Annotated in this window: 212 protein-coding genes (1 of these 212 cut by a window edge); 82 read left to right on the top strand and 130 right to left on the bottom strand. The window is 71.5% G+C overall.

Features of this window, described 5'->3' with window-relative positions:
• From MUY22_RS25645 to MUY22_RS25635, 3 genes are all read right to left on the bottom strand, one after another.
• On the bottom strand, positions 1-753 hold the 5' portion of the coding sequence (locus tag MUY22_RS25645; protein ID WP_247063311.1) for an SWIM zinc finger family protein. 408 nt of this gene lie to the left of the window's left edge; the window shows 753 of its 1,161 coding nt (coding positions 1-753); its start codon is at positions 751-753; the stop codon falls past the left edge of the window.
• Entirely contained in the window at positions 753-3,746 is a 2,994-nt protein-coding gene (locus tag MUY22_RS25640; protein WP_247063310.1) for an SNF2-related protein, read from the bottom strand. Before MUY22_RS25640 ends, MUY22_RS25645 begins: the two co-directional genes overlap by 1 nt.
• A 245-nt stretch (positions 3,747-3,991) precedes the next feature.
• Entirely contained in the window at positions 3,992-6,046 is a 2,055-nt protein-coding gene (locus MUY22_RS25635) for an acyl-CoA dehydrogenase (RefSeq protein ID WP_247063309.1), read from the bottom strand.
• A 146-nt stretch (positions 6,047-6,192) separates the two neighbouring features.
• Between MUY22_RS25635 and kstR the strand changes: the two genes are divergently transcribed.
• Positions 6,193-6,825 (top strand): cholesterol catabolism transcriptional regulator KstR, encoded by a 633-nt coding sequence (gene kstR, locus MUY22_RS25630; protein ID WP_247063307.1) that lies wholly within the window; start codon positions 6,193-6,195, stop codon positions 6,823-6,825.
• Positions 6,822-7,454: a maleylpyruvate isomerase family mycothiol-dependent enzyme gene (locus MUY22_RS25625; protein ID WP_247063305.1), complete on the top strand. Its 633-nt coding sequence runs from the start codon at positions 6,822-6,824 to the stop codon at positions 7,452-7,454. Before kstR ends, MUY22_RS25625 begins: the two co-directional genes overlap by 4 nt.
• 4 nt (positions 7,455-7,458) lie before the next feature.
• Here the strand turns inward: MUY22_RS25625 and MUY22_RS25620 are convergent, their stop codons facing one another.
• Together MUY22_RS25620 and MUY22_RS25615 are read right to left on the bottom strand one after the other, a co-directional pair.
• Positions 7,459-8,451, bottom strand: coding sequence for a TIGR03557 family F420-dependent LLM class oxidoreductase (locus MUY22_RS25620; RefSeq protein ID WP_247063301.1), 993 nt, complete (start codon positions 8,449-8,451; stop codon positions 7,459-7,461).
• Positions 8,452-8,497: 46 nt separating this feature from the next.
• The gene (locus MUY22_RS25615) at positions 8,498-9,328 is read right to left on the bottom strand and encodes an LLM class F420-dependent oxidoreductase (protein WP_247063299.1); all 831 of its coding nucleotides are present in this window, start codon (positions 9,326-9,328) and stop codon (positions 8,498-8,500) included.
• 107 nt (positions 9,329-9,435) lie between these two features.
• On the opposite strand from MUY22_RS25615, the gene MUY22_RS25610 reads away from it, so the two are divergent.
• Positions 9,436-10,140 (top strand): class I SAM-dependent methyltransferase, encoded by a 705-nt coding sequence (locus MUY22_RS25610; RefSeq protein ID WP_247063298.1) that lies wholly within the window; start codon positions 9,436-9,438, stop codon positions 10,138-10,140.
• 9 nt (positions 10,141-10,149) lie between these two features.
• Here the strand turns inward: MUY22_RS25610 and icmF are convergent, their stop codons facing one another.
• Positions 10,150-13,383 (bottom strand): fused isobutyryl-CoA mutase/GTPase IcmF, encoded by a 3,234-nt coding sequence (gene icmF / locus MUY22_RS25605; RefSeq protein ID WP_247063297.1) that lies wholly within the window; start codon positions 13,381-13,383, stop codon positions 10,150-10,152.
• 137 nt (positions 13,384-13,520) lie between these two features.
• On the opposite strand from icmF, the gene MUY22_RS25600 reads away from it, so the two are divergent.
• Both MUY22_RS25600 and MUY22_RS25595 read left to right on the top strand, forming a co-directional pair.
• On the top strand, positions 13,521-13,865 hold the full coding sequence (locus MUY22_RS25600; protein WP_247063296.1) for a helix-turn-helix transcriptional regulator: 345 nt from the start codon (positions 13,521-13,523) through the stop codon (positions 13,863-13,865).
• Positions 13,866-13,919: 54 nt separating this feature from the next.
• Positions 13,920-14,558 (top strand): DUF899 domain-containing protein, encoded by a 639-nt coding sequence (locus MUY22_RS25595; RefSeq protein WP_247063295.1) that lies wholly within the window; start codon positions 13,920-13,922, stop codon positions 14,556-14,558.
• A gap of 65 nt (positions 14,559-14,623) precedes the next feature.
• Here MUY22_RS25595 and MUY22_RS25590 read toward each other — a convergent pair whose 3' ends face one another.
• Genes MUY22_RS25590 through MUY22_RS25575 form a run of 4 tightly spaced genes read right to left on the bottom strand, consistent with a single transcriptional unit; the run spans position 14,624 to position 21,035 of the window.
• Positions 14,624-15,187 carry an ATP/GTP-binding protein gene (locus MUY22_RS25590; protein WP_247063294.1) on the bottom strand — a complete coding sequence of 188 codons (564 nt, stop codon included), beginning with the start codon at positions 15,185-15,187 and terminating at the stop codon, positions 14,624-14,626.
• A 28-nt stretch (positions 15,188-15,215) separates the two neighbouring features.
• Positions 15,216-15,929: a DUF742 domain-containing protein gene (locus tag MUY22_RS25585; protein WP_247063293.1), complete on the bottom strand. Its 714-nt coding sequence runs from the start codon at positions 15,927-15,929 to the stop codon at positions 15,216-15,218.
• Positions 15,930-15,936: 7 nt separating this feature from the next.
• Complete coding sequence (locus MUY22_RS25580; protein ID WP_247063292.1) at positions 15,937-16,389, bottom strand: roadblock/LC7 domain-containing protein; 453 nt, start codon at positions 16,387-16,389, stop codon at positions 15,937-15,939.
• Positions 16,386-21,035 carry a nitrate- and nitrite sensing domain-containing protein gene (locus MUY22_RS25575; RefSeq protein WP_371827683.1) on the bottom strand — a complete coding sequence of 1,550 codons (4,650 nt, stop codon included), beginning with the start codon at positions 21,033-21,035 and terminating at the stop codon, positions 16,386-16,388. Before MUY22_RS25575 ends, MUY22_RS25580 begins: the two co-directional genes overlap by 4 nt.
• Before the next feature lie 1,006 nt (positions 21,036-22,041).
• On the opposite strand from MUY22_RS25575, the gene MUY22_RS25570 reads away from it, so the two are divergent.
• Together MUY22_RS25570 and MUY22_RS25565 are read left to right on the top strand one after the other, a co-directional pair.
• Positions 22,042-22,488, top strand: coding sequence for a DUF485 domain-containing protein (locus tag MUY22_RS25570; protein WP_247063291.1), 447 nt, complete (start codon positions 22,042-22,044; stop codon positions 22,486-22,488).
• Entirely contained in the window at positions 22,485-24,101 is a 1,617-nt protein-coding gene (locus tag MUY22_RS25565; protein ID WP_247063290.1) for a cation acetate symporter, read from the top strand. Before MUY22_RS25570 ends, MUY22_RS25565 begins: the two co-directional genes overlap by 4 nt.
• A 63-nt stretch (positions 24,102-24,164) precedes the next feature.
• Here the strand turns inward: MUY22_RS25565 and MUY22_RS25560 are convergent, their stop codons facing one another.
• The 5 genes from MUY22_RS25560 to MUY22_RS25540 all read right to left on the bottom strand — a co-directional run bounded on the left by MUY22_RS25560 (position 24,165) and on the right by MUY22_RS25540 (position 27,113).
• A complete protein-coding gene (locus MUY22_RS25560) occupies positions 24,165-24,509 on the bottom strand; it encodes a DUF3817 domain-containing protein (RefSeq protein ID WP_247063289.1) in 345 nt (114 codons plus the stop codon).
• A gap of 23 nt (positions 24,510-24,532) precedes the next feature.
• Positions 24,533-24,925 (bottom strand): hypothetical protein, encoded by a 393-nt coding sequence (locus tag MUY22_RS25555; RefSeq protein ID WP_371827642.1) that lies wholly within the window; start codon positions 24,923-24,925, stop codon positions 24,533-24,535.
• A 118-nt stretch (positions 24,926-25,043) separates the two neighbouring features.
• The gene (locus tag MUY22_RS25550) at positions 25,044-25,961 is read right to left on the bottom strand and encodes a lytic transglycosylase domain-containing protein (RefSeq protein ID WP_247063288.1); all 918 of its coding nucleotides are present in this window, start codon (positions 25,959-25,961) and stop codon (positions 25,044-25,046) included.
• A 140-nt stretch (positions 25,962-26,101) separates the two neighbouring features.
• Positions 26,102-26,584: a helix-turn-helix transcriptional regulator gene (locus MUY22_RS25545; protein WP_247063287.1), complete on the bottom strand. Its 483-nt coding sequence runs from the start codon at positions 26,582-26,584 to the stop codon at positions 26,102-26,104.
• A gap of 361 nt (positions 26,585-26,945) precedes the next feature.
• Complete coding sequence (locus MUY22_RS25540; RefSeq protein WP_247063286.1) at positions 26,946-27,113, bottom strand: hypothetical protein; 168 nt, start codon at positions 27,111-27,113, stop codon at positions 26,946-26,948.
• A gap of 101 nt (positions 27,114-27,214) precedes the next feature.
• Here MUY22_RS25540 and MUY22_RS25535 point away from each other — a divergent pair, with 101 nt between their 5' ends.
• Positions 27,215-27,988, top strand: a complete 774-nt coding sequence (locus MUY22_RS25535; protein WP_247063284.1) for a crotonase/enoyl-CoA hydratase family protein — start codon at positions 27,215-27,217, stop codon at positions 27,986-27,988.
• Between the two features lie 92 nt (positions 27,989-28,080).
• Positions 28,081-28,611, top strand: coding sequence for a GNAT family N-acetyltransferase (locus tag MUY22_RS25530; RefSeq protein WP_247063279.1), 531 nt, complete (start codon positions 28,081-28,083; stop codon positions 28,609-28,611).
• Here the strand turns inward: MUY22_RS25530 and MUY22_RS25525 are convergent.
• Together MUY22_RS25525 and MUY22_RS25520 are read right to left on the bottom strand one after the other, a co-directional pair.
• The gene (locus tag MUY22_RS25525) at positions 28,608-29,744 is read right to left on the bottom strand and encodes a CaiB/BaiF CoA-transferase family protein (protein ID WP_247063278.1); all 1,137 of its coding nucleotides are present in this window, start codon (positions 29,742-29,744) and stop codon (positions 28,608-28,610) included. The genes MUY22_RS25530 and MUY22_RS25525 overlap by 4 nt on opposite strands.
• A gap of 13 nt (positions 29,745-29,757) precedes the next feature.
• The gene (locus tag MUY22_RS25520) at positions 29,758-30,909 is read right to left on the bottom strand and encodes an acyl-CoA dehydrogenase family protein (protein ID WP_247063277.1); all 1,152 of its coding nucleotides are present in this window, start codon (positions 30,907-30,909) and stop codon (positions 29,758-29,760) included.
• Between the two features lie 107 nt (positions 30,910-31,016).
• Between MUY22_RS25520 and MUY22_RS25515 the strand changes: the two genes are divergently transcribed.
• The 3 genes from MUY22_RS25515 (at position 31,017) to MUY22_RS25505 (ending at position 34,490) form a co-directional block, all read left to right on the top strand.
• Positions 31,017-31,634 (top strand): TetR/AcrR family transcriptional regulator, encoded by a 618-nt coding sequence (locus tag MUY22_RS25515; RefSeq protein WP_247063276.1) that lies wholly within the window; start codon positions 31,017-31,019, stop codon positions 31,632-31,634.
• A gap of 81 nt (positions 31,635-31,715) precedes the next feature.
• The gene (locus MUY22_RS25510; RefSeq protein ID WP_247063275.1) at positions 31,716-32,786 is read left to right on the top strand and encodes a hypothetical protein; all 1,071 of its coding nucleotides are present in this window, start codon (positions 31,716-31,718) and stop codon (positions 32,784-32,786) included.
• A gap of 93 nt (positions 32,787-32,879) precedes the next feature.
• Entirely contained in the window at positions 32,880-34,490 is a 1,611-nt protein-coding gene (locus MUY22_RS25505; RefSeq protein WP_247063273.1) for a succinic semialdehyde dehydrogenase, read from the top strand.
• Positions 34,491-34,599: 109 nt separating this feature from the next.
• Here the strand turns inward: MUY22_RS25505 and MUY22_RS25500 are convergent, their stop codons facing one another.
• The 8 genes from MUY22_RS25500 to MUY22_RS25465 all read right to left on the bottom strand — a co-directional run bounded on the left by MUY22_RS25500 (position 34,600) and on the right by MUY22_RS25465 (position 43,984).
• Complete coding sequence (locus tag MUY22_RS25500) at positions 34,600-37,632, bottom strand: LuxR family transcriptional regulator (RefSeq protein ID WP_247063271.1); 3,033 nt, start codon at positions 37,630-37,632, stop codon at positions 34,600-34,602.
• Positions 37,633-37,693: 61 nt separating this feature from the next.
• Positions 37,694-37,903, bottom strand: coding sequence for a hypothetical protein (locus MUY22_RS25495; protein ID WP_247063269.1), 210 nt, complete (start codon positions 37,901-37,903; stop codon positions 37,694-37,696).
• Between the two features lie 158 nt (positions 37,904-38,061).
• Positions 38,062-38,277: a DUF397 domain-containing protein gene (locus MUY22_RS25490; protein ID WP_247063267.1), complete on the bottom strand. Its 216-nt coding sequence runs from the start codon at positions 38,275-38,277 to the stop codon at positions 38,062-38,064.
• A gap of 14 nt (positions 38,278-38,291) precedes the next feature.
• A complete protein-coding gene (locus MUY22_RS25485; protein WP_247063259.1) occupies positions 38,292-39,194 on the bottom strand; it encodes a helix-turn-helix transcriptional regulator in 903 nt (300 codons plus the stop codon).
• Positions 39,195-39,573: 379 nt separating this feature from the next.
• On the bottom strand, positions 39,574-40,470 hold the full coding sequence (locus MUY22_RS25480) for an acyl-CoA thioesterase II (protein ID WP_247063257.1): 897 nt from the start codon (positions 40,468-40,470) through the stop codon (positions 39,574-39,576).
• A 36-nt stretch (positions 40,471-40,506) separates the two neighbouring features.
• Complete coding sequence (gene pyk, locus MUY22_RS25475; protein ID WP_247063256.1) at positions 40,507-41,931, bottom strand: pyruvate kinase; 1,425 nt, start codon at positions 41,929-41,931, stop codon at positions 40,507-40,509.
• Positions 41,932-42,014: 83 nt separating this feature from the next.
• Complete coding sequence (locus tag MUY22_RS25470) at positions 42,015-42,680, bottom strand: DUF2461 domain-containing protein (protein WP_247063254.1); 666 nt, start codon at positions 42,678-42,680, stop codon at positions 42,015-42,017.
• Positions 42,681-42,754: 74 nt separating this feature from the next.
• Positions 42,755-43,984 (bottom strand): glycoside hydrolase family 18 protein, encoded by a 1,230-nt coding sequence (locus tag MUY22_RS25465; protein ID WP_247063253.1) that lies wholly within the window; start codon positions 43,982-43,984, stop codon positions 42,755-42,757.
• Positions 43,985-44,153: 169 nt separating this feature from the next.
• On the opposite strand from MUY22_RS25465, the gene MUY22_RS25460 reads away from it, so the two are divergent.
• Positions 44,154-44,456 carry a helix-turn-helix transcriptional regulator gene (locus MUY22_RS25460; RefSeq protein WP_247064111.1) on the top strand — a complete coding sequence of 101 codons (303 nt, stop codon included), beginning with the start codon at positions 44,154-44,156 and terminating at the stop codon, positions 44,454-44,456.
• On the opposite strand, the gene MUY22_RS25455 is transcribed toward MUY22_RS25460, so the two are convergent.
• A complete protein-coding gene (locus MUY22_RS25455; RefSeq protein WP_247063252.1) occupies positions 44,453-44,788 on the bottom strand; it encodes a helix-turn-helix domain-containing protein in 336 nt (111 codons plus the stop codon). The two genes, MUY22_RS25460 and MUY22_RS25455, sit on opposite strands and share 4 nt — an antisense overlap.
• A 67-nt stretch (positions 44,789-44,855) precedes the next feature.
• Here MUY22_RS25455 and MUY22_RS25450 point away from each other — a divergent pair, with 67 nt between their 5' ends.
• Both MUY22_RS25450 and MUY22_RS25445 read left to right on the top strand, forming a co-directional pair.
• A complete protein-coding gene (locus MUY22_RS25450) occupies positions 44,856-45,341 on the top strand; it encodes a group II truncated hemoglobin (protein WP_247063250.1) in 486 nt (161 codons plus the stop codon).
• A 39-nt stretch (positions 45,342-45,380) separates the two neighbouring features.
• On the top strand, positions 45,381-46,817 hold the full coding sequence (locus MUY22_RS25445) for an aromatic amino acid ammonia-lyase (RefSeq protein ID WP_247063248.1): 1,437 nt from the start codon (positions 45,381-45,383) through the stop codon (positions 46,815-46,817).
• A gap of 63 nt (positions 46,818-46,880) precedes the next feature.
• Here MUY22_RS25445 and MUY22_RS25440 read toward each other — a convergent pair whose 3' ends face one another.
• Positions 46,881-47,906, bottom strand: coding sequence for a 6-phosphofructokinase (locus MUY22_RS25440; RefSeq protein WP_247063246.1), 1,026 nt, complete (start codon positions 47,904-47,906; stop codon positions 46,881-46,883).
• 289 nt (positions 47,907-48,195) lie between these two features.
• On the opposite strand from MUY22_RS25440, the gene MUY22_RS25435 reads away from it, so the two are divergent.
• Positions 48,196-49,278: a 3-deoxy-7-phosphoheptulonate synthase gene (locus MUY22_RS25435; protein ID WP_247063241.1), complete on the top strand. Its 1,083-nt coding sequence runs from the start codon at positions 48,196-48,198 to the stop codon at positions 49,276-49,278.
• Between the two features lie 160 nt (positions 49,279-49,438).
• Here the strand turns inward: MUY22_RS25435 and MUY22_RS25430 are convergent, their stop codons facing one another.
• Positions 49,439-49,927, bottom strand: a complete 489-nt coding sequence (locus MUY22_RS25430) for a polyadenylate-specific 3'-exoribonuclease AS (protein WP_247063239.1) — start codon at positions 49,925-49,927, stop codon at positions 49,439-49,441.
• A 17-nt stretch (positions 49,928-49,944) separates the two neighbouring features.
• On the bottom strand, positions 49,945-50,706 hold the full coding sequence (locus MUY22_RS25425; protein WP_247063237.1) for a 1-acyl-sn-glycerol-3-phosphate acyltransferase: 762 nt from the start codon (positions 50,704-50,706) through the stop codon (positions 49,945-49,947).
• A gap of 211 nt (positions 50,707-50,917) precedes the next feature.
• Here MUY22_RS25425 and MUY22_RS25420 point away from each other — a divergent pair, with 211 nt between their 5' ends.
• From MUY22_RS25420 to MUY22_RS25410, 3 genes are read left to right on the top strand one after another with little or no spacing between them, the layout of a single operon-like run.
• The gene (locus MUY22_RS25420) at positions 50,918-51,685 is read left to right on the top strand and encodes a carboxylesterase (RefSeq protein ID WP_247063230.1); all 768 of its coding nucleotides are present in this window, start codon (positions 50,918-50,920) and stop codon (positions 51,683-51,685) included.
• Positions 51,682-52,239, top strand: a complete 558-nt coding sequence (locus MUY22_RS25415) for a hypothetical protein (RefSeq protein WP_247063229.1) — start codon at positions 51,682-51,684, stop codon at positions 52,237-52,239. Before MUY22_RS25420 ends, MUY22_RS25415 begins: the two co-directional genes overlap by 4 nt.
• A 10-nt stretch (positions 52,240-52,249) precedes the next feature.
• Entirely contained in the window at positions 52,250-53,389 is a 1,140-nt protein-coding gene (locus MUY22_RS25410; RefSeq protein ID WP_247063228.1) for a glutamate--cysteine ligase, read from the top strand.
• On the opposite strand, the gene MUY22_RS25405 is transcribed toward MUY22_RS25410, so the two are convergent.
• The 8 genes from MUY22_RS25405 to MUY22_RS25370 all read right to left on the bottom strand — a co-directional run bounded on the left by MUY22_RS25405 (position 53,379) and on the right by MUY22_RS25370 (position 58,812).
• Positions 53,379-54,230 carry an NUDIX hydrolase gene (locus MUY22_RS25405; RefSeq protein WP_247063227.1) on the bottom strand — a complete coding sequence of 284 codons (852 nt, stop codon included), beginning with the start codon at positions 54,228-54,230 and terminating at the stop codon, positions 53,379-53,381. The genes MUY22_RS25410 and MUY22_RS25405 overlap by 11 nt on opposite strands.
• A 68-nt stretch (positions 54,231-54,298) precedes the next feature.
• The gene (locus MUY22_RS25400; RefSeq protein WP_247063226.1) at positions 54,299-54,490 is read right to left on the bottom strand and encodes a hypothetical protein; all 192 of its coding nucleotides are present in this window, start codon (positions 54,488-54,490) and stop codon (positions 54,299-54,301) included.
• A 136-nt stretch (positions 54,491-54,626) separates the two neighbouring features.
• A complete protein-coding gene (locus MUY22_RS25395) occupies positions 54,627-55,565 on the bottom strand; it encodes an ROK family protein (RefSeq protein WP_247064109.1) in 939 nt (312 codons plus the stop codon).
• A 15-nt stretch (positions 55,566-55,580) separates the two neighbouring features.
• Positions 55,581-55,934: a hypothetical protein gene (locus MUY22_RS25390; RefSeq protein ID WP_371827682.1), complete on the bottom strand. Its 354-nt coding sequence runs from the start codon at positions 55,932-55,934 to the stop codon at positions 55,581-55,583.
• 59 nt (positions 55,935-55,993) lie between these two features.
• Entirely contained in the window at positions 55,994-57,127 is a 1,134-nt protein-coding gene (locus MUY22_RS25385; RefSeq protein WP_247063223.1) for an ArsA family ATPase, read from the bottom strand.
• A gap of 4 nt (positions 57,128-57,131) precedes the next feature.
• Positions 57,132-57,566, bottom strand: a complete 435-nt coding sequence (locus tag MUY22_RS25380; protein WP_247063221.1) for an SRPBCC family protein — start codon at positions 57,564-57,566, stop codon at positions 57,132-57,134.
• 26 nt (positions 57,567-57,592) lie between these two features.
• Positions 57,593-58,387 (bottom strand): metallophosphoesterase, encoded by a 795-nt coding sequence (locus MUY22_RS25375; RefSeq protein ID WP_247063220.1) that lies wholly within the window; start codon positions 58,385-58,387, stop codon positions 57,593-57,595.
• A gap of 11 nt (positions 58,388-58,398) precedes the next feature.
• A complete protein-coding gene (locus MUY22_RS25370; protein ID WP_371827641.1) occupies positions 58,399-58,812 on the bottom strand; it encodes a polyketide cyclase / dehydrase and lipid transport in 414 nt (137 codons plus the stop codon).
• Positions 58,813-58,944: 132 nt separating this feature from the next.
• On the opposite strand from MUY22_RS25370, the gene MUY22_RS25365 reads away from it, so the two are divergent.
• A complete protein-coding gene (locus MUY22_RS25365) occupies positions 58,945-60,741 on the top strand; it encodes a long-chain fatty acid--CoA ligase (protein ID WP_247063218.1) in 1,797 nt (598 codons plus the stop codon).
• 60 nt (positions 60,742-60,801) lie between these two features.
• On the opposite strand, the gene MUY22_RS25360 is transcribed toward MUY22_RS25365, so the two are convergent.
• From MUY22_RS25360 to MUY22_RS25345, 4 genes are read right to left on the bottom strand one after another with little or no spacing between them, the layout of a single operon-like run.
• Positions 60,802-62,166 (bottom strand): GH1 family beta-glucosidase, encoded by a 1,365-nt coding sequence (locus tag MUY22_RS25360; protein WP_247063217.1) that lies wholly within the window; start codon positions 62,164-62,166, stop codon positions 60,802-60,804.
• 18 nt (positions 62,167-62,184) lie between these two features.
• A complete protein-coding gene (locus MUY22_RS25355; protein ID WP_247063216.1) occupies positions 62,185-63,072 on the bottom strand; it encodes a carbohydrate ABC transporter permease in 888 nt (295 codons plus the stop codon).
• A 9-nt stretch (positions 63,073-63,081) separates the two neighbouring features.
• Complete coding sequence (locus tag MUY22_RS25350) at positions 63,082-64,017, bottom strand: carbohydrate ABC transporter permease (protein ID WP_247063215.1); 936 nt, start codon at positions 64,015-64,017, stop codon at positions 63,082-63,084.
• Positions 64,014-65,285, bottom strand: coding sequence for an extracellular solute-binding protein (locus tag MUY22_RS25345; RefSeq protein WP_247063213.1), 1,272 nt, complete (start codon positions 65,283-65,285; stop codon positions 64,014-64,016). The genes MUY22_RS25350 and MUY22_RS25345 overlap by 4 nt, the downstream gene beginning before the upstream one ends.
• 203 nt (positions 65,286-65,488) lie before the next feature.
• Between MUY22_RS25345 and MUY22_RS25340 the strand changes: the two genes are divergently transcribed.
• The gene (locus MUY22_RS25340; protein ID WP_247063211.1) at positions 65,489-66,526 is read left to right on the top strand and encodes a LacI family DNA-binding transcriptional regulator; all 1,038 of its coding nucleotides are present in this window, start codon (positions 65,489-65,491) and stop codon (positions 66,524-66,526) included.
• A 16-nt stretch (positions 66,527-66,542) separates the two neighbouring features.
• Here the strand turns inward: MUY22_RS25340 and MUY22_RS25335 are convergent, their stop codons facing one another.
• The 4 genes from MUY22_RS25335 to MUY22_RS25320 all read right to left on the bottom strand — a co-directional run bounded on the left by MUY22_RS25335 (position 66,543) and on the right by MUY22_RS25320 (position 71,262).
• Positions 66,543-67,577, bottom strand: a complete 1,035-nt coding sequence (locus tag MUY22_RS25335) for an aldehyde reductase (RefSeq protein WP_247063210.1) — start codon at positions 67,575-67,577, stop codon at positions 66,543-66,545.
• A gap of 163 nt (positions 67,578-67,740) precedes the next feature.
• Positions 67,741-68,847: an NAD(P)/FAD-dependent oxidoreductase gene (locus MUY22_RS25330; RefSeq protein WP_247063208.1), complete on the bottom strand. Its 1,107-nt coding sequence runs from the start codon at positions 68,845-68,847 to the stop codon at positions 67,741-67,743.
• A 79-nt stretch (positions 68,848-68,926) separates the two neighbouring features.
• Positions 68,927-69,898, bottom strand: a complete 972-nt coding sequence (locus tag MUY22_RS25325; RefSeq protein WP_247063207.1) for a ferritin-like domain-containing protein — start codon at positions 69,896-69,898, stop codon at positions 68,927-68,929.
• 116 nt (positions 69,899-70,014) lie between these two features.
• Positions 70,015-71,262, bottom strand: coding sequence for an aminotransferase class I/II-fold pyridoxal phosphate-dependent enzyme (locus MUY22_RS25320; RefSeq protein WP_247063206.1), 1,248 nt, complete (start codon positions 71,260-71,262; stop codon positions 70,015-70,017).
• 63 nt (positions 71,263-71,325) lie between these two features.
• Between MUY22_RS25320 and MUY22_RS25315 the strand changes: the two genes are divergently transcribed.
• On the top strand, positions 71,326-71,802 hold the full coding sequence (locus MUY22_RS25315; protein ID WP_247063205.1) for a hypothetical protein: 477 nt from the start codon (positions 71,326-71,328) through the stop codon (positions 71,800-71,802).
• A 360-nt stretch (positions 71,803-72,162) separates the two neighbouring features.
• Here the strand turns inward: MUY22_RS25315 and MUY22_RS25310 are convergent, their stop codons facing one another.
• The 14 genes from MUY22_RS25310 to MUY22_RS25245 form a co-directional block, all read right to left on the bottom strand.
• Positions 72,163-73,392: an HNH endonuclease signature motif containing protein gene (locus MUY22_RS25310; protein ID WP_247063204.1), complete on the bottom strand. Its 1,230-nt coding sequence runs from the start codon at positions 73,390-73,392 to the stop codon at positions 72,163-72,165.
• Between the two features lie 175 nt (positions 73,393-73,567).
• The gene (locus MUY22_RS25305) at positions 73,568-74,050 is read right to left on the bottom strand and encodes a hypothetical protein (RefSeq protein ID WP_247063203.1); all 483 of its coding nucleotides are present in this window, start codon (positions 74,048-74,050) and stop codon (positions 73,568-73,570) included.
• On the bottom strand, positions 74,047-74,520 hold the full coding sequence (locus MUY22_RS25300) for a hypothetical protein (protein ID WP_247063202.1): 474 nt from the start codon (positions 74,518-74,520) through the stop codon (positions 74,047-74,049). Before MUY22_RS25300 ends, MUY22_RS25305 begins: the two co-directional genes overlap by 4 nt.
• A complete protein-coding gene (locus tag MUY22_RS25295; protein ID WP_247063200.1) occupies positions 74,517-75,752 on the bottom strand; it encodes an MCE family protein in 1,236 nt (411 codons plus the stop codon). Before MUY22_RS25295 ends, MUY22_RS25300 begins: the two co-directional genes overlap by 4 nt.
• Positions 75,749-76,915, bottom strand: coding sequence for an MCE family protein (locus MUY22_RS25290; protein ID WP_247063198.1), 1,167 nt, complete (start codon positions 76,913-76,915; stop codon positions 75,749-75,751). The genes MUY22_RS25295 and MUY22_RS25290 overlap by 4 nt, the downstream gene beginning before the upstream one ends.
• Positions 76,912-78,105, bottom strand: coding sequence for an MCE family protein (locus tag MUY22_RS25285; protein WP_247063196.1), 1,194 nt, complete (start codon positions 78,103-78,105; stop codon positions 76,912-76,914). Before MUY22_RS25285 ends, MUY22_RS25290 begins: the two co-directional genes overlap by 4 nt.
• Positions 78,102-79,133 (bottom strand): MlaD family protein, encoded by a 1,032-nt coding sequence (locus tag MUY22_RS25280; protein WP_247063194.1) that lies wholly within the window; start codon positions 79,131-79,133, stop codon positions 78,102-78,104. Before MUY22_RS25280 ends, MUY22_RS25285 begins: the two co-directional genes overlap by 4 nt.
• Positions 79,130-80,167, bottom strand: a complete 1,038-nt coding sequence (locus MUY22_RS25275) for an MCE family protein (protein ID WP_247063193.1) — start codon at positions 80,165-80,167, stop codon at positions 79,130-79,132. The genes MUY22_RS25280 and MUY22_RS25275 overlap by 4 nt, the downstream gene beginning before the upstream one ends.
• Positions 80,164-81,498 carry an MCE family protein gene (locus MUY22_RS25270; protein WP_247063192.1) on the bottom strand — a complete coding sequence of 445 codons (1,335 nt, stop codon included), beginning with the start codon at positions 81,496-81,498 and terminating at the stop codon, positions 80,164-80,166. Before MUY22_RS25270 ends, MUY22_RS25275 begins: the two co-directional genes overlap by 4 nt.
• The gene (locus tag MUY22_RS25265; RefSeq protein ID WP_247063191.1) at positions 81,495-82,352 is read right to left on the bottom strand and encodes an ABC transporter permease; all 858 of its coding nucleotides are present in this window, start codon (positions 82,350-82,352) and stop codon (positions 81,495-81,497) included. Before MUY22_RS25265 ends, MUY22_RS25270 begins: the two co-directional genes overlap by 4 nt.
• A complete protein-coding gene (locus MUY22_RS25260) occupies positions 82,352-83,140 on the bottom strand; it encodes an ABC transporter permease (protein ID WP_247063189.1) in 789 nt (262 codons plus the stop codon). Before MUY22_RS25260 ends, MUY22_RS25265 begins: the two co-directional genes overlap by 1 nt.
• 90 nt (positions 83,141-83,230) lie before the next feature.
• Positions 83,231-83,992: a glucose 1-dehydrogenase gene (locus MUY22_RS25255; RefSeq protein ID WP_247064107.1), complete on the bottom strand. Its 762-nt coding sequence runs from the start codon at positions 83,990-83,992 to the stop codon at positions 83,231-83,233.
• Complete coding sequence (locus MUY22_RS25250; protein ID WP_247063187.1) at positions 83,986-84,843, bottom strand: 3-oxoacyl-ACP reductase; 858 nt, start codon at positions 84,841-84,843, stop codon at positions 83,986-83,988. Before MUY22_RS25250 ends, MUY22_RS25255 begins: the two co-directional genes overlap by 7 nt.
• Positions 84,844-84,926: 83 nt before the next feature.
• A complete protein-coding gene (locus tag MUY22_RS25245) occupies positions 84,927-85,118 on the bottom strand; it encodes a ferredoxin (RefSeq protein ID WP_247063185.1) in 192 nt (63 codons plus the stop codon).
• Between the two features lie 70 nt (positions 85,119-85,188).
• On the opposite strand from MUY22_RS25245, the gene MUY22_RS25240 reads away from it, so the two are divergent.
• Positions 85,189-86,352, top strand: a complete 1,164-nt coding sequence (locus MUY22_RS25240; RefSeq protein ID WP_247063183.1) for an acyl-CoA dehydrogenase family protein — start codon at positions 85,189-85,191, stop codon at positions 86,350-86,352.
• An 8-nt stretch (positions 86,353-86,360) separates the two neighbouring features.
• Entirely contained in the window at positions 86,361-87,398 is a 1,038-nt protein-coding gene (locus MUY22_RS25235) for an acyl-CoA dehydrogenase family protein (RefSeq protein WP_247063181.1), read from the top strand.
• On the opposite strand, the gene MUY22_RS25230 is transcribed toward MUY22_RS25235, so the two are convergent.
• The 4 genes from MUY22_RS25230 to MUY22_RS25215 form a co-directional block, all read right to left on the bottom strand.
• Positions 87,399-88,532, bottom strand: coding sequence for a serine hydrolase (locus MUY22_RS25230; protein ID WP_247064105.1), 1,134 nt, complete (start codon positions 88,530-88,532; stop codon positions 87,399-87,401).
• Positions 88,529-91,210, bottom strand: a complete 2,682-nt coding sequence (locus MUY22_RS25225; protein ID WP_247063180.1) for a bifunctional GNAT family N-acetyltransferase/acetate--CoA ligase family protein — start codon at positions 91,208-91,210, stop codon at positions 88,529-88,531. The genes MUY22_RS25230 and MUY22_RS25225 overlap by 4 nt, the downstream gene beginning before the upstream one ends.
• A 6-nt stretch (positions 91,211-91,216) precedes the next feature.
• Entirely contained in the window at positions 91,217-92,386 is a 1,170-nt protein-coding gene (locus tag MUY22_RS25220; protein ID WP_247063179.1) for an acetoin utilization protein AcuC, read from the bottom strand.
• A gap of 350 nt (positions 92,387-92,736) precedes the next feature.
• A complete protein-coding gene (locus tag MUY22_RS25215; protein ID WP_247063178.1) occupies positions 92,737-93,582 on the bottom strand; it encodes a sulfurtransferase in 846 nt (281 codons plus the stop codon).
• A gap of 110 nt (positions 93,583-93,692) precedes the next feature.
• Between MUY22_RS25215 and MUY22_RS25210 the strand changes: the two genes are divergently transcribed.
• From MUY22_RS25210 to galE, 3 genes are all read left to right on the top strand, one after another.
• A complete protein-coding gene (locus tag MUY22_RS25210) occupies positions 93,693-94,409 on the top strand; it encodes a metal-dependent transcriptional regulator (RefSeq protein WP_305879379.1) in 717 nt (238 codons plus the stop codon).
• Complete coding sequence (gene galK / locus MUY22_RS25205; RefSeq protein ID WP_247063176.1) at positions 94,406-95,590, top strand: galactokinase; 1,185 nt, start codon at positions 94,406-94,408, stop codon at positions 95,588-95,590. Before MUY22_RS25210 ends, galK begins: the two co-directional genes overlap by 4 nt.
• Positions 95,591-95,680: 90 nt before the next feature.
• Positions 95,681-96,667, top strand: coding sequence for a UDP-glucose 4-epimerase GalE (galE, locus tag MUY22_RS25200; protein ID WP_247063175.1), 987 nt, complete (start codon positions 95,681-95,683; stop codon positions 96,665-96,667).
• Between the two features lie 52 nt (positions 96,668-96,719).
• Here the strand turns inward: galE and MUY22_RS25195 are convergent, their stop codons facing one another.
• Positions 96,720-97,772 carry a DUF4192 domain-containing protein gene (locus MUY22_RS25195; RefSeq protein WP_247063172.1) on the bottom strand — a complete coding sequence of 351 codons (1,053 nt, stop codon included), beginning with the start codon at positions 97,770-97,772 and terminating at the stop codon, positions 96,720-96,722.
• Positions 97,773-97,929: 157 nt separating this feature from the next.
• Positions 97,930-98,784 carry a M23 family metallopeptidase gene (locus MUY22_RS25190; RefSeq protein ID WP_247063170.1) on the bottom strand — a complete coding sequence of 285 codons (855 nt, stop codon included), beginning with the start codon at positions 98,782-98,784 and terminating at the stop codon, positions 97,930-97,932.
• Between the two features lie 94 nt (positions 98,785-98,878).
• On the opposite strand from MUY22_RS25190, the gene MUY22_RS25185 reads away from it, so the two are divergent.
• Together MUY22_RS25185 and MUY22_RS25180 are read left to right on the top strand one after the other, a co-directional pair.
• Positions 98,879-100,000, top strand: coding sequence for a sensor histidine kinase (locus tag MUY22_RS25185; RefSeq protein WP_247063168.1), 1,122 nt, complete (start codon positions 98,879-98,881; stop codon positions 99,998-100,000).
• Positions 99,997-100,638 (top strand): response regulator transcription factor, encoded by a 642-nt coding sequence (locus tag MUY22_RS25180; protein ID WP_247063166.1) that lies wholly within the window; start codon positions 99,997-99,999, stop codon positions 100,636-100,638. The genes MUY22_RS25185 and MUY22_RS25180 overlap by 4 nt, the downstream gene beginning before the upstream one ends.
• 10 nt (positions 100,639-100,648) lie before the next feature.
• Here MUY22_RS25180 and MUY22_RS25175 read toward each other — a convergent pair whose 3' ends face one another.
• Positions 100,649-102,448 carry a Xaa-Pro dipeptidyl-peptidase gene (locus tag MUY22_RS25175; protein ID WP_247063164.1) on the bottom strand — a complete coding sequence of 600 codons (1,800 nt, stop codon included), beginning with the start codon at positions 102,446-102,448 and terminating at the stop codon, positions 100,649-100,651.
• Between the two features lie 84 nt (positions 102,449-102,532).
• Between MUY22_RS25175 and MUY22_RS25170 the strand changes: the two genes are divergently transcribed.
• Positions 102,533-104,095, top strand: coding sequence for a DUF4139 domain-containing protein (locus MUY22_RS25170; RefSeq protein ID WP_247063163.1), 1,563 nt, complete (start codon positions 102,533-102,535; stop codon positions 104,093-104,095).
• 75 nt (positions 104,096-104,170) lie between these two features.
• Here MUY22_RS25170 and MUY22_RS25165 read toward each other — a convergent pair whose 3' ends face one another.
• The 3 genes from MUY22_RS25165 to MUY22_RS25155 form a co-directional block, all read right to left on the bottom strand.
• A complete protein-coding gene (locus MUY22_RS25165) occupies positions 104,171-104,602 on the bottom strand; it encodes a CBS domain-containing protein (protein ID WP_247063162.1) in 432 nt (143 codons plus the stop codon).
• 102 nt (positions 104,603-104,704) lie between these two features.
• On the bottom strand, positions 104,705-105,151 hold the full coding sequence (locus MUY22_RS25160) for a hypothetical protein (RefSeq protein ID WP_247063161.1): 447 nt from the start codon (positions 105,149-105,151) through the stop codon (positions 104,705-104,707).
• Positions 105,148-106,560, bottom strand: coding sequence for a PLP-dependent aminotransferase family protein (locus tag MUY22_RS25155; RefSeq protein ID WP_247063160.1), 1,413 nt, complete (start codon positions 106,558-106,560; stop codon positions 105,148-105,150). Before MUY22_RS25155 ends, MUY22_RS25160 begins: the two co-directional genes overlap by 4 nt.
• Before the next feature lie 83 nt (positions 106,561-106,643).
• Here MUY22_RS25155 and MUY22_RS25150 point away from each other — a divergent pair, with 83 nt between their 5' ends.
• Positions 106,644-107,216, top strand: coding sequence for a TIGR03086 family metal-binding protein (locus tag MUY22_RS25150; protein ID WP_247063159.1), 573 nt, complete (start codon positions 106,644-106,646; stop codon positions 107,214-107,216).
• Here the strand turns inward: MUY22_RS25150 and MUY22_RS25145 are convergent.
• Entirely contained in the window at positions 107,209-108,222 is a 1,014-nt protein-coding gene (locus MUY22_RS25145; RefSeq protein ID WP_247063158.1) for a neutral zinc metallopeptidase, read from the bottom strand. The genes MUY22_RS25150 and MUY22_RS25145 overlap by 8 nt on opposite strands.
• Positions 108,223-108,334: 112 nt before the next feature.
• On the opposite strand from MUY22_RS25145, the gene MUY22_RS25140 reads away from it, so the two are divergent.
• Positions 108,335-110,347 carry a prolyl oligopeptidase family protein gene (locus tag MUY22_RS25140; protein WP_247063157.1) on the top strand — a complete coding sequence of 671 codons (2,013 nt, stop codon included), beginning with the start codon at positions 108,335-108,337 and terminating at the stop codon, positions 110,345-110,347.
• On the opposite strand, the gene MUY22_RS25135 is transcribed toward MUY22_RS25140, so the two are convergent.
• Together MUY22_RS25135 and MUY22_RS25130 are read right to left on the bottom strand one after the other, a co-directional pair.
• Positions 110,337-110,651, bottom strand: coding sequence for a multidrug efflux SMR transporter (locus tag MUY22_RS25135; RefSeq protein ID WP_247063155.1), 315 nt, complete (start codon positions 110,649-110,651; stop codon positions 110,337-110,339). The genes MUY22_RS25140 and MUY22_RS25135 overlap by 11 nt on opposite strands.
• The gene (locus tag MUY22_RS25130) at positions 110,651-111,262 is read right to left on the bottom strand and encodes an FMN-dependent NADH-azoreductase (protein ID WP_247063154.1); all 612 of its coding nucleotides are present in this window, start codon (positions 111,260-111,262) and stop codon (positions 110,651-110,653) included. The genes MUY22_RS25135 and MUY22_RS25130 overlap by 1 nt, the downstream gene beginning before the upstream one ends.
• Before the next feature lie 77 nt (positions 111,263-111,339).
• Between MUY22_RS25130 and MUY22_RS25125 the strand changes: the two genes are divergently transcribed.
• Positions 111,340-111,888 (top strand): TetR/AcrR family transcriptional regulator, encoded by a 549-nt coding sequence (locus MUY22_RS25125; RefSeq protein ID WP_247063153.1) that lies wholly within the window; start codon positions 111,340-111,342, stop codon positions 111,886-111,888.
• Here MUY22_RS25125 and MUY22_RS25120 read toward each other — a convergent pair.
• A complete protein-coding gene (locus MUY22_RS25120; RefSeq protein ID WP_247063152.1) occupies positions 111,885-112,622 on the bottom strand; it encodes a ferritin-like domain-containing protein in 738 nt (245 codons plus the stop codon). The genes MUY22_RS25125 and MUY22_RS25120 overlap by 4 nt on opposite strands.
• 90 nt (positions 112,623-112,712) lie before the next feature.
• On the opposite strand from MUY22_RS25120, the gene MUY22_RS25115 reads away from it, so the two are divergent.
• Positions 112,713-113,102 carry a VOC family protein gene (locus MUY22_RS25115; RefSeq protein ID WP_247063151.1) on the top strand — a complete coding sequence of 130 codons (390 nt, stop codon included), beginning with the start codon at positions 112,713-112,715 and terminating at the stop codon, positions 113,100-113,102.
• Positions 113,103-113,211: 109 nt separating this feature from the next.
• Here the strand turns inward: MUY22_RS25115 and MUY22_RS25110 are convergent, their stop codons facing one another.
• The 4 genes from MUY22_RS25110 to MUY22_RS25095 all read right to left on the bottom strand — a co-directional run bounded on the left by MUY22_RS25110 (position 113,212) and on the right by MUY22_RS25095 (position 118,843).
• Positions 113,212-113,619 carry a hypothetical protein gene (locus MUY22_RS25110; protein WP_247063149.1) on the bottom strand — a complete coding sequence of 136 codons (408 nt, stop codon included), beginning with the start codon at positions 113,617-113,619 and terminating at the stop codon, positions 113,212-113,214.
• Positions 113,620-113,659: 40 nt separating this feature from the next.
• The gene (locus tag MUY22_RS25105; protein ID WP_247063147.1) at positions 113,660-117,535 is read right to left on the bottom strand and encodes a vitamin B12-dependent ribonucleotide reductase; all 3,876 of its coding nucleotides are present in this window, start codon (positions 117,533-117,535) and stop codon (positions 113,660-113,662) included.
• A 30-nt stretch (positions 117,536-117,565) separates the two neighbouring features.
• Complete coding sequence (nrdR, locus tag MUY22_RS25100; RefSeq protein ID WP_247063145.1) at positions 117,566-118,060, bottom strand: transcriptional regulator NrdR; 495 nt, start codon at positions 118,058-118,060, stop codon at positions 117,566-117,568.
• Positions 118,061-118,369: 309 nt separating this feature from the next.
• On the bottom strand, positions 118,370-118,843 hold the full coding sequence (locus MUY22_RS25095) for a LysM peptidoglycan-binding domain-containing protein (protein ID WP_247063138.1): 474 nt from the start codon (positions 118,841-118,843) through the stop codon (positions 118,370-118,372).
• A 358-nt stretch (positions 118,844-119,201) separates the two neighbouring features.
• On the opposite strand from MUY22_RS25095, the gene lexA reads away from it, so the two are divergent.
• Positions 119,202-119,861, top strand: coding sequence for a transcriptional repressor LexA (gene lexA, locus MUY22_RS25090; RefSeq protein ID WP_247063137.1), 660 nt, complete (start codon positions 119,202-119,204; stop codon positions 119,859-119,861).
• A gap of 301 nt (positions 119,862-120,162) precedes the next feature.
• Here the strand turns inward: lexA and MUY22_RS25085 are convergent, their stop codons facing one another.
• The 3 genes from MUY22_RS25085 to MUY22_RS25075 are packed head-to-tail and all read right to left on the bottom strand — an operon-like array spanning position 120,163 to position 123,227.
• Positions 120,163-121,182, bottom strand: coding sequence for an esterase-like activity of phytase family protein (locus MUY22_RS25085; RefSeq protein ID WP_247063136.1), 1,020 nt, complete (start codon positions 121,180-121,182; stop codon positions 120,163-120,165).
• Between the two features lie 52 nt (positions 121,183-121,234).
• Positions 121,235-122,680, bottom strand: a complete 1,446-nt coding sequence (gene hflX, locus MUY22_RS25080; RefSeq protein WP_247063135.1) for a GTPase HflX — start codon at positions 122,678-122,680, stop codon at positions 121,235-121,237.
• A gap of 43 nt (positions 122,681-122,723) precedes the next feature.
• Positions 122,724-123,227 (bottom strand): transcriptional regulator, encoded by a 504-nt coding sequence (locus MUY22_RS25075; protein ID WP_247063132.1) that lies wholly within the window; start codon positions 123,225-123,227, stop codon positions 122,724-122,726.
• 63 nt (positions 123,228-123,290) lie between these two features.
• On the opposite strand from MUY22_RS25075, the gene MUY22_RS25070 reads away from it, so the two are divergent.
• Together MUY22_RS25070 and valS are read left to right on the top strand one after the other, a co-directional pair.
• Positions 123,291-124,544 (top strand): MFS transporter, encoded by a 1,254-nt coding sequence (locus MUY22_RS25070; protein ID WP_247063130.1) that lies wholly within the window; start codon positions 123,291-123,293, stop codon positions 124,542-124,544.
• 9 nt (positions 124,545-124,553) lie between these two features.
• Positions 124,554-127,070, top strand: a complete 2,517-nt coding sequence (gene valS, locus MUY22_RS25065) for a valine--tRNA ligase (RefSeq protein WP_247063128.1) — start codon at positions 124,554-124,556, stop codon at positions 127,068-127,070.
• A 57-nt stretch (positions 127,071-127,127) separates the two neighbouring features.
• On the opposite strand, the gene MUY22_RS25060 is transcribed toward valS, so the two are convergent.
• From MUY22_RS25060 to miaA, 4 genes are all read right to left on the bottom strand, one after another.
• Positions 127,128-127,304, bottom strand: coding sequence for a hypothetical protein (locus MUY22_RS25060; protein WP_247063126.1), 177 nt, complete (start codon positions 127,302-127,304; stop codon positions 127,128-127,130).
• Between the two features lie 54 nt (positions 127,305-127,358).
• On the bottom strand, positions 127,359-127,580 hold the full coding sequence (locus MUY22_RS25055) for a hypothetical protein (RefSeq protein WP_247063125.1): 222 nt from the start codon (positions 127,578-127,580) through the stop codon (positions 127,359-127,361).
• Between the two features lie 189 nt (positions 127,581-127,769).
• Positions 127,770-128,600: a diaminopimelate epimerase gene (dapF, locus tag MUY22_RS25050; RefSeq protein ID WP_247063124.1), complete on the bottom strand. Its 831-nt coding sequence runs from the start codon at positions 128,598-128,600 to the stop codon at positions 127,770-127,772.
• 10 nt (positions 128,601-128,610) lie between these two features.
• A complete protein-coding gene (gene miaA, locus MUY22_RS25045) occupies positions 128,611-129,537 on the bottom strand; it encodes a tRNA (adenosine(37)-N6)-dimethylallyltransferase MiaA (RefSeq protein WP_247063122.1) in 927 nt (308 codons plus the stop codon).
• A gap of 219 nt (positions 129,538-129,756) precedes the next feature.
• Here miaA and MUY22_RS25040 point away from each other — a divergent pair, with 219 nt between their 5' ends.
• Positions 129,757-131,070: a DUF349 domain-containing protein gene (locus MUY22_RS25040; protein WP_247063120.1), complete on the top strand. Its 1,314-nt coding sequence runs from the start codon at positions 129,757-129,759 to the stop codon at positions 131,068-131,070.
• Between the two features lie 78 nt (positions 131,071-131,148).
• Here the strand turns inward: MUY22_RS25040 and MUY22_RS25035 are convergent, their stop codons facing one another.
• Together MUY22_RS25035 and miaB are read right to left on the bottom strand one after the other, a co-directional pair.
• Positions 131,149-131,622, bottom strand: a complete 474-nt coding sequence (locus MUY22_RS25035; protein ID WP_247063118.1) for a hypothetical protein — start codon at positions 131,620-131,622, stop codon at positions 131,149-131,151.
• On the bottom strand, positions 131,619-133,112 hold the full coding sequence (gene miaB / locus MUY22_RS25030) for a tRNA (N6-isopentenyl adenosine(37)-C2)-methylthiotransferase MiaB (protein WP_247063116.1): 1,494 nt from the start codon (positions 133,110-133,112) through the stop codon (positions 131,619-131,621). The genes MUY22_RS25035 and miaB overlap by 4 nt, the downstream gene beginning before the upstream one ends.
• Positions 133,113-133,482: 370 nt before the next feature.
• Between miaB and MUY22_RS25025 the strand changes: the two genes are divergently transcribed.
• Positions 133,483-134,520 (top strand): toll/interleukin-1 receptor domain-containing protein, encoded by a 1,038-nt coding sequence (locus tag MUY22_RS25025; protein ID WP_247063115.1) that lies wholly within the window; start codon positions 133,483-133,485, stop codon positions 134,518-134,520.
• The gene (locus tag MUY22_RS25020; protein WP_247063114.1) at positions 134,480-136,189 is read left to right on the top strand and encodes a hypothetical protein; all 1,710 of its coding nucleotides are present in this window, start codon (positions 134,480-134,482) and stop codon (positions 136,187-136,189) included. The genes MUY22_RS25025 and MUY22_RS25020 overlap by 41 nt, the downstream gene beginning before the upstream one ends.
• A 6-nt stretch (positions 136,190-136,195) precedes the next feature.
• On the opposite strand, the gene MUY22_RS25015 is transcribed toward MUY22_RS25020, so the two are convergent.
• Positions 136,196-136,486 (bottom strand): hypothetical protein, encoded by a 291-nt coding sequence (locus tag MUY22_RS25015; RefSeq protein WP_247063113.1) that lies wholly within the window; start codon positions 136,484-136,486, stop codon positions 136,196-136,198.
• Between the two features lie 329 nt (positions 136,487-136,815).
• Between MUY22_RS25015 and MUY22_RS25010 the strand changes: the two genes are divergently transcribed.
• The 6 genes from MUY22_RS25010 to MUY22_RS24985 all read left to right on the top strand — a co-directional run bounded on the left by MUY22_RS25010 (position 136,816) and on the right by MUY22_RS24985 (position 145,010).
• On the top strand, positions 136,816-137,415 hold the full coding sequence (locus tag MUY22_RS25010; protein WP_247063112.1) for a TIR domain-containing protein: 600 nt from the start codon (positions 136,816-136,818) through the stop codon (positions 137,413-137,415).
• Positions 137,416-138,396 carry a CATRA system-associated protein gene (locus MUY22_RS25005; protein WP_247063111.1) on the top strand — a complete coding sequence of 327 codons (981 nt, stop codon included), beginning with the start codon at positions 137,416-137,418 and terminating at the stop codon, positions 138,394-138,396.
• Positions 138,393-141,605 carry a CHAT domain-containing protein gene (locus tag MUY22_RS25000; RefSeq protein ID WP_247063110.1) on the top strand — a complete coding sequence of 1,071 codons (3,213 nt, stop codon included), beginning with the start codon at positions 138,393-138,395 and terminating at the stop codon, positions 141,603-141,605. The genes MUY22_RS25005 and MUY22_RS25000 overlap by 4 nt, the downstream gene beginning before the upstream one ends.
• Positions 141,606-142,306: 701 nt before the next feature.
• Positions 142,307-142,576: a hypothetical protein gene (locus tag MUY22_RS24995; protein ID WP_247063109.1), complete on the top strand. Its 270-nt coding sequence runs from the start codon at positions 142,307-142,309 to the stop codon at positions 142,574-142,576.
• Positions 142,573-144,792, top strand: a complete 2,220-nt coding sequence (locus MUY22_RS24990) for a toll/interleukin-1 receptor domain-containing protein (protein ID WP_247063107.1) — start codon at positions 142,573-142,575, stop codon at positions 144,790-144,792. Before MUY22_RS24995 ends, MUY22_RS24990 begins: the two co-directional genes overlap by 4 nt.
• Entirely contained in the window at positions 144,789-145,010 is a 222-nt protein-coding gene (locus MUY22_RS24985) for a hypothetical protein (RefSeq protein ID WP_247063105.1), read from the top strand. The genes MUY22_RS24990 and MUY22_RS24985 overlap by 4 nt, the downstream gene beginning before the upstream one ends.
• A gap of 368 nt (positions 145,011-145,378) precedes the next feature.
• Here the strand turns inward: MUY22_RS24985 and MUY22_RS24980 are convergent, their stop codons facing one another.
• Positions 145,379-146,032, bottom strand: coding sequence for a VWA domain-containing protein (locus MUY22_RS24980; protein ID WP_247063103.1), 654 nt, complete (start codon positions 146,030-146,032; stop codon positions 145,379-145,381).
• Positions 146,033-146,312: 280 nt separating this feature from the next.
• On the opposite strand from MUY22_RS24980, the gene MUY22_RS24975 reads away from it, so the two are divergent.
• Positions 146,313-149,282 (top strand): tetratricopeptide repeat protein, encoded by a 2,970-nt coding sequence (locus tag MUY22_RS24975; protein WP_247063101.1) that lies wholly within the window; start codon positions 146,313-146,315, stop codon positions 149,280-149,282.
• 60 nt (positions 149,283-149,342) lie between these two features.
• On the opposite strand, the gene MUY22_RS24970 is transcribed toward MUY22_RS24975, so the two are convergent.
• The 3 genes from MUY22_RS24970 to MUY22_RS24960 form a co-directional block, all read right to left on the bottom strand.
• Positions 149,343-150,650, bottom strand: coding sequence for a helix-turn-helix transcriptional regulator (locus tag MUY22_RS24970; protein ID WP_247063100.1), 1,308 nt, complete (start codon positions 150,648-150,650; stop codon positions 149,343-149,345).
• A 133-nt stretch (positions 150,651-150,783) separates the two neighbouring features.
• Positions 150,784-150,966 carry a hypothetical protein gene (locus MUY22_RS24965; protein WP_247063099.1) on the bottom strand — a complete coding sequence of 61 codons (183 nt, stop codon included), beginning with the start codon at positions 150,964-150,966 and terminating at the stop codon, positions 150,784-150,786.
• A 121-nt stretch (positions 150,967-151,087) separates the two neighbouring features.
• On the bottom strand, positions 151,088-151,654 hold the full coding sequence (locus MUY22_RS24960; protein ID WP_247063098.1) for an NUDIX domain-containing protein: 567 nt from the start codon (positions 151,652-151,654) through the stop codon (positions 151,088-151,090).
• Between the two features lie 386 nt (positions 151,655-152,040).
• On the opposite strand from MUY22_RS24960, the gene MUY22_RS24955 reads away from it, so the two are divergent.
• The 13 genes from MUY22_RS24955 (at position 152,041) to MUY22_RS24895 (ending at position 162,549) form a co-directional block, all read left to right on the top strand.
• Entirely contained in the window at positions 152,041-152,640 is a 600-nt protein-coding gene (locus MUY22_RS24955) for a toll/interleukin-1 receptor domain-containing protein (RefSeq protein ID WP_247063097.1), read from the top strand.
• On the top strand, positions 152,637-152,981 hold the full coding sequence (locus tag MUY22_RS24950; protein ID WP_247063096.1) for a hypothetical protein: 345 nt from the start codon (positions 152,637-152,639) through the stop codon (positions 152,979-152,981). The genes MUY22_RS24955 and MUY22_RS24950 overlap by 4 nt, the downstream gene beginning before the upstream one ends.
• A gap of 141 nt (positions 152,982-153,122) precedes the next feature.
• Positions 153,123-153,854 (top strand): hypothetical protein, encoded by a 732-nt coding sequence (locus tag MUY22_RS24945; RefSeq protein WP_247063094.1) that lies wholly within the window; start codon positions 153,123-153,125, stop codon positions 153,852-153,854.
• Between the two features lie 42 nt (positions 153,855-153,896).
• Complete coding sequence (locus MUY22_RS24940) at positions 153,897-154,412, top strand: hypothetical protein (RefSeq protein ID WP_247063092.1); 516 nt, start codon at positions 153,897-153,899, stop codon at positions 154,410-154,412.
• Positions 154,409-155,251, top strand: a complete 843-nt coding sequence (locus MUY22_RS24935; RefSeq protein WP_247064533.1) for a hypothetical protein — start codon at positions 154,409-154,411, stop codon at positions 155,249-155,251. Before MUY22_RS24940 ends, MUY22_RS24935 begins: the two co-directional genes overlap by 4 nt.
• Positions 155,248-155,439 carry a hypothetical protein gene (locus MUY22_RS24930; RefSeq protein ID WP_247063090.1) on the top strand — a complete coding sequence of 64 codons (192 nt, stop codon included), beginning with the start codon at positions 155,248-155,250 and terminating at the stop codon, positions 155,437-155,439. The genes MUY22_RS24935 and MUY22_RS24930 overlap by 4 nt, the downstream gene beginning before the upstream one ends.
• A 13-nt stretch (positions 155,440-155,452) precedes the next feature.
• The gene (locus MUY22_RS24925) at positions 155,453-156,085 is read left to right on the top strand and encodes a hypothetical protein (protein ID WP_247063088.1); all 633 of its coding nucleotides are present in this window, start codon (positions 155,453-155,455) and stop codon (positions 156,083-156,085) included.
• Positions 156,086-156,127: 42 nt separating this feature from the next.
• A complete protein-coding gene (locus MUY22_RS24920) occupies positions 156,128-157,291 on the top strand; it encodes an OmpA family protein (protein WP_247063086.1) in 1,164 nt (387 codons plus the stop codon).
• A 26-nt stretch (positions 157,292-157,317) separates the two neighbouring features.
• Complete coding sequence (locus tag MUY22_RS24915; RefSeq protein WP_247063084.1) at positions 157,318-158,412, top strand: TIR domain-containing protein; 1,095 nt, start codon at positions 157,318-157,320, stop codon at positions 158,410-158,412.
• The gene (locus MUY22_RS24910) at positions 158,402-160,648 is read left to right on the top strand and encodes a hypothetical protein (RefSeq protein ID WP_247063082.1); all 2,247 of its coding nucleotides are present in this window, start codon (positions 158,402-158,404) and stop codon (positions 160,646-160,648) included. Before MUY22_RS24915 ends, MUY22_RS24910 begins: the two co-directional genes overlap by 11 nt.
• Entirely contained in the window at positions 160,645-161,706 is a 1,062-nt protein-coding gene (locus tag MUY22_RS24905; protein WP_247063080.1) for a hypothetical protein, read from the top strand. The genes MUY22_RS24910 and MUY22_RS24905 overlap by 4 nt, the downstream gene beginning before the upstream one ends.
• A 22-nt stretch (positions 161,707-161,728) precedes the next feature.
• On the top strand, positions 161,729-162,229 hold the full coding sequence (locus MUY22_RS24900) for a hypothetical protein (protein ID WP_247063079.1): 501 nt from the start codon (positions 161,729-161,731) through the stop codon (positions 162,227-162,229).
• A 47-nt stretch (positions 162,230-162,276) separates the two neighbouring features.
• Positions 162,277-162,549, top strand: coding sequence for a hypothetical protein (locus MUY22_RS24895; protein WP_247063078.1), 273 nt, complete (start codon positions 162,277-162,279; stop codon positions 162,547-162,549).
• A gap of 277 nt (positions 162,550-162,826) precedes the next feature.
• Here MUY22_RS24895 and MUY22_RS24890 read toward each other — a convergent pair whose 3' ends face one another.
• From MUY22_RS24890 to MUY22_RS24820, 15 genes are read right to left on the bottom strand one after another with little or no spacing between them, the layout of a single operon-like run.
• Positions 162,827-163,792 carry an ornithine cyclodeaminase family protein gene (locus MUY22_RS24890; RefSeq protein WP_247063077.1) on the bottom strand — a complete coding sequence of 322 codons (966 nt, stop codon included), beginning with the start codon at positions 163,790-163,792 and terminating at the stop codon, positions 162,827-162,829.
• Positions 163,789-164,499 (bottom strand): 2OG-Fe(II) oxygenase, encoded by a 711-nt coding sequence (locus MUY22_RS24885; RefSeq protein ID WP_247063075.1) that lies wholly within the window; start codon positions 164,497-164,499, stop codon positions 163,789-163,791. Before MUY22_RS24885 ends, MUY22_RS24890 begins: the two co-directional genes overlap by 4 nt.
• Before the next feature lie 25 nt (positions 164,500-164,524).
• The gene (locus tag MUY22_RS24880; RefSeq protein WP_247063073.1) at positions 164,525-165,205 is read right to left on the bottom strand and encodes a thioesterase II family protein; all 681 of its coding nucleotides are present in this window, start codon (positions 165,203-165,205) and stop codon (positions 164,525-164,527) included.
• An 11-nt stretch (positions 165,206-165,216) separates the two neighbouring features.
• Positions 165,217-166,569 carry a class I adenylate-forming enzyme family protein gene (locus tag MUY22_RS24875; RefSeq protein ID WP_247063071.1) on the bottom strand — a complete coding sequence of 451 codons (1,353 nt, stop codon included), beginning with the start codon at positions 166,567-166,569 and terminating at the stop codon, positions 165,217-165,219.
• Entirely contained in the window at positions 166,566-167,033 is a 468-nt protein-coding gene (locus MUY22_RS24870; RefSeq protein ID WP_247063069.1) for a hypothetical protein, read from the bottom strand. Before MUY22_RS24870 ends, MUY22_RS24875 begins: the two co-directional genes overlap by 4 nt.
• The gene (locus MUY22_RS24865; RefSeq protein ID WP_247063067.1) at positions 167,026-168,171 is read right to left on the bottom strand and encodes a beta-ketoacyl-[acyl-carrier-protein] synthase family protein; all 1,146 of its coding nucleotides are present in this window, start codon (positions 168,169-168,171) and stop codon (positions 167,026-167,028) included. The genes MUY22_RS24870 and MUY22_RS24865 overlap by 8 nt, the downstream gene beginning before the upstream one ends.
• Positions 168,165-169,397, bottom strand: a complete 1,233-nt coding sequence (locus MUY22_RS24860) for a polyketide synthase (protein WP_247063065.1) — start codon at positions 169,395-169,397, stop codon at positions 168,165-168,167. Before MUY22_RS24860 ends, MUY22_RS24865 begins: the two co-directional genes overlap by 7 nt.
• Positions 169,394-170,671 carry an MFS transporter gene (locus tag MUY22_RS24855; RefSeq protein ID WP_247063064.1) on the bottom strand — a complete coding sequence of 426 codons (1,278 nt, stop codon included), beginning with the start codon at positions 170,669-170,671 and terminating at the stop codon, positions 169,394-169,396. Before MUY22_RS24855 ends, MUY22_RS24860 begins: the two co-directional genes overlap by 4 nt.
• Positions 170,668-170,925, bottom strand: a complete 258-nt coding sequence (locus MUY22_RS24850; RefSeq protein WP_247063063.1) for an acyl carrier protein — start codon at positions 170,923-170,925, stop codon at positions 170,668-170,670. Before MUY22_RS24850 ends, MUY22_RS24855 begins: the two co-directional genes overlap by 4 nt.
• Positions 170,922-173,459, bottom strand: a complete 2,538-nt coding sequence (locus MUY22_RS24845) for a non-ribosomal peptide synthetase (RefSeq protein ID WP_247063060.1) — start codon at positions 173,457-173,459, stop codon at positions 170,922-170,924. Before MUY22_RS24845 ends, MUY22_RS24850 begins: the two co-directional genes overlap by 4 nt.
• Before the next feature lie 10 nt (positions 173,460-173,469).
• A complete protein-coding gene (locus tag MUY22_RS24840) occupies positions 173,470-174,300 on the bottom strand; it encodes an SDR family oxidoreductase (protein WP_247063058.1) in 831 nt (276 codons plus the stop codon).
• The gene (locus tag MUY22_RS24835) at positions 174,297-175,013 is read right to left on the bottom strand and encodes a thioesterase II family protein (protein WP_247063056.1); all 717 of its coding nucleotides are present in this window, start codon (positions 175,011-175,013) and stop codon (positions 174,297-174,299) included. The genes MUY22_RS24840 and MUY22_RS24835 overlap by 4 nt, the downstream gene beginning before the upstream one ends.
• A gap of 10 nt (positions 175,014-175,023) precedes the next feature.
• Positions 175,024-176,298, bottom strand: a complete 1,275-nt coding sequence (locus MUY22_RS24830) for an acetyl-CoA carboxylase biotin carboxylase subunit family protein (RefSeq protein ID WP_247063054.1) — start codon at positions 176,296-176,298, stop codon at positions 175,024-175,026.
• Complete coding sequence (locus tag MUY22_RS24825) at positions 176,295-176,831, bottom strand: GNAT family N-acetyltransferase (protein ID WP_247063052.1); 537 nt, start codon at positions 176,829-176,831, stop codon at positions 176,295-176,297. Before MUY22_RS24825 ends, MUY22_RS24830 begins: the two co-directional genes overlap by 4 nt.
• Positions 176,828-177,667: a hypothetical protein gene (locus tag MUY22_RS24820; RefSeq protein WP_247063050.1), complete on the bottom strand. Its 840-nt coding sequence runs from the start codon at positions 177,665-177,667 to the stop codon at positions 176,828-176,830. Before MUY22_RS24820 ends, MUY22_RS24825 begins: the two co-directional genes overlap by 4 nt.
• 265 nt (positions 177,668-177,932) lie before the next feature.
• On the opposite strand from MUY22_RS24820, the gene MUY22_RS24815 reads away from it, so the two are divergent.
• From MUY22_RS24815 to MUY22_RS24800, 4 genes are read left to right on the top strand one after another with little or no spacing between them, the layout of a single operon-like run.
• A complete protein-coding gene (locus tag MUY22_RS24815; RefSeq protein WP_247063049.1) occupies positions 177,933-178,127 on the top strand; it encodes an MbtH family NRPS accessory protein in 195 nt (64 codons plus the stop codon).
• Positions 178,124-179,014 (top strand): ketopantoate reductase family protein, encoded by an 891-nt coding sequence (locus tag MUY22_RS24810; protein WP_247063048.1) that lies wholly within the window; start codon positions 178,124-178,126, stop codon positions 179,012-179,014. Before MUY22_RS24815 ends, MUY22_RS24810 begins: the two co-directional genes overlap by 4 nt.
• Before the next feature lie 10 nt (positions 179,015-179,024).
• Positions 179,025-179,288, top strand: a complete 264-nt coding sequence (locus MUY22_RS24805; protein WP_247063043.1) for an acyl carrier protein — start codon at positions 179,025-179,027, stop codon at positions 179,286-179,288.
• 30 nt (positions 179,289-179,318) lie between these two features.
• Positions 179,319-183,761: an amino acid adenylation domain-containing protein gene (locus MUY22_RS24800; protein WP_247063040.1), complete on the top strand. Its 4,443-nt coding sequence runs from the start codon at positions 179,319-179,321 to the stop codon at positions 183,759-183,761.
• A 57-nt stretch (positions 183,762-183,818) separates the two neighbouring features.
• Here the strand turns inward: MUY22_RS24800 and MUY22_RS24795 are convergent, their stop codons facing one another.
• Genes MUY22_RS24795 through MUY22_RS24785 form a run of 3 tightly spaced genes read right to left on the bottom strand, consistent with a single transcriptional unit; the run spans position 183,819 to position 185,473 of the window.
• Positions 183,819-184,142 (bottom strand): hypothetical protein, encoded by a 324-nt coding sequence (locus MUY22_RS24795; RefSeq protein WP_247063038.1) that lies wholly within the window; start codon positions 184,140-184,142, stop codon positions 183,819-183,821.
• A 54-nt stretch (positions 184,143-184,196) separates the two neighbouring features.
• Positions 184,197-184,769, bottom strand: coding sequence for a TetR family transcriptional regulator (locus tag MUY22_RS24790; RefSeq protein WP_247063036.1), 573 nt, complete (start codon positions 184,767-184,769; stop codon positions 184,197-184,199).
• Positions 184,766-185,473 (bottom strand): SDR family NAD(P)-dependent oxidoreductase, encoded by a 708-nt coding sequence (locus MUY22_RS24785; RefSeq protein ID WP_247063034.1) that lies wholly within the window; start codon positions 185,471-185,473, stop codon positions 184,766-184,768. The genes MUY22_RS24790 and MUY22_RS24785 overlap by 4 nt, the downstream gene beginning before the upstream one ends.
• Before the next feature lie 183 nt (positions 185,474-185,656).
• On the opposite strand from MUY22_RS24785, the gene MUY22_RS24780 reads away from it, so the two are divergent.
• Together MUY22_RS24780 and MUY22_RS24775 are read left to right on the top strand one after the other, a co-directional pair.
• Positions 185,657-186,235, top strand: a complete 579-nt coding sequence (locus tag MUY22_RS24780) for a PTS sugar transporter subunit IIA (protein ID WP_247063032.1) — start codon at positions 185,657-185,659, stop codon at positions 186,233-186,235.
• A 48-nt stretch (positions 186,236-186,283) separates the two neighbouring features.
• The gene (locus tag MUY22_RS24775) at positions 186,284-187,222 is read left to right on the top strand and encodes a TAXI family TRAP transporter solute-binding subunit (protein WP_247063030.1); all 939 of its coding nucleotides are present in this window, start codon (positions 186,284-186,286) and stop codon (positions 187,220-187,222) included.
• Between the two features lie 5 nt (positions 187,223-187,227).
• Here MUY22_RS24775 and MUY22_RS24770 read toward each other — a convergent pair whose 3' ends face one another.
• The gene (locus tag MUY22_RS24770; RefSeq protein ID WP_247063028.1) at positions 187,228-188,625 is read right to left on the bottom strand and encodes a HAMP domain-containing sensor histidine kinase; all 1,398 of its coding nucleotides are present in this window, start codon (positions 188,623-188,625) and stop codon (positions 187,228-187,230) included.
• Positions 188,626-188,628: 3 nt separating this feature from the next.
• Positions 188,629-189,306 carry a response regulator transcription factor gene (locus tag MUY22_RS24765; protein ID WP_247063026.1) on the bottom strand — a complete coding sequence of 226 codons (678 nt, stop codon included), beginning with the start codon at positions 189,304-189,306 and terminating at the stop codon, positions 188,629-188,631.
• Positions 189,307-189,610: 304 nt separating this feature from the next.
• Between MUY22_RS24765 and MUY22_RS24760 the strand changes: the two genes are divergently transcribed.
• The 5 genes from MUY22_RS24760 (at position 189,611) to MUY22_RS24740 (ending at position 193,776) form a co-directional block, all read left to right on the top strand.
• Positions 189,611-190,339 carry an amino acid ABC transporter ATP-binding protein gene (locus MUY22_RS24760; protein WP_247064103.1) on the top strand — a complete coding sequence of 243 codons (729 nt, stop codon included), beginning with the start codon at positions 189,611-189,613 and terminating at the stop codon, positions 190,337-190,339.
• A 67-nt stretch (positions 190,340-190,406) separates the two neighbouring features.
• Positions 190,407-191,261, top strand: coding sequence for a glutamate ABC transporter substrate-binding protein (locus MUY22_RS24755; RefSeq protein ID WP_247063022.1), 855 nt, complete (start codon positions 190,407-190,409; stop codon positions 191,259-191,261).
• Between the two features lie 74 nt (positions 191,262-191,335).
• The gene (locus MUY22_RS24750; RefSeq protein ID WP_247063020.1) at positions 191,336-192,022 is read left to right on the top strand and encodes an amino acid ABC transporter permease; all 687 of its coding nucleotides are present in this window, start codon (positions 191,336-191,338) and stop codon (positions 192,020-192,022) included.
• Positions 192,019-192,921: an amino acid ABC transporter permease gene (locus MUY22_RS24745; protein ID WP_247063018.1), complete on the top strand. Its 903-nt coding sequence runs from the start codon at positions 192,019-192,021 to the stop codon at positions 192,919-192,921. The genes MUY22_RS24750 and MUY22_RS24745 overlap by 4 nt, the downstream gene beginning before the upstream one ends.
• Before the next feature lie 117 nt (positions 192,922-193,038).
• Positions 193,039-193,776, top strand: a complete 738-nt coding sequence (locus MUY22_RS24740) for an SDR family NAD(P)-dependent oxidoreductase (RefSeq protein WP_247063015.1) — start codon at positions 193,039-193,041, stop codon at positions 193,774-193,776.
• Between the two features lie 8 nt (positions 193,777-193,784).
• Here MUY22_RS24740 and MUY22_RS24735 read toward each other — a convergent pair whose 3' ends face one another.
• Genes MUY22_RS24735 through MUY22_RS24725 form a run of 3 tightly spaced genes read right to left on the bottom strand, consistent with a single transcriptional unit; the run spans position 193,785 to position 196,701 of the window.
• Positions 193,785-195,050, bottom strand: coding sequence for a DUF4041 domain-containing protein (locus MUY22_RS24735; protein ID WP_247063013.1), 1,266 nt, complete (start codon positions 195,048-195,050; stop codon positions 193,785-193,787).
• A gap of 27 nt (positions 195,051-195,077) precedes the next feature.
• On the bottom strand, positions 195,078-195,767 hold the full coding sequence (locus tag MUY22_RS24730; RefSeq protein ID WP_247063012.1) for a YoaK family protein: 690 nt from the start codon (positions 195,765-195,767) through the stop codon (positions 195,078-195,080).
• Entirely contained in the window at positions 195,760-196,701 is a 942-nt protein-coding gene (locus MUY22_RS24725; protein ID WP_247063011.1) for a DUF4037 domain-containing protein, read from the bottom strand. Before MUY22_RS24725 ends, MUY22_RS24730 begins: the two co-directional genes overlap by 8 nt.
• A gap of 171 nt (positions 196,702-196,872) precedes the next feature.
• Between MUY22_RS24725 and MUY22_RS24720 the strand changes: the two genes are divergently transcribed.
• Positions 196,873-197,724, top strand: a complete 852-nt coding sequence (locus MUY22_RS24720; protein ID WP_247063010.1) for a helix-turn-helix transcriptional regulator — start codon at positions 196,873-196,875, stop codon at positions 197,722-197,724.
• A gap of 28 nt (positions 197,725-197,752) precedes the next feature.
• On the opposite strand, the gene MUY22_RS24715 is transcribed toward MUY22_RS24720, so the two are convergent.
• The 6 genes from MUY22_RS24715 to MUY22_RS24690 all read right to left on the bottom strand — a co-directional run bounded on the left by MUY22_RS24715 (position 197,753) and on the right by MUY22_RS24690 (position 203,308).
• Positions 197,753-198,871, bottom strand: a complete 1,119-nt coding sequence (locus tag MUY22_RS24715) for an amidohydrolase family protein (protein ID WP_247063009.1) — start codon at positions 198,869-198,871, stop codon at positions 197,753-197,755.
• On the bottom strand, positions 198,868-199,398 hold the full coding sequence (locus MUY22_RS24710) for a GNAT family N-acetyltransferase (protein ID WP_247063008.1): 531 nt from the start codon (positions 199,396-199,398) through the stop codon (positions 198,868-198,870). Before MUY22_RS24710 ends, MUY22_RS24715 begins: the two co-directional genes overlap by 4 nt.
• An 80-nt stretch (positions 199,399-199,478) precedes the next feature.
• Positions 199,479-200,231: a succinate dehydrogenase/fumarate reductase iron-sulfur subunit gene (locus MUY22_RS24705; RefSeq protein ID WP_247063007.1), complete on the bottom strand. Its 753-nt coding sequence runs from the start codon at positions 200,229-200,231 to the stop codon at positions 199,479-199,481.
• Positions 200,228-202,147, bottom strand: a complete 1,920-nt coding sequence (locus tag MUY22_RS24700; RefSeq protein WP_247063005.1) for a fumarate reductase/succinate dehydrogenase flavoprotein subunit — start codon at positions 202,145-202,147, stop codon at positions 200,228-200,230. The genes MUY22_RS24705 and MUY22_RS24700 overlap by 4 nt, the downstream gene beginning before the upstream one ends.
• Before the next feature lie 52 nt (positions 202,148-202,199).
• Positions 202,200-203,024 (bottom strand): hypothetical protein, encoded by an 825-nt coding sequence (locus MUY22_RS24695; protein WP_247063003.1) that lies wholly within the window; start codon positions 203,022-203,024, stop codon positions 202,200-202,202.
• On the bottom strand, positions 203,021-203,308 hold the full coding sequence (locus tag MUY22_RS24690) for a hypothetical protein (RefSeq protein ID WP_247063001.1): 288 nt from the start codon (positions 203,306-203,308) through the stop codon (positions 203,021-203,023). The genes MUY22_RS24695 and MUY22_RS24690 overlap by 4 nt, the downstream gene beginning before the upstream one ends.
• A gap of 252 nt (positions 203,309-203,560) precedes the next feature.
• Here MUY22_RS24690 and edd point away from each other — a divergent pair, with 252 nt between their 5' ends.
• The 4 genes from edd to MUY22_RS24670 all read left to right on the top strand — a co-directional run bounded on the left by edd (position 203,561) and on the right by MUY22_RS24670 (position 209,636).
• Positions 203,561-205,456: a phosphogluconate dehydratase gene (gene edd / locus MUY22_RS24685; protein ID WP_247062986.1), complete on the top strand. Its 1,896-nt coding sequence runs from the start codon at positions 203,561-203,563 to the stop codon at positions 205,454-205,456.
• Positions 205,453-206,058 (top strand): bifunctional 4-hydroxy-2-oxoglutarate aldolase/2-dehydro-3-deoxy-phosphogluconate aldolase, encoded by a 606-nt coding sequence (gene eda / locus MUY22_RS24680; protein WP_247062984.1) that lies wholly within the window; start codon positions 205,453-205,455, stop codon positions 206,056-206,058. Before edd ends, eda begins: the two co-directional genes overlap by 4 nt.
• 213 nt (positions 206,059-206,271) lie before the next feature.
• Positions 206,272-208,278 (top strand): PEP/pyruvate-binding domain-containing protein, encoded by a 2,007-nt coding sequence (locus MUY22_RS24675; RefSeq protein WP_247062981.1) that lies wholly within the window; start codon positions 206,272-206,274, stop codon positions 208,276-208,278.
• Positions 208,279-208,298: 20 nt separating this feature from the next.
• Positions 208,299-209,636 (top strand): MFS transporter, encoded by a 1,338-nt coding sequence (locus MUY22_RS24670; protein ID WP_247062980.1) that lies wholly within the window; start codon positions 208,299-208,301, stop codon positions 209,634-209,636.
• Positions 209,637-209,879: 243 nt separating this feature from the next.
• Here the strand turns inward: MUY22_RS24670 and MUY22_RS24665 are convergent, their stop codons facing one another.
• The 4 genes from MUY22_RS24665 to MUY22_RS24650 all read right to left on the bottom strand — a co-directional run bounded on the left by MUY22_RS24665 (position 209,880) and on the right by MUY22_RS24650 (position 213,889).
• A complete protein-coding gene (locus MUY22_RS24665) occupies positions 209,880-210,407 on the bottom strand; it encodes a regulatory protein RecX (RefSeq protein ID WP_247064101.1) in 528 nt (175 codons plus the stop codon).
• A gap of 90 nt (positions 210,408-210,497) precedes the next feature.
• Positions 210,498-211,544: a recombinase RecA gene (recA, locus tag MUY22_RS24660; protein WP_247062979.1), complete on the bottom strand. Its 1,047-nt coding sequence runs from the start codon at positions 211,542-211,544 to the stop codon at positions 210,498-210,500.
• 231 nt (positions 211,545-211,775) lie between these two features.
• Complete coding sequence (locus MUY22_RS24655; protein WP_247062976.1) at positions 211,776-211,970, bottom strand: DUF3046 domain-containing protein; 195 nt, start codon at positions 211,968-211,970, stop codon at positions 211,776-211,778.
• A gap of 62 nt (positions 211,971-212,032) precedes the next feature.
• Positions 212,033-213,889 carry an Hsp70 family protein gene (locus MUY22_RS24650; protein WP_247062974.1) on the bottom strand — a complete coding sequence of 619 codons (1,857 nt, stop codon included), beginning with the start codon at positions 213,887-213,889 and terminating at the stop codon, positions 212,033-212,035.
• 239 nt (positions 213,890-214,128) lie between these two features.
• Here MUY22_RS24650 and pdxA point away from each other — a divergent pair, with 239 nt between their 5' ends.
• The 4 genes from pdxA (at position 214,129) to def (ending at position 221,203) form a co-directional block, all read left to right on the top strand.
• A complete protein-coding gene (gene pdxA / locus MUY22_RS24645) occupies positions 214,129-215,154 on the top strand; it encodes a 4-hydroxythreonine-4-phosphate dehydrogenase PdxA (protein ID WP_247062972.1) in 1,026 nt (341 codons plus the stop codon).
• Entirely contained in the window at positions 215,151-215,966 is an 816-nt protein-coding gene (locus MUY22_RS24640) for a DeoR/GlpR family DNA-binding transcription regulator (RefSeq protein WP_247062969.1), read from the top strand. The genes pdxA and MUY22_RS24640 overlap by 4 nt, the downstream gene beginning before the upstream one ends.
• Positions 215,947-220,605 (top strand): DEAD/DEAH box helicase, encoded by a 4,659-nt coding sequence (locus tag MUY22_RS24635; protein WP_247062967.1) that lies wholly within the window; start codon positions 215,947-215,949, stop codon positions 220,603-220,605. The genes MUY22_RS24640 and MUY22_RS24635 overlap by 20 nt, the downstream gene beginning before the upstream one ends.
• A 97-nt stretch (positions 220,606-220,702) precedes the next feature.
• Positions 220,703-221,203: a peptide deformylase gene (gene def / locus MUY22_RS24630; RefSeq protein WP_247062962.1), complete on the top strand. Its 501-nt coding sequence runs from the start codon at positions 220,703-220,705 to the stop codon at positions 221,201-221,203.
• Between the two features lie 6 nt (positions 221,204-221,209).
• Here def and MUY22_RS24625 read toward each other — a convergent pair whose 3' ends face one another.
• The 5 genes from MUY22_RS24625 to MUY22_RS24605 all read right to left on the bottom strand — a co-directional run bounded on the left by MUY22_RS24625 (position 221,210) and on the right by MUY22_RS24605 (position 225,843).
• Positions 221,210-222,289, bottom strand: a complete 1,080-nt coding sequence (locus tag MUY22_RS24625; RefSeq protein ID WP_371827640.1) for a GNAT family N-acetyltransferase — start codon at positions 222,287-222,289, stop codon at positions 221,210-221,212.
• 714 nt (positions 222,290-223,003) lie between these two features.
• Entirely contained in the window at positions 223,004-223,816 is an 813-nt protein-coding gene (locus tag MUY22_RS24620; RefSeq protein WP_247062961.1) for an alpha/beta fold hydrolase, read from the bottom strand.
• Between the two features lie 15 nt (positions 223,817-223,831).
• Positions 223,832-224,563, bottom strand: a complete 732-nt coding sequence (locus tag MUY22_RS24615) for a VOC family protein (protein ID WP_247062959.1) — start codon at positions 224,561-224,563, stop codon at positions 223,832-223,834.
• A gap of 58 nt (positions 224,564-224,621) precedes the next feature.
• Complete coding sequence (locus MUY22_RS24610) at positions 224,622-225,389, bottom strand: maleylpyruvate isomerase family mycothiol-dependent enzyme (RefSeq protein WP_247062957.1); 768 nt, start codon at positions 225,387-225,389, stop codon at positions 224,622-224,624.
• On the bottom strand, positions 225,379-225,843 hold the full coding sequence (locus MUY22_RS24605) for an SAV_6107 family HEPN domain-containing protein (RefSeq protein ID WP_247062955.1): 465 nt from the start codon (positions 225,841-225,843) through the stop codon (positions 225,379-225,381). The genes MUY22_RS24610 and MUY22_RS24605 overlap by 11 nt, the downstream gene beginning before the upstream one ends.
• Before the next feature lie 221 nt (positions 225,844-226,064).
• On the opposite strand from MUY22_RS24605, the gene MUY22_RS24600 reads away from it, so the two are divergent.
• Together MUY22_RS24600 and MUY22_RS24595 are read left to right on the top strand one after the other, a co-directional pair.
• Complete coding sequence (locus MUY22_RS24600; protein WP_247062953.1) at positions 226,065-226,586, top strand: YbaK/EbsC family protein; 522 nt, start codon at positions 226,065-226,067, stop codon at positions 226,584-226,586.
• A gap of 5 nt (positions 226,587-226,591) precedes the next feature.
• Positions 226,592-227,155 carry a GNAT family N-acetyltransferase gene (locus MUY22_RS24595; RefSeq protein ID WP_371827681.1) on the top strand — a complete coding sequence of 188 codons (564 nt, stop codon included), beginning with the start codon at positions 226,592-226,594 and terminating at the stop codon, positions 227,153-227,155.
• A gap of 16 nt (positions 227,156-227,171) precedes the next feature.
• Here the strand turns inward: MUY22_RS24595 and MUY22_RS24590 are convergent, their stop codons facing one another.
• A complete protein-coding gene (locus MUY22_RS24590) occupies positions 227,172-228,032 on the bottom strand; it encodes a DMT family transporter (protein WP_247062949.1) in 861 nt (286 codons plus the stop codon).
• Positions 228,033-228,182 lie beyond the last annotated feature (150 nt).

Here is a 228,182-nt window from a genome sequence, read left to right as displayed (position 1 = left end):
GTCCCGCGCCAGGGAGGCCGCGTCCGCGGCCAGCGCGGACAGGGCCGCCGCCGTCCAGCCGGTGCCGGCCGGCGGGTCCAGGTCCAGCACGGCCGGTCGTCCCGCGGTGCGCGGCGGGGGCGGCAGCGCCGGGATCGCGCCCGGCCGCCGGGCGTAGGCGGCCTTCGGCGAGAGCCCGTGGTCCTCGGGCTTGGGCAGCTTGGGCCGTTCGCCGCGCGCCGGCGCCCGGCGGGCCCGCAGCTCGGCCAGGACGTCCGCCCGCGGCCGGCCACGCAGCAGGAACAGCACGAACGGGTCGCGGTCCACCTCGTCGGCGACCAGGTAGTACACCGCGGCGACGTGCTTGCACGGGTTCGCCGAGTCCGGGCACGAGCACCGCGGCCGCAGGTCACCCGGCCCCGGCAGCAGGTCGGCGCCCGCCTCGCGGGCCTGCTCGGCGAGCGCGCCCGGCAGTTCGCCGTCGAGCAGCGCCGCCGCGTGCCCGAGCTGGGTGCCGACCACACCCAGCAGGGTGTCCCACTCGCCGTCGGTGAAGGTGCGCATGGTGATCGTCACCCGGTAGGGCTGCGGCCGGCTGCCGCGCACCCGGGCGCTCACCGCCCCGGCGCCGACGCTCAGCTCGCTGACCGTGTCCTTCCGCGCGTAGGTCCGCCCGCGCGGCAGCCGGTTCGGGTCGAGCTTCGCGCGCTGCTCCAGCGCGTCGACCCAGGCCCGGCCCCACCACGTCGTGCCGAAGTTGCGCCGCGGCGGCATCACCCGCTCCCGAGCCGCACCAGGTCGGCCAGCTCGTCGTCGGACAGTTCGGTGATCCAGTCTTCCCCCGCGCCGACGATCGACTCGGCGAGCCCGCGCTTCTTCTCGAGCACGACGGCGATCCGCTCCTCCAGGGTGCCTTCGGCGATCAGCCGGTGCACCTGCACCGGCCGGTCCTGGCCGATCCGGTACGCGCGGTCGGTGGCCTGGTCCTCGACCGCCGGGTTCCACCAGCGGTCGTAGTGGATCACGTGGGTGGCCTTGGTCAGGTTGAGCCCGACGCCGCCGGCCTTGAGCGAGAGCAGGAACACGGGGATCTCCCCGGCCTGGAACCGGTCGACCATGTCCTGTCGCTGCCCCGGCGAGCTCTCGCCGGAGAGCAGCTCGGTGGGCAGCCCGCGTTCCTCCAGCCGGCGCCGGAGCAGCTTGCACAGCTGGACGTATTGGCTGAACACGAGCACGCTCTCGCCCTCGTCGAGGATGACGTCCAGCAGTTCCTCGAACGCGGCGAGCTTGCCCGAGCGGCCGGTGAGCGCGCCGTGCGGTTCCTTGAGGAACTGCGCCGGGTGGTTGCAGATCTGCTTGAGCTCGGTGAGCAGCTGCAGCACCTGCCCGCGCCGCTGGATGCCCTGCGTCGCCTTGATCTCGGCCAGGTTCTCCCGCACCACGGCCTCGTACAGCGTGGTCTGCTCGGCGGTCAGCGGGACGAACCGGTCGGTCTCGGTCTTGGGCGGCAGCTCCGGGGCGATGTCGGGGTCGCTCTTGCGGCGGCGCAGCAGGAACGGCCGCACGGTCGCGGCGAGCCGCTCGGTCACGGCCTTGTCCCGGTCACGCTCGATCGGCCGCGCCACGGTGCGGCGGAAGCGGTCGAGCGGGCCGAGCAGCCCGGGCGTCGTCCAGTCCACAATGGACCACAGTTCGGTGAGCCGGTTCTCCACCGGGGTGCCGGTGAGCGCCACCCGCGCCCGCGCCGGGACCTTGCGCAGCTCCTTGGCCGTGGCCGACAGCGGGTTCTTCACGTGCTGCGCCTCGTCCGCGGCGACCAGCCCCCAGTCCACTTCGGACAGTGTCGCGCGGTCGCGGCGCAGCACACCGTAGGTGGCGAGGACGACTTCGTCGGGCGCGAGGTCGTCGAGGTGCCGGCTACCACCGTGGAACCGGCGGACGGGGATGTGGGGCGCGAAGCGCGCGAACTCGCGTTCCCAGTTGCCGAGCAGGGAGGTCGGGCAGAGCACGAGGGTCGGCCCGCCGGGCTTCGGCTGGTCGCCCGGCGGGACACCGGCGGCGGTCTCCGGGGAAACGTCGCCAGCGGGCGTCGTCGAGTCTGCGGGCGCCGCCGAGTCAATGAGCGCCGTCGAGTCAGCGGGTGCTGTCGGGTCCGTGGGTGCCATCAAGTCCGTGAGCACCGTCGAGTCAGCGGGTGCCGTCGGGCCAGCGGGCGCCACCGAGTCCGTGAGCGCCGTCGAGTCAGCAGGTGCCGCCGAGCCCGCGGGCGCCGTCGAGTCCGTGAGCGCGCGGCGGTGCAGGTGCAGGGCGATCAGCTGGATCGTCTTGCCCAGGCCCATGTCGTCGGCCAGGCACGCGCCCAGGCCCAGGCCGGTCATCGTCGCCAGCCAGGCCAGCCCCGCCTGCTGGTACGGGCGCAGCGTCGCCTGCAGGCCCGGTGGCGGGGCCGCTAGGTCGCCCGGCCGGTCGCGCAGGCGCTCCACCAAGCCGCCCAGGACGGAAGGGGCCGCGAACTCGACCTGTTCGCCGTCCAGTTCCAGCTCGCCCGTGAGCGCCGCCGCCAGCGCCTCGCCCGCGCCGAGCTTGCGGCTGCGGCCGCGGACCTTGGCCAGCAGCTGCGGGTCGACGCGGACCCACTGGCCCCGCAGCCGGACCAGCGGCCGCTTCGCCTCGGCCAGCGCCGTGACCTCGGCCTCGGTCAGCTGCTCGCCACCCAGGCTGAGCTGCCAGCGGAACTCCAGCATGCTGCGCAGCGCGAAGTCCGGGCCGGTGACGCTCGCCGGCGCCTGCGTCGCGCTCGCCTTCGCCTTGACCTCGCCCGCGAACATGCCCTTCGACCAGAGCACCTCGATCCCGGCGCCGCCCAGGTCACGGCTGCCGTCGGTGAGCAGGTCGACGACCTCGTCGTCCGACAGCGGCAGCTCGGCGGGCGCGGACTCGGCCAGCACCCGGCCCAACGGCGGCCACGCCCGCGCGCCACGCCGCAGGCCGAGCAGCACCTGCGTCTCCACCTGGTCGCCGAGGCGGCTCAGCACCGCCTCCGGCGCGTCCCAGAGCGTCGCCGCCTCCACCACGAGGCTCGCCTCGGCCGTGCTGCGCACCGCGAGCACCCCGGCGAACGTATCTTCGCCGCGCGCCTCGACCCGCAGGATCAGCTGGGCGCCCCGCGGCTCGCGCTCCGCCAGCTCGGCCAGCCAGGCCGCGCCGTCCGGGCCGAGCAGCGCCGGTTCCCGCGCTGCGAACGCCGGGTCGCCCGCCCCGACCGGCGCCGCCGGGCTGCGCACCAGCAGGTCGGCCGTCGCGTCCCACAACGCGCGCACCAGGGAGTCCGGTGAGTGCAGCCGGATGCGTTTCAGCCCGGTCAACGGCAGCGCGTACGCCTCCGGCGGCAACGCCCCGGCGAGCCCGCGCAGCAGCTCCTCGTCCGCGGCGTCCAGCGGCCCGATCCGCCACGAGCCGACCCCGCTCGGCGTGACGGCCGGACGCAGCCGCCCCCGCGCGACGAGGTTCACCCCGGCGTTGACGGCCGCCGACCAGGCCGCCACGGCCGGGCTCGCTTCCTCCCCCACGGTCAGCAGCCGCGGCAGCGCGCGTTCGAGCGGGACGAGCTCGGCGTCCACCTTCGTCCTCGCGAACTTCCCGCCCCGGGGCAGCACGAGCTCGATCGTGGTCCCGCCGGCCACGTCGCCGCCCCACAGCGCCAGCACGCCTTCCCTCGGCGGATCCGAGGGAAGGTAGGTGGCCTGGGTCTGTGCGCTGAACTCCACGCCCGCAACGCTAGATCACCGGTCCGACAGTTTCGGGTCCGGCGGCACGAACGGGCCGTTCGCACCGTCTCGCCATGCAACTCACACGACGACCTGTCGTACCCAGACGGTCGGCCCGCGTACCCGGAGAGTCGGTTCGCGTGATTGGAGGGTCAACTCACGTGATTGGAGGGGCGACTCGCGTGATTGGGGCCGGGTCTCGCGTGATTGGGGACGGGACTCGCGTGATTGGGGACGGGACTCGGCTAGCGGGGTAGGCCCAGCAGGCGTTCTGCGGTCAGGGACCGGAGGACTTGGGTGGTGCCGCCGGCTATCGAGAGGCAGCGGGTCATCAGGAACTCGTGGTGCGCGGCCGCCGCGGGGCCGGTCGCGGCCAGGGCGGCCGTGCCGGCCAGGGTCAGGGCGAACTCCGCGACGTCCTGGCGGTGCTGCACCCCGAGCAGCTTGCGGACGCTCGACTCCGCGCCCGGGTCCTGGCCGCCCAGCCGGCGCAAGGCCGCTCGGAGGTCCAGGACCGAACCCGCGACGCCCTGGGCCACCAGCTCGCCGAGGCGGTCGCGGGCGACGTCGTCCAGCGCCGAGACGTCCACTGTGGACACCAGCTGCTGCACGCTCTCGCCGACCGCCGAGCCGCCGCCGATGGCCACGCGCTCGTTCGCGAGGGTCGTGCGCGCCAGCCGCCAGCCGCCGTTCGGCTCGCCGACGACGTCGGCGTCGGGCACGAAGACGTCGTCGAGGAACACCTCGTTGAACACGGCCTCGCCGGTGATCTCGCGCAGCGGCCGGGTGGTGATGCCTTCGGCGCGCATGTCGACCAGGAAATACGTGATGCCCTTGTGCTTGGGCGCGGCCGGGTCGGTGCGGGCCAGGCAGATCCCCCAGCCGGCTTCCCGGGCCAGCGACGTCCACACCTTCTGCCCGCTCAGCCGCCAGCCGCCGTCGACGCGCCGGGCCGCCGTCCGCAGCGAGGCCAGGTCGGAGCCGGCGCCGGGCTCGCTGAACAGCTGGCACCACGTCAGCTCGCCCCGCAGGGTGGGCCGGGCGAACCGCTCGCGCTGCTCGTCACTGCCGTGCTCGAGGATCGTCGGCACCGCCCACGCGCCGATGACCAGGTCCGGACGGCGAACGCCGGCGGCGGCCAGCGCACCGTCGATCCGCAGCTGGGCAGCGGCATCGGCGCCACGCCCGAACGGCACCGGCCAGTGCGGCGTCAGCAATCCCGCGTCGGCCAGCGCGACCCGCTGCTCGCCTTCGGGCAGCGCGGCGATCCGCGCGACCTCCTCACGCAGCGAAGGATCGTCACCGACGTCGACGCCGAGGGTGCGTTCGGTCCCGGCGAGCGCGAGGGCCGCCGCCCGCCGCCGCCACGGCCCGGAGCCGCCGAGCCACTGCCGCAGCGCGACGGCCCGGCGCAGGTAGAGGTGGGCGTCGTGCTCCCAGGTGAAGCCGATCCCGCCGAGCACCTGGACGCAGTCCTCGGCGTTGGCGACGGCCGCGTCGAGGGCGACGACGGCCGCGCTCGCCACCGAGAGCGGGTGCTGCCCGCCGGCCGCGTCCCAGGCCAGCGCTTCGGCCGCTTCGGCGCGGCAGAGCATCTCGGCGCACAGGTGCTTGATCGCCTGGAATCCCCCGATCGGCTGACCGAACTGCTCGCGGACCTTGGCGTACTCGACGGCGATGGTCAGCGTCCGCCGCGCCACCCCGGCGGCCTCGGCGGCGGCCAGGATTGCGGCCAGCTCGGCCACCGGCGGCAGCGTCAGGACGTCACCGGAGACGTCGGCGACCCGGACGCGCCCCAGCGGCCGCGAGAAGTCGAACGGCGCCACGGGCTCGATCGTGACGCCGGGGGTGCCGGGCGCGAGCAGCACGTGGCCGTCACCGGAGGGCACCAGCAGCCAGGCGTCCGGGTGCGCGCCGGGCACGAGGACGTCGTCAGCGGGCTCGTCCAGCAGCACCGCGATCGTGGCCGTTCCTTCGGCCACCGCCGTCAGCAGCTCCTTGGCCTCGGCCACCGAAGCGAGCAGGAGCCCACCCAGGGCGGTGCTCAGGACGGGTCCCGGCACCAGTTCCTCGGCCGCCGCGGCCAGCCCGGCGGCGAGATCGGCGACGCTGCCGTCGGCCCCGCCCGCGGCGGCCGGCAGCGCGACGCCGAACAGGCCGAGGTCGGCGAACCCGGCGGGAATCCCCGCCGGGGGCCCGGTTTCCGCTGCCCGGACCGCGTCGCGCGGCCGGCAGTCGGCGGACCAGGCGTGGATCGCCGCGGCCAACGCGGCCTGTTCGTCGGTGAGCGCGACCGGCATCGGGTCTCCTCGCGGTTACGGGACACTACTCGCGAGTGTAGAACGTGTTACAGTTTTTCGGCCAGTGGGTCATTGGTTGAACGTTTCGCCAGGACAGGTACTCTACGTCGTGAACTGGAACAAGTTCCGAAGGACGGGGGAAGCCGATGCCCGGCAAAGCCAAGGCACCGACCAAGGCGCGCGGTAACGGGCTGAGCGCGATCGGCGCCGACGAGCTCGGTTCGGCCGCCCAGCGCGACCGCCGTCGCCGGATCATCGACGCGACCCTCGCCCTGGCCTCGAAGGGCGGCTACGACGCCGTCCAGATGCGGGCCGTCGCGGAGAAGGCGGACGTCGCCCTCGGCACGCTCTACCGGTACTTCCCGTCGAAGATCCACCTGCTCGTCTCCGGGCTGGCGCGCGAGTTCGAGCGGGCGCAGGAAAAGCTGGAGCGCCAAGCCATCCCGGGTGAGACGCCGGCCGAGCGGCTGATGTTCGTGCTGGGCCGCAACACGCGGCTGATGCAGCGCGACCCGCACCTCACCGAGGCGATGGTGCGCGCGTTCATGTTCGCCGACACGTCCGCCGCGGCCGAGGTGGAGCAGGTCGGCCTGCTGATGGAGAACATGTTCGCCCAGGCGATGGGCATCACCGACCCGACCGAGGCCGACCGCGACATCTTCCACGTCGTCGCGGACGTCTGGATGGCGAACCTGGTGGCCTGGGTGACCCGCCGCGCGTCGGCCGCCGACGTCGCGAACCGCCTCGAACTGTCGGTCCACCTGCTGCTCGACAAGTGATCCCGACGGCGGGGGTCGCCGACGCGCACCGCCACCTCCTCCGTGCCCTTGGCGGCCTGACCGACGCCGACGTCGGCGCACCCACGGCGTTGCCCGGGTGGACGCGCGGGCACGTCCTGGCCCACGTCACGGACGCCGGGCGCGCGCTGGCGGACCTGGTGGAGCACGCCGTGCGCGGGGTGCTGATCCCGCTGTACGACCCGGCGACGCACGACCGCGACGGCATCATCGAGGCGACCGCGGGCCGGACCGCCGACGGACACCGGAACGCCCTGCGCGAGCACTCCGAACGGCTGGAAGTCGCCTGGAGCCGCGTCGCCGACTGGGACCAGCCGGTGAACTACCGCGACGGCAAGCTGTCCAGCACGGTGTTCGCGCGCTGGCGGGAGGTCTGGATCCACGCCGTCGACGTCGGAGCCGCGACGCCGGCCGACTGGCCGGGCGACTTCTGCGAGCACGCCGTGGACTTTCTCAAGGAGCGCCTGCCGCACGACGCGATCGTCACCGGGCCGCCGCGCGCGCTCGCCGCGTGGCTGTCCGGAAGGGACACCGGCGACGGCCTCACCGGCGACCTGCCGGAGCTGGGCCCGTGGCCGGGCGGGCGCCCCCGGAGCGGGGACGCCCGCTGAGCCGCTAAGCGTTGAGCTTCGGGAGGACTTCCTTGCCGAAGGTGCTCAGGAACTCGTCTTGGTTGCGGCCCACGTTGTGGATGTAGATCCGGTTGAAGCCGGCGTCGACGTACTTCTGCAGCGCCGCGCGGTGCACGTCCGGGTCGCTCGAGACGACCATGCGGCCCTCGAAGTCCTCGCGCCGCACCAGCTTCGCCATCTGCGCGAAGTCGAACGGCGAGCGGACGTCGGCCTTCGGGAACTTCATGCCGCCGTTGGGCCACTGGTCCAGGGCGTTGGCCCAGGCCGTCTCGTCGTCCTCGGCCCACGACAGGTGCACCTGCAGCAGCTTCGGCATCGAGTCCGGGTCCTTGCCGGCCTTCTTCGCGCCCTGGTTGAAGTTGTCCACGATGCCGGCCAGCTTGTCGATGGACGCGCCGGGCGTGATCAGGCCGTCGGCCAGCTCACCGGTCTTGCGGGAGGTGTACGGCCCCGCGGAGGCGATGTAGATGGGCGGCGGCGGGCCGTCGGGCAGCGTCCACAAGCGCGTGTTGTGCAGCTTGAAGAACTCGCCCGAGTGCTTGACGTCCTTGCCGGTGAACAGCTTCCGGATGATCTCGAGGGCCTCGAACATCCGCCGGACCCGCTCCGGGGCCTCCGGCCAGTAGCCGCCGACGATGTGCTCGTTGAGGGCCTCGCCGGACCCGATGCCCAGCCAGGTCCGGCCCGGGTAGGTCGCCTCGAGGGTGGCCGCGGCCTGCGCCACCATCGCCGGGTGCAGCCGGAACGACGGGCACGTCACGCCCGGGCCGAGGTCACCGGTCGTGTTCTCGGCCAGCGACGCCAGCACGCTCCACACGAACGAGGCCTCACCCTGCTGGGGCACCCACGGCTGGAAGTGGTCGGCGGCCATCTGGCCGGAGAACCCCTGCTCCTCGGCCGCCTTCGCCAGCCGGATCGACTCCCGCGGCGAGAACTGCTCCAGCGCCGCGGCGAGACCGATTTGCACTTCACTCACGCGTCCTGCTCCTTCACTTCGAATCCCTCCCGCCATCGAACCACGATCACCGGTGCGCCGCCGCCACCTCGGCGAGCTCGTCGAGCGCCTTGAGCGTCTCGGCCTCCGGCATGGTCTCCAGCATGAACGTGTAGCGCTCGGTGCCCGCGTCGCGGAAGCCGTCGATCACCTTGGCCTTCGGGTCGCCGCCGAAGACAGCGAACTGGACGTCCTCACGGCCTTCGGCGTTCAGCCGCTCGCGCACCTTCTTGGCCTCGTCGAAGTGCAGGTTCCCGCGCAGCAGCCAGCCGTCGCCGTACTTGATCAGCCGCTGGATCGCGGCCTCGCTCTCGCCGCCGATGTAGATCGGCGGGTGCGGCTTGTGCACCGGCTTGGGCCAGGCGAAGATCGGATCGAAGTCGACGTACTTGCCGTGGAACTCGGCCTCGTCCTTCGTCCAGATCTCCTTGAGCGCGGCCAGCTGCTCGTCGATCAGCGCGCCGCGGGTCTTCGGATCGGTGCCGTGGTTGGCCATCTCCTCGCGGTTCCAGCCGACGCCGACGCCGAACAGCACGCGGCCGTCGGAGATCAGGTCGAGGGAGGCGACCTCCTTGGCGGTGTGGATCACGTCACGCTGGATCAGCAGCGCGATGCCGGTGCCGAGCAGCAGCTCGGACGTCGCGGTGGCGGCCGCGGTGAGCGCCACGAACGGGTCGAGCGTGCGCTTGTACTTCTCCGGCAGCCCGCCCGGCGCCGGGTACGGACTTTCCCGGCTCGTGGGGATGTGCGAGTGCTCGGCCAGGAACAGCGAGTCGAAGCCGCGTTCTTCCAGTGCGGCGCCCAGCACGTCCGGCCGGATGCCCTCGTCGGTCACGAACGTCGAGATCCCGAATTTCATACCAACGACTACCCCTCGCTCCGCCGCCGTATTCCCCGGGTTGACAGCCGGCCACCGACCGTCGCACGATGGGGTTATCTCATCATACGTTGAATAAGGGGGCAAGGATGACGAATCCGGGCACGAGCGCCGAAGATCTCGACTTCGAGCAGGCCTACCGCGGCGCCACCCCGATCGGGCGGAAGATGCCGTGGGACCTCGGCGCGCCGCAGCCGCTGGTGGTCGCGCTGGCCGACGCCGGCGGGTTCACCGGCGAGGTGCTCGACATCGGCTGCGGGCTCGGCGACAACTCCGGGTTCCTCGCTTCGCGCGGGCTGAGCGTCACCGGATTGGATGGCGCGCCGTCGGCCGTCGAGCAGGCCCGCACCCGCGCCCCGGGAGTGACCTTCGCCGTGGCCGACGCGACGAAGCTCGAAGGCTACGAAGGCCGCTTCGACACGGTGCTCGACAGCGCGCTCTACCACTGCCTGAACGAGGACGCGCGGCGCGCGTACCTGGCCGCGCTGACCCGCGCGACCCGGCCCGGCGCGCGGCTGCACCTCTTCTGCTTCTCCCAGGAGGTGCCGAACGCGTTCCCGGCGCCGTACCTGATCAGCGAGGCCAACCTGCGCGAGACCGTCGGCAAGGACTGGACGATCGAGCGGCTCGAACCCGCCGTCTACACAACAGCGTTCGACGCGCGGGAGCTGCAGGCCAGCGTCCAGGCGTTCCTCGACCCCTCGGCCGACACGTCCGCACTGGCCACCCTGGACACCGACGCGGACGGGCGGGTACTGGTACCGGTCTGGCAGCTGACGGCGGTGCGCGGCTGACCCCGGGTGCTAGACGTTGCGGCGGTACTGGCCGCCGACCTCGAAGAACGCTTCCGTGATCTGGCCCAGCGAACAGACGCGGGCCGCGTCCATCAGGACGCCGAACAGGTTGCCGCCGCGGGTGGCCGCCTCGCGCAGGGCCTTGAGGGCCTGCTGGGCGTCTTCCTTGTGGCGGTGCTGGAAGTCCGACAGCCGGTCCAGCTGGGACTTCTTCTCGTCCTCGGTCGCGCGGGCCAGCTCGACCTCGATGTCGTCCTCGCCCGCACGCGGGTTGCGGAACGTGTTGACGCCGATGATCGGCAGCGAGCCGTCGTGCTTCTTGCGCTCGTACAGGATCGACTCGTCCTGGATCTTGCCGCGCTGGTAACCGGTCTCCATCGCGCCGAGCACGCCGCCACGCTCGGAGATGCGGTCGAACTCGACCAGCACCGCTTCCTCGACCAGGTCGGTCAGCTCGTCGACGACGAACGAACCCTGCAGCGGGTTCTCGTTCTTCGACAGGCCCCACTCCTTGTTGATGATCATCTGGATGGCCATCGCGCGGCGCACCGACGACTCCGACGGCGTCGTGACCGCCTCGTCGAACGCGTTGGTGTGCAGTGAGTTCGCGTTGTCGTAGAGCGCGCACAGCGCCTGCAGCGTGGTGCGGATGTCGTTGAAGCTCATCTCCTGCGCGTGCAGCGACCGCCCGGACGTCTGCACGTGGTACTTGAGCTTCTGCGACCGCTCGTTCGCGCCGTAGCGCTCCTTCATGGCCACGGCCCAGATCCGCCGCGCCACCCGGCCGAGCACCGTGTACTCGGCGTCCATGCCGTTGGAGAAGAAGAACGACAGGTTCGGTGCGAAGTCGTTGATGTCCATGCCGCGCGCCAGGTACGACTCGACGTAGGTGAAGCCGTTGGACAGCGTGAACGCCAGCTGCGAGATCGGGTTCGCCCCGGCCTCGGCGATGTGGTAGCCGGAGATCGACACCGAGTAGAAGTTGCGGACGCCGTGTCCGATGAACCACTCCTGGATGTCGGCCATCATCCGGAGGCTGAACTCGGTGGAGAAGATGCAGGTGTTCTGGCCCTGGTCCTCCTTGAGGATGTCGGCCTGCACCGTGCCGCGCACGTTCTTCAGCGCCCACTCGCGCAGCTCGGCGGCCTCGTCCTCGGACGGCTCGCGCCCGTGCTCGGCCTTGAACGCCTCGACGCGCTGGTCGATCGCGGTGTTGAGGAAGTAGGCCAGGATCGTCGGCGCCGGGCCGTTGATCGTCATCGACACCGACGTGTTCGGCGCGGTCAGGTCGAAGCCGTCGTAGAGGACCTTCATGTCTTCGAGCGTCGCGATGGACACGCCCGACGTGCCGACCTTGCCGTAGATGTCGGGGCGGGTGTGCGGGTCGTGGCCGTAGAGCGTCACCGAGTCGAACGCGGTCGAGAGGCGCTTGGCCTCGGAGTCGGCCGAGAGCATCTTGAACCGGCGGTTGGTGCGGAACGCGTCACCCTCGCCGGCGAACATCCGCGCCGGGTCCTCACCGTCGCGCTTGAACGGGAAAACTCCGGCGGTGTAAGGGAAGTAGCCGGGCAGGTTCTCCCGGCGCAGGAAGGACAGCAGCTCGCCCGACTCGGCGTACCGCGGCAGGGCGACGCGCGGGACGCGGTTGCCGGACAGCGTGTCGCGCCACAGCTGGGTGCGCAGCTCCTTGTCGCGGATCTTCACGACCAGCTCGTCCTGGCGGTAGTCCTCGGCCAGCGCGCGGAAGCGTTCGAGCAGCTGGGTCGCTTCGCCGTCCACATCGGACTTCGCGGTGGCGAGCAGCCCGTCGAGGGCGTCGGTCGACGCGTCCACCTTGGACAGTTCTTCGCGGGCGGTCGTCAGCGCTTCGTGCTTGCGGATCGCCGCGACCTGCTTCTCCGTCGTCGCGTGGTACCCGCGGACGGTCTCGGCGATGTCGGCCAGGTAGCGAGCCCTGGTGCCCGGGATGACCGTGCTCGCGTCCGTCGACACCTTGCCTTCGACCTGCGGCAACGTCCCGGCCGAGACGGTCAGGCCGCGCTCGGCGAGCAGGCCACGCAGCTGCTGGTACAGCGCGGTGACGCCGTCGTCGTTGAACTTCGCCGCGCTCGTGCCGTACACCGGCATGTCGTCCGGGCCGGACTCGAACGCCTCGCGGTTGCGCACCAGCTGGCGGGCGACGTCACGGCGGGCGTCCTCGGCGCCGCGGCGCTCGAACTTGTTGATCGCGACGACGTCGGCGAAGTCGAGCATGTCGATCTTCTCCAGCTGCGACGCGGCGCCGAACTCCGGCGTCATCACGTACAGCGACTGGTCCACGAAGTCGACGATCCCGGCGTCTCCCTGGCCGATGCCGGGCGTCTCGACGATCACCAGGTCGAACCCGGCGGCCTTGCACGCCAGGATGGACTCGCTCAGGCCGGCCGGGATCTCGCCGGACGTCGTCCGGGTGGCTAGCGAGCGGAAGTACACCGGGGAGCCGTCGAGGCAGTTCATCCGGATGCGGTCGCCGAGCAGCGCGCCGCCGCCCTTGCGCCGCGACGGGTCGACCGCGAGCACCGCGATCCGCAGCTTGTCCTCTTGGTCCAGCCGGAAGCGCCGGATCAGCTCGTCGGTGAGCGACGACTTGCCCGAGCCGCCGGTGCCGGTGATGCCGAGGACTGGCACCTCCCGCTTGGCCGCGGCTTCGGTGATCCCGCTCAGCACGTCGCCGGCCAGGCGCTCGGCCTGCAGCTGCGTGATGACGCGGGAGAGCGCGGCGACGTCGCCGGACAGGACCTTGTCGAGGGCCGGGCCGTCGGCCGCCAGATCGACGTCGCAGGCCTTGATCATCATGTTGATCATGCCCGGCAGGCCCATCTCGTAGCCGTCTTCGGGCGAGAAGATCCGGGCGACGCCGCGCGAGTGGAGCAGGTCGATCTCCTCGCGCACGATCACCCCGCCGCCGCCGCCGAAGACCTTGATGTGGCCGGCGCCGCGCTCGCGCAGCAGCTCGACCAGGTACGAGAAGTACTCGACGTGCCCGCCCTGGTAGGCCGAGATGGCGACACCCTGGACGTCCTCGGCGATGGCGGCGGTGGCCACCTCGTCGACCGACCGGTTGTGGCCGAGGTGCACGACCTCCGCACCCTGCGACTGCAGGATCCGCCGCATGATGTTGATCGACGCGTCGTGGCCGTCGAACAGGCTCGACGCCGTGACGAACCGGACGGGGTGCGCGGGGCGGTACAGCTCACTGCTCATCCTCCCAAAATACTTGGACTTCCTACTATTGGAAACCCGACGACAAGTGACGCAGCTCTCAGCACGTCCGGGAAAACCTTGACAGAGTGCTGCTAGGCGCTATATTTAACCAATCCGTTAATTAACAAGGTGCTGAAATGACGACTGCCACCGATCACCTGAGCCGCACGTTCTCGGCGCTCGCCGACCCGACGCGGCGCGCCATCCTCGCCCGGCTTTCCTCCGGCGAGGCGACGGTCAACGAGCTCGCCGGGCCGCTGCCGATGAGCCTGCCCGCGGTGTCCCGGCACCTGAAGGTGCTGGAGCAAGCCGGGCTGATCACCCGCGGCCGCACCCGCCAGTGGCGGCCCTGCCGGCTGGAGGGGAAACCCCTGGAGGACGTCGCCGACTGGGTGGCCGCCTACCGCCGGTTCTGGGAGGGCGGCTTCGACCGCCTCGACGAGCACCTGCGAGAACTGCAGCGAGGAGCCGGCAGTGCCTGACCCGAGCGGGTGCGCCGTCACCTTCGCTTTCCCCACCCGACGAGAGGAAACCCGATGACCGCGATCGTCTCCCCGCAGGAATGGCAGGCCGCGCGCGACGCGCTCCTGGTCAAGGAGAAGGAGCACATGAAGGCGGCCGACGCCCTCGCCGCCGAACGCCGCCGACTGCCGATGGTCCGCTTCGACGCGACCTACCCCTTCGACGGCGCCGACGGGAAGGTCAGCCTGCTCGACCTCTTCGAGGGCCGCCGCCAGCTGATCGTCTACCACTTCATGCTGCACCCGGGCGACGAAGCGGGCTGCCCGGGCTGCTCGCTGCTGGTCGACAACCTGCCGCACCTGGCGCACCTGCACGCCCGCGACGTCACGTTCAAGGTGGTCGCGCCCGCGACGCTGCCCGAGATCGAGCGGTACCGGACGCGCATGGGCTGGGACGTGCCGTGGGTGTCCGCACACGGCACGAGCTTCACCGAGGACTGCGGGGTCGGCGCGGGCTTCGGCGTCAGCGTCTTCCTGCGCGAGGGCGACGACGTCTTCCGCACGTACTTCACCACCGGCCGCGGCGGCGAGGTGTTCCTGGCGTCGCACAGCTACCTCGACGTCACCCCGCTCGGCCGGCAGGAGGCCTGGGAAGAAGAGAGCCGCGGCGACGACGCGCCCAGCTCCTGGTGGCGCCGCCACGACGAATACTGAGAGTTGCGGGCGCGCTTCAGCGCCACGACGCCGGGCCCGGGGCACTCCCCCGGGCCCTGACGGCGTCAGCGCGCGTTGGCCGCCCGCAGCGCGATCCACTGCCGCATCGCGTACTCGACCAGCGTGATCAACGTCTGCTTCGTCGACTCCCGGTCCCGGGCGTCACAGCGGACGATCGGGATGTTCGGGTCGATCGACAGCGCCTCGCGGACGTCGTTGATGTCGTGCTCCAGTACGCCGTCGAACGTGTTCACGCCGACGATGTAGGGCAGACCGCGGTCCTCGAAGAAGTCGATCGGCGCGAACGAGTCCGCCAGCCTGCGGGTGTCGGCCAGGATCACCGCGCCGATGGCGCCGCGGACCAGGTCGTCCCACATGAACCAGAACCGCTGCTGCCCGGGCGTGCCGAACAGGTAGAGGATCAGGTCCGCGTCCAGCGACACCCGGCCGAAGTCCATCGCGACGGTGGTCGTCGACTTGTTCGGCGTCTGGTCGAGGTTGTCGATGCCGCGGCTCGCGTCGGTCATCATCGCCTCGGTGGTGAGCGGAACGATCTCCGACACCGACCCGACGAACGTCGTCTTCCCCGCGCCGAAGCCGCCCGCCACCACGATCTTGGCGGATGTCATGGTCGGGGGCGCGGTTTCCCGCGGTGCCTTAAAGCCGACGGAGTCCACTCAAAACCCTTTCCATCAACACCAGATGTGCCTCGGCGCCGTCATTGCCCGTTATCGTCTTGTGCACCGTGACCAGCCCCGCGTCCGCCGCGTCGCTGATCAGCACCCGGGCCACGCCCAGAGGCAGCCGCATCACCGACACGATCTCGGCGACCGAACGGGGGGTCCGGCACTCTTCCATGATCGAGACGCACTCGATCTGCTCCGCGGCAACCTCGGGGAAGCCACCGGTAGCGTAGTCCCTCGCGGAGACCAATGTCTCCAGCTCCAGGGCGTAGTTTGCCCGAGTGCGTCCGCCGGTCAACGCGTAGGGCCGGACAATCGCCGTCTGATCCTCGGGAGAGGGCGCCTGCTCGAACACCGCGGGCATCACGAACTCGCCGCTGGGTGGGCCCGGATCGAACAAACCCCCTGGTCGGGGGCCGTCCGAGTCGGTACTGCCGGGTGGAGAGACTAAAGAGGTCACTCGATCTCCTTGGTCGGCCGACGGCGCTGGTGGCGCCGGCGGTTCCGCGGCCGCGTGCGCACCGGCGGCCGGGGGTGGCGGGGACTCCTTGCCCTTCTTGCGCTTCCGGCGGGCACGGCCGGAATCCAGGGAGAACCCGTTGAAGACGTCGGCAAAAGTGCCGTCGCCTCCATGACCGGGGGCCTCCGCCTCCGGGGGTTCGCCGGCAGATCCGGACCCCGTGCTCATCGCGCCATCATCCCACCGGTTCGCCGATCAGGGACCCACCCGAACCCTGGAGCTGGGCGCGCAGCTCCGGGGTCAGGATCTGGCCGACCCGGTCGACGAGCATCGTCATTTCGTACGCGACCTGGCCGATGTCGCAGTTGGGGGCGGCGAGCACGGCCAGGCATGATCCGTCGCTGATCGACATCAGCACCATGATCCCCAGCTCCATCTCCACCACCGTCTCGTTCACCGCGCCGGCCTCGAAGCACCGTGCGGCGCCCTGAGTCAGGCTGACCAGTCCCGACGCGACCGCGGCGAGCTGGTCGGCCCGGTCGAGCGGAAGCCGGTTCGACGCGGACAGCAGCAGGCCGTCCGCCGAGACGACCACCGCGTGCGCCACGCCGGGTACTCGCTCGGCGAAGTCGTTGACCAGCCAGCCGAACTGATTCTGCGTCGGCTGAGCGCTACTCGGCGAGGTCATTCACCCTCCAGTGTCTCGTGGTTCGTCTCGGTCGCCCGAGCGTTGCGGTGGCGTCCGCGCTCGATGCCCTGCTGGAAACTGCGCAGGCGACCGCGCACGTCGTGTGCGTCGCGTTGTGGTCGGGGGGCAGCGGCCCCGGTGGGCGGTGCGGCGCTGCCCGGGAGCAGCTGCTCCCCGCGGCGGCGCCGGGGCAATCCTGCCGAAGTGAACGTGGCGGGCGCCGACTGGGACACCGCTTGCACGGTCCGCCAGCCTTCGTCCGAGCCGAAGTTCCACTCCGCCGTCGCCTCCAGGGCGGCGTCTTCCCGGCGGGGCGTCGGAGTCTCGTCGGCCGGCTCGGCCGGCTCGTGCGCCGGGCCGGGCCGCCGGGTCGGCAGCACCGGGGGCGGCTGGTCCTGGAAGGCGGGGTGTCCGCCCTGCTGGGGCAGCTCCTGCTGGTCTGGCCGCTGGCCCGGTTGTTGCTGGCCCGGTTGTTGCTGGCCCGGTTGTTGCTGCCCGGGTTGCTGCTGACTGGGTTGCTGTTGCCCGGGTTGCTGCTGTCCGGGCCGGCTCGGGTGTTGTCCGGGCTGCGGGAAGGCCGACGGCTGCCGGTAGGCCCCCGGCGGCTGCTCCTGGAACGGATGGCCGGACCCCGGCTGCGGCGGCATCGGCGGCTGCCCGCCGAACTGCCGCGGCAGGGAGAACTGCCCGGACCCGGGCTGCCGGTACGCCTGCGGCCCACCAGGCTGGTGCGGCCCCGACGGCCGGGATTGCCGGTCGCCGGGCTGCTGGTAGGCCGAGGGCGGCCGGAACGCCTGCTGCCCGCCGGGCTGGTAAGCCCCCGGCCGGGACGGGTCGCCGGGCTGCCCATCGGGCGGCTGAAAGGCCGCCCGCTGCGGCGCCGACGGCCGGGAACCGGGGTAGGGCCCCGCTTCCGGCCCATTGGACAGCGGGAACTGGGTTCCCTCCGACGGCGGGAACTGCGGCCCGTCGGACAACGGGAACCGGGTTTCGTCAGACTGCGGGGACTGCGGTCCACCGGTCTGCGGGAACTGCGGCTCGTCGGACTGCTGCTGCTCGGCCTGCTGACCCGGCTGCTGCCCGCCGAACTGGTGGAACGCCGACGGCTGGACCGGCTGCGGCCCACCGGAATACCGCGCCGCGGACGGCCGGCCCGGCTGCTGGGGATCGGGCTGCCCGCCCGGCTGCCGCTGGCCAGGTTGCTGCCCTCCCGGCTGCTGCTGGCTCGGTTGCTGACCCGGCTGTCGCAGGTCGTTCACCTGGTTCGGCTGCGGCAGACCGTTCGGCTGCTGACCGGGCTGCGAGAGACCGTTCTGCTGACCAGACTGCGGCTGTCCGTTCGACTGCTGCTGACCTGGCTGCGGCAGGCCGTTCTGCTGACCGGACTGCGGCAGGCCGTTCGGCTGCTGCTGACCGTTCGGCTGCTGGCCCGGCTGCTGCTGGCCGTTCTGCTGACCGGACTGCTGCTGCCCGTTCGACCGGCTCGACCACTGCTGCCCCTGCTGCGGCAGACCGTTCGACTCGGCCGGCTGCTGCTCGTCCGGCTCGAGCGAGCCGTACGACTCGTCTTCGCCCGCCTGAGGCAGTCCGGCCGGCTGACCCGACCACTGCTCCGCCTGCGACGACCCGTTCTCGCCCACCTGCGGCAAGCCGTTCTGGCGACCCGGCTGAGCGTCGGGCTGGGCGTCCACCTGTGACAGCGCGTCCTGCTGCTCGCTGCCCGTCTCCGCGCCCTGGGCCGCCGCGGCTTCGCGGGCTTCCTGGCGGCCTCGGGTCACGCCCTGCTGGAAGCTGCTCAAGCGGCCGCGGACGTCCGCCGGGTCACGGACCGGGAGGTCCGAGCCCGCCGGGGCCGGTGAGGCGAAGGCCGCCGGGCTGGAGGTCGCGCTGCCCGGCATGAGCTGCTCGCCGCGGCGGCGGCGCGGGAGGCCCGCGTCGGTGAACGCCGTCGGCTCGGCCTTCGTGACCGCCTGGACCGTGCGGAACTCTTCGTCGCTCGCGAAGTCCCAGCTGCGGCCCTCCGGCTCGGCGGCCGGCTCCTCTTCGGGCGCCGTTTCCTCGTCGGCGACGGCCTCCTCGTCGACTACCGGTGCCGCAACGGCCGGCACCGGCTTGCCGGCGGTCTTCTCGGCGGCCGGCTTCTCAGTGGCTGTCTTCTCAGCGGGCTTGTCCTCGCGGAACCACGCGGACAGCATCTCGTCGAAGATCGGCGTCGTCTCGGAGCGGTCCGGCGCCGGGGCGGGTGCGGGCTTGGCTGCCGGGGACGGCTTCCCGGTCGCGTGCCGCCACCAGTCGCTGAGCGTGGTCTCGTTGGCGGAGAACAGGTCCTTGCCCGAGGGCAGGTCGTCGTGGCGCGGCGGCTGCGGCACCGGCAGCACCGCGGGCACCGGCGGCAGGGTCGGCCGCGGCGGCGGGGCCGGGTCGTCCTTCGGGATCGGGGCGAACAGGTCCGTGCCCGAGATCTCCAGGTCCGTCGGCGGCCGCTCGGCGCCGGGGCCGTGCCCGTTGGCCAGCCCGGCGAGGTCGCTGGCCGACGGCCACCGCTCCTCCCCCATCGGCGGCTGCTGCGGGACGACCGGCTGCGGGCGGGAGCTGCCGTTGACCTGACGGCGCGGCAGCATGCCGGCCGAACCCAGGGGCGACTGCTGCACCGTGCCGATCCGGCCGGTCAGCGGACCGTCGGTCACCGGCATCACCAGCTCCGCCGGGATGACGACGGTGGCCCGGACGCCGACGATGTCCTTGCCGCCGTGCAGCGACACCCCGATCCGGTGCCGGCTGGCCAGCCGGCCGACCACGAACAGGCCCATCCGGCGGGACGTCGCCAGGTCGACCGACCCGGCCTCGGTCAGCCGGGTGTTCGCCTCGGTGACCTCGGCCTCGTTCATGCCGATGCCCTTGTCGAGGATGTCGATGTTGAGCGAACCGTCGTCGCCCAGCCGCGACGCCACCGTCACCGACGTCTCCGGCGCGGAGAACGCGGTCGCGTTGTCCAGCAGCTCGGCGACCAGGCGCATCAGGTCGCTCGCGGCGTACCCGACGATCCGCGCCGGGGGCGGCGGCTGCACCTGGACCCGTTGGTACTGCTCGATCTCCGACACCGCGGCGCGGAGCATGTCGGTGGTGCCGACCGGCTTGCCGGAGCGGCGGCCCGGCTCCGCGCCGGAGAGGACCATCAGGTTCTCGTTGTTGCGCCGCATGCGGGTGGCGAGGTGGTCGAGCTGGAACAGCGTCGCCAGCTGGTCGGCGTCCTCTTCGTCGCGCTCGAGCTGCTCGATCAGCTGCAGCTGCCGCTGCACCAGGCTCTGGCTGCGCCGGGACAGGTTGACGAACACGCTGCCATAGCCGGTGCGCATCGCGGCCTGCTCGGTCGCCAGCCGCAGCGCCTGGTGGTGCACCTTGTCGAAGGCGCGCGCCACTTCGCCGACCTCGTCGTCGGTGCGGATCGGCACCGGCGTGACGTCCGTGCCCTGCGCGCGGCCCTCCTGGATGTTGCGGACGGCTTCGGGCAGCGCGGTCTCGGCGACGTCGAGCGCGCTGCGGCGCAGCACCTTCAGCGAGCGCAGCAGCTGGCGGGTGATGAGGAAGACGACCGCGACGGCGAGCACCAGCGCGGCGAACAGCAGCACCGCGAGCAGGCCCGCGCCGCTGCTGGCCTCCTCGACCATCGACGACGACGTGTCCGACGCCTGCGTGCCGAGCCGGTCGGCGACCTGGGCGATCTGCGCCCGCATCGCCGTGGACGCGATGTTCCAGTCGGTCGCGGAGAGGGCGCGGAAGGCGGCCCGCGCGGAGTCGGGCTGCGCGCCGAGCACGGACTCGACCATCCGGGCGCGGCTCTGCGCGTCGGTGCCCTCGGCGATCGCCGAGAAGTCGCGCTGCAGCGCGTCGCCCGCCGCGGCCCGGAAGTCGACGAGCCGGTCGGCCAGCCGCAGCTCGGCGGCGCGGAGGGTGGCCAGCTCGCTCGGCGAGAGCGCGCCGCGGTTGATGCCGTAGGACACCATCGCCTGGCTGAGCGACACCTGCTCGCCCGCGACGAGCAGCTCGTGCAGCCCGGCGGGCGTGCCGCCGAGGGTGCCGTCGCCGGCACCGGCGGTGGCCGCGGTGTCGAGGCCGATCAGCGCGCCGGTGACCCCCGAGTACGCGGTGACGGCCTGGCCCGGGTCGAGCTGACCGCCGTCGACCTGACGGCGGAGGAAGTCGAGGTTGTTGACCTGCGCGGTGGCCGCGCCCGCCGCCCCGGCCACGCCGGGCTCGATGGCGGACCCGCGGGCCTGCGCGTCGGTGAACGGGCCGACCGCGGCGTCGGTCGCCTTGCGGGCCGTCGCCAGCTCGGGCGTGCCGCCGACGGTGCCGTCGGTCAGCATCGCCGCGGTGACCGTGCGTTCCTGTTGCAGCGCGCTGGTGAGCACGCGCACCTGGACGCCGAGCGCGACGAGCCGGTCGAGCCGCTGGTAGTCGTCCGAGCGGCCGACCTGGCCGGCGATCGTCGTGATGCCGAGCACCATCGCGAGGACGATGGGCACGACGGTGACGGCCGAAAGCTTGACGGGGAGGCTCCAGTCGCGCCAGCGCACGAGCGCCTGCAAGACGGCCTTCCCCTTCGACCGCCGGGGTGCTCGGCCGAGCAGTTCCCCGACGGGCACCTGACCTTCTCCTGCAACGGTCACGTGAGTGACTCCCTGTCCGGCGTCATGGATCCGCGTCGGCCGCACGGCGTCCCGGCTCGCGGCGTTCCGGCGGGCGGTCGTGCCGCCACCGCCCAGCCGCTCCCCGGGCCCCCTCGCACGTCCCCGGCTGCCCCTCCGGCCGCGCGCAGCGAGCACCGTCCCGGCGTCCCGTTCCCGGGACTCTGCACGTGCACGGCGCAAGTTGCGGTCTGCACGGTCGTCGAGATCAACTTAATCGGTGCCAATCGGATCGCTGCGGTCAGCTGGGCCAAAGAATCGTACCCCCGCGGCCCGGCCGGTCAATTGTGTTCCCGGTTCGGGCCCTGACCTGCGAAAAGTACTTTCCGGCCCGGTAGTGGGCCGACTCATTCTGCACGGCCGGGGGCGGAAGAGGGAATTCCGGTTACCGGACGCGGCCGTTGTGAGCGTCCGGCCGTCACCCGATTAGCCCACCTGGCCGCCCAAGTTCCCTCGGACGATCTACACTCCGTACCCCCATCGAGTGGGTCAAGTCTCAATGTGTGCCCGATGTTGTGGCATTCCGGCCGACCGTCGCTCGACCTGGTGATTCCATTCGGGAGCGTGGCTGACCAGTGGATCTTCTCCGCCACGCCCGCACCGGGGGGACCCTCTCCGAGGCGACCCCGGACCCTCTTGACTACTCCAGGTGACACGTCTTGACGACTGTCCAGCACGGTTAGCCCATTTGCCCCGGCTACCGCTAAGTAGGACAGCGCGGCGTCACAATTCTTTCCTCATTGTGGGTAACCCGTCCGCGAACTCGACGAAGTCCGGGTTTCGACATTTTCGACAAGAAAACGAATACCGCGTCGCGGTGACCCGCAAACGACCCGGCGCCTTTTCGGGCAGCCGGACGGCGTAGTTACGATGTGCGCTTCGCAGTCCGCAAGGGCGGCCCGGTGCCCTGCTCGCAGGGCCAGCAGCCCCGCCGCCACGGAAGGCTTTCTGCCGGAGGCAACCCATGTACGACGTCGCGCGCCCCGCGACGGGCAACGCCCTGGAAGAGACCGGCCAGATGCCGGCCCTGTTCACCGGGGATCACCCGTCCGATGGCCGGCACGGCCAGCACCGCCAGTCCCGTCCCCGCTCGGGTCCCGACTACGCCGGAATCCAGGCCGGGCGCGAGTTCACCGCCCTGCGCCGGCGGTTCCGCGGGTTCGTCTTCCCGATGAGCCTGGCCTTCTTCGCCTGGTACATGACCTACGTGCTGCTGGCCGCCTACGCGCACGACTTCATGAGCGCCAAGGTGTTCGGCCAGGTCAACGTCGGCATCCTGCTCGGCATCGGCCAGTTCGCCAGCACCGCGCTCGTCACGTGGCTCTACCTGCGCTACGCCCGCACCCAGCTCGACCCGCGGGTGGCCGAGCTGAGGGCCCGCGAAGGCCTGACCGAAGGGACGCCCCGATGACGACACCGACCGCGCCGACGGCCGTGACCGTGCTCGCCGCGGGGGTGCCCGCCAGCGACCCGATCGTCAACACCGCCGTGTTCGCCCTGTTCGTGGCGATCACGCTGTACGTCGTCTACCGGGCCAGCTCCCGGAACTCCTCGACGTCGGACTACTACGCCGCGGGCAGCGCGTTCACCGGCCGTCAGAACGGCATCGCGCTGTCGGGCGACTTCCTGTCGGCGGCGTCGTTCCTCGGCATCGCCGGCGCCATCGCGATCCACGGCTACGACGGCTTCCTCTACTCGATCGGGTTCCTCGTCGCGTGGCTGGTGGACCTGCTGCTCATCGCGGAACTGCTGCGCAACACCGGCCGGTTCACGATGGGCGACGTCCTGAGCTTCCGGATGAAGCAGCGCCCGGTCCGCGCCGCGGCGGCGACGTCGACCCTGGTCATCTCGTTCTTCTACATGCTGGCGCAGATGGCGGGCGCCGGTGGCCTGGTGGCGCTGCTGCTCAACGTGCACTCCAAGCTCGGCCAGGCGCTGGTGATCGGCGTCGTCGGCCTGATCATGGTGCTGTACGTGCTGGTCGGCGGGATGAAGGGCACCACGTGGGTGCAGATCATCAAGGCGACCATCCTGCTGATGTGCGGCGTGCTGCTGACGGTGTTCCTGTTCGGCAAGTTCGGCTTCGGGTTCTCGAACCTGCTGTCCTCGGCGGCCGAGAACAGCCCGCTCGGCGACAAGCTCCTCGAGCCGGGCGGCTCGTACGGCAAGAACGGCACCACCAAGCTCGACTTCGTGTCCCTGGCGCTGGCGCTGGTCCTCGGCGCGGCGGCCCTGCCGCACGTGCTGATGCGCTTCTACACCGTGCCGAACTCGCGCGAAGCGCGACGAAGCGTCGTCTGGGCGACGGCGTGCATGTTCGTGTTCTACCTGTGCACGCTGGTGATCGGCTTCGGCGCGGCCGCGCTGGTCGGCGCGGACGAGATCAAGGGCGCCCCGGGCGGCGAGAACTCGGCGGCGCCGCTGCTGGCCCTGCACGTCGGCGGGACGCTGCTGCTCGGCATCATCGCCGCGGTCGCGTTCGCGACGATCCTGGCCGTGGTCGCCGGGCTGACGATCACCGCGTCGGCCTCGTTCGCCCACGACGTCTACGCGAACATCTTCAAGCGCGGCAAGGCCGAACCGGCCGACGAGGTCCGGGTGGCCCGGCTGACCGCGATCGTGGTCGGCGCGCTGGCCATCGTCGGCGGGGTGCTGGCCAACGGGCAGAACATCGCGTTCCTGGTGGCGCTGGCCTTCGCGGTCGCGGCGTCGGCGAACCTGTCGACGCTGCTGTTCTCGTTGTTCTGGAAGCGGTTCAACACCACCGGCACGCTGTGGGGCATCTACGGCGGCCTGACCGCGTGCCTGCTCCTGGTGGTCTTCTCGCCGGTCGTGTCGGGCGCCCCCGACTCGATCCTCAAGGGCGTCGACTTCGCCTGGTTCCCGCTGAAGAACCCGGGCCTGGTCTCGATCCCGTTCTCGTTCCTCTGCGGCATCGTCGGCACGCTGGTCGGCAAGCCGAAGGCGAACGCGGAGAAGCACGCCGAGATGGAAGTCCGGTCCCTGACCGGCATCGGCAGCTGAGCCGCTGAGCCGTTCGACGGCGACCCGGGCGGCCTGCGTCACGCGCAGGCCGTCCGCGGCCGGTTACAGCTTCTGGCCGGCCTTGACCTTGTGCGTCACCTTGCGCTCCACGAGGAACGAGACGAACGGGACGCAACCGGCCAGCAGCACCAGCACGGTGCCCTTGATCGACCAGCGGGCCTTGATGGCCAGGTCGATGGTCAGCACCAGGTAGATCATGTACAGCACGCCGTGGATCGGCGAGTACACCGCGGACGGCGTCGGGTTGTCGAAGCCGTAGCGCAGCACCATCACGAAGCACAGGCCGAGCAGGCCGACGCCGGTGACGTAGGCGGCGGTGCGGAACCGGACCAGGGGGCCGGTGAGCGGGACCGCGGTCTGCGCGGCGCCGTCGGTGCGGGTGGTCATCGGGACGTCCTCACTTTGCGGCCTCACTCTGCGGCCTGCTGGTCGCGGGCGTTCAGCTCGCGCAGGTAACGGTTGTACGCGGCCAGCTCCTCGTCCTCGTTGTCCACCGACGTCGGCACGACGGGGCGAGAGCGAGGGGCGGGCACTTCGGCGACGGGGGCCGGTTCCGGCGCCGGTTCGGCCGCGGCCTTCTGCCGCAGCTGCCGGATCCGCCAGAACATGAAGGCCGGGAACAGCCCGAACAGCGGCCACTGCAGGACGTAACCGAGGTTCTGGAAGGTGCCGTTCGCCGAGGTGAACCGGTCCCACTGCCACCAGGCGAGGCCGCAGCAGATCAGCAGGCTCACCAGGCACGTCGCGACGATCGCGAGCCGGCGGCCCCAGGGGGACCCCGCCGGCGGAGGGGATGCTGGCACGAGGCCCAAGCTAGCACTGGCCGGCTGAGGGGCGGCGATCGACCGCGCCCGGGGTGGCCGGGCTCTCAGCGCAGGTCGGCGGCCCTTTACCGGCCCGTGGGCTCAGCGTTGATCGGGGCTAGCCTTGCTTGCGCACCGACTGGGCGGCCTTCGCGTAGCCGTCGGCCAGGCCGAACACCTTCTGCGCGTACTCGGTCGAGTTGTTGTACGACAGGATGCCCGCCCACCAGCCCGACGGGCTCTGCATGTCACGGCCGCCCGCGCACAGGTAGCGGGCCGCGGCGAGGGCGGCGTCGTCGATCTGCTGCGGGTCGCCGAGGCCGTCGCCGTTGCCGTCGGACGCCCACTTGCGCCACGTGCCGGGGATGAACTGCATCGGCCCGACCGCGCGGTCGACCCCCGCGTCGCCGTCGTAGCGGCCGCCGTCGGTGTCGCCGATGGCCTGGACGCCGGACGAGCCGTCGAGCGGGACGCCGATGATCGGCTTCGACGGCCGGCCGTCCGCGCCGAGCACGGCGCCGGCGTACTGGCCGTGGTTCGACTCGATCCGGCCGATGCCGGCGAGCGTCGCCCACGAGATCTTGCAGTTCGGCTGGTTCGCGCGCATCGCCAGCTCGGCGTTGCCGTAGGCGGTCAGCGCCCGCGCCGGGACGCCGCTGGCCGCGGCGACCTGGCCCGCCCACTGCGAGAGCGTCGCCGGGCCGGTGGCGCTGCGGGACTGGGCCTGCTGCTGCGGCGGCGTCTGCGGGTCGGCCCCGCCCGCGACGGCGCCGCCGGCCGGGACGACCGACCCCGGGCGGACGTCGGCCGCCTTGACCTGCAGGGCGGGGATCTCGGTGGTGGTCGGGCCCGCTTCGGGCGTCGACGCGCGGGTGACGAGCCAGACGCCGCCACCGGCGACGGCCAGCACGACGAAGACCACGATCAGCCGGGTGAGGACGGCGACGCCCGCGGAGCGCGGTGCCGGGGCAGCGGGGGCGGGCTCGTCGACGGAGTCGATCGGGTCGTCCTCGGTCTTTCCGGTACTCGTGCGCACGAAACTCCGGTCCTCCGGTGTGGTTGTCGACGATCAGTCAACGAGCCCGCGCAGGTTAGCGTTACGCGGGTCGCCGAGATCGTCTCACCACACCGGTTCACCCGGCCGAGTGAAGTCCGCCCGTCAGGCGGACTTCACGGTCAGGCGGACTTCTGCTGACGCGCGAGCCGCGCCACGCACCAGGCCGGGGCGCTGCCGCGGCGCAGGTGCTGCAGGACGGTCATCGGGCCGAGGCGACGGCTGAGGTCCGACGGCGAGAGTCCCGCCGCGCGGTAGTCGAGGGCCCGCTGGTCGAGCGGGCTGATGCCGGCGTCCCACCACTCCTCGGCCTCGGCGACGCCGCCGACCATCTGCCACCAGCCCGCGGCGGCGGTGAGGAGCTCTTCGGGCACTTCCGGCAGCCTGCGGCGCATCGCGTCGAGGTAACCGGGGTCGGCCGCTTCGACCTGGGCCCAGCGGGCGGAACCCGACCGGGCGCGCTGGCCGGGGATGCCCGGGGCCTGCGCGGGGGCGTCGGCCAGCCACGCGGAAGCGATGCGGTCGACCTCCTGCTCCTCGGGGGTCTGCTCGCGCTCGGCGGCCCACTGCCGGATCAACGCGTCCACTCCGGGATCTCCGGTCATCCCTGCCTCCTCATAGGTCCCCGACGGACAGGTCCTGACACCTGTCCCACGCGGCTGCGCCGCAAGCACCAAGTGCACCTTGCTGAGTGGAAACTGCCTGCGTACCGGGGTTCCCGAGGGGTTCGGAGAACCACCTGATCACGCAATGTGAGCACCGTAGGGCCGGGGTGGTCTCCTTCGCCAGACCCCGGCAGGCACGAATTCGCCGACCTGCGCGTTTTCAGTCGCAATCCACCCGGATGGTCGAGCGTAGAGCCCGAAATCTGGGATTCGTGACGCTGAGTGATTTACCGGCCGATGACACGCGCGGTGACCACCGGCGCACCCGATTGCGGCGCCGGTTCACGGGACTGGCCCAGGGTCAGGAAAAAAGCGTCCGGAAGAAGGTGACGATCGCTTCGGCGCCGTCCTTCAGCCACCCGAGCACGCGGTGCACGAAGTCGGCGGACTGGGTGGGCTGGGTGATGAGGAAGAAGAGCACGAGCGCGACCACACCCACGACGAGGATCTTCTTCACGCCGCTCGACATGTGCTTCCTCCCCGGCTCGCCAACCCGTCCGGGAGTGGCAGGGTCCCTACTCTAGGAGAGGCTTGCCCGGAAGACACCCCGATCAACCCCAGGGAGCCCCGATGACGCGGAACGTGCTGGTCGAGCGGGACGGCGCCGTGACGACGATCACCATCGACCGGCCCGCCGCCCGCAACGCCGTCGACGGCCCCACCGCGGCCGGGCTGGCCGACGCCTTCCGCGCGTTCGACGCCGATTCCGAGGCCGCCGTCGCGGTGCTGACCGGCGCGGGCGGCGCGTTCTGCGCCGGCGCCGACCTCAAGGCCATCGACACCGATCGAATGAACCGCACCCACCCGGACGGGGACGGCCCGATGGGCCCGACCCGGATGACGCTCGGCAAGCCGGTGATCGCGGCCGTCCACGGGCACGCCGTCGCGGGCGGCCTGGAGCTGGCGCTGTGGTGCGACCTGCGGGTCGCCGACGCCACCGCGGTGTTCGGGGTCTTCTGCCGCCGCTGGGGCGTCCCGCTGATCGACGGCGGCACCGTGCGGCTGCCGCGGCTGATCGGCCAGTCCCGGGCGATGGACCTGATCCTGACCGGACGGCCGGTCGACGCCACCGAAGCGCTGGCCATCGGCCTGGCGAACCGGCTGGTCCCCGCGGGCGAGGCGGTGCCGGCGGCGCAGGAGCTGGCCCGGCAGCTCGCCGGGTTCCCGCAGGCCTGCCTGCGCGGCGACCGCGCGTCGGCGCTGGCGCAGTGGGGCCTGTCCGGGGAAGACGCGCTGGCCGCGGAGTTCGGCGCCGCGATGGGCACCGGCGTCCTCGCCGCCGAGGCGGTCGACGGCGCGGCCAAGTTCAGCGGCGGCGCGGGCCGCCACGGCAGCTTCGGCTGAGCTGATACCCGCTCTGTGACGAGCCGTGCCTCCACCGGGTGGAACCCGGGCTGTCGCGGCGAATCCGGTCGATCGGCCGATAGGGTCGGCGGATGGACGACGACGTCAGCAGAGTCGTGCTCCGGCCGGTCGCGGAGTCCGACCTCGACCGGCTCGAGCAGCTGACCAACGACCCGGTCGCGGCGGGCGCGCACCAGTGGTTCGGCTGGCACGACCCGGGTTACCTGCGCCGCCGGTGGCGGGAGACCGGGATGCTGAGCGTCGAGACCGGCATGCTGGTGCCCACGCTCGGCGGGCGCCTGCTGGGCCTGGTCTCCTGGCACCGCAGCCGCAGCGGGCCGACGTCGTACTGCTGGAGCATCGGGCTGGTGCTGGTCCCCGAGGCGCGCGGCCACGGCCACGGCACGGAGGCCCAGCGCCTGCTCGTCGAGTACCTCTTCGCGCACACGCAGCTCAACCGCGTCGAAGCGACGACCGAGGTCGACAACCGCGCCGAACAGCGGGCGCTCGAGAAGGCCGGCTTCACGCGCGAAGGAGTCCTTCGCGGCTACGGCTTCCGAGACGGCCGGTGGCGCGACAACGTCATCTACTCGGTCGTCCGCTCCGATCTCGCGCGAGACTAGGCGATCGCCCCGGCCTCCCGGAGCGCCCCGAGGTCCGTGACGCCCAGCTCGGCCAGCACCGCTTCGGTGTCGGATCCCTTGGTGCGCGGGGCTTCCGGCGTTTCCGGCGGGGTCCGGCCGAAGCGCGGCGCCGGGGCCGGCTGGACCAGGCCGCCGATCTCGACGAACGTGCCGCGGGCCGCGTTGTGCGGGTGGCTCGCCGCCTCCTGCGGCGACAGCACCGGCGTCAGGCAGGCGTCGGTGCCGTCCGCGCGGGCGACGAGGTCGTCACGCGTGTGCTTGCCGATCGCCTCCGCGACGATCTCGCGCAGCTTCGGCCACTGCGTCTTGTCCACGTGCAGCGGCAGTTCCGCCGGGTCGAGGTCGAGGACCTTGACCAGGTCGCCCCAGAACCGCATCTCGATCGCGCCGACGGCGACGTACTTGCCGTCCGCGGTCTCGTAGGTGTCGTAGAACGGGGCGCCGCCGTCGAGCATGTTGTCGCCGCGCCCGCCGCCCCAGAGCCCGGCCGCGGCCATGCCGTGCAGGCTCGTGGTGAGCAGCGCGGCGCCGTCGACCATGGACGCGTCCACGACCTGGCCCTCGCCGGAGGTGTTCCGCTCGTACAGCGCGGCGAGGACGCCCATCGCCAGCAGCAGCCCGCCGCCGCCGAAGTCGCCGACGAGGTTGAGCGGCGGCACCGGCCGCTCCCCCGCCCGCCCGATCGGTTCGAGCGCGCCGGAGATGCCGATGTAGTTGATGTCGTGGCCGGCCGCCGTCGCCAGCGGGCCGTCCTGGCCCCAGCCGGTCATCCGGCCGTAGACCAGCCGCGGGTTGCGGGCGTGCACGACGTCCGGGCCCAGCCCGATCCGCTCGGCGACGCCCGGGCGGAAGCCCTCGATGAGGACGTCGGCGGTGTCGCACAGCTTCAGCACCAGCTCGACGCCTTCGGGCGTCTTGGTGTTGACGCCGATCGTCCGGCGGCCGCGGGCCAGCGGGTCGACCGGCAGGCCGAGCACGTCCTCCCCCGGCGTCGCGCGGTCCACCCGGACGACGTCGGCGCCGAGGTCGGCGAGGATCATCGTGGCGAACGGCCCGGGCGCGAGCCCGGCCAGCTCGACCACCTTCAGGCCGCTGAGCGGACCTGCTTTCATGGCTGGATTCCCTTCAGAGCGAGCGGGAGATGATTTCCTTCATGATCTCGCTGGTGCCGCCGAAGATCCGGGAGATCCGGACGTCGGCCCAGGCGCGCGCGATCGGGTACTCGGACATGTAGCCGTAGCCGCCGAAGAGCTGCACGCAGTCGTCGACCACCTTGTTGACCCGCTCGGTGGTCCACAGCTTCGCCATCGCCGCACCCTGGACGTCGAGCTCGCCCTTGAGGTGCCGTTCGACGCACTGGTCGAGGAACGCCCGCGCGACGGCGGCCTCGGTCGCGGCCTCCGCGAGCTTGAACTTGGTGTTCTGGAAGGAGAAGATGGGCCGGCCGAACGCCGCGCGTTCCTTCGTGTACTCGAGCGTGAGGTCGACCGCCGCCTCCAGCCCGGCCACGGCCGTGACGGCGATGATCAGCCGTTCCTGCGGCAGCTGCAGCATCAGCTGGATGAAGCCCTGGCCCTCGGCGTCGCCGAGCAGGTTGGCCGCAGGCACGCGGACGTCGTCGAAGAACAGCTCGGCGGTGTCCTGGCCCTTGAGCCCGACCTTGTCGAGCACCCGGCCGCGGCGGAAGCCCGGGGTGTCGGTCTCGACAGCGATCAGCGAGACGCCCTGGGCGCCCGCGTCCGGGTCGGTCTTCACCGCGACGACGACGAGGTCGGCGTGGAAACCGTTGGTGATGAAGGTCTTCGCGCCGTTGATGACGTAGTGGTCACCGTCGCGCACCGCGCGGGTCTTGATGCCCTGCAGGTCCGAGCCGGTGCCCGGTTCGGTCATCGCGATCGCGCCGACCAGCTCGCCACTGGCCATCTTCGGCAGCCACTCGCGCTTCTTCTCCTCGGAGCCGTACGCGCTCAGGTAGTGCGCGACGATTCCGTTGTGGACGGTCACGCCCCACGCGCTGTCGCCGGAGCGGGCCTGCTCCTCGTAGAGCACGGCCTCGTGCGCGAACGTGCCGCCGCCACCGCCGTACTCCTCGGGGATGGACAGGCAGAGCAGGCCGACCTCGCCCGCCTTGTTCCACAGCTCGCGGTCGACCTTCTTCTCCGCCGCCCAACGCTCCTGGTTCGGGACGAGCTCCTTCTGCATGAACGACCGCGAGAGCTCGCGGAGGTCTTCGAGCTCGGTCGTGCTCCAGGAGCTCTTCGGGAGTTTCAGCGGCACGGGGACCCTCCTGCGGGACGAGTGCTGGAAAACATGACGGTCAGCATGTAAGTTCTCTTCGGAATGTACATCCGTTCAGCCCGGTAGGTAAAGCAGGGGAGGCCGGAGTGACCGAGACGGGTCACCGCACCCAGGCGCAGCGGCGGGAGCAGACCCGCACGGCGCTGCTCGACGCCACCATCGACTGCCTGGTGGACCTCGGGTACGCGCGCACGTCGGTCCAGGAGATCTGCGCCCGCGCGGGCGTGTCGAAAGGTGCGGTGCAGCACCACTTCACCGCGAAGGCCGAGCTGATGGCGGCCGCCGTCGAACACCTCACGAACCGGCTGCGGAGCCAGCTCGCGGCGTCGCTCGACCGGCTGCCCAGCGGCGGCACCGGCGTCGCCGCCGCGATCGACCTGCTCTGGACCGGCTACTCCGGCACGCTCTCGACCGCCGTCACCGAGCTGTGGGTCGCCGCCCGGACCGACCCCGAGCTGCGCGCCGCCATCCGCCCGGTCGACCGCGCACTCGGGCGCGCCACGCTCGAACACGTCACCCAGGTCGCCGGCGAGCTCCCGCCCGAACGCGCGGAAATGCTGTTCTGGCTCACCGTGAACCTGACCCGCGGGCTGGCGCTGGACGCCGAGCTCGGCGGCGACCCGAAGCGGCGCCGCCAGCTCCTGGAGGAGTGGAAGCGGATCGCCGTCCTGCTCTACCAGGACGCCACCACTGCGCCGAGCTGACCAGCGCGGCGCACCAGTGTCACCTGACCCCTTATCCCGCAGGCCGATTCGTGGTCCAATCGCCGGAAAGAGGGAGAATCGATGACCCCCAGCGCGCCGCCGCCCCACCCTCAGCAGCCGTACCCGTACGGCCCACCACAGATGCAGCCGCCGCGGCCGCCGTCGGCGTCACCGTCAGCCGATCCCGGCGCGCTCTTCCGGCTGATCGCCGGGTTGTTCGGCGCGCTCGCCGCGATCCTCGTGCTGGTCGGGTCGTTCCTGCCGCAGACGACGTTCGAGCAGATCGTCAGCGGCAAGACCGAGAGCAGCCAGACGATCAGCGCGTGGTCGCGCTCCTTCGACATCGAGCCCAGCCCCGACGCGCAGAAGTTCTACGAGAGCACCCACGTCGCGCACTACGGCATCCCGCTCTCCGTCGGCGCGGTGGTGCTGCTGGCCGGCGCCGTGCTGGCCCTGCTCGGCGTCCGCCGGTCGGCGAGCCCCGGCACGCGGACGGGCGCGCGGACGGCGTTGCTCGTCGGCGGCGCGGGCGTGGCCGCGGCGGTCTGGATGCTCGGCATGGACGTCTCGGCGACCTTGAGCTACGAATCCGACGACGACTCGATCAAGTCGCACTACACGACCGGGACCGGGTTCTGGCTGCTGCTCGGCGGCGGAGCGCTCGCGGTGGTCGTGCTGGCGTTCGCCCTGCTGGCCGGCCGGCGCGCGACGGCACCCGCCGGTCCGCCGGCGAACCTGCACGGCGGACCGGGCTACCCGCAGCAGCAGTCGCGGCCGTACCCGGCCGGGCCGCAGCAGTCCGGCGGCTACCCGGGGTCGTCGCCGTACCCGGGCCAGCAGCCTTACGGCGGCCCGCAGCAGCAGGCGTTCCCCGGACAAGGCCCGCAGTCCCAGCCGTTCCCCGCGCAGGGGCCGCCGTCCCAGCCGTTCGCCACCCAGGGCCCGCCGTCACAGCCGTTTCCAGCACAGCCGTTCCCGTCGTCACAGCCGTTCCCGTCGTCACAGCCGCTCCCGGCTCAGCCATTGTCGTCACAGCAGCCCGCCGACGGTTACGAGGCGACGCAGGCCCAGCCGCATCCGGACGAGCCACCGGCGGCGCCGACGACCGAGCCGACCTACCAGCTCCCGCCGCTGAACCCGCCCAAAACATGAAATAGATTCACATCGAGCTGGACAGCCGACGTACCGACGGTATGCTGTACTCGTCGGTAACCCCTGCGCGTCGCCGCGCGGAACGGAGACGTCATGACCAGCACGACCCCCGCGAACCCGGTCCACGACACCGCGCTCCCGCCGACCGCCGGCGGGGTCGCCGGTGCGCCGGCCGCGGCCCGGGCGGCCCAGCTCGTCGCCCGGGTGGCCGGCGGCGCGGACTCGGCCCCGATCCGGATGACCGCGCCCTTCACCGGGCAGCCGATCGCGACCCTGCCCCAGGCCACCGACGCCGACGCCCGCGCCGTGTTCACCGCCGCGCGGACCGCGCAGCGGGCGTGGGCGGAGCACTCCCCCGCCGAGCGCGCCCGGGTGCTGACCAAGCTGCACGACCTGGTGCTCGCGCGGCAGGACGAGGTCCTCGACCTGGTCCAGGTCGAAGCGGGCAAGGCCCGGCTCGACGCGTTCGACGAGGTGAGCGCGACCGCGCTGGTCGCGGCCTACTACGGCAAGCACGCCGCGAAGATCCTCGCCCCGCGCCGCGTCGCCGGCGTCATCCCCGGCCTGACCCGCGCCGGTGAGCTGCGGCACCCCAAGGGCGTCGTCGGCGTCATCTCGCCGTGGAACTACCCGCTCGCGCTGACCGCGATGGACGTCTTCCCGGCGCTCGCGGCCGGCAACGCCGTCGTGCAGAAGCCGGACAACCAGACCGCGCTTTCCGCGCTGTGGCTGCACGAGCTCGCCGAGGAGGCCGGGCTGCCGGCCGGGACCTGGCAGATCGTGCTCGGCCGCGGCTCGAAGATCGGCACCGCGCTGGTCGAGGAGTCGGACTACCTGTGCTTCACCGGGTCCACGCCGACCGGCAAGGAGCTGGCCGGGCAGGTGGCGAAGCGGCTGACGTCGTACTCGCTCGAGCTCGGCGGCAAGAACCCGATGATCGTGCTGCCCGACGCCGACGTCGCGAAGGCCGCGACGGGCGCGGTGACCGCGTGCTTCTCCTCGGCCGGGCAGCTGTGCGTGTCGGTCGAGCGGATCTACGTCCACGAGTCGATCCGCGAGGAGTTCACCCGCGCGTTCGTGGCCCGCACGGCCGCGCTGAAGCTCGGCGGCGCGCTGGACTACCAGGCCCAGATGGGCTCCCTGACGTCGGAAGACCAGCTCGAGACGGTGACCGCGCACGTCGAGGACGCCCGCGCCAAGGGCGCGTCCGTGCTCACCGGCGGCCGCGCCCGGCCCGACCTCGGGCCGCTGTTCTACGAGCCGACCGTGCTTTCGGGCGTCACCGCGGAGATGGTGCCGTTCGCGGCGGAGACGTTCGGGCCGGTCGTCTCGATCTACGGCTACACCGACGTCACCGAGGCCATCGACCGCGCCAACGACACGCCGTTCGGGCTCAACGCCAGCGTCTGGTCGCGCAACGGCCACGCCGGCTGGGAGGTCGCGGCCCGCCTCAAGGCGGGCACGGTGAACGTCAACGAGGGCTACGCGGCGACGTTCGGCAGCGTCGGCGTCCCGATGGGCGGCATGAAGGACTCGGGCGTCGGCCGCCGCAACGGCGCCGAAGGCCTGCTGAAGTACACGGAGTCCCAGTCGATCGCGCTGCAGCGCGGCCTGGCCCTGCGCCCGCCGCGCGGCGTCTCGGGTTCCCTGTGGTCCCGCGGCATGACGCTGGGCCTGAAAGCCCTCCGCCGCCTCCCCCGCTGACCCGTAACTCGCGTGATCCGGGCCGGATCTCGCGTGATCCGGGCCGTAACTCGCGTGATTGAAGCCGTGACGGCCCCGATCACGCGAGTTCCGGCTTCAATCACGCGAGTTACGCGTTTTGGCCTGCTGTCGGGGCTGTGAGCAGGCCTCGGTCGTAGGCGATCGCCACTGCTTCCGCGCGGCGGCTCGCGCCGAGTTTCGCCATCACCCGGGACAGGTGGACGCTGACCGTCTTCTCGCTGATGTACAGCTCTTCGCCGACCTGGCGGTTCGTGCGGCCCAGGGCCACGCGCTCGAGGACGTCGCGCTCGCGGTCGGTCAGCGGGTCGACGACCGCGCGGGCCGGGGCCGCCGGTTCGACGCCCGCCAGGTCCACCCGCGCGCGGTGCGCGAGGTCGCGGACGGCGTCCCGCAACGGGATCGCGCCCAGCCGGGTCGCCACCGCGTGGGCCGCCTCCAGGGCGGCCCGGGCCTGGTCGACGTCGTCGGCCAGCAGCAGGGCTTCCGCCTCGTGCCGGCGGCAGATCGCCTGTTCGTACACCGCGCCGTAGCCGAACGCGGCCGCCGCGGCCGCCCACTTCTCCGGGTCGCCCTTGCCGCTCAGGCCGGACGCCGCCGCTTCCAGCCGGGCCAGCCAGGCCCGGCCTTCCGGCCCGAGCGTCCCCGAGCGCGGCTGCCCGACGATCGCGCACATCCGGCCGTGCGCCAGCATCCGCTCCCCCGCCGCCAGCGCGGCGTCGACGGCCGCCGCGTCACCCCGGATCCGGGCCTCGGCGGCCAGCGCGGCCGCGGTGGTCGTGCCGAGCGCGGCCACCCGGATGCCGGGCAGCAGACCGGGTTCGATCCGTTCGAGCCAGCCGATGAGGTCCTCCGCCTGCTTCACCGCGGCTCGGTGGTCACCACGCCAGTAGGCCAGCTCGATGCCGGCGTCCCCGGCGGACAGCGGGATCTGCATGTCCGCCGTCCAGTGCTGCCGCAGCCCGGCGACGAGCTTCGCGGCCTCGTCGAACCGGCCGCGGGCGACGACGAACAGCGACCAGATGGCGAGGATCCGCGCGGCGACCGCGCCGGACACCCCGCGCCCGGCCCGCCCGGCGCTCTCGTCCGGCCAGTCGCCCATCAGGTACCGCAGGGTCATCTGCCGCGCCCGCAGCTCCAGGCCGTAGACGCTCCAGCTGAGCCCGGACTCCTCGGCCCGGGCGAACCCGCGTGAGGCGTGTCCGAGCGCCTCGGCGAACTCGGCCTGGTCGTCGTGGCTCAGCGCGAGGAAGTAGGTCGCGCGGATCTCGGTGTTCAGCGCCCCGGAGTCACGCGCCTTGCGCTCGGCCTGGCGCAACCGTTCGCGCGCCTCCGCGGCATCGCCCGCCGAGTCGGCCAGCGTGCCCAGGGTGACCAGCGCCGACGCCTCCGCCCCGGCCGCGTCGACCTCCCGCGCGTCGGCGACCGCGGTGAGCGCGCTGTCCAGCGCCGCGTCCGGCTGGTCGAGCAGCCGCAGGAACCCGGCCCGGCTGGCCAGCACCCACGCGCGGGTGCCGCTCGGTTCGGTGTCCTTGACCAGGTCCCACGCGCGGTCGATCGCCGCGACGGCCTCGTCGAGCGTGCCTTCCAGCGCCAGCAGCGCTTCCGCCAGCCGCCGCCACGTCTTCGCCGCGCTGTCGGCCGGGCTGTCGGCGGTCAGGGCCTGGGTGGCCGAGCGGGCGAACGCGGCGGCCCGCTCGGGCTCGCCGGACGTGCCCGCGAAGTACGACGCCTCGTGCAGCAGCCGCAGCTCGTCGAACCCCTCGGGCCGGTCGGCGGCCGGGACGGCGTCCCAGATGGACAGTGCCTGCTCGACGTGCCGCAGCGCCGACCCGGGCGCACCCAGCTTCTCGGCCTCGTCCATCGCGCGCAGCAACGCCGGCAGCGCGGTGACGAGATCGCTGCTCTGCATCGAGTGGTAGGCCAGCTTCGCGTCGTGCCCGCGGCCCTGCGGCCGCGACAAGATCCGCGCCGCGTACGCCGCGTGCGTGCGCGAGCGCTCCCCCGGCAGCAGGTCGCCGTACACCGCTTCCTGCAGCAACGCGTGCCGGAACCAGTAGGCGCCGTCCGGCATCACCACCAGCACGTGGTGCTGGACGGCCTCGCGCAGCGCCTCGTCCAGCTCCAGCTCGCCGAGCGCGGAGATCTCGGCGAGGGCCGCGTGCATCACCGGCTCGTTCGCGACCGACACGACGCGCACGACGCGGCGGGCGTCCGGCGAGAGCCGCTCCAACCGGGAGAGCAGTACTTCGGCCAGGCCCGCGGGCAGGTCGTTGCACTCGGTCTTGGTGGCCAGCAGCTCCTCGGCGAAGAACGGGTTGCCCTCGGAGCGGCTGACGATGTCGGCGACGACGTCCGCCGGCAGCGGCTCGTCGGCCAGCGCCTCGACGAACGTGCGCGCGTCGGCGGTGCCGAACGGCTGCAGGTCGACGCGCTCGACGGTGGCGAGCCGGAACAGCTCCGCGAGGAGGCCGCGCAGCGGGTGGCGCCGGTGGACGTCCTCCTCGCGGTAGCTGCCCACGACCAGGAGCCGTTGCGCGCGCAACCTGCTGAGCAGGAACGACAGCAGGTTGCGGGTCGAGGCGTCGGCCCAGTGGAGGTCTTCCAGCAGGATCACCACCGGCCGGGACTCGGCGATCTCGGTCAGCACCCCCAGTACCGCGTCGAACAACTGCAGCTGACCGAGATCCTGCTCCGGCCGGGGACGCACCATCGTCTCGCGGTCGTTCGAGGTCATCGGGGCGTGCTCGGCCGCCCGGGGCTCCTCGAGACCCTGGCCCTGCGGCAGCAGCCGGCCGAGCGCGGGCCGGGCCCGCACGGCGGCGGCGATCGCCGGGTCCGTCGCGGTGCCGAGCGGGGCGAGCGCCTCGGCGAAGGGAAGATAAGGAAGACCGCCTTCGCGGACGTCGATGCAGCGGCCGGTGAGCACCAGCGCACCGCACGCGGCGACGTGCTCGGCGAGCGCGGTCAGCAGCCGGGTCTTGCCGACCCCGGCGTCCCCCGAGAGCAGCGCCGCGCCGGCTTCGCCCCGGTCGGCCCGGGCGAAGGCGGCGCGGAGCCGCCGCATCTCGTGGGTACGGGCGACGAGCGGGATTCCGGAGCCGAGTCGGGGCACAAGCAGCATTGTTGCTCACCCCACCGACAAGTTCCGCACGCTTATCGCCTTGGACACCATCACCCGCCCCTTACCGGGCGGTCTCGCCGACGGCCGCGGTCTCCCGCGACACCTCCCGGCGCTCCTGCGCCGGCACGTCGACGACGCTGCGCCCGGCCCGCACGTGGCGGACGGCGCGGCGGGCGCGGGCGGCCCAGGCGCTGCGCCCGGCCTTGTGGAGTTCCTCGGCCCGGTAGGCCGCTTCGGCCCGGACCGCGTCCAGAAGCAGATCGCTGTGCATCGTGTTCACCTTGTTCCTGAGGTCACCGGTTGGTAGCACTCAGAGTCGTCCTGAGGGGATCCCTCAGGCATCGGGTGATCACGTACCCCTGACGCGCAAAGACCCCTTACTCCCGGCCGAGCCCAGCTCGACGGGGGTAAGGGGTCTTCGAAATCCACTCAGTCGCGCGCGGGGCCGTCCGGCCGCACCGCGGCCAGCAGCCCCCGCCAACCCGACGCGGGCAGGCGGAAAGCACCACCTTCGGGGTCTTTCGAGTCGCGCACCGCGGCACCCCCGGCGACGAACGCGACCTCGACGCAGTCGTTGCCGCCGCCGCTGTGGCTGCTCTTGCGCCACCGCGCGCCGGAAAGCTCTCCGGAAAGCTCGGATTCCATGGTCCCCAACTCCCTCACTGTGTCCTCGGATCCAGATGGTGCACTGCCGCCGGAACGGCCGCCCGTTCGGCGAACCGTCCGGCCGCCTCGGCGATCAGCTCCACCGAGTCGTCCGGTTTGAGTGCCGCCGCGCGCAGATGGTCGAACATCAGCCCGTAGCGCCGGACGTCTGTGGGTTCCTCCAGGTAGAGGCCGCTGGACGTGCTGTCGTCGACGTAGACGACGTCCGGGTCGGCCTGCTCCGGGAACCCCATGATCAGGAACGGGCCTTCCATCCCGGGGTGCGCGCCGGCGTGGAACGGCACCACCTGGATGGTCACGTTCGGCTTCTCGGCGACGGCGACCATCCGGTAGAGCTGCTCGGCCATCACCTCGGGGGTGTCGACGACCCGGTGCAGCACGGCCTCGTCGATGACGGCCCAGTACTCCGGCGGCGGCGTGTCCGACAGCAGCTCCTGCCGCGCCATCCGCGCGGCGATGCGGCGGCGGATCTCGGCTTCCTCGGCGTCCGGGCGCAGGGCCCGGATCACGGCGCGGGCGTACCGCTCGGTCTGCAGCAGGCCCGGCACGAGCAGGGCCTGGAACGCGCGCAGCGAGCTCGCGTCGGCTTCGAGCCCGACGAACGTGCCGGTGAAGACCTCGTTGTAGGCGTGCCACCAGCCGCGCTTGCGGGCTTCGCGGGCCAGCTGGACGAGCGCCTCCTGCTCGTCGCCGATGATCCCGTAGAGCGCCAGCATGTCCCGCGCGTCACGCGGGGTGACCCCGACGTGGCCGGTCTCGATCCGGCTGATCTTCGACGCCGAGCACTCGAGCTTCTCACCGACCTCGTCGATGGTGAGGTCCGCGGCCTCGCGGAGCCGGCGCAGCTCGCCGGCGAGCCTCCGGCGGCGAACCGTGGGGCTCTGTCCCCTGGCCATTCGGCACCTCCGGATGTCGACGGCGTCGTAGCCGTTCGCTTGCTCCCAGTATCTAACCAGGACAGTGGAGCATTAACACCGCACCGATTCCCGACCCGTCGCGCGCGTCGAACCTGCAATTTGCAGAATGCTCTTGTATCCTCGCACTCTGCACTGCGACAGGACGCGGTACGGGCCCGGGTCGTTCGGCCCTCAGGCCCGGTCCGGCCTGTTGAGCAGCGTAGACGATGACTTCGCGGTCCGCCGCGTGGTCATTCGGAGAAGGGGTCCGGGGCCGTCCCCCGATCGGTCCCGGCCCCCTTCACCGCCCCGAATGCCCCATTCCGACGATGAATACGCCGACTATTTGTCGCCCGTAAGGGTGATTTCCCGTCCGCGTTCAGAGGACGCGCAGGAGTCCTTCTTGGACGACCGTGGCGATGAGGGTGCCGTCCGCGCCGAAGAACCGGCCGGTGGCCAGACCGCGCGCTCCGGAGGCGGTCGGTGACGCGCTGTCGTAGAGGAACCACTCGTCGGCGCGGAAGGGCCGGTGGAACCAGAGCGCGTGGTCGAGGCTCGCGCCGAGCACCTTGTCGGTGTCCCAGTAGACGCCGTGGCGCGCGAGGACCGAGTCCAGCAGCGTCATGTCGGAGGCGTAGGTCAGCACGCACACGTGCAGCAGCTGGTCGTCGCCCAGCTTGCCGTCGGCGCGCATCCACACCTGGTTGCGGGCGGGCGGCTCGCCGGTCTGGCGGGTGACCCACGGCGGGTCGTTGACGTAGCGCAGGTCGATCGGCCGCGGCCGGCTGTGCGCGCCGATCGCGTAGCCCTCGGCGCGTTCCATCAGCGTCGGCAGCGACTCCGGCGCGGGCACGCCCTCCGGCATCGCCTCGGCGTGGTCGATGCCCGACTCGTCCTTCTGGAAGGACGCCGACAGCGAGAAGATCGCCTTGCCGTGCTGGATCGCCACGACCCGGCGGGTGGTGAACGAGCGGCCGTCCCGGATCCGGTCGACCTCGTAGACGATCGGCACGCTCGGGTCGCCGCCGCGGATGAAGTACGCGTGCAGCGAGTGGACCCGGCGTTCGTCGGGCACCGTGCGCCCGGCCGCGACCAGCGCCTGCCCGGCCACCTGCCCGCCGAACACGCGGACCGGCGAGTGGGCGGGCGAGACGCCGCGGAAGAAGTTCTCCTCGAGCTTCTCGAGGTCGAGCAACGCCACCAAGCGGTCCAGCACCGGCTGGCCGCCACCCGGGATCTCCAGCTCGGTGGCGGCCGCTCTGGCCATTTCAGTCATGGCCAGACCCTATGTGGTCGACGTCCCCGACGTCCCTTACGCGTGGTCGTCTTCACCAAGGCGGTGGACGTGGATCAGGTTGGTCGACCCGACGGTGCCCGGCGGGGAGCCGGCCACGATGACGACCAGGTCGCCCTTCTGGTACTTGCCCATCTCCAGCATCGAGTGGTCGACCTGCTGGATCATCTGGTCCGTGGACTCCACCCGCGGCACGATCTGGGTGGTGGTGCCCCAGGTCATCGAGAGCTGGCTGCGGACGCAGTCCTCGGGCGTGAACGCCAGCAGCGGCAGCCGCGTGTGCAGCCGGGCCAGGCGGCGCACGGTGTCGCCGGACTGCGTGAAGGCGACCAGGGCCTTCGCGTTGAGCCGCTCGCCGATGTCGCGGGCGGCGTAGGAGATCACGCCGCGCTTGGTGCGCGGGACGTGCGTCAGCGGCGGGACGACCGGCGAGTCGGTCTCGACCGCCTCGATGATCCGGCCCATGGTCTGGACGACCTCGATCGCGTACCGGCCGACACTGGTCTCGCCGGACAGCATCAGCGCGTCGGCACCGTCGAGGACGGCGTTCGCGACGTCGGAGGCCTCGGCGCGGGTCGGCCGGGAGTTGTTGATCATCGACTCGAGCATCTGCGTCGCGACGATGACCGGCTTCGCGTTCTCGCGGCAGATCTGGATGGCGCGCTTCTGGACCAGCGGGACCTGCTCCAGCGGCAGCTCGACGCCGAGGTCGCCGCGGGCGACCATCACCGCGTCGAAGGCCAGCACGATGGCCTCGAGGTTGTAGACGGCCTCGGGCTTCTCGATCTTCGCGACGACCGGCAGCCGGCCCTTGCCGACGCGGTCCATCACCTGGTGGACCAGGTCGATGTCGGCGGGCGAGCGGACGAAGGACAGCGCGATGAAGTCGACGCCCAGCTCGAGCGCGAACTCGAGGTCTTCGATGTCCTTCTCGGACATGGCCGGGACGGAGACGTCCATGCCGGGCAGCGAGACGCCCTTGTTGTTGCTGACCGGGCCGCCTTCGGTGACCTCGCAGACCACGTCCTGGCCGTCGACCTCCTTGACCACCAGGCCGACCTTGCCGTCGTCGACCAGCAGGCGGTCACCGGGCTTGGCGTCCTTGGCCAGGCCCTTGTAGGTCGTGGAGACCCGCTCGTGGGTGCCGGCGACGTCCTCGACCGTGATCCGGACGATGTCGCCGTTGTGCCACTCGACCGGCCCGCCGGCGAAGGTGCCGAGGCGGATCTTGGGGCCCTGCAGGTCGGCGAGGATGCCGACCGCCCGGCCGCTCGCGGCGGCGGCGTCCCGGATCAGGTCGTAGACCTGCTTGTGGTCGCCGTGGCTCCCGTGGCTGAAGTTCATTCTGGCCACGTCCATGCCCGCGTCCACGAGTGCCCGCATCTTCTCCGGGGTGGCGGTGGCGGGGCCCAGGGTACAAACGATCTTCGCGCGTCGGCTCACGTTCGCATAGCGTAGACCCTGTCGGCGCGTTCGTCTGTACCGATCCCGAAAAGTTCAGAGAAACGGTTCAGAAACCTTCGGGGTCAGCGGCGCGGCTGCTCACTGGGTCCGACCCGGTCACGGGCCCATTCGTTGAACTCGCGCAGCTGCCGCCACGACTTCCGCACGCGGTCGAGGGCACCCCGCTCGTGCAGGACGTCGTCCGGCTCCCAGGTGCGCACGGCGTACACCGAGCGGTAGCGCAGCAGGTCGAGGCGCGGGTGCTCGGCGTCGAAGCCGCGCGGCTTCGACTTCAGCCGGTCGCCGGCGACCGTCCAGCCGGCGCGCTCGAGCTTCTTGATGATCTTCTGGAGCGCTTCGCCGTGCAGATCCGTGTCGACGGCCTGGCGGAACCGGGCGAGCTGGTCGGACGCGAGGTGGAAGCACCCGCCGCCGACGCGCAGGCCGTCCGGCCCGACCTCGACGTAGTAGGCGCCGCCGCCGCGGCCCTGTTCGAGCACGCCGCCGCAGTGGGTCTTGTAGGGCGTCTTGTCCTTGGCGAACCGGACGTCCCGGTAGGGACGGAACACCTTGGGCTCGCCGAGGCCGTCGCCGAACTCGCCCTTGAGCTCGTCGAGCAGGGCCTCCATCGGCGCCCGGACGTCGGCCTTGTAGACGTCGACGTGGTCGTCCCAGTAGGGCTTGGAGTTGTCCTCGACGAGGCCGTCGAAGAAGTCGACGGCGTACTCGCCGAATCCGCTGAACGTCACGGCGGGAACGATAATCGGGGGGACCGACGGTTTCCCGCCGGTCCCCCCGCTGTCGATCCTGCCGTGGAAGCCCGTTACTTCGCGACGGCCGTGATCAGCTCGCCGTTGGTGGTGTCACCCGAGAGCTCCCAGAACATCGCGCCGCCGAGACCCTGGGTCTTGGCGTAGCTCACCTTGCCCGCGATGGTCGAGGGGGTGTCGTAGCTCCACCAGTTGCTGCCGCACTTGGCGTACGCGGTGCCCGCGACGGTGCCGGTCGCCGGGCAGGACGTCTTCAGCACCTTGTAGTCCTCGATGCCCTGCTCGTACTTGCCGGGCGCCGGGCCGGTCGCGGTGCCGCCCGGGGCGGCCTGGCTGACGCCGGTCCAGCCGCGGCCGTAGAACCCGATGCCCAGCAACAGCTTGCCCGCCGCGACGCCCTTGCTCTTGAGCTTCTGGATCGCCGCGTCGGAGTAGAAGCCGGCGGTCGGGATGCCCGAGTAGCTGTTCAGCGGCGAGTGCGGGGCCGTCGGGCCCTGCGCGGCCCAGGCGCCGAAGTAGTCGTAGGTCATCACGTTGTACCAGTCGACGTACTGCGCGGCGCCGGCGTAGTCGGCCGCGTCGATCTTGCCGCCGCTGGTGCCGTCGGCCGTGATCGCCGCGGTGACGAGCTTCGAGGAGCCGAACTTGGCGCGCAGCGCGGCCATCACGTTCTTGTACGCGGCGGCCCCGCTGGTGTCGCAGGTCAGGCCGCAGGCGTTGGGGTACTCCCAGTCGATGTCGATGCCGTCGAAGACGCCGGCCCAGCGCGGGTCGTTGACCAGGTTGTAGCAGGAGTTCGCGAACGCCGTCGGGTTCTTCGCGGCCTGCGCGAAGCCGCCCGACCAGGTCCAGCCGCCGAACGACCAGATCACCTTCAGGCCGGGGTGCTTGGCCTTGAGCTTCTTGAGCTGGTTGAAGCTGCCGGCGAGGGGCTGGTCCCAGGTGTCGGCGACGCCGTCGACGCTGCCCGCGGCGTCGTAGGTCTTCTGGTAGTCGGCGTAGGCGTCGCCGATCGCGCAGCCGCCGTTGGTGACGTTGCCGAACGCGTAGTTGATGTGCGTCAGCTTGCTCGCCGAGCCCGACGTCTCGATGTTCTTGACGTGGTAGTTGCGGTCGTAGACCCCCCATTCGGTGAAGTAGCCGACCACCTTGCCGACGGAGGCTTCGGTCGCGGCCGTCGCGGTGGCGGTGACGGCGGGGACCGCCGAGCCGGCCGCGACGAGACCCGCGGCGGCCGCCAGGGTCAGCAGCGCAGAGAAGCTCTTCCTGCGGAAACGGGACATGCCTTCTCCCTCGGAGAATTACTGACAACCAATGGGGACAACGTGGTGGAGACCACACTTACCGTAAGTGGACTAGACCACTAGGTCAATGGTTCAGACCAGCTGACCGACGAGAGTAGGTGCGCATTCCTTGACAGGCATATGCCGGTCGGGGCACATTTCCGGGGTGATGCAGACCTTCGACGTCCTCGCCGAGCCCCGCCGGCGCACCATCCTCGACCTGCTCCGGGACGGCGAACGCTCGGTCGGCGAGCTCGTCGAGGAGCTGGCCCTCAGCCAGCCCGCGGTGTCCAAGCACCTGCGGGTCCTGCGCGAAGCGGGGCTCGTGACGGTCCGGGTCGCGGCCCAGCGCCGGTGCTACGCGCTGCGCCCGGAACCGCTCGCCGAGGTGGACGCCTGGCTCGCCCCCTACCGTCGCTTCTGGACGGACCGCCTCGACGCGCTGGAACGGCGTCTCGACGAGACGCCCTAGTCCGCCACCTCGAAGGTGATGCCCTGGTCCGCCGCGCGGCGCTCGCCCCACTCGTAGAGCGCCGTGAGCGCCGGGCGCAGCTCCTCCCCCACCGCCGTCAGGTGGTACTCGACGTGCGGGACGCGGCCGGCGCGCTCCTCGCGGCGGACGATGCCGTCCGCCGCCAGCTCGCGCAGCTGCTGGGTCAGCATCTTCTCGCTCACCCCCGGCATCCGGCGGCGCAGCTCGCCGTAGCGGTGGGCGCCCTCCTTGAGGTGCGCGAGGATCACCGGCTTCCACTTGCCGCCGATCAGGTCGACCGCCAGCTCCGTCGCGCAGTGGTAGCGCTTCATCCCGTTCCCCCTGCGCACCGGAAAGTACGTGGTTGCCCGACCGGGCCGCCCCTGGTTGCCTTGCCGGGTGATCGTGCCAGAAAACCCGCCCGCCACGCCCACGCTCTACGAGTGGGCGGGCGGCCACGAAGCCCTCGTGAAGCTCCTCACGATCTTCTACGGCCACGTCCTCGAAGACCCGCTGCTCGAGCCCGTGTTCCGGCAGATGGACCCGCACCACGCCGAACACGTCGCGGTCTGGCTCGGTGAAGTTTTCGGCGGCCCGGCCGCCTACTCGGCCGACCACGGCGGGCACGCCCACATGATCGGCCGCCACCTCGGGCGCGGCATCACCGAGCCGCAGCGCCGCCGCTGGGTCACGCTGCTGCTCGACGCCGCCGACGAGGCCGGCCTGCCGGGCGACCCGGAGTTCCGCGCCGCGTTCGCCGGCTACCTCGAGTGGGGCAGCCGGCTGGCCGTGATCTTCTCCGCGCCCGGCGCCGAGCCGAACCTGCACGAGCCCGTTCCGCACTGGGACTGGCCGATGCCACCCTGGCAGCCGCCGCCGTCCTAGCCGCATAGTGAAGGGCAGTCAGTCGAAAGGAGGCTGCCCTTGATCCGGGTGGACGGTCGGACCCTGCGGTGTGCGGACGTCGTGACGGCGGCGCGCACCGAGGGACCGCTGGGTATCGACGTCTCGATCGCCGCGCTGCGCGGCGCCGAGCACGCCTGGAAGCTCGCCGAGGAGCTCAGCACGCGGCGGGTGGTCTACGGCCGGACCACCGGCGTCGGGGCCAACAAGGACGACACGGTCGCGAGCTCGAAGGAACACGGGCTGCGCCTGCTGCGCAGCCACGCGGGCGGCAGCGGCGACCCGATGCCGCCCGGCCAGGTCCGCGGGATGATGCTGATCCGGCTCAACCAGCTCCTCGCGGGGCGGTCCGGGATCAGCCCCGAGCTGATCGGCGCGCTGGCCGAGGCCGTCCGCACGGGCGCGCTACCGCTGGTGCACCGGCTCGGCGCGATCGGCACCGGCGACCTGGCGCCGCTGGCCGAGACGGCGCTCGCGCTCACCGGCGAACGCGACTGGCTCACCGGGCACGTCCCGCCGGTACCCGTGGTCGCGGGCGACGCGCTGGCGTTCATGAGCAGCAACGCCGCGACGCTGGCCGAGGCGACGCTGGCCGCGATGCGGCTGGACACCCTGACCCGGGCCAGCCACGCCATCGCCGCGCTGACCTACGTCGCGCTCGACGGCAACCCCGAGGCGTACGCGACGCCGGTGCACGAAGCCCGTCCGCACGCCGGGCAGGTCGCCTGCGCGGCGGAGATGCGGCGGCTGCTCGGCATGCACCAGACGCCGAAACCGGGGCGGCGGATCCAGGACCCGTTCGGGCTGCGGGCGTTCCCGCAGGTCCAGGGCCCGGCACTGGACGCGATCCACTACCTGCGCGACGTGCTGGCCGTCGAGATCAACGCCAGCACCGAGAACCCGATGATCTCGACGGTGCACGGCGACGCCTACCACCACGCGCACTTCCACACGGCGTACGTGTCGACGGCCCTGGACCAGGCCCGCGCGACCGTGCACCAGGTGGCGGAGCTGTCGGTGGCGCGCCTCGGCGACCTCGTCGAGCCGGAGTTCACCGGCCTGCGCCCGTTCCTGGCGGCGGGACCGGCGGGCAGCTCGGGCGTGATGATCCTGGAGTACGTGGCGCACGACGCGCTCACCGAGCTGCGCCAAGCGGCGCTACCGGCGACCCTCGGCACGGCCGTCGTGTCGCGCGGCATCGAGGACCACGCGAGCTTCTCGACCCAGGCGGCCCGCGCGGCGACGGCGGCATGCACGTCGTACCAACAGGTGCTGGCCTGCGAGCTGGTCGCGGCGGTCCGCGCGCTGCGGATGCGGGACGCCGACCTGGTGGACCTCCCGGTCCGCGACGCCTTCGACGTCGCGTCCGAGGTCCTGGACGAGAGCACCGACGACCGCCCGCTGACCGACGACATCGCCCGCGCGATCACGGTCCTGGACACCCTGGCCCGTATCTGAAACGCCGTGAGGGGCACCCTCAGGGACGTGATGTCCCTGAGGGTGCCCCTCACGGCTTGAGACTCAGCCGAAGAAGACTTCGGCCTCTTCGTAGCGCTCGGTCGGGACCGTCTTCAGCTCGGCGGTCGCCTCCGAGAGCTTCACGCGGACGATGTCGGTGCCCTTCAGGGCGACCATGACACCGAAGTCGCCGTCGGCCACCGCGTCGACGGCGTGCAGGCCGAAGCGGGTCGCGAGCACGCGGTCGTACGCGGTCGGCGTGCCGCCGCGCTGGACGTGGCCCAGCACGACCGCGCGGGACTCCTTGCCGGTGCGCTTCGCGATCTCGTCGGCCAGCCAGGTGCCGATACCGCCGAGGCGGACGTGCCCGAAGGCGTCCTTCTCGCCGGTGAGCAGGCTCTCCTCGCCGCCCTCGGGCAGTGCGCCCTCGGCCACGACGATGATCGGCGCGAACTCCTTCTCGAAGCGGCGCTCGACCCAGGAGACGACCTGGTCGACGTTGAAGTGCCGCTCCGGCACCAGGATCACGCTCGCGCCGCCGGCCAGGCCGGAGTGCAGCGCGATCCAGCCGGCGTGCCGGCCCATGACCTCGACGACCAGCGCGCGGTGGTGCGACTCGGCGGTGGTGTGCAGCCGGTCGATCGCCTCGGTCGCGATGGAGACCGCGGTGTCGAAGCCGAACGTGTAGTCGGTGGAGCCCAGGTCGTTGTCGATCGTCTTGGGCACGCCCACGACGCCGACGCCGTCGTCGGTCAGGCGCTTCGCGACGCCGAGGGTGTCCTCGCCGCCGATCGCGATCAGCGCGTCGACGCCCTGCTCGGCGAGGACCTTCTTGATCTGCTCGACGCCGCCCTCGACCTTGTACGGGTTGGTCCGCGACGAGCGCAGGATCGTGCCGCCACGGGTCAGGATGTCCTCGACGTCGTTCAGGCCCAGCGGGCGGCTGTCGCCCGTCAGCGGGCCGTTCCAGCCGTTGCGGAAGCCGACGAAGTCCCAGCCGTGCACCTCGATGCCCTTGCGGACCACCGCGCGGATGACCGCGTTGAGACCCGGGCAGTCGCCGCCGCCGGTCAGCACACCGACACGCATGAGAATCCTCCGTTTGTGTTCGCTGGAGATGACAGTCACATTTCGCCAGGGCCAAGCGTAGCTGGCTTCGTCTGGATCGGTGCAGCCCGTACCACCTGCCGAATCGGTCCGCGCCGTCGTTGTGCTAACTTGGTCACGTGCAGCGCTATTACTGGTTTACGAAGCCGGCCCCGGGTGGGCACGGCGGCGTGAACCTGCGCTGACCTCCACCCCCGAGCCGGATTCTCCTACCGGCTCGGCGAGGGTCCCCCGCGCGGGTCGGTGTCCATCAGGAAGGAACACCCCCGCCATGACGCTCTCCGCAGGCCCGGCCGCCATCGGTGACCTCGACGCCGCGCGCACCACGTCGATCAGTCCGCTCATCTCGCCCGCGATGCTGCGCGAGGATCATCCGGTCGACGCCGCCGTCGCGAAGGTCGTGCAGCACGGACGCGCCGAAACCGTCGACATCCTCGAAGGCCGCGACGACCGGCTGCTCGTCGTCGTCGGCCCGTGCTCGGTGCACGACCCCGAAGCCGCCCTCGACTACGGCCGCCGCCTCGCCGAGAAGGCCGAAGAGCTGCGCGGCGAGCTGCACGTCGTGATGCGCGTGTACTTCGAGAAGCCGCGCACCACGCTGGGCTGGAAGGGCCTGATCAACGACCCGGACCTCGACGGCACCTTCGCCGTCAACAAGGGCCTCCGGATGGCGCGCCGGCTGCTGCTCGACGTCTCCGAGCTGGGCCTGCCGGTCGGTTGTGAGTTCCTCGACCCGATCACGCCGCAGTTCATCGCCGACATCGTCACGTGGGGCTCGATCGGCGCGCGGACCGCGGCCAGCCAGGTGCACCGCCAGCTGTGCAGCGCGCTGTCGATGCCGGTCGGCATCAAGAACTCGACCGAGGGCGACGTCCAGGTCGCGGTCGACGCGACCCGTGCGGCCGCGGCGAGCCACGTGTTCCCCGGCATCAACACCGACGGGCTGGCGGCGCTGCTCACGACGTCAGGCAACCCGGACTGCCACGTGATCCTGCGCGGCCACGCGGGCGGCCCCAACTACGACGCCGAAACGGTCACCGACACCCTGGCCCGGCTGGCGAAGTCGGGCCTGCCGGAGCGCGTGATCATCGACGCGAGCCACGGCAACAGCGGCAAGGACCACGTCCGCCAGGCGGCGGTGGTCCGCGAGCTGGCGGCGCGGATCGGTTCGGGCGAGCGCGGCATCGCCGGCCTGATGATGGAGAGCTTCCTCGCGGGCGGCCGCCAGGAGCTGGACCTGGGCCACCCCGAGCAGCTGACCTACGGCCAGTCGATCACGGACGCCTGCATGTCCTGGGACGACACCGCGCCCCTGCTGGACGAGCTGGCCGAGGCGGTCCGGGCGCGCCGCTGAGAGGTCCCCGGCCTAGGGGTCCCCCGGAATTCACGTTACCGGGAGGCACCGACAGTTTCCGGGCCGTGTGGTGGAGGCGAACAGCGCCAACGGACCGTTCGTGCCGAGGTGGGCGCGAACGGTCCGTTGGCACGACCTTCGAGTCTTCAGCGGCAATGCTTCAGCGGCGGGGGAAGTAGGACTCGATGACGTCCCAGCGGGCCAGGTTGTGCTTGGCGTCCGCGAGGGCGTCGTGCTGGTCGGTCGGGGCCGCCGGGAGCTTCGGCTTGCCGGCGTCCTCCCAGCGCTGACGCAGGTCGCGGGTGAACCGCGGCAGCTGCCGCGGCAGGGCCGGCATCGGGCCCCACAGCTGCGCGAGCGCGACGTGGTCGTAAGCGGCGAACCAGGCCCACAGCTCGATCCCGCCCGGCGGCTTCCCGAAGAACTCCAGCAGGTCGGCGCGGATCTTCTCGCGGCTGCGCCAAGCCGGGTCGGCGGGAGAGGGCAGCTTCGGCAGCACGTTGTCGCGGACCCACGCCCCGGCACGAGCCGGGTCGAAGTCCGTGGAGACCGCGTAGAACTCGCGGCCACGCTCGTCAACGACACCGATCGACACCAGGTCGATCGTCACGCCGTCCTCGATGAACTCGGTGTCGTAGAAAAAACGCACCGGTGAACCCTAGTGGGCTAGCCGACCTTGCTGTCGGGTACCCGGGTCGCGTCCCGCGCGGTGGGCTGCGCCGGCACCTTCGGCTTGGCTCCGGCGGCCTCCGCGGCGAGCAGCTCCTTCGCCTTCGCCGCGTAGATGTCGACGTACTCCTGGCCGGACAGCTCCATCAGCGCGTACATGATCTCGTCGGTGATCGACCGCTCGATGAAGCGGTCGCCCGCGAGCCCCTCGTACCGCGAGAAGTCCAGCGGCTTGCCGAAGCGGACCTCGAGGCGGCGCGGCCACCACATCTTCGAGCCGATGGGGTTGACCTTGTCGGTGCCGATCATCGCCACCGGGACGACGACGCCGCCGGAGTCCAGGGCGATCCGGGCGACGCCGGTCTTGCCCTTGTACAGCCGGCCGTCCGGGGAGCGGGTGCCCTCCGGGTAGATGCCGAGCAGGTGGCCGGCCTTGACCAGCCGGGTCGCGGTGTCGAGCGCGGCCTGGGCCGCGTTGCCGCCCGAGCGGTCGATCGGGAACTGGCCGACGCCGGTGAAGAACCACTTCTTGAGCAGGCCCTTGAAGCCCGGCTCGGTGAAGTACTCGGACTTGGCCGGGAAGGTCACCTTGCGCTTGACCCGCAGCGGCATGAAGAACGAGTCGGCGACCGCGAGGTGGTTGCCCGCGAGGATCGCGCCGCCGGTCTCGGGGATGTTCTCCGCCCCGACGACCTTGGTCGGCCACAGCGTCTTGAGCAGCGGACCGATGAACACCCACTTCATGAGCCAGTACAGCACCGGTGCCTCAGTCCTCCATCGCAGCTCAGCCCCTGTCACCCGCGTCGACCAGACTACGAAGCCGGGTGGCCTCCGCACAACGGCGACCACCCGGATACCCGCCGGGCAGCGATCGATCTCACAGAGAATTACGGGTCCGGGCGGACCCCCACAACGCCCTCGACCCATGAGAGCATGGACGGTCTACACCGCTCACACGGAAGGCGATCGCATGGGCGTGCTCGCCGGCGCGGAACCGTTCGGCCACACCGGTTCGGCCGAGACCGGGTTCCTGCTCTGCCACGGGTTCACCGGTACCCCGGCGAGCATGCGGGCCTGGGGGGACCACCTCGCCGAGGCCGGGTTCACCGTGCGCTGCCCGCTGCTGCCGGGCCACGGCACCCGCTGGCCCGACCTCAACCGCACGACGTGGCAGGACTGGTACGGCGCGATCCGCGAAGCGCTCCTCGAGCTGCTGTCGACGTGCAGGACCGTCTTCGTCGGCGGGCTCTCGATGGGTGGGACGCTCACGCTGCGCCTGGCCGAGGAGTTCGGCGACCGGATCGCCGGGATCGTCCTGGTCAACCCGTCGGTGACGCGGCTGAAGTGGGACACGAAGCTGCTGCCGGTGCTGGGCAAGATCGTGCCTTCGGTGCCGGCGATCGCGAACGACATCAAGAAGCCGGGCGAGACCGAGCTGGCCTACCCGCGGACGCCGGTGCGGGCCGCGGCGAGCCTGGCGAAGCTGTGGGCGCTCGTGCGCGCCGACCTGCCGAAGGTGACGCAGCCGGTGCTGCTGCTGCACTCGGCGGTCGACCACGTCGTCGAGCCGGAGAACTCGCGGCTGGTGCTGGCCGGGATCTCGAGCGCCGACGTCACCGAAGTCGTGCTGGAGAACAGCTATCACGTGGCGACCCAGGACAACGACGCGGAACTGATCTTCACCCGCAGCGTCGAGTTCGCGAAGGCGCACGCCGGGCAAGCGGAGGAGACCGCATGAGCCGAGGGAAGGACGGGCCGGAGGACGTCGACGCGACGTTCGCCGAGATCGTCGCCGACCTGCGGGCCGGCGGGTTCGGGCTCCCCGAGCTGGACACCGCCGACACCGCGGACAACGCCGACAGCGCCGGTGGTGCCGCCGGCAGTGCCGCGGGCCGCGGGGTGGCCGAGGAGAGCGAGCCCCGCAAGGCCCCGGAGCGGCCGGCCGAGCCGAAGCCGCCCGCCGCGGCCGACCCGCCGGACACCGGCTGGCGGTCGGGCGGCACCACGTGGGACAGCACGATGTTCTCCGACGACCCGGCGGAGGACGACGAGCACTTCGTCCCGCCGGACCCGCCGCCGCTGCCGCGGCCGAAGATGGGCGCGTTCCTCATCCTGCTGCTGTTCCTGGCCGGGCTGTTCCTGCTGATCCTGCCCGGCGTGATCGGCGTGGGCCCGACGGTGGCGACGCCGCTGGGCATCCTCGCGCTGGCGACGTCGATCGCGTTGCTGCTGCTCCGCGTCCGGCAGGGCCCGCCGCCGGGCGCCGACCCGAGCACCGGCGCGCAGGTCTGACCGGACGTCGATGACCATCGAATTCACGCCTTCGCGGCGCTCCACCGTCGGCGTGGAGTGGGAGCTGGGCCTGGTGGACCGGCGCAGCGGCGACCTGTCCTCGACCGCCGAGCGGATCCTCGACGCCGTGCGCCCGGACGGCGCGGCCGAGCACCCGAAGATCAAGCAGGAGCTGCTGCTCAACACGATCGAGATCATCACCGGCGTCTGCGAGACGATCGGCGAGATCAAGGCGGACCTCAACGAGTCCCTCGACGTCGTGCACGGCGTCGCCGACCCGCTCGGCGTCGAGATGTTCTCGGCCGGCACGCACCCGTTCTCGAACTGGTACCAGCAGAAGGTCACCGACAAGGCGCGTTACGCCAAGCTGATCGACCGCACCCAGTGGTGGGGCCGGCAGATGCTGATCTACGGCGTCCACATCCACGTCGGGCTCGACCACCGCGAGAAGGTCCTGCCGGTGCTCGACGCGCTGCTCAACTACGCGCCGCACCTGCAGGCGCTGTCGGCGTCGTCGCCGTACTGGGGCGCCGAGGACACCGGGTACGCGTCGAACCGCGCGCTGATCTTCCAGCAGCTGCCGACGGCCGGGCTGCCGTTCCAGTTCCGGAAGTGGGCCGAGCTCGAGAACTACGTCGACGACATGTTCACCACCGGCGTGATCGACAGCTTCTCGGAGATCCGCTGGGACATCCGGCCGTCACCCCAGCTGGGCACGATCGAGATGCGGGTCTGCGACGGGCTGCCGACGCTGGAGGAGGTCGGCGCGATCGCGGCGCTGACCCAGTGCCTGGTCGACGACTTCAGCGAGCGCCTCGACGACGGCGAGATCCTGCCGTCGCTGCCGCCGTGGCACGTCCAGGAGAACAAGTGGCGCGCGGCGCGCTACGGCACCGACGCGATCGTCATCCTGGACGCGGCCGGGCGCGAGCGGCTGGTCACCGACGACGTCGCCGACCTGCTGGACCGGCTGCAGCCGGTGGCGCGGCGGCTGGGCTGCGAGGCCGAGCTGCGCGACGTCGAGACGATCCTGGAGTACGGGCCGAGCTACCAGCGGCAGCGGGCGGTCGCGACGCGGCACAAGGGCAGCCTCAAGGCCGTCGTCGCGTCGCTGGTCGCGGAGATGCGCGACGGGATCCTCAAGGATTGAGCCGGTCCAGCTGGGTCCGGAGCGTGCCGGGACCCAGCGAGGACGCGCCGAGCGCTTCGACGCGGCCGCGCAGCTCGCGGTCGGCCGTCGCGACGAGGACCTTCGCGTCGCGGTGCTGCCCGGCGACCTCGACGATCTTCGTGTCGCCGTCGGTGTCGGCCGGCACGACCTCGACGCCCTTCGCCGGCTGCACCCCACCGGCCTTGCCCTCGACCACCAGGATCACCCGCGGCCACCAGGTCAGCGCGGGATCGCCGGGGTCTTCGAGGCCGGTTTCGGCGAGCCGGGTGAGCTGGTCGCGCAGGCGCTCGGTGGCGCCGTGGCGGTCGCGCCACCAGCCGTCCGGCCGCGAGCCGACGACGTTGGCCGCATCGACGACCAGCACCAGCTCCTGCCCGACCCGCGGTCGCAGCGCCGGCCAGGCCGCCGCGAAGTCGCGGTGCAGCCGGAAACCCGGGACGTCGTCGGGGTCCACCCAGCGCACCTCCGCACTTTCGGGGTTCGCGACCTTGGCGTCGATGTCGCCGGCCAGCGCGAGAACGGTCGTGTAGCTCCAGTCGCCATGGTCCACCACGGAGGCGGAAAGCGCCCGGAACGCGTCGGCGGGGATCGCCGCCTCTTCGAAGGCCTCCCGCGCCGCGGCGCCGACGGCGGTCTCCCCCGCCTCGATCGCCCCGCCGGGCAAGGCCCAGGTGCTGCCGTTGTGCACCCACCAGGCCCGGCGCTGCAGGAGCACCCCACGAGCCGGATCGAAGAGCAGCAACCCGGCGGCTCCGTACCGCCCCCAGTGCAGCCGCCCGCAGGAACACCGGACGAACACACTCGCGGACGGCAGGCTCACCCCACCCACCTTGGCACACTCTCCGACGGAGTCCACGGAACGGACTCAGAGCCGTCCGGGCGACACGATCACTCTTCGGCGGACCGGTCCTTCGGAGCCGCCGGCCGCCGACGGCCTGCGCGACCGCCGATGATCGCGGTCGCCACGATGGCCACCGCGATGACGCCGAGCAGGATGGCACCCACCACGGGACCGGGCACCCACGGCTTGATCAGGAACTGCGACGCCAGTACCCAGCCGGCCAGTTGCACAACGCCCACGACCGGGGTCGTCCACCGGTTCCGCCACCTCTTCGGCAGAAAGAATCCGGCCACCGCCAGCAGTGCGCCGCCCAGCCCGATCCACCAGTCCCCCGGCATGTGTGTCGGGTACCCGGGTTGCGGCCGGGCGACACGGTCAGACCGGGGTTTTGGCCGCCTCCACCGCCAGGGCCGCCGCGCCGACGATCGCCGTGTCGTCGCCCAGGTGGGCTGTGCGGATCCGCGCCAGCGGGCGGTGTCTCGCGCCCGTGATCGCGCCTGCGTAGTGCTCGCGGGCCTCGTCCAGGAACAGCGGGGCCGACTCCGACACTCCGCCGCCGATCACGATGATCTCCGGGTCGAAGACGTCCGCCACCAGCGCCAGGCCCTCGCCCAGCCACTTGGCCAGCTCCGCCATGGCCAGCTGGGCGATCGGGTCGCCGTCGCGGGCCGCGCCCGCGACTCTGCGGCCCGTGACCGAGCCCGGGTCGCCCGCGACCTGCGGGGCCAGCACCGTGGAGCGGCCCGGGTGCCGCGCGAGCAGCTCCACCGCCGTCGCGGCGAGGGCCGTTCCGCTGCAGTAGCGCTCCCAGCAGCCGTACTTGCCGCACGGGCACGCCCGCCCGCCGCGGACCACCGTCAGGTGACCCAGCTCCGGGGCGACGCCGTACGCGCCGCGGTAGAGCTTGCCGTCCAGCAGCAGGCCGGCGCCGATCCCGGTGCCGAGCGCCACCAGCGCCGCTATCTGGGCACCGCGGGCCGCGCCGAACCGGTGCTCGCCCACGATCGCCGAGTTGACGTCGTGCTCCAGCAGCACCGGCAGGCCGACGCGCTTCTCGATCCGGTCGGCGACCGGCGCGCCGCGCCACGCCAGGTGCGGCGCGAACATCACCGACCGGCGGTCGCGCGCGACGAAGCCCGCGACGGCCAGGCCGACCGCCGCCACCTCGTGCCGGTTGCGCAGGTCCTCGATCACGCCCGCGATGGCGTCCTCGAGGGCGCCTTCCTCCGTCGGCGTCGAGACCCGGGCCGTGTCGAGCAGCGAGCCGCGCTCGTCCACCACACCGGCCCGGATGCTCGTCCCGCCGACGTCCACCCCTATCGTCCGCACTCAGCTCTCCCGATCCGGCCGCCACTCGTCCCGTCTGCGGACGGTGATGTGCTGCACCCTCGCCGACGCCGTCGCACCCGCCGGTGGTCGCGGTGCGGGCCGGAACCCGGGCATGTGGACGCCCTCATCCGGCTCCCAGCGATCCGCGAGCACCGCTCGGAGCAACGCCACGAGCTGGGCCAGCTGTTCCAGCAGCCGCGCAGCGAACTCCGGCCGCTCACCCCGCACCACGGCGACGATCGCACACAGCGGGCACCACCCGCACGCCGAGGCCTCGGGTTTCGCCTGGTCAGGGTCGCCGTGCCCGGCCGCGACCACGCCTTCGAGCCACGGCGCGGCCTTCTCGACGACCATCTCGACGAGCAGCCGGAGCTCCTCGGCCAGGCGCACCCCGTCGGTGACCTCTTCTTCGCTCACCCGCGGCCCCGGTTCCCGGCCAGGCTCACGAGCAGGCCGTCGGCGTCGGATTCCGCGCCGGTGATCCGGCACGGCTGCAGCGACTCCGGCAGGGCGATGAGCCTGCGGAAGCCGTCCACGGTGATCGCCAGGTCGTCGTCGACGCGAGCGAGGTCCACTTCGGCGTCCCGCCCCAGCGGGATCGCGACGCGCAGCGTGTAGCCCCCGGGCGCGGGCCGGACCCGCAGCAGCGGGGTGACCGGGGTGCCGTCGCCGGCCAGCGGGTCGCGGTCGCCGTAGAGCTCGTCGGCGATCCCCAGCAGCGCGGGCAGCCCGACCGGTTCGACGGCCCGGTGCTCGACGCGGGCGACCCGCGTGAACCCGGCCGCGGTCAGCTCGGCCAGCACGGTGTCCTGCTGGGTGCGGCGGGTGCGCAGCCACGACGCGGCGCCGCCGCGCCAGATCCCGGGCGCGGGCATCAGCCGGTTGGCGATCAGGCCGTCGACGGCGATGCCGCGCAGCGCGAGCGAGCTGAGCGTGCGTCGCGCTTCGGCGACGACGACCCGTTCAGGCGTCAGGACGAGGCGGACGGTGGTCACCGACGGCTCGGTGAGCAGCGCGCGCAGGCCTTCGAGGTGCGCGCCGAGGCGGCGCACGGAGTCGGTGACCCGGCCGCGGCGGCCGAACACCCTGCTCAGGTAGCCGGAAACGGCTTCGGGCAGCGCCAGCAGCCGCAGCGTCTCGGCCGTCGGGCCGCAGTCGACGACGATGGTGTCCCACGGGCCGTGCTCGGCCAGCCGCCGGACCTCGCTCAGCGCGAGCAGCTCGTCGACGCCCGGGAGCACGGTCAGCTCTTCGGCGTCGAGGGTGTCGAACCCGGCGCCGGACAACGTCGTCTGCAGCTCGGCCCGCAGCTGGTGCCAGGTGGTGTCGACGAGCGTCCGCGAATCGATCTGGACGGCCGAAAGGAGTGCGTCCACTTCGGACGGTTCGGCGCCGAGGGTGTGGCCGAAGGCGTCGCCGAGCGAGTGCGCCGGGTCCGTGGACGCGACGAGGGTCTTCCTGCCGCGGCCGGCCAGCGCGGCGCCGGTGGCCGCGGCCAGCGTGGTCTTCCCGACACCCCCCTTGCCGGTGAACAGCAGGATCCGCACGTGGTTACCCCTCGGCCCGCTTCTTGAGCTCCTTGAGCGCGGTGTCCATGACCATCTTCTCGGCCTTGCGGCGGAGCAACCCGATCATCGGCAGCGCCAGTTCCACCGAAAGCGTGTACGTCACGCGGGTGCGGCCGCCGAGGTCCTCGAGCGCGTACCGGCCGTTCTGCGCCTTCTGCATCTGGCCCTTGACCAGGTGCCAGCTGACGCCGAGGCCGTCGCCGTCCCACTCGTACTCGAGGGTGTAGACGTCCTTGATCGGGCCCGCGTCGAGGGTCAGCTTGACCTGCTTGGCCCGGCCCCCGGCGTCGGTGTCCAGGACCTCGGTCTGCCGGACGGCCTTGGCCCATTCCGGGTAGGCGGGGAAGTCGGCGATCACGGCCATCACCCGGCTGGGCTCGGCGTCGACCTCGATGGACTGTGTGGACTGCTCGGCCATGGACGAAGCGTAGCCGCCGCGGCCGGTCACCAGCGCAGCACGTAGGGCTGCCCGGTCTCCTTGAAGTGACCCACGTTACGGCACTCGGTCAGGCCGACCCGGGCGCGGGCGGCCAGCGGCTGGTGCACGTGCCCGAACACCGACCAGCGCGGCCGCTGTTCCCGGATGAGGTCCAGCAGGGCCGCCGAGCCGAGCTCGCTGCGGCGCGCGACGACGTCGTAGGTCAGCTCGGGCAGCGCCGGCGGGGCGTGCGTGCAGAGCACGTCGACGTCGGTCAGCGCGGCGACGCCGGCCTCGTAGTCCGCGCGATCCCGCAGGTAGGGACGCCAGGCGGCGCCCTTGCGGCGGCGCGGGACGACGCCGTCGGGCAGCAGCGCGCCGCCGACGAACCCGAACCGCAGGCCGCCGATCTCGGCGACCTCGCCGTCCAGCACCCGGATGCCCTCGCCCGCGAACTCGGGCCACAACGCCGGGGTGTCGACGTTGCCGGGGGTGGCGTAGGTCGGCGCGGTCATCGCCGCGAACAGCGTCGCGTACTGCTCGCGGATGGCCTCGTCGACGGCCGCGCCCGGGTCGTCGAGGCTCGCCCAGAGCGTCCGGGAGTAGGCAACGGTTTCGTCACGGGTGCCCTCGCGGCGCAGCCGGGCGAACTCGCCGACCTTCTCGGCGCCGAAGAGGGCGCCCATGATGCCCTTCTCGTGCTCGCGGTAGTCGACGAAGTCGAGCAGGTCACCGAGCACGACCAGCGCGTCGGCCCCGTCCCCGGCCCGCTTCAGCGCGTCCGCGTTGCCGTGCACGTCCGAGACGACGTGTACCCGCACCCCTGGTCCCCTTACTCGTCACCGCGCGGAGGAACTCCGGGCTCGCGCCCGTCCTCCAGGATCTCCTTGAGCCCGAGGGCGATCGCCTTCGCCGCACGGGCCCGCCGGTCGAACTCCCGGCGCAGGTCGCGCGGCGCCAGCGCCCGGGGCGTCCCGGCCGCGTCGGCGGGGGTCGCCCGCAGGAAGTAGTGCAGCAGGGTGCCGTCGAGCACCGGCTCGAGCCAGACCTCCATGGTACCGACGAGCGCTCCACGCACGGTCCAGCGCAGGCCCTTGTCCCCCCGGTCGGTGTAGACCTCGAGGACCAGGTCCGGCCAGTAGCGCGTCCAGGACCTCGGATCGGCGAAGACCGCGGCCACGGTGGCGGGCGGGACGACGAGGAACGTCTCGTCGACGACGTCGAGAGCGGGTGGCGCCTGGTTCACGGAGCGAAGAATGTCACGCCCTCGCCGTGCGACGGCGATCAGCATGGTCTTAAGGTGCTCCTCACGCTAAGTTGACTGGCGGGTAACAGCGGTGTCATCTGCCGCAGCACGCGTTGAACACGGAGGTCCCACGTGCGCGAATACAGCGCTCCCGCCGGCAAGCCGGTGGCCGACGACGAGAACATGGCCGATGTCGTCTGGGCGAACGCGGAGCGGTTCTCCGACGTGGTCAGCTTCCGTCGCCAGGTCGACGGCAGCTGGCTGGACGTCACCGCGAAGGAGTTCGCCGGCGAGGTACTGGCCGTCGCCAAGGGCATGGCCCAGGCCGGGATCGGCCGCGGCGACCGCGTCGCGATCATGTCGAAGACGCGCTACGAGTGGACGCTGATCGACTTCGCGATCTGGGCGGCCGGCGCGGTGACGGTCCCGATCTACGACACGTCGTCCCCCGAACAGGTGTTCTGGATCCTCTCCGACTCGGCCGCGAAGGGTGTGTTCGTCGAGACGAACGGCCACGCCGGCGCCGTCGACGAGATCCGCGACCGGCTCACCGAGCTGAACCACACCTGGCAGATCGAGGGCGACTCCCCCGCCGTCGAGGAGCTGTCCGCGCTCGGCGCGACGCTGTCCGACGACGAGCTGCACGAGCGCCGCCGCGAGGTCGTCGCCGACGAGCTCGCCACGATCGTCTACACCTCGGGCACCACCGGCCGCCCCAAGGGCGTCGAGCTGACCCACCGCAACCTGCTGGCCGAGATCCGGGCCGACATCGAGGCGTTCCCGCAGCTGATGGAGCAGGGCAACTCGCTGCTGGTCTTCCTGCCGCTGGCGCACGTGCTGGCCCGCGCGATCGCCATCACCGCGCTGTCCGCCCGGGTCACCCTCGGGCACACCCCGGACGTCAAGAACCTGGTCCCCGACCTGGGCACCTTCCGGCCGACGTTCGTGGTCGCCGTGCCGCGCGTGTTCGAGAAGGTCTACAACTCGGCCAAGCAGAAGGCCCACGGCGACGGCAAGGGCAAGATCTTCGACGCCGCCGAGGCCGTCGCGGTCGCCTACAGCGAGGCGCAGGACAAGGGCGGCGCCGGGCTCGGCCTGAAGGCCAAGCACCTGGTGTTCGACAAGCTCGTCTACGGCAAGCTGCGCGCGGCTCTCGGCGGCCGCTGCGTGGCGGCGGTGTCGGGCGGGGCCCCGCTCGGTGCGCGGCTGGCGCACTTCTTCCGCGGCATCGGCGTCCCGGTGTTCGAGGGCTACGGCCTGACCGAGACGTCGGCGGCGGCGAACGTCAACACGCAGTCGGCGTTCCGCGTCGGCACGGTCGGCAAGCCGGTCAACGGCACGTCGGTCCGCATCGCCGACGACGGCGAGGTCATGCTCAAGGGCGACGTCGTCTTCCGGGCGTACTACAACAACCCGCAGGCGACGGCCGAGTCGCTCACCGACGGCTGGTTCCACACCGGCGACCTCGGCGAGCTGGACGTCGACGGCTTCCTCAAGATCACCGGCCGCAAGAAGGAGATCATCGTGACGGCGGGCGGCAAGAACGTCGCCCCGTCCGGCCTCGAGGACACCATCAAGGCGGCCCCGCTGGTGAGCCAGGCGATGGTGGTCGGCGACCAGCGCCCGTTCATCGCGGCGCTGGTGACGGTGGACGAGGAGTACTTCCCGTCCTGGAAGTCCCAGCACGGCAAGCCCGCCGGCGCGTCGGTCGCGGACCTGGCCACCGACGCGGACCTCCTCGCGGAGATCCAGACGGCGGTCGACGAGGCCAACAAGACGGTCTCGAAGGCCGAGGCGATCAAGAAGTTCGCCGTGCTGGCCACCGACTTCACCGAACAGGGCGGCGAGATCACGCCGAGCCTGAAGCTGAAGCGCAACGTGGTGACCAAGAACTACGCGACCGACATCGAGGCCCTGTACAAGAAGTAGCCGAATGCCGTGAAGGCCTCCTTACCGGCTCTTATGGCCGGGAAGGAGGCCTTCACGGCTTTACGGGGTGCGCTGCGCCGCGATGTGGTCGCGGTACCAGCGGTAGCTCGCCCTCGGCGTGCGGCGCTGCGTCGCGTAGTCGACGTGGACCAGGCCGAAGCGGTGCTTGTAGCCGTGGGCCCACTCGAAGTTGTCCAGCAGCGACCAGGCGAAGTAGCCGCGCAGGTCGACGCCGGCGTCGAGGGCCTCCTGGGCCGCCGCCAGGTGGTCGCTCAGGAAGCTGATGCGCTCGTAGTCGGCGAAGTCGCTGCGGTCCGGGTAGACGCAGCCGTTCTCGGTGACGTACACCGGCGGCAGGTCCGGGTAGCCGTTGTGCAGCGCGACCAGGGCTTCGGTGAGGCCCTCCGGCTCGACCGGCCAGCCCATGCCGGTGCGCGGGACGTCCGGCAGGCGGGTCGTGTCGACGCCGATGTCGGCGAGGGTCCGCCGCGCCGGGTCCGGCTCGCGCGGGGGCGCGTCGGCGACGTGCTGCCGGTAGTAGTAGTTGACGCCCAGGTAGTCCAGGGGCTGCCCGATCGTGGCCAGGTCGCCGTCGTGGCGGAACGAGAAGTCCGACGCGGCCCCGAACATCGCCTTCAGGCCCGGCGCGTACCGGCCGCCGAACAACGGCTCGGTGAACTGCCGGCGCAGCAACGTGTCCTGCCGCGCCGCGGCCGCGGCGTCGGCCGCCGAGTCCGTGACCGGCACCGCCGGGGACTGGTTGAGCACGACGCCGAACCGGTGCGTGTGCGCGGCCTGCGCCCGCATCGCCTCCACCGCCAGGCCGTGGCCGAGCAGCAGGTGGTGGGCGGCGGCCAGCGCGCCGTGGCCCTCCTTCGCCCCGGGCGCGTGCCGGCCCTCGCCGTACCCCGCGACCGCGCACGGGTACGGCTCGTTCAGCGTCGTCCAGTGGTCGACGAGGTCGCCCAGCTCCTCGTGGACCAGGGCGGCGTAGTCGGCGAACCGGTGGGCCGTGTCCCGCGCCCGCCAGCCGCCTTCGTCCTCCAGGGCCTGGGGAAGGTCCCAGTGGTAGAGCGTCAGGAACGGCTCGATCCCGTGGTCCCGCAGCCCTTCCACCAGCCGCCGGTAGAAGTGCAGGCCGCGCCATTCGACGCGGCCCCGGCCCTCGGGCTGCACCCGCGGCCACGACACGGAGAACCGGTAGGAGTCGACGCCGAGCTCGCCGAGCAGCTCGAGGTCCTGCTCCCAGCGTTCGTAGTGCTCGGCCGCGGGCTCGCCGGTGTCACCACCGGCGATGGCCCCCGGCACGGCGGCGAAGGTGTCCCAGATGGACGGTCCGCGGCCGTCTTCGGTGGTGGCTCCCTCGATCTGGAACGCCGATGTGGCCACACCCCAGCGAAAGCCGGGCGGGAAACTGGAAGTCACGGATCTCTCCCGGGAGGCTCAGCCCTTGAGCGCGCCCTGCATGATGCCGCCGACGATCTGGCGGCCGAACAGCAGGAACACGAGAAGGACGGGGATGGTGCCGAGGGTCGCGGCGGTGAGCACGAGCGTGTAGTCGGTGGTGTAGCCACTGGCCAGTGTCGACAGTGCCGTTTGGACGGTCGGGTTCTCCGGCACCAGCACCACCAGCGGCCAGAAGAAGTCGTTCCACGCCTGCATGAACGTGAACAGGCCGAGCACCGCCGCGGCCGGGCGGGCCGTGGGCAGCGCGACGTGCCAGAACAGCCGCAGCGAGCCGCAGCCGTCCATCCGGCCGGCCTCCAGCAGCTCCAGCGGCAGCGCCCGCTCGAAGTACTGGCGCATGAAGAACACGCCGAACGCGGTGACCAGGCCCGGCACGATCACCGCCTGCAGCTGCCCGGCCCAGCCGAAGTCGGCCATCATGATGTAGAGCGGCACGACGCCCAGCTCGGTCGGGATCGCCTGGGTGGCGACCACCAGGAGCAGCAGCACGGTCCGGCCGCGGAAGCGCAGCTTGGCGAAGGCGAACCCGGCGAGCGTCGAGAACAGCACCACCGAAAGCGTGATGGTGCCCGAGACGATCACCGAGTTCGCCAGCGCCAGGCCGAAGTTCGTCTCGTCGAAGACCCGGGCGATGTTCTCGAACAGGTGCCCGCCCGGCACCAGCACCGGCGGCACGCTGCCCACCGCGTCCGGCGTCTGCGACGAGACGACGAACGACCAGTAGACCGGGAACGCCGAGCCGGCCAGGATCGCGACCAGCGCGGCGTAGGTCCACGGGCTCGTGACCCGCTGGGTGAACCGCCGCGTCCGGCTCGGCGGCCGGGCCACGGCGGGTGCCGAGGTCGAGGTCAGCACGGTGGACATGTCCGCTCCTCAATCGGTTTGGATGCGCCGGGTCACCAGGTACGCCACACCCGCCACGAGCATCGTGGCGATCGCCAGCAACAGCGCCACCGCGGAGCTGTAGCCGAAGTCGTACTTGCTGAAACCCTGTTCGTAGAGGTAGAGCGCGGCGGTCTGGAACTGCCGGTCGGACCCGCCGGTCGCGGCCGCGGTACCCGGGTTGAACAGCAGCGGCTCGGCGAGCAGCCGCATGTTCCCGGTCGTCGCGATCACCGTGGAGAAGATGATCTGCGGCCGCAGCAGCGGCACCGTGATCCGCCAGAACTGCTGGTGCCCCTTCGCGCCGTCGAGCGTCGCGGCCTCGTACAGGCTCGACGGGATCGCCTGCATCGACGCCAGGAAGATCAGCGCGTGGTAGCCGGTCCAGCGCCAGACGACCATCGACGCGATCGCGGCGTGCGAGCTGGCCGTGCCCGCCTGCCAGTCGACGTGCCCGGCGCCGAACCAGCTCAGCACCCAGTTCACCAGCCCGAAGTCCCGGCCGAACAGCTGCGCGAAGATGATCGTGACCGCCGCCACCGAGGTGATGTTCGGCAGGATCATGCCGGTCCGGAACAGCGTCCGGCCGCGCAGCCTGCGGTTGAGCAGGTGCGCGATGCCGAGCGCGAACAGGATCTGCGGGATCGTGGTCAGCAGCCACAGGCTGACCGTGTTCCCCATCGCGTTCCAGAAGTACGGGTCGTGGAACAGCAGCTCCCGGTAGTTGTCCAGCCCGATGAACTTCGCGCCCTCGGCGTCGAGCAGGTTGCGCTTCTGCAGCGACACGAAAGCCGTGTACAGCAACGGGAACAACCCGAAGACGCCGAAGATCAGGAAGTACGGGCTGATGAAGCCGAACGGCGAGAGCTTGACGTCCCAGTGCGCCCGCCGGTCGGCGAAGCTCAGCTTCGGCACGGAAGCCGTCACTTGAGCTTCGAGACGTCACCGACCAGCTGCTGCCACGCCGCCGCGCCGTCCTGCTTGCCCTGCTCGACGCGCTGCATCGCGTTGCCGAACTCGGTCTGCACGTCGCCGGCCTTCGGGCCCTGGTACTGCGGGTTCAGGTTCTTCGCGGCGTCGGTGAAGAGCTTGCCGACGGGCGCGTTGTCGAAGAACGGGTTGGTGTAGGAAGTGATCTTCGGGTCGGTGTAGAGCGACGGCGTCGAGGGCAGCAGGCCCTGGCTGGTGAACACCTTCGCCTGCTGCTCGGGCGCGGTCAGCCAGGCGGCGAGGTCGGCGGCCTCGGCGGTGTGCTTGCCCTGCTTGGGCACGGTCAGGTACGAGCCGCCCCAGTTGCCGCCGCCGCCGGGCACGCTGGCGACGTCCCACTTGCCGGCGGTGTCCGGCGCCTGGTCCTTGATCTTGGTCATCATCCAGGCCGGGCAGGTCACGGTGGCGAACTGGCCCTGGGTGAAGCCGGTGTTCCAGGTCGGCGTGCTGTAGAGCAGGCCGGCGCTCAGGTTCGCCTTGACGGCGTCGACGACCTGGTCCCAGCCGGCCCGCAGCGCCGGGTTGCTGTCGACGACGAGCTGGTCGCTGGTGTCGTAGTAGCCGGTCGGGGCCTGGCCGAAGATCGCGTTGAGCACGGTCGGGCCGCCGTCCATCCACTTGACGCCGTTCGGCGCCTTGGCCTGGAAGCGCTTGCCGGCGTCGAAGAACGCCTGCCAGGTGGGCCAGAGCGCGGAGACGGCCTCGCGGTCGGCGGGCAGGCCGGCGGCCTGGAGCAGGTCACGGCGGTAGCAGATGGCCAGGCCGCCGACGTCGGTGCCGTAGCCGATCTGCTGCCCGCCCTTGGCGAGCGACGCCGACCACTTCCAGCCGAGCCAGCGGTCCTTGAGCTTGTCGCCGCCGACGGTGTTGAGGTCGACGAACTTGTCCGGCGTCGCCTTGAACTGGGCGACGTAGCCGGTGTCGATGGCTTCGATGTCCGCGGCGCCGCCCCCGGTGGCCAGGTGCGCGGCCAGGTTCTTGTGGTGGTCGGAGTAGGCCGCGGTGCGCTCGGTGATCTCGATGTTCGGGTGCGCCGCCTGGTACTCCTTGATCAGGTCGGTGTAGCCGAAGTTGCCGAAGAGCCCGAGGCTGAGCTTGACCTTGCCGCCGCCGCTCCCGCCGTCGCCGCCGCTGCAGGCGCTCAGGGCGGTGACGGCGGCCAGCACGGCCACCAGGACCATGCGGGTTCTCGTGTTCGGGCGCATGAGATCTCCGTTGTTCTGCTGAAAGCGCGCGGAAACACCGCGACCGCCGGGAACGTGTCTCCGGGGCCGGGCGAGAATGTGGCCTCTATGAGAGCGCTCCCAGCCCTGGGCGTCAAGTAACGAAGAGATAACAGCGCTGCGAATTTTTCGAAGCAGGGGTCGATGTGCTAGTTATGTAACCGGTTACAGCCGAAGGAGCCGCCATGGTCACCGCCCGCGAAATCGCCGAGCTCTGCGGCGTCTCCGTCGCCACCGTTTCCCGGGTCTTCAACCAGCCGGCGTCGGTCAGCGGGCCGACCCGCGAACGCGTCGAGCGGGTCGCCCGCGAGCTGGACTTCTCCCCCAACGAGTCGGCCCGCGCGTTGTCGCGCAAGCAGTCGGCGATGATCGGGCTGGTCTGGGACACCGACCACCGGCGGCCCGGCTGGCGCCACCCGTTCCTGCAGGACCTGTTGCTGGGCTTGAAGTCCGCGCTCAGTTCGCACGGTTACCACCTGCTGATGCTCGCCACTAGCGACGACGCACGCAGCCGCACCCCCGGCGTCTCCCTGGCCGACCCCGTCGCCTACGTCCGGATGACGCGCCGGCACCACCTCGCCGGGCTGGTGCTGATCGACAGCGGTTCGGACGCCGAGGCGTTCACGGCGTTCGCCCGGTCCGGCCTGCCGTGCGTCGCGCTCGACGTCGCGATCTCCGGCCCGAAGGCGACCTACGTGACGTCCGACAACGTCCGCGGCGCGGCGGACGCCGTCCGGCACCTGGCCGGGCTCGGGCACCGCCGGATCGCGACGCTCACGGGCCCGCGCGACAACGCGCCGGCGGCCGAGCGCACCCGGGGCTACCGGGAGGGCCTCGCCGCGGCGGGCCTCGATGCGCGCGACGACTACGTCGTGTCCGGGGACTACTACCGCGAAAGCGGTTTTGTCGGCATGCGCCGGTTGCTGGCCCGCAAGGAACCCCCGACGGCGGTGTTCGCGGCGAGCGACGAGATGGCGGTGGGCGCCCTGCTCGCGGCCCGCGCGACGGGCCTGCGCGTCCCGGACGACCTCGCGGTGGTCGGCTTCGACGACATCGAGGTCGCGTCCCTTGTGGACCCGGCGCTGACGACGGTGGCCCAGGACAAACCGGGTTTCGGCACGGCGGCCGCGGAGGCGCTGCTGAAGATGATCGAGACGGACGCGGCCCCGGAGCCGGTGCTGCTGCCGACCAGGCTGGTGGTCCGCGGCTCCTGCGGCGCTTAGGTCCCCTTTCCTTGGGTCAGGCGGAAACCAGTGACTTGCGGAGCATGCTTTCGCCGGCGGCCACGACCGCCTCCGCCGACTCCCGCGGCGTCCAGCCCAGCACCGAGCGGGCCTTCTCGTGGGAGATCTTCTTGACGAAGCCGAGTTCGGCCGCGGTGGTCCGGAACTCCGCCGAGAACACGGCGCCCGCCCGCACGACGAGGTTCGGGATGGTGCGGGTCGGCACCTTCTTCGCGCTCTCGCCGAAGTTCTCCTTGAGCAGCGCGCCGATCTCCTTCATCGCCATCGAAGGGCTGCTGGCGAGCAGGAACCGCTGTCCCGCGGCGCCGTCGGCCGTCATCGCCAGGATGTGCGCGCTCGCCACGTCGCGGACGTCGACGATCGGGATGTACATGTCCGGGTAGCCGGGGATCTTCCCGTCGAGGAGCCGCTGGACGATGTGGTTGGCGCCGGACACCTCCCGGCCCATCACCGGGCCCATGACGGCGACGGGCAGGACCGTCGTCAGCTCCAGGGCGCCGCCCTCGTCGCGGACGAAGTCCCACGCGGCACGCTCGGCGAGGATCTTGCTCTTGCCGTAGGCGTCGACGCCGGGCCCGTCGAGCACGGACCAGTCGTCCTCGGTGAAGGCGCGATCGAGGTGCGGGTGCCCGAAGCCGACCGCGTGGAACGCCGAGGTGAGCACCACGCGCCGGACCCCGCCGTCCCGGGCGGCGCGCAGGACGCGGAGGGTGCCGTTGCGGGCGGGGACGATGACGTCGTCGTCGTTCGCGACCTTGCCCGGCTGGACCGGCGACGCGACGTGGAGGACGTAGTCGCAGCCGTCGACCGCTTCGGCCCAGCCGCGGTCGTCGGTGAGGTCGGCGGCCACGAAGCTCAGCGCGTCACCGTGCGTCATGCCGGCGTCGGTCAGCACCGCGCGGACGGCCTGCTCCTTCGCGAGCGACCGCACCGTGGTGCGGACCCGGTGCCCCTGCGCCAGGAGCTGGAGGATGCAGTGCCCGGCGATGAAGCCCGAACCGCCGGTGACGAGAACCCGCTGCGTGCTCATGTGTTCATTCCCATCGGAGTGTGTGCCGCCATCTTGATCCAGACCACGACGATCCGCCGGGTGGAGCACCCGTGCCAGTGCTCCGGTCAGCCAGGGGGATGACAGGACCCCCACATCGGGTGACCTCGGCTTATCGTGGGGCCCCGGTTCGTCGCGGACCGCGTCAGCCGGTGATCTTCGCGTCCCAGTCGATGTGGTGCGAGTACAGCCAGTCACGCTCTTCGCCGACGTCCTGACCCGCGCTGGCCGCCACCAGCTTCTCGACGCGCTCGCGCCGCAACCCCTCGTACGCGGCGAACGCCGAGCCCGGGTCTGGCAGGTCACGCAGGCACTTCGCCAGCACGACGCTGTCTTCCAGGGCCATCGACGCGCCCTGGCCCGCGGCCGGGGACGCCGCGTGGGCCGCGTCGCCGACCAGCACCATTTCGGGCGTCGACCAGACGCGCGTCTCGGGGACGTCGTAGGAGTGCCCGCCGAAGACCTCGTCGCCGGTGGCCGCGATGATGTCCGCGCAGGGCAACGGTTCCCCGGCGAACGCCGCGTGCGCGAACGCGCGCCAGCCGGCCGGGGTGACCGCCGCGATCTCGGCGCGGGGCCGCTCCGCGTCCGGGATGCGGGCGAACCAGAACGTCGCTCCGCTCGGGTCGGTCGTGAACCCGAAGGCCGCCTTGCTGCCGCGGACCATCCGGTAGATCCCCGGCGCCGCGGGCAGGCCTTCGGCGCGCGTGTAGCCGTAGACGACGGTCAGCCCGGTGTAGCGCGGCTCGTCGGCGGCCGGGTCGATCAGGCGCCGCACCACCGAGCGCAGGCCGTCGGCGCCGACCAGGACGTCACCCGTTTCGGTGACGCCGCCGGCGAACTCCGCCGTGACGCCGCCCGGGCCGGTCTTGGCGCCGGTCAGCCGCCGGCCGCGCTCGATCGCGATCCCCCGGCGCGCCGCTTCGTCCTGCAGGACGCGGTAGAGCGTCGCGCGGGTGAGCGTGCGCGGGCCGTCGAGGCCCTCGGTGTCGAACTCCCGCCGTCCCACGGTTTCCCCGGTCGGGACGACGAGCTCGACGCCGAACGCGGCGAAGGACGCGTCGATCACCGGGCCGTCGGCTCCGATCGCCCGCAGGGCGTCCATGCCGTTGTGCATGAGCGTCAGGAACGCGCCGATGTCTTCCCCGCCGGAAGCGCAGGCCTCGAACACGACCGGGTCGTGTCCCGCCAGCTTCAGCGCCATCGCCGTGACCGTGCCGGAAATCCCGCCACCCGCGACCAGTACCCGCACCCCGCGCCCCCCGAGAAACTCCGCCGTGAACTCCGCATGCCGCCGTGCACGACGTTACCGTGACGGCGGCACGCGGCGCTCACTCCTTGGCACCGCTGGTGGCGATGTCGCCGTTGAGGCCTCGCGGGAAGAAGCCGCCCGAGGAGACCTTGTCCGGGTTGAGGTAGGCGATGTTGAGCACGCGGTCGGCGGAGCGGCCGAACGCGATGCCGTTGGCGTCGGCGGGGACGAGGTTGGCCTTGCCGTCCTTGAGCACGCCCTCGTCGTCGTCCGCCTTGCCGTCGAGGCTGTCACGGGCGTCGGAGATCTTGTTGGTGACGTCGCCGAGGCCGCGTTCGAACAGCTGCGAGCGCACGATGCCCGCGTGGTACGCCTCGACCGCGAGGATGCCGGCCGCCGCGTCGAGGAACGTCTTGTTGTTCACCAGCGGGGCCGCGCCCTTGTACGCCGAGACGCCGACGTCCTCGAAGAGGTAGGCCGCGAGCAGGAAGTTGTTCTCGCTCGCGAACGGGTCGAACGTCTGGTACTGGTTGATGATCCCGGCGGCCTGCATGGCCGCGGTGAAGCTGTTCTGGAAGTCGATCTCCGGCTGCGCGACGGCGGCCTTGTCGAGCGCCTTGCGCAGGAAGGTGACGTGGGCGACCTCGTCGCCGGCGATCTCCTGCGCGATCTGCTTGGTGTGCTCGCTCTTGAACTGCACCGCGTGCCCGCCGGAGACCTTGCCGAGGTTGCCGACGCCGTTGATGTACTTGTCGTTCAGCCCGTAGCCGTAGACCGCGAACGAGTAGAGGTTCGCTTCCAGGTACTCCAGGTTGAGCGCGAAGTTCAGCACCGCGGCGTCGCTGGCCGCCTCCTTCGCGGCGTCGCCCTGCTCCGGGTACTGCGAAGTCGCGCCGGCCGAGCCGAGGCCCAAGGACAGCGCGGTACCGAGCGCGCCGGCGCCCGCGACGCCGAGCCCCGCCGCTCCCGCAGCCTTCAGAAAGCGGCGGCGGTCGGTCGCGTTCTCCGCGCTGCGCTCGATCAGCTGCTGTGTGTAGCGTTTTCCGAACACCGGGGGACGTCCTCTCGTGACGAGTTCGTCCACCTCACCCACCGGTCATACGTACCCGGACGGCCCCCGGCTCGGTCAAAACGGAAAAAAGTTCTTGCCGGTTTTGTTTGCCCTGGTCAGGAGCGCTGCGCCGCGGCGAGCCGGACGCAGACGGCCAGCGCGCGAACGGCCTCTTCGACGTCGGCGAGCTCCGGGAACGTCGGCGCGACGCGGATGACGGCGTCGGCCGGGTCGTCGCCGTGCGGGTGGGTCGCCCCGGCGGGGGTCAGCGCGACCCCGGCCTCCTTGGCCAGCCGCACGACCTCCTTCGCGGTGCCCTCGGGCACGGTCAGCGACACGAAGTAGCCCCCGGTCGGCTTGGTCCAGGAGACCAGGCCGGAGTCGCCGAGCTCCTCGGTGAGGATGCGGTCGACGGCCTCGAACTTCGGGCCGATGATCTCGGCGTGCTTGCGCATGTGCGCGCGGACGCCGTCCTCGTCCTTGAGGAACAGCGCGTGGCGGAGCTGGTTGACCTTGTCGGAGCCGATGGTGCGCTTGCCGATCAGGCCGGTCCACCAGGCGAGGTTGGCCTCGGACGCGCCGAAGAAGCCGACGCCGCCACCGGCGTAGGTGATCTTCGAGGTCGAGCCGAAGACGAACGGGCGGTCGGCGTGGCCGGCCTCGGCGCTCAGCGCGAGGATGTCGGCGAGGGCCGGCTCGTCGTCGGTCAGGTGGTGCACGGCGTAGGCGTTGTCCCAGAAGATCCGGAAGTCCGGCGCCGCGGTGGTCATCGTGGCCAGCCGGCGCACGACGTCGTCACTGAACGTGACGCCGGTCGGGTTGCTGTACTTCGGCACGCACCAGATGCCCTTGATCCCGGCGTCCTCGGCGACGAGGCGCTCGACGACGTCCATGTCCGGGCCCTCGTCGGTCATCGGGACCGGGATGAGCTCGATGCCGAACCGCTCGGTGAGCGCGAAGTGGCGGTCGTAGCCCGGGACGGGCGCGAGGAACGCGACGCGCGGCTCGTCGGCCCAGCGGCGCTCGGCGCCGGGGACCTTGCTGAGCAGGGCGTGCACGACGGCGTCGTGCATCAGCTCGAGGCTGGAGTTGCCCGCGGCGAGCAGCTGCTCGGCCGGCACCTGCAGGGCGCCGGCGAAGATGCGCCGGAGCTCCGGCAGGCCCTTGAGGCCGCCGTAGTTGCGGACGTCGGTGCCGTCCTCGGCCTTGAAGGAGCCGTCACCGGGGAGGGCGAGCAGCGCGTTCGCGAGGTCGAGCTGCTCGGGAGCCGGCTTGCCACGGGTGATGTCGAGCGAGAGGCCGCGGTCGACGAGGGCCGCGTAGTCGGCGCGGGCCGTGTCGACGTCGACGGAAGCAGAGGTCATGGTGTCAACGCTAAACCCGGCGTCGATACCATTTCGGGGCGGGTCCTGGCTAGGGTGGTCGGTGTGCACCTAGTCGTCCACGCCGACCAGCGCCAGTTCTCGGTCCGCGATTCCGGGTCGAAGCTGAACGGCAGCGGCTGGACCGAGCAGGCGGTGGACAACCGCCTGGCCGCGGAGCCGGCCGGCCTCGCGATAGTGACGGCCCGCTCGGACCTGGTGGAATCATCGGTGACGCTCACGCCCGGTCCGCCGCCGGTGCTGGCCGCGGCCGAGCACGTCGTGGAAGCAGATCTTCCGGTGCCGAGCGGGAAACTCGTGATTTCCGGGCCCGCGGACTACCCGTCGCAGGAAAGGTTCTTTTCGGTGCTGCCGGGGCTGTACCGGGCGCGGGTGTCGTACGTCCCGGCCGGCCCGCCCGCGACGGAGTGGAACGAGCACGAGTTCGGCGAGCACTTCCGGTACGTGGTGGAGATGTGGCCGACATCGACGCCCGCGGAGGTCGAGGTGCTGAGGCAGGGCGCGACCGTCTGGGATGGCTAGTGCCGCGGGTCTGACAATGTGCTTGGTCCAGGTCACTACGGCATGGAGAGCGACCGCGGAGCGGTAGACGATGGCGAGTTCGCAGTAGCGGGTGGGCGCCCGCCGCGGGCACCGGACGGATTGCCGGGTACCGCATCAAGTGCGGGACATCTGATCGCGTGATTTGGTGCCGCGGGTCTGAGGTGGCTGCGGAGTGTCGATGGAGGATTCGGGACTTTGGGCGTCCGGCCCGTCGATGGGGCTTCGGTGGGCGAACCGTTCCGCTCGTCGCAGGCGAGGAGGGATCTTCGGCTCGGGCCGAACACCGGGCATGGGTGCGGGCCCGGAGCCGGTGGCTTCGGGCCTTTCCCTGTTGGTTGGTCAGGCTGCGAATGGCAGTGGTTGGTGGATGTTGTTGCGTCTGGGTCTTCGGCGCTTGTCCAGGAACGCCGGTGGCAGGAACTCCGGTAGGCCGTCGGCGGCTGTGCGGACTTCCCAGCCTGAACGGTGCAGTAGCCGGTGGTGGTGGGCGCACAGCAGGACCAGGTTGGTCAGGTCCGTGGGGCCGCCATCGGCCCAGTGGCGGATGTGGTGGCCCTGGCAGTGCCGTGGCGGGCGGTGGCAGCCGGGGAAGGCGCAGCCTCGGTCGCGTAGGAACAGCGCTCGGCGCAGTCCGGCGGAGATCAGGCGGCGCAGGCGGCCCAGGTTCAGGGGTTCGCTCTTCTCGCCCAGGACCGCCGGGATGAGCATGGCGTCGCAGGCGTGGACCCGGGCTTCGGCCGCGGTCATGGTGCCGGTGTCGCCGAGGGTGGCCTGGCCGACCCCGGACTTCAGGTCCGCCAGCGAGACCGCGACCATCACGTGGGCTCGTTCGCCGGCCTGCGTCGGCAGGTTCGGGGAGTTCAGCGCGAGGTCGACGGCGTCGGAGAAGGCGTCGCCGTAGCGTTCCTGCGGAGACCGGAAGTCCGCGCCCTCGTCACTGCAGCGACGCTCGGCCAGCGAGTCGAGCAAGGCACTGGCCCGGGTGCCGGTCTCCTCGTCGAGGCGACCGTTCAGCTCCCAGATCCCGGATCGCTTACGCCGTAGCGAAAGCTCCCGGGTGGGCAAGGACGGTTCGGTCTCATCGGGTTCGGCACCATCAGGATCGAGGTGGGCCACAATCCGCGCCCCCAACGCGGCGACCTGCTTGTGACCGGCCTCGGAAGCGAAGGAAAGCAGGCTCTGTTCGACGTCATCACGACGCTCGGACGGAACCTGAGCCAGCACCTCGACGACGGCGTCGATCATCGGATTGCTCAACGATCCACCAGCAGCAACAACCCCGGTGGCCGAAGCAACAGCGGACACCGGACTGCCATCAACAGCACGCCCGGCATTAAGAGCCGAAGCCCGTTTCACCACACGATCAGCGGCAGCCTTGGAAACATCGGCAAGATGCTCGAACAGTCGAGCAACAGAACGATACCCAAACAGCTCCATCACACCACGAGACTCGATTTCCACCAGCAGCGAGCCAATCTCAGCCTCAGCAGACCGCACCACACCGAGCAGAGAACTGATGCGATCGGCCAAAGCCACCGCATCAGCGCGCCAAGCGAAGTCACCGTCCACACCGCAAGATTACCGCCAGACGAACACATGTTCATCACACGAACGGATGATCACGGCAGGGGTACCGCTGCGTGGGGAATCGGCGCTGCCGACCACACCGGGAAGCAACCACGAGAAGCGCCGATTTCCCACGCCACGGCGAAGCCGCATCTTGAAAGAGAGGAACCCGGTAGCCCTAAAGCGCAGTCAGCGTCGCCAACTTCCAACGACCGTCCACACGCTTAGCAGTCACAGACAGCTGAGCCACCGAAGAAGACGGCGCACCCCCACCCTGGGTAACCGTCTGCTGGTCCAGGAACAACAGCACCGACGCATCATCGCCACGCAGAGAACGAACCCCGACAGCCCGAACCGTAGTAGTACGAATCAGCTTCCCCGCAGCAGCCCGAGTGCGAGCCGAGGCAAACTGAGCCTGGTACTGACGAACCGCATCACCGACCAGATACTCCGACGCCGCGCGCTCAGTGCGAGCCAGATTCGCGTAGTCGTAAGAAAAAACCGCCTTCACCGCTTCGCTCACATCAGCGGAAACCGAAGCAGTCGCCGCCGTGTCGACCAGAGCCGCGTTGTCGGACGACGACAGCGAAGCCGTCTCGACGCCGAACCAGACCGCGCAGCCCAACGCCACGACCACCACCGCCGCAAGGAAACGGTTCATGAGCCCGCCGCCTGAACACCCGCGATCTTCCAGTCGGCACCGGACCGCGTCACGTCCACCGTCAGACGGCTCATGCGCGCAGCGGCCGAAGAACCACCCGTCGAGACCCGGACGTCCAGCACCGCCAGCAACCGCGCCGAACCCGCGGAGACGTCGATCTCCGTCACCGCCGCCTCCACCAGCGACGCCGTCGACACGGTGCGCGCCGTCGACGCGCGGTCGATCTGCAGCTGCCGGTCGCCGGTCAAGTCCTTGCCGTACTGGCCCGCCGTAGCGGCTATCCAGCGGTCGACGTCCGCGCCCGCGTTGCGGTAGTCGATCGTGTTCAACGTGACCAGTTCCGGCCCCGCCGCCGCCAGCACGGCGTCACGCGCGCGGCCACGCGCCAACGAGTCGTCGGACGCCGCGTGCCACCACGACCAGCCGGCGAAAGCGGCCACCAGCACGGCGACGACGGCCAAGATCTTCACGACACGCCCAGCAGCTTGCCCAGCCCGCCCGCCGACGGCCCGGTCAGCAGGCTCAGCATCCCCGGCAGCTGGGCCTGCGAAGGGGCCGACGCAGTCTGCGAAGGCGCGGCCGGGATCGACGGCGGCTTCCCCGCGTACGGCGCGTTCTGCGACCCGCGCACCCCCGTCGGGCTGCCCGGCGGCTCCGCGCAGTAGGCGTTCATGTTCACCGGTGCCTCGGACGTGTCGTTCGCCGGCCGCTCCTTTGTGCCTTCGTAGCCCTTCGTGCACGAAGCCGGGTCGAAGAAGTTGAACACCACGCCGAGGTGGCCCGTGCCGTCCGGGGACGTCGACGGCGAGAACGCCGAGATGATCGGGTACGCCACCAGCAGCTCCTCGACGGCGTCCTTGCGCGACGACGTGATCTGCGCGGTGGTCAGCAGGTTCGCGAACAGCACGCCCAGGTCGGTGCCGGACGCCGCGAGCACGTCGCTGATCTGCCGGCTCAGCTGCGGGGCCTCGGAGATCACGCGGCGCAGGTCCGGATCGGACGTCTTCAGCTGGCCCGCGATCGTGCGCAGCCCGCTCGCGAAGTCGGTGATGTTCGCGGCCTGACGTTCCTGCGTGGTCAGCACGATCCGCGAGTTCGCCAGCAGCCCTTGGGTCTGCGGGACGTACTGCGCAGCCTCCGCGGTGAGCGAACCCGTGCTGTCCAACAGTTGTTGCAGCTGCGGACCCGCCCCGGCGAACGCGTTGTACGTCTCGTCGACGACCGTGCGCAGCGAGTCCGGGTGGACGCTCGCGACGAGGTCGTCGAGGTGGGTCAGCACGGTGTCGGGCGACGGCGGCAGCGACGTCTTGTCCGGCGTGATCACCGAGCCGTCCTGCAGGTACGGACCGCCGTCGTGCTGGGGAAGCAGGTCGACGAACTGCTCCCCCACCGCCGAGCGGTTCGCGACCTGCGCGTGCGCGTCGGCCGGGATGTCCGGGCCGCCGGAGTCGATGTCGAGCGCGACGTCGACGCCGTGGTCGGTGAGCGTCATCGACGTGACCCGCCCGACCGTGACGCCGCGGTAGGCGACCTCGGAGTTGACGAAGATGCCACCGGAGTCGGTCAGCTGCGCGGTGACGACGTACCCGCGGCTGCCGAAGAGCCGGTCCAGCCCGGCGTACTTGCCGCCCGCGTAGACGACCGAAACGACCGCGATGACGACGAACGCGATCAGCTGGATGCGGGTCTTGCGCGTGATCACTTGCCACCGCCAATCAGGCCCAGGAGGCCGCCCAGCAGCTCGGTGCCGCCGCTCTGCCCGGTCACCGTCCCGAGGTCGGGCAGGGGCAACGGCGGCGGCGCGGCGGTGCCGGTGGACGGCACGCCCCCGATGGTGTTCGGCAGCGCGATCGGCGGCTGTGACGAGTTCGTGAAGTTCTGGATCAGCTTGTCGAGATCCAGGTTCACGGTCGCGTCGACGTTCGCGTAGTCGCCCTTGACGACGTTGCCCGCGTAGTCCGGCAGCGGGTAGGTGAGCAGGATCTGCAACGCGTTCGGCAGGTCCTGACCGGCTTCGCCGAGTTTGGTCAACGTCGGCTGCAGCGTCCTGAGGTTCGCGACCAGCTGGTCACGGCTCTTCGTCACGGTGTCGGTCGCGACGCCCGACAGCGTGGTGAGCGCGTTCAGCATCCCGACGAGCTGGTCCCGCTGGTCGGTGACGATCTTCAAGCCCGGCGCCAGGTTGTCGAGCGCGTTCGACAGGTTCTGCGTCTGGCCGGTGAGCGTCGCCGACAGCTTGCCGAGGCCGTCGATCGCCCGCAGGATCTCGGTTTTGTGCCCATCGAGCTGCGTCGCCAGTTCGTCCACCCGCGACAGCAGCGCGCGGATCTCCGGCTCGTTGCCCGACAGCGCGTCGTTCAGCTCGTGGCTGATCTTCTGGATCTGCTCGACGCCGCCGCCGTTGAGCAGCAGGGACAGCGCGCCGAGCACCTCCTCGACCTCGGGGTTGCGGTTGGTGCGCCCGAGCGGGATCTGCGCGCCGTCACCCAGCTTCCCGGTGGCCGGCTCCGCGGCCGGCACGCTCAGCTCGACGAACTTCTCGCCCAGGAGTGAAGACTGCTTCAGCTCGGCGTGCGAGTTGGCGGGCAGCGCGACGTCGCCGTTGACGGTCATCGAGACGAGCGCGGACCGCGTGTCCGGCGTCAAAGTGACTTTGTCGACCCGGCCGACCGCGACGTCGTTGACCTTGACGCTCGACTGCGGCACGAGGTCCAGGACGTCGGTGAACAGCGCGGTGACCTGGTAGGGGTGGTCGCCGACGTCGGCGCCGCCCGGCAGCGGCGTGCCGTAGAGGCCGTTGAACCCGCCGTCGCTGCAGGCCGCCAGCACGAGCACCCCGGCGAGCACGCCCGCGAGCCGCTTCACTTGGCACCGCCGGAAAGCTGTTGCATCACGTCGACGAGCGGGAGTGGCAACGGTGGCAGTTCGCCGTTCTGCAGGGAGTTCAGCACCTGCGGGATGGTCGGGAGCTTCAGCGCGCCGTCCAGGATCGGCGCGAGCTGCTTGCAGATGCTGCCCAGGGTGTCCGGGATCGGCTTGGGCGTGCCCGCGCTGATCAGCCGGCACACGGTGAGGATCGGCGGGTTGGTCAGCTCGTTGAGGTTGTCGCGCACGGCGATGGTGCCCGACGCGGCGTCGTAGGAGTTGATGAAGTTGGTGGCACCGGTCGGCGCGATGTCGAGCACCTCGGCCAGCGAGGCCCGCTGGTCGACGAGCACCTTCGACAGCGACGCCAGCTTGTCCACATTGGACTCCAGCGCCGTCTTGTTGTCGTTGACGAACTGCTGGACGTCGCCGAGCGCGCCGCCGAGCGACTGCAGCGCGGCGCCGACGTCGGCGGAGTCGTCGGCGAGGAACCGGCTGACGTCGGCGACGCGGCCGTAGAACTCGTTGAGCTGCTGGTCGCTCTGGGCCAGCGCGCCGGTGAAGGAGTTCAGGTTCTGCACGGTCGAGAACAGGTCGTCCTTCGAGCCGTCGAGGGTCTTGGCGAGATCGGCGAGCTGCCCGACCGTCGAGTTCAGCGAGGCGCCGTTGCCGCGCAAGGCGTCCGCGGCGGTGTCCAGGACGCCCGACAGCGCGCCGTCCTTGTTGGCGCCGTTCGGGCCGAGCGCCGTCGACAGCTTGTCCAGGCTCGAGTACATGTCGTCCAGCTCGACCGGCGTGGCGGTCCGATCGCGCGGCAGCACCGTGCCCGTGGCCAGCACCGGGCCGCTGTCGTAGGCCGGGGTGAGCTGGACGTAGCGGTCGCTGACCAGGCTCGGCGCGACGACGACCGCGCCGACGTCGGCCGGCAGCTGCACCTCGTCGACCTGCATGTCGACGCGCACCGCGTCACCCTGCGGCGTGACGTCGGTGACCCGCCCGACCGGCACGCCGAGCACCCGCACCGACGAACCCGCGTAGAGCCCGACGGTCTTGCCGAAGTACGCCGACAGCTTCGTGCCGCTGGATTCGCGGAACACCAGCCACAGCCCGGCGGTGAGGACGAGCGCGACGACGCAGGCGAAGGCCACCCACGTCGCGAGGCTGCGGCCGCGATAGGTCCGGATCGTCATCGGCGGCCCACCCCCTGGTTCGGCGCCGCGATCGGCGGGGTGCAGCCCTCGGGGTTGATGGACAGGCCGCCCACGGTGATCGTCGGCGGGAGCAGCCCGCAGAGGTAACCCTCGAACCAGCGGCCGTTGCCGGTCGCGTTCGCGCCGACGCGGGCGAACGGCGCCATCAGCTGCAGGCTCTTGTCGAGGTTGCCCTGGTTGCGCTGCAGGATGTCGGTCACCTTCCCGAGCTTGTCCAGCGTCGGCTTCAGCTGCGTGCGGTTGTCCGCGACGAGCCCGGACAGCTGCTGCGAGAGCTGCTGGGTGCCGGTGAGCAGCGCGTGGATCGCGGTTTTGCGGTTCTGCAGCTCGGTGAGCAGCAGGTTGCCGTCGCTGATCACGCGTTGCAGCTGGGCGTTGCGGTCGGACAGCGTCTTCGAGACCTGGCTGGTGTTGGCCAGCAGCGTGTGCAGGTCCGCGTCACGCGAAGAGACCGTCTTGGCCAGCGACGACAAGCCGTTCAGCGTGTCCTTCAGGTACTGCGGGCTGTCCTTGAGGCTGTCGGACAACGCGTTGAAGCTGTCCGCCAGCTGTTTCGTGTCGATGTCGCCGACCGTGGTGGACAGCTGGTCGAAGGCGTCCTGCAGCTGGAACGGCGTGCGGGTGCGGGCCTGCGGGATGGTCGCGTCCGGCTCCTGGGCGCCGTCGCCCTTGGTGTCGAGCGCGAGGTACTTCTCGCCCAGCAGCGTCTTGATCTCGATGGACGCGGTCGTCGCGTCGCCGACGCGGACGCCCTTGACGCGGAACCGGACGAGCACCTGCTTGCCCTTGAGCGTCACGGAAGACACCGTGCCGACCTTGACGCCGGCGATCTCGACCTCGTTGTCCGGCGCCAGGCCGGCGGACTCGCCGAAGTACGCCGAGTACGTCGTGCCGTTGCCGAAGAACGGGAGCTGGTCGGAGAAGTACGTCGTGGCCGTGACGAGCACGATGAGCACGAGCGTCACCGCGCCGACCGCGGCCTGGTTGCGATCCTTCAGCCGTCTCACGGACCACACCTCTCCGCGCGTTGCGTGCCCGGGATGGGGATGATCGGCAGGGTGATGTCGAGCGAGGAGATGCCGATGGTGCCGTTGATCCCGCACAGGTAGTAGTTGAACCAGCTGCCGTAGCTCAGGGTCCGGGTGAACTTCTGCAGGTTGCCCGGCAGCACTTCCAGCAGGTGGTTGAGCAGCTCGCCCGAGTCGCCGAGGTTCTGCGACAGCGTGCCGAGCTGCGCGACGTCGTCCTTGAGCGCCGGGCGCGCGTCGGCCAGCAGGCCGGTGGTCGAGACGGCGAGGTCGCCGAGCGCGGTGACCGCGTCGCCGATCGGCTTGCGCTGCTCGGCCAGGCCGCTGACCAGCTTCTGGGTCTGCTCGATGAGGTCGCCGAGCTGCGGGCCGTGGGCGTTGACGGTGCCGAGCACGCTGTTGAGGTTGGCGATCACCTGCCCGATCACCTGGTCCTTGCTCGCGATCGCGGTGGTGAGCGACGCGGTGTGCTGCAGCAGGCTGGTGATCGTGCCGCCCTCGCCCTGGAAGACGCTGATGATCTCGGCCGACAGCTGGTTGACGTCGTGGGGGCTCAGGGCCTTGAACAGCGGCTTGAACCCGTTGAACAGCACCGTGAGGTTCAACGCGGGTTTGGTGCGCTCGGGCGGGATCGTGCCGCCGTCCGGCAGGGCCTTGTCCCCCGGGACGTCGGTGCCGAGCGCGAGGTAGCGCTGGCCGACCAGGTTCCGGTACTTGATGGTCGCGGTCACCGACTCCGGCAGCCGGTAGGTGTGCTCGACGTCGAACCGCACCTCGGCGAGGTTCCGCTCCCCGACGGCGACGTCGATCGTGTCGACCTGGCCGACCTTGACCCCGGCGATGCGGACGTCGTCGCCCTCCTTGAGGCCGGACGCGTCGGTGAACTTCGCCAGGTACCCCGAGGTGACGCCGAAGTTGGTGTTCGCGATCGTGGCCGCGAGGACGCCGGTGAACAGGACCGTGACGACGGCGAACACCAGCAGCTTCACCAGTGACGGGACGAAACTCCTCACTTGAGCTCCACCTCCGCTCCGCGGTAGAGCGGCCCGACCAGTAACCCCGCCCAGCCGGGCACCTGGTCCGGCGTGGCGCCGAGCGCGGGTGACGCGAGCAGGGCGATCAGCTCCGACTCGTCGGCCGAGCCGACGATGCTGCCGGACCCGCCGACCGCGCCGCCGCCGGCCGTGACCGGGCCGGGCAGGCTGCCGTCGGGCGACTTCGGCGGCGCGGGCTTGCTGGAGCCGTCCTCGATCGCGCCGTCCGGCGGGTACTGCGGCCAGTGCCCCGGTTTCGGCACCTGCGGGTAGCAGCGGGGGCCGCGCTTGTCGTCGTACTTCGGTTCGTCGACGCCCGGCAGGTACTTGCCGCGGCTGGCGCTGAACTCGATGGTGACGCGGCTGACCTCGGGGTGCGCGGTGCCCTTGCCGAACGCCAGCTCCGCGGGACCGACCTCACCGGCCAGCTGGTCGAACAGGCACGGGTACTCCGGCGCGTACTTGGCCAGCACGTCCAGCGTCGGCTGGACGGCGGTGGTGAGCCGGATCAGGTTGTCCTTGTTGACCACCAGGAAGTTCGTGAGGTCGACGGAGGCCGCGGTGACGGTCGCGTAGAGGTCGCTCAGCTGCGTGCGCTTCTCGACGATCGTGCGGCTCGTGGTCGTGAGGTCCGACAGCGCCTGCAGCAGGTCCGGCGCGGCCTTGTCGTAGGTGGCCGAGACGTTCGCGAGGCCGGTGATGTCGGCCTTGATGTCGGGCAGCGACGGGTTGAGCTTGCCGAGGTAGTCCGACAGCTGCGAGAGGGTCTGGCCGAGCTGCTTGCCGCGGCCGTCGAGCGCGGTCGCCACGGCGGTGAGCGTGCTCGACAGCTTCTCCGGCTGGACGGCCTGCAGCAGCGGCATCACGTCGTCGAGGACCTTCTGCAGCTCGATCGCGCTGCTGCTGCGGTCCTGCGGGATGACGTCGCCGGCTTTGATCGGCCCGGCGGAGCTGTCGGGCAGCTGCAGGGCGACGTACCGCTCGCCGAACAGCGTCTTCGGCAGCAGCCGTGCGGAGACGTTCTTCGGGATGACCGACGTCTTGTCCGGATCGAGAGCCAGCTCCAGCTCGGCGTGGTCGCCCTTCGCGAGCACCGACCGGACCTCCCCGACGACGACGCCGCGGACCTTGACGTCGCCGCCCGTGCGCAGCTGGCTGCCGACGTGGTCCGTCTCGAGCTTCACCAGCGTCACGGCCGTGAACGCCTTGTTGTAGACGGCCAGGGTGAAGGCGATGAACAAGGCGGCCACGAGCAGGAAGGCGAGCCCCAGCACCTGGTACCGGAGCCGCTGCCAGAGTGCCTTCCTCATCCGGAGATCCTCACCGTGGTGTTGGCGCCCCAGATCGCGAGGGACAGGAAGAAGTCCAGGACCGAGATCAGCACGATCGACGTCCGCACCGCGCGGCCCACGGCCACGCCGACGCCGGCCGGGCCGCCGCTCGCGGTGTAGCCGTAGTAACAGTGGGACAGGATCACGAGCACGCTGAACACGATCACCTTGCCGAACGACCAGAGCACGTCGCCGGGTGGCAAGAAGAGCGTGAAGTAGTGGTCGTAGGTGCCCGCGGATTGGCCGTAGAGCCAGATGGTGATCTGCCGGGACGCGAGGTAGCTCGACAGCAGGCCGACCGCGTAGAGCGGGATCACCGCGGCGACGCCGGCGAGGACGCGGGTCGTCACCAGGTACGGCATGCTCGGCACGGCCATGACCTCGAGCGCGTCGATCTCCTCGGAGATCCGCATCGCGCCGAGCTGCGCGGTGAAGCCGCAGCCGACCGTGGCCGACAGGGCGAGCCCGGCCGAGAGCGGCGCGACCTCGCGGGTGTTGAAGTAGGCGGAGATGAACCCGGTGAGCGCGGCCGTGCCGAGCTGGTTGAGCGCGGAGTAGCCCTGGAGGCCGACGATCAGGCCGGTGAACAACGTCATCCCGATCATCACGCCGAGCGTGCCGCCGATGACCGCGAGGCCGCCGGTGCCGAAGCAGACTTCGGTGAGCAGCCGCAGCGTTTCCCGGCTGTAGCGGCGGATCGTGCGCGGCGACCAGGCGAGCGCCTTCGCGGCGAACGAGAGCAGCTGGCCGAGGCCTTCGAGACTCTGGCCCGGACGCGCGAGGTACTCGAGCGTCCGGTCCTGGTCGGCGCGGTCGATCGGCTCGGCCGTCATCACATGGCCTTCGGCGGGACGATCCGCAGGTAGATCGCGGTGAGCACGACGTTGATGAGGAACAGCAGCAGGAACGTGACGACGACGGCCTGGTTGACGGCGTCGCCGACGCCCTTCGGCCCGGGCGGCGGGTTCAGCCCGCGGAACGCCGCGACGACGCCGGCCACGAAGCCGTACAGCAGCGCCTTGATCTCGCTGATCCAGAGGTCCGGGACCTGGGCGAGCGCGTTGAAGCTGGCCAGGTACGCGCCGGGCGTGCCGCCCTGCAGGACGACGTTGAAGAAGTACCCGCCGAGCACACCGACGACGCTGACCAAGCCGTTGAGCAGCACCGAAACCACCATGGCGGCCAGCACCCGCGGCACGATCAGGCGCTGGATCGGGTTGACGCCCAGCACCTCCATGGCGTCGATCTCTTCGCGGATCTTGCGCGCGCCGATGTCCGCGCACACCGCGCTGCCGCCGGCGCCGGCCACGAGCAACGCCGTGATCAGCGGGCTGGCCTGCTGCACGATGGCCAGCGCGCTGGCCGCGCCGGTGAAGGACTGGGCGCCGATCTGGGCGGTCAGCGAGCCGAGCTGCAGCGCGATCACCGCGCCGAACGGGATGGCCACCAAAGCCGTCGGCAGGATGGTGACGCTGGCGAAGAACCAGCACTGCTGGATCCACTCGCGGGTCTGGAAGGGGCGCTTGAAGATCGCGCGCAGGACCTCCCAGGAGAGCGTCGCGAGGCGGCCGACCTGCGTCAGCGCCGCGGTTCCCGGGAGCGTGCCAGTGCTGTCGCTCACCACACCTCCCCGAAGTAGTCGCTCACCCCCGAGTGTTCTCCATACCCGGTGTCCGCTTTTCGTTAGCGGTGTTAACCAACGTCACGTCGTCTAGAAGTTGAGCGCGTGGGACGCCGTCGCCCCGCCGTCGGCCACGAACTCCGAACCCGTGCAGTACGAACTCTCTTCGCTGGCCAGGAACAGCACCAGCTTCGCGATGTCTTCGGGCTGCCCGACCCGGCCGAGGGCCACCTTCTTGCCGACGTAGGACATGTCGACCTTCTGGCCGCCGGCCGCGGTCGAAACCATCTGCGTGTCGATCGCGCCGGGGTGCACCGAGTTGACCCGGATGTGCTTCTTGCCGAGTTCCATCGCCGCGACCTTGGTCATCCCGCGGATCGCGAACTTGCTCGCGGTGTAGGCGATGAGGTACGGCATCCCGGCCAGTCCCTCCACAGAGGACACGTTGACGATGGAGCCACCGCCGGCGGCGGTCATGGGTTCAACGACCGAGCGCATCCCGAGAAACGCCCCGATCTGGTTCACCCGGATGACGCGCTCGTAATCGGCCAGCGTCGTCTTGCCCAGTTCCGAGAAATGGAGGATGCCCGCGTTGTTGACCAGCACGTTCAGCGCGCCGAACTCCGTGGTCGCCCGCTCGATCGCCGCGGCCCAGTCGTCCTCGCTGCCGACGTCGAGGTGCTGGTAGACGGCGGCGTCACCGAGATCGGCGGCGAGTTGCTTGCCCTCGTCGTCCAGGATGTCGGCGATCACGACCTTCGCGCCTTCGGCCACGAACGCGCGTGCGGCGGCCTCGCCCTGTCCGCGCGCGGCACCGGTGATGAGGGCGATCTTCCCGTCGAGCCTCACGATTCCTCCAGGATTTCGGTGGCGGCGAACATCCGGCCGGGGTCGCGGCCGGCGAAGTGGTCGCTGACCGTCGTCTCCAGCTCGTCGAGGGACCAGCGCCGCTCGATCCGCGGCGCTTCGACCAGCGCGACCGAGCCGCCGTGCACGACGAACACCTGGCCGTTGACGTGCTCGGCGGCGGGTGAGGCGAGGTAGGCGACGAACGGGGCGACGTGCTCGACCGAGAGCGGGTCGGCGCCTTCGGCAGGGGCGGCGCCGAACACGCCCTCGGTCATCGCCGTCCGGGCGCGCGGGCAGATCGCGTTGGCGCGGACGCCGTACTTGGCCAGGCCGCGGGCGGCCGACATGGTGAGCGCGGTGATGCCGGCCTTGGCCGCGGCGTAGTTGGGCTGGCCGGGCGAACCGATCAGGAAGGCCTCGGACGCGGTGTTCACCAGCCGCCCGTACACCGGCTTTCCGTCCTCTTTGGACTTGTCGCGCCAGTGCTTCGCGGCGTTGCGGGACAACAGGAAGTGCCCGCGCAGGTGGACGCGCAGCACGGTGTCCCAGTCGTCGTCGGACATCGAGAAGAGCATCTTGTCGCGCAGCACACCGGCGTTGTTCACGACGATGTCGAGCCCGCCGAGGTCGAGCGCGGCCGCCACGAGCGTGTCCGCCGTGGCGCGCTCGCCGACGTCACCGGCGACCGCGACGGCCTGGCCACCGGCGGCTTCGATCTCTTCGACGACGTCCTTCGGCGCACCGATGTCGTTGACGACGACCGTGGCGCCCCGCGCGGCCAAGGCGAGCGCTTCGGCCCGTCCCAGCCCGGCGGCGGCACCCGTGACGATCGCGGTCCGGCCGGTCAGGCTCACGCGAGGCCTCCTCATCGAGTCCTGGTTGACGGGCCTACACTAGAATCTGTTCTCGTTTTGGGCAAGCTTTTCAGTAAACACCGCTAACTGACGATGAACAGGGCGTTCTTCGGGCAGCCCCGCACCGCACCGGAGACCCGTTCCGCCTGGTCGCCGGGCACCGGACCCGGCTGGATGACCAGTTCTTCGTCGTCGTCGAGGTCGAAGATGTCCGGTGCGAACCCCAAGCACACCGCGTTCGCCTCGCAGAGCGAACGATCGACGCCGATCTCCATGCTTCCTCCGCCGCGTCAGTCCTGGTACAACTAGAACAGGTTCTACTATAACGCCGGATCGAGGTGACGGGTGCGGATCGACTACACGCCGGAGCAGCGCGCACTGGCCGCGGAGCTGCGGGAGTACTTCGCCGAGCTGATGACGCCGGAGCGTCGTGCCGGCCTCCGCGCGGGCAGCGGCGAGTACGGCGACGGCCTGGTCTACAAGGACGTCGTCCGGCAGCTGGGCAAGGACGGCTGGCTCGCGCTCGGCTGGCCGCCGGAGTACGGCGGTCAAGGCCGGCCGATGCTCGACCAGCTCATCTTCACCGACGAGGCGGCGGTCGCCGGGGTGCCGGTCCCGTTCCTGACGGTGAACACCGTCGGGCCGACCATCATGCGCTACGGCACCGACGAGCAGAAGGCGTTCTACCTGCCGAAGATCGCCGCCGGCGAGCTGCACTTCTCGATCGGCTACTCCGAGCCGGAGGCCGGCACCGACCTCGCGTCGCTGCGGACACGCGCGGTGCGCGACGGCGACGAGTACGTCGTCACCGGCCAGAAGATGTGGACGAGCCTGATCGAGCACGCCGACTACGTCTGGCTCGCCGTCCGGACCGACCCGGAGGCGAAGAAGCACCGCGGCCTGTCGATCCTGATCGTGCCGACGACGGCGCCCGGGTTCTCCTGGACCAAGGTCCACACGGTGGCGGGCGCGGGCACCAGCGCGACCTACTACGACGGCGTGCGCGTGCCGGTGTCGGCGCGCGTGGCCGAGGAGAACGCGGGCTGGCCGCTGATCACCAACCAGCTCAACCACGAGCGCGTCGCGCTGACGTCGTCCGCACCGGTCCGCAAGGCCCTGGCCGACGTCCTGGCGTGGGCGAAGGAGACCGGCGCCATCGACCAGGAGTGGGTGCGGCTGCACCTCGCGCGGGTGCACGCCGGCGCGGAATACCTGAAGCTGCGGAACTGGCGGATCGCCTGGGCGGCCGCGGCGAGCGAGCTGGGGCCGGCCGACGCGTCGGCGACCAAGGTGTACGGCACGGAGTTCGCGATCGAGGCGTACCGGCTGCTGATGGAGGTGCTCGGCGCGGCGGCCGTCGTCCGCGACGGCTCGCCGGGCGCGCTGCTGGCCGGGCGGATCGAACGGCAGCACCGCTCGGCGCTGATCCTCACCTTCGGCGGCGGCACCAACGAGATCCAGCGGGACATGATCGCCGCGACCGCCCTCGGCCTGCCCGTCACGCGCTAGGAGCACCCATGGACTTCACTCCCTCCGAGGCGTCGGCCGACCTCGCCGCGCTGGCCCGGCGGATCCTGGAAGACAAGCTCACCCACGACCCGCACGGCACCGGCGGCTTCGACGCTCCACTGTGGACGGCACTGGGCCAGGCGGGTGTGCTCGACGCGGCGCTGCCGTCGTCGCTCGGCGGCGGCGGGTTCGGGCTGCTGGAGCAGTGCGCGGTGCTGACCGAGATCGGCCGCGCGGTGGCCGCGGTCCCCTACCTGACGTCGATCACGATGGCGGCGGCGGCGCTGGCGGAGTTCGGCACGCCGGAGCTGGTGGACCGCTGGGTGCTGCCAGTGCTGCGCGGCGAGCGCGTGCTCACGGTGGCGCTGCCGGACCCGGGCGCGCCGTGCGGCTTCCGGGTGACCGGCGGCCGCCTGACCGGCACCCGGTCCGCGGTGCCGTTCGGCGCGTTCGCCCACGGCTTCCTGGTGGCGGCGCCCGACGAGGTGTTCCTGGTCGACGCGGCGGCCCCGGGGGTCACCGTGCGACCGCAGCAGACGGTCGACCACGCGGACGCGGCGTTGCTGGAACTGTCCGACGTGGCCGGGATTTCCCTCGGTCCGATCGGCGAGTGGCTGCGCCTGCGCGGCACGGCCGGGGTGTGCGCGCAGCAGCTGGGCGTCGTCGAACGGGCGCTGGAGCTGACGGCGGCCTACGCGGCCGAGCGGAAGCAGTTCGACCACGTGATCGGCGGCTTCCAGGCGGTCCGCCAGCGGCTCGCGGACGCGTACGTGGACGTCGAGGCGGTGCGGCTGACGTCGCTGCAGGCGGCGTGGCGGCTCGCGTCGGACCTCCCGGCGACGGAAGCGGTGGCGACGGCCAAGTTCTGGGCCGCGGAGGCCGGGCACCGGGTGGCCCACACGACGGTCCACGTCCACGGCGGCGTCGGCATCGACGTCGAGCACGTGGTGCACCGGTACTTCGTGGCGGCGAAGCGCCTGGAGTTCCTGCTGGGCCCGGCCACCCCGCAGCTGCTCACCCTGGGCGACGAACTGGCCGCGCCGTAGCTATTTCGCCGCGTAGGTCCAGAACTCCTGCATCAACGGCGTCGGGTGCGGATCGGTCATCTGGAGCTGGGTCAGCAGGACCGTGACCGTGCCCGTCGCCGGGATCAGGTGGGCCGCCGTGCCCGCGCCGCCGATCCAGCCGTAGCGGCCGGGCGTGTGCCACGGCCGCGTCGGCGCCACGTCGACCGAACCGCCGAACCCCCAGCCCTGGCCCTGCAGGAACAGGCTCGCCGCCGCGCGCTGCGCAGCCGTCAGGTGATCGCTCGTCAGCAGGCGCACCGATTCCGGCGCCAGCAGCCGGCGCCCGGCCACCGCACCCCCGGCCAGCAGGCAGCGGGCGAACGCGAGCAGGTCGTCGGCCGTCGAAACCAGGCCGCCCCCGCCGGACGGGAACACCGGTTCGGCACTCCACCGGCCCTCCGGCGGGTCGGCCAGCACGAGCCCGGCCGCGCCCTGCCGGTAGGCGCTGGTGAACCGGCCCAGTGCCGGCGTCGGCACCGAGAACCCGGTGTCGGCCATGCCGAGCGGCCCGAACAGCCGCTCCGCCAGGAACTCCGGCAGCGACCGGCCCGACACCCGCGCGATCAGCACGCCCTGCAGGTCCGACGGGGTGTCGTACAGCCACGCCGCACCGGGCTGGCGCAGCAGCGGGACCTGGCCCAGCGCCGCCAGCCACTCGTCCGGCGGCAGCGCGCGGGACGCCTCGGCCGGGTGGCCCAGCACCTGGAGCAGCAGGTCCACCGCGGGCAACCCCATGTCGGCCGCGAGGCCGTACCCGCAGCGGAAGCTCAGCAGGTCCTCGACCGTGATCGGCCGGGCCGCCGGCACGACGTCGTCGACCGGACCGCTGGGTGTGCGCACGACCACCGGGGACGCCAATTCCGGCAGCCAGCGCGCGATCGGGTCGTCCAGCGTGAGCTCGCCGCCATCGACGAGGAGCATGACCGCCGCGGCCACGAGCGGCTTGGTCAGCGACGCGATGCGGAACAGCGAGTCCCGGGCCATCGGCACGGTGCCCCCGGCGTCGGCCGAGCCGACCGCCGCCACCTCGACCTGGTCGCCCCGCGCGACGAGGGCGACCGCGCCAGGCAGGTCCGCGGCGTGCCGGGTCAGCAGTTCGGTGAGCATGCTCAGTCCTGGGGGTTGATGGCGCGCAGGCGCCGCGGGCCGGTGTCGGGCCGGGACGGCGGCGGGCCCAGCACCAGGCGGGCGTTCGCGACGAACGCGCCGTCGGGCGAGGCCAGGATCGGGTCCAGCGTCAGCGACCGCACCTCGGGGTTGTCCTCGGCGAGCGCGGCCACGCGCAGCACCATGTCCTGCAGCGCGGCGAGGTCGGCGGGCTCGTCACCGCGGTAGCCGGTGAGCAGCGGCGCCGTCCGCGGCTCGCGCAGCAGCGTGGCCGCGTCGACGTCGGTGACCGGCACCGCCCGGTAGGCGCGGTCCCCCAGCAGCGTGCTGACCAGGCCGGACAGCCCGAACGACACCAGCGAGCCGAACGACGGGTCGTCCTGCAGCCCGATCACGCACGACAGGCCCTTCGGCGCCATCTGCTGCACGTACACGTCGTCCTCGCCGGAGATCTCGCGCAGCACCGCGTAGGCCGTGCGCACCGCGTCCTCCGACGCCAGGTCGAGCCGCACCCCGGCGAGGTCGGGCCGGCCGCGCAGCCGCTCGTCGACGGCCTTGAGCGTCACCGGGTAGCGCAGCTCGGCCGCCGCCGCGACCGCGTCGTCCACAGTGGACACCACACGGAACGGGACGACGTCGATGCCGTAACACCCCAGCAGCCGCACCACGTCGGGGTCCGTCAGGAGGATCGCCTTGCCGTCCTCCGCGGCCAGCAGCTCGCGCACGATCACCTGCGCCTGCTCGGTGTGGATCCCCGACGGCCGGACCAGTGTCCCTTGTGGACGCTGCCGCCAGGCCGCGTACCGGACGACCTTCGCCAGCGCGTTGACCGCGCGTTCCGGGCTCGGGTACGACGGGATCGAGCCGCGCGTCGGGACGCCGTCTTCGGTCGACACCGCCAGCTCGTGCGGGACGCCTTCGGCGGCGAGGAACGTCGAGACGATCGGCTTGCGCTGCCCCAGTTCGACGACGGTCTCCCGCAGGGCGCGCGCGTACGCGGTGCCGGGGATCGCCACCGGCGGCGCGAAGACGACGACCAGCGCGTCGGTGTCCGGCGAGGTCAGCGCCTCCCCCACCGCGGCGGCGAACTCCTCCGGACCGGCCTGCGGGCCGACGTCCACCGGGTCCGACGCCAGCCGCAGCCCCTGCGCGCGGGCGGTGTCGGCGGCGAGCAGCCCGATCGCGCTGGAGTTGCCGACGATGGCGATCCGCGGCCCGGCGGGCAGCGGCTGGTGGGCGAACACGAGCGCGGTGTCGAACAGCTGCGCCAGCGACTCGACCCGCACGACGCCGGCCTGCTCGAACAGGGCCTGGACGCTGATCTCGTCGATCTCGGTGGACGTCGCAGCCAGCTGCGAGCGGACCGCGTGCCGCCCCGACTTCACCGCGACGATCGGCTTCGTCCGCCCCAGCCGCCGCGCCAGCCGGGCGAACTTGCGCGGGTTGCCGAAGGACTCCAGGTACAGCAGCACGAGGTCGGTGTCCGGGTCGGTTTCCCAGTACTGCAGCAGGTCGTTGCCGGAGACGTCGGCGCGGTTGCCCGCCGAGACGAACGTCGACAGGCCGAGCCCGCGCGCTTCGGCGTCGGCCAGGATCGCCGTGCCCAGCGCGCCGGACTGGCAGAAGAAGCCGGTGCGGCCGCGGCCCGGCAGCCGCGGCGCGAGGGTGGCGTTGAGCCGGATGCCGGGCGCGGTGTTCAGCACGCCGAGCGCGTTCGGCCCGACGACGCGCATGCCGTGCGCCCGGGCCTCGCCGACCAGCCGCAGCTCGGCGTGCAGGCCGTGCGGGCCCGCCTCGCCGAAGCCGCCGGACACGATCAGCAGCGTCTTCACGCCCTTGGCCAGGCAGGCGTCCAGTACGGACTCGACGGCCTCAGCCGGCACCGCGACCAGCGCCAGGTCGACCGAGTCCGGGATGTCGAGCACCGACGGGTAGGCGCGCACGCCGCGCACCGAGCGGTGCTCCGGGTTGACCGGGTAGACGGTGCCGGTGAACGCGGCGGCGAGGAGGTTCACGAAGGCGACGTGCCCGACCTTGCCCGGGTCGGTGGACGCGCCGATCACCGCGACCGACGCCGGGTGCAGCAGGTTGTGCACGCTGCGCGCCTCGGCGGCCTGCTCTCGCGACCGGGCGACGGCCAGCGACTCCTCGGTCGGGTCGATGTCGAACTCCAGGTGCAGCACGCCCTCTTCGATCTCGCGGCTGACCTGGTAACCGGCGTCGCGGAAGACGCGGACCATCGCGGCGTTCTCGGCGAGCACCTCGGCGACGAACCGGCGCAGCCCGCTCTCGGACGCGGCCGCGGCGAGGTGCTCCAGCAGGATCGAGCCGAGGCCCCGGCCCTGGTGCACGTCGCTGACCACGAAGGCCACCTCGGCCGACGGCCCGCTGTCCAGCCGCTCGTAGCGGCCGACCGCGACGATGTCGTCGCCGAGGAACGCGGCGAAGGCGACCCGGTCGTGGTGGTCGACGGTGGAGAACCGCTTCAGGTCCTTCTCCGGGATCCGCGGGTAGGCGCCGAAGTAGCGGAAGTAGCGGGTGCGCTCGGAGAGCTTCCCGTGGAAGGAGACGAGCCCGTCGGCGTCGGTCGGGAGCACCGGGCGCAGGTGGACGGTGCCGCCGTCGGACAGCACGACGTCGGCCTCCCAGTCACGGGGGTAGTCGAAGGGATCCCGTCCGGCCATGGTCACTCAGTCCCTGGGGTCGTCGGGATCCAAGCCGTGCGAGGGAAAGACGGCGCGGCGCGTGTCCCGGACGGCGACGTCGACCGGGTCGTCCTCGCCGTCGCCCCACGGCTTGAACCCCGTGTCGCGATCGTCGGTCATGGCCCGCGGCAGCTCGGCGTTCGGCGCGGCCTTGGTGACGGTGGAAACCCAGCCGGGCGGCAGCGGCGTCGCCGGGTCGACGTCCCGGTCGAGCACGGTGGCGATCAGGTGCGTCCAGGACCGGGGAACCACGCGGATCAGCTGGTAACCGCCCCCGCCGACGGCGATCCACTTGCCACCCGCGTAGGTGTTGGCGAGGTCGCGCAGGGTGGTGTAGATGGTCCGGTGCCCGTCGACGGACAACGAGAGGTCGGCGAGCGGATCCTCTTCGTGGGAGTCGACGCCGCACTGGGTGAACAGCAGCTGAGGCTCGAAGTCGGCCAGCAGGGATGGGACGACGGCGTTGAACGCCCGCAGCCACCCGGGATCCCGGGTGCGCGGCGGCAGCGGCACGTTGACCGAGGTGCCGTCGGCCTTGCCCCGGCCCGTCTCGGCCGAATAGCCGGTGCCGGGCCAGAGCGTGAACGGGTGCTGGTGCATCGAGATCGTCAGGACGCGGGGGTCGTCGTAGAACGCGGCCTGGACACCGTCGCCGTGGTGGACGTCGGTGTCGATGTAGGCGATCCGCTCGAAGCCGTGGTCGAGCAGCCACGAGATGGCGACCGCGCAGTCGTTGTAGACGCAGAACCCGGCCGCCCGGTCCCGCATCGCGTGGTGCAGCCCACCCGCGATGTTGACCGCCCGGGTCGCCTCACCCTCGGCGATCTTGCGCGCGGCCAGCAATGTCGACCCGACCACCAGCGCCGACGCGTCGTGCATGTCGCTGAACACGGGGTTGTCGGAGGTCCCGAGCCCATGCCCGACATCCCACCCGACAACCGGCGCCTCCCGCACAGCGGCCAGGTACTCGGGCGCGTGCACCCGCAGGAGCTCCTCGTCCCCGGCGGCGGACGGGACGAGCAGCTCGACCCCGTCGAGCACGCCCAGTTCGGTGGCCAGCCGGACGGTCAGCTCCAGCCGGACGGGGTTGAACGGGTGATCCCCACCAAGGTCATAACCCAGCAGGGAGGAGTCCCACACGACAGCCGGCGCCATACGCCCGACTGTAGTGCCGATCGGGGCGGTCTGCGGCGCTGAGGAGCCGAGCTGGTTGTCTCCCCTGCTGGTCCGCGGCATCGCGACCCTGGCGGGGTTGGGGGCCGGTGCAGGTCGCGGACACGCACAGTTCAAAGACACGCGCAGGTCGCGGACAGGCGCAGGTCACAGCCGCGAAAGCCCGCTTCGGCCGACCGACCGCTTCAGGTCGCGACCACGCGGAGAGCGCAGCCCGCGAAAGCTCGGCCGGGCCGCTGCCGATGTGTGCCGGTAAAGCCGTGAAGGCCTCCTTACCGGCTCTTATGGCCGGTAAGGAGGCCTTCACGGCTTTGAGGTGGGTCGGCGCCGGGTCAGCCGGGGAGGTCGCCGGTTGCCGCGGGGCGGTCCGGGTTGCGGGACCAGTGGGACCACGAACCCGCGTACAGGCCCGCGCCCGGGTGGCCGGCGATCTCCAGGGCCAGCACCACCGAACTCGCCGTCACCCCCGAGCCGCAGTACGCGGCGACCGGCTCGCCGGGGCGCAGGCCCAGTCCGGCGAAGCGGTCGGCCAGCTCCTCCGGCGTGCGCCAGTGGCCGTCGGCGGCCGTGTGGCCGCTGAACGGGGCGTTCACCGCGCCCGGGATGTGGCCCGCGCGCGGGTCGACCGGCTCCGTCTCGCCGCTGTAGCGCGCGGCCGCCCGGGCGTCGAGCAGCAGGCCGTCGCGGGCCAGCGCGGCCGCCTCGTCGGCGTCCAGGACCGGCATGCCGCCCGGCCGGACCTCGATGTCACCCGGTTCGGGGTGCGCCGGCTCCGTGCTGATCGGGTGCCCGGCCGCGGTCCACGCCGTGTAACCGCCGTCCAGCACCGCGACCTCGTCGTGGCCCGCCCAGCGCAGCAGCCACCAGGCCCGTGCCGCCACCGAACCGTCGGCGTCGTCGTAGACCACCACCGGGCCGTCCGCGCGCACGCCGGCCGCGCGGAGGTCGCGCTGCAGGTCGGCGGGGTCGGGCAGCGGGTGCCGGCCGCCCTCGCCCGGCTCGCTCGCGAGCACGCGATCGAGGTCGGTGAAGACCGCGCCGGGCAGGTGACCGTCCTGGTAGGACTCGGCCCCCGGCGGGCCGGCGAGCCGCCAGCGGACGTCGAGGACGACGGGCCGGTCGCCGGCCGGGCCGGCCAGTGCGGCGGCGAGGTCGGTGGTGCTGATCAGCGAGCGCATACCCCCATCTTGCAGCGGTCCGCGGCCCGGATCCGCCCGGGCCGGACATTTCCACCGCCGGTGAGTTGTTATCCCCAGGCCCGCCGCCGCTGTCGGGGCCAACGACTACGATGAGCAACGCGGACGAAGGGGACAGCGTGAACGATCTCATCGACACCACCGAGATGTACTTGCGTACGATCTACGAGCTCGAAGAAGAGGGTGTCGTCCCGCTGCGCGCCCGGATCGCGGAGCGACTGCAGCAAAGCGGCCCGACCGTCAGCCAGACCGTCGCCCGGATGGAGCGCGACGGACTGGTCGTGGTCGCGGACGACCGGCACCTCCAGCTCACCGACCACGGCCGGGAACTGGCCATCGCCGTCATGCGCAAGCACCGTCTGGCCGAACGCCTCCTCGTCGACGTCATCGGGCTCGAGTGGGAGCACGTGCACAACGAGGCCTGCCGCTGGGAACACGTGATGAGCGAGGCCGTCGAGCGCAAGCTCGTCAAGCTCCTCGACCACCCGACCACCTCCCCCTACGGCAACCCGATCCCCGGTCTGGACAAGCTGGGCGACGGCGATCCCGCGCCGCCCGCGGAGGCCGACCTCGTCCGGCTCGACGAGTTCGCCCGCACCGGCGGCGGCCGGGTCGAGATCCGGCGCATCGCCGAGCACGTCCAGCTGGACGAGTCGCTGATGACCGAACTCAAGTCCGTCGGGATCGTGCCGGGCGGCACGGTCGTCATCGGCAAGGCCAACGGCAGCACCATCGAGGTCACCGGCGGCGACAACACCGCGCAGGTCTCCACGTCCGCGTTGCACGCCGTCCTGGCGCAGGCCAGGTGAGCCCGGCCTCGGAGGCCGCGGCGGCGTTCCACACGGTGCACGGCTCCACGCCGGCGGGCGTGTGGTCGGCGCCCGGCCGGGTGAACCTGATCGGCGAGCACACCGACTACAACGACGGCTTCGTGCTGCCCTTCGCGTTGCCGCACCGCCTGGCCGCGGCGGCGTCGCCCCGGGAGGACGGCGTCCTGTCCGTGGCCACGCTCGGTGACGACGGGCAGCTCCAGCGGTCCGGCGAGCTCACGATCGCCGATCTGGAGCCCGGCAGGGTCGACGGGTGGGCCGCGTACCCGGCGGGGGTCGCCTGGGTGCTGCGCGACCAGGGCTTCACGGCCGGGGCGAACCTGGTCATCGCCGGCGATGTGCCGTCGGGGGCCGGGCTGTCCTCCTCCCACGCGCTCGAGTGCGCGGTGTCGCTGGCGTTGCTGGGCCTGGCCGGTCTGGAGCTCGACGGAACCGACGAGCGCGTCCCGGCCCGGCCCGAGGTGGCCCGGTGGGTGCAGCGCTCGGAGAACGACTTCGTCGGCGCACCGACCGGCCTGCTCGACCAGACGGCGTCGCTGTGCTGCACCGAGTCCCACGTGCTGTTCCTCGACGTGCGGTCCGGCGAGCAGGAGCAGGTGCCGTTCGGGCTGGCCGAGGCCGGGCTGCAGGTGCTGATCATGGACACCCGCACCAAGCACTCCCACGCCGAAGGCGGTTACGGCGAGCGGCGGCGGGGCACCGAACGGGCGGCCGAGCTGCTCGGGGTGAAGGCCCTGCGCGACGTCACCGCCGAAGGCCTCGCCGACGCGCTCGACCGGCTCCCGGCGGACCTGGCGCCGCTGGTGCGGCACGTGGTCACCGAGAACCAGCGGGTGCTCGACGTCGTCGCGCTGCTGCGTGAGGGCAAGATCGCCGAGATCGGCCCGTACCTGGACGCCTCGCACGTCAGCATGCGCGACGACTACCGGATCTCCACGGCCGAGCTGGACCTCGCGGTCGACTCGGCCCGCGCGGCCGGCGCGCTCGGCTCGCGGATGACCGGCGGCGGCTTCGGCGGTTCGGCGATCGCGCTGGTCCGCGACGCCGACCTGGCCGCGGTCAAGGCGGGCGTGGACACGGCGTTCGAGAAGGCCGGCTACCGGCGGCCGCGGATGTTCACCGCGGTCCCGTCCCGCGGCGCCGGGCGCGACGAGGTCTGAGCCCGTGCGGGGACAACCCCCGCCCGGGCCCGCACGTCGGTGTGGGGGAAGACTGTGGCGCACAGTCACCCTCGGCAGGAAGGCTTGGACGTGTCGGAGCAGAGCAACGCCCTGAAACTGGTCGTGACGGGCGGAGCGGGGTACGTCGGCAGTGTCTGCGCCGCCCGGCTCGTCGAGGCCGGGCACCAGGTCACGGTCGTCGACGACCTGTCCACCGGGCACGCCGACGCCGTCCACCCGGACGCGCGGTTCATCGAGGGTGACGCCGCCGAGGTGGCGGGCAGCCTGCTTGGCGAGGGCTTCGACGGCGTGCTGCACTTCGCGGCGAAGTCGCTGGTCGGCGAGTCGATGACCGATCCGACGAAGTACTGGGAAGGCAACGTCGTCACGTCGTTGCGGCTGCTCGAGGCCATGCACGAGCACGGCACGCCGCGCCTGGTGTTCTCCTCGACCGCGGCGACCTACGGCGAGCCGGAGTCGTCGCCGATCGCGGAGTCCGCGCCGACCCGGCCGACCAACACCTACGGCGCCACCAAGCTGGCCATCGACCACGCGATCACCACCTTCGCCGGCGCGCACGGCCTGGCCGCGGTGAGCCTGCGGTACTTCAACGTCGCCGGCGCGTACGGCGCCTTCGGTGAGCGCCACGCCACGGAAACCCATCTCATCCCTCTCGTTCTGCAGGTCGCCACGGGCGACCGTGAGCGCATCCAGATCTTCGGCGACGACTACCCGACGCCGGACCACACCGCCGTCCGCGACTACATCCACGTCGTGGACCTCGCGGACGCCCACCTGCTGGCGCTGAAGCACGCGACAGCGGGCGAGCACCGCATCTACAACCTGGGCAACGGCACCGGTTTCTCCGTGCTCGAGGTGATCGAGGCCTGCCGCGAGGTCACCGGCCACCCGGTGCCGGCCGCGGTGGCGCCGCGCCGCGCGGGCGACCCGTCGGTGCTCGTCGCGGCCAGCGACCGCGCCCGCGAGGACCTCGGCTGGAAGCCGGAGCGCACCGACCTGACGGGCATCGTCCGCGACGCGTGGACGTTCACCCAGTCGCGACGCGCCAAGGCCTGAGCCGACGACGCGGTGACCGGCCGGGATCCGCTGTGGCCCAAGGTGAGTCGCGTCAGGACGGTGGTTCCAGGCCGAAGCCGGTAGCGTCTTCCGGGTCCGTGGCCATGGCCAGGCCCAGGAGGACGTCCGGGGGCGTTCCGCGGTCCAGGACCCTCCTCAGCAGGTTGGCCAGCACGTGGTCCGGGGCCGCCTCCAGGGCGTTGTCCAACGCCATGCCCGCGAGGGTTCCGTCGCCGCGCATGAACGCCGTGTAGCCCAGCAGGGCCGCCGCCTCGGCTCGTTCGGGGGCCGGGAGTTCCTGGACCAGCGTCAGCCAGAGGCGCTCGGCCTCGCGGGCCGCCGTGGCACGGGGCGGGACCGCCATCGTCAGGCAGACGTCGCGGATGTCGGCGAGCGTCAGGGCGCAGGCCAGCCGGACCGCTTCGGCGTCCGTGGGCGGGCCTTCGCCGCGACGCTGGCGGTCGAACGCCGCGCGGACTTCCGCGGCCGCGTCGGCGACGCGGGTCGCTTCGGGCCACGGCAGTCCGGACAGCCTGGACAGTTCCCTGGACCGGCGCGCCACCGCCTCCGGCGATCGCGGGGCGAGCAGCGCCAGCATTTCTTCGCGGCTGTCGAACACCACCGTGCCGCTCTCGGTGGCGGCCGCGGCCGCCACCGTCGAACGGGGGTCCGGGAGTTCGCCGACGCAGTCCTCGCCGGGGTAGCAGGACCACGGGGCGCCCGCCACGATGTCGGCGGCCCACAACGCGTGCACCACCGGGATGCCGTGCTCGGCGAAGGCGTCCGCCAGCTCGTCGACGAAGCCCGCGTGCGGCGGCGGGGCGCCGGGTCTTCGCTCACCGCCGATGATCGCCAGTGTCACGCCGATGTGCCGGGCGCCGGCGAACAGCGGCGCGAGCGCCTGGGCCTGGCGGGCGCGCTCGGCACCGGGCGGGAGGTCGGCGCGCATCACCAGGCCGACCTGGTGGCCGTCCGGTGGGCGGTGGCCGAGCAGGACGACGGAGGCGCCGGGCCGGAAGCCGAGCAGGTACGGGAGCGCGGCCAGCAGCTGCGCGGGATCTCTGAGGCTGACCGGCGGCCGGCCGGTCGGAGTGGAGGTGGTCATGCCTCCACCGTGGGGCAGGACGGGGCCGGGTGGGGCGGTGGCGGCGAATCTGTGGATGGGCGGGGCCGATGTGGACAACCGGGGTCCGGGCCGGCCGGGGTGGCGGTTCCTGTCGGTGGGGCGGGCTAGAGTGCCCGGCCCCACCGACCGGGGTCGCTCAGCCGCAGTGTTCGAACGGGCTGGTGTAGGTGTTGCTGCCCACCGAGCCGCCCCACTTCACGCAGGTGGCCGCGGCGGTCTTCTTCACCGGCCCGGCGTAGTAGGTGAAGCTGCCGGAGTCGGTGGTCCGCGCCGAACCCTGGACCTCCAGGAACGCCGAGACTGGGCTGGCCGTGCCGAGCGACGTCGCCTTCAGCGTCGTCACGCAGTTCGCCTTGGTCGAGGAGTTGTACAGCAGGTACGTCGTGCCCGACGAGCCGGCGAGGGCCTGCTGGTCCACGACGGAGAAGCCGGAGCCGCAGACCTCTTCGGCGGAGTACGGGTTGCCGCCGCAGTTGTTCTTGCTGGTGAAGTTCGTGTGCCCGTAGTAGGGCACCGCGACGCCGTTCAGCTTGGCCTTCTGCACGACGCTGTCGAGCCGCTCTTCGAAGTGCAGGTGCGGCCCGGTGACTCCGCCGGTCGCGCCCGCCTTGCCGATCTCCTTGCCGCCGGCGACCGACTGCCCGACCGAGACCTCCTGGGCGGACAGGTGCGCGTAGCGCGTCCGCCAGCCGCCGCCGTGGTCGAGCTCGATCCACTTGCCGTAGCTGGTGTCGCCCTCGTTCGCCACCCGGGTCACGGTGCCCGACGCGGCCGCCAGCACCGGCATCCCGGTGATGCCCGACTTCTGGAAGTCGACCGAGTACTCCGGGCTGTGCCCGCTGAACGTCGCGGCGGTCACGGTGGTGCCGCACTTGAACGGCACCTGGAAGTTGGGCGCGGCCGACGCTGTCGCCTGGCCGGCGAGGGTGAGGCCGAGCGCGGGCAGCGCCGCGGCGGCGGCGAACACGGCGAGCCGTCGCAACCTGGACATGGGTGAACCTCCTGACAGGGGGAAGCTTGACACCGCACAGCGAAGCCCGCGTCGGTACATTTTCCGTACAAGCACCCCGCGGAGGACAGCGACGATGACCACCCGATGGGCCCGGTTCCACCGGATCCCCCAGGTCCAGGACTGGCTGCGCTGGGGGTTCATCGTGGTGCCGATGTTCGCCTCGATGCCGCAGGCGGACCCGCTCTCGTGGATCCTCATCGGGATCACCCTGGCCCTGTCGATCCCCCTGCTCTGGCTCTACACCGACGGCCGCCCGTCCCTGCCCGCGGCGCTGATGGTCACCGTGGTCGCCACGTCCGGCGCGCTCTGGGCGACCGTGCCGAACAGCTTCGCCTCGATCACGATGTTCAGCACCACGTTCTTCATCGTGCTCCGGCAGCCGGTCGTCCCGATCGTGGTGGCCGTCCTGTTCGACCTCGGTGCGATCACGGTCTGGGCCGCGGTGCACGACGCCTGGCGCGGCGCCCTGCCGACCTACACGATCGTGGCCGTCCTCATCCTGCTCGGACTGAACCGGCGGACCCGGCTCGCCAAGATCGAGCAGACCGAACTGGCCCTGGCCCGCGCGCAGACGGCGACCGAGGAGCACGCGCGCGCCGCCGCGCTCGCCGAACGCGCCCGCATCGCCCGTGAGCTGCACGACGTCCTGGCGCACTCGCTGGCCGGGCTCTCGCTGAACCTGCAGGGCGCGCGGCTGATGCTGGTGCGCGACAACGCGAGCCCGGACGCCGTCGCGCAGATCGAACGGGCCCAGAAACTGGCGTCCGAAGGCCTCGCCGAGGCCCGGAAGGCGGTCGCCGCGCTGCGCGAGGACGCCGTGCCGGTGGAGCGGACGATCGCGGACCTGCTCACCGCGTACCGGCTCGACAGCGGCGCCCGCGCGGACCTGCGCATCGACGGCGAACCGCGTGAACTGGACCCGGCGGTGGGCACCGCGCTGGTCCGCGCGGTGCAGGAAGCGCTGGCCAACACGCGCAAGCACGCGGCGAAGGCGGACGTCGACGTGCGCCTGGACTACTCGGGCGCCGAGGTGGCGCTGACCGTGGCCGACCGGCAGGGCAGGCGGCCGCCGGACGCGCCGGCGGCAGGTTACGGTTTGCGCGGGATGAGTGAACGGGTCGCGCTGCTCGACGGGCGCTTCGAGAGCGGGCCGGGGGAGGACGGATGGCGGATTCACCTGACGGTGCCGGCGTGAGCTTGCGCGTCGTGCTCGCCGACGACCAGGCGGTGGTGCGGGAAGGCCTGGTGACGCTGCTCGGGCTGCTGCCGGGCGTCGAGGTGGTCGGCGCGGCCGCCGACGGGCTCGCCGCGCTCGACCTGGTCGCGCAGCACAAACCGGACGTGCTGCTGGTGGACCTGCGGATGCCGCGCTGCGACGGCGTCGAGACCACCGAACGCGTCCGCGCCGAGCACCCGGGCACCGAGGTCGTCGTGCTCACCACGTACGCCGACGACGAGTCGCTGCTGGCCGCGTTGCGCGCCGGGGCCCGCGGGTTCCTCACCAAGGACGCCGACGCCGAGGCGATCGCCCGCGCCCTGCGCTCGGCCGCCGACGGTCAGTCCACAGTGGACGGTGAGCTGCAGCGCCGGCTGGTCGAGGCGGCCACACGCAGCGCGCCCGCGCGGGTGAAGGAGGTCGAAGGACTGACCGCCCGCGAGATCGAGGTGCTGCGGCTGATCGCGGCGGGCCTGTCGAACTCGGAGATCGCGCGGACGCTCGTGGTGAGCGAAGCGACCGTGAAGACCCACGTGAACCACCTGTTCACCAAGGCCGGGCTGCGCGACCGCGCCCAGGCCGTGGCGTTCGCCTACCGCGCGGGCATCGCGGACTGATCCCCCGGCTTCAGCCGAACGCGGCTCGCAGGGCCGGCTTGCCGCCCGTGACCGGGAGTGTCACCGTCGTCTTCGTCAGGTCCAGCGCCAGGCCCGCGCCCGGCTTCGGCCGCAGCGTGTAGTCGTGATCGCTGGAGGCCAGCAGGAACTCCAGCCGGTGCCCCGTGGCCAGAATGTAGTCCTTCGGCATCAGCTCGACGCCGACGCGGTAGCCCTGCCCCGGCGTGATCGGCTCGGTGACGGCCGGGTCGGTGCGGTTCTGCGGGTCGGTCCAGCCGCGGCTGATCACGTGGGACGTACCGTCGGGGGCGCGGTCGAGCAGGATCGCCGAGACGTTCGCGGCGGGCCGGTCGAACGACAGCGCGAGGTCGGCCCGCGCCGTGCCGGAGAGGCGCACCGGCTGCTTCGCCGCGGAAGTCGCGTACAGCAGGCGGTTTCCGGACGACGTCGCGGCCGCCAGCTGCTCGATCGTCTTGCTCGCGTCGTCGGCGAGGGTCTCGACGGTCGCCTTGCCCGGCACCGGGGTGCGGGTGTCGATGGTGCCCTTCGACCGGCCGCCGGGCCACGGGTAGACGCGCACGTCGGACGTCCCGGGCGCCGGCCAATCGGCTTCGTCGGCCCACGACAGGTCTTCGCGCTGGATGGTCGCCTTCGGCTCGTTCTGGATGCCGTTGTCGACGCCGTAGAGGTAGTGCGACATCCACTTGTTGAGCGTCGCGAGCCAGACGTCGCGGCGCAGCGAGTACGGGTCGGCGTGGCCGGCCTGGTGCAGCCAGATCTTGTGCTCGACGCCGTGCGCCTTCAGCGCTTCGTACCACTCGGCGACCTGGTCGGTCTTGACGTTCCAGTCGTTGAGGCCGTGCACCGCGAGCACCGACGCGTGCACCTTGGCGACGTCGTTGCGGTAGTTGCGGACGTCCCAGAACGGCGTGTAGTCGCCGGTCACCCGGTCCTGGTCGCGGGTCAGCCCGTCGATGACCGGGCGGCAGACCTGCCGGTCGGCGCGGGTGTAGACGTACTCGGCGAGCACGTCGGCGTCCTCGCCCTGGTAACCGCCGGCGGCGACGACCGCGCCGTCGTTGCGGTAGTACTGGTACCAGCTGGAGATCGCGGCGATCGGCACGATCGTTTCGAGGCCTTCGACGCCGGTGCTCGCGACGGCGTTGGGCAGCGTCCCGTTGTAGGACACGCCCATCATGCCGGTCTTGCCGGTGCTCCAGTCGGCCTTCGCCGCGACGCCGGCGGCGTCCTTGGCGGGCGTGCGGCCGTTGAGCCAGTCGACGACCGAGCGGGCGCCGATCGTCTCGTTGACGTCGCCGGTCGTCGGGCAGCCGGTCGAGAGGCCGCTGCCGAGCGATTCGCCGTACACCACGGCGAAGCCGCGCGCGGTGAAGTAGTCCTGGTAGCGCCAGGTGATCGGGGCGGCCGGGCCGACGCCGTGCGCGGCGACGCGCGGGCCTTCGGCTTCGCGGGCGTACCCGGGCGCGGACAGCTCGACGTCGACGTCGTGGTTCGCGACGTCGTTGCCGCCCGCGTAGTACGGGCTGGCCTGGTAGACGACCGGGACCTTCATGCCCTGCAGCGTCGCGCGCGGGCGCACCACCTGGGCGTGCACGAGGTCGTCGGCGCCGTCGTGGTCGCTGTCGACCGGCGCGGTGACCCAGACGTCCTCGCGGATCACGTCGGCCGGGTCGAACACCGGCTGCGCCTGGCCGCCGGTGAACACCGGGGCGGGCGGTGCGGCGGCCTCGGCGGCGACCGCGGTCAACGGCAGCGCGAGCACGGCGGCGACCAGGATTGCGGCTTTCACTTAACCCCCCAAGCCGGGCGAAGCGGACGGTTCACCACACTTCCGTCCGGCCCGATCCGGCGTCAAGAGACTAACGTCGGAGGCATGCCGACCGTCGAAGCACCGATCGCCGCCGTGACCGTCTACCCGCAGCAGGCCCGGATCACCCGCCGGGGCAAGGCGCCCCTCGACGGCGGCTCGCGCCTGACGTTCGCCGGGCTGCCGCTGTCGCTCGACCCGGGCTCGGTCCGGGTCACCGGCACCGGGCCGGCGCTGATCACCGGCGTCGACGTCCGCACCGAGCGGCACGCTTCGCCGGCCGACGCCGCGCTGCGGGCCCTGACCGAGCAGCGGCGCGCGGACCAGGCCACGCTCGACGGCGTCATCGACGACGAAGCGGCCGAAGCGATGAAGGTGGATCTGCTGACTTCGCTCGCGAAGCGCAGCGGCGGAAGCTTCGCGAAGGCGTTGGCCGCCGGCACGGCCGAGCCGTCCCGCGTCGGCGAAGTGACCGACGCGCTGAGCGAGCGGCTCGCCGCGGCGTTGAAGTCACGGCGGCAGCTGTCCGACCGGGTCACGAAGCTGCGCGACGACCTCGCCGCGCTCGACCGCCGGATCGGCGAGCACAGCGTCCAGTCCGAACAGGACAGTACGTCGGTGGTCGTGGAGCTGGAGATCTCGGACCCGGCGGGCTCGGCGGACCTGGAACTGTCCTATGTGGTCCCCGGCGCCAGCTGGGAACCGGGCTACGACATCCGCGTCCGCGGCGCCGAGGTCACCGTGACGTCGTACGGCTTGGTCAGCCAGTACACGGGCGAGGACTGGCCGGAGTGCGAGCTGGCGCTGTCGACCGCGCGGCCGGCGGTCTCGGTGGTCGTGCCGGAGCTGCAGCCGTGGTACCTCGACCGCCGCGTCCCCCCGCCCCCGACCCCCGCGGCGGCGTACGGCGGCTCGGGCGGCGGCGTCCCGGAGGGCGCGCGGATGGCCCGCTTCGCGGCGTCGGCCCCGGCACCGGCGATGGCGCCGAAGTTCGCGGCGGTCGAGCAGGGCACGACGGCCGTCACCTACCGCCCGGCACGCCCGGTCGAGGTGCCCTCGGGCGCACAGGGTCACCGCACGACGCTGGCCCAGCTGGACCTCACGGCATCGCTGGGCTACGTCACGGCGCCGGTGCTGGCGCAGGAGGCGTACCTGCGGGCGGTCGTCGTCAACACGTCGGAGCACGCGCTGCGCCCGGGCCGGGCATCGGTGTTCCACGACGCGGAGTTCGTCGGGACGACTCAGCTGGAGCCCTGGGCGCCGGGCGAAGAGCTGGAGCTGGCCCTGGGCGTCGACGACCGGATCCGCGTGGAGCGCGAGCTGTCCCGCCGCACGGCGTCGAAGGCGACGCTGTCGGGCCAGAAGCGCCGCGAGGCGGAGTACCGCATTTCGGTGGCCAACCACGGTCCGCGCCCGGCGGAGGTGACGGTGCTGGACCAGGCGCCGGTGTCCCGGGACGACACGATCACGGTCCGGGACATTCGCACGTCGCCGGAGCCGGCGGAGACGTCGGAGCTGGGCGAGCTCACGTGGAAGCTGACGGTGGAGCCGGGCGCGACGCAGGTGGTGACGCTGTCGTACCGGGTGGACGTGGCGAAGGGCGTGGAACTGTCGGGCTGGCGGGAGTAGGAGCGCGACAACGGCGAACGCGCATGCGAGCGGGACTGTCCCCGTCTCATGCGCGTTCGCCGAACTGCTTGAGCCTCAGCCCTGGGAGATGTAGGCCTCCAGCTGTTCCTGGCTCTTCTCCAGCTCTTCCATCCGGTTCTTCACCACGTCGCCGATGGAGATGATTCCGGCCAGGCGGCCGTTGTCCAGGACCGGGACGTGGCGGATGCGGCGCTCGGTCATCAGGATCGACAGCTGGTCCACCGAGTCGTCCGGGCCGCAGCTGGCGACCAACGTCGTCATGATGTCGGCTACCGGGCCGTCCAGGAGGGTGGGGCCGTGGTCGTTGAGGCGGCGGACGACGTCGCGTTCGGAGACGATGCCGGCGATCGACCCGTCCGGTGCTACGACCACCATCGCACCGACGTTCTTGTCCGCCAGTCCGGCCAGCAGCGTGGTCACCGTGGTTTCCGGAGTGACCGTGGCCACGGCCGTCCCCTTCTTGCGCAGCAGATCCGCAATCCGCATGGCGATCCTTCCCGTCGGTGAACTGGGTCACAACAGGTTAGGGCCCGGCAGCACCGCGCGAAAGTCCGGCAAACGGGGCGTATCCGTGGTATTCGAACCGATTCAGCCGAGACGTTCGGCCAGGCCGTCCAGTGCGAGGCGGATTCCGGCGGCGTAGTCGTCGTCGCAGAGGGCATCCAGACGGCCTCGCGCGAGGTCCAGCTGCTCGCGGGCGGCCGTCAGATCACCCAGCTTGCGGTAGTCCTCACCCAGGTTGAGGTGCAGCGACGGGTAGAACCCGCGCACGGCCAGCGACGAGTGGTACTCCTGCGCCCGCGAGTCGGTCAGCGAGTCCGCCGCGGCCAGCGCGCGCAGGTCCCACTCGAGCTCCTCGGCCGGGTCGTCGCAGACGTCGGCCATGTGGTGGGCGAGCGCGACGCGGTGCAGCGGGTCGCCGTCCGGGCCGACCGACGCCCACAGCTCGGCGAAAGTCGCGTACGCGCCCGCGCGGTCGCCGCCCATGTGCTGCCGCAGACCGGCGTCGATCGCCACCATCACGTCGTCGGTCATGCCGTTCCTCCATCGGCGAGTGAGCGCAGCCGGGCCAGTCCCGGCTCGATCCGCTCGGTCGCGACCGCACCGTAACCGAACACGAGCCCGTGCCGCCGCTCGCCCACACCGAAATCGCCCAGCGAATACAGCCGGACGCCGTGGTGCCGGGCGCGCCGGACCCACGAGCGCGTGTCGAAGACGGAAGCCGCGCTCAGGTGCAGGCCCGCGGTCGACGGCAGCGGCGTGAGGACCTCGGCGAAGTCCCTGACCAGCAGCCTCGACAGCAGCTCGTGCCGGTCGCGGTAGACCTTGCGCATCCGGCGGACGTGCCGGGCGAAACCGCCTTCGGCCATGAACGCCGCCAGCGCGGCCTGCTCGACGTTGGGCGCGTGCCAGTCCGTCAGGTACCGGGCCTTCACGAGCGCGGGCACCAGCGCCGGCGGCGCGATGAGAAACCCGAGCCGCAGCGCCGGCGAAAGCACCTTCGAGAACGAGCCGACGTACACGACGCGGCCGCGGGAATCCAAGCTGTGCAACGGTTCCAGCGGCCGTCCGGTGTAGCGGAACTCGGTGTCGTAGTCGTCCTCGACGAGCACGGCGTCGTGGCGCTCGGCCCAGTCGAGCAGTTCGAGCCGGCGGTCCAGCGACATCGACAGGCCCAGCGGGTACTGGTGCGACGGCGTCACGTAGACCAGCCGCGTCCCGGCCGGGATGGCGTCGACGACTATCCCGGAATCGTCCACCGGCACCGGCGCGACGCGCACGCCGCGCGACTCGAGCACCAGCCGCGGCGGCGGGTACCCGGGGTCTTCGACGGCCGCCAGGTCGCCGGGCCGCAGCAGCACCCGCGCGACCAGGTCCGTCGTCTGCTGCGCGCCCGCGGTGACGACGACCTGCTCGGCGCTCGCCCGCACGTCGCGCGACACCCCGGCGTGCCGGGCGATCTCGGCGCGCAGCCCGGCGTGGCCCTGCGGGTCGCCGTAGGTCATCAGGTCCGCCTGGCCGGCACGCAGCCGCTGCGTGACAAGCCGGCGCCAGGTGTCGAACGGGAACCGCGCCAGGTCCGGGACGCCCGGGCGGAAGTCGAACTCCGGCGCCGGGGCGAACGGCGCGGGCGGCGACGGCACGGCGTCCCACTCCGGCAGCGGCCGCACGCCGGAGACGTGGGACGGCTCGGGGCGCGCCGCCGGGGACGCCGTGACGAACGTGCCCGCGCCGACCCGCCCGGCCAGGAACCCTTCGGCGGTGAGCCGGTCGTAGGCCGCGCTGACCGTCGTACGGGAGACGGCGAGCCGCTGGGCCAGCTCACGCGTAGGCGGCAGGGCTTCGCCGGGCCGGATCCGGCCGTCGAGGATCGCCGCGCGCAGCTGCCGGTAGATCGCGTCGCGGTGGCCGCGGGTCCCGGTCAGGTCGATGTGGACGTCCACCGGCTCGATCCTAGATCGGCCCACGAAGGTTGGCCTGGTTTTGGCACTGTGCGTGGTCCGCTTCCGCTCCTAGCGTCGGGCTCATGGACTTCCGCGAACTCGACCGCCGCACCCTGCTCGTCCTCGACAAGATCGTCGCCACGGCCACGCCCGCCGACCTCGCCCGGCCGACCCCGTGCGCGGGCTGGACGCTGGCCGACCTCCTCCGCCACCAGGTCAGCGAGAACCACGCTTTCGCGACGGCGGCCCGCGAGGGCTCGGCGCCGGACTGGGACGCCGGCGACCTCGGCGACGACCCGTACGCCGCCTACCAGGCGTCCGTCGACGACTACCTCGACGCCTTCGCCGACGACGCCGTGCTGACCCGCGAGCTCGCCGTCAGCACCTTCGGCACGTTCCCCGGCCCGATCGCCGCGCTGATGCACCTGGTCGACACCGTCGCGCACGGCTGGGACCTCGCCCGCACGCTCGGCCTCCCCTACGAGCCGGACGCCGACGCCGTGTCCGCCGCGCTGCGGATGGCCGAGCGCATCCCCGACGAGGGCCGCGAGAAGAACGGCTCGTTCGCGCACAGCGTCGACGTCCCGGCGGACGCGAGCGACCTGGACCGGTTCCTGGCGCTGCTGGGCCGCGATCCCGCCTGGCGCGTCAGCTGACCTCGGTGACCGGCGCGCCCCACGTGTCGCACGACTTCGTGGTCTTGCCGTCGTACCCGGCCTTCGCCCAGGACAGCTGGTGCGCGCGCGAGCCGTGGGTGTCGCTGTCGTCGGCCCGGCCGTAGTCGGCGACGGCGGCGTTGGCCAGCGACCGGCTGATCGAGCCCGTGCCGGCGACCGCGGCGAGGAACAGCGAGCCGAAGCAGTTCGCCTGCAGCTCGATCCGGCGGACGACCTCTTTGTCGGCCGGGCTGTCCTCGTCCGGCGAGGTCATCTTGTCGGCCGCGGCGGACAGGATGCCGCTCTCGCGCTGCACGTGGTGGCCGTACTCGTGGGCGATCGTCGCGATGTGCCGCGCCTTGTTGAGCCCGGCGTCCGACAGCATCCAGTCGGTCGGGGCGTAGATCGTGGTGTCGCCGCCGCAGTAGTACGCGACGGCTTCGTTCTCCGACGGCGCCGCGCCGCACGCGCTGTGCTCGGGCAGCACCACCGACACCTTGGCGGTCAGCGTCGGCTCGTTGGCTTTGGCCAGTGCGGGCCGCCACGACTGTTCGAGGCAGCCGGCCAGCGCGTCGTAGTACGCCTTGAGCTGCTCGGCGGCCCGGCCGAGGGCGGGCAGCGCGCAGTGCGCCGGCCCGGGCGTGATGCCGGCGGCGAGCAGCGGGTTGGTGGACAGCTCCGGCACGGACTTCGGCGGCTTGCCGTCGGACGTGCCGCCGTACGCGCGGCCGGTGTCGACACCCTCGGCGACGAGCGCGTGGCCGTCGACGCGGTGCGGGAAAGTGGCGGCGACCAGCGAGAAGGCCAGGACGATCACCAGGACCCCGCCGACGGCGCCCCAGAGCCGGCTGCGCGGCGGGGCGATCGGGACGGGGGGTGCGGTCGCCCAGCCGGGTGACGCCCAGGGGTTGGGTTCCGGCGCCCACGCCGGTTCCGGAGGCCGCGCCGCCGGTGCCGGTGACGGCGGTGGCGGCCCGGGCGGACCGGCCCTTTCGGCCTCGTTCACGTTCTCCCCCTGCTCGGTGCGCCCAGCATATCGACCGCCGAAGAGGCCGGGATCACGAATCGAAAACGCCGTCCGGTGGCCAGCGGGCCCGTGATCGGGCGAGACTGTCGGCATGAGTGTCGAGGATCCCCTCCTGTGGCTGGAAGACGTGACCGGCGAGGAAGCGCTGGACTGGGTGCGCGCCCGCAACGGCGAAACACTGGCCGAGCTGACCGAGGCCGCCCGGTTCGCCGAACTGCGCGACGAACTGCGCGAGGTGCTCGACGCCGACGACCGGATCCCGTACGTGCGCCGCCGCGGTGAGCTCCTCTACAACTTCTGGCAGGACGCGAGCCACCCCCGCGGTCTGTGGCGGCGGACGACGCTGGAGTCCTACCGGCGGGCCGAACCGGAGTGGGAGCTGCTGCTCGACGTCGACGCGCTGGCCGAGGCCGAGGGCGAGAACTGGGTCTGGCAGGGCGCGACCGTGCTGCGGCCGGGTTACCGCCGCGGCCTGGTCGAGCTGTCGCGCGGCGGCGCCGACGCCACGGTCGTGCGCGAGTTCGACCTCGACGCGCACGAGTTCGTCGAGGGCGGCTTCACGCTGCCGGAGGCGAAGACGCGCATCGGCTGGATCGACGAGGACCGCGTCTACGTCGGCACCGACTTCGGCCCGGACTCGCTGACCAGCTCCGGCTACCCGCGGCTGAGCAAGGAGTGGCGCCGCGGCACGCCGATCGAGGCCGCGACGACGGTCTACGAGGGCAAGGCCGACGACGTCTCGATCGGTGCGTCCCACGACCCGACCGAGGGCTTCGAGCGCGACTTCGTCAGCCGCGCCATCGACTTCTACCGCTCGGAGCTGTTCCTGCGGACGCCCGGCGGCCTGGTCAAGATCGACGTCCCGGACGACGCGAGCGCGTCGCTGCACCGCGAATGGCTGCTGGTCCGGCCGCGGACGGCGTGGACCGTCGGCGGCACCGAGCACCCGGCCGGCTCGCTGATCGCGATCCTGTTCGACGCCTTCATGGGTGGCGAGCGGACCTTCACGACGCTCTTCACGCCGGACGCGCACACCTCGCTCGACTACTGGGCCTGGACGCGCAACCACCTGCTGCTCGGCCTGCTGCGCGACGTCCGGTCCGAGCTGCGCACGCTCACGCCGGGTCCGGACGGCTGGGCGGAGGAGCCGCTTTCGGGTGGCCCGGAGTTCGGCAGCGCGGACATCTTCGACACCGATCCCGACGTCAGCGACGAGTACCTGATCAACTCCAGCGGCTTCCTCCAGCCGTCGACGCTGAGCTACGGCCATGTCGGCGAAGAAGTCGAGGTGCTGAAGCAGGCTCCGGCGTTCTTCGACGCTTCGGAGATGAGCGTCGCGCAGTACTTCGCGACGTCCGAAGACGGCACGAAGATCCCCTACTTCGTCGTCCGGCCTTCCGGTGCCGAAGGCGGCCCGACGCTGCTGACGGGCTACGGCGGCTTCGAGGTGTCGCTGACGCCGTCCTACAGCGGGATGATCGGCCGCGGCTGGCTCGCGCGTGGCGGCACGTACGTCGTCGCGAACATCCGCGGCGGCGGCGAATACGGGCCGGGCTGGCACACGCAGGCGATCAAAGCCGAGCGGCACCGGGTGTACGAGGACTTCGCCGCCGTCGCCGCGGACCTCGCCGAGCGCGGCATCACGACGCCGGAACGGCTCGGCATCCAGGGCGGCAGCAACGGCGGCCTGCTGATGGGCGTCATGCTGACGCGTTACCCGGAGCGGTTCGGCGCGATCGTCAGCCAGGTGCCGCTGCTCGACATGCGCCGCTACCACCTGCTGCTGGCCGGCGCGTCGTGGATGGCCGAGTACGGCGACCCGGACGAGGCGGCCGAGTGGGAGTTCATCTCGAAGTACTCGCCGTACCAGAACGTCCACAGTGGAGTGTCCTATCCGCCGTCGCTGTTCGTGACGTCCACGCGCGACGACCGCGTGCACCCCGCCCACGCCCGCAAGATGGTGGCGCGGATGCGTGAGCAGGGGCACGACGTCCGCTACCACGAGAACATCGAAGGCGGCCACGGCGCCGCGGCGGACAACGAGCAGCTGGCGTTCAAGTGGGCGCTGGTCTTCGAGTTCCTGTGGGAGCAGCTCACGAAGTGATGCGCGCGAGCACGACGCCGCCGACGATCAGGGCCAGCGCGGCCACCCGGCCGAGGCTCAGCGGGTCCTTGGTCACGACGACGCCGAGCACGATCGCGCCGACGGCGCCGATCCCGGTGAACACCGCGTAGGCGGTGCCCACCGGGACGGTGTCCATCGCGCGCGAAAGCAGGTAGACGGCGGCGGCGCAGAGCACGAAGCACAGCAGCGTCGGCCACGGCTTCGTGAAGTTCTCCGTCGGCTTGATGCTCTGCGACCAGGCGATTTCGACGAGCCCGGCGCAGACCAGCGTCACCCAGCCCATCAGATGCTCTCGAGGGCCTGGTCGCGGGACGCCGCCCGGTCGGCTTCGCGCGCGGCGAGGTGCGGGTCGACCAGTGCGTTGGTCAGTTCGGCGTGCACGAAGCGGACGTCGTCGACGTCGTAGTGCCCGGCGATGAAGTCCCGCAGGTAGGCCTCGTGGTGGTCGAACGGCGCGCGCGGCGTGCCCGGCGCGTACGTCCCGCCGCGCGCCCCGGCGACGACGAACGCCTTGCCCCGCAACGACATCCGCGGGAACGTCACCTGGTCGATCCACGTCTTGAGCGCGGCCGGGATCGAGAAGTTGTACATCGGCGCGCCGATGAGGACGACGTCGGCTTCGAGCAGCTCGGCCAGCAGCGGCTCGACGACCGCCCAGGCGCGCTTCTGCTCCGGCGTCTCGACGACGTCGGCGTAGTGCGCGGGGTCGGTGATCCCCGCGGTCAGGAGCGCGTCGCAGATCTCGGTCCAGGCCTCGCCGATCACCGGCACCGGGTCGGCGGCGAGGTCGCGGTGGGTGCGCGTGCCGGCCCAGGTCGCGGCGTAGCGCGCGGTCAGCTCGCGCGAGAACGACGTGCGGCGGGCGCTGGAGTCGAGGTGCAGCAGGTGGGTCACGGTTCCTCCTCAAGTGGACGCGGTGTCCACTTGAGGCTAACTGGACGCCTCGTCCGGATATTCCCTAGGCTGGTGCCATGCCCGAACGCGCCGACGCCGCCCGCAACCGCGCGAAGGTCCTGGCGGCCGCGGAGGAGCTGTTCGCCGCCCACGGCCCGGCGAACGTCACGATGGAGGACATCGCCCGCGCGGCCGGCGTCGGCCGGGGCACGCTGTACCGCCGTTACCCGGACCGCGCGGCGATCGCCGTGGCCCTGCTGGACGAGCACGAGCGCCGGCTGCAGGACTCGCTGCTGCGCGGCGCTCCCCCGCTGGGCCCGGGCGCACCCCCGGCCGAGCGGCTGGCGGCGTTCTACGCGGCGATGGTCGACCTGCTGACCCGCCACGCGCACCTGGTGCTGGGCACGGAGGTGGGCCATTCGCGTTTCAAGACGGGCGCGTACGGCTTCTGGCACACGCACGTCCGCGTCCTGGCGGTCGCCGCGGGCGCCCCGGACCCCGGCGTCCTGGCCGACGTCCTCCTCGCGCCGCTGGCACCGGAACTGTTCCTGCACCAGACCGGCCAGGGCGTGCCGCCGGAGCGGATCACGGCGTCACTGCAGGCCCTCGCGGCCCGGGCGTTCTAAAAGAGCCCACGCGGTCTGGCCCGCTTCGGGACGTGACGCGGCTTCGGTTCTTCACCGCGAATCCGCGCGAGAGCGGCTTCGAAGGCGACGAGCACGTCGGCGACGAAGACGAGCCGCCCGACGCCGAGCCGGCGCAACGCACGCCCGTGATCGGCGGTGACGGTGATCGTCACGCCCAGCAGGAGCAGCCGCCAAGCCCCGAACACGGCCGCGCGGGCCGGCCGGCCGAGCGACGCGAAGCCGATCCGGAGCCGGTGGCAGTGGAAGGGCACGTGCCGCTCCTCATCGGCGAGGATCAGGCCCGCGACCCGCGTGACGAGCGGATCGGCGGTGCCGTCGCGCAGCGCCCGGTAGTACCGCAGCGCGACGACCTCGGCGATGAGCAGCACCATCAGTTCCAGCCGCAGCCCGAGCGCCCGCCGCAGTCGCACGAAAACGGCGTCGGACCAGTGGCTCGTGATGGTCGGCACCCCGGCGGCCCGCAGGAGTTCCTCGAGCATCCGCGCGTGGTTCTGCTCCTCGGCCACGAACAACCTGACGGCGGCCGCATAGTCGCCGCCGGCGGCTTTCGCGATGAGGTTGGCGCCGTCGCCGGCTTCGCCGACCTGGAACCGCTGGATGCTCCGCGCGACGTCGGGGTGCAGTTCCGCGCCCCGAGCCCAGGGCGGATCGCTCCGCAGCCGCCGGCGTTCGGCTTCGGTTTCGAAGTCCCGGAGCCAGTGTGCGTAGGTCATCGCGCCGATGATGCCGGACACTCGTGGACACCGTGGGCGGCTCCGGTGGAGATCCGGTGTGGATGTCGCGCTCGGCCTATCATCGGCAGGATGCCGAGCACCCCGCGGTTCGAAGCCCGCATTCCGACGCAGGACCTGGCCCGCGCCCGGCGGTGGTACGCCGAGAAGCTCGGGCTCGAACCGGCCGAGGAGCGGCCCGGCGGCCTGCGGTACGAGAGCGAGTCCGGCGTCTTCTGCCTCTACACCTCGGCCGGGCGGTCCGACGGCTCGTTCACGCAGCTGGGTTTCTACGTCGAGGACGTCGACGCGGCGGTCGCCGACCTGCGCGGCCGGGGTGTCGTGTTCGAGGAGTACGACGGCTGCGTCGACGGGATCATGGACATCGACGGCAACTACCCGAGTAAGGGCCGCGGCGAGCGGGCCGCGTGGTTCCGCGACAGCGAGGGCAACATGCTCGGCATCGCGGAGATCGTGCCCTAGCCCGGCACTCCGAGCACCACGGCCGGGGTCCAGAAGAACACCTTCGGGTCCCCGAGGCCGGACGCCGTCAGCCAGCGGGCGGCCTCGCGGGCGTCCGTCTCCGCCTCGATCAGGCCGTTGGCGGCCGGGCGGATGCCGGTCGCGTGTGGACGTCGTCGACCAGGCCGCCCAGGCAGGCCCAGGAATGCCAGGTTCCGTCGTCGAACCCGATCGGCTCGAAGCCGAGGACCTGCCCGCTCGGCACCGGGAGCCGGTGGCACAGGCGGTCCGGCAGGCCGCCGCTCCCCCGCACCCAGCCCGCCGCGGCCAGGTCGGCCAGCAGGGGCTGGACGTGCTCCACGGGGACGCCGACGGTGAGCACCGATTCACCGCGGGCCGCCGCGGCCGCGAAGTCGCCGAACCAGTCGTCCCCGCCCGGCTCGGCCGGGACGAGGTCGATGAGGCAGTCGCTCACCGACAGCCGCTTCGCTCCGGCGGCCGTCGCGGCGTGGCCCGCGAACACGTAGTCGTCGATCACGACTCCAGTGTCCCGGGCCACGCAACGGGAAAACGGCAGATCAGCTGCAACCGGAGGTCGCGCCGCAGCCTTCGCAGGCGTAGCACGAGCCTGCCGGGCGCATCTTCGTTCCGCACGTCATGCACAGCGGGGCGTCCGCGGCCTTGCCGAGGCGGAGCTCCATCAGCTCCGTCGTGGTCTGGGCTTCGCGGTGCGGGTGCGCGCTTTCCTCCGTGTGCGGCTCCGGCGAGGCGTCCACTGTGGACTGCAGGGCGCCGAGGTCCACGTTGCCGCCGTAGCCGGCTTCGACCTCCGCCGAACGCTCGTCCGCGGACAGGATGCCCAGCTGCGCCCGCTTCTCCTCCGGCAGGTAGTCGAGCGCCAGCCGGCGGAACAGGTAGTCCAGCACGCTGGTGGCGATCCGGATGTCCGGGTCGTCGGTCATGCCGGCCGGCTCGAAGCGCAGGTTGGAGAACTTCGAGACGTAGAACTCGAGCGGGATGCCGTACTGCAGGCCCACCGAGATCGACATCGAGAACGCGTCCATCACGCCGGCCAGCGTCGAACCCTGCTTGCCGAGCTTGACGAAGATCTCGCCGAGGCCGTCGTCCGGGTAGGAGCCCGCGGTCAGGTAGCCCTCTGCGCCGCCGACGGTGAACGACACCGTCTGGCTCGGGCGCTTCTTCGGCAGGCGCTTGCGCACCGGCCGATACTCGACGACCTTCTCCGGCTCCGCCGCGGCCTTGTCCTTCTTCGCCGTCGACAGCGGCTGGCCGACCTTGCAGTTGTCGCGGTAGATGGCCAGCGCCTTGAGGCCGAGCTTCCAGCCCTGGAAGTAGATCTCCTCGACCTCTTCCACCGTCGCCGTCTCCGGCATGTTGACGGTCTTCGAGATCGCGCCGGACAGGAACGGCTGCACCGAGGCCATCATCCGGACGTGCCCGATCGGCGCGATCGAGCGCTCGCCGACCGCGCAGTCGAACACCTCGTAGTGCTCCGGCCGCAGCCCCGGCGCGTCGACGACGTGGCCGTTCTGCGCCACGAACTCGACGATCGCCTCGACCTGCTCGGCCTGGTAGCCGAGCGCCTCCAGCGCGCGCGGCACGGTCTGGTTGACGATCTGCATCGAGCCGCCGCCGACGAGCTTCTTGAACTTCACCAGCGAGAAGTCCGGCTCGATCCCGGTGGTGTCGCAGTCCATCATGAAGCCGATGGTGCCGGTGGGCGCGAGCACCGAGGCCTGCGCGTTGCGCCAGCCGTGCTTGGTGCCGATGTCGATGCCGCGCTTCCACTCCTCGGTCGCCAGCGCGCGGACCGCGCCGTCGTTCGCGTGGTAGGTGCGGACGAGCTCGTTCGCCGCGGCGTGCTTGCGCATGACGCGCTGGTGCGCCTCGGCGTTGCGGGCGTACCCCTCGTACGCGCCGACGGCCTGGGCCAGCTCCGCCGAGCGCCGGTAGGAGACGCCGGTCATCAGCGACGTGATCGCGGCGGCGAGCGCGCGGCCGCCGTCGGAGTCGTACGCGTGACCCAGCGCCATCAGCAGCGCGCCGAGGTTGGCGTAACCGATGCCGAGCTGGCGGAACTTCCGCGTGGTGTCGGCGATCGGCTCGGTCGGGAAGTCCGCGAAGCAGATCGAGACGTCCATCGCGGTGATCACGAACTCGACCGCACGGGCGAACAGCGGCGCGTCGAACGTGCCCTCGGGCGTGACGAACTTGAGCAGGTTCAGCGAGGCCAGGTTGCAGCTGGAGTTGTCGAGGTGCATGTACTCACTGCACGGGTTGGACGCGGTGATGCGGCCGGACTCCGGGCAGGTGTGCCAGTCGTTGATCGTGCCGTCGTACTGGATGCCGGGGTCGGCGCACTCCCACGCGGCCTGCGCCACGGTCCGGAACAGCTTCTTCGCGTCCGTGCGGGCGATCTCCTCGCCGGTGAGCCGGGCGCGCAGCGCGAAGTCCGTGTTGTTCTCGACCGCCTGCATGAACTCGTCGGACACGCGGACCGAGTTGTTCGCGTTCTGGTACTGCACCGAGGAGATGTCCGCGCCGGAGAGGTCCATGTCGAACCCGGCGTCGCGCAGGACCTTGATCTTCTCCTCTTCGCGCGCCTTGGTCCGGATGAACTCTTCGATGTCCGGGTGGTCGACGTCGAGCACGACCATCTTCGCCGCGCGCCGGGTGGCGCCGCCGGACTTGATGGTGCCCGCGGAGGCGTCGGCGCCGCGCATGAACGAGACCGGACCCGAGGCGGTGCCGCCGGAGGTGAGCAGTTCCTTGGAGGAGCGGATCCGCGAGAGGTTCAGCCCGGCGCCGGAGCCGCCCTTGAAGATCAGGCCCTCTTCGCGGTACCAGTTGAGGATCGACTCCATGGTGTCGTCGACGGCGAGGATGAAACAGTTGTGGACCCGGAGATTTCCGGAAAGGTACTCACCGGACTCCGTCTGGATGTCGTAGACCGGCAGCTCGCCGCGGCTCTTGATCGCGGCGATCTCCAGCCGCTTCGTTTCCCGGGCGGGTAAGCCGGGCTTCTCGAACGACGCCTCCAGTTTCGCGGTCTTCACGGGATCGACGAAACCGATCTCGTCCGCGAAGATCCGGCGGTCACCGGCGTTCTGGATCCGGATGCCCCAGAGGTCGTGGCGATCCGGCCGGCTCTCCTTCTTGCGGCCGACACGAGCGAAGATGCCGAACCGGGCCAGCAGGTGCTGGAGGCCACGGACCAAGTCCTCGCCGATCATGTCCAGCGCGACCAACGTGGACCGTTCCCGAGCGGAAACGTAGCCCTCGGCCTGGAAAATGCTCCGCAGGTAAGCGGCGACGACCGGAAGCGGCGCGGTGTGCAGGTACTCCGGCACCTCCATGTCGGTACCCCGGGCACGCAGGCCCCAGGTCTGGACGAAGGTCTCGAGAACCTCGCCGTAGAGCCGGGTCCGCCGGCAATCCAGCGCCGGGTCCTGTGTTTCGACGGCCCGTTCGTGCCGGTGGACGTCCGGGAAGACACGGTCGAGGGCGGTGCGTACCCAAGCGAGCTCGGCGTCGTTCACCGTCATCGCTTCGATGGTGAGCGAGCGGTTCGTCCCGTGGTACTGGCCGACGAAGCCGTCCGACTGCAGCCAGCCGGCCAGCGCGGCTTCGGCGACGTCGCGTTCCCTGATTTCTTCTTCGCCGAACGCACTTCGACGATGCCATTCGAGCTTGTCGCCGGCCCGCAGCTCTCCGGCGGGCACGAACTTCCCACCGTTCGAACCCGCGCGCCAGACGAGGTGGTCGGCCGTGACGTCGAGGACGTGACCCGACTTCGTGGTGATCCGCAGGACTTCCTTGATCCCGTTGGCCTTCGTGGCGACGACCTTGGTCAGCCCGTGCGCGTCGTAGACCTTGGCGCCGACGGCGTTCAGCTCGACGAACCGGCCGATCGGCACGGCGCCGCCGGGGGTGCTCACCAAGGCGTCGTACGGCTGGCACGCCGAGACCTGCTGCTTCGAGGCCGTGCCGACGTTGAACCAGACCGGGGAGTTGAAGCTGAAGACCTGGTGCAGCAGCATCCAGGTGAGCTCGTGCTCGAAGATCTCGAGGTCCCGCGGCGTGGCGAAGTAACCGTGGTCGCGCGCGCCCTTGACGTAGCTGCGCACGACGCGGTCGATGAGCTGCTTGAGGCTGCGCTCGCGCTGCGGGCTGCCGACGGCGCCGCGGAAGTACTTGCTGGTGACGATGTTCGTGGCGTTGACCGACCAGGACTCGGGGAACTCCACGCCGCGCTGCTCGAAGTTGACCGAGCCGTCGCGCCAGTTGGTCATGACGACGTCCCATTGTTCCCAGGTGACCTGGTCGTACGGGTGCTCGCCCTCGGTGGTGAAGACACGCTTCACGCTCAGCCCGGCGGCCTTGCTCTTCTTGCCGGTGGCCGCCCCGGCCCCGGTCCCCACGGTTTCGGTCATGGTCGAACCCTCACTCCCGCAGCGGGACGGTCAATCGCCGTCGTCGCGCTGATCGCTCTCCTTCGGCGCAGCAGCATCCGCGATGGCCTCACGCAGGTCGGCGATCTCCTTCTCGAAGTCCTCGACCGAGGAGAACGAGCGGTAGACGCTGGCGAACCGGAGGTAGGCGACCCCGTCGAGCTCACGCAGCGGGCCCAGGATGGCCAGGCCGACCTCGTGACTCGGGATCTCGGCCAGCCCGGCGGAGCGGATCGACTCCTCCACGCGCTGCGCGAGCTGCTGCAGCGCGTCGTCGTCGACCGGCCTGCCCTGGCAGGCGCGCCGGACCCCGCTGACCACCTTGTCCCGGTTGAACTGCTCGGTGACCCCGGAACGCTTCACGACGGCGAGCACCATCGTCTCCGACGTCGTGAACCGCCTCCCGCAGGACGCGCACGAGCGCCGCCTGCGGATCGCCTGGCCTTCATCCACCTCTCGGGAGTCGACGACCCGAGAGTCCGCATGCCGGCAGAACGGGCACCTCATCCGCCGATCACCTTCCCCTCCGCGCCGGCCGCCCCGGTCGACGTCCAGGCCGCCACGCGCGGCCGTGCTGCGACCCCCGGGCACCCCTGCACCCTGGTGATCGACTTGTGGACATCCGGTGGGTAAGAGCCGGTCAACTGTGGACAACTGCTGCCCAGTCTACCCCAACCTGTGGACCAACTACAGCGGTGTAACTACTACATATAGCGGCAGAGAGTAGGACTCGGGAGGTGCGTGCGCAAGCGGCGCGGCCGGGCGGGAACCCGCCCGGGTGAGAGTGGTTGACGGCCACGACAACTCGGCGCCGAATCAAGGAGCGGGCACGGCTGCCGGGTCGGCGACCGGGACCGTGAGCGCCAGCCCGGGCACCAGAACGGGCTGGTCCAGGCGATTGAGCTCTTCGATCCGGGCGACAACCGCGCCGGTGTCGCTGTCCGGCGCGAATCGGGCCGCCAGCGCGGACAGCGTGTCGCCCTGCTCGACCGACACCGTGGCGGTGGACTCGGGCACCGGGGCACTCGCGCCACCGCCGCCCAGAAGACCCAATCCGGTGACCACGAGGCAGCTCGCGCCGGCGAGCGCGACGAGCCACGGCCACCGCACCGGCACCCGCCGCGGCGCCGCGCAGGGCGCGCCGGCGGGACGACGGCCCGCGACGACCCGCGCGCGTGTCGGCGGGCGCTGCACCTCACCGCGCCGTCCGCGCAGCACGCGCACAGGACGGGGTTGCGCCGGAGCCGGGGTCGCCGGGCGAGCCGGACCGCGTTCGGCCAGAATGGACATCCGAACCTCCTCTGAACCCTGGTGTCCGCCTGATCCCGGAACCGGCTGCGATTCGTGGATCAAGGTCGAACAGACGTTCTATCGAACGTCAGTGCGAAGGTCTACCACCTACCACCGACAAAATCGAGCGGACACGGCGTGTCGATCGAACAGATGTTTGAAATCGTCGTGCCCGGGGGCTAACGTCGGTGACCAGGGCATCTGCCGGGCAGATGCCGCCGGCGAGGCTGCCCGCACCCAGCGGACGGCGGCCGGCGCGCATACGTGCAGCGAACGTCTGGGAGGCGACGCAGTGGCGAAGGAGAACAAGGCGGGCAGGACCAGTGGGTCCCCCGGGGGCACCGGAAAGGTGGCCTCCATGCCCGAGGTGTACGACGTGGACGACGCCCTCACCGTCCGCCAGCAGCAGGTCCTCGACGTGATCCGCTCGTGGGTGAGCCGGTTCGGCTACCCGCCGAGCGTCCGCGAGATCGGCGAAGCGGTGGGCCTGACGTCGACGTCGTCGGTCTCGCACCAGCTGCGGGCGTTGCAGCGCAAGGGGTACCTGCGCCGGGACGCGAACCGGCCGCGCGCGGTCGGCGTGCTCTCCGCGACCGACGACAACCCCATGGGCATCGAGATGGACCAGCAGCCGGTCATGCCGAAGGCGGCGTACGTGCCGCTGGTCGGCCGGATCGCCGCCGGTGGCCCGGTGCTGGCCGAGCAGTCCATCGAAGACGTCTTCCCGCTGCCGCGGGAGATCGTCGGCGAGGGTGAGCTGTTCCTGCTCAAGGTCACCGGCGACTCGATGATCGACGCGGCCATCACCGACGGCGACTGGGTCGTGGTCCGGCAGCAGCCGGACGCGGACAACGGCGAGATCGTCGCCGCGATGATCGACGGCGAGGCCACGGTCAAGACGTTCAAGCGCAAGGGCGGCCACATCTGGCTCATGCCGCACAACGAGGCGTACGAGCCGATCCCCGGCGACGACGCCACGGTGCTCGGCAAGGTCGTGGCGGTGCTCAGGCGGTTGTGACGAGGGGCGTGAAACGCGGGCGGAGTCTGCTCGCGGAGAGCGCTCGCCAAGCGTCTCCAGCCCGTGTCTTCTGGGGGTGCAACCCCCAGACCCCGCCCGGGGGCGAGCCCCCGGACCCCCACCTCGGTCGCCTCAGTCGGTCGGCTTACCTGCCGCTGAGGCTCGCACAGGCCGGAAGGGTCCGCGGCGAACCTGGATCCGGGTCTCGCACAGCCCGGAATTGTTCACCGGATCGAGTGGTCTTGGCCGTGGGGAGCCAAGCCCGCGAGAGCCGGCCCACGATCGCTCGGCCCGTAAAGAACTAGCGGCGGCTTCGGCGGCGCAGCTTGCCGAACCCGAACCAGCCGATCCCGACCACCGCGAGCGTGATCCCCGCGGCGGGCAGGATGGGGAGCCCGGCCCCGTCCCCCGCCGAACCGGGCGTCGCGCCGGTGCCGGTCGAGGCTTCGCCCTCCGCCGGTGCGCCGGACTGCGCGGCCAGAGCGGCCGCGCCCCGCACCGCGCGGAGGGGCTGGCCGACCCCTTCGCTGCCCGAGAGCAGCGTGCCGTCGGGATCGAACGCGATCGCCTCGCCCTGCTTCTCCCCCGGCAACGGGATTCGGACCGGGGTGCGCTGCAGCGCGGCGAGGACATCGCCGTCGGGTGCGGCGTAGAGGTAGGCGTCGGTGTAGGTGCGCAGCGCGACGACGGTGCCGTCGGCCGTGGACGCGCCGCCGGTGACGAGCACCGAGCCGATGGACCCGACCGGGCCGCCCGGCGTGTCGGTGGTCTCGATCTTCACCGAGCCGACCTTCTCCAGGTTCGTGGGCCCGGGGCTGGCCAGCGGGCCGGACGGCCGGTAGACCTTCGCGTCGCCGAGGACGTCCTTGGTGATCAGGTACGGCGTCCCCGCCTTGTCCATGATCAGCGCTTCGGTGTCGTGCTGGCCGTCGGGGTAGGTGAGCCGGTGCAGCGTGAGCTTGCCCTGCGGGCTCAGCTCGAGCAGCGCGACGGTCAGCCGGCCCTTCAGGTTGTCGCCGGTGTCGGACAGCCAGAGCCGCCCGTCGGGCGTGCGGGCCAGGTCCTCGACGTCGAACGGGTCCGTCTTGTCGGTGAGGACCTTCTGCACCTTGCAGTCCCGGCCGAGCACGAACACCTGGACCTTGGTGCCGCCGTCGTTGATCGCGTAGAGGTGGTCGCCGTCGGACACGAGCCCGGACAGCTCACCGAGGCGCGAGTCCTTCACCGTGCACAGCGGCTGAGGCGTTTCCGCCGCCGACGCGGGTACCGGTCCGCTCAGCAGAGCCAGGAAACCCGCCGCTATCGCGACCGCCAAGCGCACCCAGCCACCTCCGTAGTGTGCGACCACTTTGATCGCACACTACGGAGACGTCTCAGGCCCTGGTCGAGTTGGTCTCGTACTCGCGCAAAGCCGCGGCGAAATCCGGGCGGACCCGCACCAGCAGGCGCGTGCCCTCCTCGACGTGCTCCTCTTCCAGCACTTCGCCGTCCGAGTGCGCCCGCGAGACCAGCTCGCCGTGCGCGTAGGGCACCAGTACCTCGACGGTGACCTCCGGTCGCGGCAGGCGTTCGGCGATCACGTCGACGAGCGCTTCGATGCCCGCCCCGGTCCGCGCCGAGACCTGCACTGAACCGGAGAGCGCGTGCCGCAGCCGGGCGAGGGTGACCTCGTCGGACGCGTCGGTCTTGTTGATCACCAGCAGCTCCGGCGGGAGCGGCTCCTTGCGCTTGCGCGTGATCTCGCCGAGCACCTCGCGCACGGCGCTGACCTGCTCCTCGGGTGCCGGGTCGGACCCGTCCACCACGTGCACCAGCAGGTCCGCGTCCGCGGCCTCTTCCAGCGTCGAGCGGAACGCGTCCACCAGCTGGTGCGGCAGGTGCCGCACGAACCCGACGGTGTCGGTCAGCGTGTAGGTGCGCCCGTCCGCGGTCTGCGTGCGCCGCGTGGTCGGGTCGAGGGTGGCGAACAGCGAGTCCTCCACCAGCACCCCGGCGCCGGTCAGCGCGTTGAGCAGGCTCGACTTGCCGGCGTTCGTGTAGCCGACGATCGCCACGCTGGGCACCTCGTTGGCCATCCGGCGGCCGCGCTTGGTCTCGCGGATGGTGTCCATGGCGGCGATCTCGCGGCGCAGCTTCGCCACGCGCTTGTTGATCCGCCGCCGGTCGGTCTCGAGCTTGGTCTCACCGGGACCACGCAGGCCCACGCCGCCGTTCGCGCCACCGGCCCGGCCACCCGCCTGCCGGGACAGCGAGGCACCCCACCCGCGAAGCCGCGGGATCAGGTACTGCAGCTGGGCCAGCTCGACCTGGGCCTTGCCCTCCTTGGACCGGGCGTGCTGGGCGAAGATGTCGAGGATCAGCGCGGTCCGGTCGATGACCTTGACCTTGACCTTCTCCTCGAGCTGCCGCAGCTGGCCCGGCGAGAGCTCGCCGTCGCAGATCACGGTGTCGGCGCCGGTGGACCCGACGATGTCGCGCACTTCCCGCACCTTGCCCGAGCCGATGTAGGTGGCCGGGTCCGGCTTGGTCCGCCGCTGGATGAGACCTTCGAGGACTTCCGAACCCGCGGTCTCGGCCAGGCGCGCCAGCTCGGCCAGCGACGCCTCGGACTGCAGGGCGGTGCCCTCGGTCCACACGCCGACCAGCACGACCCGCTCGAGCCGCAGTTGCCGGTACTCGACTTCGGTGACGTCGTCGAGCTCGGTGGAGAGCCCCGCGACCCGGCGCAGTGACGCCCGGTCCTCGAGCTCCATCTCGCCCGTGGACAGCTCGGCGTCGTACGGGTCTTCGTGGTCTTCGGTGTGTGTCAGATCTGTCATCGTGCCTCCATGGTCCCACGTTTCGACGCGGGAACCGAACTCTTCAGCTGCTCGGATAGGTGGCGAGGTAGATCGCGGTGCGTTCCGCGCCGGGACGGCGCGGTCGTGCGCGAAACTCCTCGAGGAGGGCGGTCAGCCGGTTGTCCAGCTCTTCGCGCTCCTCGGGGGCCACCTGGACGACCAGGCGTGACTGGTGCACGCCCTCGAACCCGGTTTCGGCGATCTCGGCCAGGTAGGCCTCGAGCACCGCCTCTTCAACGCCCCGATCACCGCATGAGTCGAGTGTCCACGAAAGTCCGGTGGAGAGGTAGGGAATTTCCCTGGCGCCCCGGGTGCCGCGCCGCGGCGGCTGCGCCGCCAGGAAGCCGGTTTCCACGAGCTTGCGCACGTGGTGCAGGGTCGTCGCCGGGTCGCGGCCGAGCCGCTCGGCGAGCTCCTTGTTCGTCAGGGCGTCCGAGAAGGTCAACCGGATGATGCGCAGCCGTATTCCGGACGCCAGCGCGGCGGCCTCGGCTTCGGTCGCGGTACGTCGTTTCCCAGAGGGCACGGCACACAGCTTAGAGCGAACAGTGATTGACACTTTCCAATCACTCGCGGCACACTCGGGACCATGTCCAGGGGGTCACTCTTCTTCCACGCCGACTTCAGGAGACTGTGGGCCGGCGACACGGCCAGCCAGTTCGGCACCTTCGTCGGCAACACGGCCATCCCGCTGCTCGCGGCCGTGACGCTGGCCGCGACGCCGTTCGAGATGGGTCTGCTCACCGCGGCCGAGACGCTCGCGTTCCTGCTGCTCGGGCTGCCCGCCGGCGTGTGGGTCGACCGGCTGCGGCGCCGCCGCGTCATGCTCACGGCCGACTTCACCCGCTTCGCCCTGTTGCTCAGCGTGCCGCTCGCCTGGTGGGGCGGGGTGCTGACGCTCGCGCAGCTGCTGGTCGTCGTGCTGCTCGTGGGCATCGCGACGCTGTTCTTCGACATCGCCTACCAGTCGTACCTGCCGTCGCTCGTCGGCCGGGAGCACCTCCTGGAGGGCAACGCCAAGCTGCAGGCCGTCCAGTCGGTCGCGCAGATCGCCGGTCCGAGCGGCGCGGGTGTGCTGGTCCAGCTGGTCAGCGCCGCGAACACCGTGCTGATCACCGGCTTCGGCTACCTCACGTCGGCGCTGTGCCTGCTGCGCATCCGCACGCGAGAACCCGAGCCGGAACCCCGCGGCCACACCCGGCTGCTCCCGCAGATCGCCGAAGGGCTGCGGTTCGTGTTCTCCGACAAGCCGTTGCGGGCGATGGTGGCGACCACGGCGACGGCGAACTTCTTCCACGGCGCGTTCAGCGCCGTGCAGGTGCTGTTCCTGACGCGGACCGTCGGGCTGGCGCCGGCCGCGGTCGGCGTGCTCCTGGCGGTCGGCGGCGCCGGCGGGATCCTCGGCGCGGTCTGCTCGGGCGCGGTGACCCGGCGGATCGGCCAGGCGCGGGCGATCTGGCTGGTCCCGCTGTTCACCATGCCGGCCAACCTCCTGTTCCCCTTCGCCGGGCCGGACTGGCGGCTCGGGCTCGCCGGGCTCGGCGCGGCGATCGGCGGGTTCGGGATCATCATCTACAACGTCGCGCAGGTGTCCTACCGGCAGGCGATCTGCCCGGACCGGCTGCTCGGCCGGATGAACGCGAGCGTGCGGTTCGTCGTCTGGGGCGTGATCCCGCTGGGCGGACTGCTGGGCGGCGCGCTCGGCGAGGGACTCGGGCTGCGCGGCGCGACGTGGGTGGGCGTGGCCGGCGAAGTGGCCGCGGTGCTGTGGGTGGTCTTCTCCCCGCTGCGGCACATGCGCGATCTGCCGACCACGGCGAAAACGGGTTCCGGCGCCGCCTAGAGTTGCTTCATGAACACTCCCCTCGAGCGCCCACAGGTTCCGGACAAGGTCGGTGTCGACGGTCTGGAGGCCAAGTGGGTACCCGTATGGGAGTCCACGGGCGCCTACCGGTTCGACCGCACCAAAACCCGCGACGAGATCTACTCGATCGACACCCCGCCGCCGACGGTCAGCGGGTCGCTGCACATCGGGCACGTCTTCTCCTACACCCACACCGACGTCCTCGCGCGGTTCAAGCGGATGCGCGGGTTCGAGGTCTTCTACCCGATGGGCTGGGACGACAACGGCCTGCCGACCGAACGCCGGGTGCAGAACCACTTCGGCGTCCGCTGCGACCCATCGCTGCCCTACGACCCGGGCTTCGAAGCGCCGGAGAAGCCAGCAAAGAACACCATCTCGATCTCGCGGCGGAACTTCGTCGAGCTGTGCGAATCCCTGACGGTGACCGACGAAAAGGTCTTCGAAGCGCTCTGGCGGCAGCTCGGGCTGTCCGTCGACTGGACGATGACCTACCAGACGATCGGGCACGACTCGCGGCTGATCTCGCAGCGCGCGTTCCTGCGCAACCTCGCCCGCGGCGAGGCCTACCAGGCCGAAGCGCCGACGCTGTGGGACGTCACGTTCCGCACCGCCGTCGCCCAGGCCGAGCTGGAGGACCGCGAACGCCCCGGCGCGTTCCACGACCTCGCGTTCACCGCGCCCGACGGGTCCGACGTCGTCATCGCGACGACCCGGCCCGAGCTGCTGCCCGCGTGCGTCGCGCTGGTGGCGCACCCGGACGACGAACGCTTCAAACCGCTCTTCGGGACCACCGTGGCGACGCCGGTGTTCGGCGTCGAGGTGCCCGTGGTGGCGCACCACCTGGCCGACCCGGAGAAGGGCCGCGGCATCGCGATGGTGTGCACCTTCGGCGACACCACGGACGTCACGTGGTGGCGCGAACTGCGCCTCGCGACGCGCGTGGTGCTCGGCCGTGACGGCCGGTTCCTGCCCGACGCGCCGCACGGCGTGCCCGCGGAGGCCTATGCGCCGCTGGTGGGCAAGACCGTCCACACGGGACGCGAGATCCTGGTCCGCCTGCTGCGCGAAGCCGGGGCCCTGCGCGGCGAACCGCGGCCGATCACGCACTCGGTGAAGTTCTACGAGAAGGGCGACAAGCCGCTGGAGATCGTCGCCAGCCGGCAGTGGTACCTGCGCAACGGCGGCAACGACCCGGCGTTCCGCGAGAAGATGCTGGCCCGGGGCGAAGAACTCACCTGGGTGCCGAAGCACATGAAGGTGCGCTACTCGTCGTGGGTGGCGAACCTCGCCGGTGATTGGCTGGTCAGCCGTCAGCGGTTCTTCGGCGTGCCGATCCCGTTGTGGTACCGGCTCGACGCGCACGGCGAGCCGGACTACGACGCGCACCTGCTGCCGGAGTCCTTGCCGGTGGACCCGAGCAGCGACGTCCCGCCCGGCTTCACCGAGGACCAGCGGGGCGTGCCGGGTGGTTTCGTCGCCGAGGCCGACGTGATGGACACGTGGGCGACGTCGTCGCTGACCCCGCAGATCGTCGGCCGCTGGAGCCTCGACGACGACCTGTTCGAGCGGGTCTTCCCGATGGACCTGCGGCCGCAGGCGCACGAGATCATCCGCACCTGGCTGTTCTCGACGGCGGTGCGCGCGGAACTGGAGCACGGCGTGCTGCCGTGGCGGGCGGCGTCGATCGCCGGCTGGGTGCTCGACCCGGACCGCAAGAAGATGTCGAAGTCCAAGGGCAACGTGACGACGCCGGTGGACCTGCTGGAGCGGTTCGGCTCGGACGCGGTGCGGTACTGGGCGGCGAGCGCGCGCCCCGGCGTCGACACGGCGGTGGACGAAGGCCAGATGAAGGTCGGCCGGCGCCTGGCGACGAAGCTGCTCAACGCCAGCCGGTTCGTGCTCGGCCTCGGCGTGCCGTCGCCGGACGCGTCGGCCACCGAACCGCTGGACCGGGCCCTGCTGGCTTCGCTGGCCGCCGTCGTCGAGCAGGCGACGGCGGCGCTGGAGGCGCTGGACTACGCGCGGGCGCTGCAGGTGACCGAGACGTTCTTCTGGACGTTCTGCGACGACTACGTCGAGCTGGTGAAGGGCCGCGCGTACGGCGACAGTGGCGCTTCGGGAGCTGCGTCGGCCCAGGCGGCGCTGGTCACGGCGTTGTCGGCGGTGCTGCGGCTGCTGGCGCCGTTCCTGCCGTTCGCGGCCGAGGAGGTGTGGTCGTGGTGGCAGCCGGGCTCGGTGCACCGGGCGCCGTGGCCGGTCGCTGCGGCGGTCGACGGTGATCCCGCCCTGCTGACGCTGGCGGGCGAGGTGATCGCGGCGGTGCGCCGGGCGAAGACGGACGCGAAGGTCTCGATGCGCACGGCGGTGGAAACCCTGACGGTGACCGGGCCGGCCGACGTGCTGGAGCGGTTCGCGCGCATCGAGCCGGACATCCGGCTGGCGGGCGCGATCGCCGACGTCACGACGCGCGACGGTGAGCTGGCGCTGGACGTGACCGTCGGCTGACGCCGGGGCCGCGTCGGCGGCGGTAGCACCCCCACCGACGCGGCCCGCACTGGTTCGTCAGTTGTGCCGATGCTCACCGACGCCGACGTAACCGCCGACGCCGTTGCACGTCGGACAGGTCTCGCGGATGTCGTAGTGCTTGTCCCTGTCGTACTTCCTGACCATCACGGTGCCGTCACCGCGGCACTTCGAGCAGCGATGACAGTTGCCGCACTGGGGGTCGTAGCCGGGCATCTCACGTGTCCTCTCGTCGATCAGCGGGTGACAATCGCGTATTCGCCTCTTGGCTCAACTCGCGAGAAGGCGCGAAATCGCCTTCTTACGACTGTTGACCGCGCCCGAGAAATTGACGAACAGCCCGAAGTAGACGTTGGTTTGGGACGCCCACATTTCCACTTGCGAACCACCACCGGGATGCGCCTCGATGTCGATGGACATCGTGATACCGCGATCTTTACCCCGCCGGCGCTTGTTGATGCTGCCTGGGCCGGATGCCGCGGTCCACAGCATTGCCCAGGCACCTCCGAAGGCCGTGTCGACGATTTCTTGCGTGCGCCGCACATCGTGCGGCGAGTATCCATCCGGACACCTACCCTCACACGAATACGACGAAGTCCTGATTGCGGACCCAAGGTCGTTCACGTTCGGGCGTTTGTTACGGATGCCTGTTTCCGCCTCTGTCGCGGCAGATCGCCGCCGTCAGGAACCGGCGGCGGTCCACCAGGCGTCGTCGATCTCGCCGCGGGCCACGATCTCCGCCGGGCCCGACAGCGTCGACGCGCCGCGGGACACCGTCACGTCCACCCGGCCGCCCGGGATGTCCACTGTGGACGCTCCGGTGTCGGTGCCCGCCAGGTGGAAGGCCGCGGCCACCGCGGCGACCGTGCCCGTGCCGCAGGCGCGCGTCTCCCCCACCCCGCGCTCGTGGACGCGCATCCGCAGCGCGCCCTCGCCGAGGCGGTTGACGAACTCGAGGTTCACGCCGTTCGGGAAGACGTCGTGGTCGAAGTCGGGCTGGTCGCGCAGGTCCAGGTCCCGGACGTCGGTGTCGTCGAGCACCGTGACCAGGTGCGGGTTGCCGACGTCGACGGCCACGCCGGAGAACGGCCGGCCCGCGACCACGGTGACCGACGTGCCGGTGATCGTCGCCGGGCCCATCCCGACGGTCACCGTGCGGTCCGGGTGCACCACCACCGGGCGGTCGCCCGCGCGGGTGCCGACGACGAACTCGCCCTCGGTCACGAGCCCGGCATCCACGAGGTAGCGGGCGAAGACGCGCACGCCGTTGCCGCACATCTCCGCGATCGAGCCGTCCGCGTTGCGGTAGTCCATGAACCACTCGCCTTCGGAGGCGATTTCGAGCGCGTCGGCCCGGACGATGCGGAGCACGCCGTCGGCCCCGAGGCCGCGGTGGCGGTCGCACAACGCGGCGATCCGGGCCTCGGTCAGCTCGAGGCGGCCCGCCGCGTCGGGGAGCAGCACGAAGTCGTTCTGCGTGCCGTGCCCCTTGAGGAACTCGATTCCGCCCATGGGGGCAAGGTTACCGGGCCAGGGTATCCAGGACGCGTGCGGCCAGCCCGGCTTCGGCGCCGTCGAACCAGTGGATCCGCTGGTCGCGCCGGAACCAGGACCGTTGCTTCCGGACGAAGCGCCGGGTGGCCTGCGCCGTCGCCGCGGCGGCGGCCGCGAAGTCGCCCTCGCCGTCCAGCTCGGTGATCACCTGCTGGTAGCCGAGCGCGCGCGACGCCGTCTTCCCGTCGCGCAGGCCACGCTCCAGCAACTCGCGGACCTCGTCGACGAGACCGGCCTCGAACATCAGGCGGACGCGCTCGTTCACGCGCTCGTCGAGCTCCTCGGGCGCGCGGTCGACGCCGATCACGACCGTGCCGTAGCGGGCCGGCCCCGGCTTCGGCAGGTTCGCGGAGAACGGCTCCCCGGTGATCTCGATGACTTCCAGCGCGCGCACGATCCGGCGGGTGTTGGTCGGCAGGATCGCGGCCGCGGCGACCGGATCGCGTTCACCCAACCGGGTGTAGAGGGTCGGCGTGCCCAGTTCGGCCGCCTCCGCGTCGAGCCGCGCGCGCACGGCCGGGTCGGTGCCCGGGAAGCGCAGGTCGTCGAGCACCGCCTGGACGTAGAGCCCGGACCCGCCGGTCAGCACCGGCACCCGGCCCGCGGCCAGGAGCCGTTCGACCGCGGCGCGCGCGTCGCGCTGGTAGGCCGCGACGGACGCCGTCTCGGTCACGTCCAGCACGTCGAGCAGGTGGTGCGGAACACCACGACGTTCCTGCTCAGTGGCTTTCGCGGTGCCGATGTCCATGCCGTGGTAGAGCTGCAGGGCGTCGGCGTTGACGACCTCCCCGCCGAGCTTCAGCGCCAGTTCCACGGCCAGCGCCGTCTTGCCGGTGGCCGTCGGCCCGACCACCGCGACCGGGCGGATCGGGGGCGGGGCGGCGGGGCTGGTCACGGCGGCTGACGATACCGGCGTCCCGACACGGAGCGTCCACCGGAAGTAGGATCACGAGCTTCGAGTAGCTCATCCGGTACCACGGTGCGCGCTGAGCTGCTTGAATGCCGCGTGGGGGCCGTAGCATCCGAGCACGGCCCGTGACGACCGCATTACCCGGCCCCGCCGCACCGGCGGGGCGCCCGCGCCAGCGGGCGTACAGGCGATAAGGAGCCTGCGATGGCCCAGGAGAACACTTCCACCGGTACCCCGGCCCCGCACCCGGTGCCGCACGCGCTGCACACCGGGCACGCCGCACCGCCCGTGCCGCCCGCCGAGCCCACCCCGTCCACCTGGGGCCGGGTCGACGAAGAGGGCACGGTCTACGTCACCACCGCCGAGGGCGAACGCGCCGTCGGCGTCTGGCAGGCGGGCAGCCCCGACGAGGGCCTGGTGCACTTCGCCCGCCGCTTCGACGACGTGCGGACCGAGGTCGAGCTGTTGGAGACGCGCCTGGTGTCGGGCGCCGGCGACCCGAAGCACGCGCTGTCGAGCGCCACGCAGCTGCGCGACGGGCTGGCCGAGTCCGCCCTGGTCGGTGACCTGGCCGCACTGGGCGCGCGCCTGGAGTACGTCATCGGGCACGCCGAGAAGGCCCTGGCCAGCGCGAAGCAGGAGCGTGAGGAAGCCCGCGCCGCGGCCGTCACCCGCAAGCAGGAGCTGGCGGAGGAAGCCGAGAAGATCGCCGCCGACTCCACCCAGTGGAAGGCGGCCGGCGACCGGCTGCGCACGATCCTGGACGAGTGGAAGACGGTCAAGGGCGTCGACCGCAAGACCGACGACGAGCTGTGGAAGCGGTTCTCCAAGGCCCGCGAGGGCTTCAACCGGCGTCGTGGCTCCCACTTCGCCGAGCTGGACAAGCAGCGCGCGTCGGCCAAGACGCGCAAGGAAGAGCTCATCGCCGAGGCCGAGGCCATCAGCGAGTCCGACGACTGGGGCGACACGGCGGGCCGCTACAAGGACCTGATGACCGAGTGGAAGGCCGCCGGCCGGGCCCCGAAGGACAGCGACGAGGCCCTGTGGCAGCGCTTCCGCGCCGCGCAGGACAAGTTCTTCGCCCGCCGGTCCACGGTGTTCTCCGAGCGCGACGCCGAGTTCTCGACGAACGCGTCCCGCAAGGAGGAGCTGCTGGTCGAGGCCGAGAAGATCGACGCCGGCTCGAACCTCGAAGCGGCGAAGAACGCGCTGCGCAAGATCCAGGAGCAGTGGGACGAGATCGGCAAGGTCCCGCGCGAGCGCATCCGCGAGCTGGACGGCCGGCTGAAGGCGGTCCAGGACTCGGTGAAGTCGGCCGAGGACTCCCGCTGGCGCCGCACGGACCCGGAGGCCCAGGCCCGGGCCGCGCAGTTCCGCGAGCGCGTCGAGCAGTTCGAGAGCCAGGCCGAGAAGGCCCGCGCGGCGGGCGACGAGCGTCGCGCCAAGAAGGCCGACGAGCAGGCCGCGCAGTGGCGCGAGTGGCTGCAGGCCGCGGAGGCGGCCATCGCCGACCGCTGAGTCGTCCCTGGAAGTGCCGTGAAGGCCTCCTTACCGGCCATAAGAGCCGGTAAGGAGGCCTTCACGGCTTTACGGTGGTTACGAGCGGGAGAAGGCTGTCCGCATCCACTGGACGGCGAGGCAGATCATCGCGATCCAGGCGATGATCAGGCCGGCGCCGGGTCCGCCGCCGGCGGCGCCGGGGGCGTGGGACGACTGCTGGGACCAGATGGCCAGGAGGCCGTCGACCGAGGCGAACCAGCCGCCGGCGGCGCAGACCCAGGCCAGCCACCACCGGCGCGTCACCAGCGCGAGCGCGGACGCGACGACGCCGACGGCGGTCGACGTCGCGGCGAACAGCTGCGGGATGCCGCCGCCCTCGCCGGCCAGCACCTGCCAGCCGACGTGATCGCCGACCCAGGGCAGCAGCAGGCAGCCGAGCAGCACGAACGTGAACACCGCGATGGTGAACCCGCGCCGGCCGAGCTCCACCGTGCGGGACGCCTGCTGCCCGACCTCGTCGATCTCGGCGGCCAGCTCGTCCAGCTCGCCGGACTTCTGCGATTCGGTCACAACGCACACCCGCTCACCGGTTCGGGCCGGACCGCCGGGGCACCGAAGCCCGGCAGGCCCAGCGTGACGCCGTTGGTCTTGGGCCGCAGCCCCGCCTCGGCGTTGTCGCCCGCACGCGTCCGCCGGTGCGAGACCAGGTCCCCGTCGGCGACCATGTGGTGCGGCGCGCCGTAGGTGACGACCGTCTCGACGATGTCGCCGGGCCGCACGCCGCGGTCCACGGCCGGTCCGGTCGGCGCGAAGTGCACCAGCCGGCCGTCACGGCCGCGGCCGCTCATCCGGTGCGTCTCGGCGTCCTTGCGGCCCTCGCCGTCGGCGACGAGCAGCTCGACGCGGCGGCCGACGATCTTCTTGTTCTCGTCCCAGGAGATCCGGTTCTGCAGCTCGACCAGACGCTCGTAGCGTTCCTGGACGACCTCCTTGGGCAGCTGGCCCGCCATCGTCGCGGCCGGCGTGCCGGGGCGCTTCGAGTACTGGAAGGTGAACGCGCTGGAGAAGCGGGACTCGGCGACGACGTCCAGGGTCGCCTGGAAGTCCTCCTCGGTCTCGCCGGGGAAGCCGACGATGATGTCGGTGGTGATCGCCGCGTCGGGCATCGCCGCGCGGACCTCGTCGAGGATCTTCAGGTAGCGCGCGGAGCGGTAGGACCGCTTCATCTCGCGCAGCACCCGGTCGGACCCGGACTGCAGCGGCATGTGCAGCTGGTGGCAGACGTTCGGCGTCTCGGCCATCGCGTCGATCACGTCGGAGGTGAACGCGGCCGGGTGCGGCGAGGTGAACCGGACGCGCTCCAGGCCGTCGATGGCGCCGGTCGCGCGCAGCAGCTTCCCGAACGCCAGCCGGTCGCCGAACTCGACGCCGTAGGAGTTCACGTTCTGGCCGAGCAGCGTGACTTCGAGCACGCCCTCGGCGACGAGCGCCTCGACCTCGGCGAGGATCTCGCCGGGCCGCCGGTCGCGTTCCTTACCGCGCAGGGCGGGCACGATGCAGAAGGTGCAGGTGTTGTTGCAGCCGACCGAAACGGACACCCAGCTCGCGTAGGACGATTCGCGGCGCGCGGGCAGCGTCGACGGGAAGGTCTCGAGGGATTCGAGGATCTCGACCTGGGCCTCGGCGTTGTGCCGCGCGCGCTCCAGCAGCACCGGCAGCGACCCGATGTTGTGCGTCCCGAACACGACGTCCACCCAGGGAGCGCGCTTGACGATCTCCCCGCGGTCCTTCTGCGCCAGGCACCCGCCGACGGCGATCTGCAGGTCCGGGTTCGCGGTCTTGTCGGGCCGCAGGTGCCCGAGGGTGCCGTAGAGCTTGTTGTCCGCGTTCTCCCGGACGGCACAGGTGTTGAACACGATGAGGTCGGGCTTGGCCCCGCTGTCGACGGGCACGTAGCCGGCCTCTTCGAGCTGCCCGGCGAGGCGCTCGGAGTCGTGGACGTTCATCTGGCAGCCGAAGGTGCGGATCTGGTACGCCCTGGGTGCCTGTGTCTCGGTCATCGTGATTCAGGGTAACCCCCACCTGACCAGGTAAAGGTTCCGCCCTACCTCGGGGACCGCAGGTCGAAGGGTGACGAAGCACCCTTCGTTGCTCCGTCGACGAGGTCAAGGGTGCCGATCAGGCTTCGCGACCGAACGACTGATTGAACGCGCAGCTCGACGATCCCGTGCCGCTTTTCGTGCCCGGCAGTGCAGGCCACGAAGATGGGCTCCCTGATCGGCGCCACGAGCTGAGGACCGGCACGCGATCGCGAAAGTTGCCAGAACGTGGACAAACAGGTCCGGACGGCCTGGTGAGTTGGTGCCGTCCGGTCACCGCCAGTAATGTCGGGCCCGGGATCAGGGAGGTCGTGTCCGAGAGACGTCTGGGATGATCGGGGAGAACACGCGGGTGCCGAAAGTGTTCATCTCCTACGCCCAGGAAAACTCCGCCCACTGCCGTGAAGTCCGGCGGCTCTGCGAGTTGCTGCGGGAAAACGGCGTCGACGCGTGGATCGACGAGTACGACACGCACGTCCGCCAAGACTGGGTCGACTGGATGGCCAGACAGGTCCAGCGCAGCGATTACGTCCTGGTCATCGCCTCGCCCGCCTACCGCGCCCTCAGCGACGGCGACCTCTCCGCGGAGGTATACCGCGGGATCCGCACCGAATGGAAGCTCATCAAGGAGCGCGTCCACGCCGACGGTGACGACGGCTTGGTCAGCGTGCTGCCGGTACTCCTGCCCGGCCGCTCCATCGGCGAGATCCCCGCCCTCTTGCAGCCCCACTCCGCCTCGCGCGTCGCCGTTGCGAAGCTGACCCGCGACGGCGTCGACGACCTTCTGCGGATGCTGACCGGCCGGCCGGTCCATCCGGCGCCGCCGCTGGGCGCTCGCCTTCCTCCATCACCAGAACACAGAGCCACGGTCACCGTTCCGGTGCCGACGTGGCCGCGGCGGGCGTGGCTGCCCGCGGTCGCGGGGCTGGTCACGTTCGTTGCCGGACTGCTGCTCGCCACGACGCCCGACGTCCGGGTGCCGGGTCTTGTCGCGGTCGGCGCAGGCCTTGCGTTGCAGGTGCACGGCTTCCGTGCACGCCCCCGGGCAGACGACCGCTCGGTGCTCGCGCTGCGAGCCCGCGCGTTGCTGGAGGAGATCGTCACCACCGAAAGCCGGACGTTGCAGCGGCTGCTCGGCGACACCGGCGACCCGCAGCCGGCCGACGTGCGCTTCCTGCCGTCGCTGGTGCGATGGCGCCCGGACAACACCACCGCCACCGCCGGGTCACTGTCGACGATCAGCCGCTACTACCAGGACCTCGATCCGGAGCGGCTCCTGAATCCTGGGCGCACCCGGCGCGGGCAAGACGGTCCTCGCCATCCAGCTGGTGCTGGACTTGGCGGCCGACTCCCTCGCCACCGGCCGTGATCAGGCGGTACCGCTGCGGCTGAGCTTGTCGGCGTTCGCAGTGCCCGATGCCGAGACTCCACCGGTCGACGTCCGGGCCCGGCTGGACGCGTGGATCGCGGAGCACTTGACAAACGTCTACGGGGTGAAGCAGGCCACGGCTCAGGCGTTGGTCAAGGGTGACTGGATCATCCCGGTGCTCGACGGTCTGGACGAAATCGACCCTGAAGACGGCCTTCCGTTGAAGGCCCGACGCGTCTTGTCCGCCCTCAACGTCACGCTGGGGCGGGTGAAGTGGCGAGGGGTCCTGACGTGCCGCACGGCCCAGCACAACAAAATCATCGAGGGCGACGAGACCGATCCCGACTACGCACTGCAGCACGTCAGGGCCGTCACGGTGCAGCCGCTCGAAGCCGGTGAAGTCGTCGCGTGGCTTACCCACCGCTTTCCCGACCCCGACCCCGACGCGGAAGACGGTATCCAGGCCCGCTGGCGGCCGGTCGCGGCCGCGCTGCGCGAGGATCCGGACGGCGACCTCGCACGCTGCCTCAAGTCCCCGCTTCGGCTCTACCTCGCCGTTACGGTCTACCGCAACCCCGCCACCGTTCCGGCCAAGATGTGCGGGCTCAATGGGGCTGCCCTGGAGAACAACCTGTTCAGCAGATTGGTTCCGGCGATCACGAGGGACCATGTGTGCCCGGACGGTACTCGGTACGACGCCGCGGAGGTCGACCGCTGGCTGCGGACGCTCGCCGCACACCTGGGCCGCATGGTGAAGCTGGGAGAGTCGGCGACGGACTTCTACCTGAGCGACCTGTGGCGAACCACCGGCTCACCACGACGGCCGGGCTTGCGCATCCGTTGCCAGGCAGCACTCCTGGCTTCCGGTGCTGCCGTCATCCCACAGCTGATCGGTTCTCGGCTGGTGCCGGACACTCGTCCGGGCTGGTCTTTGGCTGCAGGCGTGGGACTTTTCTTTTTCCTGGCATGTTTCTTGATTTATACGCCGACCAAATTTCCCGGCCGGGAGGCGCCGCAAATCAATCTGCGGTACATTCGTACACTAAAAGGTCGAGCACGTCTTTCTCGCGGAATTAGAAAAGTGTTCTTAAGTAGCGTGACAGCGGGAGCGCTACTGGGCACACTGTATGGATCACTGCCTCCCGGCAGAGAGATCGCGGCAGCCCATCATGCCAGTATTGTAGTCGGACTTATTGGATTCATGATGGCTGGCATAGTGATATTCTCGCCTCTCGGGATTGCACCCGGGGTCACACTGCAGGTCTTCGACGCCTTGACCGTTCCACACAACATTACGAATAGACCCAGCGATCCGTTGCGGCAGAACAGGCTCGGAGTGGCCGCCTATGTGCTAGCGTCTTCACTCGTCGCAATGGCGGTCGTGGTCATTGCGCCATTGATTCTTGGCGTACTGACCTCGGTCGAGGCCATGATGATAGGTTCTTCTGTCGTACTTTCGTTCTTCATTGTGGGCATGAGCACTTTTCCGCTCTTCCTTCAGCACTTCCTGACGGTTCGCGGGATGGCTCGCCGTGGCGAGCTGCCGCGGCGCCCGGACAAGTTCGCCGATTGGGCCTACGGTGCCGGGATCTTCCGGCTCTCCGGTACCGCGACCCAGTTCCGGCACCTGGTGGTGCAGGACCACTTCGCCGGCACACCTGAAGATTGAAGCCGGTCAAGCCGTCGGCGGGATGTCGTCCGGTTGCCTCACCGTGGGGCGGATCAGGTAGCTGGTTCGCCGGTAGTGTGGTCCGACGAGGAGCAGCAGGTCTTGCGTCTCCCGGGACATGGTTTCCAAGTGGCGTTGGAGTTCCTGACCGGCCGACGGGAAGGCCTGCCGGACGAACCGCGGCCGGGACGGCCGCGGTTCATCACCCGACCGGGTCAAGCAGGCGATCACCAAGGACTCGGAAGGAACACCGGGCAAAGATACCCACTGGCCAACGGGGTTGATGGCCTCGATCACGGGCCTGGAATTGTCGACTGATCCTCAGTTCGTGGACAAAGTCCGTGACGTCATCAGTTTGTACGAGGCTTTGACGGAGAACACGTTGGTCCTGGCGGCGGACAAGAAAACCGGATGCAGGCGATCGGCCGGATCGCACCGATCCTGCGTTCGGCATCAGCTGCAACGCTCCGCTCATCGCAGCGTCACCGCACCGAAATAATACGTGCGGCAATGGACCGAGACACCAGTGTCACGACAAATTCCGGACAGATCCCGGACAGCCCAGCGGGCATCCCTCCGGATGGGTTATCGTGCGTCGAGCAGAGCACGTGGAGGGGCGGCGGGCAGTGCCGGACTACGAGTACGACATCTTTCTCAGCTACCGCAGATCGGGAGCGGGCTTGGCTGGCGAATGGGTGCGCAATCATTTCCACCCGCTGCTGCGCGACTGCCTGGCCGACGAACTCGCCACCCCACCGCGCATCTTCCTCGACGTCGAGCAGGAGACGGGGACGTACTGGCCCGCGCGGCTGGAACGGGCGCTGCGGCACAGCCGGCTGCTTGTCGCCGTGTGGTCGCCACCGTACTTCCAGTCGCCGTGGTGCCTGGCGGAGCTGACCACCATGTCGGCCAGGGAGCAAGTTGCCGGTCGGGCGAGCCGGCACGACGACCGCGGGCTCATCTACCCCGTCGTGTTCGCCGACGGCAGGCACTTCCCCAAGCAGGCACTGCTGCGGCAGGCGGTCAACCTGCACCATGTCACCGTCGGCCGATTGACCTACCAGGACTCCCCGGAGTTCTTGGAACTGCACCGGCAGGTGCAGAAAGTCGCCCAGGAGCTGGCTGAACTGCTCGACCACGTGCCCGCGTGGCAGGCGAACTGGCTGGTGTTCCGGCCCAAGGACCTCGTACCACAACGTCCGACGCTCCCCCGTCTGGAGCTGTGAATGATCACCGCGTTCCACTCCTCCGCGCTCGGCCAGCGCGTCTTCGCGGCTCGGGCCGCCGCGCAACTGCACCGCTGGGGCTACCGGACCCTGTTGGTCGAGGCCGTGTCCGGGCCCGGAGGAATCCTGCCGGAGTACGCGGACGCGGGTGGGCGCGAGCCAGCGAGCTACCCGGAGCCGGGTGCAGGTGCGCCCGACGTGGTTCGGCTGGGCCGCACAGCCGATCTCGACGAGCTGTACGCCGACCACGGTCTTGGCTGGCACCTGGAAGACTGCGCCACCTCCTGGCGGTCGGCCTACGACCACGTCGTGGTCGACGCGGGCTCGGGCCTGGACGACGCGACAGGGATCTGCCTCGCGCAACTCCCCGACACTCTCGTGCTGGCGGGTGAACCCGGCTCGGTGGCGAGCCTGGCGACCGAGGCGAGCCGTGTCCGCGACCAGCTCCCGTTCGGGCGGGGCAAACTCACGGTCTTGCCACTGCTCACCGGCGTGGGTGACACCCGTGCACCCCTGGCACTCCTGGACGCGTGGGCCGGCCGCGACACTGACCGCGCCCGCCTGCTGACCGTGCTCGCGACGTCGCTGGCCGATGGCGACGTCGAGCCCGTCACGGCGTTGCTCGCCAGGGACTTGGCAGCGACCGCCCAACTCGTGGCCGACCGGCCGGCGTATGTGCGCGGTGCGGCTCGGGTCGTCACGGCCAGGTCCGACCAGGTGTACGAGGACGCTGCCGACGTGCTGACCGATCTGCTGGAGTGGGAGCTCGACCCGGCGCAGTGGGCGTCGATCGAACACGAGCTCGCGCTGCTGGCCGAGGCTCTGCGCGCCGGGTCGGCCAACGTCGTGGACCAGCTCACCCGTGGGCTGGAGCTGGCCGCACCGGTTCTGTCGGTCGGTACCAGCGGGGACGCCGTCTCGATCCCCGCGTCGGCGCGGGCGCTGGTGAAGACCTCCCTCAACCTGCTGGCAGAACGGTGAGCCGCGCGGGAGACCTGCACGCCCGGTTGGCGGGGGTGCTCGCCGCGTGGGACCAGGCGACGGGCGATCGCCGCTTGTTCGACGCCGAAGACATGGTGGCTGAACTGCTCGCTGCCGCCCGGCTGGAGTCGCCCGACAACCTTGCGTCGCCGCGAGTGCTGCGTGCTGTCGCCGACTGGCACCTGCGTTGCGGGATGATGCTCGACGCGGAGGGGGACAACCTGCGGTACCAGTACTGGCTGGCAATCCTCGCCGCGGTGGCCGGCCATGACCCCTCCCTGGTGCCGGAGAACAAGCTCGCGGTACTGGCACCCGACCTCGACCCGCTGTTCCCGCGCTCCTGGTCCGCCTCCGACCGAGGTGAGCTGGTCAACGCAGCCCACACCGCGGCTCGGATCATGCCCGAGTCCGTCGAACGTGTCATCGAGCTCCTCCGGCAGGCGCTCGGCACTGTTCCGGAAGGACACCCCGACCGGCCCGAGTTCCAATACATGCTCGGCATGGGCCTGCTCGACCGGTACCGCTTCCGCAGTCACCAGAACGATCTCGACGAGGCCATCGCGAGGTTCGCCGAGTCGGCTGGTACCCCGCAGGGGAGGCCGCACCACTCCCAGAGACTGGTGGTGCTGGCGAGCACCATGCGGGAGCGGGCGCAGTTGCGGCGGTCCCGCGCGGAGTACGACGACGCCGTGCACGCGGCGCGCACCGCGTTCGCTGCCACCCACCCCGGTGGACCGGGGCACACAGCCGCACTCGCGATGCTGGGCGGAATCCTGTTCAGCCGCTACCTCGTCACGCACCTCGACCAGGATCTGAACGAGTCGGTGACCACCCTCCGCCACGCCGTCCAGCTCCCGCACGACCTGTTCGTCGTACTGCCCTCCACCCAGATCACGCTCGGCAACGCGCTGCTCTCCCAGTGGATGCGAGACGGCGACCTGGCCCTGCTCAACGATGTGGTCGCCGTCTTCCGCTCGGCGGTCGCCGGTTCTCCCGCCGGATCGCCCGAGTTCGCGCGCAGCCAGCAGGCCCTGGCGATGGCGCTGTCGTACCGCTTCGACCAGTACGGTCAACTCGAGGACGTGACCGAGGCGATCGACCTGACGGCGAAAGCGGTCCGGGCAATGCCCACGGGGCACCCCGAGTACGCGACGAACCTCGCGCACCTCGCCGGGTACCGGCTGCTGCGCCACGGCGTGACCCAGGACACGCTCGACCTGGACGAGGCCCTCGTCGAGATCTCGGCAGCCGCGGCGAGCGACCAGCCCATGGACCGCGAGGCGGTGCTGCTGGGGCTCGCCTCGGTGTCGAAGACCCGTTACCAGCGCACCGCCGACCCGGCCGACCTGCTCCAGGCCATCGCCAGCACGCACCAGGCGCTCGACCTGTACCCGCCCGACCACACCGACAGAGCCGCGGCTGTCGGCAACCTCGGCGCCGCCTACCACCTGAGGCACCAGCTCAGCACCGATCCGCGTGACCTGGACACGGCGATCGACCTGCTCCGCGAATCCATTCAGGACAGTGCGACGGCCGGCGACCGGGCGCAGCGGCTGGTCAACCTGTCGATCGCCCGGTTCGATCGCTACGAGCTGACCGGCGATCCGGCGGACGCCCGGCTCGCTGCCGCGACAGCACGCGATGCTCACGCCCTCTCCGCCGCACCTCCACACCTGCGCCTGGACGCCGCCAATCGCTGGGGCCGCTACGAGATCGCGGTCTCCGGCGACCCCGCAACCGGACTGCCCGGACTCGCCGCCGCCGTGGAACTGCTACCACGCGTCGCGTGGCGGGGTGTGGACCAGAACACCCGGGAACGCGTGCTCGGCGACTGGCAGACCCTGACCGGCAGGGCGGTCGCCGCCGCCATCGCGGCGGGCGAACCGGCCACGGCGGTCGAGCTGTTCGAGCTCGGCCGCGGCGTGCTCTGGAGTCAGCTCCTGGAAACCCGCACCGACCTGTCGTTGCTGTCCGACGTGGCTCCCGAACTGGCTCGCAGGCTTGAAGACGTCGGCACGGCCCTCGATCGGGACGACCAGGCCGGAACTGAGCCGTTTCCCAGTGATGCGCGTGTCACGTGGGCGAGTGAGTGGGATGACCTGGTGGGACGAGTCCGCTCGATTCCCGGGTTCGAGTCGTTCCTCACCGCGGCGGCTTTCGCGGAACTGCGCACCGCCGCGCAGGCCGGTCCCGTCGTGCTGATCAACGTCAGCGCGTGGCGCTGCGACGCCCTCGTGCTGCATTCCGGCCTCGATGAACCCCAAGTCGTCCCACTCCCCGAACTGACGCTCGGCGAGACGACCCTCCGGGGCGAGAAGCACGCGTCCCTGCTGCGGTCCCTGGGCGAGGTGGGCGACCGAGACGGGCGCGCCGACCTGCAGGTCGCGATGTCGGAGACCCTGCGCTGGATGTGGGACACGATCGCCGAACCCGTGCTCACGGAGCTCGACCGGCCCGACCGGATCTGGTGGTGCCCGAGCGGGCTGCTGACGTTCCTGCCGCTACACGCAGCAGGCAACGAGACCGATTCGGTGCTCGACCTGGTCGTCTCCTCCTACACACCGACCGTGCAGGCCCTGTGCCGTGCCATCGGAGCCACTGATCCGGCGCCGGATCGCCGGAGCCTGCTGGTGGTCGCCACACCGCGCACGCCAGGCGCACGCACGGTACCCGGGGTGGGCCGGACCAGGGCGCGGCTGGAACGGCTGTTTCCCCGGCACACCACCATCCCACCGGAGTACGCGACCCGGGCGACCGTGCTGGCGCAGCTCGCCGGGCACGCGTGGGTGCATTTCGGCTGCCACGGCGCTCAGGACCTCGACGCGCCCTACCAGGGCGGACTGGTCCTCCTCGACGACCGGCTCACCGTGGCCGACCTCACCCGGACTCCCAGCGCTGCCAACGCCGAATTCGCCTTCCTCGGTGCGTGCGAGACCGCCGTCGGGGGCAGCAAGCTGCCCGAAGAGGCGATCAACCTCGCCGCGGGTATGCAGTTCGCCGGCTATCGGCACGTGATAGGCACCCTGTGGTCGGTCGCGGACACGGCCACCGTCCGGGTCGCCCGCGACGTCTACGACGCGCTCGCCCGAGACGGTGAGCTGGACGCCGCCGGATCAGCGAAGGCGCTCCACGCAGCCGTACGTGCCTTGCGGAACCGCCACCCCGGCACACCGAGCATGTGGGCACCCTATCTCCACGTCGGCCCGTGACCGGGACGGATCAGCGGTGCCTGACGCACGTGACCTCGCCGGCCACCTGTTCCCGATCCTGCAAGACGCGGCAGCGACCAACCGCCAGCTGGTTCTCGGTCATCGGTTATCAGGGTAAACCTGCGCTTGTCCGCGTCTCGGAGTCCTCCGGGGCAGAGCTCCGGTTCCACGCTTTACCCGACGCGGCAGCCGCGAAGAACGCATCACGGTCGTCGGTCCGGGCAAGCGGGCAGCGCAGTGATGGATCGGCACCTTCACCCCGGAAGCAGTCAGGACATCCGATCGGGCGAATGCCGTAACAATGACGTGCCACCCGGGCGATCCAGGGGACGTTCCGACTCGACCACGACTGGACAGGCGGTTCCGATGCGTGTCTCCCCCCGGGCGCTCAGCCCTATCCGGGGCACCGCTCGCTATGGGCTTGGCTCGCCAAGTGGTGCGTCGACGCGAGTGACCGACAGCCCGAGCCCGTATTCCTTGGCCTGGCACCGGCGGCCGAAGAACACCTGTCGCAGATCAGTGCGGCCGCCGGCCGGGTTTCCCGAGCTCCACGCGCCACCTTCGAAATCGAGCCGTCCTCGACCTGGCTGGCTGAAGGCGAGCAACGGTTCGCGGACGACGTGGGAGCACACAACGGTTCACCGGAGTCGATCGCGGCCGGCGGAATGCTCGCTCTGAAACACGGACGCCGCGACGGAGCCGTGCTCGACCTGTACGTGCGGACCTTGCGAAACGTACGGAAAGTCGACCCTGACGCCGACGTGGGCGCCTCGGTCCGGGAAGTCACCCACCGCCTGAGAACGATCTCAACCGCGTGCCAGGACGCGGGCGTCGATCCGTCGCTCTACCTCGAAGCGCTGGCCGACCTGACCGCAGCCGCACCGGACGTCGACGTCCGGACGGTCCTCTGGCGGAACGCGTCGCCACAAGAACTGTTCGGCGAACACGAGATCCCGGAGGAACGAAGATGAGCACGGTCGTCACCGGCGAGACGATCATCGTCGACCACTCCAACGACTCCCACAGCGACCTGCGGGTGTTCTTCGCCGTCGCCGAGGAACGAGGCCACGCCGCGGCATCGGTGGTGGTCGACGAAGGCGGCCGGCCAGTCACCGATCCGTGCTACTCGGACCGGATGGGCGCACCCCACCTGCCTGGCGGTGCCTGGGCATTCTGCCGATCGCCGCAAGCGGAAGCGCTCGGGTTCCCGACAGGCACGGACTTCGTCCGCACGCACGCACCCCATCTGAGTTTCCTCGGTGGGTCCCCCTACCCGGCTGAACCACACTTCCACCGTCAGCTCTACATCCAGGAGTTCGGTCAGCCGGAGTCCCGGCTGCAGATCCCCGGTTGCTCGGCCGGACCGGTCGCGTGGCGGCCGGACGGCCGGAAGGTCTGCGTGCTCGACGAGCGCCTCGGCCGCTTTGCCGCGCTGCCGGACGCGGCGAAGTACGTGCTCTGGGAGTACGACCTCGCGCTGGGGCAACGACGCCGGGTCGTCGACCTGCCTCCGGCGTGGCCCCTGAGCCACGTCGAATTGACCTACAGCAGTGACGGCCTGTGGCTGCACCTGTGCGACTGGATCGGCGGCGCCAACTACCTGGTGGGCTTGGCGGACGGGATCGTGGTCCCGCTCCCCTTCAGGTCGGTGGGCGCCGGGTGGAACCCGGGAAACGGGGCGAACGCGATGACGGTGACCACTGTCGAGCCGATGACCGGCCGGCTGGTCATCCACGACTACGACGTTTCGACCGGGTCAATGGAACAACGGTCGGACATCGCCTCGTCGAACGGCCTTCCGCTGGCAGTCCGGGAGCTGTCGATGTCGACGGACGGCAACCGTGCTCTGGTTACCGCGCCCCTGGGTGCGACCGGGCTCGAGCAACAGCGCCGCGGTGGGGTCAACGTGGCGGTGGTGATCGACATCGTGGACGGTGCGGTCGATCCGGTGTTGCCGGTGCGCTTCCGGACCCCGGGTGCCCAGCGCCGCCACACCAGCCCGCGATGGTGCGAAGAACCCATCGTTTCGCCGGTCCCCACCACAGTCGCCGACACCTTGCTGGCCGGTGCCGTCCGCCCGGTGCACCTTCCCGACCGGCCCGAGTTGCTGGGAGACCACCTGGAGCGCGGGCTGGAGGCCGCACTGGGCATCGAGCAGGCATGGGCATCGGGACGAGTGCGGCCGCCCCTGTTCGCCGGCGAACTCGTCCAACACGCGCTCAGCTGCTACGAGCTCGATCCCGACGCCGGCGATGCCATCCACACGCGGCTGCGCGAGCAGGCCGCACACGACCCGATCGCGCGAGCAGTGGCGCGGTGGATCGGTACCGACCGGAACCGGCCCCACCGATCGTGGCGGACGAAGGAGCTGACCACCCTGGCTCACACGGCCGGAGAACCACCGAACCTCGACGAACACGCGGAGATCTTCAGCGACGGCCGACGGGGATGCGTCCCATCGCTGGATCTGCTGATCGCGGCCGAAAGCGGTGCAGATGCCTGCGCGCCGGCTCGCGAACTGGTGGCCGCGCTGGCCGGGCGCCGGGGTGGCAGCGAACGCACCTGGGAACGGCTGGCCACCCTCACAGCCGATGCCGTACGTCACCACGACCACCTGTTCGCTGTCAAAGCAGGCTTGGCCACAGCGCTCTGGAACGAATTCTTCCTGCAGGATGCGGCGGCCCGGGCTTCGGGACTGGGCGACTCGCCAGAGGGCCTGGAGACGGGAATCCTGATCGACTGCGTCGAGGCATGTGCCCACCTTCCCGGACACGAAGTCGTCGGGGGTGACAGCGTCGCCGTCTTCGACGTCGCCGACGTCCGGCTCCGAGTCCAGCTCCGCCTCCAAGAACGGGATGCGCAGGATTACTTGAACACCACGAGCCGAGCGGGCACCCGGCGGCCGCCTGCTCAGGTTCCGGCGCCCGATCCGGGCGTCCGAGACGAGGAAGGAGCTCCATTGCCGAGCCGGAAGAGGATCTTCGTTTCCTATGTGCGGGAGGACAGCTCGACGGTCGACCGTCTGGTGACGGAGCTGGGCGAGCACGGGTTCGACGTCTGGATGGACCGCACACACCTGCTCGCCGGTCAGGTGTGGCGATCCGAGATCAAGAAGGCGATCCGGGCCGGCGACTATTTCATCGGGTGCTTTCCGCCGCTTATGCCAGCAAAGATGTCTCGTACATGAACGAGGAGCTCATCACCGCGGTCGAGCGGCTACGGTTGATGCCACAAGGACGGCAGTGGTTCATCCCCGTGCTCCTCGGGCCGTGCGCCCTGCCTGAGCTGGCCGTCGGCCCGGGCCGGACGCTCGACGAGCAGATCCACCACGTCGACCTTTCAGCTGACTGGGCGGCCGGGATGTCGCTGCTGTTGCGATCGCTGGGGTCAGCGCGGATTTCGTGAACCTGTCATTCCCCGGGCTCCTTCTCCGTCGAGGTCCTCTCGGTCAGCCATCATCTTCGCTGGGGTGTGACGACAGCTCGGATCGTCACTGACGGTCTGCAACTGCCTGGCGGACGGCCGACGGAAGTCCGTCCGAGATCGCAGGCCTCGGGCTCGCGGTCGGATCGACGGCAATCCCCGCAGCTGTGGTCCAAGTCGCTTCTCGACAGACTTCCGCCGGTGTCCTACCGCTGCTCCCGCTGCCGGCGCGGCACATCCGCACGCGTCACCGCGGTAGCTGCGCCACGACCCGCGCTGATCAGTGCCGCCGCCGGCAGCCGCCCTCGCCGTCGGCGTCGGCGATCGAGTGGGATCGTTCGGCTCCGGGCTCAGACCGAAGATCGCTCCAGCGCGGTGAAACCGGACACTTGGGCCGGCACGTGCAGGTCGTCTCCGGCCGCGCCGGACAGGAACAGCGAACTGGCCAGCGTTTTCGCGAACTCGCGGATCACGCGGCGTGGCGTCACGCCGGTCCGGCTCAGGTATGCGCGGTAGGTACCGATCTGGCTCATCGTCGCCCGGTCGGCGTCCCCGATGCCGAACGCGATCATCCGCGGCCGAGCCGGCCAGCTCCGGTCCACGAGTCTCGCGTGGGCCGCGGGCCAGTCCGCGTGATCGGTCGGCTGCCCGTCGGACAGGAAGAACACGGCGGGTCTGTAGATCGAACAAGATTCTGCCCGGAGCCGCTCGACGTCGTGTTCGATCGTTTCGCGGAGCGTGGTGAACACGGCGCCGAAATTGGTCTCCGCGCCGCCTCTCAGCTCCGGCTTGCCGATTCTTTCCGCCCTGCGGGAGAGCGGCGCGACAACACGGGCTTCCCGGGAGAAGCCGATCACCCCCAGCCGAGTCCGGCCGGCCAGGGCCGGATCCGTGCGTACGACCCGGTACACATCATCGAGGCTGTCATTCAGCAGGTCCAGGTGATCGGCCATCGAATAGGACTCGTCACAGACCACGTAGAAGGGCAGGATTCGATCGGACATCGGATTCTCCTCGTCTGGGGAAGGCCGGTGATTCACCGCGACCGCGGGACTCGCCCGCCGCTCCGCAGGCCCCACTTCGAGGGGGTCCCTGCGGGCGCTCCCCGACAGTCTCACATCCCGGCTTGGACCAAGCGTGGACCGCGGGTGGACCTCGAGTTCCGCTTCAGGTCACGAAAGGACGGAAAGTGGACGAAAAATGGACCACAAACCGAACGTGTTCTCATCCCCCGAGCGATCGGTTTCACTGAGAGTGTCATGACACCGCGTCGAAGGAGACGGCATGGAAGTACGCCTGTTGGGGCCGTTCGAACTGCGAACGAGCGGTCAACCGGTCGAACTCGGTGACTTACAGCAGCGGTACATCCTTGCCGTCCTCGTGCTGCACGCGAACCGCGCGATATCGGCCGAACGGCTCACCGACATCGTCTGGAACGGGGTGGAGAAGCCGAAGACCAACCTGGTCCCCGGCTACATCGCTCGCTTGCGCAAGATCCTCGAGCGGGGTGAGCAGACCGACCGGCCGGTGATCGACCGCGTCGCGACGGGCTACGTGCTGCGGATCGCGCCCGAGCGGATCGACCTCGAGCGGTTTCTCGCGTTGCGTGACCGGGCACACGACTGCGCCGACCGTGCCCGGCGGCTCGCGCTGCTGCGCGAGGCCGCCGAACTGTGGCGCGGCCGGTACCTGGAGGACCTCGACCACGACCGCGTCGGCTCGACCGGTCTGTTCTCACCGGAAGAGGCGTACATCGACGTCCTGGGCGACCTCGCCGAGCTCGAGCTCGGCGAAGGAAACCACCGGTGGGTCCGCGATCGGCTGCAGTCGTTGGTGAGTGCCGAGCCGACGCGGCACCGGCTCGCGGGGCTGCTGATGCGGGCGTTGGTGGCCAACGGCGACCGCGTACAGGCGGTGAACGTCTACCACGACACCAGGGCGGCGCTCAATGACTACGGTATGGACGTCCCGGTCGAGCTGCGGCGGTTGGCGAAATTCGCTCAGCTGAGCGGGCGGCGCGTCTTGCTGCCCAGCCGGCCGCCCCGCTTCGGGGGTCGAGGGCGCGAACTGGCGAGGATCGAGTCGCGGTTGCTCGTCGCAGCCGCCGCGCACCGATCGGCGACCTTGTGGATCAGCGGGATGCCGGGGATCGGCAAGACCGCGCTCGCCGTCCAAGCGGCCTACCTCCTGCGCGAGCGCTTCCCCGACGGGCAGGTGCTGGTGCAGCTCGACGGCTTCACCCCGGAGGTGGCCCCAGTGACCACCGAGGACGCGCTGGCCGGCCTGCTGACGGCGCTCGGGGTCCCGCCGGAACAACACCCGCCGACGATCAGTCAGCGCATCGCCAGTTACCAGGCTGCGCTGGCGGGCACACGCACCCTTGTCGTGCTGGACAACGCGGCGGGCGAAGAGCAGACACAGCAGCTCCTTCCGATCGAGCCCGGCTGTGCCGCACTGGTCACCAGCCGGCGAACCGGAGGTCTCGACATCGCGGACGAGATCCAGCTGGGACCGCTGCAGCCCGAGGCGGCCATCGAGCTGTTTCACGGCCTCGTCGGCGCCGATCGGGTCCGAGGTGAGTCGGCGCTCGTCGACAGCCTCGTGGTGCGGTGCGGCTATGTCCCGCTCCCCATCAAGATGCTGGCCGCGCAACTTCGGCTGCACGGGTCCTGGTCCCTCAGCGAACTGACGGCGCTGCTCGACGAGTCGGGACCGTGGCGGGACGCACCCGGGCTGACCGGACGCGCCGCCGGCGCCTGCGCGGTCTCCTACGGGCAGCTGGACGAGCTCGAACAACTCCTGTTCCGGCTGTTCGGGCGGTTGCCTGGACACGATCTGAGCGTGCCCGCCGCGGCCGCCCTGGTGGGGACGACTCCTGCGCGGGCGCGGGAACTGCTGGAGGGACTGCTGCGGGCGAGCCTGCTGGAAGAACCCGCGCACGGGCGGTACCGGATCCTCGATCCGCTCAAGGAGTACGCACGTGGCCTTCACACGCACGCGGACACGGACACGGAACGACTCGGTCCGCTCCTCGACTTCTACCTCGTCACCACGTCGAACGCGATACGTGCCGCCTACCCCTTCGACCAGGACCGTCAGCCGGCCGTCCGGCGAGAGTGCCCGTCCGCGGTGGAGTTCGGCGACAACCAGGCGGCGCTGACCTGGCTGTCCGGGGAACGGCTGAACCTGCTCGCAGTGATCAGGTATGCGGCGCGGCAGGACTTCTCCGAGCACACCTGGCAGCTGGCCGTGCTCTTGTGGCGCTACTACTACGCAGGTGGCCTCATCGAGGATTGGTCCGAGACGCTCGAGCTCGCGCGGAAGGCGCTCGAAACCGACGAGGCCGGACGGGCCGGACTTGCCTACGTCCTGCTGCGGCTGGCCGGAGCGCACCGGACCGCGGGGAGGGCCTCGCAATCGCTCGAATTGGCCACTGAGGCGCTGCGTCTGTGGACCGAGCTGGGTGATGACCTCGGCCAGGCCGGCGCGCTGTGCGCCATCGCGACTGTGGATTCGGATCGGGGCGACAACGCGTCGGCGATCACCCACTACGAGTCGGCGCTGACGAAGTACGAGCGCGTCGAAGACCTCCGAGGCCAGGCCTATGCCCTCAGCAACGCAGGACAGCTCCACGAGCTGCAGGGCGATCTCGAGTTCGCCGAAGCGCGGCTGGTCGCGGCCACGGACCTGCTGCGCCGGCTCAGCCACACCCAGGGCCTCGCTCACACGTTGGACAACCTGGGTGTGGTGCGGCGTCGGCTGGGCCGGCACGCCCAAGCGCTCGCGAACCACGAAGAAGCCCGAGCGCTCGCCAAGGAGGTGGGTGACCGCAGCTGCGAGGCCTACGCGCTCAACAACATCGGAGTGGTGCACCGCCTCGAGCAGCGGCTCGAAGACGCCGTGCAACACCACGAACTTGCCCGCGCCGTCGCCGATACGGTCGCCGAGCCCGGCTTGCGCGCCCAGCTGTACATGGACCGGGCCGCGACGCAGCTGGAGCGCGGGGACCGCCGCCAAGCGCTGACGACCTACCTCGCGGCGCTCGACCTCGCCCGCGGAACCGGCGACCGGGGCAAACAGGCCCACGCACACCGCGGCGCCGCGCAAGTACTGCACCAGACCGGCGAACACGTCTCCGCCGCCGTGCACTGGCACGCTGCGCTCGAGGCCTTCGACGGACTGGGGTGGACGGAGGCGGAAGACGTGCGAGCCGAGCTCGCCCGGCATCGGTGCAGGTGCAGGGCGGAGGGCTAGGCGGTGTCCGGCAAGTCAAAACTCTCGGTCTTCGAGCAGACAGACTTGCTCCGGCACCGCCTAGGCGGGCGGAACCCGGACAACCCGCAACGCGCGACCGAGTTCGGGCAGCAGTTCGCGAACCGCCGGGTGGTTGTGCCACCGCGCCAGTGTTCGCGAAAGCTGGCGGAGGTCGATCCGCACGGTGGCGGAGTCGACGTGCGCCGCGTCCTCGAGCACCCCGCGAGTGAGCGAGCAGGCGTGCTCGATCTCGCCGCTGCCCGCGTGCGCCAGTGCGTGACGCGCCCCGAACCGGGCGCGAGCCCTCCGCGCCTCCGCGGCGATCCTGGGCAACTCCCGATCGAGCACTTCCGCGGCGTCGGCGGGACGGCCGAGGTCGTAGAGCGACCAGCCTTCGGCCAAGGCGACTTCGTCGACGACGCTGGCGGAACCGAACACCGGTCGCGATGCCGGGAGCGACGTGCCTTCGGACAGGAGCACGCGCGCGCGTTCCAGTGCGCGCAAGTAGTCGTCGGGGGCGCCGGCCAGCGCGTGACCCTGCGCTTCGCAACGGGCCGCGAGTCCGAGGATCCGTGACCCGACTGACGGATCGGTCTGCGCGCGCACGGCCAGCTCGACCGTGGCGAGGGAATCCTGTTGGTACAAAGCCAGTTCGGCCTGCCGCACAAGTGCGTAGACACCGAGGTGGAGGTCGCCGCCGGAGGCCGCGAAGTCGACTGCTTTCGCCGTCCACCACGCCGCGGCCCGATCGTCACCGGCCTCCTGGCTCATCCAGCCCGCGTACTCCGCGGCGCGCGAAGCGTGGACGAGCAACTCATTGCGCACTTCGGGCGCCACCGGCCCCCCGGCGAGGGAGCGAACCGTGTGCACGTGAGCGACGACCTGGGGCAGCACGATGCCCGGACGGCTCGTAGTGCCGAGTTTGCGGTACTGGTCGAACGCGCTGTGCAGGCCGGCGATCGTCGTGGGGTCGGCCGCCGACCAGGCGCCACCGGTCAGCGCATACCCCACCGCGATCCCGAGCCCGGCGAGGACCTGCCGCCGCGGGAGACGGTGAAAGCCGGATGTCCCTTCGGTATCCATCACCATCACCCACACTTCATCGTCACTCCCCTCGTCGCCGTTTGCGGCTTCGGGCCGGGGTTTCGGCACTTCGGGTTTCGCAGAGACGATCATCGTGACGAGTGCGCCGCCGGTTTCGAGCGCACTATCGCAGCGCTTCGCGATATCTGCCGTCGGCGCACTCATGCCATTTTCGATCTTGCTCAGGTAGCTCTTGCTGTAACTGATCTTCTGAGCGAGTTTATCGAGTGACAGACCGCGGCCTTGTCGCAGTTTCCGCAAAGCTTCCCCGAACGACTCGACCACGCTCGCCTCCCCGTTTCGCGAGGTTCACCTGCAGGCAGTACAGCACCGTCGCAGAGCGAAAGCAACGCACCGAACGGCAATCCGGCCCCTTGTCGGAAACCCACCGGAAGAACCGGATTGCCGTCCGGGCCGGTCAGTCGATCCACGAGTGCCCGTTGGGGGCGGCCAAGGGCGGCGACGTCACGACCGGGCCCGACGTGGACCCCCCGTCTGCGAGCGACGTGACGACGCCGAAACCCGGGACGGTGAGGGCGACCAGCGTGGCAGCCGCGGCAGCGAACTCGACAAGGGTGCGGAATGACAGCGAACCAGACATGACGACTCCTCGGAATTTGTTATTCCCAAGCGCGATTGCGCTTGTTCCGAGGATTCATCCGAAACCGGTCAATCGACAATACGTTGCACGTCTCCTGCGTTTCCGGAAACGGTGAACGGGCTCAGCGCACGCCCAGTGCGCGAACCATGAGCAAGGCGAACGAGCTGCCGGCGTGGGGCATTCGACCGTCGATGACCAGCGACAACGCCTCTTCGAAGGGGATCAGGTGTACGCGCAGGTCAGCTTCGCCGGGTTCCAAGCGCGCAGTGCCGTGGTCGAGCCTCGTCGCCAGGAACGCGTGGTCACGATGGTTGGTGAAGGAATCCGCGCAGTTGACGGTGCCGAGATGACGCCAGTGCAGCGCGGAGATCCCGGTCTCTTCACGCAACTCCCTTGCTGCTGCGCCCCGGGGATCGGAGTCGGCGGCGTCGATCCGGCCCGCGGGCAGCCGCCACTGGGTTTGCTCGTGGGTGTAGATCCATTGCCGCGTCACGGCGACACGACCGTCTTCCGCCAGCGCCACTGTCGTCACGGAGCCGCTGGACACGACGTGGTCGTACCGGCCGGCGGAACCATCCGGGCGGACGGCCGCGTCCCGCCGGACGTCGAACCACGGCGACGAGAACACACTGGCGGAACGCAGCCGCGACCAGGTACGAGGTGGGGGCTTCGGCCCGTCGTCGATCACTTCCCGAGTCAATCACAATGCCCTGCCGAGCGGTACACATCCGATCCATGCCCGGTCCATCGGCGCCACGCATCATCGTCGCAAACGGGTGAAGGCGGTGTCCGCGTACCCGATCACCGCCCGAGGACGGAAGCACGAGCATGATCGATCACCGTCGTACGAAAAAGCCGGGACACCGCCTCACGACGGTCATCTCTCACCAGAAGTAACGTTTCAAAACACCGTAACGAGGACGAGCTCGACGTCGATCCTTAGAGCGTCGAATTCACCGGAGTAACGTCGAGTTCCACTTCGAACTCGATTGTCGAATGCCGTCGAATCCTGTAGGCGCCCCCACTGTGCGCCGGATTGTGCCTGGCAGGGCGCGCAGAAGGGAGAAATGATCGATGCGCCGCATATTCATCAGCTACCGCACCGAGGACAGCGTGCACGTGGCACGGGAGGTTGCGACCGGATTCGCGAAGAAGACCGGCCGGCACCGTGTTTTCCGCGACCGCGACTCGCTTCTGCCAGGCGAACTTTACCCGGAATCCATCCGAGACGCGGTTTCCGCAGCCGATCTCGTGCTCGCGATCATCGGACCTCACTGGCTCGGTGCTCAAGATGCGGACGGCCGGCCAAGGCTGGCCGATCCGCGAGACTGGGTCAGGTCCGAACTGCGCACCGCCTTCGAGCGCGGCATCCCGGTGGTTCCGGTGCTCCTCGACGATGTACGGCTCCCGTCCTTCGTGGAGCTGCCTGCCGACATCGGATCGCTGTCTCGGTCGACTTTCCGGCGGCTCCGTGACCAGACCTTCGCCACCGACCTCCGTGGACTGATCGACGAGCTCACGGACGCCGGCGAGGAGACCGCAGCCGAAGGTCCCGGCCGGCAGGTGCCGAGCGGCCCGCAAAACCAGTACACATCGGTGTCCGGCGGGACCAGCTACATCAGTCAGGGCACGCAGACGGTCAACAACCACGGAGCAGGAGGTGGTCGGCGATGACCTCGCCACCTGATCACGGACGCGATCCACGTGGCCGGCAGTTCAACCACACCGAGGGCGGCACGAACTACATCTCCCAGGGTGAGCAGACGATCCACAACGGGGACTACCTCGACCGAAGCGACCGCCGGAACACCTACCACCAGATCTCGCGAGCCCGCTCGTACGCCGGCCGGTGGGTGCTGGCGATCGCGCTCATCGACATCGTCTACTTCGCTTACGGAGCCGCAGCCTACAGCGGCAACGCGGACGATCACGGCGATCTCGTCCGGGCGGTGATCTTCTTCGTCCTGCTCGCCATCACGGGGAGCCTGATCCGCCGCTGGTTCCGAGCGGGCTGACCCCGCTCAAACCCGATCCACGGTGGACGCTTCGCGCGGTCCATTCCCGATCCACCGCCGTTCCACTGAGCCGGTACAGGCTCGACGTCACCACCCCCAGATGTCCGGCGCACGCCGCGCCACCTTCCGCCAGGAGGCGTCATGCCGAAGAACCCGGAACGAGAGTCCGAAAAGCTGCGCAAGAGAGCGCTCCGGTACAGCCTCGTGGCCCGGCTGGCCGACCGCCGGGCCGGGCGCCAAGACGGCAAGTCGGGATTCCCCGCTCTGCCGGCGGACAGCGAGTTCGCCGCGACGCCGTACCACGGGGTGCGTCAGCACCATCTCAACGTGTTCGCCGCGCGCGAGCTGCTCCGGCAGGAAGAAGACATCCAGCCGCTCGTCCGCCGCCGGGAAGAGCTCGAGGGCGAGATCGCCGGTGCCGAGGAAGAGGCGGCCGACGCCCGCACCCGGCTGGCCGCGGTGCCGGCGGTGCCTGCGGAGGCCGAGCTGATCCGGCGCAACGCCGTCGAGTCCGGAGTGGACGACCAGCTGGTCCGGACCCGGCGGCAGCGGGAGCACGACCGGCGCCGGAACCCGCTCGTGCAGGCAGAACAACGCGCGGCGGAGCAAACCCGCGCCCTGCACGTCGAGCTGGCCCGGCTGCAAGGCGCGATCGTCGCCCGCAAGCGGCTGACCCTGGCCCGGATCCAGCTGCACCACGAACACGCCCAGCGACGGTGCCGCACCTACGAACGCCACCTCGTGCGGCGGCACCCCGACGGTGGCGCGCTCATCCCGCTGCTCCAACTGGCCCGGCCCCGGTTGCCGGGCTGGATCCACGAGCCCGATGCCCCCATCGCGCCCGCACCGCCCGAGCCCGTGGCACCGCGCTGATTCCCTCACGTTCCCGAACACCACCACCGCGAAGGATTCACCATGTTTCGCCGCCGCCGCGCCAGATCCGAACCGGCCCAGCCCACCTGGCAGGACGTCATGCCCGACCGCTCCGGCCCCGACAGCAAGCCCGGTCCCTTCCTGCAGCTGACCGAGATCGACCGCTGGCGCGCGGTGCCGTTCGACATGCCGCCCGCCCCGGACCGGGGCACGTGCCGTCAGCGCGTGCGCCAGCTCGTGGAACAGCTGGGCGACGCGGTCGACGAAGGCACCGGCGCAGCGCTCGATCTGGTCATCGAGTCCTGGGTGGCCGCCTGGATCGAATCCGTGCGCACCGAGTACCTCGACCACCAGACCGTGCTGGCGCTGCACCTCGGCCAGGCGACGCAGTACCGGCGCGAGCTGGAACTACAGGCCGGCCACGCGAGCGAAGAGCTGAACCGCCTGAACGAAGCGTACGAACGGTGCCGCGTCGAGCTCGCCGGCCATCCCCCGCTGGACGCCGGCCAGGAACGGCCGACGGCCGTTCGCGACGACGACGAGGAGGACGAACGATGAACTGGATCTTCGGCAACCGAAAGAAGCCGACCGGCTGGGCGGCCCCGGAACTGCTCGCCGGTCGTGGTTCACTCGGTCTCGTCGCGGCCGCGCTCCTCATCCTCGTCGGCGCTATGACCGACACCGCCGCGTTCAAGGCCGTGCTCGACCTGCTGCTCAACGAGGCCGAGGTCTTCTCCTGGCTGATGGCACTGGGCGCGACCGCGCTGGCGCTGATGGCCGCCGCCACCGCAGGGATCGCGCTCGCCGGGTTGCGCCACGGCCGAGCCGGGGTCGTCCCGGCGATCGCAGTGCTCACGATCGCCTGGCTGGCCCTGGGCGTCGTGCTGCTGGTGGTCCGCTGGCACAGCGCCGAGCTGACCGAGTCCGCGCTCGGGTTCGGCGCCGGAGCGGGACCGGACGCGGCCAAGGTCGAGCGTGGTCACTACGCCGCTTGGTTCTTCTTCGCCCTTTACCTCGTGAGCGGGCTGTGCACCGCCTTCGAAGCCGAACGCCTGTACAACCCCGTGTACTTCGCCCACCGTCGCTTCGCCCGCCGATCGGCGCAGCAAAGCACTGAAGTCGCCCGGCTGGCCGCGCTGAAGGTCCGCGCGGACTCGGTCGTCGACCAGTGCGTCGGGGAGTTCGACCGGGAGGACGAGCGGATGACAGCCGCGATCCGGGAGCGCCAGGCACTCGGCGCCGAGCTCGCGAACTACGCGAGGCACCTGATGGCCGTGCACATGCAGGATCCGGCGAAGACCGGCGTGACGGAGACCGGCCCGGTGCCGTTGCCGTCGTCCGGCCCGGCCGCGGAGCCGGACGACGACGGTGACGCGGAAATCCGGCGGGCCGGATGAGCCGGTGGTACCAGCGGTTCATCGGCCGGGAAGCCGCGGAAGCGCCGAAACCTCGCTGCCCGCACTGCCGTCAGGAGCTCGACGTGTGCGAAGCCTGCTCGGGCTCCTACGACCCGGGCCGGCTCTGCCAGGAGTGCATGTCGGGATTCGTCTGCCCGGCCTGCCGGCGGCACTGGACCTGGAACTGAACGGAGCGAACGCATGCGATCCCGCCGGACGTCGACCGGGCCACTGGGCCGGTATCCGGACGTCACCCTGCGCACAGCCGGCAAGCCGGCACCCCCCGCGCCACTCCCGCCGACTCTGTGGCCCGCCGGACCGCCGCCCATGGCCCACGGCGTCGACTTCACCTTCGCCCGGTGCCATGGCCGGCACCCGGTCCGCTGGCGTTCGGGCCGCCCGGTCACGGTCAGGCCGGCCGAGTCGGCGGGGTGGACGCCGCCGGCCGATCTCGACGAGGTCGTGGCCGAGCTGAGCCTGCTGACCCGGATCGACCTGCAGCCGGCCGCCCCGCACCCACCTGTGGCGCGAGCCGTGGACGTGGCCTCGGGCAGCATCGTCGTCCGTCCCGCGGCCGCCGGCGAAGATTGCTGCGCGCTCAGCGCGGCGCACGGCGACGCGTACCTCGACCGCGGTCTCTGCGTGCTGACCCCTTACGCGACCGTCGCACACCTGCGCCACCAGCTGGGACACGCGCTGGGGCTCAGCCACGCCCTGCGGGCCCGTGCCGTGATGCATCCCAGCCCCGCTACCGAGTCGTTCGGGCCCGGGGACCGCCACGGTCTGGCGGCCCTCGGCCCCGGCGTCGCCCGGCCCGACATCCGAAAGCTGTGAGGAACCGTGTTCAGATCTCGTCTCCCCCGCATCCTGCTCTCCGTGGCGGTGGTGCTGCCTGCTCTCGTCGCGTGCGGCTCCGGTTCGGACGCCGTGGCACCCGTGGCCGCGCAGACCGGGCAGTGCCAGGCCGCGGGGCCGCTCGCCGTCGCGGCCGGCGGCCGCGCAGGCAGCCCTCAGCCGATCCTGCCGGAGCAGGTCGGTCGGATCGTCCAAGCCGCGGTCGCCACCGTCCCGGACCACACCGAGGGTCCCAAGGTCTCGGTGGTCAGCGTCGACGGGCGCCCAGAGGCCACCGCGACCGCCACGTTCTATTCCGACGCCAACAACACACCGAACCTGGACAACGACCGGGCGGGGTTCGTCCGCAAGTTCGCCACCGCGGTGTCGTCCGTGCGGGCCAAGGTCGCCGAAGCGGACGTGCTCGGCGCGCTCGCCGTCGCCGCTCGCGCGACCGGGGACGGCGCGGGCACGGTCGTGCTCGTCGACTCCGGTCTGCAGACCGTGGCACCGCTGGACTTCCGCCAGCCGGGTCTGCTCGACGCCGACCCCGGCGAGGTCGCGGGCGCACTCGGCGACGCGGTGCCGGACCTGCGGCACAAGACCGTTCTGCTCGCCGGGATCGGCGACACGGCGGCACCGCAGGAGCCTCTCGACACGGCCCGGCACAGCCAGCTGACCGAGCTGTACAAGGCGATCGCCAAGGCCGGGAAGGCCGACTGCGTCGCCGTGTTGCCCGAGCCCCACAACGGAGTGGCCCCGACCGGAGTGCCGCCGGTCGGCGCGGTCCCCGTCCCGCTGCCCGACAACCTCGACCTGGACCAGTCCGCCAAGCTCGTCCTGCCCGACGACGGCAAGGTCGGGTTCCAGCCGGACCGCGCGGAGTTCCGCGACGCCGCGGCGGCGGGTGAGGTGATCGCGCCGGTCGCCCGCTGGCTCGCCGCCCGGAGCAGCCGCGGCGTGCGGCTGACCGGGACGACCGCCCGCACCGGCGACCGGGAGGGCCAGACCGCGCTGGCCGACGCCCGGGCGAACGCGGTGGCCGGGCTCCTCGTCGAGCGAGGTGCCCGGCGTGAGCAGGTCGCCACCGTCGGCGTCGGCAGCTACTTCGACGGCTACGTACCCGACCACAACCCCGACGGCTCGCTGATCCCGGCGGCCGCCGCACGCAACCGGACCGTGATCGTCGAGGTGACGCACCGATGACCGGCCGCACCGGAACAGGAGAGGCCATGACAGACGACTCCGCGTACGAGTACGACTTCTGCCTGTCGTTCGCGGCCGAAGAGCGCGAATACGTCGAGGAGGTGGCCAGGTACCTCACCGCATCGGGTCTGCGCTTGTTCCTCGACTCCGAGGAGACCGCAAACCTGCTGGGCACCGATCTCTACACGCTGCTCGACGACGTCTACAACAACCGATCGCGGTACTGCGTCTTGTTCGCCTCCGAGGCCTTCTCGCGCCGGATGTGGACTCGGCACGAACGACGCTCGGCACAGGATCGGGCATTCCGGAGCGAAGCCGACTACATCCTGCCGGTCAGGTTCGACGACACGACGATCCCGGGGTTGCGCGCGACCACGGCGCACGTGGACGCCAGATTGACTTCGCCGGCGGCTTTGGCCACTGTCTTGGCGGCCAAGCTCGGCAGCGAATCCGGCCCCACGCCGGTCGACTCGTCGATCGTCGTCCTGGCGGGCGGATCACCGGCGGTTCTCAGCGAGGTGCTGGAGCAGGCGCTGGCCGAGTGCCGCGTGACCCTGCCCCCGGAGCAGCTTTCCCCGGGTGCTTCGCGGGTGGTCGCGGTGATCACGGATGCCGTACTGCCGGCCGCCGAAGTCGTGACGACGCTGGCCGGAGCGATCGAGCGGGCCGCGCGTGGCCGCCGTGCGGGCACGATCCGAATCGCCGTCCACCACGGGCAGATCCCGCCGGCCGGCCACCTGACCACCCTCGACGTCACCACCGCGATCGAGGCCGCGCAGTCCGCGGCCGTGACCGACGTCCTGGACCGCCTGCCGAACGCGGACTGCGCGATCATCGCCACGGAGCGGGTCCACACCAAGGTGATCCGCGACGGCCGCGGCGGCAGCAACCCGTCGCTGTACACCGTGGTGAAAACCGCGACCGGGGCGGCTTTGTACGTGCGAGTGCCCGGCTACCCGAGGCTGCCCGGACCGGAACCCACGCCGCGCGCGCCGTCGCCCTCCCCCGCGCCGCCTACGCCCACTTCCGTCCACCACGGCAACAAGTACGACTTCCACGGGACGACGACCGTCGGCCAGGCCGGTGACCGTTATTACGGAAGCACCGGTCATGGCGAATGAACCGCCTGAGGATCAGGAACCGGAACCGGACGGGGACACCCCCACCACGCCCACGCCCGCAGAGCCTTCGAAGGAAAGCTCCGCGGAAAGGGACAAGAAGACCGAAGAGAAGCCCGAAAAGGATGGTGACGGCAAGGAAGAACAGGACGAGGATGATCTTCGGGCCGCGCAGGGCAAGGCGGCCGACCCCGAGAGCGCGGAGTCGTGGGGCCGGTTCAGCGACCAGGTCGACACGGCTGTGCGGTCCCTGCTCGGCTGGGGCACCGGCGGTCTGGCCGGTTCGTTCGGCACCGCGAACTTCTTCCTGGGCGAAACCTCGGTCGGTCAGGTCGGCGACCGGCACGGAGCCACCGGCTACCTCGATGTCGACCTGCGGCTCCGCAGCGGGGAGGTGCCCGGGCCGGTGCTCGAACGCATCGAGCAGTCCTATGTGGAGCCGGAAGGCTACGCCGAATTGCGGTACCGCCTCGAACAGCGGCAGGTGCTCATCATCCAGGCCAAGAAGGGCACCGGGCGGACGACGACCGCGTTGCGGCTGCTGAACGAGACGTGCCGGGCCGGTGTCCGCAAGCTCGATCCGGACCGCCGGCTGAAGGACCTGACCGCCAAGGATCTCGAGCCCGCGTGCGGCTACCTCCTGGAGTCGCTGGATCCCCGGCAGGCCGCGGAGTTCCGGACGTTCCACGCCGAGCAGCTCGAGCAGGCGATGCGTGACCAGGGATGCATGCTGGTGGTCATCGTCGACGAGTCCGTCCGGTTGCTCGAAAGCGAAATCGGCGACTTCGTGGTGACAGGCTTCGGCCGGATCCGGCCGAAGCCCCTGCTGGAACGCTACCTCGCGTGGGAACTGGCCGGCTCCACGACGGCCGACCGCGAGCTGCTGACCAGGCCCGACGTCCGGGAGATCGTCGAGCAGCTCGGGGAGGAGCTCCCGCCGCGGGAACTGGCCCGGTTGGGCCGGCTGCTGATCGACGTAGCGAACAACCGCCTCGACCTCGCCTACGTCCGCGACCGGTATTCCCAGGCCAGTTCGGCAGACTTCTCCCGGTGGTTCGACGCGCTGCAGGACAGCGACCAGCGCGCGTTCGTGATCGCGCTGGCCGTTTTCAACGACGAATCCGTCCAGACGGTGGCCACGGCCGCGAGGATGCTCGCGGACCGATTCCGGCGGCTCGAAGCTCCGCGCCGTGAGGATCGCGCCCGGCGGGTCTTCGCCACGCAGCTCTCCGAGCGCGTCGAGTCGGCGAGGGCGGAGTTCACCGACAGCACGCAGGACACGAACCACGGACAGGTCCAGGTCAGGAAGCTCCGGTTCCGGGACGACCGGTTCCCCGTTCGCGTCCTGGACTGGTTGCGGCTGCAGTACACCGACGCCCTCGACGTCGTCCTGGACTGGCTGTTCGACCTAGGCGGGGAGGACGAGCACGAGGTCCGTGCCCGGGTCGGCGTCGCGGTCGGGGCGTTGAGCCAGTACGACTTCACCTACGTCTTCAACCGGATGATCCTGCGCTGGGCCGGTTCCGGCAACGCGGAGGAGCGGCGGGCGGCGGTCGCGGCGCTCCGCGTGCCGGGACAGCTCCCGGAGCTCGAGCACGTGGTGTCGAGAGTGCTCAAGGAGTGGGCCGAGCGCGGAACGCCGGCGCTGCGCGCGACCGCCGCAGAGGCTTTGGGCAGCATGACGTCGATCAGCACGCGGCAAGCGCTGAAGCTGATGCGCAAGGCCGCTCAGCCGACCACCGCCTATTCCGTCGGCGTGGGGCTGAACGACCTCTTCCTGCGCTCCGATCCCGGTCAGGTCCTCGACGCGCTCGTCCGCTGGTCCGATGACGGCCGGCCGCCCGACCGGCGCGACACCGCCCTGCTGACGGTGCTGATCATCTCCCGTTACGTGGTCCGGGTGGAGACCAGCTCGGAGCGCTGGCCGGTCTTGCTGTGGCTGGCCGAGCAGGACGACGCCCGGCGGACGCAGATCCTGGTGCTGTTCTCGCGGATGCTGCAGACCGCCGATCTGCAGCGCTACGCGAACCAGATGATCAAGGACTGGGTGCAGAAATCCGGCAGGGACCGCACGATCGCCGAACCGCTGGCCCGCCTGCTCCACGACATCGGCCGGTACTCGGGCGATCGCGCCGGCATCCGCTACGACCTCGAGCACTGGGCCGGCGCCCGCCAGAGCACGACCGCCGCCGCCCGGACCGTGCTCCGGCTTTTCGATGAGGAAGAGGAGAAACCATGACAGCTCAGTCAGCGTCCCCGGACGATTCCGCACCCGAGACCCCGGCTCCGGGTGGCTCCGCTGCACCCGAAACGCCCTCCGTGCCGATCGTCCGCACGGTGGCGGTCAGCCGCACCTCCCTCCGCAAGGACAACCCGGCGACCTCCGGCCATTCGGCGGTCGTCTACGTGACGAAGAGCGGCGAGTACCGCCTCGGCACCGGCCGGCTCACCATGGGCGAGCTGTGGCTGGCCACTCCGCGCGAGATGTTCCTGGTCGACATCCAACCGCGTTACGAGACCTATGCGATGGAACTGCCTTCCCAGGAGGAGGCGTTCTACTTCGCCGCGAGCGTCCGGGTGACGTGGCACGTCCACGACCCGATTGCCGCGGTGAAGGCGCAGAAGGTCGAGCCGTACGCGATCATCCGCGACATTCTCGAACGGCGGCTGCGTGACGTCACCCGCGACTTCGAAGTCGAGCAGAGCGCGAGCGCCGAGCGAAAGATCGAGCACCTCTTCGGCCACCAGGTGATCCGGATCTCCGACGTCGTCGACGTCACCAGCTGCTCGGCGGTGCTGGCGCTCGAAGAGAGCACCCGCGAGCACATCGCGAAGCGGACCCAGCGGATCCGCGACCGGGAGACGGAGCTGGGAGCACAGGAGCTGCGGGTACTGCACGCCGAGCACGAGCGAACCTTGGAGAACATGAAGGAAAAGCACGACCTCGAACTCAAGCAGGAGCGCCTGCGGTTCTACGCGGAGGTGCTCCGCGAAGGTGACATCAACGTCCTCGCGCTCCGGCTGGCCGGCAACAAGGAGGACATCCAGGATGTGCTGGAGCTGTGGAAGGACCAGAAGCAGCTCGACTACGACCGTTCACTGACGGTGCTGAACACGCTGCTGGAGGCCCGGCTGGTGACCCGGCGGGATGTCGCGGGCCTGCTGGCCGACGCCAACGACACGCTCGTCGGCAAGCCCGGCGTCCCGGAGCCGCCCAAACCCGTGACGGCGAAGTCCAGCCGTGCCGACCTGGACGACGAAGACGACGAGGACGAGGACGATGGCGGCAAGGCTTGAGGTACTGAGTCCGGTTTCGGACGTGCCGGTGCTCGGTGACCTGGTCGGGCTGCTGGACGACGCGGCCACCCAGTTCGGCTTCCCGTTCTGGTTCCGGACGTTCGCGGAGCTGGTCGTCGCCGTGGTGCTGACGTTCATCCTGCTGCGGGTGCTCACCGCCAAGCTGTTCCCGTGGCTGGGCGGCGCGCTGGCGTACCCGTTGACGCAGCTCACGCGTGCGCTGCTGGTCCTGTTGCTGCTTCCCGACCTCGGCGCCAGCCGGCTCGCACGCCGGTTCGGCCGCACGCCGCCTGAAATCGTGTACGGCTACGGCTCCGGTGTGGTGGCCGTTGTCGAGGGAGTCGATGATCTGTTCAAGCGAGCACTTCCCAAGCTTTCGCTGACCCGGACGATCCGGCCGTGGCTGCTCGCTGTCCTGCTGGTCATTGGATTCCTGCTCTGGAACAACCAGGACTGTGCGTCGGGCACCGCGCCGCAGTGCGCGAGCCCGGTGCAGGTGTGGCTGGCTTCGTTCGACCAGTGACCACATCGGCCGCTGGAAACCGAGTGCCGGAATGACAAGGGAGTGAGATGTTCGGTACGTCGAAGGAACAAAAGAACCTGGAGGCCCTGCTCGATCGTTTGGCCCGTTCCTACCTGCGTGGTGCGGTCATGGGCACTCCGGAAGGGCGGCGCACGCTCTGCGCCGAGATCGGCCAGGCGGCGACAGCCGCGCAGAACAACGGAAAGCACAAGGTGATCGCCGAAGTGCGCGCCTACCGGCCAGCGTTCCTCGGGGCGTTGCCCCTGCCCCACCAGCGCGAATTCGAAGAACTGCGGTCGGCCGCGCTGAAACTTCCTTGAGAGGACCGGTCTTCCGCGGCAGGTCGGCTGCCGCGGCTGCCCGGGCTCGGCTGATGCCAAAATGCGGGAGCCGGGGTGACACCATCCCGTGAGCCGGTCGATGAGTCCAGCACGTGGTCCTCCGCCGGATCTTCGTAGTCCCGCGCAGGCCCCGCCTTGGTCCGGATCTCCAAGCGGGCCGCCGAGCAGGCGCGGAGGACGTCCGCCCGGTCCGAGTGTGGCTCATGCGCACGCCGTAGTGCGCGGCCTTTCGCGGCCGTGGCGCTGCGCCGGGCGCTCAGTACTCGACGCGGGTGCCTGCTCCCGTTTCCTCCGCTCGGGCGTACACGAACCTGGCCGCCGCTAGGTCCTGGATGGCCAGGCCCACCGACTCGAACACCGTGATCTCCTCCTCCGACTCGCGGCCAGGTGCCCGGCCCAGCAGGACGTCGCCCAGGGGTGTCAGATCCACCGCCGCTCCCTCGCGGGCCGCGAATACGTAGTCGCCTGCCTCGTGCGTTGCCGACTCCGCGGAATCCACGAAGACCCGGGACGACGCCATCGTCGCGGTGTCCAGTTCGCGTGTGTGGGGGACGCAGGAGCCGATCGCGTTCACGTGGGTGCCCGGGCGCAACCACGAGTGCCGCAGCAGGGGCTTGACCGCGTTCGTTGCCGTGATCACGATGTCCGCTGACCGGACGGCGTCTTCCGGGGAGGAGGCGACGACCACCGGTAGGTCCAGGTCCGCCGACAGGGCAGCGCACACGGCTCGCGCGTCCGAGCGGGTCACGACCTGGACCCGGCGCAGGGGACGCACCGCCGCCAGGGTGCGGATGTGGGCCGCTCCCTGGACGCCCAGGCCGAAGATCGTCACGTCCGTCGCGTCCGGGTTGGCCAGGGTCTCCGTGGCCACCGCCGTTGTCGCCGGGGTGCGCAGTTCCGTCAGGACCGAGGCGTTCAGCAGCGCGAGGGCCTCTCCTGTGTCGCCGCTGAACAGCACCATCGCGCCCTGGTGGGCGTCCAGGCCGCGGGCCGTGTTGCCCTCGAACAGGCAGACGATCTTGACGCCGTAGCCGTCCGTGCCGGTGTACGCCGGCATCATCGCCAGCAGGCCCGCGGCGCCCTCCGGGGCGACTACCGGCCGCAGTGGCTGGTGCGCGTCGCCGCGGGAGAGGGCCTTGAGGGCCTCGCGCATCGGGGCGAGGCCCTCCTTCGGCGGGAACGACGCGCGGACGTCGGCCCCGGAGAGCACCAGCAGGGTCATCGGGCGCCGGCGCCGAACAGCTGCTCGTCCAGCCCCTCCGGGCGGACGGCTTCGGGGATCGAGCGGGTGTAGTAGTTCATCGTGACGACCGCGCGCAGGGTGTCGTCGGTCCGCAGCGGCTGGACGTAGTGCGGGTGGAAGCGCGCGTCGAAGAAGAACAGCTGGCCGCGGCGCGGGTAGATGACGGCCGCGTCCGCGTCCACTTCGGACACGTCGCGGGCGTGGCGGTTGCGGGAGACGACCAGGCCGCCGCCGGTCTCCTCGGTGCAGTCGGTCAGGTACAGCAGGCCTTCCACCGGGTTGCTGTCCACGTGGCACGGGTAGCGCATGGTGATGCCGCGCTGCACGTTGAGGCTCAGCGCGCGGTTGGCCGTGCTCGTCAGTTCGAGGGGCTCGTCGGCGAGGCGCTCCCCCAGCTGCCGGAACCAGCCCGTGTACAGCTCGTTCACCCACGGCGCCTGCTCGACGAGCACCGCGCCGTCGACGGACTCCAGCGGGATGACGGCGTCGGCGGTCTCGCGCGCGGTGGTCATCGTCGGGCGGAAGCTGCGGCGGGCCGCCTGCCGGCGCGCGACGTCCAGCAGCTCGTCGATCCAGCCGGCGGGCAGCGCGCTGCCGACGTCGTAGATGTGCCAGTGGAACGGCAGGTCCCGCGGCGGGGTCCAGCCTGCGAACAGGCCGGCGGTGTGGTCGATCGTGGCCGACATGGGTTTCTCCTTCGGTCAATCGTCCTCAGTGGACGCTCACGTGCGCCCGCAGCAGCGCGGCCACCTCGGCCGGCCGCTGGAACGGGAAGTGGTGGCCGCCGGGGAAGGCGGCCGTGCGGAACCGCGCGGCGGTGTAGCGGGCCCATTCGCCCACCGCGGCCGCCGGGGCGGACGGGTCGTCGGCGCCGTGCCAGGCCAGCAGGTCGACCGGCAGCGGCTCGCCCGGCTCCGGCCGGTACTCCGCCACCAGGCGCAGGTCCGCGCGCAGGGTCGGCACGAACAGCGCGCGCATCGGCGAGTGCCGCGCGCCGGGCTCGACGAACCCGGCGGCGGCGAGCGCGTCGAGGAACTCGTCGTCGTCCGCGATCGCGACGAGCCGGGCGAACGCGCCGGCCGAGCTCAGGTGCGGCGGCCGGGCGCCGGCGACGACGACGAACTCGGGGCGCGGCAAGGCATCCGTGACGCAGGCGAGGCGGGCCATCTCGTAGGCGATCAGGCCCCCCATGCTGTGCCCGGCCAGCGCGTACCGGCCGTCGCGCGGGATGCGCTCGGCGAGCCGGGCGGCCGTCTCGACGAGGGTCTCCACCGGGGTGTCGCGGCCGCGCAGGGTGAGCGGGCGGACCGTGACGTCCGGGGCCAGCGCCTCGACCCACGGGCGGAAGGCCCGGGCCGAGCCGCCGGCGCCCGGCACGCAGAGCAGTTCCACGGGTCCCTCCCCTACTTGTGCAGGCTGCCGGCCGTGACCGGGTGCACGGTCAGCTCGCCGGGCCGCTCGTTGGGCGTCAGCAACGGGTACAGCGTCCGCCGGACGTCCTTTTCGGACAGTTCGCGGGTCTCGTCGACGTAGAGCGCGAGAGCCAGCGCGCCGGCGTGCTCGTCGGCGGGCGGTGTGACGATCGCGCGCAAGACGCCGTCCAGCGACTCCGCCGCCTTGCGGACCGAGGACAGCGAGACCTTGTCGCCGCGCACGATCGCGAAGTCGGAGATCCGCCCGGTCAGCCACAGGTAGCCGTCGTCGTCGAGGCGGCCGACGTCGCCGGTGGCGATGGTGTCCGCCGCGACGAGCTTGCCGCGCGACACCCCGCCTTCGACGCCGACCTTGGCCCGGTACACCGTGTCGGCCGTGACCAGCACCTCCTGCTCGGCCGGGCCGCGGCCCGCGTCGCGCAGGCCCAGCCGGACGCCGTCGATCGGCGTCCCGGCCGAGGCGTACCGGGCCGGCGGCTCGCGGTGCGCGGCCAGCGTCGACACCCGCGGCCCGGCCTCGGTGAGCCCGTAGGTCAGGTACAGCTCCAGGTCCGGGTTCGCGGCCAGGAGCCGGCCGGTGCGGGCCGGGTCGAGCGCGTGGCCGCCGACGCCGAGCGCGCGCAGGCCGCGGGGCAGCCGGCCGCCGTCGGCCTGCAGGTCGGCGACGAGCAGCGGGGTCAGCGCGGACACGGTGACGTCGTGGTCGCGGACGACGTCGCGGTAGCCGGCCGGGGTGAACGGTGGCCCGGTGACGACCAGCGACGCGCCCGTGACGAGCCCGGCCAGCACCTGCGCGACGAGCGCGTAGGAGTAGTGCATCGGCAGCGTGACCAGCATCCGGTCGGCCGGTCCCAGCCCGATGCTGCGGGCGTGCCGCTCGGCGTTGCGCCGCAGCGCCGTGATGTCGTGCAGGCAGCCGGTGGCCATCCCGGACGTGCCGGAGGTCAGCAGGATCGCCTGGCCCGGCCGGTGGGTCCGGACCGGCCCGTCGTCCAGGCGGGTGACGGTCACCTGGTCGGTCTCGGTGCCCGGGCGGACGAGGGCCGTGGCGCCGAGCCGCCGGGCGGTCGCGCGCAGCCGGGACGCCGGGGTCGACGCCGCGAGCAGCGTCGGCACCAGGCCGGCGAGGACGAGCGCGAAGAACACCCGGATCAGCCGGGTGCCGTTGGGCAGCGCGACCAGCACGACGGAGCCGGGGGCGAACCCGGCCGCGGTGAACCGGTCCGCGAGCTCGCCCACCCCGGCGCAGGCGCCGGTGGCGCCCGGCCAGGTCGTGCGGGCGAGCAGGTCTTCGACCTCGCGCGCCGTGACGCCGGTGTTCACGCCGCCTCCAGGAGTTCGCAGGTGCCGCGGTGGGTGCCCGACCGGTCGACCTCGTGCGTCACGAGCAGCACGGCGGGCGCCGCGCCGGTCAGCCACCGGCCCGCGAGCACCCGCGCGACGGGCACGCCGTCGACCGGCGGCATCGTGAGCAGCAGGCTCGGCCCGTGCAGGCCGAACTGCAGGCAGCTCAGGCCGATGAGGGTGCCCGGGCTGGCCGCGACGAACCGCAGCGGCGAGACCACCTGCTTGACGACTTCGGCGGCGACGCGGCGCAGCGTGTCGCCGGTGGCGTACTCGCTCACGCCGAGGACGCCGACGGGCTCGTGCTCGCCGGGCCAGTCCCGCAGGACCTGGCCGACGAGGTCGCACACCAGCCAGGCGGCCGGGTCGGCGTAGCGGACCCGCGCCCCCGGTGGCCGGGGCGCGTCCGGGGCGCGGGTCCCGGTGGCGATCGGCTCAGGCATCGGCGTCGTCCCCCCGTTCGAACAGCACGCAGGTGTTGAACCCGCCGAACCCGAGGGTCAGGCTGATCCCGAAGTCGCCCTCGACCGCGTGCGGGACGTCCCGGGCGACCGGCAGCCGCAGCTCCGGCATCGGCCGGGTCAGGCCGAGGACCGGCGGGACGGTCCGGTCGCGCAGGGCCAGCAGCAGCGTGATGGCCTCGACGACGCCGGTCGCGCCCAGCGAGTGCCCCAGCGCGCCCTTCGTCGCGAACACCACCGGCGGCCGCGGCAGGTCGCCGAACAGCCCGGACAGGCAGGTGGCCTCGGCCTCGTCGTTCAAGACCGTCGCGGTGCCGTGGGCGTTGACCACGGCGACGTCGGCCAGGCTCAGCCCGGCGGCTTCGACGGACCGGCGGACGGCCCGCGCGGCGGCCTCGCCGTCGGGTTTCGGCGCGGTCATGCCGGCCGCGTCGTTGGTGGAACCCCAGCCGCGCAGGAACCCGAGCGGGCGGGCGCCGCGGCGCCGCGCGGACTCCAGCCGTTCGAGGACGACGCAGCCCGCGCCGTCGCCGGGCAGCATCCCGGACCGGTCGGCGTCGAACGCGCGGTGCGTCGAGGGGGACAGCGTGCCGAGCAGCGAATGCCCGAGCCGCTTGCCCTTGGTCAGCAGGTCGACGCCCCCGGCGACGACGACGTCGGCGTACCCGGCCGCCAGCAGCTCGCCCGCGACGGCGATCGCGTCGGACCCCGACGAGCACGCCGTGGACAGCGACACCGGCGGCCGGCTCAGCCCCAGCCGCTTGCCGGCCTCGGCGACCCAGTCGTGCAGCGAGCCGGGGTCCGCGTCGTCGATGTGCGGCCCCAGGCTGGTGCCCAGGACCAGCACCGGGTCGGCGGCCTCGGCACGCAGCCCGGCGTCGCGCAACGCGGCTTCGGCCGTGGCCGTGGCGAGCTCGACGTGCCGCTCCCGCGGGCTCCCCGGCGCCGGCCCGCCCGGCAGCAGGCCGGCGACGAAGCTGCGCAGCACGTTCGCGCCGGGCACCACCCGCAGGCCGGACCGCCCGGCGAGCAGGCCGGTCCACACCTCGTCCAGACCGGCGCCGAGCGAGGTGTGCCAGGCGGCCCCGGTGACGCAGAGCGCCCGGTCCGACGTCAGCACGGGACCTGCTCGACGACCGCGAACGCGTTGGTGCCCCCGATCCCGGCCGACATGACCCCGGCCCGGCGCGGCCCGGCGGTCGCCCAGTCCCGGCCCTCGGGCAGGATCGAGAACCGGTCGCCGCCCGCGGTCAGCTCCTCGATCGCCTCGGTGGTGTTCGGGGTGGCGGGCAGGAACCCGTGCTCCACGGCGAACGCCGTCTTGATCAGCGCGGCCAGCCCGGCGGCGGTGTCGGTGTGCCCGATGCTGGCCTTGACCGACCCGACGGCCAGGGGCTGCCCGGCGGACCCGAGCGCCTCGGTCAGCGCGGTGGCCTCGATCTGGTCGTTGACCGGGATGCCGACGCCGTGCGCCTCGACGTACCCGAGGTCCGCGCCGGTCACCCCGGCGCCCGCCAGGGCCTGGTCGACGACGCGGATCTTGCCTTCGACGCCGGGGATCGTGAAGCCGGCCTTCTGCTTGCCGTCGTTGTCGACGGCGGTCGAGCGGATCACGGCGTGGATCGGGTCGCCGTCGGCCAGCGCGTCCTCGAGCCGGCGCAGCAGCACCGCGCCGACGCCGTCGCCGGGGACGGTGCCGGTGGACGCACGGTCGAACGGCCGGCAGACGCCTTCGCTCGAGTAGATGCCGTTCGGGGTGTACCCGTAGGTGCCGTCGGTGTCCATCACGGCGACGCCGCCCGCGAAGGCGTAGTCGCTGGCGCCCAGGCGCAGGCTCTGGCAGGCCAGGTGCACCACGACGAGCCCGGTCGCGCACGAGGCGTCCACCATGATGCTTTCGGCGCGCAGGTCGTGGAAGTAGGAGAAGTGCGGGCCCGCGAACGTGGCGTCGCGGTCCACAGTGGACTCGAAGCTGCCGCGCTCGACGTGCTTGGTGCGCGCCACCCCGGCGTAGACGGCGGTCGCGTCGCCGATGTCCGAGAGCCGCACGCCGGCGTCCTCGGCCGCGGCCCACATCGCCTCGTAGAGCATGCCGTGCTGCGGGTCGCGCTCGGCCGTCTCGCTCGTGTAGCCGACCAGGCCGGCGTCGTAGAGGTCGCGGTCGGGGATGAAGCCCCACGCGGCGATGTCGCGCGGGCCGTCCCCCGGCGGCACGGGCGCGCCGCGGGTGAAGCGGTCGCGCCCGGCGCGCAGGTTGTTCCAGAACTGCGTGGCGCTCGCGGCCCCGGCGTAGCGGCAGCCCACCCCGACGATCGCGATCGCGTCGGATCCCTGTGTCCGGCTCATGCGGCGCTCTCCATTTCGTCGACGGTCTCGGGCGCGGGTTCCGCCTGCTCCGCGGGCAGCGTCCGGCGCAGGCTCAGCACCAGCAGCGTCGCGACGGCGCTGAGCACGATCATCACGACGACGAACACGGCCCCGGTCCCGAACGACAGCAGCGCGCCGGCCAGCGCCGGGCCGATCACGGCGCTGGTGGACAGCGTGATCGAGAACAGGGCGTTCGCCCGGCCGCGCAGGTCTTCGCTGACCGCGTTGTTCAGCAACGTCGTCAGCAGCGGGACGACCAGGGACTCGCCGATGGACAGCAGGATCACCGCGACCGTGGCCAGCACCAGCGCCGTCGTGCCGTCGTGGCGCCCGGCCAGCAGCACGAACACCCAGCAGGCCGCGAACATCACGCCGCTGGCGCCGACCAGCAGGGTCCGGGAGAACCGTTCGAGGTGCGGCATCACGGCGAACTGCACGACCGCGCAGAGGATGATGTTGACGGCGAAGGCGAACGACAGCCCGCTCGCGGTGATGGCGCCGGTCTGGGTCAGGTAACCCGGGAGGCCGGCGCGGAACTGGCCGAAGGACACCAGCGCGGACAGCAGCAGCACGGCCAGCAGGGCCAGCAGGCTCGGCGAGCGCAGAACGGCCCGGTAGGTGCCGCGGACGGCGCCGGCCAGCTTCCGCTCGGCCTGGTGGGCCCGGTTCGGCAGCACCTTCACGGTCGCGACGGCCATCACGAAGAACGTCGCCGCGTCGATGGCGTACATCAGGAAGTACCGGCCGACCGGGCTGAGGAACGCCAGCGCGGCGAACACCCCGCCGAGGATCACGCCGATCCCCATCGCGACGTTCAGCACGCCGTAGTCCGCCGAGTACGCGGTTTCGCGCTGGTCGGTGCTCGTGGTCGCGCCGTAGGCCGCGCGCACGGCGGTGCCGACGCCGCTGATGCCGAAGCCGAACACCACCGCGGCGGCGACGGCGACCCAGGCCTGCCCGGCGAAGGCGAACAGGAGCGTGCCGACACCGGCGTTGACGTTGGCCAGCGGGACGACGACGTTGTAGGGCAGCCGGTCGAGCAGCGCGCCGTAGGCCAGGCCGCCGAACACCGCGGCGAACGCCTGGATGGCGAGGGTCGCGGCGGGCACCCAGGTGGGCAGGTGCCGGACCTCGGTGAGGTAGATCCAGAGGAACGGCATCACCATGCCCGCGCCGAGCGCGCTGATCCCGTTGGTGGCGATCAGCCAGCGCGCGGCGCGCGGCAACGCGGCGATCCGGCTCAGCCCCTTCATGCCGCGTTCGCCTCCAGCCGGGCGGCCAGCGCGGCGACCAGCGTCGACACGGTCTGGTGGTCGAAGAGCATCCGGACGGGCAGCCGGGTGCCGACCTCGCGGCCGAGCGCCGCCATGACCCGCGTCGCGCCCAGCGAGTTGCCGCCGACCGAGAAGTAGAAGTCGTCGTCGGTGAACCGGTCGTGGCCCAGCACGCGGACCCAGGTCCGGCGGACCAGGTCGGTGAGGTCGGGCTGCGGGTGCGGTGTGGTCACGGCTGGGCTTCCTTCTCTTGGGACTTCTCGGCGAGGTGGGCGGCGAGACGGCGCGGAGTGGGGTGGCCGTAGAGGTCACGGATGCCGACCTTCAGGCCGGCGTCCCGCAGCGCGGCCAGGGTCTTCGCGGCGAGCAGGGAGTTGCCGCCGGAGTCGAAGAAGTGGTCGTCGGGGCCGATCGCGGCCCCGAGCACCGCGCGCCACGCGCGCAGCACGACGTCTCCGTCGCCGGCTTCGGCCGGCGCCGCGGCCGGGGTGCTGCCGAGGACGGGGGCGGGCAGCGCCGCTTCGTCGAGCTTTCCGTTGACCGTCAAGGGAAGGGCGGGCACGGCGGTGAACGTCGAGGGCACCATGTACTCGGGCAGCAGGGCCGCCGCCCGGGTCCGCAGGCCGGCCGGGGTGCCGCCGGTGAGGACGACGTAGGCGTCGAGGCGGGCTTCGGCCGTGCCCGGGGCGGCGAGCACGACCGCGGCCGCGACGACGCCGGCCTCGGCCAGCAGGACCTTGCGGATCTCGTCCAGCTCGATCCGGTAGCCGCGCAGCTTGACCTGGCTGTCGAGCCGGCCGAGGTGCTCCAGGCGCCCGTCCGGCAGCAGGCGGCCGAGGTCGCCGCTGAGGTAACGCCGACGTCCGCCGTCCGTGACGAACCGTTCGGCCGTCAGGTCGTCCCGGCCCAGGTAGCCGTGGGCCAGCCCGGCGCCGCCGACGGCGATCTCACCCGGCACGCCCGGGGGCAACGGCCGGTGGCGCGCGTCGACGACCTCGATCGCCCAGCCGGGGATGGCGTGCCCGACCGAGCGCGACCCGGCCCGCGCGGCCGCGCGGGTGACGGTCTGCGCGGTGACGTGCACCGTGGTTTCGGTGATGCCGAACATGTTCACCAGCCGGCAGCGCGTCTCCGGGTACCGGTCGAACCACGGCAACAGCGCGAAGGCGTCGAGGGGCTCGCCGCCGAAGACGACCAGCCGCAGCGGGAGGTCGTCGAAGTGCCGCAGCTGCGTCTCGGTCACCTGCGCGAAGCTCGACGGCGTCTGGTTGAGGACGGTGACGCGCTCGTCCCGCAGCAGGGCCGCGAACTCGTCCGACGAGCGGCGCGTCCACTCGGGCACGACGACCAGGCGGCCGCCGGTGAGCAGGCAGCCCCAGATCTCCCAGACGGAGAAGTCGAACGCCACGGAGTGGAACCACGTCCAGACGTCCGCGCCGCCCAGCCCGAACCCGGGCGCGGTGCCCGTGACCAGGTCCACGACGTTGCGGTGCGGGACGACGACGCCCTTGGGCCGCCCGGTCGAGCCGGAGGTGTAGATGACGTAGGCCGGGTCGTCGGGCCCGGCCAAGCCGGCCGGCACTTCGCCGTCGGCGGGCAGGTACGCCGTGGTCACCGCGGGCCGGCCCGGCAGGCGTGCGGCCGACGTCTCGCCGGTGACGACCAGCGCGAGCCCGGCGTCGTCGGCGATGTAGGCCAGCCGGCCGTCGGGGTAGGCCGGGTCGAGCGGGACGTACACCGCGCCCGCCCGGAGCACGCCGAGCAGCAGCGCGACCAGGTCGGCGCCGCGCTCGTGCACGATCCCGACGCGGTCGCCGGGCCGGATCCCGCGGTCCCGCAGCCCGGCGGCGAACCGCCCGGCCCGCTCGGCCAGTTCCGCGTAGCCGAACCGGCCGTCCTCGCCGGACACGGCGGGCGCGTCACCGCGGCGCGCGACCTGCTCGGCGAAGACGTCCGTGATCGTGCGTGGGCTTCCGATGGTCACCGGCGGCGGCGTAGCGACGGCGTCGAAGGCGATGTCGGCGAGCGGCCGGTCCTGGTCGCCGCCGCGCAGCTCCGCGAGCACGGCGGTGAGCTGCCGCCCGAGCTGCGCGGCGGCCCACGGCGCGACGGCGTCCGCGGCGAACCAGGCCGTCGCGCGCCCGCCGGTGACCTCGACGGTCAGCGGGTACGGCGTGCCCGGCACCGAACGGATCCGGTGCGGCACCGGCGTTTCCTCGACTGCGACGCCGACGGCGGGTACGACACGCGTGGACCCGGCCGGTGAGGTGGCCGCGTGCTTGCGGAACACCGCCACCGGCTGGTCCTCGTCGACGGTGATGAGCGTGGCGCCGCCGGGCACGCCGATGGCCAGGGTCACGGCACGCGCGTAGCGGCTGAACACGAGGCCGAGCGCGGCGATCACGTCGTCGGCACCGGCCGGTCCCAGGTCCACAGTGGACGGCTTCGACGACCCGGCCAGGTGCGTCAGCGGATCCCGGACGGCCGCGACGTCCGGCAGTGCGCTCGCGAGCTGCGGTTCGACAGCGGGCGTGGTCACGACCAGTTCGCGCACGCCGTCCACATAGGACAGTACGACGAACCGGGGCCTGCCGGCGATCCCGCGGCGCAGCTCCCGCTCGCGCCACCGGTCCGCGTCGGCCGAGGCCAGGGGGACGCGCTGGAACCACACGCTCGCGCCCGCTTCGGTGGCTTGGACGCGGACGGCTTCGTCGCCGAGCCCGGCCGGCAGCCGGTACAGACCGGCGGACGCGAGGATGTTCGACACAGCTCCTCCTTCAGCGGCTCGTGAAGCCGCCGTCGACGGTGACGACGCCGCCGGTGGCGTGCCGGGACTCGCCGGTGGCGAGCCACAGCACGGCCGCGGCGACGTCACCGGCCTCGACGAGCTCGTTGGTCGGCTGGTCGCGCACGAACGTCGTCTCGTGCTCGGCGACGTCCAGCCCGAGCGCGCGGGCGATCTCCGACAGCATCCGGCCTTCCAGGGCCGGGTCGTCGCGGACCGAGCCGGGGCACACGGCGTTGACGCGGACCTTGTGCGGGGCCAGGTCGAGCGCGGCGGCCCGGGTCAGCCCGAGCACGCCGTGCTTGGCCGAGACGTAACCGGCGAAGTTGCGGTACCCGACCAGCCCGGCGGTCGACGCGATGTTGACGATGCTCCCGGACCGCTGCGCGATCATGGTCGGCGCCACGGCCTTGATGGCCCGCCACGGCCCGCTGAGGTCGACGTCGACCATCAGGGCCCATTCGGCCTCGGTCATCTCGTGCACCGCCTTGCCCGAGGGCGCGGCGATGCCGGCGTTGTTGACCAGGACGTCGATGCGGCCGAAGCGGTCGACGGTCTTGCGCGCCACCGCTTCCAGCGCGCCGAGGTCGCGGACGTCGGCGGCGACGACGAGCGTCGCCGCCCCGTGCTCCGCGCACAACGCGGCGGTGTGGTCGAGCTGGCCGGCCGTGCCGGCCGGGTAGCCGAGGCCCTCGATCGGCGCGGCGACGTCGAGCAGCACCAGGTCCGCGCCCTCGGCGGCCAGCGCCGTCGCGCACGCCCGGCCGATCCCCCGCGCCGCGCCCGTGACGAGCGCGATCCGCCCCGCGAGCCGGCCGGTCACGACCGGGCCTGTTCGCCGGCCAGGGTCCGTTCCAGCAGCGTGACCAGCGGTGCCCAGTGCTCGATCAGGTACATGTGGCCGCCGGGAAACTCCCGCGTGGTGCAGCCCGTGGCCGTCACCTCGCGCCAGCGGGCGGCGGCCGCCGCGGACACCAATTCGTCGGCGTCGCCGCGGACCGAGACGACCGGGAACGCGGCCGGCGCCTGCTCCGCGGGCCGGTAGGACTCGTCGACCGCGACGTCGCCGCGCAGCGCCGGCAGGAGCAGTTCCCGCAGGTCCGGGTCGTCCAGCGCGGGGTGGCGGTACCCGGCCAGCTCGGCGACGGCGACGACGAACTCGTCGTCGGGCAGGCCGCCGATCGGCGAGGACCGCGGCACCCCCGGCCGCGGCGCGCCGCTGGCGAACAGCGTCAGGTCCACCGCCGGCCGCTCGCGCGCGACGAGCCGGGCGACCTCGTAGGCCACCAGGGCACCGAAGGAGTGGCCGAAGACGCCGACGCGGCCGGCGGCGCCCACCTCGCGCAGCACGTCCTCGGCGATCGCGTCGACCAGCTCGGTCATCGTGGTCGCCGGCTCCTCGGCGAAGCGCCGCTCCTTGCCGGGCAGCTCGACCGCGGCGAACCGGAGCGCGGGCGAGGCGTCCGGCCACGCCTGGAAGAAGCTCGGCCCCGCCCCCGCGGGCGGGAAGCACAGCACGGGCACTCGCTCCGTCATCGTCGTCCCCTCACTCGAACCGGTTGCCGTCGGCGACGAACGCGTCCGCGGTGACGAACGCGGCGTGCAGCTCGGCCCCCGTCGCGCCCTCGACCCAGACGTTCTGCAGCCGCCCGTTGGTGCCGGTGCGGTAGTCGGGCGTCTCGCCGACCGCGCTGCGGACGTCGACCCGCCACACGCCGGGCTCGCGGACGAGCTCGCCGGGGTCTGCCAGCGCCGTGATCCGCCCGCCGCCCAGCGGGACGTGGGTGAACACGCAGGCCGCGTACCCGGTCGGGACGACCGGACGGCGTTCGGCCTTGCCGACGGCCGCCTCCAGCGCCAGCCGCACCGGGTTCAGGTCGCTGACGTGCGGGACGATCGACGAGAGGAACCCGCCGAGCCGGCCGTTGACCTCGATCAGCCGCGGGCCGGTGGCGGTGAGCTTGAACTCCAGGTGCGTGATCCCGGTCGTGACGCCGAGCGTGGTCAGGATCGCGGCGGCGCGGTCGGAAGCCAGCCGCTGCACGTCCAGGGGCAGCAGCGACGGCCCGGTCATCCCGGTCTCGCGCAGCGGCGGGATCAGCGGGAACCGGTCGGACAGCCAGAACGGCCAGTGCTCGCCTTCGCCCAGCGACAGCACCTCGACCGAGAAGTGGTCGCTGAGCCAGTCGCCCTCCGGGTGCGGGATCCCGATCAGCCGTTCTTCGAGCAGCCACGTCCGCGCGCCCGCGGACCCGTGGCCCAGGTTGAAGTTCGCCCGGACCGACGGCGCGGTGCCGGCCGCCTCGATCAGCGCCGCCCGCAGGCCGGGCTCGTGGTCGACGGTGTAGACGTTGAGGCTTCCGTTGCCCCGCACGGGTTTGAGCACCGCGGGGAACCCGACGGCCTCGATCGCGGCCGCCAGCGACGTCTCGTCGGTGAAGGCCGCGGCCCGCACGCCGAGGTCGGTGCCGGCGAGCCGCGCGCGCTGGACGTCCTTGTGCGTGACGGCTTCGGCGGTCGCCTCGTCGTGGTAGGGCAGGTCCAGCCGGGCCGCCACCGCGGCGACGAGCGGGATCCACTCGTCCTCCAGCGTCAGCACGCCGTCGACGTCGAGGGCGGCCAGCCGCGCGGCGACGGTGCCGGCGTCCAGCCCGGCGGCCTCGACGACCTCGGCCAGGTCGGCGATCCCCTCCCGCTCGTCGGCGGACCACGGCTGCGGGCCCGCGTTGACGACGACCAGCTCGCACCAGTCCGCCGCCGCGTCGAGCAGGTCCGGCAGCCCGGACGCGTCGGCCGATTCGAACACCGCCACCTTGGTCATGACCCGGGCTCCCGCCGCTTCGCGTAGTTGCGGGTTTCGCCGTCGGAACCGAGGAACGCGAACCCGTTCTTCTCCAGCACCCGCCGCGACGGCAGGTGGTCCTCGTCGGTCTCGGCGAGCACGGCGGTGACGCCGGGCTGCTCGAACGTCCAGGTCAGCAGCGCCTCGACGACCTCGGTGGCCAGCCCGCGGCCCCGGAACGCCTCGATCAGGCCGTAGCCGATCTCGGCCTCCCCCGCCGCGTCGGGCGCGGCGTGGAAGCCGACGTCGCCGATCGCGAGCCCGGATTCGCCGTCGACGATCTGGTACAGGCCGAACCCCGGCCGGTAGGCGTCGGCGGTGACCATCCGCAGCACGAGCTTCGCGCCGCCGAGCGTCCCGTCGAACGGGTAGCCGGGCGCCCAGGCCCACTTCCCCGCGCCGGACTCGCCGGCGAGGATCGCGCGGACCTCGTCGAACGGGACCTCGCACAGCGTGGTCCGCGCCGTCGCCAGGACCGTGAGCGGGGCCGGGGTTTTCGTTTCCTGCGTCATGCCGCCTCTTCTTCAGGGGCCACCGCGCTCGCCGCGCGGTAGACCGCGGTGTTCTGCAACCACAGCTTCGGGAACAGCGGGCGCACGGCCAGCCGCTCCAGGTCGGAGATGGAGCGGCCGCGCATGCTCCGCGGCCGGTCGTCGGCGTCCTCGTCCTCGTCGGCGGCGCGGGGCTGGCCCCCGAGCATCTGCCACACGAGGTTGATGTGGACCTGCTTCCACTCGAGGACCTGCGTGTCGAACCGCTGGAGGCCGGTCATCACCTCGGCGAGCTGCATCGTGGCCGGGGCCGCCGACGTGTCCGGGCCGGTCGCCTCGACCAGGTCGGCCATCGTGACGCCGGCGGCGGTGACGGCGGCCTCGAACTCCGTCCAGACGGCGTGCGCGGCGCGGCGGACGTTGCGCGAGCCGGGCGACGCGAGACCCGAGGCCGCGCCGGCCAGGTCCTTGCGCATCTGCAGGAAGGACACCTGCGCGAGGGAGTTCGTCATCACGCGCAGGCATTCGACGGTCAGCCCGGCGGAGTCGGTGCAGCGGACGAGGTGCCGGGTCGCCGTGATCGGGTCGCCCTTCGCGAGGGCCGCGGTCAGGTCGCACAGGCTGTGGTGCACCGCGACCCAGCAGTACTCGGTCAGCAGGTGCACGATCTGGAAGAAGCGGTGGTCGGAGTGCAGGAGCTCGTCTTCGGGAATCAGTGCCGAGAGGGCAGCGGTCAGCCTCAGCTCGGTCTCGTAACCGCTGCCGCGGTCGAATTCGTACCGCAGGCGCGGATTCGATTGGGATGGATTGAGCGTCCGGACCTCACGATCGCCCTCTTCGCCTTCCCGCCGCACCACGAAACGACCCCCAGAGTGTGAATATGACGGGGCCGACCGCCCCTGATGCCTCACAGTGGCAGTCATCGAGCGATCACAGCAACCAAAATGAAAGGTGACTCAAATCACAGCATTTTCGAATATCTTCTCCGCCACGCCGAGCGCCCTTGCGAGAATACGCAGAAATGGAGAAGGGCGGTTCCGGCCGAGTCGCTAACGTCGAATCCGGCAGTGGTCCGGGGGCACCCGGACCCGACGTGCGGTGCGTAGTGGGGGCGAGCGAGAAGTGCCGGAGACGAACGAGGCCACGTACATCGCCGTGGTGAACGGCGAAGAGCAGTACTCGGTGTGGCCCGCCGGGCTCGCGCTCCCGGACGGCTGGGCGGCGGCCGGGTTCACCGGCACCGAAGAGGCCTGCCTCGACCACGTCGCCGGCACGTGGCGCGACATCACGCCGCGCTCGGTCCGCCGGTCCGCATGAGCCGGCACGCGGTCCTCGGCGCGGGCGGGGTCGGGCTCGCGCTCGCCGCCGCCCTCGCCCGCGGCGGCGAAGACGTCACGCTCCTGCTGCGGCCCGCTTCCCTCGCGCGCTACGGCGGCAGTGTCACGGTGCGGCAGGGCCTCCGCGAGGGCTTCACCGTCGCGGTCCCGGCCGCCGCTCGCCTGACCGGGCCCGCCGACGTGCTGTGGGTCTGCGTCAAGCACCCCGACCTGCCCGGCGCGCTGACCGCCGTGGCCGCTGACGTCGGCGTCGTCGTCCCGCTGCTCAACGGCACCGGGCACCTGCCGCCCCTGCGGGAACGCTTCGGCGACCGGGTGGTCGCGGGCTCGATCCGGATCGAGGCCACCCGCACCGCCGTCGGCGAGGTCCGCCAGGAGTCCCTCTTCACCGAGATCGAGCTGGCCGGGCCGCCCGAGGTCGTCGTCGAAGCGCTGACCGCGGCCGGGATCGGCTGCACGGACGGCGGTTCCGCGGCCGACGTCCTCTGGCGCAAGCTCGCCCTGCTCGCACCGCTCGCGCTCGCCACGACGTGCGCCGGCGGGCCCCTCGACGCGGTCCGCGAAGACGAGGACCTGACCCGGCTGATGCTCGCCTGCGCCGACGAAGCGTGCGCGACGGGCCGGGCCGAAGGCGCCCGGCTCGACCGCGACCGCGTCCTGCGCGCGCTCACCCGCGCCCCCGGCCGGACCCGCACGTCGCTGCAGCGCGACGTCGAACGCGGCGAGGCGGGCGAGCTCGACGCGATCGCCGGCCCGGTCCGCGAAGCCGGCGCCCGGCACGCCATCCCGACCCCGGCCACCGACGAGCTCGTGCACCGGGCCCGTCACGACGCGGGCACGCCGTTGCCCGCCGGAAACCGAGAGTGAGGACGCGATCATGTCCCCGAAAATCGCCCTGGAAGACACACTGCGCGAGATCCTGGTCGCCGACCTGTACGTCGACGTCCCGGCCGACGGCATCCACGCCGACGACAGCCTGCAGGAGACGCTCGGGCTCGACTCGCTCGGCTTCGTCGAGCTCCGCGCCCGGTGCGAGCAGCAGTTCGGCGTCCCCATCTCCGACACCGACTTCACGCCGGTGAACTTCCGGTCCATCAGCACGATCGCCGACTTCGTCGTGCGGCGCCGGGCGAGCAACTGACCAGGCTTTCCCGACCGTGAAAGGAACCCCGTGACCGAGACGCGCAGGCCCGCGACGGCCGAGCAGACCGAGGTGTGGCTCGCCATGCAGCGGGAACCGGAGTCCGCCCGGTTCACCATCCCGCTCGACCTGGAGTTCACCCCCGGCGTCGACGTCGCGGCGTTGCGGAGCGCGCTCGGCGACGTCGTCGAGCGGCACCCGAACCTGCGCAGCGCGTTCCTCGCCGACAACGGCGAACTGGTGCAGGTGGTGCACCACCGCCCGCCCGTCCCGTTCGTCGAGCACCGGCGGCCCGGCCGCTACGACCGGGCCCCGGCGCTGGAGTGGGCCGCGGCGATCGCCGCCCAGCCGTTCGACCTCGGTTCCGCGCCGCTCGTGCGGGGCACGCTCCTGCACGCCGACGACGGCGCGTTGTTCGTGCTGGCCGTGCACCACGTCGTGTCCGACGGCTGGTCGCAGGGCATCGTGGCGCGGGACCTGGTGCACGCCTACCGGGAGCGCGTCGCCGGGCGGCCGCCGTGGGACGCGCCACTGCCGGCTGTCGAGTCCACTGTGGACGTTCCCGACAGCGAGCTGACCGCGTACTGGTCGGGCCTGCTGGCCGACCAGCCGCCGTCGCTCGCGCCGATCGCGGACCGCAACCGCCCCGGCTCGGCGCCGGGCCCGGCCGGCTTCCACGAGACCCTGCTGACCGCGGACCTCCTCGAGCGCGTCCGCGCGGTGGCCCGGGAGCGGCTGGCCTCGCCCGCGTCGGTCGTGCTGAGCGCGTGGCTGACGCTGCTGCACGCGTGGAGCGCCACCGCGGACGGCACCACCGGCATGCTGTTCGCCGCCCGCACGCCCGAGGACGAGGAGCGCGTCGACCTGCTGGCCCGCGTGCTCCCGGTGCGCAGCGCGCTCGACTTCACCGAGCCGTTCGAAGCGCTGGTCGACCGCGTGCGCGACCAGGTGCTCGACTCGCTCGAGCACTCGGCCGTCCCGTCGGCCCGGCTGCGCGACATCCGCCGCGACGGCGGCGCGTCCCTCATCGACAACAGCGTGTTCATGTACTTCCCGGAGCAGGAGCTGTCCTGGGCCGCCGGGGACACGACGATCGAGGTCGTCGAGCACGAGACCACCGCGGGCAAGTACGACCTGTCGCTGGCGGCGCTGGAAGGCGAGGCGCACATCCGGCTGCGCGTCGACCACGACACGCTGGTGTACCGCGACAGCACCGCCGAAGTGCTGCTCGCCCAGCTCGTCAAGCTCCTCACCGACGCCGTCGCCGATCCCGCCGCGACCTGCGGCGCGCTCGTCGCCGCCTGCGACCCGTTCGTGCCCGCCCGTCCGGTGACCGAGACCGAGCCGGTCAACCGGGTGCTGCTGCACGACATGGTGCGCCGGCAGGCCGAGCTGCGCCCGGACGCCGTCGCCGTCCGCTACCACGACGAAGTCCTCACCTACGCCGAGCTCGTCGCGCGCGCCGGTGCCGTCGCGAACTGGCTGCGTGCCGAAGGCCTCGGCGCCGAGTCGCTCGTGGCGCTGCTGCTGCCGCCCAGCCCGGCGTCGGTCGTGTTCTGGCTGGGCACGCTCATGGCGGGCGCGGCCTACCTGCCGCTCGACCCGGCCTACCCCGACGCCCAGCTGCAGATGGTGCTCGACGACGCCCGGCCGCGGCTGGTCGTCGGCGCGCCCGGGTTCGTCGAGCGCGTGCGGCTGCCCAAGTGCCCGATCTACCTCGTCGACGAGGCCCTCGCGGAAGCCGCGCGCCACCCGGGGACCCCGCCGGAGGTGGCGATCGACCCGGCGACGGCGTTCAACGTGCTCTACACGTCCGGGTCCACGGGCCGGCCGAAGGGCGTCATCTGGCCGCACGCCGGGTTCGTCCGGCTGCTCGACCGCCCCGACTTCGTGCCGCTGCACCACACCGACGTCGTCTCCCAGCTCTCGCCGCTCAACTTCGACGGCGCGACCTACGAAGTCTGGGGCGCCCTCACCCACGGCGCCGAGCTGGTGATCTTCGACAAGGAGCTGACGCTGAGCCCGCCGGAGCTGCGCACGGCGTTCCGCGAGCGCGGGATCACCACGCTCATCGTGTCGTCGCCGCTGCTCAACCGGCTGGTCGAGGACGTGCCGGACCTGTTCACCGGCCTGCGCCGGGTGTACTTCGGCGGCGAGATCGTCTCGGTGCCGCACCTGGAGAAGGCGCTGCGCTGGAGCGCGCCGGGCACCATGCTGCACAGCTACGGGCCGACGGAGAACTCGTTCACCACGACCTGGACGCCGATCACGGAGATCGAGGAGAACACGCGGACGCTGTCGATCGGCCGGGTCGTCCCGGAGACCGACGGCTACGTCGTGTTCGACCACACCACGATGCGCCAGGCGCCCCGCGGCGTGCCGGGCGAGCTGCTGCTGGGCGGCACCGGCGTCACCCGCGGCTACCTCGGCAACCCGCGCGAGACGGCGCGCCGCTTCATCCCCGACCCCTATTCGGGCGTGCCCGGCGCACGGCTGTACCGCACGGGCGACCGGGTGCGCTGGCTGCCGGACGGCCGGCTGGAGTTCATCGGCCGCAACGACAACCAGGTCAAGATCCGCAGCCAGCGCGTCGAGCTGGGCGAGGTCGAGTCGGCCCTCGCCGCGCACGCGTCGGTCGAGGCCGCGTTCGTGACGGTGTGCCTGAACAGCCGCAAGGAGAAGGAGATCGCGGCGTACGTGGTCCTCGGCGCGGGCGGCACGGTCGAGGAGCTGCGGCGGCACGCACGCGAGGTGCTGCCGGTGTTCGCGGTGCCGCGGTACCTGGTGCCGTTGGACCGGATGCCGTTGACACCCAACGGAAAGATCGACCGGCGCCGGCTGCCCGAGGCCGTGGACGCTCCTGCCGCGGCTCCCGTTCCCGCCGTGGTCGCTCCTGCCGCTCCTGCCGCTCCGGCCGAGTCCACTGTGGACCTGGTGCGGGCGGCGTGGGCGGAACTCCTGGAACACGACACGTTCGCCATGGACGACAACTTCTTCGACGTCGGCGGCCATTCGCTGATCCTGGTGAAGCTGCAGGCGGGCCTGCGGTCGCGGTTCACGACGGCCCCATCGATCGGCGAACTGCTGCGGCACACGACGGTGCGGGCGCAGGTGGCACTGCTGGCCAACGTCACGCCGGTGGCTGCTTCCGCTGGGGCGCCGGGCGCGGGTCCTGCGGTCGCCTCCGCTGGGGCGACGGTCACTGCCGGTCCCGCAGCCGCCTCCGCTGGGGTGCTGGGCGCGGGTTCTGCGGTCGCTTCCGCCGCGCCGGCAGCCGTGTCTCTCGGCTCGGGCGGCACTCGGCCGGACTCCGTGGCTGTACTCGCCGCCACTCCCGCGGCCGGATCTGCGGCACCGGAGGCTCCGGCCGAGCCGGTGAGCGGTGGTAGCCAGGTCGTCGCGGTGTCGGCGGCGTCCGAGGCGGCGCTCGCCGCGGCGCGGCGGCGGCTGGCCGACCACCTCACCGCCTCCCCCGGCGTCGACCTCGCGCAGGTCGCGGCCACCCTGGAACGCGGCCGCGAACGGTTCCCGCACCGGTTCGCCGTCGTGGCCGCCGATCCCGCCGGCGCGGCCGCCGCGCTGCGGGCCGGCGCGCTGAGCACCGGCCCGGTGGCCGCCGGCGTGGTGGACCGGACCCGTCCGGTGCGGCTGGTGTTCGCGTTCAGCGCCGGCGAGGGCTCCGCTGCATTGGCCTTCGCCGCCCAGCACGCGCTCCTCACGCAGCTCACCAGCCGCGGCGCCGCACCCGACGTCGTCACCGGCTCGGGCGTGGGCCACCTGACCGCCGCCGTGGCCGCCGGCGTCCTGACGCACGCCGACGGCCTGCGCCTGGCCACCGCCCTCGACCACCCCGGCACGCTCACCGAGACCCTCGACGCCGTCACGTTCACGACCCCCGCGGTCGCCGTGGCCGCCCCGGACGGCGTCACCCCGGCCGGCCGGCCCCTCGACGTCCGGTTGTGGGCCAAGCACCTCACCTACCCGGCCGACGCGCCGGAGCTGCTGGCCACCGCGACGGGCGGGCGGCCGGCGGTGGTCGTCGACCTCGGCGGCGGCGAGTTCCTGGCCGCGACGTCGACCCGTCCGGAGCTGACGGCTGTCGCGGGCAACGGCCCGCAGGCCGTGGCGCAGCTGTGGTGCAGCGGCGTCGAGGTCGAGCTGACCGACCGCCGGATCAGGCGAGTCCGCCTGCCCGGCTACCCGTTCGCGCGCCCCGGCACCACGGAACCCGCGGCGGCCGCGTCCCCGGAGCGCATCCGCGCCACCCTGGCGGCGGCCTGGCAGGGTCTCGCCGGCGAGCGGGACACGTTCCCGGCGGACCGCGTACCGCAGCTGCACCACCGCCTGCGGCTGGCCTTCGACCGGGTCCCGGACACGGCGGCCCTGTCGGCGGCCGCAAGCTTCGACGGTCTCGCGAGCCTGCTCACGGAAACCGTGACGGCGCTGACTCCCACGGTGCTGCCCCTCGACTGAGCCCGCGGTGTTCCCGGTCCAGGGCTCGCCGTTCCGCGGACAGGAAGGTGCTCCCGCCTACGCACCCTTCTCACCGGGCAGGGCGAAGAGCGTCCGCTGGTCCGGGTCCTCCGGCTCCCCGCCCAGGCGGAGGCACTTGCGGCAGCTGACCCCCAGGTGGGTCGGCGTGACCTCGCCGCCCGCGCCCAGGCCCGACCAGCCCTGGTGGCACGCCGGCGCCGGCAGGGTCAGGCTGTTCAGCCACGGCACCCAGCTGACCCGGTGGGCGACACCGGACCGGCCGATGTGCAGCCGCATGCCGGTGAACTGCCGGTGCTGCTCGGCCGCGAAGCGCGCCGGATCGATGGGCGGGACCGGGAACAGGGGAATCGGCTCGCTCATCCCCCCAGTATGCCGCCCGGCCGGACGCCACCCCGGACGACGGCCACAGCAGCGCTAACGCGGTTCGACCACGCTCCGCACCGCTTCCAGCAGCGCCGCCCGGTGCTCCTCCAGCCGATCCGGCTTCGCCGCCGCGGTCAGTGCGGGCGGTGCGCTCAGCCAGCTCTCCGTCATGCGCAGGACGATCGCGAACAGGTCCACCGCCGGGAGGTCCGCGCGGATCCGGCCGTCCTGCTGGGCCGCCGCCACCGCGTCGACGCGGGTGCGGAAGCGCTCGACCTCTGCGGGGGCCGGCTCGATCTGCTCCAGCGTGCGCCACGTGCTGATCCGCCGGGACGCCGTGTTGGCCAGCATGTGGTCGAACCGCGCGGCCGCGAAGGCGCGCAGGTCGCCGTCGGTCATCGGGGCGGCCTCGAAGACCGCCCGGGCCTCCTCTTCGACCACCGCGTCGAACAGCTGGTTCTTGTCGCCGAAGTACACGTAGATGAGCCGCTTGTTGGCGCCCGCGCGCTCGGCGATGCGGTCGATCCGGCCGCCGGCCAGCCCGTGCTCGGCGAACTCCGCCGTCGCCGCCGCGAGCAGCAGGGCCTTCGTGGCCGCGGCGTCGCGAGGACGGACGGTGGTCACCACGCCACCGGGCCCGCGGCGTCGAAGAAGCCGCCCGTCGGACCGTCCGGGCCGGTTCGGGCCAGCCGGACGGCGGCTTCGGCGCCCTGCTCGACGGTCTGCGTGCCGCTGTTGTGGTTGAGGTCGGTCTTCGTGTAGCCGGGGTCCACGGCGTTGATCCGGAAGCCGGGGAGCGCCTTGGCGTACTGCACGGTGACCATGTTCAGCGCGGCCTTGGACGCCGGGTACGAGATCCCCGGGTAGAAGGCCGTGAACGAGTCCGGGTTCGCCAGGTCCGCGGTCCGCGCCAGGCCGCTGCTCACGTTGACCACCACCGGCGCCGCCGACCGCCGCAGCAGCGGCAGGAACGCGCGGGTGACCCGGACGACCCCGAACACGTTGGTGTCGAACAGATCCCGCACCTGGCCGGCGGTCACGTCGGCGGCGCCGATCACGCCGCCGTCGGCCTGCCGCCCCTCGACGCCGGCGTTGTTCACGAGGACGTCCAAGCCGCCGCCGGCCTCGATGGTCTTGACCGCCGTCGCCACGGACGCGTCGTCGGTGACGTCCAGCTGCACGAACCGCGCGCCCAGCCGGCCGGCCGCCGCCTGCCCGCGCTCGGCGTCCCGCGCGCCGACGTACACGGTGTGCCCGGCGGCGACGAGCTGACGTGCCGTTTCGTAGCCGATGCCCTTGTTCGCGCCGGTGACCAGCGTTGTTGTCATGCCTGTCGCTCCCGTCCGGTATCTAACTGGATAGTTACAAGGTAGGCTTGCCCGGCGCCGCAAGTCAACAACCAGTTACCTCGCTCACCCCGACGCGGGCGAACCCGGATTTCCCCAGTCTTCCGCGGAAAAGCTTGACAAAGCACCATTCACCGCATTCGAAATGCGTTTCACCTTTTCGCAATGGTGTGCACCTGGCAAATTTCCCACCTGGCGAAACGCTGTGAGATACCTTACGGAAACATCGCCGAAACATCCTTCCCTGCCTATCGTTTCCCCATCCCGCAGAGAGCGCCGAAGAACGCCGAGGAAAGAACGAAAATGATGAGCACGCGGCAATCCGCACTGACCGTCCACGCCGTACACCTCGACGTGAAAGTGGCCTCACGCTGGGAAGCCGTGGCCCACCTGGGTGCCGAGCTCGAACGGACCGGCGCCGCCCACACCGGGTACGCCGACTCCCTCGTCGCGCGCGAACGCCGCTTTTCCACCTATCTCGGACACGGGATCGCCGTCCCTCACGCACTGCACACACACGACTACCTGCTCACCGGCGAAGGAATGGTGTTCGCCCGTTTCGCCGCGCCCATTCCTTGGGACGACGAAGAGGTTTCGATCGCCGTCGCCGTCGCCGCTCCGGCGAGTACCCAAGTGGAAATCCTCTGCCGGCTGACGGCCACGTTCCTCAACCCCGGGCACCTCGACACGCTCGCCACGTCGGCCGACCCCACGGCGATCGCGCGAGTCCTGCAGCACACCTGATCCCGGCTTCGGGCGTGCGCGGGCCACGGCGTCTGGCACGATCAGGCCGTGGCCCGGACCCGGCGGAAGCGCGCGCTCGCGATGGCGGCCGCCCTGCTCACCTTCGCCGCGCTGCTGACCGGGTGCTCCTCCGGCTTCGCGGGCCTCCGGCTGCGGATCGCCGCCGGCAACCCGGGCGGCGTCTACGACACGCTCGCGCAGACCCTCGCCACCGCCTGGCAGTCCGGCCTGGACATCGAGCGGCCGCAGGTGCTGCAGACCCAGGGCTCCCCCGACAACGTCGCCAAGGTCCTGTCGGGCGCCGCCGACGTCGGGTTCGTCGCCGCCGACGTCGCGGCCGACACCTACAAGAAGAACCCCGGGCTGCGGACGCTCGCCCGGATCCACGACGACTACCTGCACATCGTCGTGCGCACCGACTCCGCCATCCACTCCGTCACCGACCTGCGCGGCAAGCGGATCGCGATCGGCTTGCCCGCGTCCGGCGTCGAGTACATCGCCAGCCGGCTGCTGCAGGCCGCCGAGCTGACCGGCTCGGTCAGCACAACGACCACACGCGGGCTCGAAGACTCGGTGAAGGCGCTGCTGACCGGCGACGTCGACGCCTTCTTCTGGTCCGGCGGGCTGCCGACGCCGTTGATCGCCGGCCAGAACGACACGAAGTCCCTGCGCCTGCTCGACATCGCCGACCAGATGCCGCGGATGCAGACCCTCAACCAGGTGTACGGGACCGCGTCCATCCCGGCGAGCATGTACAACCAGGACGGCCCGGTCACGACGCTGCTGGTGCCGAACTTCCTGGTGGTGCCGGCCGCGATGTCCGACGACGTCGCCGAGGCCCTGGTCCGCGGCCTGTTCGACGCCCGCGCGGAGCTCGCGCGGGCCAACCCGGCGGCGCTCTCGATCGACATCCACCCGGGCATCGAGACGCAGCCGATCCCGCTGCACCCCGGCGCGCTCCGGTACTACCGCGCGCAGAAGGACTGACGCGCTCAGACGGCCGGGAACGTCATCGTGATCCGCAGGCCGCCGCCCTCGGGCAGGTCGAGGGCCAGCTTGCCGTAGGAGTGCGCGACGATCTCGCTGACGATCGCCAGGCCGAGCCCCGAACCCGGCACGTTCTGGTGCGCGCTGCTGCGCCAGAACCGGTCGAGCGCCCGGTCGAGCTCGTCGGGCCGCAGGCCGGGGCCGTGGTCGCGGACCGCCAGCCGGACCTCGTCGCCCTCGCGGGTGACGCCGATCCGGATCTCGGTGCCGGCGGCGGTGAACTTCAGCGCGTTGTCCAGCAGCGCGTCCAGGATCGTCTCGGCGCCGCGCGGGGGCATCCGCACCCGGACGCCGTCGCCGGAGACGTCCACCACGAGCCGCACGTCGCGCGCTTCGCCGACCACCGACCAGTCCGCGACGCGCTCGGCGACGGCCTCGCCGAGGTCGAGCGGGTCCAGCTCGCCGCCGGAGGCCTCGGCGCGGGCCATCGACAGCAGGCCGTCGAGGATCTGGTGCAGCCGGCCGGCGTCGATCCGGGCGGCTTCGAGGTCCGCGGCCGCGGCCTCGTCGTCGACGTGGCCGTCGAGGTTGCCGAGCCGGATCTTGAGCGCGGTGAGCGGGTTGCGCAGCTGGTGCGACGCGTCGGCGACGAACACCCGCTGCGCCTCCAGCGCGCCGGACACGCTCTCGGCCATCCGGTCGAAGGAGCGCCCGAGCTGCCGCAGCTCCGGCGGCCCGCCGCCCTCCCCCACCGGCTCGGCCGCCCGCCCGCCGACCACGGACGCGACCAGCGCGCCGGTCGCGTCGTCGAGCCGCTTCACCGGGCGCAGGATCCACCGGACCACCGGGATCGCCACCGCCAGGGCCAGCACGAACGCGAGCACCCCGCCGGCGGCCAGCAGCAGGAACCACCACAGCACGTCGGTGCGGGAGACCGTGGTGTCCGAGACCGTCACCACCGCGCCCCGCACCTCGCCGTCGGCCAGCACGGGTTCGGCCAGCACCAGCGGGTCGGTGTTCCACGGCAGCAGCATCCCGCCGGGCTGCGACCGGCGGCCGGCGAGCGCCTCGTGGACCGGGCCGGTGATCCGCGCGGCCTTGAGGTCGATCCGGGCGGCGCCGGAGCCGAGCGAGGAGCCGACCACGGTGCCGTCCTGGTTGACCACGACCACCTGCACGCCGTACACCTCGGTGTAGCGGCGCAGGTCGGGGTCGATCAGCTGGGGCTTGTTGTCCAGCAGCGGGCGTTGCGCGAGCGAGGCGAACCGCGCGGTGTCGGTCAGCCGGTCGAGGAACAGGTCCTGCTGGGCGCCCGCGGCGATCGTCGCGGCGAGCGGGATGCCGAGGCCGAACACGAGCAACGCCACCAGCGTCAGCACGATGCCCTGCAGCCGGACGCGCACCCGTCAGCTCCGGGCGGCCTGGCCGCCGAGGCGGTAGCCGACCCCGCGCACCGTCTCGATCAGCGCCGGGCGGCCGAGCTTGGTCCGCAGCGTCGCGACGTGGACGTCGAGCGACCGGCTCTCCGCCGGCCCGCGGTGCCCCCACACCTCGGTGAGCACGTGCTCGCGCGAGCAGACGTTGCCGCGCGCGCCCGCCACCAGGGCGAGCACCTGGAACTCCTTGCGGGACAACGCGATCGCCTGCCCGTCGACCAGCACCTCGTGCCGGGACAGGTCGACGCTGACGTCGCCGGCCCGGATCACCACCGGCTCGGCGGACCCGCCGTGCTCGCCGCGGCGGCGGCGCACCGCCTCGACCCGGGCCATCAGCTCTTCGACGTCGTAGGGCTTGACGAGGTAGTCGTCGGCGCCCGCGCGCAGGCCCTGGATCCGGTCGTCGACCTCGCCGCGGGCCGAGACCACGATGATCGCGACGTCGCTGACCGCGCGGATCTGGCGGCACAGCGTCACGCCGTCGATGTCCGGCAGGCCGAGGTCGAGCAGGACGACGTCGACCTCGTGCACCCGCTCCAGCACCCCGGCACCGGACGCGAGCCGGGCGATCGCCAGGCCGCGCCGGGTCAGCGCCGGGATGAGCGCACCCGCGACCCGGTCGTCGTCCTCCACCAGCAGCACCCGCACCCGTCCACCCTCCGCGTGACCGGCTTCACCCCAGCCGGTAGCGAAGAACTCTAGGACGTCGCCGCGGCGACCGCACCGGACACCCGGATGGTGACTCTCCGTGAGTTCGGCTCGACGGAAGTCACGAAGGCATCAATACTCGCCAAAAGGACATCGATACCCACTTGAAACCCTAAGTATTGGTCAAGCGGCCTTGCCAACCCGGAGGGCGGCGGTAGGTTTCCGCCATCGCGTGGTGACCCACACCCACTTGCCGGTACGAAACAGCTCTGGAGGCCAGATGACCGCGGAGGTGGCGGCGCCGATGATCAAGGCGTCCGCCGTGAACAAGTACTTCGGCGACCTGCACGTGCTCAGGGAGATCACGCTCGAGGTGCCTCGCGGCCAGGTCGTGGTGGTGCTGGGCCCGTCGGGGTCCGGCAAGTCGACGCTCTGCCGGGCCATCAACCGGCTCGAGCCCATCAACTCGGGCGAGATCGCCGTCGACGGCACGCCGCTGCCGGCGGAGGGCAAGGCGCTGGCCGCCCTGCGCGCCGACGTCGGCATGGTGTTCCAGTCGTTCAACCTGTTCGCGCACAAGACCATCGTCGAGAACGTGATGCTGGCGCCGACGAAGGTCCGCAAGGCCTCGAAGGACGAAGCCCGCAAGACCGCGATGGAGCTGCTGGAGCGCGTCGGGATCGCCAACCAGGCGGACAAGTACCCGGCGCAGCTCTCGGGTGGCCAGCAGCAGCGCGTCGCCATCGCGCGGGCGCTGGCGATGCGGCCCAAGGTCATGCTGTTCGACGAGCCGACCTCGGCCCTGGACCCGGAGATGGTCCAGGAGGTCCTGGACGTCATGACGGGCCTGGCCAAGGACGGCATGACCATGCTGGTCGTCACCCACGAGATGGGTTTCGCCCGCAGGGCAGCCGATCGGGTGATCTTCATGGCCGACGGCGAAATCGTCGAGGACACGACGCCGGAGGAGTTCTTCACCGCGCCGAAGAGCGAGCGCGCGAAGGACTTCCTCGGCAAGATCCTGACCCACTGACAAACCCCACTGAGCACTTTTCCTCCGGCCATCGCCGGACGAGATTCGGAAGGAAACCTGAGAGACGATGCGGTTGAGTCGAGTTCTGCAGACGGGTGCGGTCGTCATGGCCGCCGGTCTGGCCCTGACGGCCTGCGGCGGCGGGTCCGGCAGCAGCGGCGCGAGCGGCGACAAGAACCTGGTCCAGCGGGCCAAGGACAACAAGAAGCTGACCATCGGCATCAAGTTCGACCAGCCGGGCCTCGGCCTGAAGAAGCCGGACGGCTCCTACGCCGGCTTCGACGTCGACGTCGCGAAGTACATCGCGAAGCAGCTCGGCGTGGAAGAGTCGGGGATCACCTGGAAGGAAGCGCAGTCCGCGCAGCGCGAGGACCTGATCAAGAAGGGTGAGGTCGACTTCATCGTCGCCACCTACTCGATCACCGACAAGCGCAAGAACGACGTCTCCTTCGGCGGCCCGTACTTCATCGCGCACCAGGACCTGCTGGTGCGGTCGGACAACACCGACATCACCGGCCCCGAGTCGCTGACCGGCAACAAGAAGCTCTGCTCGGTCAAGGGCTCGACCCCGGCCCAGAACGTGAAGACGAAGTACGCCAAGGAGGTGCAGCTGCAGGAGGTGGGCAAGTACACCGACTGCGTGACCTCGCTCCTGAACGGCAGCGTCGACGCGATGACCACCGACGACGTCATCCTCGCCGGTTACGCCGCGCAGCAGCCCGGCAAGCTGAAGCTGGTCGGCAAGGGCTTCACCGACGAGAACTACGGCGTCGGCCTGAAGAAGGACGACGCCGACGGCAAGGCCGCCGTCAACAAGGCGATCCAGGCCATGGAGCAGGACGGGTCCTGGGAGAAGTCCCTGCAGACCAACGTCGGCCCGTCGGGCTACAAGATCCCGGCCGTGCCGGCGATCGCGCCCTGACCCGCATCCGAAGTTGAACGGTGCGCCGCGAGCCGCGGCGCACCGTTCCCGTTCCGAGGCCAGGTTGGACAACCGTGTTCGATTTCCTCAACAATCCTGACTACAACCTCGTCGACGCGTTCTGGACGACGATCCAGCTGACGTTCTTCTCGGCGATCGGCGCGCTGATCTGGGGCACGATCCTGGTGGGCATGCGGGTCAGCCCGGTGCCGATCATGCGCGGGTTCGCCACGGTGTACGTCAACATCTTCCGGAACACCCCGCTGACGGTGATCATCATCTTCACCTCGCTGGGTCTTTCGTCCACCCTCGGCATCAACCTGGCTGCGTCCGACTCGCCCACCTCGCTGGCCGACAACGCGTTCCGGCTGGCCGTGCTGGGCTTCATCGTCTACACCGCGACCTTCGTGTGCGAATCGCTGCGTTCGGGCATCAACACCGTCCCGGTCGGCCAGGCCGAGGCGGCGCGGGCCCTCGGGCTCAACTTCGTGCAGGTGCTGGGCCTGATCGTGCTGCCCCAGGCGTTCCGCGCGGTCATCGCGCCGCTGGCGAACGTCCTGATCGCGCTGCTGAAGAACACCACGGTCGCCTCGGTGATCGGCGTCGCGGAGGCGTCGCTGCTGATGTCGACGATGGTGGAGAACGAGTCCGACTCCCTGTTCTACGTCTTCATCCTGTTCGCACTGGTGTTCGTCGCGCTGGTACTGCCACTCGGCCTGCTGCTCGGCTGGGTCGCCAAGAAAGCCGAGGTCAAGCGATGAGCACGCAGGCCGTCCTCTACGACGCCCCCGGCCCGAAGGCCCGCACCCGCAACTGGCTCTACTCGGTGCTGTTCGTGCTGATCCTGCTGGCCGTGGCGTACTTCGTCTACGACCGCTTCGCCGAGAAGGGCCAGTGGGCGGGCGCCCTCTGGAAGCCGTTCGTCGAAGGGTCCACCTGGACCCAGTTCCTGCTGCCGGGTCTGGTGAAGACCCTCGAAGCGGCCGGGCTGTCCATCGTGATCGCCCTGCCGATCGGCGCCCTGCTGGGCATCGGCCGGCTGTCCGAGCACAAGTGGGTGCGGATCCCGGTCGGCGCCGTGGTCGAGTTCTTCCGGGCCATCCCGGTGCTGCTGCTGATGGTGTTCGGGGCGTCGCTGTACGCCTACTACACCGACATCAGCCCGGACACCCGCCCGCTGTTCGCCGCGGTCACGGGCCTGGTGCTCTACAACGGCTCGGTGATGGCGGAGGTGTTCCGGGCCGGCATCCTGTCGCTGCCGAAGGGGCAGACGGAGGCGTCGTCGGCGCTGGGCCTGCGCAAGACCCAGACGATGGTCAGCGTCCTGCTCCCCCAGGCCGTCACCCTGATGCTCCCGGCGCTGGTCAGCCAGCTGGTGGTCATCCTCAAGGACACGGCGCTGGCCGGCCAGCTGACGATCGGCTACGACGAGCTGATCCGCGGCTCGGGACCGATCACCGGCAACTTCAACAACACGATCCCGACGCTGATCGTCATCGCGCTCATCTTCATCGCGCTCAACCTGCTCCTCTCGTGGTTCGCCTCGTGGCTGGAGCGGAAGCTGTCGCGCCGGAAGAAGGCCCCGCGGGGCGCGAAGCCGATGGAAGGGCCGCCGTCCGTCGTGACGGCGACCGACTTCAACACCGGCCGCTCGCTCTGACGTCGGATCACCGGAAGCGGGTGGGTGCGCGGTTGCGCACCCACCCGCTTTTCGTTTCCCCCGATCGGCTGAGCCGGAGGGTTGTCGTACCCGGGGGTCTCCCCTAGCGTCGGGCGCATGGGTGTCGCACTGGTGACCGGAAGTTCCCGCGGCCTCGGCCGGGTGATCGCGCGGCGCCTGGCCCGCGACGGGTTCGCGGTGGCGGTGAACGCGCCGCACGACGACCCCGGCCTGGAGACCGCCGCCGAGGACGTCCTCGCCGCGGGCGGCAAGGCCGCCGCGTTCGCCGCGGACGTCACCGACCGGCGTCAGGTCGGCGAGCTGATCGACGCGGTGACGGCGCTGCTGGGCCCGATCGAGGTCCTGGTCCTCAACGCGACCGGCCCGCAGCCGGACGGCCTGGTGTCCGAAGTGGACTGGCCGGATCACCTGGCCGAGCTGGACTTCTTCGTGCGCTCACCGGTGCTGCTCGGCCACGCGGTGCTGCCCGGGATGCGCTCCCGGGGCCACGGCCGGATCGTGCACATCGATTCGGAGCAGGCGGACAAGGCACCGGTCGGCCGCTCGGCGTACGCGACGGCGAAGGCGGCCCAGGTCGGCCTGGCCCGCGCGTGGGCCCGCGAACTCGCACCGGACGGCATCACGGTCAACACGGTGGCCCCGGGCTTCGTCCCGGTGGAACGCCACGCGAACGTCCCGGAAGCCGAACGCGAAGCCTACCGCGCCTCGGTCCCGGCAGGCCGCCTGGGCAAACCGGAGGACGTCGCCGCGGCGGTGAGCTTCTTCGCCTCGAAGGAGGCGAGCTTCATCACGGGCCAGCGCCTCCGGGTCGACGGCGGCCGCGCCCTCGGCTGACCGGCCGGTCACGCGGCGGGAACGGCCTCACCGACGCTCTGCCGGTACTCGGACGCCTCGGCCTCGTCCCGGTAGTCGAGCAGGTTCCCGGCGAGGTCGTGGAGCAGCGCCTTGACCTCGGCCGGCGTGCACCGGAAGTACTCGCGCCGCCGGTTGACGCGGTTCAGCCGCCGCGCCTCCAGCTTGGTGTGGAGCTCGTGCTCGATGCCCACGGCGTCGTGCGAGAAGAACAGCGCGTGCACGTCGAACCGGAACGGCACCGACGCGTCGCCCAGTTCGCGCACCCGGTCCATCGGCTCGAGCCGCCGGGTCATCCCGATCTTCACGACCTCCGGGCCGAACGAGCCGATGTTGCTGATCACGTAGACGTACCCCGCGCGGACGTTGGCCTGCCGCTGTTCGATCCCGCTCAGCGCGGCTTCGATTTCGGCCAGCTTCCGCTCGAGGTCGGCCGCACCGGCGACGTCACCCTTCGCGCGGAGTGCGGCGATGGCGTTGCGGTAGTGCCCCTGTTCCTTCAGCAACCGCTCCTGTTCCCGCCGGTACTCCTGCAACGCCTTCTGCTCTTCCCGGAGGACGGCGCGCCGTTCGCGCTCGTCCTCCTTCTCCTGCTGCTTCTTCGCGAGGTAGTCGGCCGTCAGCTCCAGTTCCCGGACGCGCATCGCGTGGTAGGCCGGGCTGATCCGGATCGAGGCCATCGTCCCGAGCTTCTCGATCGTCCGGACCGCCGTCTCGAGCCGTTTCACCGCCGAGGGGAGGTTTCCGGCTTTCAGCACGCGGACGCAGTTCTCGGCTTCCGCGCTGTAGGCCCGGAGCATCAGTTTCGAGAGGTCACCGACGAACTTGCGGCCCTGGGCCAGCGAGTTGTTGTAGTGGAAGCTGCTGGACGCCTCGACCGCGGTCGTCCCGCCGACCATCGCTTTCATCGCCGCCTTCAAGCGTTCCCGCTCCGCCTTGTAGGCCTCGGCGTCCGCGAGGACGTGCCGGTATTCGTAGACGCCGACTTCCTGCATCAACCTGGCGTCGTCGGTCTCGACGACCTCCGCGCGCAACGAGGCGAGCCGCGCCTGCAGCCGGGAGGACTCGGCGTTCATGGCCGAGGTTTCCTGCTGGTAGCGGGCCTGGTCCGCGTGCAGCCGCTGCGTGAGCGCCCCGATCTCCTGCTGGAGGCCGACCGAGCCGAGCCCGCCCAGCCGCTGGAGTTCGCCGCGCAGGTACCGGTTTTCGCCCTGTGCGGCTTCCAGCTCTTCCTGCCGCTTCCGCCCACCGAACATCCGACGCCTCCCGGAGATCACCTCGTGTCAGCCGGAGTCGCGGTCCGCGGTGGTCCTGTTACGCGACCGGTCGAGCTGCAGCGCCGCCAGCACGGCGACCACCAGCACCAAGGCCAGCGTCAGCGCCGCCCACATCGCGACGTGCAGCTGCAGCATCCCGCCCGCGAAGGCGCCAGCCAGCATCGCCGCCACGGCGACCACCTTCCGCAGCGGGTGCGACCCTTCGCCGCCCGCGGCCTTGGAGTCCGCCGCGAAGCCCGTCAGCGTCATCGTCAGCACCGTGGTCGTCAGGTCGGGGGCACCGATGCGGCGGACCGCCGCGTTCTGCAGGCCCATCGCCACGCCCAGCACCACGATCAGCAGCTCGCTGCCCAGCCGCGTGCCGCTGCCCAGGGTCGCCGACAGCACGACCGCCACCGCGACCAGCAGCGCCTGGACCGCCGTCGCCTTCCGCAGCGCGCCGTGGTCCTCCTCGGCGCGCGCCAGCCGGCCGCCGGCGAGGGCGCCCGCCAGGAACGCCGCGACCGCCGTCAGCGACGCCACCACCGACAACGTCGTCTCGCCCGCCGCCGCGAACCCGAGGAACACGACGTTGCCGGTCATGTTCGCCACGAACACGCGGCCCAGCCCGAGGAAGCTGACCGCGTCGACCACCCCGGTCACGACGGTCAGCGTCAGCAGCAGCACCGCCAGGTCGCGCGGTTTCGTCTCAGCCATCCGGGCAGTCAACCACCCGGCGCGTGAACGCGCGGTCGCCGAGCGCGTCGGTGCTGTCCACGAACTGGTCGATCGCCCCGGCGGGTGACGCCGTCCCGGCGTACAGCGCCGCGGCGAACCGCTCGGCGTGGATCACCCGGAACGGCCGGTCGTGGAACGCGCTCGCCCGCGGGTCCAGCGGCTCGGTGAGCCCGAGAGCGTTGTGCGCCTCGGCGACCGTCTCGCCGGCCGTCACGAGGTGCCGTTCGCGCTCCCGCCAGTCCGTCGCGGCGAGGGCCGCGGTCAACGACGGCGTGAGCGTCCCGGCGATCGACAGCCGCGCGAACGCGCTGCCGAGCCACTTGCTGTACGGCGGGTACCGGCGCGCCATCAGCAGGCACAGCCGCATCAGGTCCCGCACGAGCCGCGCCGCGACGACGGCCGAGCCCAGCTCGTCCCCGGCCTCCCCGCACCGCCCGGCGAACGGTTCCTCCTGCTCGATCCGCCGCCACTGGCACGCGAGGACGTACCGCCAGACGTCGTCCGGGTACCAGGCGACGTTGCGGCGCAGCACTTCCAGCCCGAGGGCGTCGTGGAAGACCGCGCCGCCGGTGAACTCCGCGAAGACCTGCGTCGGGGTGGCGAGCCAGTCACGCCGCTCCGGCCGGCGCGGGTCGAAGCCGAGCACACAGCGCGGCCAGTCGTCGAGCGTCGCGACGATCAGCTTCGCCGGGTGACCGAGGAACGTCTCCGGCACCCGGACCTCGCGGACGCGCGGCAGGAACAGCTGGACGCGCGCGGTCCAGTCGTGGTCGGCCGAGCGTTCCGTGTCGAAGCCGAGGACCTCGGAACCGGGGCCGAGCAACGCGGCGCTGTGGGGCTCGCCGGCGAGCAGCGGACGCACTACGCCGCCGTAGAAGCGGCGCGCGAGTTCGATTCCGGAAATGAACGTCATACGGCCATTTTGGCTTACTAACGTGCGAAGCGCGCTTCATTGTGCGAAGCTGCTTCACAGCGCTTCGCGGGCTAAACCCGTTGTCACACAGGCAGAACACCCCACATCCCTTCCGGTGAATCCTCGCGCGGCACGCGGCATTTTGTCGGTGGTTGCCTTTAGCGTGCGAGCATGACCGAAAAGAGCACGGTGCGCACACGGGAGATGGGCATCGAGTTGAAGACCCAGCGCGAAGCGAAGCAGATGTCGCTGCGCGAGCTGGCCCGGCGCGCGGACTGGTCTGCGTCGAAGGTGTCCGGCTGGGAGAACGGCCGCCGCATCTCCCCGATCGACGCGGCGATCTACCTGGCCAACTGCGGAACCAAGGCCCCGGAACGGAACAGGTTGCTGGAACTGACAAAACCCCCGAGCGACCTCTACTGGGTGCGGCCGTACTTCAGCGCGCTCGTCGATCCCGCGAAGTCCCTCATCGTCCAGGAGAACCTGGCGACCCGGGTGATCTCGAACAGCCCGACGGCCCTGCCCGGCATGCTCCAGACCGAGGACTACGTCCGCACCCTCTACGAGATGTCCGGCCGGTACACCACGGACCGGCTCCAGCTCCTGATCCAGGCGAGAATGGACCGGCAACGGCTGCTGCAGCGGACGAACCCGCCGGACTGCCTGTACTTCGTCCACGAACACACCCTGCGCTCGATCGTGCGCGATCCGGCGCTGATGCACGAACAGCTGCAGTCCCTCGTGCTCGCCACCAACCTGCCCCACTGCACCATCCGCGTCGTGCCCGCCTCGGCGCCGCCCTACCACCTGGTCGGCAGCCGCTTCACGATCATGGAGTTCGCCGAACACCCCGCTGTGGCCTACGAGGAAACCTTCGCCGCGGGGCTGTTCGTCGACGACCGGGTCGCGGTCGAGGCCTTCTACGTCCTGCGCACCCGCCTGGAGCAAGTGGCGTTGTCCGAACGGGACTCGCGCGATTTCCTGATCCGCCTGACCGAGGAGTTCGAACTCATGACGGACTGAACCCACCCCCGCCCACGCCCCCTCCCCGTCATTCCCTTGTGCTGACGGCCTTTCCGTCGTGCCAGACCGCCCGGACCCGACCCGGCAGGTCGGTCACGTCGAGGTCCGTGCCGTCGAGCAGCACCAGGTCGGCCCGCAGGCCCGGCTCGACACGGCCGCGGTCGTCGTCGAGGCGCAGCAGCCTCGCCGCTTCGCTGGTGGCCGCCTTCAGGGCCGCCGCGTCGCCGAGGACCGCGGCCAGCAACCGCAGCTCGGTCGTCAAGTCGACATGGGGGCGTGGGGCGAGGTCCGAGCCCGCGGCGATCCGGACACCCGCCTCGGCGGCGAGGCGCACCGACCGGCGGTGGTCCGCGGCGAACTCGCTGCCGCCGATCGGCACCAGCGTCGGCACGAACCAGGCGTTCCCCAGCGCCGCAACGGCTTCGTCGTCCAGGAAGGTGCCGTGCTCGACGCTCCGCACCCCCGCGCGGGCCGCCGAGACCACGGCGGCGGACGTGTGCGCGTGGGCCATGGCGTCCCGCCCGCACCGGCGAGCCTCGTCGACCAGCGCGACGAGCTCCTCGTCGGTCGGGCGGACGTCCACGCCCGCGCGGACCGCCCGCATGGCCCCGCTCGCCCCCACCTTGATCCAGTCCGCCCCGGCGCGCACCATCCGGCGAACCGCCGCACGCGCCGCGTCCGGCCCGTCGAACAGCGGGTCCGGCAGCGACGGGTCACCGAAGCGGTCGACGGCGCCGGCGGGCGGCTCCCAGCTGTCCCCGAGGCCGCCGGTCGGGCCGAGCTGGCGCAGGCTGACCAGCAGGTCCGGCCCGGTGATCCAGCCTTCGCGCAAGGCGTGCTTGAGGCCGGCGTCGGCACCCCAGGCGTCGCGGACGGTGGTGATCCCGCGCGCGAGCAGCTTCCGCAGCACGGGCACGGCTTCGAGCACCCGGGCGCTGCGCGGCAACGGCTCCGGCCGCGGGAACGCGACGTGCGCGTGGCAGTCGATGAGCCCGGGGATCAGCAGTCCGCCCGCGCAGTCGACGCGCCCGGCACCGTCGAGGCCGGGGCCGACCTCGGTGATCCGGTCGCCGTCGAGCCGGACGTCCGCGCGGGTCGTCTCACCGGTCTCGGGGTCGAGCACCCGCGCGCCGGCGAGCAGCGTCACGCCAGTTCCTTGCGGTAGACAAGAAAATCGCACGGCGTGGCCAGCGACGGCGCGAGGTGCGGGTAGTCCTCGGCGAGGTCGGCGCGGTGGGTCACGCGGTAACCGAGCCGGTCGTACCACTCGGCGAGGAACTGCTTCGACGGGTGCGTCCACTCGCGCGGCACGAGCAGCTCCAGCTGCATCTCCCGGCGGCCCGCGTCCCGGCTCGCCCGCTCCGCGAACCGCACCAGCTCCCGGCCGACGCCGGCGCCCCGCCGGGCCGGATCGGCGGCGAGCATCCCGAACTCGCCGGTGTGGTCGTCGAGCCGCCGGAGGCGCACCGAACCGGCGAGGTCACCCTCGACCCGCGCGACGGCGATCTCCCCGCCGCGCACGAACCCGGCCACCTCGCCGGCGGACGTCCGGTCGGTGCTCCCCCGCCACAGCCCCTTCTCGGACTCGGCGTAGACCTGGTTGACCAGCGCGGTGATCCGGTCGATCAGCGGCCGGTCCTCCGCCGCGGACGGGGGCAGCAGCTCGATCTCCATACCCCCACCTTGTCACGCCCATGCGAAGACGCTCGCGAACCGGCCTCGGCAGCCGGTTCGCGAGCGTCGATCGGAAAGCGTCACTTGTCCCGGCGGAAGAGCTTGTTGCCCAGCCAGACGATCGGGTCGTACTTGCGGTCCGCCACGCGCTCCTTCATCGGGATCAGCGCGTTGTCGGTGATGTGGATGCCCTCCGGGCAGACCTCGCTGCAGCACTTGGTGATGTTGCAGAGGCCGAGGCCGTGCTCCTCCTGGGCCGCGTCACGCCGGTCGGCGACGTCGAGCGGGTGCATCTCCAGCTCGGCGATCCGCATCAGGTACCGCGGCCCCGCGAAGGACTCCTTGTTCTCCTCGTGGTCGCGCACGACGTGACAGGTGTTCTGGCACAGGAAGCACTCGATGCACTTGCGGAACTCCTGCGAGCGCTCGACGTCCACCTGCTGCATCCGGTAGTCACCCGGCTTGAGGTCGGCGGGCGGGGTGAACGACGGGATCTCCCGCGCCTTCGTGTAGTTGAACGACACGTCGGTGACCAGGTCACGGATCACCGGGAACGTCCGCATCGGCGTCACCGTGACGACCTCGTCCTCGGTGAACGTCGACATCCTCGTCATGCACAGCAGCCGCGGCTTGCCGTTGATCTCCGCCGAGCACGAACCGCACTTGCCCGCCTTGCAGTTCCAGCGCACCGCGAGGTCCGACGCCTGCGTGGCCTGCAGCCGGTGGATGATGTCGAGGACGACCTCGCCCTCGTTCACCTCCACCGTGAAGTCCTGCAGCGCGCCGCCCGTGTCGTCACCGCGCCAGACCCGGAAACTCGCCTTGTAACTCATGCTTTGCTCCCACCGGGGTGCGTTTCGAGTTCTCCGTCGGTGTAGTACTTCCCGAGCTCGCCGAACTCGAACAGCTCCAGCAGGTCCTGGCGCAGCGGCACCTGCTCCTTGACCGTGACGCCGACGTCCGGCACCACCGGGTTCTCCCCCGGCGACGACGCGCACACGAGAAGCTTGTGCCGCCACTCGGGATCCATGCCCGGGTGGTCGTCGCGAGTGTGGCCACCGCGGCTCTCCGTCCGGGTCAGGGCCGCCTTCGCGACGCACTCGCTGACCATCAGCATGTTGCGCAGGTCGATCGCGAGGTGCCAGCCGGGGTTGAACTGCCGGTGCCCCTCCACGGTGACGTTCAGGATCCGGTGCCGCAGCTCGGCCAGCTTCACCAGCGCCTGCTCGATCTCGCCGGCCTTGCGGATGATGCCGACCAGGTCGTTCATCGACTGCTGCAGCTCGGTGTGCAGGGTGTACGGGTTCTCGGCCGACGCGCCCGCCGGCGGGTCGAACGGCGCGAGCGCCATCTTCGCCGCGGCGTCCACATCGGACTGCGCGACCGCGGGCCGGTCGGTCAGCCCCAGCACGTACTCGGCGGCGCCGAGCCCGGCGCGGCGGCCGAACACCAGCAGGTCCGACAGCGAGTTGCCACCGAGCCGGTTGGAGCCGTGCATGCCACCTGAGCACTCACCCGCGGCGAACAGGCCGGGCACACTCGACGCGGCCGTGTCCGGGTCGACCTCGATGCCGCCCATCACGTAGTGGCAGGTCGGGCCGACCTCCATCGCCTCCGCCGTGATGTCGACGTCCGCCAGCTCCTTGAACTGGTGGTACATCGACGGCAGCCGCTTCTTGATCTCCTCGGTCGGCAGCCGGCTGGCGATGTCGAGGAACACACCGCCGTGCGGGGAGCCGCGTCCCTCCTTGACCTCGGAGTTGATCGCCCGGGCCACCTCGTCGCGCGGCAGCAGGTCCGGCGTGCGCCGGTTGTTGTCCGCGTCGGCGTACCAGCGGTCGGCTTCCTCCTCGCTTTCCGCGTACTGGCCCTTGAACACCTCGGGCACGTACTCGAACATGAACCGCTTGCCCTCGGAGTTCTTGAGCACGCCGCCGTCACCGCGCACGCCCTCGGTGACGAGGATGCCCTTGACGCTCGGCGGCCAGACCATCCCGGTCGGGTGGAACTGGACGAACTCCATGTTGATCAGCTTCGCGCCCGCCCGCAGCGCCAGCGCGTGGCCGTCGCCGGTGTACTCCCACGAGTTCGACGTGACCTTGAACGACTTGCCGATGCCGCCGGTCGCGAGCACGACCGCCGGCGCGTCGAAGAGGATGAACCGGCCGCTCTCGCGCCAGTAGCCGAACGCGCCGGCGATGGCGCCGTCGCTGGTGAGCAGCTCGGTGACCGTGCACTCGGCGAAGACCTTGATCTTCGCCTCGTAGTCCCCGGTCTCGGCGAAGTCCTCCTGCTGCAGCGAAACGATCTTCTGCTGCATCGTGCGGATCAGCTCGAGCCCGGTCCGGTCACCGACGTGCGCCAGCCGCGGGTACGTGTGCCCGCCGAAGTTGCGCTGGCTGATCCGGCCGTCCGCGGTGCGGTCGAACAGGGCGCCGTAGGTCTCGAGCTCCCAGACGCGGTCCGGCGCCTCCTGGGCGTGCAGCTCGGCCATCCGCCAGTTGTTGAGGAACTTCCCGCCGCGCATGGTGTCGCGGAAGTGGACCTGCCAGTTGTCGTTCGAGTTCGCGTTGCCCATCGACGCGGCGCAGCCACCTTCGGCCATCACCGTGTGCGCCTTGCCGAACAGGGACTTGCACACGACCGCGACGCGGTAACCGCGTTCGCGCGCTTCGATCACCGCGCGCAGACCGGCACCACCGGCACCGATCACCACCACGTCGTAGCTGTGCCGTTCGACCTCGGTCATGTAGGGATTCCACCTCGGAAAATGGGGACGGTCTTGTCGGGAAGGACGGGTGTCAGTTCACGAATCTCAGGTCCGCGATGGCCCCGCTGGCCACGAGCATGACGTAGAAGTCGGTCAGCACCAGCGTGCCGAGCGTCGTCCAGGCCAGCGCCATGTGGCGGGTGTTGAGTTTCGTCACCTGCGTCCAGATCCAGTACCGCACCGGATGCTTGGAGAAGTGCTTCAGCCGGCCACCGGTCACGTGCCGGCACGAGTGGCAGGACAGCGTGTACGCCCAGAGCAGGACGACGTTGGCGAGCAGGACGACGTTGCCCAGCCCGAAGCCGAAGCCGCCGGTCTTCCCGTGGAACGCCATGATCGCGTCGTAGGTGTTGACCAGCGACACGACCAGCGCCACGTAGAAGAAGTAGCGGTGGACGTTCTGGATGATCAGCGGCAGCCGCGTCTCGCCGGTGTACTTCGCCTTCGGTTCCGCGACGGCGCACGCCGGCGGGGAGAACCACACCGCCCGGTAGTAGGCCTTGCGGTAGTAGTAGCAGGTCAGGCGGAACCCGAGCAGGAACGGCAGCACGACGAAGCCGAGCGGGATGAACCCGGGCAGGTCGCCGAACCAGTGGCCGAAGTGGCTCGAGCCCTCGACGCAGGACGTGGACAGGCAGGGTGAGTAGAACGGCGTCAGGTAGTGGTAGTCGGGCACCCAGTAGGCGGTGCGCACGAACGACCGGACCGTCGCGTAGACGATGAAGGCGCCCAGCCCGAGCACGGTGAGCAGGGGCTGGAGCCACCATCGGTCGGTACGCAGGGTGCGTTCGGCGATCCTGGCCCGTTTCGGGGACCGGACGCCGGTGCCGACGCCGTTGTCAGCCGGAGCGCTCACCGCTGGTCGCGCTTGTAGCCGCCGACGCCTTCGTCGTCCGCGCCGTGCCACAGCGCCGGGTCGTACGGCGTGTCGGGAACTTGGACGCGCTCCGCGGCCTTCGCCTGCGTCGGTACCGCGAGCGGGGTGCCGTCGAGGTCGGCCGTGTCGATGTCGAGGCGCTCCACGTCGTTGGCGAGGCGGCGGACGGCCGAAGCGTCGCCGTAGCGCGAGCGCAGTGCGCCGACGCACTGCCTGAGCTGACCGATGGTTCGCCGCAGCTCGGCGATCTCGGAGGTGGACATCATGCCTCCCGTGTGGTGGGGCCGGCCGGGCCGGTTGGCGATCGCGTCGCCGGGACCGACTCTGCCGTTCGTCGTGCAGTGTGACAAGTAGCACATTAGCTAAGTAGGGGCGTGATCGGGGTCACTGGGGTTGATCTTCTGAATCGATTTTGATTCGGCGTTCGCGACAGGTAGTGTGGCCAGCGTCACGACCCAGAGGCGCCAGTGCAGCCGTCCCGCGGACCACCACGAACCAGTGATCCGGAGCCGGACATGAGCAACCCCGCCACCACGCCCGTCCACCGCGTCGTCGCCGGCGTCACCGCGCGCATCGCCGCGCGCAGTGCCGCGACCCGCACCGCGTACCTCGGCCGCACGGCCGCCGCGCACGCCGAAGGCCCGGTCCGCCGCGGCCTCGCGTGCAGCAACCTCGCCCACGGCTTCGCCGCCATGGAAGGCGCCGACAAGGAGGCGTTGCGGGCCGCCCGCGCCCCCGGCGTCGCGATCGTCTCCTCCTACAACGACATGCTCTCGGCGCACCAGCCGATGCAGGAGTACCCGGCCTGGCTGAAGAAGGCCGTGCGCGGCGCGGGTGGTGTCGCCCAGTTCGCCGGCGGCGTCCCCGCGATGTGCGACGGCATCACGCAGGGCCGCGCGGGCATGGAGCTGTCGCTGTTCAGCCGCGAGGTCATCGCGATGTCGACGGCGATCGCGCTGTCGCACGACATGTTCGACGCGAGCCTGCTGCTGGGCGTCTGCGACAAGATCGTGCCCGGCCTGCTGATCGGCGCCCTGTCCTTCGGCCACCTGCCGGCGATCCTCGTGCCCGCCGGGCCGATGAACTCCGGGCTGCCGAACAAGGAGAAGGCCCGGGTCAGGCAGCTGTACGCCGAGGGCCTCGCGACCCGCGAAGACCTCCTCGACGCCGAAGCGGCGTCGTACCACTCGGCCGGGACCTGCACGTTCTACGGCACGGCCAACTCCAACCAGATGGTCGTCGAGGTGATGGGCCTGCACCTGCCCGGCGCCAGCTTCGTCCAGCCCGGGTCCGCGCTGCGTCGCGCGCTGACGGAGGAAGCCGGGCGCCGCGTCGTCACGCTCTCGCGCGGCGAGGAGTACACGCCGGTCTCGCGGATCCTCGACGAGAAGGCGTTCGTCAACGGCGTCGTCGCGCTGCTGGCCACGGGCGGGTCGACCAACCACACGATGCACCTGGTCGCCATCGCCGCGGCCGCCGGCATCCAGCTGACCTGGGACGACTTCTCCGACCTCTCGGCCGTCGTGCCGCAGCTGGCGCGGGTCTACCCGAACGGCAGCGCCGACATCAACCACTTCCACGCCGCCGGCGGCATCCAGTTCCTCGTCGGCACGCTGCTCGACGCCGGGCTGCTGCACGAGGACGTCCACACCGTGGCCGGCTTCGGGCTGCACCGCTACCGGGCCGAGCCGATCCTGTCCGACGGCGAGCTGGTCTGGCGCGACGTGCCGGCCCGCAGCCTCGACGAGGAGGTGCTGCGCCCCGCGTGGCGCCCGTTCGCCGCGGACGGCGGGCTGCGGATGGTCGCGGGCAACCTCGGCCGCGCCGTGGTCAAGGTGTCCGCCGTGGCGCCCGAGCACCGGATCGTCCAGGCGCCGGCGCGGGTGTTCACCACGCAGGAGGCGTTCACCGCCGCGTTCGAGGCCGGCGAGCTGGACCGCGACGTCGTCGTGGTGATCCGGCAGCAGGGTCCGCGGGCCAACGGCATGCCGGAGCTGCACGGCCTCACCCCGGCGCTGGGGGTGCTGATGGACCGCGGGCACCAGGTGGCGCTGCTCACCGACGGCCGCATGTCGGGCGCGTCCGGCAAGATCCCGGCCGCGATCCAGGTGACACCGGAAGCCGCGGCGGGCGGCCCGATCGCCCGCGTCGCCGACGGTGACGTCGTCCGGCTCGACGCCGCCGCGGGCACCCTCGACGTCTTCATCGGTGACGAAGAACTCGCCCTCCGTGAACTTGTGGACGGGCCGCCGTCCGAAGCATCCTGGACCGGCACCGGCCGAGAGCTGTTCGCCGCGTTGCGCCACGGGGTCGGCCCCGCCGACCAGGGCGCTTCGGTGTTCGGGGGTTTGACGCCGGAGCACTTCGGCATTCCCACGCACTCGTTGGAAACCCAGGAGGTTGGTCAGTGACCACCGGTTCGGACCTGCTCGCGCTGTCCCCCGTGATGCCCGTAGTGGTGATCGACGACGCCGACGACGCGGTGCCCACGGCCCGGGCCCTGCTCGCCGGCGGGATCGGGGTCATCGAGCTGACCTTGCGCACCCCGGCGGCGCTGGCCGCGATCGAGCGCGTCGCGACCGAGGTCCCGGACATCGTGATCGGCGCCGGCACGGTCACCTCGCCGGACCAGGCGAAGCAGGCGGCCGACGCGGGGGCGAAGTTCCTCGTGACGCCGGGCTGCACGGACGCCGTCGTCGACGCGTGCTTCGAGTCCGGGCTGCCGTTCCTGCCCGGCGCGAGCACGGTGTCGGAGGCGATGAAGCTGGCCGAGCGCGGGCTCACGGCGTTGAAGTTCTTCCCGGCCGAAGCGTCCGGCGGGGTCGCGTACCTGAAGTCGATCGCGGGGCCGTTGCCGGGCCTGAAGTTCTGCCCGACGGGCGGGATCACGGTGGCCTCGGCGCCGACGTACCTCGCGCTGCCGAACGTCGGCTGCATCGGCGGTTCGTGGCTGACGTCCTCGCTCGATGTCGCCACGATCGAGAAGCTGGCCGCGGAAGCCGCGCAGCTGTAGCGCAGATCACCTGCAGGAAATCCCTCCCCGAACGGCGGAACCGGCGTCCGGATTCCGGGAGCACCGTTCCAGTGCGCTGGAACGGTGCTCCGAGAGAGTGTGGCGGCCGTCATGGGTTCCGCCATTCGTTCCAGTCAGCGGGCCATTCGCGCCTCGGTCGGTGATTCACCACCTGTTAACGTCCCCCCTCGCAATTTCCAGCGAGGAGAACCGGTGTCCCTGACCAGCGTGGTCGCCCCCAGCACGTCCCCCGAGAACGTCGCCGCACTCGTCGGCGAACGGCTTTCCCTGTCCGCGCTCCACCAGTTGTGCGGCACCCTCGGCGGCTATTCCTTCGTCAAGGTCGTGGTCGATCGTGAACTGCGGACGATCCACTTCCTGAACGACGCGCGTCATTCCTTTCACGCGATCTACATCGGCGAGGAGATCCTCGGCGTCCCCGAAGCCCGGGTGCGCGCCGAGATCGACGGCTACAACGAACGCTTCTACCACGCCCCGGACCGCCGGTTCCTGCTCGGCATCCTCGCCCTGCACACGCGGCAGGAGAAGAAGATCCTCTCGCTGGAGACGGTCGAGGTCGACACCATGCCGGCCGCGCTGATCCGCGAGTTCCACGCCTTCGTGGCGGAGTACGTCGACCCGGCGCTGCCGCTGCTGTTCAAGCCGGCGAACCAGCTGCAGGAACGGCTCGTCCGGGAGATCCCGGCGGCCGAGCTCCCCCGCGTCTTCGCCCACGAGCTGTTCTCGACGGCGCCGTTCGTGGCGCTGAACCCCGGCACGACGACCGGGCGGCTGCGCGCGTTCCGCACCGAGGCCGAGTACCGGGCCGCCACTGCCACAGGCGGGCTGGCCTGGTCGGACATCATCGTGATGGACCGGGTGCCCGACGACATCCCGCGGCTGTCCGGCATCGTCAACGCCCGGCACACGACGCCGTTGTCGCACACCAACGTGCTGGCCACCGGCTGGCAGATCCCGAACGCCGTCCAGCTCGGCGCGCTGGCCGAGATCGAGCGCCGCGGGCTCGACGGCAAGTGGGTCGAGTACACCGTGGACGCCCAGGCGTCGTCGCTCACGCTGCGGGAGGTCGACGAGCCGGCCGACGCGGCGCCGCCGTCCTGGTACGCCCAGCGTGTCACGCTCGAGGAGCCCGAGTCCGACCACAGCCCGATCGTGAACCTCGCGCGGCTGCGCGCGGCCGACCGTTACCGCTACGGCACCAAGGCGGCGAACCTCGGCGAGCTGCACCACGTCCTGGCCTGCGGCTCGCAGCGGCTGCTGGGTTTCTACCAGGTTCCGCGGCCGCCGCGGGAGAACCTGCTGCCGCACCTGGCCCAGCTGCTGGGCATCCCCGCCGGAGCTTCGGTGGCCGACCTTTCCGATGCGGCCCGCCGGCTGCTGGACGAGCGCATCCGGGTGCCGCGCGGGATCGCCCTGCCGTTCTCGCTGCAGCGGCGGTTCCTCGAGTCGTCGCCGCGGATCCAGCAGGCGATCGGCAAGCTGAAGATGGCGCTGGAGCTGGACGCGCGGGAGATCGAGCCGTTGTGCGTCGAGCTGCAGAGCCTGATCCGGTCGGCGCGGATGCCGGGCGCGCTGGCCGGGGAGATCGACTCCGCGCTGGTGTCGCAGCTGGCCGGGGTGCGCGCGTTCGTCGTGCGCAGCTCGTCGAACGCCGAAGACCTCGCCGGGTTCTCGGCCGCCGGGATCTACGAGTCGATCAACCACGTCACCACCGCCGAGCGGATCTTCGCCAGCGTCAAGGAAGTCTGGGCGTCGCTGGTGTCGGTGCGCAGCGTCCGGCTGCGCCACCAGGCCGGGATCTCCCTCGACGAGTGCTACATGGGCGTGGTGATCCAGGAGCAGGTCGCGGCCGACTTCGGCGGCGTGCTGGTGACGACGAACCCGATGAACCGCGCGGACTTCCGCACGGTGTACGTCAACGTTTCGCCGAAGGTCACCGACGTCGTCGACGGCTCGACGCTGCCCATGCAGTACCTGTACTCGACGGTCGAGGGCGGCGGCCGCACGGTATCCCTGGGCGACGCGGCAGCGGACCTCGACGAGCGCGCCCACGAACAGCTGCAGCGGCTCGCGGTGGCCGGACGCCTGCTGCAGGCGCACTTCTCGCCCGACTACACCTTTGACTCGCCGGTGGACGTCGAGTGGCTCGCGGACCGCGACCACGTCCACATCGTCCAGCTGCGCCCCTACTCGGCCTGACTTTCCCGGAGACACACATCATGCTGGGCTTCCGCCTGCCCGCGAAGCCGGCCGTGCAGCGCGCCGTCCGGTTGACCTACGGGTTCCAGTTCTTCTTCGGCCTGTTGTTGTGGGTGCCGATCTTCTACCAGTACCAGAAGCTCGTCGGCCTTGACGACGGCCAGATCTTCGGCATCCAGAGCATCTACTACATCGTGTTCTGCCTGCTGGAGATCCCGACCGGGATGATCGCCGACCGGTTCGACTACCGGACGTCGCTGAAGGCCGGCGCCGCCGTGCTCGTGGCCGCGAACCTGGTGCCGGTGTTCTTCGGTTCCTACACCGGGTTCCTGATCCACTTCATCCTGATCGCCCTGGCCAGATCCCTGGTGTCGGGCGCGCAGAGCGCGTACCTCTACGAGTACCTGCACGCTCAGGGCGAAGGTGAGCACTACCTCCGTGTGGAGGGCGTCGGCCGCGCGTACAGCCTGATCGGCAAGATCGTGTACTGGCCGGTGATCGGCCTGCTGATGGCGTGGAACCTCCCTTCCCCGTACTGGCTGACGGCGCTCAACGCGGCCATCGCCCTGGCGTTCGCCTTGAAGCTGCCCCCGATCCCGGGCGGCCGCCGCGCGGCCGGCAAGACGGCGTCCCTCCTAGCGGGCGTCGGCGGCGCACTGTCGGCGCTGCGGTCGTCGCGGTGGTTGTTCTTGCTGATGGTGCAGGGCATCGCGATGTTCACGCTGGTACGGATCTGCCAGGTGAACCTGTTCCAGCCGATCCTGGAGTCGAAGACGCTCTCGGTGAACTGGTACGGCGCGGTACTGGCCGCCATGACGGTCTTCGAGGCCCTGGGCGCGGCCCGCCCCCACCGGTTGCGACGCGCCATCGGCCCGGTCGCCTCGGTGTTCACCCTGACGATCGTGATGGCCCTGTGCCTGGGCTTCATCGTCCCGGCCGGGACTGTCCCGACGGTGCTCCTGCTCTGCGTCTTCGCGGTGGCGACGGGCATTTCGTTCCCGATCCAGAAGCAGCTGCTGAACGACTCCATCCCGGACTCCCGCTACCGCGCGACACTCCTGTCGATGGAGTCCATTGTGGACCGAGCGGTGTGCGCGCTGGTGGCGGTAGCGCTGGGCGCGTACCTGTCGGCCGGCCGCCTCGACGAGTTCCTGGTGCTCTCGGCGGCGGTCACGTGCGTGGCGATGGGCCTGCTGGCGGTGCTGCTGCTGGCAGTCCGCAAACACCGCTCCGACCGCCGGCCGCCGACAAAGCGAACGGCACCGGCGGAGCTGGAGGCGGTACCGGCGGACCGATCGGCACCTGCAGAGCGGACGGCACCGGCGGAGCAAGAGGCAGCACCAGCCGCCTCGGCATGACGTGCGGCCGGTGCTCGCAACGCGGCGAGCACCGGTGCGCCCAGACGCCCGGCGGCACACCACACTCCCGGCACTGCCCCACTGCATCCGCCGGGGGCGCGGTGACCGGCCCGAACCACAGCGGCCTGCTCCGGCCACGGCGCAGCCCGACGACGATCACATCCGCGTGCTCGATGGTCGTGCTGAGGTCCGTTCCCGGCAAAGCACCTTCACCCGCCGTGGCCTCACCGGGCCCGGTGGCCGTCAGTCGATGTAGGCGTCGTCCAAGAGGGTGGACTCCGCGCCGTACTCGCGGAGTTCCTCCTTGATCACCGTGTACGCCAGCCCTTGCGGGTAGCCCTTGCGCGCCAGGAAGCCGAGCAGGCGCCGCAGCGCCGTCTGCTCGTCGACGTTGCCCAGGGACCCGAGCCGCTTGCGGACCAGCTCCCGGGCCATCTGCTCCTCGGACTCGCGGTCGACCTCGCCCGCCGCCTGCGCCGCGACCTCGTCGTCGACACCCTTGCGCCGCAGCTCGGCCAGCAGCGCGGTGCGGGACAGCCCCTGGGTCGTGTGCCGGGACTTCACCCACAGCTCCGCGAACTCCGCGTCGTTGACCAGCCCCGCCCGGTCGAGCTTGCCGAGCAGGTTTTCGCTGGTCTCCTCGTCGAAGCCCTTGCGGTGCAAGGCCTGCCGGAGCTCCTCTTGAGTACGCGCCCGCACGGCCAGGAGGTCGTAACAGACCTCTTTGGCCTTCTTGAAGCGCTCCTCCGGGGGCAGCTCCGACGGCGGGATCTTCGGTGCCCTCGCCACCTCGGTCACTCCTCGTCGTTCATGCGCGCCTCACCGTGAACCGCTGCCACGGTGAGGACCAAGGACCCTCTCCTAGAAGTCGACCGGCGCCGGCACGGCTTCGACGGCTTCGGCGTCGAGCTGCGGGCCGATGCCGAGCTTCTCCTTGATGCGCTTCTCGATCTCGTTGGCGATGTCCGGGTTCTCGCGCAGAAACTTCCGCGCGTTCTCCTTGCCCTGGCCGAGCTGGTCGCCCTCGTAGGTGTACCAAGCACCGGACTTGCGCACGATCGCCTGGTCGACACCCATGTCGATGAGCGAACCCTCACGGGAGACGCCGTGGCCGTACAGGATGTCGAACTCGGCCTGCTTGAAGGGCGGGGCCATCTTGTTCTTCACGACCTTGACGCGGGTGCGGTTGCCGACCGCCTCGCCGCCGTCCTTGAGCGTCTCGATGCGGCGCACGTCGAGCCGGATCGAGGCGTAGAACTTCAGCGCCTTACCACCGGTCGTGGTCTCCGGGGAGCCGAACATGACGCCGATCTTCTCGCGCAGCTGGTTGATGAAGATCGCGGTGGTGCCGGAGTTGTTCATCGCGCCGGTCATCTTGCGCAGCGCCTGGCTCATCAGGCGGGCCTGGAGACCCACGTGCGAGTCACCCATCTCGCCCTCGATCTCGGCGCGCGGCACGAGCGCGGCCACGGAGTCGATGACCAGGATGTCGAGCGCGCCGGAGCGGATCAGCATGTCCGCGATCTCCAGCGCCTGCTCACCGGTGTCCGGCTGGGAGACGAGCAGCGCGTCGGTGTCGACGCCGAGCTTCTTGGCGTACTCCGGGTCCAGCGCGTGCTCCGCGTCGATGAACGCCGCGATGCCGCCGGCCTTCTGCGCGTTCGCCACCGCGTGCAGGGCGACCGTGGTCTTACCGGAGGACTCCGGGCCGTAGACCTCGACGACGCGGCCGCGGGGCAGCCCGCCGATGCCGAGTGCGACGTCGAGGGCGATCGAGCCGGTGGGGATCACGGCGATGGGCGCGCGGCCGTCGTCGCCGAGGCGCATGACCGAGCCCTTGCCGTACTGCTTGTCGATCTGCGCAAGAGCGAGTTCGAGCGCCTTGTCCTTGTCGGGTGCTGCAGGCATGGAAGTCCACCTCGCTGGTATGAGCCCGCCGGGGCTCTGTTCGGTTCTTCAGCTGTCCGGTCCGACGCTAGCGGCGGGGTCCGACAATTCCAGGCGCGCGCCCCATCTGTGGATCGCTGGACCCGTATGTGGACAACACCATAGACGAACACCTGTTCGAGGTCGGCAGCGACACACCCTTGCGCTAGGATTTTCGCCCGCCCGGGTAGGGGCCGGCCGGATCCTCGCAGGTCAGCGCCGTTCCGCCGGGACGTCGAAGGCGTCGCAGACCTCTCGCCAGATCTCTTTCGCCGGGATTCCCGCGGTCAGCGCCTGGTCGACGGTGCGGCCACCGAGCGCGCTGAGCACGTGATCCCGTGCCAGCACCTGGGCCCGCCCGGGACCGAACTCGTCGGCCATCAGCCGCCGGAAAACCGTGATGCGCATCGGAGCCATGCTATCCGGGCGGTCGTGCCGGGCACGAACGGCCCGTTCGCGCCCTTCCCGGGTCAGCTCCCCGGCTGGACGCTCGCCTCGAAGTAGTCGGCCAGCGTGCCCGGCGTGGTCGCCGCGGCCTGGTCGCTCGAGTTCAGCTGGTAGATGAAGCCGGTCAGCGGCCGGTCCGACACGGTGAACACGAGCACCGCCGACGTCTTGCCCGCGGCGGACGCGTAGTGGCCCTTGAGCCCGTTGCCGCCCCAGTCGGCCTCGGTGCGGTCACCGCCGGCGGAGGCGAGCAGGCCGTCGGTGTACTGCTTCAGCGTGTCGGCGCTGTCGCCGTGGACGTAGGTCACCTGGGTGCCCGCCCGGCCCGGCGCGGAGCAGGTCGACGACGCGCCGAGGTTCTCCGCCGGCGCCGCCGGGCCGTTGCCCATGCCCGGCTTGCAGTCGCCGGTGTCGGCGATCTTCCCGGCGAGCTGGCGCAGGCAGCCGGTGAAGCCCTTGTCGTCGGCCTGGCCCGGCGTCTTGCACTGGTCCGCGGTGTAGGTCGTCGCCGCGGACGACGACGTGAGGAAGAACGTCAGCCCCGCCGCGAGCACGACGACCACCGCGACCGCGATCCCGATGACCAGCTTCTTCCGGCCGCCGGGCTTCGGCTCGGCCTGCTCGGCCGCGGGCGAGTACGCCGGGAAGTTCGACGGCGCGGGGGCCTGCACCCGCTGCGGCCCGCTGGGCGGGAAGTTCGAAGGCGCGTAACCCGGGTACTGCGGCGGAGGCGGCGGCGCGTACTGCGGGCGGTGCGGCGCGGTACCGGCGGCCACGGCCCCCTCGACGTTCTGCGTCCGCGCCCCGAGCCCGTCGCGGGCGACGTGCTGGGCGCCGAGCGCGACGGCGGTCTCCGGCTGGTCGAGGCTGCCCGGCACGACGCCGAGCTTCTCCGCGATCATGGCGCCGACCAGCGGCAGCCGGCTCGACCCGCCGACGAGGTAGATGCCCGCGAGCCGATCCGGCGTCAGCCCGGACGAGCGCAGCGTCCGCGCCAGCAGCTCCACGCTGCGCAGCATCGCCGGGCGGACCAGGCCTTCCAGCTCACCGCGCGTGACCAGGACGTCCTTGAAGGGCTCCGGCATCGGCACCTCGGTCTGCGGGTGCCGCGAAAGGGCCTCCTTGGCCGCCTTCACGTCCTCCTGCAGCGCGCGCCGGGTCCGGCGGTCCGCGGTCGACTCGGGCCGCAGCAGCCGCTGCCAGCGCTGCGGGTCGGAGTGCGAGACCTCGCGCCCGACGTGCACCATCAGCGCCTGGTCGACGTCGAGGCCGCCGAGGTCGGGCAGGCCGTCCTCGGCGAGCACGGTGAACCCGGCCTGCGTGGCACCGACGACGGCGACGTCGAAGGTGCCCGCGCCGAGGTCGTAGACGGCCAGCGCCTGCCCGGGCGCGAGGGCCTTGCCGGGGAACGACGCGAAGTGCGCCGCCGCGGCGACCGGCTCGGGCACCAGCAGGATGTTCCCGCCGATCCCGGCGAGCCGGGCGGCGGACATCAGGACGTTGCGGCGGGTCGGCCCCCACTGCGCGGGGTGGGTCAGCCGGACCTCGTCGGGCTGTTCGCCGCCGAGCTGGCGCGACGTCTCTTCGAGGACGCGGCGGAGGATGGCGGCGAGCGCCTCGTTCACCGGCACGACGTCGGTGCCCAGCAACAGGGTCTGCTCGTCGATGCGGCGCTTGGGGTTCGGCTCGAACCGGGTCGGGTCGAGGCGGGCGCGGCGTTCGGCGTCGCGGCCGACCATGATCGTGCCCTCTTCGGTGGCGAACACGGCCGACGGCATGTTGGCCGAACCGTCCACTTCGACGACCCTCGGCGGCATGCCGTGCGCCGACAGCACGGCGACGGTGTTGGACGTCCCGAGGTCCACCGACAGGATCCGCACAGCACTCCCCTTCGCGAAAACACGCCTTGACGACGCTGGCCGTGATGCTGCCACGTGCGCGGTCACCGTGCGTGCGGACCCGCGAAAGTCACTGCCGCTCGGCCGAGCTGCGCACTTCGCGCAACCCAGTTGCGCACTCTGCGCAAGTCGGCGTACTCTCTACTTCATGACACGCGGCGCGAGTCGCACCCGTTCGACGGACGACCCCGTACCGCAGTGCCGACCAGAAGGAAGCGCCTGTGAACGACCTCCCGATCCTCGCCGTCACCCTCGGCGATCCCGTGGGCATCGGCCCGGAGATCACCCTGAAGACCCTCGCCGAGCCCGAGTCCCTGCAGATGGCGCGCGGGGTCGCGGTCGGTGACGCGATCGTGCTGGAACGCCTGGTCCGGCACCTGGGCCTGCACCTGGAGATCAACCCGATCGCCACGGTCGCCGACGCGCGCTTCACCACCGGCGTGATCGACATCCTCAACCTCGGCGTGGTCCGCGAGGACCTGCCGTGGGGCGAGGTGAACGCGACCGCGGGCGCGGCGGCGATCGGCGCGATCGAGGTGGCCACCCGGCTCGCGCTGGCCGGCGAGGTCGACGCGGTCGTGACCGCGCCGATCAACAAGGAGGCGATCTGGGCGGCGGGCTCGCAGCACCTCGGGCACACCGAGATGCTCGGCGAGCTGACCGGCTCGACCCGGTTCAACACGATGTTCTGGGTGTCGGGGCTGAAGATCTTCTTCGCCACCAGGCACCTTTCGCTGCGCGAGGCGATCGACCGGATCACCCGGGAGAACATCGAGTACGCGATCCGCGAGGCGTACACCGCGCTGGAGGTGTTCGGCACGGAGAAACCGCGGCTCGCCGTGGCGGCGCTGAACCCGCACGGCGGCGAGGGCGGCAAGTTCGGCGACGAGGAGATCGTCGCCATCGCCCCCGCGGTGGCCGCCGCGCGGGCCGCGGGCCTCGACGTGGTCGGCCCGCTCCCCGCGGACTCCGTGTTCCACCAAGGGATCCAGGGCCACTTCGACGGCGTGCTCTCGCTGTACCACGACCAAGGGCACATCGCGTCGAAGACCTACGACTTCGACGGCACGGTGTCGGTCACCGTCGGGCTGCCGATCCTGCGCACGTCGGTGGACCACGGCACGGCGTTCGACATCGCCGGCACCGGCCGGGCCTCGCACGGCACGATGGTCGCGGCGTTCAAGGCGGCGGCGGCACTGGCGCCGTACGCGCGGAAGCTGCCCTCGATCTACCCGCCCGGCCGATGACGTCCCAGCCACGACCGGGCACCCGGGACCGGCGCGCGATGCTGCTGGAAGCCGTCCGCGACGGCTCGGGCGGCATCACGCAGCTGGCCGAGGAGTTCGGCGTCTCCGAGTCGACGATCCGCCGTGACCTCGCTTCGCTCGCCGGAGCCGGGCACGTCGTGCGCACCTACGGCGGCGCGCTCGACACCGGCCCGGACCGCGGTCCTCAGGAGAAGGACCAGGAGCACGCGGCGGCGAGGGACTCCATCGCTCGTGAAGCCGCAGCGTTGGTGCGGGACGGCGAAGTCGTGCTGCTCGACGCCGGGACGATCACCGGGCGGCTCGCCCGGTACCTCGCCCACCGCGAGGGGCTGACGGTGGTCACCAACAGCGTCACCGCGATCCGCGAGCTGGCCGGCTTCCCCGGGATCGACCTGATCGTGCTCGGCGGGCGGCTGCGGCACCCCGGCGAGGCGATCCTCGGCGAGAGCGTCCTCGCGCAACTGCGGCACATCTCACCCGACCGGGTGTTCCTCGGCACCGACGGCCTGGTGTCCGGACGGGGTCTGTGCTGCCCGTCACTCGAGCAGTCGGTGGTCCGGCACGCGATGCTGCACGCGGGCGCCGAGGCGTACGTGCTGGCCGACCATTCCCAGCTGGGCCAGGCACCTTTCCCCTACTGGACCCCGCTGGACCGGGAGTTCCGCCTGGTCACCGACCGCACGAAGGTCGACATCCAGTACTCGCCGTTCGCCGAGAGCGGAGGCGTCCTGCTGGCCGGTGAAACCGAAACTGTCGGAGGGGGCGCGCATCATGGACCACGTGGCAGCTGACGTGCTCGACCTCTTCTCCCCCGCGACCCGGGACTGGTTCGCGGGTGCCTTCGCCGCGCCCACCGCGGCCCAGGAAGGGGCTTGGCGGGCCGCGCACGCGGGTGAACACGCCCTCGTCGTCGCGCCGACCGGGTCCGGCAAGACCCTGTCCGCGTTCCTCTGGGCGCTGGACCGGCTCTCGGTGGAACCGCCGCCGGCCGAAGCCACGAAACGCTGCCGGATCCTCTACGTCTCGCCGTTGAAGGCCCTGGCGGTCGACGTCCAGCGGAACCTGCGGGCCCCGCTCGCCGGGATCTCGCAGGCGACCCGGCGGCTCGGGCTGCCGGTGCCCGACATCACGGTCGGCATGCGCACCGGCGACACCACCGCGGCCGAGCGCCGCTCGTTCGGCAAGACCCCGCCGGACGTGCTGGTGACCACGCCCGAGTCGCTGTTCCTGATCCTGACCTCGTCGGCGCGGGAGTCCCTGCGCGGCGTCGAAACGGTGATCGTCGACGAGGTGCACGCGGTCGCCGGCGGCAAGCGCGGCGCGCACCTGGCCCTGTCGCTGGAGCGGCTGGACTCGCTGCTGGCGAAGCCCGCGCAACGGATCGGCCTGTCGGCGACGGTCCGCCCGGTCGACGAGGTGAGCGCGTTCCTGGCCGGCGGCCGTCCGGTGCGGGTGGTGCAGCCGAAGCTGGCGAAGACCATCGAGGTGCGGGTCGAGGTCCCCGTCGACGACATGAGCAACCTCGACGCGCCGCGCGGTCCGGCGCCGAGCCCGTTCGACGAGCTGGAGTCGATGACCACCGCGTTCCCGCCGGGTGAGGTCGCGCCCGGCGGGCTGGGCACGCTCGAGGAGATCTCCGGCAACCCGGTGCAGCGGCCGTCGATCTGGCCCGCGGTCGAGGAACGGGTGCTGAGCCTGATCCAGTCCCACCGCTCGACCATCGTGTTCGCCAACTCCCGGCGGCTCACCGAGCGGATGACCGCGCGGCTCAACGAACTCGCCGCCGAACAGACCGAGCTCACCGCCGGCGACACCTTCCCGGCGGAGGCCGTCGGGCAGTCGGGCGTGAGCACCGGCGCGCCGGCGGTGATCGCGCGGGCGCACCACGGGTCGATGTCGCGGGAGCAGCGCACGCACGTCGAAGAGGCGCTCAAGTCCGGGCAGCTGCCGTGCGTGGTGGCGACGTCGTCGCTGGAGCTGGGCATCGACATGGGCGCGGTCGACCTGGTGGTGCAGATCGAGGCGCCGCCGACGGTGGCGTCCGGGCTGCAGCGCGTCGGCCGCGCCGGGCACCAGGTCGGCGCGGTGTCCTCCGGGGTGATGTTCCCGAAGTTCCGCGGGGACCTCGTGTCCTGCGCGGTCGTCGCGGAACGGATGGCGAGCGGGGCGATCGAAGCGGTCCGGTACCCGCGCAACCCGCTGGACGTCCTGGCGCAGCACGTCGTGGCCATGGTGGCGCTCGAGCCGTGGTCGGTCACGGACCTCGCGACACTGGTGCGGCGGGCGGCGCCGTTCGCGGCGCTGCCGGACGACGCGCTGCACGCGGTGCTCGACATGCTCGCCGGCCGGTACCCGAGCGAGGAGTTCGGCGAGCTGCGGGCGCGGATCACCTGGGACCGCATCGCCGGCGAGCTGCGCGGGCGGCCGGGCTCGCAGCGGCTGGCCGTCACCTCGGGCGGCACCATCCCGGACCGCGGCCTGTTCACCGTCATGACTCCGGGCGGCGACGACAAACCGGGCTCGCGTGTCGGCGAGTTCGACGAAGAGATGGTGTACGAGTCGCGCGTCGGCGACACCATCCTGCTGGGCACGTCGTCGTGGCGGATCACCGACATCACGCACGACCGCGTCATCGTGGTGCCCGCGCCGGGCGAACCGGCGCGGATGCCGTTCTGGAAGGGCGACGCACCAGGGCGTCCGCTGGAACTGGGCCGGGCACTGGGGAAGTTCGTCCGCGAACTGTCCACATCGGACGACGAGAAGGCGCGGGAGCGGGCCACCGCGGCGGGCCTGGACCAGCGGGCGTGCGACAACCTGCTCGCCTACCTGGCCGAGCAGAAGGCCGCGACCCGGCACGTCCCGAACGACCGCACGATCCTGCTGGAGCGCTACCGCGACGAGCTGGGCGACTGGCGGATCGTCGTGCACTCGCCGTTCGGCGCGCAGGTCAACGCGCCGTGGGCGCTGGCGATCGCCGCGCGGCTGCGGGAGAACCGCGGGGTCGACGCGCAGATCGCACACTCCGACGACGGCATCGTGCTGCGCCTGCCCGACGCGCTGGACGCCGAGGGCGCGGACGTCACGATCAGCGCGGACGACATCCTGCTCGACCCCGAAGAGGTCGAGCAGCTGATCGTCGCCGAGGTGGGCGGCTCGGCGGTGTTCGCGGCCCGGTTCCGGGAGTGCGCGGCGCGGTCACTACTGCTGCCGCGCCGGGACCCGCGGCGCCGGACCCCGTTGTGGCAGCAGCGGCAGCGGGCGTCGCAGCTGCTGTCGGTCGCGGCGAAGTACGAACGCTTCCCGGTCGTGCTCGAGGCGATGCGCGAAGTCCTGCAGGACGTCTACGACGTGGGCGGGCTGCGCGAGCTGATGGCCGACGTCCGGGCCCGCAAGGTCCGGCTGGTGGAGGTCGAGACGCCGGCCGCGTCACCGTTCGCGCGCAGCCTGCTCTTCGGCTACATCGGCATGTTCCTCTACGAGACCGACGCCCCGCTGGCGGAGCGGCGCGCGGCGGCGCTGTCGCTGGATTCGGGGCTGCTGGCCGAACTCCTGGGCACCGAAGCGATCCGGGAACTGCTCGATCCCGAAGCCGTCTCCGAGGTCACCCGGTCGTTGCAGCGCCTCGACCCCGACCGCCACGCGCGTTCGGCGGAGGACGCCGCCGACCTGCTGCGGTTCATCGGTGACCTGACCATCGCGGAGGCCGGGGAGCGCGGGATCCAGCCGGAGTGGCTCACCGAACTGGAAGGGGCGCGGCGCGCGCTCCGGGTGCGGATCGGTGGCGAGGAACGGTTCATCGCGATCGAGGACGCGGGCCGGGTGCGGGACGCGCTGGGCACCGCGCTGCCGGTCGGCGTGCCCGAGGCGTTCACCGAACCGGTGGCGGACCCGCTCGGGGACCTGCTGTCGCGCTACGCCCGCAGCCGGGGTCCGTTCGCCGCGGCGGCCGTGGCCGCGCGGTTCGGGCTCGGCACAGCCGTCGTCACCGGCGTCCTCGACCGGCTGACCGGGGAAGGCCGCCTGGTCCGGGGCGAGCTGAGTCCCGTCGGGCACCCGGACACCCACGGTGCCGGGGTCGAGTACTGCGATTCGGCGGTGCTGCGCCGGCTGCGGCGAGCGTCGCTGGCGAAGCTGCGGGCCGAGGTGGAGCCGGTCGAACCGGCGGCGCTGGGGCGGTTCCTGCCGTCGTGGCACGGGTTCGGTGGTCGCGTCCGGGCGGCGCCGACGGCGGACGACGTGCTCTCGGTGGTCGAGCAGCTCGCCGGGGCGCCGTTGCCGGCGAGCGCGGTGGAGTCGCTGATCCTGCCGGGGCGGCTGCCGGGCTACTCCCCCGCGTTGCTGGACGAGCTGACGACCGCGGGCGAGGTCACCTGGGCGGGCTGCGGCGCGCTGTCGGGCGGCGACGGCTGGATCGCCCTCGCGCCCACCGACGTCGCCGACCTGCTGCTGCCCGAGGTCGTCGAAGACATCCCGACCGGCCCGCTGCACGACGCCATCGTGTCCACTTTGGAGGGTGGCGCGCTGTTCTTCCGGCAGCTGGTGGACCGCGCGACGGTGCTGGTGGACAAGGCACCGAGCGACGCCGAAGCCGTGGCCGCGCTGTGGGACCTGGTGTGGGCCGGACTGGTCACCGGCGACACGCTGGGGCCGTTGCGCGCCCAGGTCGCCGGGCACGGGGCGCACAAACCCCGCCGCCAGGCCCCGCGCGGCCGGTACGCGCGGCTGCGGGCGGGGCGGCCGCAGATGCCGTCGCGCTCCGGGCCACCGACCGCCGCCGGCCGGTGGGCGCTGACCCCCGTCCGCGAGACAGACGCCACCCGGCGGGCCCACGCGCGCACCGAGGCGTTCCTGGAGCGCCACGGCGTCCTGACCCGCGGCGCGCTCGACACCGAACGCGTCACCGGCGGGTTTTCCGGGATCTACAAGGTGTTGCGCGGCATGGAGGACACCGGCCAGGTGATCCGCGGGTACGTCGTGGAGGGCCTCGGCGCGGCCCAGTTCGCGGCGAAGGGTGCGGTGGACCGGCTGCGCGCGCTGTCCGGCCCGGGCCGTCCCGCTCCCGGGCGCGCGGTGGTCCTGGCGGCGGCGGATCCGGCCCAGCCGTACGGTGCGGCGCTGCCCTGGCCCGCCGCGACCGGCGACACGAAGCATCGTCCGGCGCGCAAGGCGGGTGCGCTGGCCGTGCTGGTGGACGGGGTGCCGGCGCTGTACGTCGAGCGAGGCGGCCGGTCGCTGCTGAGCTTCACCGAGGAACGGCAACCGCTCACGGACGCGGCCCAGGCGTTGTCGGCGGCGGTCCGCGAAGGCTGGCTGGGCCAGTTGTCGGTCCAGCGCGCGGACGGCGAGCAAGCCCTGACCTCCGAACTCGCGCAAGTGCTGACGGAGGCGGGTTTCCGCGCGACACCCTCGGGGCTCCGGCTCCGCGCCTGACCCCGGCCACCCGCCGGGTTCGTGGTGATTCCCCGGCGGGGCGATTCACCGCTGGCCTAAGCTGCCAGTCCGACACCGCACGAAGGATGTTCTGCTCATGGCCATGCGCGAGCTGCGCTATTTCGGGGACCCGATCCTCAAGTCCGCCTGCGATCCGGTCACGGTTTTCGACGAGAAGCTCGAGGCGCTCGTGCGGGACCTGGTCGACTCCGTGAAACCCGACGGGCGGGCCGGGCTGGCCGCGCCGCAGATCGGCGTCGGGCTGCGGATCTTCAGCTACGACGTCGCCGGGCTCACCGGGTACGTCATCAACCCCGAGATCGTCGAGCTGTCCGAAGAGACGCACGAGATCAACGAGGGCTGTCTTTCGGTGCCGGAACTGTGGTTCCCCACCGAGCGGGCGGTGCACGCCAAGGTCCGCGGCGTGGACGTGCACAACGAGCCGATCGAGGTGGAGGGCGAAGAAGTGCTGGCGCAGTGCCTGCAGCACGAAACCGACCATCTCGACGGCGTGCTCTACCTCGACCGGCTCACGACCGAGCGCAAGAAGACCGCTCTGCGCGAAGCACGGGACAAGGACTGGTTCTGGAAGCGCTGACCGCGCTCAAGCCGGCAGGAACAACCTGAGCTTGGCCCCGTCCTCCGAGCCGCGCTCGGTGCGCAGTCCGGCTCGGGCCGCGGTGCGGGGCAGGACGTCGTCGCCGGCGAGGCAGTCGGCGGTCAGCTCCGTGATGCCCTGGGCCTCGGCCATGACCGCGAGCCGGGCCAGCAGGGCCGTGCCGATGCCCTGGCGCTGCCAGTCGTCCTCGACCAGCAGGGAGATCTCGGCGCCGCCCGCCGCGGACGGGATGAGCTGGGCCAGGCCGATCACCTCCCGGCCGAAGACGGCCAGCACGCTCGTGCCGCGCGGGGGCATCAGCAGGCGGTGCAGCCAGCGGCGCGGCACCGTCCGCACCCCCGTGTGGTAGCGGCGGAACAGCGTCGCCATCGAGCAGCGGCGGTGCAGTTCGGACACCGCGTCGGCGTCGCCGGGGAGGCCCTTGCGCAGGACGATCGCCGCGCCGTCCGGGCGGTCGAGGACCACCGGGCCCGCGACGTTCCGGGCCGCCGCGGTGAGCAACGTGACGAGCGACTCGGCGCGGGTGAGCTCGAGCTGCACGAACGGCGCCCACTGGCGGCGCGCGACCAGCGCGGTGTCGGCGCCGAGCGCGAACACCGCGCGGTGCCCGCTCTCGGTGCGGGCCGGGTTGGTCTCGGTCGCGGGGACGAGCGTGACGACGTCGGCGGCCAGGACCTCCTTCAGCACCTCGGCGAGGCGGGCCGGATCGTCGATCGCGCGCCGGGCCGCGGCCAGCGTCGAGGACGCCGAGTCGACCAGCTCGTGGACGTCGGCGTCGATGATCGCGGTGCACTCGCAGCCCTCGTCGCGGATGGCGTCGACCAGGAGCCGCCGGGGCAGGCCGATCGCCGGACGCAGCACGATCTCGTCCAGCACGCCGCCCGGGACCGGCAGCACGGTCAGGCCGAGGATGTTGCACTCGAGGTCGGCGAGCCGGATGGCGATGCGGGCCAGGGTGCCCGGGTGGTCGTGCATCCGGACCCGCACCCGCCAAGCGGACGGCACGGCCGGCTCCTCGACGGCGGCCGGCTGACCGTGCTGGGGCAACGCTCGAGAGGTCTCCATGCCCACCACGGTCCCCCGCGGTTGTTGCCTCACCGGGACGCGAGTGTTTCGCGCAGGTCAGCGTTCGACGCGACCCGGCAACTCCGGCGAAACACACAAGCCCCACACCCCGCCGGCACAGCCACCGACGCGCCGCCGGGCTCAGGCCGGGCACGGCGACGGCCGGCCCGCCGACCTGGGGAGAAACCCCGGTCCCGGAGGTACCCGCCGACCCACGGCAGCCCGCTTCCGGCTCGGCAACGGTCAGCCCGCTGCGCGCCGCCGGGAACGGGGACGACCGGCGGCAGCTCCGGCGCCAACCCGGGGACGGGCACGGCCCCGCCAACCGCTGGGCAGCCAGCTGAGCACGAGCCAGTCCAGCGGCCGCCCAACTGCCGATCCGAGGACCGGCTCAGCTCGCACCACGAACCAGCCCTGCTCGGCCATCAGCGCGGGAACCGGCCGCCGCCAACCTGGGGACGGGCACGGCCTACCAACCGCTGGGCCGCCGGCTGAGGACAAGCCCGTCCGGCGGCCGCCCGACCGCCGATCCGAGGACCGGCTCAGCTCGCGCCAGCCGGCTCGGCCGGCAGCGCGGGAACCGACCGCTAGTCCGCCGGCTGAGGACAAGCCAGTTCAGCGGCAGCCCGACCGCCGATCCGAGCACCGGTTCAGCTCGCACCAGCCGGCTCGACCGTCGGCGCGGGAGCCGGCCGCGGCCAAGCGAGACAGGGCTCAGGCCGCCACCTGCGTCAGCCAGGTCCGTAGCTCGGTGGCCACCCTGACCGGGGCGTCCAGCTGGATGAGGTGGCCCGCTCCTTCGACCGGGGTCAACGTTGCGCCCGGGATGGCCGCCGCGAGACGCTCGCCCAGGGAAATCGGGATCCAGGTGTCCTCTGTGCCCCACAGCACCCGCACCGGGAGGTCCAGCCGGCTCAGCCGCTGCTCGTTCTCGGCCAGGTAGCTCTCGTCGTACGCGGCGATCTGGCGGTAGAGCGCGGGCTGGCCCTCGTCGCCCAGCCACGGGGCTACCAGTGCGGCCAGGTCCGACTCTCGCAGCTGGTGGAAAGCCGCGTTGCCGATGTACGCCCTGACCAGCGCCTCGTGGATGTACGGCGGCACCTGGGCCAGCACGTCCGGGTGCTGCTTGACCAGCTGGAAGAACGGCGAACCCGACGGCGGGATCGCCACCGCGTCGGCCAGCAGCAGCGATGCGTACGGGACGTCGTGGAACAGGTGGGCGCGCAGCGACACCGCGCCGCCGTAGTCGTGGGCCACGACGTGCGGGCGTTCCAAGCCCCAGTGGGTGAGCAGGGCGGTGAACGCCTCCGTCTGGACGCCGAAGTCGACGGCGTGGGACGGGTCCTTCGACGACCGGCCGTAGCCCGGCATGTCCCAGAGGTACACCGTGAAGTCGCCGCTCAGGGCTTCGGCGAAGGGTCGCCACAGCCAGGACGACCAGGGCGTTCCGTGGCAGAACACCACCGCGGGCCCGGAACCCGCGCGCTCCCAGGCGATCCGGCGCCCCTGCCAGTCGAAGTTCTCCATACCTCCCAAGCTAGGTCAGCGCGGGGTCAGCACGCAGAACTCGTTGCCCTCCGGGTCGGTCAGCACGCGCCACGGCACCCGGACGCCTTCGCGGTCCGCCGGGGCCGCGCCCGCCACCAGGACCTCCGACACCGCCGCCGCGTGGTCGGCGCCCGCCGGGGGCGCGATGTCCAGGTGCACCCGGTTCTTCACGCGCTTCGCGTCCTCGTTGCGCAGGAACTCCAGCCACGGCCCGCGGCCCGACGGCGCGCGCAGGCCCACGATGACCTCACCCTGGCCGGCCCGGACCTCCCAGCCCGTGATGCCCGCCCAGAAGTCCGCCAGCCGCGGCGGGGACCAGGCGTCGACCAGGATCGACGCCACCGCGCCGGTGTCCGCGTACTGCTCGCGCGGCTCCAGGACGCAGAACTCGTTGCCCTCCGGATCCGCCAGCACCACCCACGGCACCGCGCCCTGCCCGATGTCGACGCGCCGGGCGCCCAGCTCCAGGGCGCGGGCGACCAGTTCCTCCTGGTGTGCGGGCGTCCGGCTCGCCAGGTCGAGGTGGATGCGGTTCTTGACCACCTTGGCTTCCGGCACCGGGACGAACACCAGGTCCAGGTCCCAGCCGTCGGTCTCCGGGGCGCGGACGTCGACCTCGCCGGGCAGTTCCCCGGCGACGCGCCAGCCGAGCAGCGCGGCCCAGAAGCCCGCCAGGACCCTCGGCCGCGCCGCGTCGATCACCAGGTTGACCAGGCGAGTACTCATGCGCCGCACGCTAGCCCGCACCACCGACAGTTCCGGTTCGGCTTCCCCACCGGCCGGGTCATCGGGTCGCGAGCCGCAGCAGCGCCCAGAGCTGCGCCGCCTGGTCGTGCACTCCTCGCACGGTCACCGAGGTCAGGGACGCCCGGCCCCAGAGCCACAGGTAGATCCGCTCCGGTTCGGCCGTGACGACGTCGTCCGCGGCCCCGGCCTCCTCGGCCGGGCAGTGCCAGGCCTGCGTCACCTCCGGACCGGCCCGGGCGATCCAGCTGTGGCCGCCCGCCAGCACGCCGACCGAGCCCGCTTTCGTGCCGGTGAGCCCGAGCAGCGGCAGCTTCTGCCCGAACCAGAGGAGCAACGCTTCGTCGATGCCGTCGAGCGCGAGGTCTTCGGGCACCTCGCGCGGCTCCACACCCGCGGACTGTTCGACGTCGACGCGGTGCACCAGGGTCTCGTGCACCATCCGCCGCCGCCAGAAGCCGTACGTCGGGTCGGCGGGCCACCACGTGTCGGCGCGCTCCCCCGGGTCGTGGGCCGCCAGCTCGTCGAGCAGTTCGGCCAGCCCGGTCTCCAGGTAGTCCGCCAGGCCCTGGCCGGGCGCGGGGTCCCGCGGCCACTCGTCCGGGACGCGCCCTTCGGCCAGCCGGCGCCGGACCATCCGGTAGCGGCTGCCGACGTGCCGGGCCACCTCGCCGAGCGACCAGCCCGGGCACGCGGGCACCGGCGCCTCGAGCGGCGCCGCGCGCACCGCGTCGACCAGTATTCCGCCTTCGATCCCCAACGCCGTGAGCAGCCGCCCTTGGTCGATCAGGCCGTGCTCACGCGACATGGGCGTCCTCCGCGATCGGCAGGCCGTGCACGAGACGGCGGACCAGCTCCAGGAACGGCTCGGCGGCGCGCACCAGGGCCGCGGCCGCCTCCGCGGTGACCCGGCCGGTGATACCGGCCTGGGCGTCGGCGCGCATGGCCGAATTGCTCGCGAAGAAGGCAGACCACTCCCGCAGCTCGGGGGCGTCGGCGTCGAGCAGGACCCACGTGCTGGCCGGGCGCGACCGGCCCCGGTGCGGGCGGCCGTGGGCGGCGAGCACCGCGGCGGCGCCGCGCAGCGCGGCGAGGTAGGCGCCGATGAACCGCTCCGCGGGATCGGCTTCCCGCTCGGCTTCGGCGAGGCCGCGCCGCGCCTGGGCGAGCAGGCCGGCCGCCGCCGGCGAGGCGGGCGGGCGCAGCGACAGGGGCAGCTGGGGCTGCCCGGGATCCGCGGGGGACACGACCGAGACGGACATGACGACCCTCCTCCTGCGCGTTGTGAGCCCGGGCGGTGCCCGGCGCGGGACGCTTCCCCCGCCCCGCGCCGGTCACCTGACCGGTGCGCGCTCACCAGATGTCGAACGTCTGTTCGAACGATTTCCAGAGTAACCCCGGACGTGGCGTTCGCTCAACCCCGAGGCGGAATCCCCCGGACGTGGTGCGGGACACCTCGCCGCCGGCGTGATCTCATAGGTTCATGAGTTCGCTGGACCACCCCGCCGTCGCCAAGGTGGCGGCCGCGCTGTCCGAAGCCGGGCAGCACGCCGCCGCCGAAGGCATCCGCGTCCTGCCCGCCGAGGTCCGGACCGCCGCCCAGGCGGCCGAGGCACTCGGCGTGCCGGTGGGGGCCATCGCCAACAGCCTCATCTTCCGCGTGGGGTACGACAAAAACGCGCACGCGCTGCTCGCGCTGACCTCCGGCGCCCACCGCGCGGACCCGGAAACGCTCGCCGGCCTGGCCGGCGTCGAGGCCGTCGGGAAGGCCGACGCCGACTTCGTGCGGGCCCACACGGGGCAGCCGATCGGCGGCGTCGCCCCGGTCGGGCACCCCACACGGCTGACCACGCTCGTCGACACCGCGCTGGCCGCCCACGACGTCGTCTGGGCCGCCGCCGGGCACCCGAAGACCGTCTTCCCGACGACGTTCGCCGATCTGGTCACCCTGACCGGGGGGACCCCTGGCGCGCTCGCGGGCGCGGAGGAGAATAGCCAGCTGTGACCGCGATGCGCTCCCGTTACGTCCAGCTCTCCGCGGACGAGTTCCGCGCGCGCCTGCCCGAGGCGCTGGACATCTACGTCCGGGCGATGCGCTACCCGGCGGGCACCGCCGAGCAGCGGGCGCCGATGTGGCTGACCCACGCGCTGCGCGAGGGCTGGCGCTGCATGGCCGCCTTCGACGCCGACGACGTCCTGCTCGGCCTGGCCTACGGCTACCGCGGCCGGCCGGGGCAGTGGTGGCACGAGCAGGTGCGCCACGGCCTGAGCCGCCGGTCCGGGCCCGCCGAGGCCGACCGCTGGCTGACGGACTACTTCGAGCTGACCGAGATCCACGTCCGGCCGGAGAACCAGGGCCACCGGATCGGCGAGGACCTGCTGCACGGCCTGCTCGACGGCGTGCCGAGCGCGAACGTGCTGCTGTCGACGCCGGAGGGCACGAGCCGGGCGTGGAAGCTCTACCGCCGCACCGGGTTCGTCGACGTCCTGCGCGACTACCACTTCGCCGGCGACCCGCGCCCGTTCGCGATCCTGGGCCGGACGCTGCCCCTCGAGCCCCTCGAGCCTCGCTGAGGGGCAGCGCCGGGACTCACCTCGGTTCGGGCCGCCAGTAGCCGACGGCCAGCGCCGCGACCAGCACGGCCGCGCCGCACCACGCCGTGCCGGCGAGCCGTTCGCCGAGCAGGACCGCGGACAGGATCGCCGCCGTCAGCGGTTCGAGCACGGCCGACAGCGCGCCCAGCACGGGATGCGCGTCCGCGAGGCCGCGCAGGTACGCGGCGTACGCGAGGGCCGTCGGCACCACACCGAGGTACAGGGCGACCGCGAGGACGTCCAGGTGCAGCGGCAACGCCATGCCGGACCAGCTCGCCAGCGGCGTGAGCAGCAGCCCGCCGAGCAGGCAGCCGAACGCCGTCGTGGACAGCGGGTCGAGGCCTTCGACCGGCTTCGCGGTGAGCAGGGTGAGCGTCGCGAAACCGGCCGCCGCGAGCAGCGCGAACGCGAGCCCGCCGAGGGACGCCGAAACGTCCGGCGTCCAGCGGAGCAGCACCAGGCCGGCGAGGGTGCCGGCCAGGGAGACCAGCGTCCAGCGGCCGGGGCGGCGCCACCGGGCCACGGTGACCACGACGGGCGCCGCGCCGATCGTGGTCATCGTCGCGACGCTCACCGAACTGAGCGCGACGGCGGCGAAGTAGCTGGCCTGGAACAGCGCGAACAGGCCGCCGACGGCGAGCAGCCGCTTCGCCGCGGCCCGGCCGCGCGGGCGGGCCTTGACGAACAGGCACGCGACTCCCCCGCCGACGAGCAGCCGCCAAGCGGCGACGGCGAGGGGGTGGAGGCCGGCGAGTGCGCCGAGCAGCGAACCGGCGAGACCGCCGGTGCCCCACAGGACACCGGCGAGGACGAGCGCGGCCGACGAACGGGCGCGCACGGGTAGGGCGAGGGACATCGGAAAACGCTCCTGCGTCGAAGGAATCGGAATCGACGACGCGGGGCGATCTGCTTCAGAGCACCACGAAGAAGCCGCGGGTCACGCGGCGAAGACCACCCCGCTCAGGCGCGGGGCGGCGGGGTGACGAACAGGATCCGATGCACGGAG

The organism is Amycolatopsis sp. WQ 127309, from assembly GCF_023023025.1.
In the GTDB taxonomy this organism is placed as follows: Bacteria; Actinomycetota; Actinomycetes; order Mycobacteriales; family Pseudonocardiaceae; genus Amycolatopsis.
Note: the sequence above shows the minus strand (reverse complement) of the source record. Positions and strands in the feature narration are given on the sequence as shown.

Bases quoted from the DNA above. Each gene is read 5' to 3' on its own strand.
- MUY22_RS24885 (WP_247063075.1), bottom strand. From the start codon at position 164,499: ATGTCGGCCACGATCGACCACACCGCCGGCCTGTTCGCAGGCTGGACC.
- MUY22_RS24710 (WP_247063008.1), bottom strand. From the start codon at position 199,398: ATGGAGATCGAGCTGCTGCCCCCGTCCGCGGCGGAGGACCGGCCGCTG.
- MUY22_RS25270 (WP_247063192.1), bottom strand. From the start codon at position 81,498: ATGAGGAAGGCACTCTGGCAGCGGCTCCGGTACCAGGTGCTGGGGCTC.
- icmF (WP_247063297.1), bottom strand. From the start codon at position 13,383: ATGAGCAGTGAGCTGTACCGCCCCGCGCACCCCGTCCGGTTCGTCACG.
- MUY22_RS24985 (WP_247063105.1), top strand. From the start codon at position 144,789: ATGAACGAGGAGCTCATCACCGCGGTCGAGCGGCTACGGTTGATGCCA.
- MUY22_RS24595 (WP_371827681.1), top strand. From the start codon at position 226,592: ATGCGCTCCCGTTACGTCCAGCTCTCCGCGGACGAGTTCCGCGCGCGC.
- MUY22_RS24690 (WP_247063001.1), bottom strand. From the start codon at position 203,308: ATGTCCACCTCCGAGATCGCCGAGCTGCGGCGAACCATCGGTCAGCTC.
- MUY22_RS25345 (WP_247063213.1), bottom strand. From the start codon at position 65,285: ATGCGCCCGAACACGAGAACCCGCATGGTCCTGGTGGCCGTGCTGGCC.
- MUY22_RS25195 (WP_247063172.1), bottom strand. From the start codon at position 97,772: ATGACCACCTCCACTCCGACCGGCCGGCCGCCGGTCAGCCTCAGAGAT.
- MUY22_RS24870 (WP_247063069.1), bottom strand. From the start codon at position 167,033: ATGCCTGAGCCGATCGCCACCGGGACCCGCGCCCCGGACGCGCCCCGG.
- MUY22_RS25265 (WP_247063191.1), bottom strand. From the start codon at position 82,352: ATGACGGCCGAGCCGATCGACCGCGCCGACCAGGACCGGACGCTCGAG.
- MUY22_RS25055 (WP_247063125.1), bottom strand. From the start codon at position 127,580: ATGCTGTGGACCGCGGCATCCGGCCCAGGCAGCATCAACAAGCGCCGG.
- MUY22_RS25510 (WP_247063275.1), top strand. From the start codon at position 31,716: ATGACCCCCAGCGCGCCGCCGCCCCACCCTCAGCAGCCGTACCCGTAC.
- MUY22_RS25095 (WP_247063138.1), bottom strand. From the start codon at position 118,843: ATGTCCATTCTGGCCGAACGCGGTCCGGCTCGCCCGGCGACCCCGGCT.
- MUY22_RS25135 (WP_247063155.1), bottom strand. From the start codon at position 110,651: ATGGGCTGGGTGACGCTGGTCTGCGCCGGGCTCGTCGAAATCGCCTGG.
- MUY22_RS24975 (WP_247063101.1), top strand. From the start codon at position 146,313: ATGGAAGTACGCCTGTTGGGGCCGTTCGAACTGCGAACGAGCGGTCAA.
- MUY22_RS25335 (WP_247063210.1), bottom strand. From the start codon at position 67,577: ATGAGCACGCAGCGGGTTCTCGTCACCGGCGGTTCGGGCTTCATCGCC.
- MUY22_RS25140 (WP_247063157.1), top strand. From the start codon at position 108,335: ATGAGTGTCGAGGATCCCCTCCTGTGGCTGGAAGACGTGACCGGCGAG.
- MUY22_RS24615 (WP_247062959.1), bottom strand. From the start codon at position 224,563: ATGAGTACTCGCCTGGTCAACCTGGTGATCGACGCGGCGCGGCCGAGG.
- MUY22_RS24980 (WP_247063103.1), bottom strand. From the start codon at position 146,032: ATGTCCGATCGAATCCTGCCCTTCTACGTGGTCTGTGACGAGTCCTAT.
- MUY22_RS25105 (WP_247063147.1), bottom strand. From the start codon at position 117,535: ATGACCGAAACCGTGGGGACCGGGGCCGGGGCGGCCACCGGCAAGAAG.
- MUY22_RS24605 (WP_247062955.1), bottom strand. From the start codon at position 225,843: ATGTCCGTCTCGGTCGTGTCCCCCGCGGATCCCGGGCAGCCCCAGCTG.
- MUY22_RS25120 (WP_247063152.1), bottom strand. From the start codon at position 112,622: ATGACCTACGCACACTGGCTCCGGGACTTCGAAACCGAAGCCGAACGC.
- MUY22_RS24905 (WP_247063080.1), top strand. From the start codon at position 160,645: ATGACAGCTCAGTCAGCGTCCCCGGACGATTCCGCACCCGAGACCCCG.
- MUY22_RS24830 (WP_247063054.1), bottom strand. From the start codon at position 176,298: ATGACCAAGGTGGCGGTGTTCGAATCGGCCGACGCGTCCGGGCTGCCG.
- MUY22_RS24735 (WP_247063013.1), bottom strand. From the start codon at position 195,050: ATGTTCGGTGGGCGGAAGCGGCAGGAAGAGCTGGAAGCCGCACAGGGC.
- MUY22_RS24965 (WP_247063099.1), bottom strand. From the start codon at position 150,966: ATGTCTGGTTCGCTGTCATTCCGCACCCTTGTCGAGTTCGCTGCCGCG.
- MUY22_RS25465 (WP_247063253.1), bottom strand. From the start codon at position 43,984: ATGTCCCGTTTCCGCAGGAAGAGCTTCTCTGCGCTGCTGACCCTGGCG.
- MUY22_RS24855 (WP_247063064.1), bottom strand. From the start codon at position 170,671: ATGAAGGGGCTGAGCCGGATCGCCGCGTTGCCGCGCGCCGCGCGCTGG.
- MUY22_RS24955 (WP_247063097.1), top strand. From the start codon at position 152,041: ATGCGCCGCATATTCATCAGCTACCGCACCGAGGACAGCGTGCACGTG.
- MUY22_RS25185 (WP_247063168.1), top strand. From the start codon at position 98,879: ATGACCACCCGATGGGCCCGGTTCCACCGGATCCCCCAGGTCCAGGAC.
- MUY22_RS25160 (WP_247063161.1), bottom strand. From the start codon at position 105,151: ATGACCGACGACGTGATGGTGGCGATCGACGCCGGTCTGCGGCAGCAC.
- kstR (WP_247063307.1), top strand. From the start codon at position 6,193: ATGCCCGGCAAAGCCAAGGCACCGACCAAGGCGCGCGGTAACGGGCTG.
- valS (WP_247063128.1), top strand. From the start codon at position 124,554: ATGAACACTCCCCTCGAGCGCCCACAGGTTCCGGACAAGGTCGGTGTC.
- MUY22_RS25190 (WP_247063170.1), bottom strand. From the start codon at position 98,784: ATGTCCAGGTTGCGACGGCTCGCCGTGTTCGCCGCCGCCGCGGCGCTG.
- MUY22_RS25485 (WP_247063259.1), bottom strand. From the start codon at position 39,194: ATGGCCAGGGGACAGAGCCCCACGGTTCGCCGCCGGAGGCTCGCCGGC.
- MUY22_RS24635 (WP_247062967.1), top strand. From the start codon at position 215,947: ATGGACCACGTGGCAGCTGACGTGCTCGACCTCTTCTCCCCCGCGACC.
- MUY22_RS25115 (WP_247063151.1), top strand. From the start codon at position 112,713: ATGCCGAGCACCCCGCGGTTCGAAGCCCGCATTCCGACGCAGGACCTG.
- MUY22_RS25590 (WP_247063294.1), bottom strand. From the start codon at position 15,187: ATGACATCCGCCAAGATCGTGGTGGCGGGCGGCTTCGGCGCGGGGAAG.
- MUY22_RS25340 (WP_247063211.1), top strand. From the start codon at position 65,489: ATGGTCACCGCCCGCGAAATCGCCGAGCTCTGCGGCGTCTCCGTCGCC.
- MUY22_RS25505 (WP_247063273.1), top strand. From the start codon at position 32,880: ATGACCAGCACGACCCCCGCGAACCCGGTCCACGACACCGCGCTCCCG.
- MUY22_RS25435 (WP_247063241.1), top strand. From the start codon at position 48,196: ATGACGCTCTCCGCAGGCCCGGCCGCCATCGGTGACCTCGACGCCGCG.
- lexA (WP_247063137.1), top strand. From the start codon at position 119,202: ATGCCCGAGGTGTACGACGTGGACGACGCCCTCACCGTCCGCCAGCAG.
- MUY22_RS25595 (WP_247063295.1), top strand. From the start codon at position 13,920: ATGACCGCGATCGTCTCCCCGCAGGAATGGCAGGCCGCGCGCGACGCG.
- MUY22_RS25225 (WP_247063180.1), bottom strand. From the start codon at position 91,210: ATGGCCGGACGGGATCCCTTCGACTACCCCCGTGACTGGGAGGCCGAC.
- MUY22_RS24590 (WP_247062949.1), bottom strand. From the start codon at position 228,032: ATGTCCCTCGCCCTACCCGTGCGCGCCCGTTCGTCGGCCGCGCTCGTC.
- MUY22_RS25535 (WP_247063284.1), top strand. From the start codon at position 27,215: ATGACGCGGAACGTGCTGGTCGAGCGGGACGGCGCCGTGACGACGATC.
- MUY22_RS25460 (WP_247064111.1), top strand. From the start codon at position 44,154: ATGCAGACCTTCGACGTCCTCGCCGAGCCCCGCCGGCGCACCATCCTC.
- MUY22_RS25565 (WP_247063290.1), top strand. From the start codon at position 22,485: ATGACGACACCGACCGCGCCGACGGCCGTGACCGTGCTCGCCGCGGGG.
- MUY22_RS25440 (WP_247063246.1), bottom strand. From the start codon at position 47,906: ATGCGTGTCGGTGTGCTGACCGGCGGCGGCGACTGCCCGGGTCTCAAC.
- MUY22_RS25480 (WP_247063257.1), bottom strand. From the start codon at position 40,470: ATGACTGAAATGGCCAGAGCGGCCGCCACCGAGCTGGAGATCCCGGGT.
- MUY22_RS24795 (WP_247063038.1), bottom strand. From the start codon at position 184,142: ATGAGCGAGCCGATTCCCCTGTTCCCGGTCCCGCCCATCGATCCGGCG.
- MUY22_RS24755 (WP_247063022.1), top strand. From the start codon at position 190,407: ATGCGGTTGAGTCGAGTTCTGCAGACGGGTGCGGTCGTCATGGCCGCC.
- MUY22_RS25600 (WP_247063296.1), top strand. From the start codon at position 13,521: ATGACGACTGCCACCGATCACCTGAGCCGCACGTTCTCGGCGCTCGCC.
- MUY22_RS24835 (WP_247063056.1), bottom strand. From the start codon at position 175,013: ATGACGGAGCGAGTGCCCGTGCTGTGCTTCCCGCCCGCGGGGGCGGGG.
- MUY22_RS24805 (WP_247063043.1), top strand. From the start codon at position 179,025: ATGTCCCCGAAAATCGCCCTGGAAGACACACTGCGCGAGATCCTGGTC.
- MUY22_RS25525 (WP_247063278.1), bottom strand. From the start codon at position 29,744: ATGAAAGCAGGTCCGCTCAGCGGCCTGAAGGTGGTCGAGCTGGCCGGG.
- MUY22_RS24780 (WP_247063032.1), top strand. From the start codon at position 185,657: ATGGTGTGCACCTGGCAAATTTCCCACCTGGCGAAACGCTGTGAGATA.
- MUY22_RS24740 (WP_247063015.1), top strand. From the start codon at position 193,039: ATGGGTGTCGCACTGGTGACCGGAAGTTCCCGCGGCCTCGGCCGGGTG.
- MUY22_RS25455 (WP_247063252.1), bottom strand. From the start codon at position 44,788: ATGAAGCGCTACCACTGCGCGACGGAGCTGGCGGTCGACCTGATCGGC.
- MUY22_RS25005 (WP_247063111.1), top strand. From the start codon at position 137,416: ATGATCACCGCGTTCCACTCCTCCGCGCTCGGCCAGCGCGTCTTCGCG.
- MUY22_RS24620 (WP_247062961.1), bottom strand. From the start codon at position 223,816: ATGGAGAACTTCGACTGGCAGGGGCGCCGGATCGCCTGGGAGCGCGCG.
- MUY22_RS25635 (WP_247063309.1), bottom strand. From the start codon at position 6,046: ATGCCGGTCGCGCTCACCGACGAACAGGCCGCGTTGGCCGCGGCGATC.
- MUY22_RS25380 (WP_247063221.1), bottom strand. From the start codon at position 57,566: ATGGCCGAGCAGTCCACACAGTCCATCGAGGTCGACGCCGAGCCCAGC.
- MUY22_RS24760 (WP_247064103.1), top strand. From the start codon at position 189,611: ATGATCAAGGCGTCCGCCGTGAACAAGTACTTCGGCGACCTGCACGTG.
- MUY22_RS25025 (WP_247063115.1), top strand. From the start codon at position 133,483: ATGATCGGGGAGAACACGCGGGTGCCGAAAGTGTTCATCTCCTACGCC.
- MUY22_RS24910 (WP_247063082.1), top strand. From the start codon at position 158,402: ATGGCGAATGAACCGCCTGAGGATCAGGAACCGGAACCGGACGGGGAC.
- MUY22_RS25165 (WP_247063162.1), bottom strand. From the start codon at position 104,602: ATGCGGATTGCGGATCTGCTGCGCAAGAAGGGGACGGCCGTGGCCACG.
- MUY22_RS24700 (WP_247063005.1), bottom strand. From the start codon at position 202,147: ATGACCGAGGTCGAACGGCACAGCTACGACGTGGTGGTGATCGGTGCC.
- MUY22_RS24785 (WP_247063034.1), bottom strand. From the start codon at position 185,473: ATGACAACAACGCTGGTCACCGGCGCGAACAAGGGCATCGGCTACGAA.
- MUY22_RS25170 (WP_247063163.1), top strand. From the start codon at position 102,533: ATGCCGACCGTCGAAGCACCGATCGCCGCCGTGACCGTCTACCCGCAG.
- MUY22_RS24895 (WP_247063078.1), top strand. From the start codon at position 162,277: ATGTTCGGTACGTCGAAGGAACAAAAGAACCTGGAGGCCCTGCTCGAT.
- edd (WP_247062986.1), top strand. From the start codon at position 203,561: ATGAGCAACCCCGCCACCACGCCCGTCCACCGCGTCGTCGCCGGCGTC.
- MUY22_RS25420 (WP_247063230.1), top strand. From the start codon at position 50,918: ATGGGCGTGCTCGCCGGCGCGGAACCGTTCGGCCACACCGGTTCGGCC.
- nrdR (WP_247063145.1), bottom strand. From the start codon at position 118,060: ATGAGGTGCCCGTTCTGCCGGCATGCGGACTCTCGGGTCGTCGACTCC.
- MUY22_RS25215 (WP_247063178.1), bottom strand. From the start codon at position 93,582: ATGCGCTCGCTGATCAGCACCACCGACCTCGCCGCCGCACTGGCCGGC.
- MUY22_RS24600 (WP_247062953.1), top strand. From the start codon at position 226,065: ATGAGTTCGCTGGACCACCCCGCCGTCGCCAAGGTGGCGGCCGCGCTG.
- MUY22_RS25585 (WP_247063293.1), bottom strand. From the start codon at position 15,929: ATGAGCACGGGGTCCGGATCTGCCGGCGAACCCCCGGAGGCGGAGGCC.
- MUY22_RS25070 (WP_247063130.1), top strand. From the start codon at position 123,291: ATGTCCAGGGGGTCACTCTTCTTCCACGCCGACTTCAGGAGACTGTGG.
- MUY22_RS25615 (WP_247063299.1), bottom strand. From the start codon at position 9,328: ATGAAATTCGGGATCTCGACGTTCGTGACCGACGAGGGCATCCGGCCG.
- dapF (WP_247063124.1), bottom strand. From the start codon at position 128,600: ATGGGCGGAATCGAGTTCCTCAAGGGGCACGGCACGCAGAACGACTTC.
- MUY22_RS25410 (WP_247063228.1), top strand. From the start codon at position 52,250: ATGACCATCGAATTCACGCCTTCGCGGCGCTCCACCGTCGGCGTGGAG.
- MUY22_RS24940 (WP_247063092.1), top strand. From the start codon at position 153,897: ATGTTTCGCCGCCGCCGCGCCAGATCCGAACCGGCCCAGCCCACCTGG.
- MUY22_RS24825 (WP_247063052.1), bottom strand. From the start codon at position 176,831: ATGACGCAGGAAACGAAAACCCCGGCCCCGCTCACGGTCCTGGCGACG.
- hflX (WP_247063135.1), bottom strand. From the start codon at position 122,680: ATGACAGATCTGACACACACCGAAGACCACGAAGACCCGTACGACGCC.
- MUY22_RS24705 (WP_247063007.1), bottom strand. From the start codon at position 200,231: ATGAGTTACAAGGCGAGTTTCCGGGTCTGGCGCGGTGACGACACGGGC.
- MUY22_RS24915 (WP_247063084.1), top strand. From the start codon at position 157,318: ATGACAGACGACTCCGCGTACGAGTACGACTTCTGCCTGTCGTTCGCG.
- MUY22_RS25540 (WP_247063286.1), bottom strand. From the start codon at position 27,113: ATGTCGAGCGGCGTGAAGAAGATCCTCGTCGTGGGTGTGGTCGCGCTC.
- recA (WP_247062979.1), bottom strand. From the start codon at position 211,544: ATGCCTGCAGCACCCGACAAGGACAAGGCGCTCGAACTCGCTCTTGCG.
- MUY22_RS25355 (WP_247063216.1), bottom strand. From the start codon at position 63,072: ATGTCCACCGTGCTGACCTCGACCTCGGCACCCGCCGTGGCCCGGCCG.
- MUY22_RS25040 (WP_247063120.1), top strand. From the start codon at position 129,757: ATGGCCCAGGAGAACACTTCCACCGGTACCCCGGCCCCGCACCCGGTG.
- MUY22_RS25610 (WP_247063298.1), top strand. From the start codon at position 9,436: ATGACGAATCCGGGCACGAGCGCCGAAGATCTCGACTTCGAGCAGGCC.
- MUY22_RS24945 (WP_247063094.1), top strand. From the start codon at position 153,123: ATGCCGAAGAACCCGGAACGAGAGTCCGAAAAGCTGCGCAAGAGAGCG.
- MUY22_RS25580 (WP_247063292.1), bottom strand. From the start codon at position 16,389: ATGACCTCGCCGAGTAGCGCTCAGCCGACGCAGAATCAGTTCGGCTGG.
- MUY22_RS24655 (WP_247062976.1), bottom strand. From the start codon at position 211,970: ATGCGCATCACGGTTTTCCGGCGGCTGATGGCCGACGAGTTCGGTCCC.
- def (WP_247062962.1), top strand. From the start codon at position 220,703: ATGGCCATGCGCGAGCTGCGCTATTTCGGGGACCCGATCCTCAAGTCC.
- MUY22_RS24925 (WP_247063088.1), top strand. From the start codon at position 155,453: ATGCGATCCCGCCGGACGTCGACCGGGCCACTGGGCCGGTATCCGGAC.
- MUY22_RS24950 (WP_247063096.1), top strand. From the start codon at position 152,637: ATGACCTCGCCACCTGATCACGGACGCGATCCACGTGGCCGGCAGTTC.
- MUY22_RS24720 (WP_247063010.1), top strand. From the start codon at position 196,873: ATGACCGAAAAGAGCACGGTGCGCACACGGGAGATGGGCATCGAGTTG.
- MUY22_RS24610 (WP_247062957.1), bottom strand. From the start codon at position 225,389: ATGTCGCGTGAGCACGGCCTGATCGACCAAGGGCGGCTGCTCACGGCG.
- MUY22_RS24930 (WP_247063090.1), top strand. From the start codon at position 155,248: ATGAGCCGGTGGTACCAGCGGTTCATCGGCCGGGAAGCCGCGGAAGCG.
- MUY22_RS25125 (WP_247063153.1), top strand. From the start codon at position 111,340: ATGCCCGAACGCGCCGACGCCGCCCGCAACCGCGCGAAGGTCCTGGCG.
- MUY22_RS25495 (WP_247063269.1), bottom strand. From the start codon at position 37,903: ATGCACAGCGATCTGCTTCTGGACGCGGTCCGGGCCGAAGCGGCCTAC.
- MUY22_RS24935 (WP_247064533.1), top strand. From the start codon at position 154,409: ATGAACTGGATCTTCGGCAACCGAAAGAAGCCGACCGGCTGGGCGGCC.
- MUY22_RS25490 (WP_247063267.1), bottom strand. From the start codon at position 38,277: ATGGAATCCGAGCTTTCCGGAGAGCTTTCCGGCGCGCGGTGGCGCAAG.
- MUY22_RS25060 (WP_247063126.1), bottom strand. From the start codon at position 127,304: ATGCCCGGCTACGACCCCCAGTGCGGCAACTGTCATCGCTGCTCGAAG.
- MUY22_RS24890 (WP_247063077.1), bottom strand. From the start codon at position 163,792: ATGACCCTGCTGGTGCTCTCCGGGGCCGACGTCCGCGCGTCGTTCCCG.
- MUY22_RS24625 (WP_371827640.1), bottom strand. From the start codon at position 222,289: ATGGAGACCTCTCGAGCGTTGCCCCAGCACGGTCAGCCGGCCGCCGTC.
- MUY22_RS24730 (WP_247063012.1), bottom strand. From the start codon at position 195,767: ATGGCTGAGACGAAACCGCGCGACCTGGCGGTGCTGCTGCTGACGCTG.
- MUY22_RS25285 (WP_247063196.1), bottom strand. From the start codon at position 78,105: ATGACGATCCGGACCTATCGCGGCCGCAGCCTCGCGACGTGGGTGGCC.
- MUY22_RS25415 (WP_247063229.1), top strand. From the start codon at position 51,682: ATGAGCCGAGGGAAGGACGGGCCGGAGGACGTCGACGCGACGTTCGCC.
- MUY22_RS25245 (WP_247063185.1), bottom strand. From the start codon at position 85,118: ATGGAGATCGGCGTCGATCGTTCGCTCTGCGAGGCGAACGCGGTGTGC.
- MUY22_RS25305 (WP_247063203.1), bottom strand. From the start codon at position 74,050: ATGAACCGTTTCCTTGCGGCGGTGGTGGTCGTGGCGTTGGGCTGCGCG.
- MUY22_RS24640 (WP_247062969.1), top strand. From the start codon at position 215,151: ATGACGTCCCAGCCACGACCGGGCACCCGGGACCGGCGCGCGATGCTG.
- MUY22_RS24990 (WP_247063107.1), top strand. From the start codon at position 142,573: ATGAGCACGGTCGTCACCGGCGAGACGATCATCGTCGACCACTCCAAC.
- MUY22_RS24745 (WP_247063018.1), top strand. From the start codon at position 192,019: ATGAGCACGCAGGCCGTCCTCTACGACGCCCCCGGCCCGAAGGCCCGC.
- MUY22_RS25545 (WP_247063287.1), bottom strand. From the start codon at position 26,584: ATGACCGGAGATCCCGGAGTGGACGCGTTGATCCGGCAGTGGGCCGCC.
- MUY22_RS24860 (WP_247063065.1), bottom strand. From the start codon at position 169,397: ATGAGCCGGACACAGGGATCCGACGCGATCGCGATCGTCGGGGTGGGC.
- MUY22_RS25235 (WP_247063181.1), top strand. From the start codon at position 86,361: ATGGACTTCACTCCCTCCGAGGCGTCGGCCGACCTCGCCGCGCTGGCC.
- miaB (WP_247063116.1), bottom strand. From the start codon at position 133,112: ATGACCGAGACACAGGCACCCAGGGCGTACCAGATCCGCACCTTCGGC.
- MUY22_RS25220 (WP_247063179.1), bottom strand. From the start codon at position 92,386: ATGGCGCCGGCTGTCGTGTGGGACTCCTCCCTGCTGGGTTATGACCTT.
- MUY22_RS25210 (WP_305879379.1), top strand. From the start codon at position 93,693: ATGAGCAACGCGGACGAAGGGGACAGCGTGAACGATCTCATCGACACC.
- MUY22_RS25560 (WP_247063289.1), bottom strand. From the start codon at position 24,509: ATGACCACCCGCACCGACGGCGCCGCGCAGACCGCGGTCCCGCTCACC.
- MUY22_RS24725 (WP_247063011.1), bottom strand. From the start codon at position 196,701: ATGACGTTCATTTCCGGAATCGAACTCGCGCGCCGCTTCTACGGCGGC.
- MUY22_RS24670 (WP_247062980.1), top strand. From the start codon at position 208,299: ATGCTGGGCTTCCGCCTGCCCGCGAAGCCGGCCGTGCAGCGCGCCGTC.
- MUY22_RS25150 (WP_247063159.1), top strand. From the start codon at position 106,644: ATGGACTTCCGCGAACTCGACCGCCGCACCCTGCTCGTCCTCGACAAG.
- MUY22_RS24810 (WP_247063048.1), top strand. From the start codon at position 178,124: ATGAGCCGGCACGCGGTCCTCGGCGCGGGCGGGGTCGGGCTCGCGCTC.
- MUY22_RS25500 (WP_247063271.1), bottom strand. From the start codon at position 37,632: ATGCTGCTTGTGCCCCGACTCGGCTCCGGAATCCCGCTCGTCGCCCGT.
- MUY22_RS25570 (WP_247063291.1), top strand. From the start codon at position 22,042: ATGTACGACGTCGCGCGCCCCGCGACGGGCAACGCCCTGGAAGAGACC.
- MUY22_RS25320 (WP_247063206.1), bottom strand. From the start codon at position 71,262: ATGACCTCTGCTTCCGTCGACGTCGACACGGCCCGCGCCGACTACGCG.
- MUY22_RS25530 (WP_247063279.1), top strand. From the start codon at position 28,081: ATGGACGACGACGTCAGCAGAGTCGTGCTCCGGCCGGTCGCGGAGTCC.
- MUY22_RS25390 (WP_371827682.1), bottom strand. From the start codon at position 55,934: ATGGTCGTCGAGAAGGCCGCGCCGTGGCTCGAAGGCGTGGTCGCGGCC.